The organism is Exiguobacterium sp. KKBO11, from assembly GCF_001644945.1.
Lineage (GTDB): Bacteria > Bacillota > Bacilli > Exiguobacteriales > Exiguobacteriaceae > Exiguobacterium_A > Exiguobacterium_A abrahamii.
This window is the reverse complement of the sequence record NZ_LUCU01000011.1, coordinates 692060-922745: the sequence shown is the minus strand read 5'-3', so window position 1 is coordinate 922745 and position 230686 is coordinate 692060. Positions and strand designations below refer to the sequence as shown.

At 47.2% G+C, this 230686-nt stretch carries 234 protein-coding genes, 1 other RNA gene, 1 pseudogene, 1 riboswitch and 4 other annotated features (2 of these 241 cut by a window edge); of the genes and pseudogenes, 33 read left to right on the top strand and 203 right to left on the bottom strand.

The window, feature by feature from the left end; all coding sequences use genetic code 11:
* The 28 genes from AYO36_RS04790 to smc all read right to left on the bottom strand — a co-directional run.
* Nucleotides 1-396: the 5' portion of a FliH/SctL family protein gene (locus AYO36_RS04790; RefSeq protein ID WP_064299650.1), read on the bottom strand. The gene continues 342 nt to the left of window position 1, outside the view; the window shows 396 of its 738 coding nt (coding positions 1-396); the start codon lies at nucleotides 394-396; its stop codon lies off the left edge, out of view.
* Complete coding sequence (gene fliG / locus AYO36_RS04785; RefSeq protein ID WP_050677479.1) at nucleotides 380-1387, bottom strand: flagellar motor switch protein FliG; 1008 nt, start codon at nucleotides 1385-1387, stop codon at nucleotides 380-382. Before fliG ends, AYO36_RS04790 begins: the two co-directional genes overlap by 17 nt.
* A 4-nt stretch (nucleotides 1388-1391) precedes the next feature.
* The gene (fliF, locus tag AYO36_RS04780; RefSeq protein WP_064299649.1) at nucleotides 1392-2960 is read right to left on the bottom strand and encodes a flagellar basal-body MS-ring/collar protein FliF; all 1569 of its coding nucleotides are present in this window, start codon (nucleotides 2958-2960) and stop codon (nucleotides 1392-1394) included.
* A gap of 28 nt (nucleotides 2961-2988) precedes the next feature.
* Nucleotides 2989-3276, bottom strand: coding sequence for a flagellar hook-basal body complex protein FliE (fliE, locus tag AYO36_RS04775; protein ID WP_029342077.1), 288 nt, complete (start codon nucleotides 3274-3276; stop codon nucleotides 2989-2991).
* A gap of 17 nt (nucleotides 3277-3293) precedes the next feature.
* Entirely contained in the window at nucleotides 3294-3692 is a 399-nt protein-coding gene (gene flgC / locus AYO36_RS04770; RefSeq protein ID WP_029342078.1) for a flagellar basal body rod protein FlgC, read from the bottom strand.
* 3 nt (nucleotides 3693-3695) lie between these two features.
* On the bottom strand, nucleotides 3696-4058 hold the full coding sequence (flgB, locus tag AYO36_RS04765) for a flagellar basal body rod protein FlgB (RefSeq protein ID WP_029342079.1): 363 nt from the start codon (nucleotides 4056-4058) through the stop codon (nucleotides 3696-3698).
* A gap of 249 nt (nucleotides 4059-4307) precedes the next feature.
* The gene (codY, locus tag AYO36_RS04760; RefSeq protein WP_023468725.1) at nucleotides 4308-5087 is read right to left on the bottom strand and encodes a GTP-sensing pleiotropic transcriptional regulator CodY; all 780 of its coding nucleotides are present in this window, start codon (nucleotides 5085-5087) and stop codon (nucleotides 4308-4310) included.
* 16 nt (nucleotides 5088-5103) lie between these two features.
* A complete protein-coding gene (gene hslU, locus AYO36_RS04755; protein ID WP_064299648.1) occupies nucleotides 5104-6483 on the bottom strand; it encodes an ATP-dependent protease ATPase subunit HslU in 1380 nt (459 codons plus the stop codon).
* Nucleotides 6470-7021 carry an ATP-dependent protease subunit HslV gene (hslV, locus tag AYO36_RS04750; RefSeq protein WP_023468727.1) on the bottom strand — a complete coding sequence of 184 codons (552 nt, stop codon included), beginning with the start codon at nucleotides 7019-7021 and terminating at the stop codon, nucleotides 6470-6472. The genes hslU and hslV overlap by 14 nt, the downstream gene beginning before the upstream one ends.
* 14 nt (nucleotides 7022-7035) lie before the next feature.
* Entirely contained in the window at nucleotides 7036-7941 is a 906-nt protein-coding gene (locus AYO36_RS04745; RefSeq protein WP_231496840.1) for a tyrosine recombinase XerC, read from the bottom strand.
* Between the two features lie 145 nt (nucleotides 7942-8086).
* Nucleotides 8087-9391 carry an FADH(2)-oxidizing methylenetetrahydrofolate--tRNA-(uracil(54)-C(5))-methyltransferase TrmFO gene (trmFO, locus tag AYO36_RS04740; protein ID WP_023468729.1) on the bottom strand — a complete coding sequence of 435 codons (1305 nt, stop codon included), beginning with the start codon at nucleotides 9389-9391 and terminating at the stop codon, nucleotides 8087-8089.
* A gap of 3 nt (nucleotides 9392-9394) precedes the next feature.
* Nucleotides 9395-11491, bottom strand: a complete 2097-nt coding sequence (topA, locus tag AYO36_RS04735; RefSeq protein ID WP_064299647.1) for a type I DNA topoisomerase — start codon at nucleotides 11489-11491, stop codon at nucleotides 9395-9397.
* A 47-nt stretch (nucleotides 11492-11538) separates the two neighbouring features.
* Complete coding sequence (gene dprA, locus AYO36_RS04730; RefSeq protein ID WP_064299646.1) at nucleotides 11539-12366, bottom strand: DNA-processing protein DprA; 828 nt, start codon at nucleotides 12364-12366, stop codon at nucleotides 11539-11541.
* Between the two features lie 83 nt (nucleotides 12367-12449).
* Complete coding sequence (gene sucD / locus AYO36_RS04725; RefSeq protein ID WP_023468731.1) at nucleotides 12450-13367, bottom strand: succinate--CoA ligase subunit alpha; 918 nt, start codon at nucleotides 13365-13367, stop codon at nucleotides 12450-12452.
* 13 nt (nucleotides 13368-13380) lie between these two features.
* Entirely contained in the window at nucleotides 13381-14541 is a 1161-nt protein-coding gene (gene sucC, locus AYO36_RS04720) for an ADP-forming succinate--CoA ligase subunit beta (protein ID WP_023468732.1), read from the bottom strand.
* A gap of 87 nt (nucleotides 14542-14628) precedes the next feature.
* On the bottom strand, nucleotides 14629-14889 hold the full coding sequence (locus tag AYO36_RS04715; protein WP_064299645.1) for an EscU/YscU/HrcU family type III secretion system export apparatus switch protein: 261 nt from the start codon (nucleotides 14887-14889) through the stop codon (nucleotides 14629-14631).
* Nucleotides 14886-15752: a flagellar hook-length control protein FliK gene (locus AYO36_RS04710; protein WP_064299644.1), complete on the bottom strand. Its 867-nt coding sequence runs from the start codon at nucleotides 15750-15752 to the stop codon at nucleotides 14886-14888. The genes AYO36_RS04715 and AYO36_RS04710 overlap by 4 nt, the downstream gene beginning before the upstream one ends.
* A 12-nt stretch (nucleotides 15753-15764) precedes the next feature.
* Nucleotides 15765-16517, bottom strand: a complete 753-nt coding sequence (locus AYO36_RS04705; protein WP_064299643.1) for a ribonuclease HII — start codon at nucleotides 16515-16517, stop codon at nucleotides 15765-15767.
* 51 nt (nucleotides 16518-16568) lie between these two features.
* The gene (gene ylqF, locus AYO36_RS04700) at nucleotides 16569-17432 is read right to left on the bottom strand and encodes a ribosome biogenesis GTPase YlqF (RefSeq protein WP_035396901.1); all 864 of its coding nucleotides are present in this window, start codon (nucleotides 17430-17432) and stop codon (nucleotides 16569-16571) included.
* A gap of 147 nt (nucleotides 17433-17579) precedes the next feature.
* Complete coding sequence (gene lepB, locus AYO36_RS04695; protein ID WP_064299642.1) at nucleotides 17580-18119, bottom strand: signal peptidase I; 540 nt, start codon at nucleotides 18117-18119, stop codon at nucleotides 17580-17582.
* Nucleotides 18120-18223: 104 nt separating this feature from the next.
* Nucleotides 18224-18577 carry a 50S ribosomal protein L19 gene (rplS, locus tag AYO36_RS04690; protein WP_023468738.1) on the bottom strand — a complete coding sequence of 118 codons (354 nt, stop codon included), beginning with the start codon at nucleotides 18575-18577 and terminating at the stop codon, nucleotides 18224-18226.
* Between the two features lie 112 nt (nucleotides 18578-18689).
* Nucleotides 18690-19418 carry a tRNA (guanosine(37)-N1)-methyltransferase TrmD gene (gene trmD, locus AYO36_RS04685; RefSeq protein ID WP_023468739.1) on the bottom strand — a complete coding sequence of 243 codons (729 nt, stop codon included), beginning with the start codon at nucleotides 19416-19418 and terminating at the stop codon, nucleotides 18690-18692.
* Nucleotides 19415-19924, bottom strand: a complete 510-nt coding sequence (gene rimM, locus AYO36_RS04680; protein ID WP_023468740.1) for a ribosome maturation factor RimM — start codon at nucleotides 19922-19924, stop codon at nucleotides 19415-19417. The genes trmD and rimM overlap by 4 nt, the downstream gene beginning before the upstream one ends.
* 62 nt (nucleotides 19925-19986) lie before the next feature.
* The gene (gene rpsP, locus AYO36_RS04675; RefSeq protein ID WP_023468741.1) at nucleotides 19987-20262 is read right to left on the bottom strand and encodes a 30S ribosomal protein S16; all 276 of its coding nucleotides are present in this window, start codon (nucleotides 20260-20262) and stop codon (nucleotides 19987-19989) included.
* Between the two features lie 93 nt (nucleotides 20263-20355).
* The gene (gene ffh / locus AYO36_RS04670; protein WP_023468742.1) at nucleotides 20356-21705 is read right to left on the bottom strand and encodes a signal recognition particle protein; all 1350 of its coding nucleotides are present in this window, start codon (nucleotides 21703-21705) and stop codon (nucleotides 20356-20358) included.
* A 12-nt stretch (nucleotides 21706-21717) separates the two neighbouring features.
* Entirely contained in the window at nucleotides 21718-22038 is a 321-nt protein-coding gene (locus AYO36_RS04665) for a putative DNA-binding protein (protein ID WP_023468743.1), read from the bottom strand.
* 99 nt (nucleotides 22039-22137) lie between these two features.
* Entirely contained in the window at nucleotides 22138-23142 is a 1005-nt protein-coding gene (ftsY, locus tag AYO36_RS04660) for a signal recognition particle-docking protein FtsY (RefSeq protein ID WP_023468744.1), read from the bottom strand.
* A complete protein-coding gene (gene smc / locus AYO36_RS04655; protein WP_064299641.1) occupies nucleotides 23139-26702 on the bottom strand; it encodes a chromosome segregation protein SMC in 3564 nt (1187 codons plus the stop codon). Before smc ends, ftsY begins: the two co-directional genes overlap by 4 nt.
* Before the next feature lie 126 nt (nucleotides 26703-26828).
* Between smc and AYO36_RS04650 the strand changes: the two genes are divergently transcribed.
* Nucleotides 26829-27029 (top strand): DUF1128 family protein, encoded by a 201-nt coding sequence (locus tag AYO36_RS04650; RefSeq protein ID WP_023468746.1) that lies wholly within the window; start codon nucleotides 26829-26831, stop codon nucleotides 27027-27029.
* A gap of 70 nt (nucleotides 27030-27099) precedes the next feature.
* On the opposite strand, the gene rnc is transcribed toward AYO36_RS04650, so the two are convergent.
* The 11 genes from rnc to AYO36_RS04595 form a co-directional block, all read right to left on the bottom strand.
* Nucleotides 27100-27870 carry a ribonuclease III gene (gene rnc, locus AYO36_RS04645; protein ID WP_023468747.1) on the bottom strand — a complete coding sequence of 257 codons (771 nt, stop codon included), beginning with the start codon at nucleotides 27868-27870 and terminating at the stop codon, nucleotides 27100-27102.
* Nucleotides 27871-27926: 56 nt separating this feature from the next.
* Nucleotides 27927-28166 (bottom strand): acyl carrier protein, encoded by a 240-nt coding sequence (gene acpP, locus AYO36_RS04640; RefSeq protein ID WP_029342095.1) that lies wholly within the window; start codon nucleotides 28164-28166, stop codon nucleotides 27927-27929.
* Between the two features lie 70 nt (nucleotides 28167-28236).
* Nucleotides 28237-28968 carry a 3-oxoacyl-[acyl-carrier-protein] reductase gene (gene fabG / locus AYO36_RS04635; protein WP_035396763.1) on the bottom strand — a complete coding sequence of 244 codons (732 nt, stop codon included), beginning with the start codon at nucleotides 28966-28968 and terminating at the stop codon, nucleotides 28237-28239.
* Nucleotides 28965-29885 (bottom strand): ACP S-malonyltransferase, encoded by a 921-nt coding sequence (fabD, locus tag AYO36_RS04630; RefSeq protein WP_064299640.1) that lies wholly within the window; start codon nucleotides 29883-29885, stop codon nucleotides 28965-28967. Before fabD ends, fabG begins: the two co-directional genes overlap by 4 nt.
* 16 nt (nucleotides 29886-29901) lie before the next feature.
* A complete protein-coding gene (plsX, locus tag AYO36_RS04625) occupies nucleotides 29902-30897 on the bottom strand; it encodes a phosphate acyltransferase PlsX (protein WP_064299639.1) in 996 nt (331 codons plus the stop codon).
* Entirely contained in the window at nucleotides 30894-31463 is a 570-nt protein-coding gene (gene fapR / locus AYO36_RS04620) for a transcription factor FapR (RefSeq protein WP_023468752.1), read from the bottom strand. The genes plsX and fapR overlap by 4 nt, the downstream gene beginning before the upstream one ends.
* 85 nt (nucleotides 31464-31548) lie before the next feature.
* Nucleotides 31549-33579, bottom strand: coding sequence for an ATP-dependent DNA helicase RecG (recG, locus tag AYO36_RS04615; RefSeq protein ID WP_035396758.1), 2031 nt, complete (start codon nucleotides 33577-33579; stop codon nucleotides 31549-31551).
* A complete protein-coding gene (gene sdaAA / locus AYO36_RS04610; RefSeq protein ID WP_023468754.1) occupies nucleotides 33563-34459 on the bottom strand; it encodes an L-serine ammonia-lyase, iron-sulfur-dependent, subunit alpha in 897 nt (298 codons plus the stop codon). Before sdaAA ends, recG begins: the two co-directional genes overlap by 17 nt.
* A gap of 4 nt (nucleotides 34460-34463) precedes the next feature.
* The gene (gene sdaAB / locus AYO36_RS04605) at nucleotides 34464-35126 is read right to left on the bottom strand and encodes an L-serine ammonia-lyase, iron-sulfur-dependent subunit beta (protein WP_023468755.1); all 663 of its coding nucleotides are present in this window, start codon (nucleotides 35124-35126) and stop codon (nucleotides 34464-34466) included.
* Nucleotides 35127-35226: 100 nt separating this feature from the next.
* Nucleotides 35227-36900 carry a DAK2 domain-containing protein gene (locus AYO36_RS04600; RefSeq protein WP_369815311.1) on the bottom strand — a complete coding sequence of 558 codons (1674 nt, stop codon included), beginning with the start codon at nucleotides 36898-36900 and terminating at the stop codon, nucleotides 35227-35229.
* Nucleotides 36901-36925: 25 nt separating this feature from the next.
* On the bottom strand, nucleotides 36926-37288 hold the full coding sequence (locus AYO36_RS04595; RefSeq protein ID WP_023468757.1) for an Asp23/Gls24 family envelope stress response protein: 363 nt from the start codon (nucleotides 37286-37288) through the stop codon (nucleotides 36926-36928).
* Between the two features lie 283 nt (nucleotides 37289-37571).
* Between AYO36_RS04595 and rpmB the strand changes: the two genes are divergently transcribed.
* A complete protein-coding gene (gene rpmB / locus AYO36_RS04590) occupies nucleotides 37572-37760 on the top strand; it encodes a 50S ribosomal protein L28 (RefSeq protein WP_023468758.1) in 189 nt (62 codons plus the stop codon).
* Nucleotides 37761-37900: 140 nt separating this feature from the next.
* A complete protein-coding gene (locus AYO36_RS04585) occupies nucleotides 37901-39304 on the top strand; it encodes an amino acid permease (protein ID WP_064299638.1) in 1404 nt (467 codons plus the stop codon).
* A gap of 54 nt (nucleotides 39305-39358) precedes the next feature.
* Here the strand turns inward: AYO36_RS04585 and AYO36_RS04580 are convergent, their stop codons facing one another.
* The 12 genes from AYO36_RS04580 to gmk all read right to left on the bottom strand — a co-directional run bounded on the left by AYO36_RS04580 (nucleotide 39359) and on the right by gmk (nucleotide 52106).
* Entirely contained in the window at nucleotides 39359-39961 is a 603-nt protein-coding gene (locus AYO36_RS04580; RefSeq protein WP_064299637.1) for a thiamine diphosphokinase, read from the bottom strand.
* A 1-nt stretch (nucleotide 39962) separates the two neighbouring features.
* A complete protein-coding gene (thiT, locus tag AYO36_RS04575) occupies nucleotides 39963-40523 on the bottom strand; it encodes an energy-coupled thiamine transporter ThiT (protein ID WP_023468761.1) in 561 nt (186 codons plus the stop codon).
* A 60-nt stretch (nucleotides 40524-40583) separates the two neighbouring features.
* Nucleotides 40584-40693: riboswitch (TPP riboswitch) on the bottom strand.
* Between the two features lie 22 nt (nucleotides 40694-40715).
* On the bottom strand, nucleotides 40716-41372 hold the full coding sequence (rpe, locus tag AYO36_RS04570; protein WP_064299636.1) for a ribulose-phosphate 3-epimerase: 657 nt from the start codon (nucleotides 41370-41372) through the stop codon (nucleotides 40716-40718).
* 2 nt (nucleotides 41373-41374) lie between these two features.
* Nucleotides 41375-42280: a ribosome small subunit-dependent GTPase A gene (gene rsgA / locus AYO36_RS04565; protein ID WP_029342107.1), complete on the bottom strand. Its 906-nt coding sequence runs from the start codon at nucleotides 42278-42280 to the stop codon at nucleotides 41375-41377.
* Between the two features lie 25 nt (nucleotides 42281-42305).
* Nucleotides 42306-44240, bottom strand: a complete 1935-nt coding sequence (pknB, locus tag AYO36_RS04560) for a Stk1 family PASTA domain-containing Ser/Thr kinase (protein ID WP_064299635.1) — start codon at nucleotides 44238-44240, stop codon at nucleotides 42306-42308.
* 2 nt (nucleotides 44241-44242) lie between these two features.
* Nucleotides 44243-44977: a Stp1/IreP family PP2C-type Ser/Thr phosphatase gene (locus AYO36_RS04555; RefSeq protein WP_023468765.1), complete on the bottom strand. Its 735-nt coding sequence runs from the start codon at nucleotides 44975-44977 to the stop codon at nucleotides 44243-44245.
* An 18-nt stretch (nucleotides 44978-44995) separates the two neighbouring features.
* Nucleotides 44996-46327, bottom strand: coding sequence for a 16S rRNA (cytosine(967)-C(5))-methyltransferase RsmB (gene rsmB, locus AYO36_RS04550; RefSeq protein ID WP_064299634.1), 1332 nt, complete (start codon nucleotides 46325-46327; stop codon nucleotides 44996-44998).
* Complete coding sequence (gene fmt, locus AYO36_RS04545) at nucleotides 46324-47706, bottom strand: methionyl-tRNA formyltransferase (RefSeq protein ID WP_064299633.1); 1383 nt, start codon at nucleotides 47704-47706, stop codon at nucleotides 46324-46326. The genes rsmB and fmt overlap by 4 nt, the downstream gene beginning before the upstream one ends.
* A gap of 9 nt (nucleotides 47707-47715) precedes the next feature.
* Complete coding sequence (priA, locus tag AYO36_RS04540) at nucleotides 47716-50040, bottom strand: primosomal protein N' (RefSeq protein WP_064299632.1); 2325 nt, start codon at nucleotides 50038-50040, stop codon at nucleotides 47716-47718.
* Complete coding sequence (gene coaBC / locus AYO36_RS04535) at nucleotides 50037-51227, bottom strand: bifunctional phosphopantothenoylcysteine decarboxylase/phosphopantothenate--cysteine ligase CoaBC (RefSeq protein ID WP_064299631.1); 1191 nt, start codon at nucleotides 51225-51227, stop codon at nucleotides 50037-50039. The genes priA and coaBC overlap by 4 nt, the downstream gene beginning before the upstream one ends.
* A 56-nt stretch (nucleotides 51228-51283) precedes the next feature.
* Nucleotides 51284-51487 carry a DNA-directed RNA polymerase subunit omega gene (gene rpoZ / locus AYO36_RS04530; protein WP_023468770.1) on the bottom strand — a complete coding sequence of 68 codons (204 nt, stop codon included), beginning with the start codon at nucleotides 51485-51487 and terminating at the stop codon, nucleotides 51284-51286.
* A gap of 1 nt (nucleotide 51488) precedes the next feature.
* Nucleotides 51489-52106: a guanylate kinase gene (gene gmk / locus AYO36_RS04525; protein ID WP_197484513.1), complete on the bottom strand. Its 618-nt coding sequence runs from the start codon at nucleotides 52104-52106 to the stop codon at nucleotides 51489-51491.
* A 168-nt stretch (nucleotides 52107-52274) separates the two neighbouring features.
* Between gmk and AYO36_RS04520 the strand changes: the two genes are divergently transcribed.
* Nucleotides 52275-53966: an Rqc2 family fibronectin-binding protein gene (locus tag AYO36_RS04520; RefSeq protein ID WP_064299630.1), complete on the top strand. Its 1692-nt coding sequence runs from the start codon at nucleotides 52275-52277 to the stop codon at nucleotides 53964-53966.
* A 63-nt stretch (nucleotides 53967-54029) separates the two neighbouring features.
* Here AYO36_RS04520 and AYO36_RS04515 read toward each other — a convergent pair whose 3' ends face one another.
* From AYO36_RS04515 to AYO36_RS04500, 4 genes are all read right to left on the bottom strand, one after another.
* Nucleotides 54030-54941, bottom strand: a complete 912-nt coding sequence (locus tag AYO36_RS04515) for an FUSC family protein (RefSeq protein WP_058704466.1) — start codon at nucleotides 54939-54941, stop codon at nucleotides 54030-54032.
* The gene (locus AYO36_RS04510) at nucleotides 54938-55840 is read right to left on the bottom strand and encodes a DUF4097 family beta strand repeat-containing protein (protein ID WP_064299629.1); all 903 of its coding nucleotides are present in this window, start codon (nucleotides 55838-55840) and stop codon (nucleotides 54938-54940) included. Before AYO36_RS04510 ends, AYO36_RS04515 begins: the two co-directional genes overlap by 4 nt.
* 205 nt (nucleotides 55841-56045) lie before the next feature.
* Nucleotides 56046-56735, bottom strand: coding sequence for a metal-dependent hydrolase (locus AYO36_RS04505; protein WP_023468776.1), 690 nt, complete (start codon nucleotides 56733-56735; stop codon nucleotides 56046-56048).
* Between the two features lie 19 nt (nucleotides 56736-56754).
* Nucleotides 56755-57069, bottom strand: coding sequence for a winged helix-turn-helix transcriptional regulator (locus AYO36_RS04500; RefSeq protein WP_023468777.1), 315 nt, complete (start codon nucleotides 57067-57069; stop codon nucleotides 56755-56757).
* Between the two features lie 104 nt (nucleotides 57070-57173).
* Here AYO36_RS04500 and AYO36_RS04495 point away from each other — a divergent pair, with 104 nt between their 5' ends.
* Nucleotides 57174-57665 carry a lactoylglutathione lyase family protein gene (locus AYO36_RS04495; protein WP_023468778.1) on the top strand — a complete coding sequence of 164 codons (492 nt, stop codon included), beginning with the start codon at nucleotides 57174-57176 and terminating at the stop codon, nucleotides 57663-57665.
* 2 nt (nucleotides 57666-57667) lie between these two features.
* Nucleotides 57668-58639: a zinc-binding dehydrogenase gene (locus AYO36_RS04490; protein ID WP_064299628.1), complete on the top strand. Its 972-nt coding sequence runs from the start codon at nucleotides 57668-57670 to the stop codon at nucleotides 58637-58639.
* Between the two features lie 103 nt (nucleotides 58640-58742).
* Here AYO36_RS04490 and AYO36_RS04485 read toward each other — a convergent pair whose 3' ends face one another.
* The 35 genes from AYO36_RS04485 to AYO36_RS04315 form a co-directional block, all read right to left on the bottom strand.
* A complete protein-coding gene (locus tag AYO36_RS04485) occupies nucleotides 58743-59552 on the bottom strand; it encodes a GNAT family N-acetyltransferase (RefSeq protein ID WP_064299627.1) in 810 nt (269 codons plus the stop codon).
* Nucleotides 59553-59632: 80 nt separating this feature from the next.
* A complete protein-coding gene (gene pyrE, locus AYO36_RS04480; protein WP_064299626.1) occupies nucleotides 59633-60268 on the bottom strand; it encodes an orotate phosphoribosyltransferase in 636 nt (211 codons plus the stop codon).
* The gene (gene pyrF, locus AYO36_RS04475) at nucleotides 60262-60963 is read right to left on the bottom strand and encodes an orotidine-5'-phosphate decarboxylase (protein ID WP_064299625.1); all 702 of its coding nucleotides are present in this window, start codon (nucleotides 60961-60963) and stop codon (nucleotides 60262-60264) included. The genes pyrE and pyrF overlap by 7 nt, the downstream gene beginning before the upstream one ends.
* Nucleotides 60938-61870 (bottom strand): dihydroorotate dehydrogenase, encoded by a 933-nt coding sequence (locus tag AYO36_RS04470; protein ID WP_064299624.1) that lies wholly within the window; start codon nucleotides 61868-61870, stop codon nucleotides 60938-60940. The genes pyrF and AYO36_RS04470 overlap by 26 nt, the downstream gene beginning before the upstream one ends.
* Entirely contained in the window at nucleotides 61867-62598 is a 732-nt protein-coding gene (locus AYO36_RS04465) for an iron-sulfur cluster-binding protein (protein WP_064299623.1), read from the bottom strand. The genes AYO36_RS04470 and AYO36_RS04465 overlap by 4 nt, the downstream gene beginning before the upstream one ends.
* Nucleotides 62595-65804, bottom strand: a complete 3210-nt coding sequence (carB, locus tag AYO36_RS04460) for a carbamoyl-phosphate synthase large subunit (RefSeq protein ID WP_064299622.1) — start codon at nucleotides 65802-65804, stop codon at nucleotides 62595-62597. Before carB ends, AYO36_RS04465 begins: the two co-directional genes overlap by 4 nt.
* Nucleotides 65797-66885 carry a carbamoyl phosphate synthase small subunit gene (locus tag AYO36_RS04455; protein WP_064299621.1) on the bottom strand — a complete coding sequence of 363 codons (1089 nt, stop codon included), beginning with the start codon at nucleotides 66883-66885 and terminating at the stop codon, nucleotides 65797-65799. The genes carB and AYO36_RS04455 overlap by 8 nt, the downstream gene beginning before the upstream one ends.
* Complete coding sequence (locus tag AYO36_RS04450) at nucleotides 66878-68149, bottom strand: dihydroorotase (RefSeq protein WP_064299620.1); 1272 nt, start codon at nucleotides 68147-68149, stop codon at nucleotides 66878-66880. Before AYO36_RS04450 ends, AYO36_RS04455 begins: the two co-directional genes overlap by 8 nt.
* Complete coding sequence (locus AYO36_RS04445) at nucleotides 68133-69068, bottom strand: aspartate carbamoyltransferase catalytic subunit (RefSeq protein WP_064299619.1); 936 nt, start codon at nucleotides 69066-69068, stop codon at nucleotides 68133-68135. The genes AYO36_RS04450 and AYO36_RS04445 overlap by 17 nt, the downstream gene beginning before the upstream one ends.
* 123 nt (nucleotides 69069-69191) lie before the next feature.
* Nucleotides 69192-70505, bottom strand: a complete 1314-nt coding sequence (locus AYO36_RS04440) for a uracil-xanthine permease family protein (RefSeq protein ID WP_064299618.1) — start codon at nucleotides 70503-70505, stop codon at nucleotides 69192-69194.
* 51 nt (nucleotides 70506-70556) lie between these two features.
* Complete coding sequence (pyrR, locus tag AYO36_RS04435; protein WP_064299916.1) at nucleotides 70557-71087, bottom strand: bifunctional pyr operon transcriptional regulator/uracil phosphoribosyltransferase PyrR; 531 nt, start codon at nucleotides 71085-71087, stop codon at nucleotides 70557-70559.
* Between the two features lie 248 nt (nucleotides 71088-71335).
* Nucleotides 71336-72259 carry an RluA family pseudouridine synthase gene (locus AYO36_RS04430; RefSeq protein WP_035396726.1) on the bottom strand — a complete coding sequence of 308 codons (924 nt, stop codon included), beginning with the start codon at nucleotides 72257-72259 and terminating at the stop codon, nucleotides 71336-71338.
* Nucleotides 72256-72732, bottom strand: coding sequence for a signal peptidase II (gene lspA, locus AYO36_RS04425; protein WP_023468792.1), 477 nt, complete (start codon nucleotides 72730-72732; stop codon nucleotides 72256-72258). The genes AYO36_RS04430 and lspA overlap by 4 nt, the downstream gene beginning before the upstream one ends.
* Nucleotides 72733-72804: 72 nt before the next feature.
* Complete coding sequence (gene ileS, locus AYO36_RS04420) at nucleotides 72805-75540, bottom strand: isoleucine--tRNA ligase (protein WP_050677527.1); 2736 nt, start codon at nucleotides 75538-75540, stop codon at nucleotides 72805-72807.
* A gap of 299 nt (nucleotides 75541-75839) precedes the next feature.
* Nucleotides 75840-76361, bottom strand: a complete 522-nt coding sequence (locus AYO36_RS04415; protein ID WP_023468794.1) for a DivIVA domain-containing protein — start codon at nucleotides 76359-76361, stop codon at nucleotides 75840-75842.
* Nucleotides 76362-76386: 25 nt separating this feature from the next.
* The gene (locus AYO36_RS04410) at nucleotides 76387-77157 is read right to left on the bottom strand and encodes a YlmH family RNA-binding protein (RefSeq protein WP_029342133.1); all 771 of its coding nucleotides are present in this window, start codon (nucleotides 77155-77157) and stop codon (nucleotides 76387-76389) included.
* Nucleotides 77154-77429, bottom strand: coding sequence for a YggT family protein (locus tag AYO36_RS04405; protein ID WP_023468796.1), 276 nt, complete (start codon nucleotides 77427-77429; stop codon nucleotides 77154-77156). Before AYO36_RS04405 ends, AYO36_RS04410 begins: the two co-directional genes overlap by 4 nt.
* Nucleotides 77430-77431: 2 nt before the next feature.
* Nucleotides 77432-77758: a cell division protein SepF gene (locus tag AYO36_RS04400; protein ID WP_231496839.1), complete on the bottom strand. Its 327-nt coding sequence runs from the start codon at nucleotides 77756-77758 to the stop codon at nucleotides 77432-77434.
* A 193-nt stretch (nucleotides 77759-77951) separates the two neighbouring features.
* The gene (locus AYO36_RS04395; protein ID WP_064299617.1) at nucleotides 77952-78623 is read right to left on the bottom strand and encodes a YggS family pyridoxal phosphate-dependent enzyme; all 672 of its coding nucleotides are present in this window, start codon (nucleotides 78621-78623) and stop codon (nucleotides 77952-77954) included.
* Nucleotides 78610-79386, bottom strand: a complete 777-nt coding sequence (pgeF, locus tag AYO36_RS04390; protein WP_047393727.1) for a peptidoglycan editing factor PgeF — start codon at nucleotides 79384-79386, stop codon at nucleotides 78610-78612. The genes AYO36_RS04395 and pgeF overlap by 14 nt, the downstream gene beginning before the upstream one ends.
* An 84-nt stretch (nucleotides 79387-79470) precedes the next feature.
* Nucleotides 79471-80625 carry a cell division protein FtsZ gene (gene ftsZ, locus AYO36_RS04385; protein ID WP_029342137.1) on the bottom strand — a complete coding sequence of 385 codons (1155 nt, stop codon included), beginning with the start codon at nucleotides 80623-80625 and terminating at the stop codon, nucleotides 79471-79473.
* Nucleotides 80626-80672: 47 nt separating this feature from the next.
* Nucleotides 80673-81977 carry a cell division protein FtsA gene (gene ftsA, locus AYO36_RS04380; protein WP_029342138.1) on the bottom strand — a complete coding sequence of 435 codons (1305 nt, stop codon included), beginning with the start codon at nucleotides 81975-81977 and terminating at the stop codon, nucleotides 80673-80675.
* A 229-nt stretch (nucleotides 81978-82206) separates the two neighbouring features.
* Nucleotides 82207-82986, bottom strand: coding sequence for a cell division protein FtsQ/DivIB (locus AYO36_RS04375; RefSeq protein ID WP_050677530.1), 780 nt, complete (start codon nucleotides 82984-82986; stop codon nucleotides 82207-82209).
* A gap of 60 nt (nucleotides 82987-83046) precedes the next feature.
* Entirely contained in the window at nucleotides 83047-84141 is a 1095-nt protein-coding gene (gene murG, locus AYO36_RS04370) for an undecaprenyldiphospho-muramoylpentapeptide beta-N-acetylglucosaminyltransferase (RefSeq protein ID WP_064299616.1), read from the bottom strand.
* Nucleotides 84138-85484, bottom strand: coding sequence for a UDP-N-acetylmuramoyl-L-alanine--D-glutamate ligase (murD, locus tag AYO36_RS04365; protein ID WP_064299915.1), 1347 nt, complete (start codon nucleotides 85482-85484; stop codon nucleotides 84138-84140). Before murD ends, murG begins: the two co-directional genes overlap by 4 nt.
* A 33-nt stretch (nucleotides 85485-85517) precedes the next feature.
* Nucleotides 85518-86480 carry a phospho-N-acetylmuramoyl-pentapeptide-transferase gene (gene mraY, locus AYO36_RS04360; protein WP_050677532.1) on the bottom strand — a complete coding sequence of 321 codons (963 nt, stop codon included), beginning with the start codon at nucleotides 86478-86480 and terminating at the stop codon, nucleotides 85518-85520.
* Nucleotides 86481-86503: 23 nt separating this feature from the next.
* A complete protein-coding gene (locus AYO36_RS04355) occupies nucleotides 86504-87823 on the bottom strand; it encodes a UDP-N-acetylmuramoyl-tripeptide--D-alanyl-D-alanine ligase (RefSeq protein WP_064299615.1) in 1320 nt (439 codons plus the stop codon).
* A 108-nt stretch (nucleotides 87824-87931) separates the two neighbouring features.
* Nucleotides 87932-90028, bottom strand: coding sequence for a penicillin-binding protein (locus AYO36_RS04350; RefSeq protein ID WP_231884647.1), 2097 nt, complete (start codon nucleotides 90026-90028; stop codon nucleotides 87932-87934).
* 38 nt (nucleotides 90029-90066) lie between these two features.
* A complete protein-coding gene (ftsL, locus tag AYO36_RS04345) occupies nucleotides 90067-90453 on the bottom strand; it encodes a cell division protein FtsL (RefSeq protein ID WP_029342145.1) in 387 nt (128 codons plus the stop codon).
* Nucleotides 90454-90466: 13 nt separating this feature from the next.
* Complete coding sequence (rsmH, locus tag AYO36_RS04340) at nucleotides 90467-91405, bottom strand: 16S rRNA (cytosine(1402)-N(4))-methyltransferase RsmH (RefSeq protein ID WP_064299613.1); 939 nt, start codon at nucleotides 91403-91405, stop codon at nucleotides 90467-90469.
* A gap of 161 nt (nucleotides 91406-91566) precedes the next feature.
* Nucleotides 91567-93129, bottom strand: coding sequence for a bacillithiol biosynthesis cysteine-adding enzyme BshC (bshC, locus tag AYO36_RS04335; RefSeq protein ID WP_064299612.1), 1563 nt, complete (start codon nucleotides 93127-93129; stop codon nucleotides 91567-91569).
* Between the two features lie 29 nt (nucleotides 93130-93158).
* The gene (locus AYO36_RS04330) at nucleotides 93159-93515 is read right to left on the bottom strand and encodes a DUF3397 domain-containing protein (RefSeq protein ID WP_023468811.1); all 357 of its coding nucleotides are present in this window, start codon (nucleotides 93513-93515) and stop codon (nucleotides 93159-93161) included.
* Complete coding sequence (locus AYO36_RS04325; RefSeq protein WP_064299611.1) at nucleotides 93512-94321, bottom strand: ketopantoate reductase family protein; 810 nt, start codon at nucleotides 94319-94321, stop codon at nucleotides 93512-93514. The genes AYO36_RS04330 and AYO36_RS04325 overlap by 4 nt, the downstream gene beginning before the upstream one ends.
* An 83-nt stretch (nucleotides 94322-94404) precedes the next feature.
* Entirely contained in the window at nucleotides 94405-94578 is a 174-nt protein-coding gene (gene rpmF / locus AYO36_RS04320; protein WP_012370841.1) for a 50S ribosomal protein L32, read from the bottom strand.
* 46 nt (nucleotides 94579-94624) lie between these two features.
* Nucleotides 94625-95149, bottom strand: coding sequence for a YceD family protein (locus AYO36_RS04315; protein ID WP_023468813.1), 525 nt, complete (start codon nucleotides 95147-95149; stop codon nucleotides 94625-94627).
* A gap of 156 nt (nucleotides 95150-95305) precedes the next feature.
* Here AYO36_RS04315 and AYO36_RS04310 point away from each other — a divergent pair, with 156 nt between their 5' ends.
* Nucleotides 95306-96457: a tRNA(Met) cytidine acetate ligase gene (locus AYO36_RS04310; RefSeq protein ID WP_064299610.1), complete on the top strand. Its 1152-nt coding sequence runs from the start codon at nucleotides 95306-95308 to the stop codon at nucleotides 96455-96457.
* Here AYO36_RS04310 and AYO36_RS04305 read toward each other — a convergent pair.
* Genes AYO36_RS04305 through AYO36_RS04285 form a run of 5 tightly spaced genes read right to left on the bottom strand, consistent with a single transcriptional unit; the run spans nucleotide 96430 to nucleotide 99266 of the window.
* A complete protein-coding gene (locus AYO36_RS04305; protein WP_064299609.1) occupies nucleotides 96430-97428 on the bottom strand; it encodes a SepM family pheromone-processing serine protease in 999 nt (332 codons plus the stop codon). The two genes, AYO36_RS04310 and AYO36_RS04305, sit on opposite strands and share 28 nt — an antisense overlap.
* Nucleotides 97428-97919: a pantetheine-phosphate adenylyltransferase gene (gene coaD / locus AYO36_RS04300; protein WP_029342153.1), complete on the bottom strand. Its 492-nt coding sequence runs from the start codon at nucleotides 97917-97919 to the stop codon at nucleotides 97428-97430. Before coaD ends, AYO36_RS04305 begins: the two co-directional genes overlap by 1 nt.
* Nucleotides 97916-98497 carry a 16S rRNA (guanine(966)-N(2))-methyltransferase RsmD gene (gene rsmD, locus AYO36_RS04295; RefSeq protein WP_082202518.1) on the bottom strand — a complete coding sequence of 194 codons (582 nt, stop codon included), beginning with the start codon at nucleotides 98495-98497 and terminating at the stop codon, nucleotides 97916-97918. The genes coaD and rsmD overlap by 4 nt, the downstream gene beginning before the upstream one ends.
* Nucleotides 98498-98543: 46 nt before the next feature.
* The gene (locus AYO36_RS04290; protein ID WP_023468818.1) at nucleotides 98544-98801 is read right to left on the bottom strand and encodes a YlbG family protein; all 258 of its coding nucleotides are present in this window, start codon (nucleotides 98799-98801) and stop codon (nucleotides 98544-98546) included.
* Between the two features lie 24 nt (nucleotides 98802-98825).
* Complete coding sequence (locus AYO36_RS04285) at nucleotides 98826-99266, bottom strand: YlbF/YmcA family competence regulator (RefSeq protein WP_029342155.1); 441 nt, start codon at nucleotides 99264-99266, stop codon at nucleotides 98826-98828.
* Nucleotides 99267-99367: 101 nt separating this feature from the next.
* On the opposite strand from AYO36_RS04285, the gene AYO36_RS04280 reads away from it, so the two are divergent.
* Nucleotides 99368-100135 carry an ATP-grasp domain-containing protein gene (locus AYO36_RS04280; RefSeq protein WP_231681737.1) on the top strand — a complete coding sequence of 256 codons (768 nt, stop codon included), beginning with the start codon at nucleotides 99368-99370 and terminating at the stop codon, nucleotides 100133-100135.
* A 110-nt stretch (nucleotides 100136-100245) separates the two neighbouring features.
* Nucleotides 100246-100596 (top strand): YugN family protein, encoded by a 351-nt coding sequence (locus AYO36_RS04275; protein WP_023468821.1) that lies wholly within the window; start codon nucleotides 100246-100248, stop codon nucleotides 100594-100596.
* Between the two features lie 146 nt (nucleotides 100597-100742).
* Here AYO36_RS04275 and AYO36_RS04270 read toward each other — a convergent pair whose 3' ends face one another.
* From AYO36_RS04270 to cyoE, 9 genes are all read right to left on the bottom strand, one after another.
* Nucleotides 100743-101000 carry a hypothetical protein gene (locus tag AYO36_RS04270; protein ID WP_064299608.1) on the bottom strand — a complete coding sequence of 86 codons (258 nt, stop codon included), beginning with the start codon at nucleotides 100998-101000 and terminating at the stop codon, nucleotides 100743-100745.
* Nucleotides 101001-101006: 6 nt separating this feature from the next.
* Nucleotides 101007-101612: an SCO family protein gene (locus AYO36_RS04265; protein WP_064299607.1), complete on the bottom strand. Its 606-nt coding sequence runs from the start codon at nucleotides 101610-101612 to the stop codon at nucleotides 101007-101009.
* A gap of 12 nt (nucleotides 101613-101624) precedes the next feature.
* Nucleotides 101625-102086 carry a DUF420 domain-containing protein gene (locus tag AYO36_RS04260; RefSeq protein ID WP_064299606.1) on the bottom strand — a complete coding sequence of 154 codons (462 nt, stop codon included), beginning with the start codon at nucleotides 102084-102086 and terminating at the stop codon, nucleotides 101625-101627.
* 18 nt (nucleotides 102087-102104) lie between these two features.
* Complete coding sequence (gene ctaG / locus AYO36_RS04255; RefSeq protein ID WP_023468825.1) at nucleotides 102105-103010, bottom strand: cytochrome c oxidase assembly factor CtaG; 906 nt, start codon at nucleotides 103008-103010, stop codon at nucleotides 102105-102107.
* 131 nt (nucleotides 103011-103141) lie between these two features.
* On the bottom strand, nucleotides 103142-103471 hold the full coding sequence (locus AYO36_RS04250) for a cytochrome C oxidase subunit IV family protein (RefSeq protein ID WP_064299605.1): 330 nt from the start codon (nucleotides 103469-103471) through the stop codon (nucleotides 103142-103144).
* Nucleotide 103472: 1 nt separating this feature from the next.
* Nucleotides 103473-104102 (bottom strand): cytochrome c oxidase subunit 3, encoded by a 630-nt coding sequence (locus AYO36_RS04245; protein ID WP_023468827.1) that lies wholly within the window; start codon nucleotides 104100-104102, stop codon nucleotides 103473-103475.
* A 1-nt stretch (nucleotide 104103) separates the two neighbouring features.
* On the bottom strand, nucleotides 104104-105972 hold the full coding sequence (gene ctaD, locus AYO36_RS04240; RefSeq protein WP_029342162.1) for a cytochrome c oxidase subunit I: 1869 nt from the start codon (nucleotides 105970-105972) through the stop codon (nucleotides 104104-104106).
* Between the two features lie 35 nt (nucleotides 105973-106007).
* Nucleotides 106008-107039, bottom strand: coding sequence for a cytochrome c oxidase subunit II (gene coxB / locus AYO36_RS04235; RefSeq protein WP_081637364.1), 1032 nt, complete (start codon nucleotides 107037-107039; stop codon nucleotides 106008-106010).
* A 64-nt stretch (nucleotides 107040-107103) separates the two neighbouring features.
* Complete coding sequence (gene cyoE, locus AYO36_RS04230; protein WP_023468830.1) at nucleotides 107104-108036, bottom strand: heme o synthase; 933 nt, start codon at nucleotides 108034-108036, stop codon at nucleotides 107104-107106.
* A gap of 325 nt (nucleotides 108037-108361) precedes the next feature.
* On the opposite strand from cyoE, the gene AYO36_RS04225 reads away from it, so the two are divergent.
* A complete protein-coding gene (locus AYO36_RS04225) occupies nucleotides 108362-109255 on the top strand; it encodes a COX15/CtaA family protein (protein WP_023468831.1) in 894 nt (297 codons plus the stop codon).
* 47 nt (nucleotides 109256-109302) lie between these two features.
* Here the strand turns inward: AYO36_RS04225 and AYO36_RS04220 are convergent, their stop codons facing one another.
* The 4 genes from AYO36_RS04220 to AYO36_RS04205 form a co-directional block, all read right to left on the bottom strand.
* Nucleotides 109303-110658 carry a cryptochrome/photolyase family protein gene (locus AYO36_RS04220; RefSeq protein WP_082874161.1) on the bottom strand — a complete coding sequence of 452 codons (1356 nt, stop codon included), beginning with the start codon at nucleotides 110656-110658 and terminating at the stop codon, nucleotides 109303-109305.
* Nucleotides 110659-110733: 75 nt separating this feature from the next.
* Nucleotides 110734-114168, bottom strand: a complete 3435-nt coding sequence (locus tag AYO36_RS04215) for a pyruvate carboxylase (RefSeq protein WP_064299604.1) — start codon at nucleotides 114166-114168, stop codon at nucleotides 110734-110736.
* Nucleotides 114161-115432, bottom strand: a complete 1272-nt coding sequence (locus tag AYO36_RS04210; RefSeq protein WP_064299603.1) for an FtsW/RodA/SpoVE family cell cycle protein — start codon at nucleotides 115430-115432, stop codon at nucleotides 114161-114163. The genes AYO36_RS04215 and AYO36_RS04210 overlap by 8 nt, the downstream gene beginning before the upstream one ends.
* Before the next feature lie 70 nt (nucleotides 115433-115502).
* Nucleotides 115503-115781, bottom strand: coding sequence for an Fpa/YlaN family protein (locus tag AYO36_RS04205; protein WP_023468835.1), 279 nt, complete (start codon nucleotides 115779-115781; stop codon nucleotides 115503-115505).
* 123 nt (nucleotides 115782-115904) lie between these two features.
* Between AYO36_RS04205 and AYO36_RS04200 the strand changes: the two genes are divergently transcribed.
* Nucleotides 115905-116366, top strand: coding sequence for a hypothetical protein (locus AYO36_RS04200; protein ID WP_064299602.1), 462 nt, complete (start codon nucleotides 115905-115907; stop codon nucleotides 116364-116366).
* A 39-nt stretch (nucleotides 116367-116405) separates the two neighbouring features.
* Here the strand turns inward: AYO36_RS04200 and AYO36_RS04195 are convergent, their stop codons facing one another.
* Nucleotides 116406-117722: a PhoH family protein gene (locus AYO36_RS04195; protein ID WP_023468837.1), complete on the bottom strand. Its 1317-nt coding sequence runs from the start codon at nucleotides 117720-117722 to the stop codon at nucleotides 116406-116408.
* A 40-nt stretch (nucleotides 117723-117762) separates the two neighbouring features.
* Nucleotides 117763-118215 carry a PNPOx family protein gene (locus AYO36_RS04190; protein WP_050677546.1) on the bottom strand — a complete coding sequence of 151 codons (453 nt, stop codon included), beginning with the start codon at nucleotides 118213-118215 and terminating at the stop codon, nucleotides 117763-117765.
* Between the two features lie 117 nt (nucleotides 118216-118332).
* Between AYO36_RS04190 and AYO36_RS04185 the strand changes: the two genes are divergently transcribed.
* The gene (locus AYO36_RS04185; RefSeq protein WP_029342171.1) at nucleotides 118333-118536 is read left to right on the top strand and encodes a YlaI family protein; all 204 of its coding nucleotides are present in this window, start codon (nucleotides 118333-118335) and stop codon (nucleotides 118534-118536) included.
* 43 nt (nucleotides 118537-118579) lie between these two features.
* Here AYO36_RS04185 and AYO36_RS04180 read toward each other — a convergent pair whose 3' ends face one another.
* From AYO36_RS04180 to typA, 3 genes are all read right to left on the bottom strand, one after another.
* Nucleotides 118580-119674, bottom strand: coding sequence for a PQQ-dependent sugar dehydrogenase (locus AYO36_RS04180; RefSeq protein WP_156501822.1), 1095 nt, complete (start codon nucleotides 119672-119674; stop codon nucleotides 118580-118582).
* 122 nt (nucleotides 119675-119796) lie between these two features.
* A complete protein-coding gene (locus AYO36_RS04175; protein ID WP_023468841.1) occupies nucleotides 119797-120150 on the bottom strand; it encodes a YlaH-like family protein in 354 nt (117 codons plus the stop codon).
* A 26-nt stretch (nucleotides 120151-120176) separates the two neighbouring features.
* Nucleotides 120177-122024, bottom strand: coding sequence for a translational GTPase TypA (gene typA / locus AYO36_RS04170; protein WP_023468842.1), 1848 nt, complete (start codon nucleotides 122022-122024; stop codon nucleotides 120177-120179).
* 185 nt (nucleotides 122025-122209) lie between these two features.
* On the opposite strand from typA, the gene AYO36_RS16895 reads away from it, so the two are divergent.
* A complete protein-coding gene (locus tag AYO36_RS16895; RefSeq protein ID WP_023468843.1) occupies nucleotides 122210-122380 on the top strand; it encodes a DUF5325 family protein in 171 nt (56 codons plus the stop codon).
* Nucleotides 122381-122421: 41 nt separating this feature from the next.
* On the opposite strand, the gene AYO36_RS04165 is transcribed toward AYO36_RS16895, so the two are convergent.
* From AYO36_RS04165 to AYO36_RS04155, 3 genes are all read right to left on the bottom strand, one after another.
* Nucleotides 122422-123207, bottom strand: a complete 786-nt coding sequence (locus AYO36_RS04165; protein WP_064299600.1) for an inositol monophosphatase family protein — start codon at nucleotides 123205-123207, stop codon at nucleotides 122422-122424.
* 124 nt (nucleotides 123208-123331) lie between these two features.
* The gene (locus tag AYO36_RS04160) at nucleotides 123332-123520 is read right to left on the bottom strand and encodes a hypothetical protein (RefSeq protein WP_023468845.1); all 189 of its coding nucleotides are present in this window, start codon (nucleotides 123518-123520) and stop codon (nucleotides 123332-123334) included.
* 282 nt (nucleotides 123521-123802) lie between these two features.
* Nucleotides 123803-124075 (bottom strand): UPF0223 family protein, encoded by a 273-nt coding sequence (locus AYO36_RS04155; protein ID WP_023468846.1) that lies wholly within the window; start codon nucleotides 124073-124075, stop codon nucleotides 123803-123805.
* Nucleotides 124076-124207: 132 nt separating this feature from the next.
* On the opposite strand from AYO36_RS04155, the gene AYO36_RS04150 reads away from it, so the two are divergent.
* Entirely contained in the window at nucleotides 124208-125695 is a 1488-nt protein-coding gene (locus AYO36_RS04150) for an aminotransferase class I/II-fold pyridoxal phosphate-dependent enzyme (protein ID WP_035406702.1), read from the top strand.
* Between the two features lie 53 nt (nucleotides 125696-125748).
* Here the strand turns inward: AYO36_RS04150 and AYO36_RS04145 are convergent, their stop codons facing one another.
* The 5 genes from AYO36_RS04145 to pdhA all read right to left on the bottom strand — a co-directional run bounded on the left by AYO36_RS04145 (nucleotide 125749) and on the right by pdhA (nucleotide 131037).
* Nucleotides 125749-126054 (bottom strand): SAV0927 family protein, encoded by a 306-nt coding sequence (locus AYO36_RS04145; RefSeq protein WP_064299599.1) that lies wholly within the window; start codon nucleotides 126052-126054, stop codon nucleotides 125749-125751.
* Nucleotides 126055-126163: 109 nt separating this feature from the next.
* The gene (gene lpdA / locus AYO36_RS04140; protein ID WP_064299598.1) at nucleotides 126164-127576 is read right to left on the bottom strand and encodes a dihydrolipoyl dehydrogenase; all 1413 of its coding nucleotides are present in this window, start codon (nucleotides 127574-127576) and stop codon (nucleotides 126164-126166) included.
* 3 nt (nucleotides 127577-127579) lie between these two features.
* Nucleotides 127580-128872, bottom strand: a complete 1293-nt coding sequence (locus AYO36_RS04135) for a dihydrolipoamide acetyltransferase family protein (protein ID WP_023468850.1) — start codon at nucleotides 128870-128872, stop codon at nucleotides 127580-127582.
* Nucleotides 128873-128973: 101 nt separating this feature from the next.
* Nucleotides 128974-129951: an alpha-ketoacid dehydrogenase subunit beta gene (locus tag AYO36_RS04130; protein ID WP_023468851.1), complete on the bottom strand. Its 978-nt coding sequence runs from the start codon at nucleotides 129949-129951 to the stop codon at nucleotides 128974-128976.
* A gap of 3 nt (nucleotides 129952-129954) precedes the next feature.
* A complete protein-coding gene (gene pdhA / locus AYO36_RS04125; RefSeq protein WP_064299597.1) occupies nucleotides 129955-131037 on the bottom strand; it encodes a pyruvate dehydrogenase (acetyl-transferring) E1 component subunit alpha in 1083 nt (360 codons plus the stop codon).
* A gap of 377 nt (nucleotides 131038-131414) precedes the next feature.
* On the opposite strand from pdhA, the gene def reads away from it, so the two are divergent.
* Nucleotides 131415-131954, top strand: coding sequence for a peptide deformylase (def, locus tag AYO36_RS04120; RefSeq protein ID WP_029342180.1), 540 nt, complete (start codon nucleotides 131415-131417; stop codon nucleotides 131952-131954).
* A 46-nt stretch (nucleotides 131955-132000) separates the two neighbouring features.
* On the opposite strand, the gene rnjA is transcribed toward def, so the two are convergent.
* A complete protein-coding gene (rnjA, locus tag AYO36_RS04115; RefSeq protein ID WP_035396693.1) occupies nucleotides 132001-133668 on the bottom strand; it encodes a ribonuclease J1 in 1668 nt (555 codons plus the stop codon).
* Complete coding sequence (locus AYO36_RS04110; RefSeq protein WP_023468855.1) at nucleotides 133665-133880, bottom strand: DNA-dependent RNA polymerase subunit epsilon; 216 nt, start codon at nucleotides 133878-133880, stop codon at nucleotides 133665-133667. The genes rnjA and AYO36_RS04110 overlap by 4 nt, the downstream gene beginning before the upstream one ends.
* Nucleotides 133881-134053: 173 nt before the next feature.
* Here AYO36_RS04110 and AYO36_RS04105 point away from each other — a divergent pair, with 173 nt between their 5' ends.
* Nucleotides 134054-134830 (top strand): Cof-type HAD-IIB family hydrolase, encoded by a 777-nt coding sequence (locus AYO36_RS04105; protein ID WP_064299596.1) that lies wholly within the window; start codon nucleotides 134054-134056, stop codon nucleotides 134828-134830.
* 37 nt (nucleotides 134831-134867) lie between these two features.
* Here AYO36_RS04105 and AYO36_RS04100 read toward each other — a convergent pair whose 3' ends face one another.
* The 5 genes from AYO36_RS04100 to AYO36_RS04080 form a co-directional block, all read right to left on the bottom strand.
* Nucleotides 134868-135536: a potassium channel family protein gene (locus tag AYO36_RS04100; RefSeq protein WP_023468857.1), complete on the bottom strand. Its 669-nt coding sequence runs from the start codon at nucleotides 135534-135536 to the stop codon at nucleotides 134868-134870.
* A 104-nt stretch (nucleotides 135537-135640) separates the two neighbouring features.
* Entirely contained in the window at nucleotides 135641-136663 is a 1023-nt protein-coding gene (locus AYO36_RS04095) for a cytochrome d ubiquinol oxidase subunit II (protein WP_023468858.1), read from the bottom strand.
* Between the two features lie 12 nt (nucleotides 136664-136675).
* Nucleotides 136676-138073 carry a cytochrome ubiquinol oxidase subunit I gene (locus tag AYO36_RS04090; RefSeq protein ID WP_023468859.1) on the bottom strand — a complete coding sequence of 466 codons (1398 nt, stop codon included), beginning with the start codon at nucleotides 138071-138073 and terminating at the stop codon, nucleotides 136676-136678.
* Between the two features lie 234 nt (nucleotides 138074-138307).
* Nucleotides 138308-139420: an N-acetyldiaminopimelate deacetylase gene (locus tag AYO36_RS04085; RefSeq protein ID WP_023468860.1), complete on the bottom strand. Its 1113-nt coding sequence runs from the start codon at nucleotides 139418-139420 to the stop codon at nucleotides 138308-138310.
* The gene (locus AYO36_RS04080; RefSeq protein ID WP_029342184.1) at nucleotides 139404-140294 is read right to left on the bottom strand and encodes a transcriptional regulator CcpC; all 891 of its coding nucleotides are present in this window, start codon (nucleotides 140292-140294) and stop codon (nucleotides 139404-139406) included. The genes AYO36_RS04085 and AYO36_RS04080 overlap by 17 nt, the downstream gene beginning before the upstream one ends.
* Before the next feature lie 65 nt (nucleotides 140295-140359).
* Here AYO36_RS04080 and AYO36_RS04075 point away from each other — a divergent pair, with 65 nt between their 5' ends.
* The gene (locus tag AYO36_RS04075) at nucleotides 140360-140755 is read left to right on the top strand and encodes a disulfide bond formation protein B (protein ID WP_064299595.1); all 396 of its coding nucleotides are present in this window, start codon (nucleotides 140360-140362) and stop codon (nucleotides 140753-140755) included.
* Nucleotides 140756-140964: 209 nt separating this feature from the next.
* On the opposite strand, the gene AYO36_RS04070 is transcribed toward AYO36_RS04075, so the two are convergent.
* From AYO36_RS04070 to AYO36_RS04040, 7 genes are all read right to left on the bottom strand, one after another.
* Nucleotides 140965-142236 carry an FAD-dependent oxidoreductase gene (locus tag AYO36_RS04070; RefSeq protein ID WP_064299594.1) on the bottom strand — a complete coding sequence of 424 codons (1272 nt, stop codon included), beginning with the start codon at nucleotides 142234-142236 and terminating at the stop codon, nucleotides 140965-140967.
* Between the two features lie 115 nt (nucleotides 142237-142351).
* The gene (gene nadE, locus AYO36_RS04065; protein ID WP_064299593.1) at nucleotides 142352-143170 is read right to left on the bottom strand and encodes an ammonia-dependent NAD(+) synthetase; all 819 of its coding nucleotides are present in this window, start codon (nucleotides 143168-143170) and stop codon (nucleotides 142352-142354) included.
* A gap of 33 nt (nucleotides 143171-143203) precedes the next feature.
* Nucleotides 143204-143647, bottom strand: coding sequence for a BsuPI-related putative proteinase inhibitor (locus tag AYO36_RS04060; RefSeq protein WP_064299592.1), 444 nt, complete (start codon nucleotides 143645-143647; stop codon nucleotides 143204-143206).
* Nucleotides 143648-143726: 79 nt separating this feature from the next.
* Nucleotides 143727-143939 carry a hypothetical protein gene (locus tag AYO36_RS04055; protein WP_023468866.1) on the bottom strand — a complete coding sequence of 71 codons (213 nt, stop codon included), beginning with the start codon at nucleotides 143937-143939 and terminating at the stop codon, nucleotides 143727-143729.
* Between the two features lie 360 nt (nucleotides 143940-144299).
* A complete protein-coding gene (locus tag AYO36_RS04050) occupies nucleotides 144300-145391 on the bottom strand; it encodes a conserved virulence factor C family protein (RefSeq protein ID WP_050677558.1) in 1092 nt (363 codons plus the stop codon).
* 86 nt (nucleotides 145392-145477) lie between these two features.
* Nucleotides 145478-146191 (bottom strand): alpha/beta fold hydrolase, encoded by a 714-nt coding sequence (locus AYO36_RS04045; RefSeq protein WP_064299591.1) that lies wholly within the window; start codon nucleotides 146189-146191, stop codon nucleotides 145478-145480.
* An 8-nt stretch (nucleotides 146192-146199) separates the two neighbouring features.
* Nucleotides 146200-146757: a GNAT family N-acetyltransferase gene (locus AYO36_RS04040; RefSeq protein ID WP_023468869.1), complete on the bottom strand. Its 558-nt coding sequence runs from the start codon at nucleotides 146755-146757 to the stop codon at nucleotides 146200-146202.
* Nucleotides 146758-146889: 132 nt separating this feature from the next.
* Here AYO36_RS04040 and AYO36_RS04035 point away from each other — a divergent pair, with 132 nt between their 5' ends.
* The 4 genes from AYO36_RS04035 (at nucleotide 146890) to AYO36_RS04020 (ending at nucleotide 150774) form a co-directional block, all read left to right on the top strand.
* Nucleotides 146890-147621 carry a hypothetical protein gene (locus AYO36_RS04035; RefSeq protein ID WP_064299590.1) on the top strand — a complete coding sequence of 244 codons (732 nt, stop codon included), beginning with the start codon at nucleotides 146890-146892 and terminating at the stop codon, nucleotides 147619-147621.
* A gap of 247 nt (nucleotides 147622-147868) precedes the next feature.
* On the top strand, nucleotides 147869-148162 hold the full coding sequence (locus AYO36_RS04030) for a hypothetical protein (protein ID WP_050677561.1): 294 nt from the start codon (nucleotides 147869-147871) through the stop codon (nucleotides 148160-148162).
* A 345-nt stretch (nucleotides 148163-148507) separates the two neighbouring features.
* Nucleotides 148508-149833, top strand: a complete 1326-nt coding sequence (gene brnQ / locus AYO36_RS04025; RefSeq protein ID WP_064299589.1) for a branched-chain amino acid transport system II carrier protein — start codon at nucleotides 148508-148510, stop codon at nucleotides 149831-149833.
* 65 nt (nucleotides 149834-149898) lie between these two features.
* On the top strand, nucleotides 149899-150774 hold the full coding sequence (locus AYO36_RS04020; RefSeq protein ID WP_055968680.1) for a DegV family protein: 876 nt from the start codon (nucleotides 149899-149901) through the stop codon (nucleotides 150772-150774).
* A 55-nt stretch (nucleotides 150775-150829) separates the two neighbouring features.
* Here AYO36_RS04020 and AYO36_RS04015 read toward each other — a convergent pair whose 3' ends face one another.
* Genes AYO36_RS04015 through AYO36_RS04005 form a run of 3 tightly spaced genes read right to left on the bottom strand, consistent with a single transcriptional unit; the run spans nucleotide 150830 to nucleotide 152489 of the window.
* Nucleotides 150830-151327 (bottom strand): hypothetical protein, encoded by a 498-nt coding sequence (locus AYO36_RS04015; protein WP_055968682.1) that lies wholly within the window; start codon nucleotides 151325-151327, stop codon nucleotides 150830-150832.
* Entirely contained in the window at nucleotides 151327-151947 is a 621-nt protein-coding gene (locus AYO36_RS04010; protein ID WP_064299588.1) for a phosphatase PAP2 family protein, read from the bottom strand. Before AYO36_RS04010 ends, AYO36_RS04015 begins: the two co-directional genes overlap by 1 nt.
* Nucleotides 151947-152489 carry a phosphatidylglycerophosphatase A family protein gene (locus AYO36_RS04005; protein ID WP_034786059.1) on the bottom strand — a complete coding sequence of 181 codons (543 nt, stop codon included), beginning with the start codon at nucleotides 152487-152489 and terminating at the stop codon, nucleotides 151947-151949. Before AYO36_RS04005 ends, AYO36_RS04010 begins: the two co-directional genes overlap by 1 nt.
* Before the next feature lie 145 nt (nucleotides 152490-152634).
* Here AYO36_RS04005 and AYO36_RS04000 point away from each other — a divergent pair, with 145 nt between their 5' ends.
* Nucleotides 152635-153147: a YjcG family protein gene (locus AYO36_RS04000; protein ID WP_023468877.1), complete on the top strand. Its 513-nt coding sequence runs from the start codon at nucleotides 152635-152637 to the stop codon at nucleotides 153145-153147.
* A 4-nt stretch (nucleotides 153148-153151) separates the two neighbouring features.
* On the opposite strand, the gene AYO36_RS03995 is transcribed toward AYO36_RS04000, so the two are convergent.
* On the bottom strand, nucleotides 153152-153370 hold the full coding sequence (locus AYO36_RS03995; RefSeq protein ID WP_023468878.1) for a hypothetical protein: 219 nt from the start codon (nucleotides 153368-153370) through the stop codon (nucleotides 153152-153154).
* A 112-nt stretch (nucleotides 153371-153482) separates the two neighbouring features.
* Nucleotides 153483-154256: an enoyl-ACP reductase FabI gene (gene fabI / locus AYO36_RS03990; protein ID WP_029342212.1), complete on the bottom strand. Its 774-nt coding sequence runs from the start codon at nucleotides 154254-154256 to the stop codon at nucleotides 153483-153485.
* A gap of 144 nt (nucleotides 154257-154400) precedes the next feature.
* On the opposite strand from fabI, the gene AYO36_RS03985 reads away from it, so the two are divergent.
* On the top strand, nucleotides 154401-155570 hold the full coding sequence (locus tag AYO36_RS03985) for an FtsW/RodA/SpoVE family cell cycle protein (protein ID WP_029342211.1): 1170 nt from the start codon (nucleotides 154401-154403) through the stop codon (nucleotides 155568-155570).
* A gap of 53 nt (nucleotides 155571-155623) precedes the next feature.
* On the opposite strand, the gene AYO36_RS03980 is transcribed toward AYO36_RS03985, so the two are convergent.
* From AYO36_RS03980 to yjbM, 3 genes are read right to left on the bottom strand one after another with little or no spacing between them, the layout of a single operon-like run.
* Entirely contained in the window at nucleotides 155624-156508 is an 885-nt protein-coding gene (locus AYO36_RS03980; RefSeq protein ID WP_064299587.1) for an RluA family pseudouridine synthase, read from the bottom strand.
* An 18-nt stretch (nucleotides 156509-156526) separates the two neighbouring features.
* Nucleotides 156527-157330, bottom strand: coding sequence for an NAD kinase (locus AYO36_RS03975; RefSeq protein ID WP_023468882.1), 804 nt, complete (start codon nucleotides 157328-157330; stop codon nucleotides 156527-156529).
* Nucleotides 157331-157340: 10 nt separating this feature from the next.
* Nucleotides 157341-157985 carry a GTP diphosphokinase gene (yjbM, locus tag AYO36_RS03970; RefSeq protein WP_035396676.1) on the bottom strand — a complete coding sequence of 215 codons (645 nt, stop codon included), beginning with the start codon at nucleotides 157983-157985 and terminating at the stop codon, nucleotides 157341-157343.
* A 96-nt stretch (nucleotides 157986-158081) separates the two neighbouring features.
* On the opposite strand from yjbM, the gene AYO36_RS03965 reads away from it, so the two are divergent.
* Nucleotides 158082-158663 carry a CYTH domain-containing protein gene (locus AYO36_RS03965; protein ID WP_231884645.1) on the top strand — a complete coding sequence of 194 codons (582 nt, stop codon included), beginning with the start codon at nucleotides 158082-158084 and terminating at the stop codon, nucleotides 158661-158663.
* A gap of 94 nt (nucleotides 158664-158757) precedes the next feature.
* A complete protein-coding gene (locus tag AYO36_RS03960) occupies nucleotides 158758-159549 on the top strand; it encodes a DsbA family protein (protein WP_064299586.1) in 792 nt (263 codons plus the stop codon).
* Between the two features lie 1128 nt (nucleotides 159550-160677).
* Here the strand turns inward: AYO36_RS03960 and AYO36_RS03955 are convergent.
* From AYO36_RS03955 to cls, 4 genes are all read right to left on the bottom strand, one after another.
* Nucleotides 160678-161766 (bottom strand): ThiF family adenylyltransferase, encoded by a 1089-nt coding sequence (locus AYO36_RS03955; RefSeq protein WP_064299585.1) that lies wholly within the window; start codon nucleotides 161764-161766, stop codon nucleotides 160678-160680.
* A 213-nt stretch (nucleotides 161767-161979) separates the two neighbouring features.
* A complete protein-coding gene (gene pepF, locus AYO36_RS03950; protein ID WP_064299584.1) occupies nucleotides 161980-163782 on the bottom strand; it encodes an oligoendopeptidase F in 1803 nt (600 codons plus the stop codon).
* A gap of 64 nt (nucleotides 163783-163846) precedes the next feature.
* On the bottom strand, nucleotides 163847-164797 hold the full coding sequence (locus AYO36_RS03945; protein ID WP_064299583.1) for a competence protein CoiA family protein: 951 nt from the start codon (nucleotides 164795-164797) through the stop codon (nucleotides 163847-163849).
* An 18-nt stretch (nucleotides 164798-164815) separates the two neighbouring features.
* Nucleotides 164816-166327: a cardiolipin synthase gene (gene cls, locus AYO36_RS03940; RefSeq protein ID WP_064299582.1), complete on the bottom strand. Its 1512-nt coding sequence runs from the start codon at nucleotides 166325-166327 to the stop codon at nucleotides 164816-164818.
* Nucleotides 166328-166395: 68 nt separating this feature from the next.
* On the opposite strand from cls, the gene AYO36_RS03935 reads away from it, so the two are divergent.
* Nucleotides 166396-167118 (top strand): SDR family NAD(P)-dependent oxidoreductase, encoded by a 723-nt coding sequence (locus AYO36_RS03935; RefSeq protein WP_064299581.1) that lies wholly within the window; start codon nucleotides 166396-166398, stop codon nucleotides 167116-167118.
* A 62-nt stretch (nucleotides 167119-167180) separates the two neighbouring features.
* Here the strand turns inward: AYO36_RS03935 and mecA are convergent, their stop codons facing one another.
* From mecA to AYO36_RS16890, 3 genes are all read right to left on the bottom strand, one after another.
* Nucleotides 167181-167816 (bottom strand): adaptor protein MecA, encoded by a 636-nt coding sequence (gene mecA / locus AYO36_RS03930; RefSeq protein WP_369815310.1) that lies wholly within the window; start codon nucleotides 167814-167816, stop codon nucleotides 167181-167183.
* A 162-nt stretch (nucleotides 167817-167978) separates the two neighbouring features.
* The gene (gene spxA, locus AYO36_RS03925) at nucleotides 167979-168377 is read right to left on the bottom strand and encodes a transcriptional regulator SpxA (protein WP_012370920.1); all 399 of its coding nucleotides are present in this window, start codon (nucleotides 168375-168377) and stop codon (nucleotides 167979-167981) included.
* A 172-nt stretch (nucleotides 168378-168549) separates the two neighbouring features.
* On the bottom strand, nucleotides 168550-168687 hold the full coding sequence (locus AYO36_RS16890) for a hypothetical protein (protein WP_023468890.1): 138 nt from the start codon (nucleotides 168685-168687) through the stop codon (nucleotides 168550-168552).
* 223 nt (nucleotides 168688-168910) lie between these two features.
* Between AYO36_RS16890 and AYO36_RS03920 the strand changes: the two genes are divergently transcribed.
* On the top strand, nucleotides 168911-169444 hold the full coding sequence (locus AYO36_RS03920) for an HD domain-containing protein (RefSeq protein ID WP_029342203.1): 534 nt from the start codon (nucleotides 168911-168913) through the stop codon (nucleotides 169442-169444).
* Between the two features lie 46 nt (nucleotides 169445-169490).
* Here the strand turns inward: AYO36_RS03920 and AYO36_RS03915 are convergent, their stop codons facing one another.
* The 5 genes from AYO36_RS03915 to AYO36_RS03895 all read right to left on the bottom strand — a co-directional run bounded on the left by AYO36_RS03915 (nucleotide 169491) and on the right by AYO36_RS03895 (nucleotide 175450).
* Nucleotides 169491-170444, bottom strand: coding sequence for an ABC transporter ATP-binding protein (locus AYO36_RS03915; RefSeq protein ID WP_029342202.1), 954 nt, complete (start codon nucleotides 170442-170444; stop codon nucleotides 169491-169493).
* Nucleotides 170444-171517, bottom strand: a complete 1074-nt coding sequence (locus tag AYO36_RS03910; protein WP_029342201.1) for an ABC transporter ATP-binding protein — start codon at nucleotides 171515-171517, stop codon at nucleotides 170444-170446. The genes AYO36_RS03915 and AYO36_RS03910 overlap by 1 nt, the downstream gene beginning before the upstream one ends.
* Before the next feature lie 27 nt (nucleotides 171518-171544).
* A complete protein-coding gene (gene opp3C / locus AYO36_RS03905) occupies nucleotides 171545-172576 on the bottom strand; it encodes an oligopeptide ABC transporter permease (RefSeq protein WP_064299580.1) in 1032 nt (343 codons plus the stop codon).
* Nucleotides 172576-173502 (bottom strand): oligopeptide ABC transporter permease, encoded by a 927-nt coding sequence (opp3b, locus tag AYO36_RS03900; protein ID WP_064299579.1) that lies wholly within the window; start codon nucleotides 173500-173502, stop codon nucleotides 172576-172578. The genes opp3C and opp3b overlap by 1 nt, the downstream gene beginning before the upstream one ends.
* Before the next feature lie 334 nt (nucleotides 173503-173836).
* Nucleotides 173837-175450, bottom strand: coding sequence for a peptide ABC transporter substrate-binding protein (locus tag AYO36_RS03895; RefSeq protein WP_064299578.1), 1614 nt, complete (start codon nucleotides 175448-175450; stop codon nucleotides 173837-173839).
* A gap of 271 nt (nucleotides 175451-175721) precedes the next feature.
* Here AYO36_RS03895 and AYO36_RS03890 point away from each other — a divergent pair, with 271 nt between their 5' ends.
* Both AYO36_RS03890 and trpS read left to right on the top strand, forming a co-directional pair.
* Nucleotides 175722-176102 carry a DUF3899 domain-containing protein gene (locus AYO36_RS03890; RefSeq protein WP_064299577.1) on the top strand — a complete coding sequence of 127 codons (381 nt, stop codon included), beginning with the start codon at nucleotides 175722-175724 and terminating at the stop codon, nucleotides 176100-176102.
* A gap of 56 nt (nucleotides 176103-176158) precedes the next feature.
* Nucleotides 176159-176364, top strand: a binding site (T-box leader).
* 51 nt (nucleotides 176365-176415) lie between these two features.
* Nucleotides 176416-177417, top strand: coding sequence for a tryptophan--tRNA ligase (trpS, locus tag AYO36_RS03885; RefSeq protein ID WP_064299576.1), 1002 nt, complete (start codon nucleotides 176416-176418; stop codon nucleotides 177415-177417).
* 98 nt (nucleotides 177418-177515) lie between these two features.
* Here trpS and AYO36_RS03880 read toward each other — a convergent pair whose 3' ends face one another.
* The 15 genes from AYO36_RS03880 to recD2 form a co-directional block, all read right to left on the bottom strand.
* Nucleotides 177516-179159 (bottom strand): peptide ABC transporter substrate-binding protein, encoded by a 1644-nt coding sequence (locus tag AYO36_RS03880; protein WP_064299575.1) that lies wholly within the window; start codon nucleotides 179157-179159, stop codon nucleotides 177516-177518.
* 204 nt (nucleotides 179160-179363) lie between these two features.
* Nucleotides 179364-180920: a peptide ABC transporter substrate-binding protein gene (locus AYO36_RS03875; RefSeq protein WP_064299574.1), complete on the bottom strand. Its 1557-nt coding sequence runs from the start codon at nucleotides 180918-180920 to the stop codon at nucleotides 179364-179366.
* 96 nt (nucleotides 180921-181016) lie between these two features.
* Nucleotides 181017-182255, bottom strand: a complete 1239-nt coding sequence (fabF, locus tag AYO36_RS03870) for a beta-ketoacyl-ACP synthase II (RefSeq protein ID WP_064299573.1) — start codon at nucleotides 182253-182255, stop codon at nucleotides 181017-181019.
* A 1-nt stretch (nucleotide 182256) separates the two neighbouring features.
* Nucleotides 182257-183201: a beta-ketoacyl-ACP synthase III gene (locus AYO36_RS03865; RefSeq protein WP_064299572.1), complete on the bottom strand. Its 945-nt coding sequence runs from the start codon at nucleotides 183199-183201 to the stop codon at nucleotides 182257-182259.
* A 107-nt stretch (nucleotides 183202-183308) separates the two neighbouring features.
* A complete protein-coding gene (gene mtnN, locus AYO36_RS03860; protein WP_064299571.1) occupies nucleotides 183309-184007 on the bottom strand; it encodes a 5'-methylthioadenosine/S-adenosylhomocysteine nucleosidase in 699 nt (232 codons plus the stop codon).
* Between the two features lie 52 nt (nucleotides 184008-184059).
* Nucleotides 184060-184533 carry a transcription elongation factor GreA gene (gene greA, locus AYO36_RS03855; RefSeq protein ID WP_029342224.1) on the bottom strand — a complete coding sequence of 158 codons (474 nt, stop codon included), beginning with the start codon at nucleotides 184531-184533 and terminating at the stop codon, nucleotides 184060-184062.
* A gap of 56 nt (nucleotides 184534-184589) precedes the next feature.
* On the bottom strand, nucleotides 184590-185237 hold the full coding sequence (udk, locus tag AYO36_RS03850; RefSeq protein ID WP_023468905.1) for a uridine kinase: 648 nt from the start codon (nucleotides 185235-185237) through the stop codon (nucleotides 184590-184592).
* Between the two features lie 16 nt (nucleotides 185238-185253).
* A complete protein-coding gene (locus tag AYO36_RS03845; RefSeq protein WP_081834729.1) occupies nucleotides 185254-185892 on the bottom strand; it encodes an O-methyltransferase in 639 nt (212 codons plus the stop codon).
* Nucleotides 185893-185963: 71 nt separating this feature from the next.
* On the bottom strand, nucleotides 185964-187112 hold the full coding sequence (gene mltG, locus AYO36_RS03840; RefSeq protein WP_050677579.1) for an endolytic transglycosylase MltG: 1149 nt from the start codon (nucleotides 187110-187112) through the stop codon (nucleotides 185964-185966).
* A gap of 78 nt (nucleotides 187113-187190) precedes the next feature.
* Complete coding sequence (locus AYO36_RS03835) at nucleotides 187191-187484, bottom strand: DUF1292 domain-containing protein (protein ID WP_023468908.1); 294 nt, start codon at nucleotides 187482-187484, stop codon at nucleotides 187191-187193.
* Nucleotides 187471-187758, bottom strand: a complete 288-nt coding sequence (locus AYO36_RS03830) for a DUF1292 domain-containing protein (protein WP_023468909.1) — start codon at nucleotides 187756-187758, stop codon at nucleotides 187471-187473. The genes AYO36_RS03835 and AYO36_RS03830 overlap by 14 nt, the downstream gene beginning before the upstream one ends.
* Before the next feature lie 14 nt (nucleotides 187759-187772).
* Nucleotides 187773-188195: a Holliday junction resolvase RuvX gene (gene ruvX / locus AYO36_RS03825; protein ID WP_023468910.1), complete on the bottom strand. Its 423-nt coding sequence runs from the start codon at nucleotides 188193-188195 to the stop codon at nucleotides 187773-187775.
* Nucleotides 188192-188461 carry an IreB family regulatory phosphoprotein gene (locus tag AYO36_RS03820; protein ID WP_029342229.1) on the bottom strand — a complete coding sequence of 90 codons (270 nt, stop codon included), beginning with the start codon at nucleotides 188459-188461 and terminating at the stop codon, nucleotides 188192-188194. The genes ruvX and AYO36_RS03820 overlap by 4 nt, the downstream gene beginning before the upstream one ends.
* 34 nt (nucleotides 188462-188495) lie before the next feature.
* Complete coding sequence (alaS, locus tag AYO36_RS03815) at nucleotides 188496-191138, bottom strand: alanine--tRNA ligase (protein ID WP_064299570.1); 2643 nt, start codon at nucleotides 191136-191138, stop codon at nucleotides 188496-188498.
* Between the two features lie 57 nt (nucleotides 191139-191195).
* Nucleotides 191196-191406 (bottom strand) — a binding site (T-box leader).
* A 42-nt stretch (nucleotides 191407-191448) separates the two neighbouring features.
* Nucleotides 191449-193674, bottom strand: a complete 2226-nt coding sequence (gene recD2 / locus AYO36_RS03810; protein WP_023468913.1) for an SF1B family DNA helicase RecD2 — start codon at nucleotides 193672-193674, stop codon at nucleotides 191449-191451.
* Nucleotides 193675-193790: 116 nt separating this feature from the next.
* Here recD2 and AYO36_RS03805 point away from each other — a divergent pair, with 116 nt between their 5' ends.
* Nucleotides 193791-194339, top strand: a complete 549-nt coding sequence (locus AYO36_RS03805) for a VOC family protein (protein ID WP_023468914.1) — start codon at nucleotides 193791-193793, stop codon at nucleotides 194337-194339.
* 45 nt (nucleotides 194340-194384) lie between these two features.
* On the opposite strand, the gene AYO36_RS03800 is transcribed toward AYO36_RS03805, so the two are convergent.
* The 4 genes from AYO36_RS03800 to cymR are packed head-to-tail and all read right to left on the bottom strand — an operon-like array spanning nucleotide 194385 to nucleotide 197750.
* Nucleotides 194385-195050 carry a tetratricopeptide repeat protein gene (locus AYO36_RS03800; protein WP_064299569.1) on the bottom strand — a complete coding sequence of 222 codons (666 nt, stop codon included), beginning with the start codon at nucleotides 195048-195050 and terminating at the stop codon, nucleotides 194385-194387.
* 13 nt (nucleotides 195051-195063) lie between these two features.
* Nucleotides 195064-196185, bottom strand: a complete 1122-nt coding sequence (mnmA, locus tag AYO36_RS03795) for a tRNA 2-thiouridine(34) synthase MnmA (RefSeq protein ID WP_064299568.1) — start codon at nucleotides 196183-196185, stop codon at nucleotides 195064-195066.
* 16 nt (nucleotides 196186-196201) lie between these two features.
* Entirely contained in the window at nucleotides 196202-197329 is a 1128-nt protein-coding gene (locus tag AYO36_RS03790; protein ID WP_064299567.1) for a cysteine desulfurase family protein, read from the bottom strand.
* Between the two features lie 13 nt (nucleotides 197330-197342).
* The gene (gene cymR, locus AYO36_RS03785) at nucleotides 197343-197750 is read right to left on the bottom strand and encodes a cysteine metabolism transcriptional regulator CymR (protein ID WP_029342236.1); all 408 of its coding nucleotides are present in this window, start codon (nucleotides 197748-197750) and stop codon (nucleotides 197343-197345) included.
* 60 nt (nucleotides 197751-197810) lie between these two features.
* On the opposite strand from cymR, the gene AYO36_RS03780 reads away from it, so the two are divergent.
* Complete coding sequence (locus tag AYO36_RS03780; protein ID WP_047393656.1) at nucleotides 197811-199148, top strand: replication-associated recombination protein A; 1338 nt, start codon at nucleotides 197811-197813, stop codon at nucleotides 199146-199148.
* A gap of 11 nt (nucleotides 199149-199159) precedes the next feature.
* Here AYO36_RS03780 and AYO36_RS03775 read toward each other — a convergent pair whose 3' ends face one another.
* The 19 genes and pseudogenes from AYO36_RS03775 to AYO36_RS03685 all read right to left on the bottom strand — a co-directional run bounded on the left by AYO36_RS03775 (nucleotide 199160) and on the right by AYO36_RS03685 (nucleotide 221436).
* Entirely contained in the window at nucleotides 199160-199924 is a 765-nt protein-coding gene (locus AYO36_RS03775; protein WP_023468920.1) for a tRNA threonylcarbamoyladenosine dehydratase, read from the bottom strand.
* Nucleotides 199925-200017: 93 nt separating this feature from the next.
* A non-coding RNA gene (gene ssrS / locus AYO36_RS03770) (6S RNA) lies at nucleotides 200018-200207 on the bottom strand.
* 74 nt (nucleotides 200208-200281) lie between these two features.
* The gene (locus AYO36_RS03765; RefSeq protein WP_064299566.1) at nucleotides 200282-201466 is read right to left on the bottom strand and encodes a DASH family cryptochrome; all 1185 of its coding nucleotides are present in this window, start codon (nucleotides 201464-201466) and stop codon (nucleotides 200282-200284) included.
* Between the two features lie 290 nt (nucleotides 201467-201756).
* The gene (locus AYO36_RS03760; RefSeq protein WP_064299565.1) at nucleotides 201757-202341 is read right to left on the bottom strand and encodes a DNA-3-methyladenine glycosylase; all 585 of its coding nucleotides are present in this window, start codon (nucleotides 202339-202341) and stop codon (nucleotides 201757-201759) included.
* Between the two features lie 62 nt (nucleotides 202342-202403).
* Entirely contained in the window at nucleotides 202404-204170 is a 1767-nt protein-coding gene (gene aspS / locus AYO36_RS03755) for an aspartate--tRNA ligase (protein WP_064299564.1), read from the bottom strand.
* Nucleotides 204167-205447: a histidine--tRNA ligase gene (gene hisS, locus AYO36_RS03750; RefSeq protein ID WP_064299563.1), complete on the bottom strand. Its 1281-nt coding sequence runs from the start codon at nucleotides 205445-205447 to the stop codon at nucleotides 204167-204169. The genes aspS and hisS overlap by 4 nt, the downstream gene beginning before the upstream one ends.
* 42 nt (nucleotides 205448-205489) lie before the next feature.
* Nucleotides 205490-205711 (bottom strand) — a binding site (T-box leader).
* A 45-nt stretch (nucleotides 205712-205756) separates the two neighbouring features.
* Nucleotides 205757-206206: a D-aminoacyl-tRNA deacylase gene (gene dtd, locus AYO36_RS03745; RefSeq protein ID WP_064299562.1), complete on the bottom strand. Its 450-nt coding sequence runs from the start codon at nucleotides 206204-206206 to the stop codon at nucleotides 205757-205759.
* Nucleotides 206207-206220: 14 nt separating this feature from the next.
* Entirely contained in the window at nucleotides 206221-208419 is a 2199-nt protein-coding gene (locus tag AYO36_RS03740; protein WP_023468927.1) for a RelA/SpoT family protein, read from the bottom strand.
* 141 nt (nucleotides 208420-208560) lie between these two features.
* A complete protein-coding gene (locus AYO36_RS03735) occupies nucleotides 208561-209079 on the bottom strand; it encodes an adenine phosphoribosyltransferase (RefSeq protein WP_023468928.1) in 519 nt (172 codons plus the stop codon).
* Nucleotides 209058-211367: a single-stranded-DNA-specific exonuclease RecJ gene (recJ, locus tag AYO36_RS03730; RefSeq protein WP_064299561.1), complete on the bottom strand. Its 2310-nt coding sequence runs from the start codon at nucleotides 211365-211367 to the stop codon at nucleotides 209058-209060. The genes AYO36_RS03735 and recJ overlap by 22 nt, the downstream gene beginning before the upstream one ends.
* Before the next feature lie 72 nt (nucleotides 211368-211439).
* Nucleotides 211440-213651, bottom strand: a pseudogene (secD, locus tag AYO36_RS17170) (protein translocase subunit SecD).
* Nucleotides 213652-213804: 153 nt separating this feature from the next.
* Nucleotides 213805-214095: a preprotein translocase subunit YajC gene (yajC, locus tag AYO36_RS03720; RefSeq protein ID WP_029342244.1), complete on the bottom strand. Its 291-nt coding sequence runs from the start codon at nucleotides 214093-214095 to the stop codon at nucleotides 213805-213807.
* Between the two features lie 71 nt (nucleotides 214096-214166).
* Nucleotides 214167-215312 (bottom strand): tRNA guanosine(34) transglycosylase Tgt, encoded by a 1146-nt coding sequence (gene tgt / locus AYO36_RS03715; protein ID WP_029342245.1) that lies wholly within the window; start codon nucleotides 215310-215312, stop codon nucleotides 214167-214169.
* Nucleotides 215312-216352, bottom strand: a complete 1041-nt coding sequence (gene queA / locus AYO36_RS03710; protein ID WP_064299560.1) for a tRNA preQ1(34) S-adenosylmethionine ribosyltransferase-isomerase QueA — start codon at nucleotides 216350-216352, stop codon at nucleotides 215312-215314. Before queA ends, tgt begins: the two co-directional genes overlap by 1 nt.
* 4 nt (nucleotides 216353-216356) lie before the next feature.
* On the bottom strand, nucleotides 216357-217352 hold the full coding sequence (gene ruvB, locus AYO36_RS03705) for a Holliday junction branch migration DNA helicase RuvB (RefSeq protein ID WP_023468935.1): 996 nt from the start codon (nucleotides 217350-217352) through the stop codon (nucleotides 216357-216359).
* A gap of 4 nt (nucleotides 217353-217356) precedes the next feature.
* Nucleotides 217357-217950, bottom strand: coding sequence for a Holliday junction branch migration protein RuvA (ruvA, locus tag AYO36_RS03700; protein WP_064299559.1), 594 nt, complete (start codon nucleotides 217948-217950; stop codon nucleotides 217357-217359).
* 163 nt (nucleotides 217951-218113) lie between these two features.
* On the bottom strand, nucleotides 218114-219211 hold the full coding sequence (nadA, locus tag AYO36_RS03695) for a quinolinate synthase NadA (protein ID WP_064299558.1): 1098 nt from the start codon (nucleotides 219209-219211) through the stop codon (nucleotides 218114-218116).
* A complete protein-coding gene (nadC, locus tag AYO36_RS03690) occupies nucleotides 219201-220043 on the bottom strand; it encodes a carboxylating nicotinate-nucleotide diphosphorylase (protein ID WP_064299557.1) in 843 nt (280 codons plus the stop codon). The genes nadA and nadC overlap by 11 nt, the downstream gene beginning before the upstream one ends.
* The gene (locus AYO36_RS03685) at nucleotides 219967-221436 is read right to left on the bottom strand and encodes an L-aspartate oxidase (RefSeq protein ID WP_064299556.1); all 1470 of its coding nucleotides are present in this window, start codon (nucleotides 221434-221436) and stop codon (nucleotides 219967-219969) included. The genes nadC and AYO36_RS03685 overlap by 77 nt, the downstream gene beginning before the upstream one ends.
* A gap of 97 nt (nucleotides 221437-221533) precedes the next feature.
* On the opposite strand from AYO36_RS03685, the gene AYO36_RS03680 reads away from it, so the two are divergent.
* Both AYO36_RS03680 and AYO36_RS03675 read left to right on the top strand, forming a co-directional pair.
* Entirely contained in the window at nucleotides 221534-222616 is a 1083-nt protein-coding gene (locus tag AYO36_RS03680) for a cysteine desulfurase family protein (protein WP_064299555.1), read from the top strand.
* A 24-nt stretch (nucleotides 222617-222640) separates the two neighbouring features.
* On the top strand, nucleotides 222641-223183 hold the full coding sequence (locus AYO36_RS03675) for a transcription repressor NadR (protein WP_064299554.1): 543 nt from the start codon (nucleotides 222641-222643) through the stop codon (nucleotides 223181-223183).
* Between the two features lie 41 nt (nucleotides 223184-223224).
* Here the strand turns inward: AYO36_RS03675 and AYO36_RS03670 are convergent, their stop codons facing one another.
* From AYO36_RS03670 to mreD, 10 genes are all read right to left on the bottom strand, one after another.
* A complete protein-coding gene (locus tag AYO36_RS03670) occupies nucleotides 223225-224499 on the bottom strand; it encodes a hemolysin family protein (RefSeq protein WP_064299553.1) in 1275 nt (424 codons plus the stop codon).
* Between the two features lie 53 nt (nucleotides 224500-224552).
* Entirely contained in the window at nucleotides 224553-225848 is a 1296-nt protein-coding gene (gene obgE, locus AYO36_RS03665; RefSeq protein ID WP_023468943.1) for a GTPase ObgE, read from the bottom strand.
* Between the two features lie 15 nt (nucleotides 225849-225863).
* Nucleotides 225864-226346, bottom strand: coding sequence for a Spo0B domain-containing protein (locus AYO36_RS03660; RefSeq protein ID WP_023468944.1), 483 nt, complete (start codon nucleotides 226344-226346; stop codon nucleotides 225864-225866).
* A gap of 68 nt (nucleotides 226347-226414) precedes the next feature.
* Nucleotides 226415-226693 carry a 50S ribosomal protein L27 gene (gene rpmA, locus AYO36_RS03655; RefSeq protein ID WP_012370976.1) on the bottom strand — a complete coding sequence of 93 codons (279 nt, stop codon included), beginning with the start codon at nucleotides 226691-226693 and terminating at the stop codon, nucleotides 226415-226417.
* Between the two features lie 14 nt (nucleotides 226694-226707).
* Complete coding sequence (locus tag AYO36_RS03650) at nucleotides 226708-227046, bottom strand: ribosomal-processing cysteine protease Prp (protein WP_023468945.1); 339 nt, start codon at nucleotides 227044-227046, stop codon at nucleotides 226708-226710.
* Between the two features lie 3 nt (nucleotides 227047-227049).
* Nucleotides 227050-227358: a 50S ribosomal protein L21 gene (rplU, locus tag AYO36_RS03645; RefSeq protein WP_012370978.1), complete on the bottom strand. Its 309-nt coding sequence runs from the start codon at nucleotides 227356-227358 to the stop codon at nucleotides 227050-227052.
* A 15-nt stretch (nucleotides 227359-227373) separates the two neighbouring features.
* Nucleotides 227374-227443: a sequence feature (ribosomal protein L21 leader region), on the bottom strand.
* 74 nt (nucleotides 227444-227517) lie between these two features.
* Nucleotides 227518-228858 carry a ribonuclease E/G gene (locus AYO36_RS03640; RefSeq protein WP_064299552.1) on the bottom strand — a complete coding sequence of 447 codons (1341 nt, stop codon included), beginning with the start codon at nucleotides 228856-228858 and terminating at the stop codon, nucleotides 227518-227520.
* Between the two features lie 63 nt (nucleotides 228859-228921).
* Nucleotides 228922-229725: a septum site-determining protein MinD gene (gene minD, locus AYO36_RS03635; protein WP_029342255.1), complete on the bottom strand. Its 804-nt coding sequence runs from the start codon at nucleotides 229723-229725 to the stop codon at nucleotides 228922-228924.
* A 50-nt stretch (nucleotides 229726-229775) separates the two neighbouring features.
* A complete protein-coding gene (locus AYO36_RS03630; RefSeq protein WP_035406484.1) occupies nucleotides 229776-230450 on the bottom strand; it encodes a septum site-determining protein MinC in 675 nt (224 codons plus the stop codon).
* A gap of 3 nt (nucleotides 230451-230453) precedes the next feature.
* A protein-coding gene (gene mreD / locus AYO36_RS03625; protein WP_023468949.1) for a rod shape-determining protein MreD crosses the window boundary here: on the bottom strand, nucleotides 230454-230686 show its 3' portion. Its footprint extends 271 nt past the window's final position; only the last 233 of its 504 coding nucleotides appear in the window; its start codon lies beyond the right edge, outside the window; its stop codon occupies nucleotides 230454-230456.

The window sequence follows — 230686 nt, the reverse complement described above, 5'->3', positions numbered from 1 at the left end:
TAATTCATGTTCCAATCGCATCAATCGCTCTTGATTTTGCTCTTCGATTCGTGCAGTAAACGTATTTGTCGTTGCGATTTGCTCTTCGAACGTTGCTTGTCCTTCCGCACGTCCTGTTTCAAATCCAGCCTGGTGTCCTTCTTCATATCCTCGTTGACGTGCTTCCTCTAATGCCTGAAGACGTTCTTGTTCAAACTCACGCTGACGCTGTTCAAACTCTAGAACCATCACCTGGCGAAGACGTTCTAGTTCAGCGTGACCTTCTGCCATCCGCTCTTCATAGAACGTATCTGGACCGATTGCCGATTCTTCCTGAGCATTTCGGACTTGAACGAGTGTTCGTTCCTGTCGTTCAATCACAGCTTGTCTTTTGATGACGTTAGACAACAATATCATCTCCTCCACCACGAGCCACGACGATCTCACCCATGTCTTCTAAGCGGCGGATGATTCCGACGATTCGACTTTGTGCTTCTTCGACGTCTCGGAGACGAACAGGACCCATGAATTCCATATCCTCTTTGAACGATTCGACCATCCGTTGTGACATGTTGCGGTAGACCATATCCTTGACGTCGTCTGACGATACTTTGAGTGCCAACAGTAGATCTTCGTTCGATACTTCGCGAATGATGCGCTGAATCGCCCGTGCATCGAGCGTGACGATATCTTCGAAGACGAACATCCGTTTTTTGATCTCTTCTGCGAGTTCTGGATCCTGAATCTCGAGCGTATCGAGAATCGTTCGTTCCGTTGTCCGGTCGACCCCGTTCAATACTTGAACGACCGCCTCGATACCGCCAGACTGCGCAAAATCTTGCATGCCTGCTTGTGACAAATTCCGTTCGAGAATTTGCTCTACTTCGCTAATGATCTCCGGGTTCATTCTGTCCATCGTCGCAATCCGCCGTGCTACATCGGATTGTGCTTCTGCCGGTAGCTCCGAGAGAATCTGTCCTGATTTGGCAGGATCAAGATGGGCAAGAACAAGCGCGATTGTTTGCGGATGTTCATTTTGAATGAAGTTCAATAGCTGTTTTGGGTCTGCCTTTCGTGCAAACTCAAACGGTCGGACTTGTAACGTCGATGTCAGGCGATAGATGAGTTCCATCGCCTTTTCTTCACCAAGCGCCTTCTCAAGAACCGATTTAGCAAACCCAATTCCACCTTGAGTGATGTAGTTTTGCGCCATCGCTAGTTCATGAAACTCATCGAGAACGACTAACTTATCTTCTGGATCGACTCGTTTCATACTTGAGATTTGAAGGGTCAACCATTCCATCTCTTCTTCCGATAAATGTTTATATACACTGGCAGCGACTTCAGGACCTAACGAAATCATGAGAATCGCAGCCTTTTCCCGACTGTTCATTTCTAGCTTCTTCATCTCATCAATCCTCCGCTAACCAAGTACGTAATAATTTCGCAAACTCATCCGGATTGGATTCAGCGAGTTTTTCAAGCTGTTTGCGTTTGACTGCACCATCGCTCGTATCTTCTGTTGATAATTCCGGAATTTCCGTCTCAATCGGTGTCCATTCCTCAAGTTCTTCGATTTCATTCGCTCTCCGTCGACGCATGAGGAGGATGACTGCTCCAATGACGAGGATTGCCGCTCCACCAAGGGCGAACCAAACCCACATCGGTGTTGCCGTCGTCGTTTTCGTCGCTGCCGTCGTTTCCGCGAATGGTCGAGACATGACAACGACCTTATTGGCAAGTTCTGCATCCGTCAGCGTTGCTTTCGCATCTGTCTTCGTTAATGACGTCCGGATGATGGAGTACATCATCGTCTGTAAGTCCGTTTGTAGTTGTGGGTCGATCTGATTCTGACCTTTTGGTGGCTCGACGATGATTTGAATTCCTAAATCACGAATCTCGTAAGGAGCTCCTGTGATTTGTTTTGTGATTCGATTGACTTCATAGTTGATGATATCGTGTGTTTTCTCACTCGTATCACCCGTCGTTCCAGTACCCGCTGGGAAATTCGTCGTCTCATTTTGCCCCGTACCTGCTGTACCAGCATTTGCAGAGCCTGTGTACGCTTCTGCTACTTTTTCAGCAGACGTGACGATCCCTTCGATTTTATCGGGATCTACTGGCTCAACAAGCTTTTGTTCTTCCTGACGTTTCGTGACATCGACATCTGCCGTGACTGAAACGAGCGCTTTTTGTGGACCGAGAACGACAGATAGCATCTGCTGAATCTGCTTGCGTAAATCGTTTTCCGTCGTTTTCTTCAGCGCCATCGGATCGGTTCCACCCGCTGTTTGCGTAGCAGATCCTGGCTCGTAATACGTAAAATACTGATCCATGATCGTAATGTTTTCTTCTTTAAGGTTCGGAATACTCTTTGCAATCAAATGATACAACCCTTGAACCGTCTGATTGTTAAGATTACTACCCGCGCTAGAAGTCAAGACGACAGAAACCGTTGAAGATTCCTTTTCATCAGATAGAAAAACACTCTTCTCCGGGAGAGTGATCATGACTTTTGCTGACTCGATCCCATTAACTTGTGTGATCAAGTTTTCAAGTTCCGTCTGCATCGTATCGCGTTCGAGAATGTTCATCTCTTTATCCGTCGTTCCGAATCCAGCGTTTTCACTGAAGAAGGAATAGTCGATTTGACCGGATTTTGGTATACCAGCCGTCGCTAATTCGACTTTTAAGTTTTCAACGTTTGCTTCTGGAACAAGTATCGTCACACCGTTCGCTGAGCTGACGACTTCCGATGCGATTCCATCTTCATTTAGCTTTTCCGTCACTTGCCCCGCCTCTTGAGGGGATAGCTTCGAATAAAGAGGCGTCATTGTTGGTTTAGATAACCAGATGATCGCAACAATCAACGCCGCTAAAACGACGACGATGATTCCTAAAATCGTCGCCTTTTTCGCAAGTGACCATTCTTTCCATGTTGTATTCATTGCTCCCAATCGAGCTTTTAAACGTTCGTTCATTCAACATCTCCCACGCTTTCCTTAACAGTCACAGTTGCATACGCATCATTTCTTGGTATGCTTCGATGCCTTTGTTACGGACTTCAAGGGCGAGTTGCATAGAAAGCGATGCCTCTTCTGTTTTAATCATGATGTTATGTAGATCCGTCGTCTTTCCTGTCGCGAGATCGACGCGCGCTTGAGATGAGGCATGTTGCGTTGCATTCAGTCCGTTCATCGCTTCGCTGAGCACCTCACTAAAATCACTTGGTGTCGTCTTAGCGACTGTCTGCGTGGGTAGTACCATCTGCATGTTTTGAATTGGTTGAATTGCCATCTCGTCATCTCCTCTACTTATTTACCAATCTCCATCGCTTTGACGAGCATCGCTTTTGTCGCGTTCAAAGCCGTTACGTTCGCTTCGTAAGAGCGTGTCGCGCCCATCATGTCGACCATTTCTTTTAAGATATCGACATTAGGCATCTTGACGTACCCGAGTTCATCCGCATCTGGATGCGTCGGATTATATTCTAATTTGAATGGTTCAGGATCCTTCTTCAATTCACTGACCGTGACACCATTGGCGGTCTCTTTTAACACAGCGAGTTTTCTCGCGTACGGTTGCCACTGTCCATTGACGAGCTCACCTCGTGTCGTTTGAGCATTCGCAATGTTTGCTGAGACCGTATCAAGCCGCAAACGCTGGGCAGTTAAACCGGACGCAGACGTATGAAATCCGTTGAACATACTCATCGATTACTTTCCTCCTCGGATAACAGACTGAATGCCCGAGAATTTGCGATTCAACTGTTCTACCAACGCCTCGTACTCAATTTGATTGCGTGATAATTCAGACATCTCAAGATCGATATCGACACCATTTCCATCGTTACGCATCGTATTTGGTCGATCGACGATGCTACCAGAAGTTCCGATTGTTGCGTGTCGCTTTAAACTCATTTTCATCTCTGAATCGAGCACATCTCCAAAAGTGACACGCTTTGCCTTATACCCGGGCGTATCGACATTCGAGATGTTCTTAGCGATAACTTCCTGTGCCATAACCGTTCGATTGACAGCTTGTGTCATTACGTTATAGTCAGACCCTAACCAATTCATCTTCTTTCCTCCACTCATGGAAACTATATTCAAATTCACGACAAAAAGTAAGTCGTTAGTAACATATCTGAAATAATTGAAACAAATAGGTCAATGTTTGAAAAGAAGTTTTTTGAAAAATAGGGTAATGAGATGTTAATAATCTGTTTTTTATTCCCTTTTCTTATAAAAATGATAAATAATACCTAGTCAAACAAAAAAGACCTAGTGCTTAACTAGGTCTTCTCTCTATAAGCAGCAATTCCCTTTTTAGTTCGATTTAATTCGTTCTAATTCATATAGGAAATTATCGTTTAAGATTTTGATGTATGTTCCCTTCATCCCGAGCGAACGTGACTCGATGACTCCTGCACTTTCGAGCTTACGAAGCGCATTGACGATGACGGAACGAGTAATACCGACACGATCCGCAATCTTTGAAGCGACGAGTAACCCTTCATTTCCTTCAAGCTCTTCGAAGATATGCTCAATCGCTTCGAGTTCCGAATAAGACAGTGAATTGATCGCCATCTGAACGACCGCTTTCTTCCGTGCTTTATCTTCCGCCTCATGAGCCTTTTCACGAAGGATCTCCATCCCGACGACTGTCGCACCATACTCTGCCAGCACGAGGTCTTCTTCGTTGAAGTCTTCAACCATACGACCGAGGACAAGCGTACCAAGGCGTTCTCCACCACCGATGATTGGTACGATCGTCGTTTTCGACGTTTCGAACGTGTCACGGTTATCGACCGGGAATGCCGTATGTTCGCTATCGATGGCAATGTTTGCCGTCGTTTCCGTGACGTTAAATAATTTTTTCGTGTAATCTTCCGGGAATTGACGTTCTTCTAAGAAACCACGGACCCGGTCATTTTCGATTTGTTGCTTGATTGCGATACCCAGTAACTTACCGCGCCGACTTACGATGAATGTGTTTGATTCCATGACTTCACTGAGACGGTCAGCCATGACCTTGAAATCAACATGTGTGCTCGCTTCCTGTTGTAACATCGTATTCAGCTTCCGCGTTTTCGCCAATAAATTCATTTTTTCTTCCTCCACTTTATAAGATGAACTGACTTAAGTCACGATCATCTGCTACTTTTCCAACTCGATCCGTCACGTATTGTGGCGTGATCGTCACATCCGTTTCCGGCATATCTGCTGCTTCGAAAGATAATTCCTCGAGCACGCGCTCCATGATCGTATACAAGCGCCGCGCTCCGATATTATCCGTCTCATCGTTCACTTGTGCAGCAATCCGTGCGATTTCACGAATGGCTTCTTCTGTAAAGGTGACATGAACATGCTCTGCACCTAATAATGCTTTATATTGTTTGAGTAATGCTTGATTCGGTTCAGTCAAAATTTTGACAAAGTCATCTTCTGTCAAACTATCGAGTTCGACACGGATCGGAAAACGACCTTGGAGTTCAGGAATCAGATCAGATGGTTTCGCCATATGGAACGCACCTGCAGCAATGAACAAGATATGATCCGTCTTGACTGGACCATATTTCGTAACGATCGTTGATCCTTCAACGATCGGTAAGATGTCCCGCTGAACACCCTCTCGTGAAACACCTGCTGAATCATGTCCTTTTGTCGCAATCTTATCGATCTCATCGACGAAGATGATCCCCATTTGTTCTGCGCGACGGACCGCTTCGTCATGGACTTCGTTCAAGTCAAGCAACCGTTCTGCTTCTTCCGCTGTCAAGATCGGTCGCGCTTCTTTGACTGTGAGTTGACGCTTCTTCGTTTTCTTCGGCATGACTTGTCCGAGCATATCCTGAAGATTCGCAAGCCCCTCCATACCTTGTTGCCCAGAGAATAAATCCACTTGACGTTCTTCGACATCGACCTCAATCATTCGATCCTCGAGTTGCCCCGTCAGTAATTGCTGACGAAGTAACGAACGGTCGGCTTTCGCTTCCGATGTATCCGGCTCTTGTTGCTTTTGGTTCCCGCCGAACAACATCTCAAATGGATTCGTTCCACCACCGAGACCAGATGACGCTTTTTTCCCAGACAACGCATCAACGATTCGTTCATTCGCCACTGCTTCCGCTCGATCCTTGAGCGCTTCTTTTTTCTCATCTTTGACAAGACGCAAAGACGCTTCCACGAGATCCCGCACCATTGACTCCACATCACGACCGACGTACCCTACTTCCGTGAACTTCGTTGCTTCAATCTTGACGAACGGCGCCCGGACGAGTTTCGCGAGGCGTCGCGCAATTTCAGTCTTTCCGACACCGGTAGGTCCGATCATCAGAATGTTCTTCGGTGTGACTTCGTCCCGCATCGATGCATCGAGTAACTGTCGACGATAACGATTTCGTAAAGCAATCGCCACCGCACGTTTAGCATCTGCTTGTCCGATGACATGTTCATTCAACTTCTCGACGATTTGTCTTGGCGTCAATTCATGCATGGTCATTGCCTCCGATCGTTTCTAGGATGATTTGATCGTTCGTAAAGACACAGAGTTCACCAGCCGTCTCAAGAGCTGCGCGGGCGATTTCCTCTGCCGTGAGATGACTTGCGTGTCGAGCTAACGCGCGACCTGCTGCAAGCGCATAATTGCCACCTGAACCGATTGCGAGAATACCATCATCCGGTTCGATGACTTCCCCGTTTCCGGATACAAGTAAGAGATGTGTTCCATCCATGACGAGTAAGAGTGCTTCTAGTTGACGCAGCATCTTATCGCCTCGCCATTCCTTCGCTAGCTCAACTGCTGCCCGTTGTAAGTTCCCGTTATACATTTCAAGCTTCGCTTCGAATTTTTCAAAGAGTGTAAACGCGTCCGCGACACTTCCAGCAAATCCGGCAATGACTTTTCCACCATAGAGGCGCCGTACTTTTTTCGCACTTTTCTTCATGATGACTTGGTTTCCGAAAGTCACCTGTCCGTCTCCGCTCATCGCGGATTGTCCGTTATGTTGAATCGCAAAAATCGTCGTTGCATGAAACATCAATGTTTCCTCCCTTAGGCACGAGGATGTGCTTGTTGATAAACATGTCGTAATCGTTCCGTCGTTACGTGTGTGTACTGACCGGTCGTCGACAGCGATGCGTGTCCAAGCAACTCTTGGACTGCTCGCAAATCGGCGCCTCTTTCCAGTAAATCTGTCGCGAAACTATGACGAAGCGCATGTGGTGTCACATGTTTCCCAACAAGTTGTTCCCCTTTTTTCATGATTTTCCGAATCGCATCCGTCGTCAATCGACGCCCAGAATGAGACAAGAATAACGCTTGCTCATGACCTGCGACTGGATCTCGTGATGGTAAGTACAGTTCTAATGCATCTTTAGCAAAGGTTCCTATTGGTGCGATGCGTTCCTTCCCACCTTTTCCATACACATGGACGTAGGAGTGATCAGTCGCGAGATCACGAAGATCCAGTTGAACGACCTCGCTGACCCGCATACCCGTCGCATATAAAAGTTCTACTAACGCCACATTCCGGTTGCCAAGCGTATCACTCGATCGAAAGGCATCGAGGAAACGTTCATATTCCGTTGGGACGAGGAATGTCGGAAGTCCTTGTTGTCGTTTTGGTGCTTTTAATCCATCGAATGGATTAGGCTCATCGGTGTCACGTGTCAAAAAACGACCAAATTGTTTGAGGCAGGAAACTTTTTGTGCAATCGTCGCCCGCGCCAGCTCCTGATCGTAAAGAGCATACAAATAACGCCGTGCACTTGCCAATTCAATCGATCGTAACTGATGATCGCGGCAAAAAGCGGCGTATTGTCGAAGTGTTTGATCATAAGAGCGACCAGTATTCGGAGATAATTGACGTTCAATATGAACATACCGCATGAAATCTTCTAGCAGTCGCTCAAAAGCAGTGTCTATCCCCATGAATGCGCCCCCTTCTGACCATTTCATTCTCGAATCGCCCTTAGCATAGCACAGACCAAGTAGTCTGACAATAGACCAAAAACCGAAAAATTAACGAAATTATCGCACTTTTATGACAAATTAAGAAATGGGGAGAAAGAGCGCTGAATCACGCCTTTCTCCCCATCAAAAATCACATATCCGTGAAATCTTTGATTGCTTCAAGTGCTCGCTCTGCGTAGAGCGCATACTTCTCAGGTTTTTTCATCCGAACCGGATGACCAACGAGTGCTGGTACCAATCCGAAGTTGGCATTCATTGGCTGGAAGTTCTTCCCTTCCGTCGTCGTGATATAGTGCGACATCGCACCCATCATCGTTTCCTGCGGGAACGTAACCGGTTCCGCCTCATTGACAAGACGTGCCGCGTTGATTCCTGCCGTTAAGCCGGACGCTGCTGACTCGACGTACCCTTCGACACCTGTCATTTGACCAGCAAAGAACAAGTCGTCACGTGTACGTGTCTGATACGTTGGCTTTAACAAATTCGGTGAGTTGACGAACGTGTTACGGTGCATGACACCATAACGGACGATTTCTGCATTCTCAAGACCAGGAATCAAGCGAATGATCCGCTTTTGTTCGCCCCATTTCAAATGTGTCTGGAAGCCGACAAGGTTGAACAATGTTCCAGCTGAGTTATCTTGACGCAATTGAACGACAGCATATGGTCGTTTGCCTGTCTTCGGATCTTCAAGTCCGACTGGCTTCATTGGCCCGAACAAGAGTGTTTTCGGTCCGCGAGAAGCGAGAACTTCAAATGGCATACAGCCCTCGAAGTAAATCTCTTTTTCAAATTCCTTCAGTGGAACGACTTCCGCATTGATCAGCTCATCATAGAAGAGCTGGAATTCTTCTTCCGTCATTGGACAATTCAAGTAGGCAGCTTCGCCTTTATCATATCGTGATTTCAGATAAACCTTCTCACGATCGATTGTGTCTCCATCGAGAATCGGTGCCGCTGCATCGAAGAAGTATAGATAATCTTCACCTGTGAATTGTTTAAGTGATTCCGATAATGCCGCACTCGTCAACGGACCCGTCGCGACGATCGTCGGACCATCTGGAATCGCTTCGATTTCTTCATGATGGACTGTAACGTTCGGATGGTTTTTCAACGTTTCCGTCACATATCCTGCGAAGTCGTGCCGATCGACAGCAAGTGCTCCACCTGCTGGAACGCTCGCTAAGTCTGCTGCTTTCATGATCAAGGAATCGAGCTGACGCATCTCTTCCTTTAAAACACCGACTGCGTTCGTTAACTGGTTCGCTCGAAGTGAGTTCGAACAGACGAGTTCAGCGAATTGGTCTGTATGGTGCGCGGGTGTCTGCTTGACAGGCCGCATTTCATATAAATCTACTTGTACGCCGCGTTTTGCAAGTTGCCATGCTGCTTCAGAACCTGCAAGTCCCGCGCCGATTACCGTTACACGTTTCAACGGTCATTCCTCCTCTTGCTCCTGATCGATGCGTGTTTCATGATGTCCACAAGATGTACATTCTACTTTCACACCGTTCTTGATTTTCTTTTGTACCATCATACTGCTACATACCGGACATGGTTCTTCGACCGGTTTATCCCATGAGACGAACTCACACTCCGGATAGTTCGAACAACCGTAGAACAAACGTCCTTTTTTACTCCGTCGTTCGACGATGTCGCCCGTTCCACATGTCGGACACTTCACACCGATCTCGACTTGGATCGGTTTTGTGTTACGACACTCTGGGAAGTTCGAGCACGCCATGAACTTGCCATAACGCCCCATCTTGATGACCATCGGATGACCACAGACTTCACAATCTTCTCCAGCTGGTTCATCTTTGATTTCAATCTTCTCGATTTCTGCTTCTGCTCGTGTCAGACGCTTTGCAAAGGACTTGTAGATTGGATCGACGACTTCCGTCCACTGCATGTCACCTTTTTCGATCGCATCAAGTAAAGCTTCCATGTCTGCCGTGAACTGGACAGTGATGAACTCTTGGAAATAATCGCTGATCATATCGATGACGAGTTCACCAAGTTCCGTTGGTAAGAATTTCTTCTCTTCAAGCGTCACGTAACCCCGTTTTTGAATCGTATCGAGTGTCGGCGCATACGTCGACGGACGACCGATACCGAGCTCTTCCATCGCCCGGACGAGACGTGCTTCCGTATATCGTGGCGGTGGTTGGGTGAAGTGTTGTTTCGGTTCGATTGCTGATTGTTTCAACTCTTCCCCTTCAGCGAGTGGAGGAAGTAATCCTTCCTTGACGTCTGAAACCGCCTCATCGTCCGTATCTTCGATGTAGACCTTCATGAAGCCTGGGAATTTAACGGTCGACCCGTTGGCACGGAAAGTGACGTCGTTCGAGACGAGATCGATCTTGACGGTATCGAGAATCGCTGGCGCCATCTGACTTGCGACGAACCGTTCCCAAATTAGTTTATATAAGCGGAACTGATCACGCGATAAATACGATTTGACGAGTTGTGGCTCGCGCATCGTCGAAGTCGGACGAACCGCTTCGTGTGCATCTTGTGAGTTCGCTGATTTCTTTTCTTTACGTTTCTCGCTTGCGATGTATTCTTTACCGTACGCCTGTTCAATGAACCCGTGTGCTTCGAGGTTCGCCGAATCTGACGTCCGTGTCGAATCGGTACGCATATACGTGATCAAACCGACTGTACCTTCTTTTCCAATCTCGATTCCTTCGTATAGCTGTTGTGCGATCATCATCGTCTTCTTCGCTCGGAAGTTCAGCTTACGTGCTGCTTCCTGTTGCAGAGAACTGGTCGTAAACGGTAACGCCGGATTCCGTTTCCGCTCTTTTTTCGTGACGGAATCAACTGTGAAGTCTTCCGAGAGTTGATTCAAGATTTGATCGACTTCTTCTTGCGAATGAAGTTCACGCTTCTTGCCATCGACTCCATAGAAGTTCGCTTCGAGCTTTTCACCGTTTGCATCGAGTTCGAGTTTGATCGTCCAGTATTCTTCAGGCATGAACGCGTTGATTTCTTGTTCCCGATCAATGATCATCTTGACGGCAACGGATTGAACGCGTCCCGCAGATAACCCTTTTTTAATCTTCTTCCATAATAACGGACTCATGCTGTAACCAACAAGGCGGTCCAAGATACGACGGGCTTGCTGTGCATCGACAAGATCATAGTTGAGCTTGCGTGGTCGCTTGAACGAATCCTTGATGGCATCTTTCGTGATTTCATTGAAGACGACGCGGCACTCCGTTGATTCATCAACGCCTAATGCTTTAGCTAAATGCCATGCGATCGCTTCCCCTTCACGGTCGGGGTCGGCTGCGAGATAGATTTTTTGTGCTTTTTTCGCAGCTGTCTTGAGTTCTTTTAAGACCGGACCTTTACCACGAATCGTGATATATTTCGGTTCATAGTCATGTTCGACGTCGACTCCCATTTGGCTTTTCGGCAAGTCAATGACGTGCCCCATCGACGCTTTCACGGTATAGTTGGATCCGAGATAACGTTTAATGGTTTTTGCCTTAGCGGGTGACTCGACGATTACTAGATATTTTGCCATTGCAATCGCTCCCTATTAGAGGCGTACTCGTATTTTAATCTCACTTATCATAGTAGTCTCGATTCCCATTTGTCAACGTTCAGCCGAATACTTTTTGAAACTTCTTCCGGATCAAGGAGTGGAATCGCTCCTTCTGCGATCAATTGATTCGTTCCGGAAAAGAACGATTCCGTGGGACAACCCGGCAAACAATAGACATCTTTTCCTTGGTCAAGCGCATGACTGGCAGTATTCATCGTACCGCTTCGTTTCGCCGCTTCGACGATGATCAATGATGAAGACAATCCAGCAATGATTCGATTCCGTTCTAGAAATTGAAATTTTTGAATAGGAGTTCCGGGTGGATATTCGGAGAGAAGAAGACCGTGTGAGAAGATACGTTCAAAAAGAGTAGCATGGGAAGTAGGATATAGGCGATCAAGTCCGCCAGCAAGAACCGCGATCGTTGTCTGCTGATGTTTTAAGGATAGACGATGGACGAGGGCATCAATACCATAGGCACCTCCGGAAACGGTGGCGAGATCTGGATGAAAGAAAGGTTGCAGGAAACGCATGCGGGAAAGGTGTTGCGGTGAGGGGGTTCGACTACCGATGATACTGACGCGTGGAAGTGTTAGGCGGGACGGATCACCGCGGTAAAAGAGGGCATAGACCGGTTGAGGGATCGTCAGTAACACAGTCGGAAACAGTGGATCTCCTTTGACTAGAATCGACTCTTCGATCCAATCAAGCTGTAATGCTTGTTCATACCGTTTTCGAAGACGCGTCGAAACGGGTAATTCATGACTTGGAACGATTCCGAATTGCTCAATCAATCGGACGATCGTGTACGGTACCTGACACATGGCGAAGCGGACATACAGTTCACGTTTCATGAGATCAGCGCTCCTTATTTAAGCTTCTTATTTATATAGAAGAAAGCCGTCCTGATTTGATCAGGACAGCTTCTTTTTTTGATTTATTTGACTGTGCTGTTCGTCACGCACTCGTCATAGATCCCTGCTTCTTTGATGACACGGATTAACGTCTCACCAATGACAGCTGGTGTTTCTGCCACTTCGATTCCGTTTGCACGGAGTGTCTTGATTTTTTCAGCAGCTGTTCCTTTACCGCCAGAGATGATCGCACCTGCGTGACCCATCCGTTTGCCGGCAGGAGCTGTTTGACCACCAATGAAACCAATGACCGGTTTCGTCATGTTTGCTTTGACCCACTCAGCCGCTTCTTCTTCAGCTGTTCCACCGATTTCCCCTAACATGATAACGGCTTTTGTTTCTGGATCTTCATTGAATGCTTTGAGCGTATCGATGAAGTCCGTTCCATTGACCGGATCGCCCCCGATACCAACAGCTGTCGATTGACCGATGCCAGCCGTCGTTAATTGATGGACAGCTTCATACGTCAAAGTCCCAGAACGTGAGACGATACCGACATGACCTGGTGTATGGATGTATCCTGGCATGATACCAAGTTTCGCGACACCTGGAGTGATGACGCCCGGGCAGTTCGGTCCGATGAGACGAACTGGTTTGCCTTCAAGGTAACGTTTTACTTTGACCATATCAAGAACTGGAATACCTTCCGTGATACAGATGATCAACGCGATGTTCGCATCTGCTGCTTCCATGATTGCATCCGCTGCGAATGCTGGTGGTACGTAGATGATCGATGCGTTCGCACCCGTTTTTTCGACCGCTTGTGCGACCGTATCAAAGACAGGAACACCACCGAGTACTTCCGTACCGCCTTTTCCTGGTGTGACACCGCCTACGAGGTTTGTGCCGTAGTCAATCATCTGTTCACCGTGGAACATCCCTTGGTTACCAGTAATCCCTTGAATAATGACTTTCGTCGATTCGTTCACCCAAATACTCATCTTTAGCTCCCCCTTACTTCACGAGCGCAGCGATTTTTTCTGCGCCGTCTGCCATTGATGTAGCTGCTGTAATCGCTAGACCTGAATCTTTGAGAATTTGTTTCCCTGCATCAACGTTCGTCCCTTCAAGACGAACGACGAGTGGCAATTCGAGACCGACTTCTTTTGTCGCCGCAACGATACCTTCTGCGATGACGTCACATTTCATGATTCCACCGAAGATGTTGACGAAAATCCCTTTGACGTTCTCATCCGATAAGATCAGTTTGAAGGCTTCTGTTACTTTTTCCTTCGTCGCACCACCACCGACATCGAGGAAGTTCGCAGGATCACCACTGAAGTGTTTGATGATATCCATCGTTGCCATGGCAAGACCAGCACCATTGACGAGGCAACCGATGTTTCCATCGAGCGCGATGTAGTTCAAATCACTCTTTGATGCTTCGACTTCGCGTGGATCTTCTTCTGTTTCATCACGTAACGCCACGATGTCCGCATGACGATACAATGCATTTGAGTCGAAGTTCAACTTCGCATCCAGTGCGAGGACTTCGCCATCTTTCGTCGTAACGAGTGGGTTGATTTCTGCGATCGAACAATCCTTGTCGACGAAGAAGTTGTAGAGTTTCGTGACCATACCGACGAACTTGTTGACGAGCTTCACAGGAACACCCATTGCGAACGCAAGTTTACGCGCTTGGAATCCTTGAAGACCAACTGCAGGATCGACGACTTCCTTGATGATTTTTTCTGGTGTCGCTTCCGCCACCTCTTCGATGTCCATACCACCTTCGCTTGATCCCATGATGACGACACGGCCTGTCACACGATCAAGTACGATTCCAAGATAGTATTCTTTGTCAATCGCACACCCTTCTTCGACGAGAAGACGTTGAACGACTTTTCCTTCTGGACCTGTTTGGTGCGTGACGAGCGTTTTGCCGAGTAACTCCGTCGCATATTCCTTCACTTCTTCTTGCGATTTCGCAAGCTTGACGCCACCTGCTTTACCGCGTCCCCCCGCGTGAATTTGAGCTTTGACGACTTTAATCGGGCCTGACAATTGTTCTGATGCATCGACCGCCTCTTCGACGGTGAAGGCTGCGATTCCGTTTGGTACGGGCACACCGTACGAACGAAGTAATTCTTTTGCCTGATACTCATGTACATTCATGAAAAAATCCCCCTTAACCCCTTTAGTTTCGGCTCTTTCATTGTAGTTAAAATTGGAAGCGCTGTCTATCGTTATCGACCGAAAGCTTTATTTTTTCAGAATTTCATCTTGATCGAGACGATATAAAAAGGCGAATAACTGAGCGATGACACCGTATAATTCTTCTGGAATCTGTTCTGATACTTGAACAGCATCTAGTAGCGTCATCAACGTTTCGTCCTGCCGGATCGGAATATCATGTTTTAATGCCTCTTCTAAAATCCGTTCTGCGATGTGTTCCGATCCCTTAGCAACGACCTTTGGGGCATACATCTGTTCTTCGTATGATAGAGCTATTGCTTTTTTCATATATGAAGATCCACCCTTCCGTTGCGCGTCGAGATGTCATGCGATACACGCTCTTTCACCTGTTCGACCCAATCGAATCGTGTCAACGCATAGCCCTGTTCCTCGAGTCGTGCTTGAATCTGAGGCGTATAGGCTTGCATGAACGTATCGACGTGCGCATTTGGATGAAATACAGAAATCGAGACGTTTCGGTCTGCGATCAAGACGTCAACAGCGACCTCACCGAGCGTCGGTAATTGAAGATACAAGACGACGCGAGCATGATTCGGATCAAACTTCCGTTCGAACGGCGCTTCCATCATGAGATTAACATCTTCGAACGGTCCAAACTGGGGTAATTGAAATAAATAAACTCCTTTACCGGCTTCGTTCGTTGCTTGAACGAGTTGTTGTGCTAAAATTTGATCGCTTGTCTTTCGATCAAGCGTTCGACCTGTCTCGTCACCCTTTGCCAATTGAACGAGTTCCGTAAGAGCGTGCTTTAACTGCTTCGCTTCTCCTTCCGTCACTGGTTGACCGATTTGCCTCAGTAGTTCTCGTGTTTCTGCAGTCGGTACAGTCTGACGTTGTAAAAAGGAGTCAAGTAGCTGCGGTAAAGCCGACTTTTGCGGAACCGTCTCGGTCGAGATGATTTTTAAGACCGGTTGCCCCTCTGCTGAAACGACTTGAAAGCGATACATGTTGCCTTCTTTTAGTTCAGCCGTCGTTCCTGCCGTCAAGACGCGTTGACCGACTTGTAGTTCCATCAATCCATCCGGCAACAGCTTCAATACTTTACCGACGATGTTCGCTCCTTCCCGTAACGGTAGGTTCGCATGATCGATGATTTTAAATGGTAATAAGGCACGATGTTCGATTTGCATGATCGTTTCCTCCTAGAGGCGTTCTTTGACAGGGCGGAATGTTTTTCGATGAATCGGTGTGACGCCCAGTGTATCGAGCGCTTGTAAATGTATCGGTGTTCCGTAGCCTGCATGTGTTTCAAATCCGTATCCCGGATATTTGATCGCATATTGTTCCATCATCGCATCTCGTGTCTCTTTCGCAACGACACTTGCAGCAGCAATTGAGACACTCCGTGCATCTCCTTTGATGAGAGACTGTTGTGGTGTATCCCCTTCGAGTGTCATCGCATCAACGAGTAAGGCATCCGGTTGCAATTGACGGACAGCATTTTGCATCGCCTGTTTCGACGCTTGATAGATGTTGATTTCGTCAATTTCAGCCGGTTCGATGATCCCAATCGCAATCTCAGCCACTTCTTGTAGATGCTTGAGTGCCGCTTGCCGCTGTACTTTACTCATCTGTTTCGAATCTGTTAGTCCCGGATGATAGAAACCGTCTGGTAAGATGACCGCTGCTGCGACGACAGGACCAGCTAGTGGACCTCGTCCGACTTCGTCCACTCCCGCAATTCGAACGTATCCTTGCTGACGATACTCATCTTCAAATGCGAGTCGTTCCTTGAAATCGATCCGTTGCTGCTCTTCGTGCGCAAATCGTCGTTCTGTCTGATGAAACAGGGTATGCACCCCTTTTCGCGTATCTGACGCCAGTTCCTGCTTTAACTGAATAAATTCTTCTAATGTTGCTTTTTGCAATCGTTCTTTTAATTCTGCTATCTTCATACATCCTGCTCCTTTGAAAAAAACTTGGACATCAAAAGATGTCCAAGTTCGTTATGCATGCGTTTCCCACTCTTCAACCGTTTCAAGCGTCACTCGACCGAGCTTTTCCGTTCGTAGTTCATGCAGGAGCATTTCGCTCGTCCGCTCGAAATCGACATAGCCACCTGAGACGAATCCACGCTTTTTACCGATTGCTTCAAGTACATCAACCGCTTCTCCCGATACTTCGTCGAGTCGATAGCGCTCACGCAACTGCTCCGGATACCGTGTCTTTAGCTCACGAAGGGCAAATAGCGCGATATCGTCGATGTTTAAGATATCATCCTTGATCGCTCCTGTCGCTGCTAAACGATACCCGACGACTTGATCGTCGAACTTCGGCCAGAGGATACCTGGTGTATCAAGTAATTCCATCTCACCTGTCTTCATCTTGATCCACTGCTGGCGTTTCGTCACACCTGGACGGTCACCCGTGATGGCAATATTTCGGCCAGCAAGTCGATTGATGAGCGTCGATTTCCCGACGTTCGGAATGCCGATGATCAAGGCACGGATTGCACTCGGGTTCCGCCCCTTCTCCCGCATCCGTGCATGTTTTTCTTTCATTAGTCGTAAAGCGCCCTCATGGATTTGATTCAATCCTTTATTGTGCTTCGCATCAACCGCGACGACATCAACACCATCTGCTCGTAATGCCTGCATCCATTGCTCCGTCACTCGTTTGTCCGCCATATCCGCCTTGTTGAGGACGATCAATCGTGGCTTACCTGCTGTGATCTGCTCGACCATCGGATTACGGCTCGACATCGGAAGACGTGCATCGACGAGTTCGATCACCACATCGATCAACTTTAATTTTTCTGTGACTTCCCGACGTGCTTTGGCCATGTGACCGGGGAACCATTGAATCGTCATATCCTTCACCTCGTTCATATATTCCTGGACTTCTTACTAATCATACGATACATGAAAAAACATCCACTCCCTAGTATACGCAACTTCAGACAAGAAAAGAAGATGAGCTGCTTACTTTTCACAGTAAGCGTCTCATCTTCTTTCGTTTTAATCGACAGAGCGTACATCATTGAATGGATAGAAGACGAAGTTCGTCGTTCCGACGATTTGATCTTCATCCACGAAACCGATATCACGACTATCTTTTGAATTTTGACGATTATCTCCCATGACGAATACTTTTCCTTTTGGAACAGTCGTCTCTCCTGTTCGCTCTTCAAGCGTGAAGTCTTCCGTCAATGGCACACCACTCATCTGGGCTTTGTATTCTTTCAAATACGGTTCGGCGACTTTCTTATCGTTGACATACAATGTATCGTCTTTGTAATACATCGTATCTCCAGGAACAGCGATGACCCGTTTGATATAGTCTCGTGTTTCCGTTGCATGGAAGACGACGATATCGCCTCTTTCTGGTTCATTAAAATAGTATGGGACCTTATTGACGATCATTCGATCCGCATTGTGTAAGGTTGGCATCATCGATTCCCCATCAACGATGACGGGTACGAACAGAAACGTTCGAATGATGAACGCGATGACGAGCGCTACGACGAGCGCCTTTACCCAACTGAATAACTCCTTCACGAATTCCACTCCCTTGATTAACGCAATTTCTTCCTAAGGACTAGTATACGCATAAACTGCAAAAAAAAGAAGCTTGTCCGGAGACAAGCCACTTTTTCACATGATTAACGACGAATTTCTTTAATACGCGCCGCTTTACCACGAAGGTTACGGAGGTAGTAAAGTTTCGCACGACGGACTTTACCGTAGCGAACGACTTCGATTTGTGCAACACGTGGTGAGTGGAGCGGGAAAGCACGCTCAACGCCAACTCCGTAAGAAATTTTACGGACTGTGAATGTTTCACTGATGCCGCCACCGTGACGTTTGATGACTACGCCTTCGAAGAGCTGAATACGCTCACGCGTACCCTCGACGACTTTAACGTGTACACGGACTGTATCCCCAGGACGGAAAGCAGGGACGTCTGACTTGATTTGTTCTTGTGTAAGTTCACGGAACAATTGTTGTGTGTTCATGAATGATTTCTCCTTTTTTCACCAATGTTCTTATCTTCATTTGCTTCAAGCATCCGACAGCGGAACATCGTTAATCGGTGGCTTTTGCCACATGTTTTAACTTATCATAGATTCAGTCGTTTGACAATCCTGAAATCGAGTCTAAATAACGTTGATCTTCATCCGTTAACGATGCATCCACGAGAAGATCAGGGCGCCGCTCATATGTCCGCTTCAGCGACTGTTCCCGTCGCCATTTTTCAATCCGGGCATGGTTGCCTGATAACAAGACATCGGGTACTCGATACCCTTTATATTCTGCCGGACGTGTATAGTGCGGGTATTCGAGAAGTCCCGTCGAGAAGGAATCATCTTCGTGACTCGCAGAAGCACCGAGGACGTCCGGTAAGAGGCGAACGACGGCGTCGATCATCGTCATCGCAGCGAGTTCTCCTCCCGTCAAGACGAAGTCTCCGAGCGAGACCTCATCCGTCACCAACTGATCATGGATTCGCTGATCAAATCCCTCATAGTGACCACATAAGAAGACGAGTTCTTCTTCGTTTGCCCATTCTTCCGCCATTCGTTGCGAAAACCGTTTACCGGTCGGTGTCATGACGATGATTCGTCGTTTTCGTTCCGGTAGACTTGCCATCGCATCGAAGACGGGTTGAGGTGTCAACAGCATGCCTGCTCCTCCGCCATACGGATAATCATCGACCTTACCATGTCGATTCGTTGAAAAGTCTCGAAAATTGATGGTTTCGAGTATGACGTGTTGATCGTCTTGCGCTCGCTTGACGATCGAATGATCAAGCGCTGAAAACATCTCTGGAAACAGCGTCAATACACGGATGTTCATTCCTCGATCAGTCCCGGAAGCGGCGTGATCTGAATGCGTTTCTGTTCGACGTCGACGGAAGCGACGACCTGCTCGATATACGGGATCAGGACATCTTTTTTTCCGTCGCGTTTGATCGTCCAGACGTCATTTGCGCCCGTTTCGAGAATGTCGGATACGACTCCGATTTTCGTCTCACCGTCATAAACCGTACAACCGATGATCTCATGATAGTAAAATTCATGCTCGTCTAAGTCCTGTAAGTCTTCTGCATGGACATAGAGTTTCAATCCTTTGTACTTCTCGACGTCATTGATATGATGCATCCCTTTGAACGTCACCATGATGAATTGTTTATGCTTTCGGTAGCCACTGATCGTTACCGGTGTATACGTGCCTTCAGAGCCGAGAAAGACTTCTTTTCCGACCTTAAAGCGTTCTTCCGGAAAATCCGTGCTTGCGAGTAACTTCAATTCCCCTTTTAGACCGTGCGTGTTGGCGATTTTCGCAATTTCCAACCATTCCATTCGTTTCACTTCCTTTCTTGAATTAAAAAAAGGAGGTAAGCTTTCGCTCACCTCCTAACGTCTTACTTCGCGAGTTTCGCGTTGTGGAATTTCTCCATGATACCAGCTTGTGAGAAGAGGTTACGAACTGTGTCCGAAGGTTTAGCACCTTCAGAGAGCCATTTAAGAGCTAGCTCTTCGTTGATTTTAACTTCTGCTTCTGGTTTAGCAACTGGATTGTAGTATCCGATTTGCTCGATGAAACGACCATCACGTGGTGCACGTGAGTCTGCTACTACCACACGGTAGAAAGGTGATTTTTTTGCGCCCATGCGCTTAAGACGAATTTTAACTGCCATTCGTAAGTCCCTCCAAATAATAAATGATTTTTTCGTTTAGTCAAATTGACAACTTCATTAGTATACAACGTTACAGCAAAAGAGAAAAGACTTTTAAAAGAATGGAAGGCCAAAGCCTTTCTTTTTCCCTTTGCCCATCTGTCCGGAAAATTGTTTCATCATTTTCCGCATGTCTTCGAACTGTTTAATGAGGCGGTTGACTTCTTGGATACTGCGTCCGCTACCACGGGCAATCCGCTTCCGACGGCTCGCATTCAAGATTTCAGGTTCAGTCCGCTCTCGTTTTGTCATCGATTGGATGATCGCTTCGACATACACGAGTTGCTTCTCATCGATTTGGGCGTTTTTCAACCCCTTCATCTTCCCTTTACCTGCCCCAGGGATCATTCCCAACAGTTCGTCGAGTGGACCCATCTGTTTCACTTGCTGCAACTGCTCGATGAAATCATCGAATGTAAACGATGCATCGCGCATTTTGCTTTCTAACTCTTTGGCACGCGTAGCGTCCATTTGTGACTCTGCTTTTTCAATCAGTGTCAGCATGTCTCCCATGCCTAGAATCCGAGACGCCATCCGCTCGGGATAGAATGGTTCGATGGCATCGAGCTTCTCTCCAAGACCGACGAACTTAATCGGTGCTCCGGTGACTGCCTTGATGGAGAGTGCTGCACCACCTCGCGTATCTCCGTCGAGCTTCGTCAGAACGACTCCCGTTACGCCAAGCTTCTCGTTGAAGCTCTCTGCGACGTTGACGGCATCCTGACCCGTCATCGAATCGACGACAAGGAAGATTTCATGCGGTTTGGCGATCTCCTTAACATCAACGAGTTCCTGCATCAGTTCCTCATCGACGTGTAAGCGACCTGCCGTATCGATCAACACGATATCGTGATGATGCTCTTTTGCATAATCGAGTGCACCGGTAACGATTTCTTGTGGACTAACCTGATCTCCCATCGAGAAGACCGGTAACTCCAATTGTTTTCCGAGTGTCTCTAATTGTTTGATTGCTGCCGGACGATAAATATCCGCCGCAACAAGCAAAGGACTACGATTATGTTTTTTACGTAAATGATTGGCAAGTTTACCCGTTGTCGTTGTTTTACCTGCCCCTTGCAGACCGGTCATCATGATGACGGTCGGAGGACGGTTCGCAAGCGTCAATGGTGACACTTCTGCACCCATCAGATTCGTCAATTCATCGTGGACGATTTTGACGACTTGTTGCCCTGGCGTCAAAGACGTCATGACATCCTGTCCGACGGCGCGTTCCTTTACATCATTTACGAATTGTTTGACGACCTTGAAGTTGACGTCGGCTTCGAGTAGCGCTAAGCGAACTTCGCGCATCATCTCTTTGACGTCTGCTTCAGAAATCTTACCTTTACCTCGCATTTTAGCGAGACTGGCTTGAAGCCGTTCCGATAATCCTTCGAATGCCATTAAGAATGCCTCCTACTCTAATTGCTCCAATGTCTCAATGATCACTAGGGCTTCACCCGGAAGGTCGCATTGCTTCAGCTGATCGAGTAACTGCTTTCGCCGTTCGTGTTTCTTGAACAGCGATAGTCGTTCTTCATACTGCTCGAGCATGGCTTCCGTGCGTTTTATGTTGTCGTAGACTGCTTGTCGGCTGACTTCAAACTCATCGGCGATCTCACCTAAGGAAAAGTCATCTAAGTAATAGAGTGACATGTAATTCCGTTGTTTTGGCGTCAAAAGCTCCTGATAAAAGTCAATCAGATAATTCATCCGGTTCGTTTTATCAAGTGTCATTCGAGCACCTCCGCAATGTTAAGTGAAATTCCTTTACAGATAGTATAGTACAGCCCTCACAGTGTGTTGTCAAGTTTTTTTCTTTACATGAAACGTCGCTTATTCCGCGCTTTCTTCCGTGTCGACGTTTTCTTTTTCTTCAAAGACATCGCCGAACAGTCCATATACGAATTGTTCTGCGTCAAATGGTTGTAAATCATCGATTTTTTCACCGAGACCCACGAACTTCACCGGTAGATTCAGCTCGTTCTTGATCGCAAGAACAATCCCACCTTTTGCTGTGCCGTCAAGTTTCGTTAAAACGATTCCGCTAACGTTCGTCGCTTGTTTGAAGGCTTTTGCTTGCACCATCGCGTTTTGCCCTGTTGTTGCGTCAAGTGCTAGTAACACTTCATGGGGTGCGCCTGGAATCTCACGTTCAATGACGCGTTTGACCTTTTCGAGCTCGTTCATCAAATTGACCTTGTTTTGTAGGCGTCCCGCCGTATCACAAATCAGGACGTCGACCTTACGTGCTTTTGCTGCTTGGACGGCGTCATAAACGACAGCAGCCGGATCGGAGCCTTCGCCTTGGCGGATGACCGGTACACCGGAGCGTTCGCCCCAGACTTGCAGTTGATCGATCGCACCAGCCCGGAACGTATCTCCCGCTGCTAACATGACGCTCTTACCTTCTTGTTTTAATCGGTTCGCAAGTTTCCCGATCGTTGTCGTCTTCCCGACCCCGTTGACACCAACAAAGAGAATGACATTCAGCTCATGATCAAGATCAAGTGCCGTCTCTTCCTCTTCGACTAACATGTTCGCGACGACTTCTACAAGGACGTCTCGGACTTGTTTTGGATCCTTGACGTTACGGCGTTTGACTTCTGTCTTTAGTTCCTCGACCAAATCCATCGTCGTCGTCACACCGACGTCGGCTTGGATCAATACTTCTTCTAACTCTTCGAAAAAGTCTTCATCGACTTCACGGAAGCGGTAGACGAGATCATTGACGGCACTCGCTAATCCGTCGCGTGTCTTCGTCAAGCCTTCCGTAAATTTAGTCGTGACTTCTTGTGTCGAAGTCGTCAAGCGGTCTTTCAGTTTTTTAAAGAAACTCATCGTTTAATCTCCTTTGGTTCTTCACTTAATGTACGTCGTGCCTCTTCTAGTTTAACGGATAACACTTCAGATATCCCGTTTTGCTGCATCGTGACGCCGTAAAGGACGTCTGCCGCCTCCATCGTTCCTTTCCGATGGGTGATGATGACGAACTGTGTCTCGCGTGCTAGCTGATGGACGAACTCGCCGAATCGCGCGACGTTCGCTTCGTCAAGCGCCGCCTCGACCTCATCGAGGACACAGAATGGGACAGGACGTGTCTTTAGAATCGCAAATAATAAGGCGATTGCTGTCAAGGCACGCTCTCCACCGGACAAGAGCGATAAATTCTGCAGCTTCTTACCAGGTGGTTTCGCAACGATATCAATTCCACTCGTCAACAAATCACTCGGGTCAACGAGGACTAGATCGGCTTCACCGCCCCCGAATAACTCTCGGAATGTTTCCCGGAAGTGCTCACGGACAGCATCATACGTTTGACGGAACAACCGAATGACTTCTCGATCCATCTCTTCGATGACGCCATAGAGATCCGTTTTAGCAGCGACGAGATCATCCCGTTGCGCAGATAGGAACGTAAACCGTTCATCGACCTCCGCGAATTCCTCAATCGCACCGATGTTGACGATGCCGATTTCTTCGAGTTGGCGTTTGAGCAGATGAATTTCCTCCTTCGCCTCTTCATACGATAGATCAAGTGGTGCAATCAGTTCGAGTAGTAATCCCATCTCTTCCAGCATTTCTTGTCTTGTCTCAAGACGCGTACTCGTTTTCCCTTGCGAAAGTCGTAGTTGCTCGAGTGCCTGTTTCGTCGTTTGTTGATCGTCCTTCGTCTTCGCTTCGCGGATCCGGATCAAGCGCAGGGATTCTGCTTGTACTTGAATCCGTTGTCCGATCGCGACGAGTTCGGTCTCGACCCGTTGTTGTTCCTGTTCCTGTTCGCGCTGTTCCGCGTGCAAGGCATCGATTTTCGCTTCGTCGAATCCTTCAAGGACATGACGCAAGTCACGGCGTTTATGACCACGTTCAAGCTTCGCGTGACTGACCTGTTCCGTCAGGCGTTCGATCTCTTGCGAAAGCTGCGCTTGTTTCATTTGAATCGTCCGCTCTTCGAGAACTGCTTCTGCTTGTTCCTTCTTCAGTTCGTCCATCGTGACGGCACCACGGGCTTGCGCATCCTTAAGACGATCTAAGGCTTGTCTGAGCTCCGTTTGACGCTCCGTCCATTTTGAGATCTCGACTTCCGACGTCTCGATGATCTGACGTGCTTCCTGTTCTTGTTCGAGTACACGTGACATCTGTCGATCTTCAACCGACAATTCAGACGTCATGACAGCGAGATGACGGTTCGCATCTGCTAACGTATCGCGCGATTGTTCGAGTTGCCCTTGTAATGCTTGAATCGTTTCTGTCCGCGTCCGAGCCGTAGCATCAAGAGTCTGGATCGCCGCTCTCAGATCTTCCAAGCGGCGCATCTGCTCCCGAATGACCGCTTGTCCGCGCGTCAGTCCCTCTTTTAACTCGTCAAGTTCGCGCGATTGACTGAACAGTGGTGTACCTTTTTTCCGACTTCCGCCGGTCATCGTACCGCCGACGTTGACGACATCTCCTTCGAGCGTGACGAGACGATAGCGATGTCCTGTCGAACGGGCGATTTGGTTCGCCTGTTCAAGTGACTCGACGACGAGTGTCGTACCGAGCAAGTTCATCTTTAATTTCGTCAACGTCTCGTCTGTCGTCACGAGATCACTTGCGATCCCGACGAACCCAGACATTCCACCGACTTGTTCTCGTACTGAACGATTGACTTCGCGTGCTTGGAGTGAGGCGAGCGGCATGAACGTCGCTCGACCGGCATTTAACCGCCGAAGCTCCTGGATCAGACGACGTCCTGTCGCATCGGTATCAACGACGATGTTTTGCATTGCCCCACCAAGCGCTGTCTCGATTGCCGCTTCAAACCGCGCCGGAACCGAAATCAACTCCGCGACCGCTCCGTAAATACCTGGGTGCTGATCTCGTTGTTTTAAAATCGTCTTCACGGCACCGAAATAACCGCTATAGTCGGCTTTGACGGATTCAAGGAATTCAATCCGGTCTTCCGTCTTATGCCGACGTCGCTCTAAATCCGCAACGGACTGTTCGACTTGTCGTAACGCATGTTGTTGTTCATTTCGTGCTGCAAGTGCCGTCGTCTCTTCTTCCGTTGCTTGGTCCAACTTCGTCCGGATCGAAGCGACATCCGCCTCTAGTCGAGCGACGTCTTCCTCGAGTTGACGACGCGTCGATTGTTTCGTACCGCTGTCCGCCGTAAATGAACGTTTTTGTTCTTCTGCCTGCATGAGATCTTGCTTCGCCCGATTATAGGCATTATTCGTCGCAGCTAATCGACTCGCCACTTCAAAGGCTTCCGAACGTAATACTTCGGCTTCCTTATCGAAATCACGATCGGTTTGTGTCAGCGCTTGATCGGCTCGTTCCCGTTCAGCTGTGATCCGCTTTGCTTCCTGATCGACTTCTGCTTGGCGTTCCTGTAAAGCGGTCAGTTCGAGTTCCAGTTCCTTGACGCGTTCTTCGACGACGGCAACCTCTTGTTCGAGTCGCTCTTTCGTCTCGGTCCCGTGTTTTTCACGCTCTTTCGCTAGGTTAAGGGCACCTTGGATCTCAACAAGTCGCGTCGAGACATGTCGAAGTTGCTCCTGCAACGCGTTTTCTTGTTGTCGTTCTTCTTCGAGCGTCGATTCTTGATTTTCTCGGGACACGACGGTCTCTTCGTAAGTCGTCTTTTGAGACGCAAGGCGTTCTTCACATTGTGCGATGTCACGCGCTAGTGTTTCGAGCTCCGTCTGATACGTCGTGATTTCATGCGCCAAGATACCACGCTCGAGGACATCATGCCGTTCTCGAGCGACGAGATACTCTTTCGCGAGCGCCGCTTGTTCACGTAACGGCTCGATTCGTCCGCCAAGTTCATATAAAATATCATCGACACGCGATAGATTCGCTTCCGTATCACTTAATTTCCGCTCGGCTTGCTTCTTGCGATGACGATACTTCAAGACGCCTGCTGCTTCCTCGATGACAGCACGGCGTTCTTCCGGTTTACCGGAGATGACTTGTTCAACTCGCCCTTGTCCGATGATTGCAAAAGCATCACGCGACAAGCCTGTGTCCATGAACAGATCAAGAACATCCTTCAGGCGACATGGTTTTTTATTTAAAAAATAATCGCTGTCTCCGTTGCGGCTGACACGCCGCGTGACGCTGATTTCCTGATACGGCAACGCAACCGTTCCCGACTCGTTGTCTAAGACGAGCGTCACCTCGGCAAATTGTTTCCGGTGTTCAGACAGACTGCCGGCAAAAATGACGTCTTCCATCTTCGCCCCACGCAGTGACTTCGCAGATTGTTCTCCGAGCACCCAACGGACAGCGTCCGATATATTTGATTTCCCACTTCCGTTCGGTCCGACGACTGCCGTGACACCCGGAAGGAATTCTAGTTCAGTTCGACTGGCAAATGATTTGAAGCCATTGATTTCAATTCGTTTTAAGTACATCTTGATCACCCGTATGTTTAAATTTCTTTTGAATTTCTTTCAGTTTACCATAGCCGAAACGCTAGCAACATGATAGGTTTTAAGGTAGTATCACGCGAAACAAGAAGAAGAGGAGCGAATAACACGATGACGATTGAACAAATGATTGAAGCAATCTTAGATAAATTGAACATCATCAACAAAGGGGTCATTAAAGCAGAACAGTTCGACGGCTCAAAAAACGAGGACTTAAAAGAGATTTATGAGTTCGTCATGATGCGCGACTCGTTATCACTTGCAGAGGTCGATGCGATCGTCGACGAACTGAAATCCCTCAAGACTGTCTAATCAAGCGAACTTCACACGATAAAGGCCGATCATCTCTCACGCATTCGAGAGATGGTCGGCCTTTTGTTGCTTAAAACTGTTTCTTTAATTCAAGTAAGGCTTGTTTTGCCGCCTGTTGTTCTGCCTCTTTTTTCGATCGGCCTGTCCCGATCCCTTCCAGCTCATCCGCGACTTGGACACGCGAGATAAATTCCCGACTATGCGCCGGACCGCGCTCCTCGATGATTTCATACTCGATGACACCTAAACCGACACGTTGAATCGCTTCCTGTAATTGACTCTTGAAATCTGTCTGTTCTTCAAAAAAGCCTGTCGCCACTTTCGGAAAAACCGCTTCGGCGAGGAATCGTTCGGCTGCTTCGATGCCTTGATCAAGATACAAGGCGCCAATGAAGGATTCGAAGACATCCGCAAGTAAGGCTGGACGATTCCGACCACCGGTCAGTTCTTCCCCCTTACCTAACAGAATCATATCGGAAAACTGATAGTGATTCGCAAATTGGACGAGTGACGGTTCACAGACGATTGCCGCTCGCAATTTCGTTAATTCCCCCTCGGAACGTTCCGGGTAGTGTTCGAATAGATAGCGTGACACCGTCAACTCTAAGACCGCGTCCCCTAAAAATTCTAGGCGTTCGTTATCCCCTTCAGACTCGCGTTGTTCATTGACGAACGAAGAATGCGTGAAGGCTTGTTTTAATAGCTCGACATTAGAAAACGTGATATTCAGGCGCTCTTGTAACGCTTCGAATTTCTGCTCGATTTGAGCGAGCGTCCGAGCATCCTTGCGTCGTTTTACATAGGGTCCTTTTCGGACACGACGTCCTTTTTGATTCGTCATAGTTCCTCCTAAACAGCTAAAGCCCACCGCAAATTGCGGTGGGTCAGCTTCAATGATCAGACTTGTGTTTCGATGTAGTTGACGACATCGCCGACAGTCTTCAAGTTTTCTGCTTGCTCATCTTCGATCGTGATTTCGAACTTGTCTTCTAAGTCCATGACGAGTTCCATGACTTCGAGAGAGTCAGCACCGAGGTCGTCTTTGAACGATTTATCAAGTGTGATTTCACTTTGTTCTTTTCCTAATTTTTCTGCGATTGCTTCTTGTACGTCTACTAAAATTTGTTCTTTTGTCATTTTAAAATCCCTCCATGAGTTGAGTATATAAGATGATTGCCGATTTGGCAAAGTACTACCGTTAGTTGTGTTACATCGTCATGCCGCCATCGACGGCAAGAGTTTGTCCTGTGATGTATCGCGCTTCATCTGAAGCGATGAAACTGACGAGTGAAGCAATATCGTCGGTTTGACCGAAGCGTTTCAACGGAATTTGCCCGAGTGACAGGTTCCGCTGTTCTTCTGTCAATTCGTCCGTCATGTCCGTTTCGATGAATCCTGGACAGATGGCATTGACTGTGACGCCTTTACTAGCGAGTTCACGTGCGACGGATTTCGTCAGCCCGATCAGACCCGCTTTCGCTGCGACATAGTTCGCTTGCCCTGGATTTCCGGAAATACCGACGACTGATGCGATGTTGATGATACGACCGCTTGTTTTTAACAACGGACGTGTCGCGGCTTGCGTGACGAGAAACGCCCCTTTCAGGTTCGTATCGATGACAGCATCGAAATCCGCTTCCTTCATGCGCATCAGCAAACCATCACGCGTGATGCCGGCATTATTGACGACACAATCCAGTTGACCGAATGTGTCGATCGTCTGTTTGATCATCTGTTTGACAGCATCTGCTTCAGCGACATTCGCTTGAATCGCGAGTGCCTCTCCGCCTGCTTCCTTGATTTCACGGACGACAGCTTCCGCCTTGTCCGTGCTTCCTGCATAGTTGACGACGACACGGAAACCATCTGTTGCCAATCGCTTCGCGATGGCAGCTCCGATGCCGCGTGACGCGCCAGTGACGAGTGCTACTTTACTCAACGAATTCCCTCCGCTTCCAATTGCTCAAGTGTCGTGATGCTGATGATCTTCGCATCTTTTTTGATTCGTTTCACGAGACCGCTCAACGGAGATGATGGACCGAACTCGATGAATGTATCCGCACCTTCTTCGATCAGACGCTCAACGCATGATTCGAATCGAACCGGTGAGTAGAGCTGCTGAACGAGCAAACGAATCAATTCGTCTGGTTGATCGTGAAACGCACTGTCGACGTTCGAGATGAATTTCGTCTTCGCCGCTTCAAACGGTGACGAGACGAGAATGTCTTCGAATCGTGGTGCGAATGGTGTCATGAGTGACGAATGGAACGCACCTGAGACATCAAGCGGAAAGACACGTTTTGCTCCGAGCTCTTTTAACTTCGCTGTAGCGGATTCGACCGCTGCGATTTGTCCGGAGATGACGAATTGCCCAGGACAGTTGTAGTTGGCGATTTGAACGATTTCTCCCGTCGCCGCAATCGATTCGACCGCGTGATGGGCTGCCTCGACATCATTCATGCCGATGACCGCCGCCATCGTTCCACCCGTGACTTGATTCATGAGTTTTCCGCGTTCGCGGACGAGATAGACGGCTTCAGACGGTGTGATGACAGAAGCTGCGACGAGCGCGCTATATTCTCCAACACTGTGTCCGAGTACGAAATCAGGTGTATGTCCTTGTGCTGCGTACTGCTGTGCGAGTAATGCACTGTGTGCGACGATGGCTGGTTGAGCGATATCTGTCGCTTTCAATTCATCCTTCGTCCCTGTCGTCATCAGCGTCGTCAGATCCAGACCAATTCGCGTTCCGAGGTCAGCGAGTGCTTGGCGTGTCTCGTCTTGCGTGATGAGCGTCTGTCCCATTCCAGGGGTTTGTGACCCTTGTCCCGGAAACATCCAAACTGTTTTCCCCATCTCGTCTCACTCCTTCTTAACGTGCTTCTGTTGCCTTCGCTTGAACGATTTTGGCAACGACTTCTTGTTCGACCATCTTCTCAGCTTGAACGAGCGCTCGGCTGAATGCGTAGGCATTACTTGAACCATGCGCCTTAATGACCGGAGCCGCAATCCCGAATAGTCCGGCACCGCCATATTCTTCATAGGCGAGCAACTGCTTCATTTTTTTCAACTTCGGTTTCAGTACGAGAGCGGCGAGCTTTGATGTCCACGAGCTCATGAATTGTTCCTTCATGACACCCATGATCATACTGGCTGCCCCTTCTGTACTCTTAAGTAACGTATTGCCAGCAAAACCTTCCGTGACGATGACATCGACGTCACCGCTCATCGCTTCTCTCGCCTCGACGTTCCCAACGAAATGAATCGATGCTGTCTCAAGTAGCGGATACGTTTCCTTCGTCAGTGCATTCCCTTTACCGGCTTCTGATCCGATATTCAAGAGTCCGACTTTGGGACGTGTGATGCCGCGAACTTGTTCTGCGTAGACAGACCCCATGATGGCATAATCGAGCAGATGCTCTGCCTTCGCATCCGGGTTGGCGCCAACATCTAAGATGACGACACCTTTCCCATTACGTGTCGGGAAAGTCGGGGCCAGTGCAGGACGGTCAACTCCTTCGATTCGACCGATGACGAACAATCCGGCAGTCATGAGCGCTCCCGTGTTGCCTGCTGAAATCAAGGCATCTGCCTCTCCTGATTTCACCAGGTTTGCAGCCACAACGAGTGAGCTATCTTTCTTGCGGCGAATCGCACGTACCGGTTCATCTTCTCCGGTGATGACGGATGCCGCGTGGACGATCGTCACGCGCGGATCCTCGATTGTGTATGAGCGTAATTTCAACTCATCTCCGACTAGTCGGATATCGATGTTTTCGTTTGGGCGTTCTGCCAAATAGGCAACGACTCCTTCTACGATGGCACGGGGTGCGTGGTCGCCCCCCATAGCGTCAACTGCTAAAATCATTTCGATTCCTCCTTACTACTTCGATACACCGTGAACTCACCGATGAAGACACATTCTTCACCGACATAACTCTCCACCGTGATGTCAGAACGACCATCTTGACGATGGGAACTGACGAATGCCTTTGCAACGACGCGTTCTCCGACGTGAACGGAGCGTGTGAACTGAACGTTCGCACGTGTCGTCAACGCGAGTTCATCGTCGATGAGCGCAATCGCAAGCGAGTTTGCCTGCGCGAACAAAATATGTCCGCGGGCGATCGCATTCCGACTAAACGCATGTTCCGGCAAAATCTCAAGGATCGAGATCGCAGATGTATCGAGTTTCAGGTCAATCATATCACCAATGACTTCATTTTCAGTCAACGTACGCACATCATCCAGCCGTTCGGTCGCGACGTGTTTAATTCGCTCCCGTAATTCCGGAATCTTTAATTCCATCCGGTCGAGACGAATCGTCTGGATACTGACACGGAATCGTGTCGCCAGCGCTTCATCCGTGATGAACGGATTTTGCTCGATCGTCTGTAATAATTCTTGTTGTCTCTCTTTTTTAGGTACCCGCATGTATGTTCCTCCCACAAGAAGGATGACCACTATTATTACCTGGTACTAACAGTAGTATATATCCCTTGTTGTTCACTTTCAAGTATTATTCGATTCTTTCTCCTTCAAGTAGCCCTTGTCGTTCGATATAGTCACGCAAGACATCGTATTCCGGCGCTTGCCAAAAGGCGTCCGATCGCAGTAAGCGGACTGCATCTTGTCGCGCAGTTTCCATGACTTGTATATCGAGCGCAGGATCAGTCAAGACGAAGCGCGGTAATCCACTTTGTTCGGTACCGAAGAAATTTCCGGCTCCGCGCAGTTTTAAATCCTTTTCCGCTAGCTTGAAGCCATCGTTCGTCTCCGTCATCGTCTTGATCCGTTCTTTTCCCGTATCGGAAGAGGGATCGGCGATTAGAATACAGTAAGACTGGGCATCGCCTCGACCGACGCGCCCTCTTAATTGGTGTAACTGCGCAAGACCAAAGCGTTCTGCATCATGAATGACGATGATCGACGCGTTCGGAACGTTCACGCCGACCTCGACGACCGTCGTTGAAACAAGGATTTGAACAGTATTCTCCTTAAACGCCTGCATGACCTCGTCTTTTTCTGAAGAAGTCAAGCGCCCATGCATCAAACCGACATGATAGGGCTTGAACCGCTCGGTCAATGTCGCATGTAATTCGATCGCATTTTGAACTTCGAGTGATTCGGATTCCTCGATCAATGGCGTGATGACGTAGGCTTGTCGACCTTGCGACAATTCTTTCTCGACGAACCCGAAAACGCGTTCCATCTGTTGCGGTTTCGCCCAGTAGGTCTCGATTTCCTTTCGTCCCGCCGGCATCTCATCGATGATCGAAACATCCATATCTCCAAAGACCGATATCGCAAGCGTACGCGGAATCGGTGTCGCTGTCATATATAATACATCTGCCTGTTCAGCTTTCGCGCGCAACCGCTTCCGTTGTTCGACACCGAAGCGATGTTGTTCATCGGTGATGACGAGGTGTAATGCCTTGAACTGGACGGTGTCTTGAATCAGCGCATGTGTTCCGACCAAGACGTCGATCTCTCCTGTTACAAGAGCTTCGAGCAAGTGTGCACGCGCTTTCCCTTTAACGGAACTCGTCAGTAAACCGACCCGAATCCCAAGTGGTTCAAGCAATGGGGCGAGCGACGCTGCATGCTGTTCCGCTAAAATTTCAGTCGGCACCATCAAGGCGCCTTGTTTTCCGGCACGAACCGTCGCGAACAAGGCGATGGCAGCGATGACGGTCTTCCCGCTTCCGACATCCCCTTGCAACAACCGATTCATTCGTTCGCCGCGACCGATGTCGTCTAGGATTTCTTTTGTCACACGTTGCTGGGCACCTGTCAGCGGAAACGGCAGGCTCTTGATGAAATTCGCGATATCCGTTTCATGAAGGGGAAGAGCAATCCCTTGACCTTTCCGTCGTCCAAGACGTAACGCCTGTAATTTCAGTTGGAAATAGAGGCACTCCTCGTAGACATAACTGCGACGAGCAGCCGTTAACTCTTGTCGATTCGTTGGGAAATGAAGCGACTTTAACATCGTCATCCGGTCTTGTAACCGGTATGTCTTCCGGATACTATCCGGGATCCGTTCAGCTAATGCCTCAGTCTCCTTGAACGCCAAGTCGACGACGCGTCGGAATGTCTTCATCCGCATGTCACCTCGTAGCGAGTAGACCGGTGTCAATTCGCCTTCGATTGCCCCGAATTGCAATTCCGTCGCAGAGATCGTCATCCGGTGTAAGTCCCACTTGCCACTGACCGTCACTTCTGCCCCAAGTTGCAATTGGTCTTTGTAGAATGCTCGGTTGAACATCGTTACGGTCACACTATACCGTTCTTCAACGAGCAGACGGAACGTTAAACGATTCTTTCCTTTTCCGTAATAGCGCACAAGTGGTTCAGATTGGACTTGACCCGTGAACTTGACTTTATCCTCATGGATTGCTTCCGTTAGACTTCCCGTCACGAAGTCGTCATAACGAAACGGGACGTGCTCGAGCACGTCCGCAACGGTGAGAATATTCATCTCTTCTAGTTTTTTCGCCAAATCCCGTCCGACACCTTTTAATGTCTTGACGTCACGTGATGGATTCATTCGATAACTCTCCGAAGATTTTTGCTTCGAGCCAGCGACCAGTCGGCGTATTCGCGAGTCCACCTTTTGCTGTCTCGCGAAGCGCAGACGGCATCATCTGACCAATCTCATGCATGGCTGAGATGACTTCATCACACGGAATCCGTGACGTGATTCCAGCGAGTGCCATGTCGGCAGCGACAACAGCATTCGCCCCACCCATCGCATTGCGTTTCACGCATGGCACTTCGACGAGTCCTGCAACAGGATCACAGACGAGTCCAAGCATGTTCTTCAGCGCGATCGCAAAAGCATGCGCTGACTGATCCGGTGTTCCGCCCGCCATCTCAACGATGGCAGCTGCTGCCATCGCTGTTGCCGAACCGACTTCTGCTTGACAGCCACCAGCCGCTCCGGAAATCGATGCATTGTTCGCGACGACGAAGCCGAACGCACCGGATGTGAACAAGAAGCGTAACATCTGCTCACGCGTTGGGTTTAAGCGATCTTTGACAGCAAATAACGTGCCTGGCACGACGCCGGCACTCCCTGCCGTTGGTGTCGCACAAATTTTTCCCATCGCAGCATTGACTTCATTCGTTCCGATTGCCTTACTAACGGCGTCCAGTAATAAATCACCGGATAATCCTTTACCTGAAGCACGGTACCGTTGAAGCAAGACAGCATCCCCACCGGTCAGTCCTGTCACCGACTGGACACCGTCACCATCAAGTGAACGAGCGACTGCTTCTTCCATCACTTGCAGGTTTCGTTCCATCATCGCATAGACTTCATCTCGCTCTAAATGACGAACCGTCATCTCTTGCTCGATCATGACTTCCGAAATCGGAATATTTCGTTCCGTCGCGATGGCGACGAGTTCTTTTACGGATTTAAACATGTCTTCACTCTCCCATCATGACGGCACGCTCGACTTGAGGTAACCGATCGATTTCTTCCAACACTTCTGCCGTTATCCGGTCATCAATCTCAATTGCCATAAGTGCTTGTTTTCCTTTTTCATGCCGTGACACTTCCATATGCCCGATATTGATTTCGTAATCAGCCAAAATGCTCGTCACGGCTGCAATCGCACCAAAACGGTCATGGTGCAAGACGACGAGTGCCGGTCCCCCACCGGACAAACGAAGCGGTACACCATTTAATTCCGTGATTTCAATCGTTCCCCCACCAATTGAAATACCAACCAATTCAAACTCTTCTACTCCATTCGTCAAATGGACACGAGCCGTATTCGGATGATCCGTCAACGCCTCACTCGTCTCGAAATGAATCTCAATCCCTTTCGACTTCGCGATATCGATCGATTGTGGAATCCGGTCGTCAAACGTATCGTATCCGAGAACACCGCCGATGATGGCGACATCCGTTCCATGTCCACGATACGTATCCGCGAATGAACCGTAAAACGTGATGTGGATGACAGTAGGCGTTTCCCCGAATAATTTACCCGCCATCAATCCAATCCGTGCAGCTCCTGCTGTATGCGAGCTCGATGGACCAACCATGACTGGTCCGATGATGTCAAAGACGCTACGATATTTCATTTCTTTTCCCCTCTCTATGAAACAAACGAAATCCCACCTCTATTATCGCAGATGGTGGGATTCGTGAAAAGGCTAGTCGCCCTTTTTCAGTATGATGGTTTTATTCGACGCTTAAAATGTACGAATAAAGTGGTTGTTTGCCGTCGTGGACTTCCACTTCAGCATCCGGATTGACCGATTCGATGTACGCGACGAGTGCGTCAACTTCTTCTGTTGAGACGCCTTCACCGTAAAGAACCGTGATGATTTCGTCGTCCTCAGTGACGAGTGTATCGACGAGTTTCTTGACGGCACCAAGACTTGAAGCGTCCGTAGCGACGATTTGTTTTTCAGCAATCGCCATATGGTCGTCCTTCTTGATTTCTACACCATCGATGTTCGTATCACGTACGGCATATGTGACTTGTCCCGACTTAACAGCTGCAATCGCATCTGCCATATGCGCTTCGTTCTCTTCGACAGTCGCTTCTGGATTATAGACGATTGTTGCTGCTAAACCTTGTGGAACTGTTTTTGATTTCACGACCGTCACACCACAATTCGCAACAGATGCTGCTTGTTCAGCGGCCATGATGATGTTTGAGTTGTTTGGATAGACATAAACGTGTTCAGCGTGTGCATCCTCGATCGCCTTAACGATATCTTCCGTCGACGGGTTCATCGTTTGTCCGCCTTCGATGACGACACTGACACCGAGTGATTTAAAGAGTTCGCTGATTCCTTCACCCATTGCGACTGTCACGAGGGCTGCTTTCGCTTTTGCCTTCGGTGCAGCGACTGGAGTGACTTGGTTCGCACCTTCTTCTTCAAGGATCGTCGAGTGTTGTTGACGCATGTTTTCAATCTTAACAGCGACGAGTTCACCGAAACGTTGTCCTTTTGTGATGACTTCTCCTGGTGTTTCAACGTGGACGTGAACTTTAAGGAGTTCTTCATCCGCTACGACGAGCAATGAATCACCGAATTCCGCTAATTCGTTACGGAAGTCTTCTTCGCTAAATGGTGCATTCGCAAGCTTGTCATCTTGGAAACGAACCATGATTTCCGTACAGTAACCGTAATGGATTTCTTCTGTCGACATGAAGCTTTGAGCCGTTTTATGATGCTCTGCTTCGACGAGTGCTTCCATGACAGGCGCATGCGGTTTGTCGAGTTCTTTTCCTTCGAGTGTTGCGAGGAATCCTTCATAGATACAGACGAGACCTTGACCACCAGAGTCAACGACGCCGACTTCTTTTAATACCGGAAGAAGTTCTGGTGTACCGTCGAGCGATACTTTCGAAGCTTCGACGAGTTGACGCATCAACTCTAAGAAATCCGTCGTCGTCTCAGATTGTGCGATAGCAGCGACCGCTGTTTCACGGGCAACCGTCAAGATTGTCCCTTCGACCGGTTTCATGACTGCTTTGTATGCTGTATCGACACCTTTTTGTAACGCATCTGCGAATTCCTTCGTATCAATCGTTGTTTTGCCTTCGATTGATTTCGAGAATCCACGGAACAATTGACTTAAGATGACGCCAGAGTTTCCGCGCGCCCCCATCAATAATCCACGTGCGAAGACGTTCGCGACTTCCGATACAGAATCCGAAGTTGATTTACCTGCTTCTTTTGCACCTGAAGTCATCGTCAAATTCATGTTCGTTCCCGTATCACCATCTGGCACAGGGAAGACGTTCAATGAATCGACGAAATCTGCATTTTGATAGAGATTCGCCGCGCCATTTTGAATCATCTTGACTAACTGCGCTCCTGTTAAACGATCTACACTCACTAAAGTTTCCTCCTCTATTCCCGCCTTAGACATTCGTCAAGCGGACTCCTTGGACAAAGATGTTCACAGATGTCACGTCAAGACCTAGTGCCTGACTGAGCGTGTATTTCACGCGACTCTGTACGTTGTTCGCCACCTCTGAGATTTTCGTTCCATAGCTTACGATGATATGCATATCGATATGGACCTGCTCTGAAGCCTGTCGAACGATGACACCGCGTGCAAAGTTCTCACGTTTTAAGAGTTCAGCAAGACCATCCTTGATTTGAGACTGGGATGCCATACCAACGACACCAAAACATTCCATTGCTGCGCCGCCCGCAAGTTGCGCGACGACATCATTATCTACATCAATCTTTCCATAGGTCGTTTTCATCTCGATCGCCACCTGAGTAGCCCCCTTTGAATATTGTATTCTTCTCATAATTCTACTATAAGGACCTACTATTGAAAAGTCGCCGTACTGACTATACAATGAATAAGTGAAAAATAGTAGCGGTCAAATGAACTTTTACCATCATCCTCATCCATTATTTTAAATTTCGAGGTTGTCTGTCAAGTTTTTTTCTTGTCAGCTACTTTTTTTATGTTGCAACCGCCCTGACACCATGCTAAGATAGCAAAGTGTCTATTAGGACGAACGCAAAACAACATAAAAGGAGGCGGAACGCATGGCACGTAAATGCTACGTTACTGGGAAATCGCCAAAGTCGGGTAACAACCGTTCACACGCATTGAACAAAACAAAACGTACTTGGGGAGTCAACGTACAAAAAGTACGTATCCTCGTCGACGGTAAGCCGAAAAAGGTTTGGGTTTCAGCTCGAGCTCTTAAATCAGGTAAAGTCGAACGCGTATAAGGCGCAACCACCGGATGGGAATCTTCCCTTCCGGTTTTTTTATGCCCTCATTTATTTTTCTCATAAACTAATTGTCGCTTTTATTGAAAACGCTTACAATAGGAACGTACTTTATTTTGTCAGAATTGGGGGAAGTCATCATGCAACTCAAACGAGAGATGACGAGTCGACACCTGTTCATGATTTCACTCGGCGGAATCATCGGAACAGGCTTATTTTTAGGGTCAGGATTAACGATTTCACAAGCAGGACCTCTCGGGGCGGTCCTCAGTTACATCGTGGGTGGGACCATCATGTATCTGACGATGTTATGTCTAGGAGAATTAGCGGTCTATCTGCCGGTCTCGGGGTCATTTCAGACCTATACGACCCGATTCATCGGACCAGGGGTCGGCTTTGCCGTCGGTTGGATTTATTGGCTCGGCTGGGCCGTGACGGTGGCACTCGAAATTACAGCTGCCGGCAGTTTGATGGACCGCTGGTTTCCGAACGTACCCGTTGTCGTCTGGTGTACCGTCTTTACGGTCTTGCTGTTCGGTCTGAATGCCGTCTCCGCCAAAGCATTCGGTGAAGCTGAATTCTGGTTCTCGAGTTTGAAGGTCCTCGCGATCCTGTTCTTCATCATTCTAGGTGGCGCTGCTTGGTTCGGCTGGTTACCGATGGAAGCAGATCGTCCGACATCGTTATTTGCGAACTTTACGGCAAGCGGTTGGTTTCCAAACGGGATTCTCGGTGTCTTGACGACGATGATTGCCGTCAACTTCGCCTTCCAAGGAACGGAATTGATCGGTGTTGCGGCTGGGGAGTCCGACACGCCCGAAAAATCGATTCCAAAAGCCATCCGCAATACAGTCTGGCGGACGTTCATCTTCTTCGTCTTATCGATTACGATCGTTGGTGCATTAATTCCGTATGAAACAGCTGGCGGAGTCAGCAGTCCGTTCATCATGGTCTTTGATGCGATCGGTATTCCGTACGCTGCTGATTTGATGAACATCGTCGTCTTGACAGCGTTGTTGTCCGTCGGAAACTCCGGATTATATGCGGCGACTCGGATGTTATGGGCAATGGCGCAAGAAGGGATGATTTCAAAGAAATTATCTTACGTCAATGCACGTGGTGTGCCGATGCGGGCGTTGCTCTTTACGATGATGTTCGCGATGTTATCGCTTCTGACCGCATTTTTCGCAGAAGATACCGTCTTCATTTGGCTCTTGTCCTTAGCCGGACTCGGGGCTCAAGTCGGCTGGATTTCAATCTCTGCTTCGCAGCTTGCATTTCGTCGTCAGTTCGTCCGAAACGGACACGATGTATCCGAACTGAAATTCAAGACACCACTCTATCCGGTGTTACCACTGATTTCGTTGACACTTAACGTCGTCGTCCTCGTCAGTCTTGCGTTTCAAGCGGATCAACGAATCGCTCTATACATCGGTGTTCCTTTCTTCCTTGTCATGTGGGGTAGTTATCATCTCTTCGTCAAAGGAAAACATCTATCCGCTCAAAGCGACATCCGTGTCGCCCCTTCTCAACTCGAAGAATAATTTCATCTAAAAAGAGGCCGCGGAGTCATCCACGGCCTCTTTCCTATGATTGTGCTATTCCTTAAGCGTCCGCATCATCAATAGTTCTCCTTGATGGAGCTCTACCTTCGCTTCTGACGCACACCATTCATTACTGACGGTCAAGGAACCTCCGACCGGTACTGGATGTGCATCAAGTGGATATTTGACTCCGGATAAGCTTAAAGTCGATGGTACGAGTGGAATGAACGAAAGATAATGATAGCTCCCTGCTTCGACTGCATACGTTCCCTCAGCCAAGTATCGTACCTCTTCTCGTTTCGTCACGAGTCGTGCCTCTGGGTATCGCTTCAATAGATATACATTTTGGACGGTCATGTCGAGCCGCCCACCTGTCGCCCCGATAATGAAGGTATCCTCAAACTGTTTCTTCTCTGAGACTGTACGAAGTGCCAGTTCGAGATCCGTTTCATCTTTCTCGGCCGGATGAACGATTGCCCCTTCTGGTACATAACCAAGAGAATCAAAATCACCAATCGTCAGGTCGCATGTCAGCCCAAACGATTCAATCGTCTGAACACCACCGTCGACACCGACGATAAAGTCACCTGGCTGACAAAACGTCAGTAAATCCGGCGCTTCTTCTCGCGGACCGGCACAGACGAGAATCGCCCGCATCTCAGACGCCTCGTGCCGAATAACGGAGTAAGCGTGGCGCAGTCGTGAATAAAAGACCCGCAACGACACCACAAAGAACGTAAGACGGTACCATGTATGTCGCGTTATAAATCAATGAATACGGTACGACTGGACCTTCGGCATACTCGGCAAAAAAGACGATTCCACTGATGACATGACAGATATAACGGAGTCCTGCGCCTAATAACGTCGCCAGGAGAACGAACGCCATCAAGCTTTTCTTTTGTCCATTGCGCGCGGCTAGTCTGACTTGACGCGCGAACAGACCACTTAATCCGACGACACCATACGCAATCGTATAGTCAAGCATCGGTTGAACGATCGTCAAGACTTGTGGAGCGAACATCAATTGAATCGTACCGACAAGCGCTCCCGTGACGACCCCTCCGACGACACCGTGGCGAAATGCCATGACGAAGATCGGTAACATCGCTAAGCTGATTGAGCCTCCTTGTGGCATTTTGAATGGAATCAGTAAATCAAAGACGACTCCGAGACTGGCGAAGATGGCAATTTCCATCATCATTTGTAACCGTTTCATGCTATTTTCCTCCTTCATTGTACGAGAGGACGCAAAAAGGCAGTACGACGAACGCCGTACTGCCTGCGTGCGCCACATCCCTACGTCCGTTTGAACGGAACAGGTTCGAAGGGTTAAAGTCTAAAAGACTCCTCTCAGCCGCTTTTCAAGCGACACCCCTTGCGGTCATCATATTTCGTTTTCTCGTTCTTATTATACGGCAGCCCCTTGACGAATGCTAGTGATCGCTTCCGCATAATCTGGTGCATTGTAGATTGCTGATCCTGCGACGAGAACGTTCGCACCGTTATCGATGCAAAGCTTTGCCGTTTCCGGATTGACGCCACCGTCAATCTCGATTTCAAATGTCAGACCACGCTCTGCTTTCATTTGCGCAAGTGCTGCGAGTTTCGGCATGACACGCTCGATGAAGGCTTGTCCACCGAAGCCCGGATTGACCGTCATCAATAAAACCATATCGACATCCTCAAGGACGTGTTCAATCGTTGATAATGGCGTATGGGGATTCAAGACGACTCCTGCCTTTGCGCCCGCTGCTTTGATTTGTTGCAAGACACGATGGACATGATTCGTCGCTTCGACGTGGAACGTCACGATGTCCGCCCCTGCTTTGACGAAATCCTCGACGAAACGTTCTGGCTGGTCGATCATCAAATGGACATCGAGAATCATATCCGTCTTTTGACGTAAGCTGCTAAGCACAGGTAATCCAAATGAGATGTTCGGTACGAACTGACCGTCCATGACATCAAAATGGATATAGTCCGCGCCTGCTGCTTCGACTGCTTTAACATCGCGTTCGAGATTCGCAAAATCTGCTGATAAGATAGATGGTGCAATTTTAATCATCTTCAATACCTCCGGGCTCGATTCTTGATTTCGTCTATAAACATACCATAGTTCTCATAACGAGAGGACATGATTTCTTGGGCTTCGACGGCTTCCTTGACGGCACAACCGGGTTCATTCAAATGCAAGCAACCTCGGTATTTGCAATCATCTTGTACAGCCACGAATTCAGGGAAACTCCACCGTACATCCTCGATTTCCATATCATACGGAAAATCGAGGTTCGAGAAACCTGGCGTATCGGCAATCAATCCTTCGGCAAGCGGCATCAATGTGACGTGGCGCGTCGTATGACGTCCTCGTCCGAGTGATTTCGAGATCGCACTTGTTTCTAAATCAAGAGAGGGTTCCAGTGCATTGAGCAATGAACTTTTCCCGACACCGGATTGTCCGGCGAGAACGCTCGTTTTTCCAGCAAGTAACGGACGGACTTGCTCAATACCTGCCAACGTCTCACTTGATGTCTCGATGACCGTATACCCAATCTTCCGGTAAGCGGCAATCGCCTCTCGGACAGCCGGTCCTTTAACATCGTCCAGCAAATCCATCTTCGTCAATAGGATGACGGGTTGAATTTCCTTCGCTTCGATCAAAACGAGAAATCGGTCGAGCAAGTGCGCTGAAAAATCAGGTTCTGCCGCCGAGACGACGAGCAATGCCTGGTCGATATTCGCGACTGGAGGGCGTACTAAAAAGTTGTCCCGCTCCTTCACTTCGAGAATATATCCTGTCTCACTTTCGATATGAAGAACGACCTCGTCTCCGACGACTGGACTGATGCCGCGTTTTCGGAAATTCCCTCTTGCCCGTGAACGGACCTCTCCTTCTGGTGTCATGACATCATAAAAGCCACCCTGCAGACGTATGATCGTTCCTTCTCGATTCTCTTCGATGCGTTGTTCCGTCATCCTATGCACTCCTTTTTCATCACATTCATTGTGCGTCTTTTGCTTGATTGTACGTGATGGTTTTTGAACGATACACCGTATCGTCTTTATAGATCGTAATTTTTCCTTCTTCTCCTGGATCAATCGTCACCGGCACGTCGAATGTCTCATCTTGATCAATCGATTCCTCGATGACGGTCCGCTTCCCTTTCGCGTCTTCCGTCTCAATCCGGATGACTTGTTTCGGTGGTTCCTCGTCCTCGTTCTCGCTGACCGCATCATAGACGACCTTTTCAGGGAACGTTGCCGTCACCGTTTTTTCTTCCTCACCTTTTGAGATGAACACAGTCACGGAGTCGTTCGGTTCGACTTGTGCTCCTGCTTGCGGGAATTGACGGATGACTTGATCGAGCTTCACGTCACTTGAAAATTCTTGTTCAAACGTGCCGTCGAGACCCATTTCATCGAGATACGCTTTTGCTTCATCACTCGATAAGTTCGTCAAATCTTTCAATTCAAAGGACGAAGTTCCTTCTGAGACAGTGATCGTAATCGTCTGTTCTTTTGCGATCACTTCCGTTCCAGCAGAGATCGATTGTCGGATAACATTACCTCGCGCGATTTCATCCGACTTTTCACGTTCGACTTCGACTTTTGCGAATCCAGCCTCTTTTAATGTGGCGATCGCCTCTTTTTCAGCGTCATCTGTCACATCCGGTACTTCGACCGGAGCACTACCTGTAGAGACGACCAAGTTGACTGTCGAACCCTTCTTGACTTGTGCGTTTTCACGCGGTGTCTGACTGATGACATCGCCTTCCTCGACTGTATCGCTATTTCGTTCTGTCGTCTCAACAACGAATCCAAGTTTCTCAAGCTTCGTTTCCGCTTCGTCTCCATCCGACTTGACGACAGATGGTACGGTGACCGTTGGATCTGGCCACATCGCAAACGTCGTAGCTGCACCACCTAGCAATATGAGCAATAAGAGGACGATCCACCAGCGGTTTTTCTTTTTCTTTTCCGGTGTTTTCGGTTGAACGGTCGTGACAGCGGGTGATTCTGGTTCCGCTTTTGATTCTTCTGGCACTTGTACAGGCGATAAGACCATCGTCTTTTCCATCTCATCCTCTTCTGCACCACGGATGCCTTCACTTGCTCGTTCGTCAGACAACGCCGTCACCATATCTGTCTTAAAGGCTGCGACGGACTGTTGGCGGTCATGCGGTGCTTTTGCGAGCGCCTGCATGATACAGTTCTCAAGCGCTTGTGGCACTTTCGGATTCAAGACGGATGGGCGACGCGGTGTATCTTGCAGATGCTTTAAAGCAATCGCAACCGGTGAATCACCTTCGAACGGGACTTGTCCTGTAACAAGTTCGTATAATACAGCACCAAGCGAATAGATATCCGACTTCTCATCCGCAAATTTACCTTTTGCTTGTTCTGGTGAAAAGTAATGGACGGATCCAAGGACTGACATCGTATGCGTCAGCGTCGCATTCGACATTGCCACAGCGATTCCGAAATCCGTTACTTTGACGGTACCATCTTCTCGAATCAACATGTTTTGCGGTTTGATATCGCGATGGATGATCCGGTGTGCATGGGCGTGATCGATCGCATCACAAATTTGAGCGATGATATCGACGGCCTGCGGCACAGGTAATGCTTGATTTTCACAAAATGTTTTTAATGTCATACCATCGATATACTCCATGACGATGTAATAGATGGCATCTTCTTCGCCTACATCATAGACGGCAACGATGTTTGGATGATTCAAGCTGGTAGCAGCATGCGCTTCACGTTCGAATCGACGAATGAACTGTTCGTCATGCGAAAATTCAGTCCGTAAAATCTTAATGGCAACATGACGCTTTAAAATCTCATCATAGGCTTGATAGACATTCGCCATCCCGCCACTTCCAACTAGCCGTTCTATGCGGTAGCGGTCATTTAATCGATCTCCGTATCGCATATTCAGACCCTCTTTCTTTCTTTGAACCGGATGGCGGCAATCGTAATATTATCCGCGCCTCCTCGAGCATTCGCTTCTTTCACCAATCGTCCAACGATCTCATCAAGCGGCTCATCCTGTAAGATGATCTGTTCGATGACATCATCTGGCACTTCATCGGTCAATCCGTCACTACAGACGAGGACGAGGTCATAGTCTGGAGCATCTCTGACTTGAATGTCGACTTCGACTGTTTCGTTCGAGCCGACCGACCGTGTGATGACATTCTTACGTGGATGATTTTCGACTTCCTCATCCGAAAGTTCCCCCATTTGTCGTAACATGTTGACGTAAGAATGATCATCCGTCAATTGTTTTAACGCCGTACCTTCAAGGGCATAGACCCTACTATCTCCAACATGACCGATGACGAGCAAATCTTCGACCCAGCATACGCAGGCAATGGTCGTTCCGACGATTGCAAGTTGCTCGTCTTTTGAAAACTGAAGAATCCGGGCATTTGCCTCGGCTACACGTTGTTCTATCCATTCAGACAATTCCATCGGACGATTTGGCATGAGTGAAAAGGATGCTTCAAATACCTCGCGAACGATCGCACTTGCGATATCGCCAGCAGCATGACCTCCCATACCGTCCGCAACGACGGCAAGACCACGTTCGGCGTTCCCGACGAGTAATACCGTATCCTCATTTTTAGTCCTGACTTTCCCAGTAGTCGAAAGGTGAGCTAGCTCCATGACAGTCCTCCGTTCGTGTCAATCTTCTCGTTTTTTAAACGCGGCAATATAGAAGCCATCCGTTCCGACTGTCGTCGGTAACAACTTGAGTTCTGCTCGATCCCCGATCAGATGTCGCACGGATTCTGGCATTCGTGCCGCGAAGGATGTGTCAAAATCGAACCCTTGATCGAGAATGAACGCTGTCTGCTCCTCGTTCTCGGTCGGATCAATCGTACAAGTCGAATAGACGAAGGTTCCACCCTTTTTAACGAGTGGTAAGACAGATGTCAGAATATCTCGTTGAATTTTCGGGAGTTGCTCGAGTTGTTCCGGACGTTTCGTCCATTTGATATCTGGTTTTCTCCGAATGACACCGAGTCCTGAACAAGGTGCGTCGACAAGAATCCGATCAAAGGATTCTACTTCGAAGCGTTCCCCTGCTTTACGGGCATCTAACGCTTCTGCTTGAACAGTCGTAAGACCTAATCGTGTCGCTTGCTGTTCAATTAATTTAATCTTATGTGGATGAAGATCAAGTGCCTGTAGTGTTCCCGTTGTCAAACCTTCAGCAATATGCATCGCTTTCCCACCAGGTGCGGCACAGCTGTCAAGTACATGATCAGATGTTTCTGCACCGAGTGCACGGGCGACGAGCATTGAGCTCTCATCCTGCAGAGAAAGATACCCTCGGTCAATCAGATCCGTTTTTTGAACGCTTCCTCGTTCGATTTCGAGACCGTCTGGCGCGACCGTAGATGGTTTTGCCGTCACACCTTGATCGAGTAGAAGCTCGATCGCTTCCTCTCGCGTCGTCTTCGTCCGATTGATGCGAACCGTGACCGGTGCAGGTGTGTTATTCAATTGACAGATTTGAAGCGTTTCTTCTGGACCAAACAGTTCGATCCAGCGTTCGACGAGCCACTGCGGGTGACTCGTTTCGATGCTGATTCGTTTTGCAACAGGCTCGATCTCAGCGAAATTAGGCATTCCCGCCCGTAATACATTCCGGAGCACTCCGTTGACGACTTTCGAGACGTGGACTTTTCCACGTTTTTTAGCAATCTCGACAGCTTCATGGATGACGGCATGATCCGGTACACGATCAAGATAAAACAATTGATACACACTCATCCGTAACAACGGACGCATGAACGGATCAAGTTTTTTCTGTTTCGCTAGATATGGCTCCAAAATATAATCCAGTGTCAATTCACGACTGAGCGTCCCGTAGACGAGTTCCGTGAACAAGCCGACATCTGTTGCTGAGATAGCACGCTTTTCAAGCATCTGGTGGACGGTGATTGTCGAGAAGGCACCACCTTGACCAATTTTCATCAGTGTCGTTACTGCTGCGTCACGTACATTCATGCATTCTCACCTACTTGTTGTCCGAGTTCAAGCGATTGACCGATCCCGCGCATGAACGTAGCACCGTCCATCCGTTTTTTTCCGGACGGCTGTAAGTCGATCAGCTTCAACGCTGTCTCCGAACCTGTCGCGATGACGGGACCATCCGCTTCTAAAGCGATGATTTCGCCTGGTCGTCCCGTTCCTTTGACTTTCGTCGCGAAAAAGACTTTCAATCGGTCATCACCAAGCATCGTATACGTACTTGGGAAAGGATTCATTCCTCGGATTTGATCATAGAGTGTCTCACCCGGTAACGTAAAATCAAGTCGTTCCCGCTCGCGTGAGATGTTCGGCGCAAACGTCGCTTCTGCCTCATCTTGCGCTTCCGGTGTCAATTCACCTGCGAACAGACGCGGTAAGGTCTCAAGCAATAGTCGCGCTCCTGCGTCCGCTAACTTTTCAAACATCGTTCCGACTGTATCGGTCTCTTCGATCGGAACAATGATTTTTGACAACATATCACCGGCATCCAGTCGATCGACCATATACATGATCGTCACGCCTGTCTCTTTTTCTCCATCGATGATTGCTTGATGAATCGGTGCACCGCCACGATATTTCGGTAGGAGTGACGCATGGACGTTGATCGCCCCAAAACGTGGTGCTTCTAAAATCGCTGTCGGTACAATCTGACCGTAAGCTGCCGTGATAATGAGATCTGGTTTTAAATCAAGGACGTCCTGATAGTCTTCACGAATCCGTTTCGGTTGCAACACAGGAATATCGTGTTCCATCGCGACGAGTTTCACAGGTGTCGGTTTGACTTCCCGTTTTCGTCCGACCGGCTTATCTGGTTGCGATACGACACCGACGACGTCATACCCAGCATCGATCACTTCACGCAGTGTCCCTGCCGCAAACTCAGGTGTCCCCATGAAAACGACGCGCGGTTTTTCTTGCTCGACGAGTTTATCCGTGAACAGGACACCGTCTAAATGATCCATCTCGTGCTGGATGGCACGTGCAAAAAAGCCGTTTGCCTTGATTTTGACCGTCCGCCCGAGACGATCTTGCGACTTGACGACGATGCGGTCGAACCGTTCGACCGGTCCGAAAATGCCTGGCATGCTGAGGCATCCTTCGTCATCGATTTGTGAACCATCGGCTTCGATGATTTCCGGATTGATCAGCTCGATCGGTCCTGTCTCATCATCCGTATGGACGACAGCTACACGGATCGGTTGATTGATTTGCGGTGCCGCTAAGCCGACACCATCATATTCGTACATCGTATCGAACATCCGGTCGATCATCTTACCGAGTTTTTTATCGAACTTCGTGACAGGTTCACATACCTGTCGTAATACATCATTTGGTACTTCTACTACTTTATACATACAGACACCTCACATGAATACAAATGGATTCAAGTCGATCGCGACTTGTGTTTTTGATTTTTGACGACGGGCTAAGATATCACGGAGATGTGTCCGGACATCTTCCTGCCCTTTATGTTTAATTAAGACCTGTTGTCGGTACATATTCTTCAGTCGAGCAAGTGGCGCATCGAACGGTCCATTGACGACTAAGTCCTCCGATTCGAAAGCCCGCAGCTCGGAAGCAATCTGTTGCGCTTCTGCTTGTGCTTCGAGTGGATGTGTCGCCGAGACCGTGATCAAGCCAAGGAACCAGAATGGAGGGTGTCCCCCGAGTTTGCGCAACTGCATCTCCCGCTTATAGAACGTTTCGTAATCATGCTGTTTCGCCGTCTGAATGACGTAGTGCTCAGGATTATAGGTCTGGATGATCGACTGTCCGGCGAGTTGCCCCCGCCCGGCACGACCCGACACTTGCGTGATCAACTGGAACGTTCGCTCACTTGCCCGAAAATCCGGAATGCCGAGCGTCGCATCAGCAGCGAGCACCCCTACGAGCGTGACATTTGGAAAGTCGAGACCTTTTGCGATCATCTGTGTCCCGAGAAGAATGTTCCCTTCCTTACGCTCGAAGGCATCGAGTAACTTCTCGTGTGCGCCTTTACGAGACGTCGTATCTTGATCCATCCGAATAATCCGTGCTTCCGGAATCAAATGCGCCAACTCTTCCTCGATCTTTTGCGTCCCCGTTCCGAACTGACGAATCTTCGTCGATTCACAGGACGGACAAGTTTTCGGCATCGCCGCCTCGAATCCACAATAGTGGCACTTCAAGCGATCTTCATGTTGATGATACGTTAAATTGACGGCACAATGCGGACATTGAAGCGTCTCCCCGCAATCCCGACATAAGACGAATGTCGTGTACCCACGACGGTTCAAAAGTAATACTGTCTGTTCCCCACGCTCGATTCGTTCTTTGATACCTTCGACGAGCGCGAGGCTGAACGGAGTCCGATTGCCCCGTTCAAGTTCTTTACGCATATCAACGATGTCGACCGGAGGCAGTTCCCCACCGAATCGTTCGCGAAGCGGTAAGTAACGATAGACCCCTTTTTGTGCCCGCGCATACGTCTCAAGTAATGGCGTTGCACTTCCGAGCACGACGGGACAACGATGATAGGCCGCTCGCCATTTTGCAACATCACGCGTATGATAGCGCGGATTCTCTTCTTGTTTATAGGTTGTTTCATGTTCTTCATCGAGAATGATGATTCCGATATTCGTCAGCGGCGCAAACACGGCGGACCGTGCACCGACGACGACATCGACCTCGCCTTGAGCGATTTTGCGCCACTCATCATACTTTTCTCCGAGCGATAGACCGCTATGCAGGACAGCGACCCGTTCTCCGAAACGACGTTTGAACCGTTTGACCATCATCGGTGTCAGACTGATTTCAGGGACGAGCAAGATCGCTTGTCTACCGCGTTCGAGTTGTGCATGAATCGATTCAAGATAGACTTCCGTCTTACCGCTTCCTGTTACGCCATGTAACAAAAACGTTCCGGTCTCAGCTTCAGCCGTAATCGCCGAGACAGCTTCCTGTTGCTTTTCCGTCAAAGAGGACGGCACAAAGATGTCTTGGACGAGATGTTCGTAAGGATTTCGCCGTACATCAATCGTCTCGACTTCAATGATGCTTTTTTTCTCGAGGGCGTTCAACGTCGCGCTCGTTGCGCCCGTCGCCTGCTTGATTTCACTCCAAAGCGCATTCGGAAATTCTTGGATATACGCATACAGTGCCGCTTGTTGACTCGCTTGTTTCGTAAAAGTTGCCTGTTCCTCTAGGAGACGAATCCGTTTATCCGTCTTTGACGTCTTTTTCTCGCGAATGACCGGTTGAAGCGTCACGTCAGCTTGTTTCGCCGCTGTTAAGATGATTTGTTGGACTTCCGTTGGTAATTGACTCATTTTCTTACCATGATATGCCCGAAGTGGGCCCGACTCGACTATGACCAGTTTATCATAACTCACCTTTAAGGCAGCCGGCAGCATCGCAAGCAACGCCGTCGCCTGAAAACACAAGGTCGTTTCTGATAGATAAGCCGACAGCTCGAGTAATTCTTGCGTATAGGTCGGCGTCTCATCTAAGACACGAACAATCGATTTGACGTTCGTCAAATCAGAGGTTGCTTTCGTTCCTACGACGATCCCAAGCAACGCACGTGGACCGAACGGAACCTCTACGCGCATTCCGGGAACAATCAGCTCCTGCCAGAGTTCCGGCACGGCATAATCAAACGGACGATCGACGGTGGCCGCTGCGACATCGACGATGACTTCAGCTATCATGCCAATGCCTCCGCAAATTGGCGCATGAGCAATTTAGCGAGCGTCGATTTCAATTGTTGATCGTATCGCGTGACGGAATCATTCTTCCCAAAAACGACGACCTCATTTTCGTCGCTGACAAATCCGATGTCAGAACGAGAGACATCATTCGCGACAATGAAATCCGCTTTCTTTCGGACGAGTTTCTGTTTCGCGAACGTCTCGACGTCCGTCGTCTCCGCTGCAAATCCAACTAATACCTGATGTTCTTTCTGCTCACCGAGCGTCTTCAGAATATCCGTCGTCTCCTCGAGTTCAATCCGCAATGGTCCGTGAATTTTCTTCTGCTTCTGATCGTACTGGACAGACGGTCGATAGTCAGCTACGGCAGCGGACATGATGACGATGTCTTGCGTCTCATAGTCACGTAACATGGCTTCGAGCATCTCTTCTCCCGACTCGACGGCAATCGTTTCGATGCCAGCCGGTAGTCCGATCCGAAGGGGCCCGTGTACGAGCGTGACATCTGCTCCTGCGTCTCTTGCTGCTTCCGCAAGTGCAATGCCTGTCTTTCCTGAAGAGTCATTCGTCAAGTAACGGACCGGATCAATCCGTTCAACGGTCGGACCTGCACTGATCAAGACTTTTCGCCCGGCTAGATACTTATCTTCAAAGAAGGTTGAGAGTGTTGCGACTAAGTCTTCCGGTTCGGGTAAACGACCTTTCCCGACCCAACCACATGCGAGATTTCCGACTCCCGGTGCAATCACCTGGACACCGTCCTGCTTGAGTTGTTCGATATTGCGAACTGTCGCCGGATGTTCGAGCATGTTGACATTCATCGCCGGTGCGACGATGACGGGACACGTTGCTGCAAGGATCGTCGTCGTAATGAAGTCATCTGCGATCCCGTGCGCGAGTTTTGCAATCAAGTTCGCGGTCGCTGGTGCGACGACGATTAAGTCCGCTTCGTCCGCTAAATCGATATGGGCGATTTTTGACGGATCATGCTCGATGAAGACATTGTCATAGACCGCTTTTCGCGTCAGTGCTTCAAACGTCGTCTTACCGACGAATTGTTGCGCATTACGCGTCATCGCGACTTGAACGTGTGCGCCTGCTTGAACGAGTTTGGAAGCGAGTGCTGCTGATTTATAGGAAGCGATTCCACCGCCGACACACAGTAGAATGTTTCGGTTGGTTAACATGTAGGTGTCCTCCTTATTGAAAAAAACAGCCACGATGACAAGTGGCTGCTTCAAAATTAGTCTTGCGGTTGGTTCGTGACGGATACTTCTTCGAAATAAAGCTCTTCTAAAGCTTTCCCGACCGGTTTATGCGATTTTGGGTTCGTGACTCTCACGCGTTTCCCGTCTTGGATTTGACGCGCACGCTTAGCGGCAACTGTAACGATCGTATATTTCGATGGCACTTTCTTTTGAAGCTTATCAACTGATGGATATAACATATCACTTAACCTCCATGGCTTTTTTATATAGGGACGCGACACGTTCCCGACTGCAATGTTCCGCTGTGACGATTGCTTGAATTCGATCACAGGCTTTATGAATTTCGTCGTTCGTCACGACATAGTCATACGCATCCATCATCTCAATCTCTTCTTTAGCGACGAGAAGACGTTGCTTGATGACTTCCTCTGATTCCGTTCCACGCCCTACGAGGCGGTTCCGTAATTCTTGGAGGCTTGGAGGTGCAAGGAATAAGAAGACAGCTTCTGGAAAATGTTCTTTGACCTGCATGGCCCCTTGAACTTCGATTTCGAGAATGACGTCTTTTCCTTCATCTAGGATCTGGTTCACCCATTCGACAGGTGTTCCATAATAATTCCCTACGAATTCAGCATATTCCAAGAGTTGATTGTTCGCAATCATCTCTTCGAATTCTTCACGCGATTTAAAGAAATAGTGAACACCATCTATTTCTCCTTCGCGCGGTTGGCGCGTCGTACAGGATACCGAGTAATGCAGATCATTATCCTGATCTTCGCGCAAAGCACGACAGACCGTTCCCTTTCCGACACCACTTGGACCAGATAATACGAGTAATAAGCCACGCTCTTTGAAAATCACTTCAAAACCCCTCCATCTCACAAACTTCACATTGTTTCATATTAGCAGTAGAGACGGGAAGTTCGCAAGTCATCTTTTTTAGCTCGACTGCTTTATCATACCATAACGATGCCATTTCTGTTACCTTTAGAAAGTGAGAACGAAATCAAGAAAGAAGGTAATCGTATGGCTTTTGACGGATTGATGACGACACGCGTCGTCGAAGAACTCCAACCGCTCGTCGGAGGACGGATCAATAAGGTGTACCAACCTTACACATTGGATTTAGTATTCCAGGTCCGGGCCGAGCGAAAAAACGTATTGTTGCTCGCCTCCGCGAATGCCATGTATGCACGGATGCACATTACGTCGGAAGCGGTCAGCAACCCGAGTGAACCCCCACTCTTCTGTATGATGCTCCGTAAACATGTCGAAGGCGGTTTCATTGAATCAATCGAACAACTCGAACGTGACCGAATCATCGTCTTGCGCGTCCGCTCCCGGAACGAACTCGGTGATGAAGAAGCAAAAAAAATCTATGTCGAGTTGATGGGACGTCACTCGAACATTATTTTGACCGATGGACAAGATAAGATCCTCGATGCGATCAAACACTTGCCACTCAGTCAAAATACATTTCGGACGATCATGCCAGGGATGACATACCAGCTTCCACCGGCACAGGATAAAGTTGATCCGCTTACGGGAGATATCGAAAAGACCCTTCACCGAATCGACTGGAACGCTGGGAAAATTGATCGACAGTTACTTGGTCTCTTCAGTGGTCTATCTCCGCAAATTGCAAAGGAAGTCGTCACACGGGCAGGTCTTGCCAACCGGACGAATCTTGCATCTGCCTTTCAAGATGTCTTGAAGGAACTCGATGGTCCTTATGTCTTACAACGGATGGAAGGTGGTAAGGAACGCTTCGCGCCGGTCCGGCTAACGGAAGGATCCATCATCGACGAGAAGACGTTCGAGACGAGTGGTCAAGTCCTCGACGCCTTCTTCCATCAAAAAGCAAACCGCGATCGCGTTAAACAACAAGCAGCCGATCTCGAACGGTTCATCAAGAGCGAGTACGATAAGAATATCTTAAAGCGCTCAAAACTCGAAAAAGATTTAGAAGCGACGTTACGGATGGATGAGTGGAAACATAAAGGGGAACTGCTGACGACCTATCTTTATCAGCTCGAACGCGGGATGAAGGAAGCGACCGTCGTCGATTACTATGATCCAGATGGTGCTGAAATCACGATCACGCTTGATCCTCGTTTCTCGCCGAATGAGAACGCGCAACGTTATTACAAACGGTATAACAAATTAAAAACCGCCAAAGTCGAAGTCGCGCGTCAGCTCGAGAAGAACCAAGCTGAGATTGCGTACTTCGAAGGCTTACTTGCGCAACTCGATGTCGCATCCCCGGAAGACATCCGGGAAATGCGCGAGGAACTCGTCGAAGAAGGTTATCTGCGCGAACGACAAAAGAAGAAAAAGAAACCGCAGCTCCCACAACTCGAAGCATACCGTTCTTCGACTGGTCTTCCATTCTTCGTCGGAAAGAACAATAAACAAAATGATTACGCGACGTTCAAGTTCGGACGCAGGTCCGATACGTGGTTACACACGAAGGATATCCCGGGATCACACGTCATCATTCAAAGTGATGCACCGGACGAGACGACGTTGAAGGAAGCAGCGATCGTCGCGGCTTATTTCTCGAAAGCACGTGAGTCGAGCCAAGTCCCGGTCGACTTCACGGAACTACGTTATGTCAAAAAACCGAGTGGTGCAAAGCCCGGATTCGTCATCTACACGGATCAAACGACTCTTTACGTCACACCTGATCCAGATGTCGTCCAATCCTTGCGTCAATGACGCTACACAAAAAAGCGCTGTTTTTCCTAAATGTTACTTAGGAGAAACAGCGCTTTTTCATCTTCACTTCATTTTTTCTAACTGTTCCCGGTAATCGAGCAAATGCCCATGAATGATATCCTTCGCCTCGCTTAATTCTTGATCGAATGAGAACATCGCCTGTTTTCGTTCGTGGGAGAAGATGACATCGTAATGATGGCTGAGTAAGAAATCAATTTCCTGACCGAGCGTCTTTTCCTGTTCTTCTGTCATCGGGATATCCCGATGACTGGCAATGCTTTCAAGCAAGACGAGCAACTTGTCTTCAAGATCGACAAGCTCTTTCAGTCGAATGAACGCTTCACTTTGACCGCTCGCCACTAGTGGATATTTTTGATCCTCTTGAAGCATCAACATCATTTCCTCATGTTTGAGGATTTGTTTACGGACGGCAAGCAAGCGTCCATCATCTTGCACAAGACTTCGCCAATCTTCCATCAACTGTTGCGTCGTTTTTTTGACGAGCAAGAGTAAACGATCCTCATAGTGTGGCGGGAAGACGATGTAATTGACGAGGACGGCAGATAACACACCGACGACGGTCAACAACGACCGTGATAAGGCATAGTGGACGTAGTCAGCGGTCGGGCTCTCGAACATCAAGACGATTGCAAAGGCAGCAAACGTCGACATATCCGTTCGTCCAATCATCGAATTGAGAACGAGCGAGACGACGACGGCGAGTCCGATCGTCAGTGGATTGGCGCCAAGCGTCGCAACGATCGCGAGTCCACACATCAGTCCGAGTACCGTTCCGAAAATCCGATTGAAGACGATTTTAAATGAGCGATGAATCGTCGGTTGCATCGCAACGATGGCTGCGACAGCCCCCATTCCTGAATAAATACCGAATACATACCAAGAGATGCTGAGTGCAAGAGCTACCGCGATACCGGTCTTGATCGTTCGAAGTCCAATCCGAAACTTTAATTTCACTCGAGCGTCACCTGCCCGACTTCACTATTGACTGTCACTTCCGGTTTTTCTTGTTTCGACAGTTCATAAATCGTCTCATCCTTATTCTTTTGTTTCGTATATCGGTCAGAGGCTTTAATATCGCCTCCCGTGTCGATCGTAATCGTACCGGCTGATTTATCTGGTTTTAGCTTCGTCGCGCCGTCAATCGTCGTGACATCAAGACTCAATTTCGCCATATAGTCTGCCAACGAGACACTCTCGCCTGTCACCTGCGCATGGACGGCGTCCATTTCCTTGACGGAAATCGCACGTGTTGCATTCAGTGTAATCTCATCACCTTTTACTTTATCGAGACTCATCGCTTCTCCGTCCATCTCGATCGTTTTTGCGTAGATGCCCATTCCTTTCAGTGTACCGGCATCGACATCGACACGGTTCATATAACTTGGTAGTCCCACTTGAATCGTATAGTCTGCTGTTTTTTCGCTCGGACGATTGCCAAGTCGTGACAGCCAACCATCTCGTCCTGTCACCGTCACCGTATTCGTCGATGTACTGATTTTCAGTCGTTTGCCACTCGACGCACTATCGACGAGCTTGATTTGGACGTTTCCATCTGTGCTTCGAACGAATTGTACCGTTGCGTGCGGCGCCTCGATGGCGAGAGATTTATAGCGATTCGTCGTTTTGAATGTTTCGCCTCGTGATAACAATTCCGTTGAGACGAGCAATGTGATCGAATAGATGACGACAAGTCCGAGAATGACACCACCGTATAAATAAAGCGGTCGCTTCACTGGTCCTTTTTCTCCAATCCGGTTCAATCGTGCATCCATCTTTTGTTTTTGTTTATTTTTTAAGCGTGTGAACGACGATTGTTTTCGTTTCCGCACACTCCTACTGTTATGCTCTTCCATGTCAGCCCCTCCATCTCATGTCTACCATTATTCCGAATATCTGAATCGGCTGTCAACAGCCCCCTTCTTATCATAGAAGAAGTTCACCGTTTCGCCATCGGGCGGAAGAAGGAAGCGTCATCGGATGAACCACTGACATTCCAGAAGAATAATCGACAAAAAGGAGAGGAACATTGACGTTTCCTCTCCTTTGCTTAAGAACGGATTATAATTCGAGTGACTCGCCGATCGCGAGTGGATGACCAGTTTGACCTTGCGCTTCAATCTTTTCACAGAATGCGTTCGCATCTTGTTTGATTAAATCAAATGTATCGTAGTGGATTGGTACGACGGCTTTCGCTTGCAACATATCTGCAGCGATCAACGCATCATCCGGACCCATCGTGAAGTTATCACCAATCGGTAAGAAGGCTAAATCGATTTCGTGATGGGCGCCATAAAGGGCCAAATCCCCGAACAGTGCCGTATCACCTGCATGATAGATTTCTTTGCCTTCGATCGTCAGCAGGAATCCAGCCGGCATCCCCATATACGTAATCGTCTGTTTTTCCTCATCGATGATGCTCGACGAGTGGAATGCCTGTGTCATCTTCACTTTACCAAACGGGAATTCAAACTGTCCGCCGAGATTCATCGGATGAACGTTGAGCCCTTTGAAACTCAGATACGTCGCCAGTTCATGAGTAGCAATGATTGTCGCCCCCGTGGCTTTTGCGATACGTTCCGCATCAAGCATATGATCGGCATGGGCATGGGTTAACAAAATAAAATCTGCCTTGACGTCATCTGGATTCGTCGTCGCTTTTTCGTTACCGCTAAAGAATGGATCGATGACGAGATGATGCCCGTTCGTCTCGATTGTTACTGTCGATTGTCCGTGATAAGTCAATTTCATGAGTGTCACTGCCTCTCGTTTAGGATTCGGATAATTGATTCCCTTCCCCCCACGCGCATAAACCTTTCATGGCCGGTTGCAGTGTAAATGCCGCCTCTGTCAATTTGTATTCGACGTGTAAGACGGCTTCATCATACTCAATCCGCTCGATCATTCCGAGTCGTTCAAGTTCTTTTAACTGATCGGTCAAGACTTTCCGAGAAATCCCGGGAATGGCACGTTGTAACTCTAAAAAACGTTTCGGACCGTTCTCTAACGTGCAATATAATTGTGGACGCCATTTTCCGCCGATGATAGCGAGCGCCCGATTGACCGGAAATTGTTCTGTCGACATGTTGTTCTCTCCTCCAGAGTAGTTACTTCAAAGTGCGTACTATGCAATCGAGTGTAGCGTAAGTTAGAGTATGCGTAAATCATTTTGCAAAAGGAGTGTTAAGCATGACGTATCCACGTAATTTTTCACACATCGGTCTTTCCGTGCCGAATCTCGACGAAGCCGTCCGTTTTTATCAAGAGGTGATGGGCTGGTATATCATCATGGAACCATCTGATGTCCTCGAAGATGATTCTGCCATCGGTGTCATGTGTACGGATGTCTTTGGTGCAGGGTGGAACAAGTTCCGGATTGCTCACATGGCGACAGGTGACCGCATCGGAATCGAGTTGTTCGAGTTCCCGAACAATGAACAACCCGAAAACAACTTCGAATTCTGGAAAACGGGCATCTTCCATTATGCGATTCAAGATCCAGACGTCGAAGGACTCGTCGAAAAAATCGTTGCCCATGGTGGCAAACAACGGATGCCAATCCGCGAATACTATCCGGGAGACAAGCCGTATCGAATGGTCTACTGTGAGGATCCATTCGGTAACCTCGTTGAAATCTACTCTCACTCGTATGAACTCACCTATTCGGAAGGAGCGTATTAAACATGAAAGCATGGTTAAATCACTCAGGTAAAGCCATTGATCAATGGACATTCGAAGAGGTCGAGACGCCGACGCCAGGAGAAGGTCAAGCCTTGATTCGCGTCAAGACCGTCGCGCTGAATCCCGTCGACTATAAGGCGACCAACAATCCAGCTTGGACGTTTCCGCATATTCCAGGCGTCGATCTAGCTGGTGTCGTCGAACAAATCGGTCCCGGCGCAGAAGTGAAAATCGGCGATCGTGTAGCGATTCATACGAACCTGCAACGCGATGGTGCTTTTGCTGAATATGCACTCGTCGATACACGTGCCCTCGCCCTGATTCCGGAAGACGTCTCATTCGCTGAAGCCGCTGCGATTCTTTGCGCAGGAATGACTGCCTATGAAGCCATCGTTCAGAAGATGAACACGACAGGGAAAGAAACGATCCTTATCCATGCTGGTGCAGGTGGTGTCGGTGGCATCGGCATTCAACTCGCAAAACGCCTTGGTCTTAAGGTCGCGACGACTGCTTCGACAGAAAACCATGAGTGGGTCAAGCGACTCGGTGCCGATCTTGCCATCGACTACAAAAAAGAAAATGTCACGGATGTCATTCGCGATTGGACGAACGGTCGCGGTGCTGACTTGATTTTCAATACGGTCGGTCGAGATGAAGCAACAGCGGATCTCGGACGTCTTGCCTTCTCGGGGCAACTCGCCTTCATCGCCGGTGGTCCCGATCAGTCGGTCGTCAAGCCGTTCACGCTCTCCCCTTCGATCCATGAAGTGGCACTCGCGGCTGCTTATGCCAGCGAAGATGACCGTGCCATCCGAAACCTCGGTCATATGGCAAGCGAGTTATTAAAACTCGTCGCAGCAAAAGAACTCGATCCACTCGTCACAGAAGAGATTCCAGCAGCGGACATCGTCAAAGGATTGCAACGTCTATCTGAACGCCATGTCCGTGGTAAAATCATCGCTACATTCAATTGATTTCTCAGTTTGAAATGAAACAGCCGATCGTCCTTAGATAACAGGATGATCGGCTGTTGTTGTGCATATCAATGTCTAGACATCGAAACAAGAAACTCGATACTTACCGGTAGCGGTCTTGTTTCTTGATATGTAAGGATCGTCCGACTAACTCGAAACCGACATGCTGATAGATCTTATTCGCTGTTTGATTCGACCAATCAGTGTAGAGCGTCACGACCGGATAAGACTGTAGTAGATGTTCAGATAGTTTGGCGACAAGATAAGAGGCATACCCATTTCCACGCAGTTCTTTCGGCGTATAGACGTAAGAAATCGTAATCCCAGTTTGCGTCGGACGCGTCGCTGCTGCCATCGCGACAAGCGTATCTCCACGAAACAGTCCGAACAAGCTTCCTTGTTCGATGTGTCGCGTCATCGACTGATGGAGTTGCGTAAGCTGTCGCTCAGAAGGTCGCGTTTCAACTTCATATAAAAATCCGGACGCAAACGCTAAGACTTGTTGTCTTTCATCGTCCGAAATCGGTCGGAAGACGACATTTTTCGGAACCTGTGGCATCTCGACCTTCGTCAATGCATACATCCCCTGTTCCATATGTACCTCATACATGGAATGTGGGAGTAACAGCGGCGCTAAGATGGCCTGTTCTCCGACGAATCCTGGACTATCCAAAATTCTGGCAAGCTTTCGGATTCCTTCTTGCGAGAACACATCCCCTGCGACGATGGCTTGCTCCGGTATCGTTTGCAATATGACGAGACGATGATCGCCTTCTTGTGCCGTTGCCATCAAAAGCGGTTCATCCCCACGTTCTAATATGCCAAGAATCAACTGATGGGTATCCGGACGTTCAAGCAAAAACGGGAGGACGACCTTTTTGAACTGTTCATAATCACGATAATGCGTCACCATAGTCGACGACCTCCTTTATTTTTCTAGTGTACCAAAACATTCACTAGAAATCGTAGGTCGTCCGACGGAATCTATCGATTTTAGACGTTCGCTGTAAAACGTTCGCTCCAAGCGACTGGATCTTTCGACCAATCCGCCAACTGTTTTTGCTCTTCTATAGTAATATCGCCTTGTTGTTGTGCGGTTTCGAGTAACGCTTCGAACGTCAGTAATGAATCCGCTTCGATCTTTGCGTCGCGGAGATTGTTTGACAAGCGCTCCATCCCGTACGAGAAGATCGCTTGAATGCGAATGACATTTGCTCCCTTCGCTTGCAGAGCTTCCGCCGCCTCGATCGCAGACATTCCGGTCGATAATAAATCTTCGATGACGACGACACGTTGTCCAGGTTGAATGACACCTTCGATTTGATTTCCTTTACCGTGTTTCTTATTCCCACTACGTACGTAGACCATCGGTAATCCTAGTCGTTCCGCGACGAATGCTGCGTGTGGAATACCTGCCGTCGCAGTTCCAGCAATCACATCGACTGCAAGTCCCTTCACTTTCTCAGCGAGTGCATCTGCAATCAAGGAACGAACTTCTGGGTACGAGAGCGTCAAACGATTATCACAATAAATCGGTGAACGAAGTCCACTTGCCCATGTGTATGGATCGTTTGGCGATAAGGTGACGGCTTCAATACGGAGTAACGCACTAGCGATTGGATTTACCATGAGAATTGCCCCTTCCATTGTTCAAGTAACATCAGATAGATCTGTTCTGGATGTTCTGCACGCGTAATCGGACGACCGATCACTAAATCCGTCGCTCCATTTTGACGAGCGTCAAGAACGGTCGCGACCCGCTTTTGATCATCCGCTTGACTGTTCGTCGGACGAATGCCGGGTGTGACGAACCGAAAATCTGTCCGACAAGCTGAAACTAGTTCCGGAAGATCGAGTGCTGAACAGACGATACCATCTAGTCCTGCTGCTTCTGCGAGTTGCGCATATTCACGAACGACTGCCGGCATCGCTCCTTCAATCTTTAAATCGCGTAACATCGCTTCATCCGTCGATGTCAACTGAGTCACGCCAATCAGTTGTGTCTCGGCGTTCGTCTCACGCAGTCCTTCTCGCGCCGCGATCATCATCTCTTTTCCACCAGCAACATGGACGTTCGTCAGTTCGACGCCTAATTGTCCGATGATGCGCATCGTCCGGCGTGCCGTTTCTGGAATGTCGTGGACTTTGACATCGAGGAATACCGCGTGTCCACGCTCGACGAGTTTTCGGACGAAAGTTCCGCCTGCTGCATAAAACAATTCCATCCCGATTTTCACGGCAGGTCGTGTCTCTTCGAACCGTTCGAGAAACGAAAAGACTTCTGCTTCGGTCGGAAAATCAAGCGCGATGTAAAGTTGATTCATATGCTTTCCCCCTGATGTCTAAAATATGATCGATGCCAAGTTCGTCCATCCGTTCTGGTAACTGCTGAATCAATTCTTGACAGATGTATGGATTTACGAAGTTTGCGGTACCGACGGCAACAGCCGAAGCCCCGGCGTAAATCATTTCGAGGACGTCATCGACCTCCATCACGCCACCCATACCGATGATCGGGATCGAAACGACTTGCGCGACATCATGAATCATCCGAATCGCGACTGGTTTGATCGACGGACCTGATAATCCACCAATACGGTTCGCAAGGATTGGTTGCCCCGTCCGGACATCGATTCGCATCCCAACGAGTGTATTGATCATCGTCAGACCATCTGCACCAGCTGCTTCGACGGCACGCGCCATCTCGACGATCGAGGTGACGTTCGGTGATAGTTTGACGTAGACCGGTTTAGTCGAGACCCGTTTGACACGTCGGGTCAACTCAGCGGCAAGCAACGGATCCGTTCCGAACTGGATTCCGCCCGATTTGACGTTCGGACAGGAAATGTTTAATTCCAGTGCATGAATGCCTGGATGCTGACTCATTTTCTCCGCGACGAGCTCATATTCTTCCGGTGTCGAACCTGCGACATTGGCGATGATCGCCGTATCGAACGTCTCGAGGAATGGCAATTTATTCATTAAGATGCCATCGACACCCGGATTTTGGAGACCGATTGCATTCAACATCCCCATCCCACTCTCTGCGACACGTGGCGTCGGGTTTCCGTAGCGTTCTTCACCCGTCGCTGCTTTAATCATGATCGCCCCAAGCTCTGATAAATCATATAACTTCGCATATTCCTCACCGAATCCAAAACATCCGGATGCTGGCATGATCGGATTTTTTAAAGAGAGTCCCGGCAACTCGACACGCAATCGTTCTGTCATAATACGACCTCCTCTGCCCGAAAGACTGGACCATCGGAACATGTCTTAACGTACCCGCCCGTAGGTGTTTTACAGACACAGGCAAAGCATGCTCCGATACCGCACCCCATTCGGTTTTCGATCGACAGATACTTATGTTCGATCGGTTGTTGCTGTAACGTTCGCAACATCGGTTCCGGTCCGCAGGCGAGTAGGACGTCGTAGCTTTCTGGACGTAAGGCTGCCGTGACGAATCCTGCAGTACCATGCGTCCCATCGACGGTCGTGACCGTCGTCTTACCGAGTGCTTGAAATTCCGCTTCGTAAAAAACGCTTGTTGCCGTATCGAATCCTAGAATCGCTTCACATGTCACACCCCGGGCGACAAGTTGGCGCATCGTCTCATACAGCGGTGGGACACCGATTCCCCCACCAACGAGGACGACGCGTTGAGTTGGATGGATAGCGGCAATCGGAAACCCGTTTCCAAGCGGTCCGAGGGCATCGATCGTATCATCCGGACGCAAAGAAGCCAGTTCTGCTGTTCCTTGTCCGATTTCTTTAAAGAGAAACGTGATCAGATCATGATCGACCCGGGCAATCGAGATCGGTCGGCGTAAGAGTGGACCGACGCGAAGATGCATGAATCGCCCTGGCGCGATGTCCTGAGGTTGCTCGAGGCGACAGACGAGTTCTGTCGCACCTTGAGCTACCGTTCGTCGAGAGACGACCGTCAAGAGTTGCTTCATTGGATCACCACTTTCTTTTCGTGTGTGAAGGCTTGGATCGCACTGGCTTCAAACGAGCGACTTTCGATGACACGAAGAATTGCTTCCGCCGTATCGAGTGATGTCAGACAGACGACTTGATTCTCGGCTGCTGCCCGACGAATGATGAAGCCATCTTTCGTGACTTGCGAGTCCCGACTCATCGTATTGATGACGTATTCAATCTCCCCTTTTTCAATCACGTCGAGCATCGATTCGGAAGACGAGTCGATTTTGCCGACCGTCTGGACCGGTAATCCTTGCTCCGTCAAGTAGGCTGCCGTTCCTTCCGTTGCAAGTAACGTGAATCCAAGTGAGGCAAAGCGTCGTGCGAGATCCGTCATTTCTGCTTTATCTGGATCTGCGACTGTCAAGAGGACACGACCGTGCTCTGGAATCGCCATCCCTGATGCGAGCAACCCTTTATAGAGCGCTTTTTCGAGCGTCCGGTCCGTTCCAATGACTTCACCGGTTGATTTCATTTCCGGTCCGAGTGTCGGATCAACTTCTTTAAGCTTCGCAAATGAGAAGACTGGTACTTTGACCGAGACGAGTGGTTCTTCCGGTAGAACACCACTTGTTAATCCATATGAAGCAAGTGTCTCACCGAGAATGATGTCCGTTGCGAGACGCGCGACCGGAAGTCCCGTCACTTTCGAGATGAATGGCACCGTCCGGCTAGCACGCGGATTGACTTCAAGGACATAGAGAGCGCCGTCCGCGTAGACGAACTGGATGTTGAGTAAGCCTTTGATGCCGAATGCTTTCGCAATCCGTGTCGTGTAGTCGACGATCCGGTTCTTGATGTCTTGGGAGACACGTTGTGGCGGATAGACACCAATCGAGTCACCCGAGTGAACACCGGCACGTTCGATGTGCTCCATGATGCCTGGAATGACGACATCCGTTCCGTCGCAGATCGCGTCGACCTCGAGTTCGATTCCTGTCAGGTAGCGGTCAACGAGGACCGGTCGTTCCGGTGAGGCGATGACCGCGTGTTTCATGTAATGTTCCAGTTCTTCTTGAGCATAGACGATTTCCATTGCCCGACCGCCGAGGACGTACGATGGACGAACGAGAACCGGATAACCGAGTGACGCTGCTGCCGTGACCGCTTCTTCGACTGTCACGGCCGTTTTACCTGGTGGCTGTGGAATGTCGAGCGCCGTCAATGCTGCTTCGAACTGTTTCCGGTCCTCAGCCCGGTCGAGATCCTCAAGCGATGTCCCGAGGATTTTTACACCTTCTGCTGCTAATGACTCGGCTAAGTTGATCGCTGTCTGTCCACCGAACTGGACGATGACACCGAGCGGACGTTCATTTCGGATGACTTCCAGTACATCCTCCGTTGTCAGTGGTTCAAAGTAAAGACGATCGGAGATCGAGAAGTCGGTCGACACCGTTTCTGGATTGTTGTTGACGATGATTGCTTCGTAGCCAGCTTGACGAATCGCCTGAATCGAATGGACTGTCGCATAATCGAACTCAACGCCTTGACCAATCCGGATTGGTCCCGATCCTAGGACGAGAATCGAAGAACGGTTCGTCGCGATCGCTTCATTTTCGCGTTCGTATGTCCCGTAGTAGTACGGCGTGTCGGACGCGAACTCTGCCGCACACGTATCGACCATCTTATAGACCGGGTGAATCGCTTGTGCTTCACGAATCCGGCGAATCTCCGTTTCCGTTTGTCCGGTGATCCGGGCGAGCATCGGGTCACTGAATCCATACCGCTTCACATGCAGGAGTAGTTCAGGTGTCAAACCAGCTGCGACCGATTGCTCGAGCTGCCAAATATGGTGCAACTTCTCTAGGAACAGACGATCAATCGCCGTCCAGTCATGAATCTGTTCGACGCTGTAACCGCGGACGAAGCCCGCGTACAAGGCGAAAAGTCGATCGTCGGTCGCTTGGCGAATCGCTTGTTGTAAGGCATCGTCTGCCATTTCGATGAAGCGTGGCATATACAGATCCGCTGTACCGATCTCGAGCGAACGAACGGCTTTTAGTAAGGCCTCTTCCATCGTCCGTCCCATTGCCATGACCTCACCAGTTGCTTTCATCTGTGTGCCGAGTGTCCGGTCTGCCGTTTCGAATTTATCGAACGGCCAGCGCGGAATCTTGGCGACGACATAATCGAGTGCCGGTTCGAAGGAAGCAAAACTTGTCTCGGTGATCGGGTTCTTTAATTCGGATAAGGCATACCCGACGGCAATCTTCGCAGCCAGTTTTGCGATTGGGTAACCAGTTGCTTTTGACGCGAGTGCAGACGAGCGTGAGACACGTGGATTGACTTCGATGACATAGTAGTCGAAGCTCGTCGGATCCAGTGCGAACTGGATGTTACATCCACCTTCGATCCCGAGTGCACGGATGATATCAAGCGAGACGTTTCGTAGCAATTGATAATCGCGATCCGATAGCGTTTGCGTCGGTGCGAAGACGATCGAGTCTCCAGTATGAACACCGACGGGATCGAAGTTTTCCATCGCACAGACGATGATCGCCTGATTCGTCGCATCGCGCATGACTTCGAACTCGACTTCCTTCATCCCGGCAATTGATTTTTCTAGAAGTACTTGTGTTGCCGGACTTGCCTTGAGTCCCCCTTCGACGATTCGCGTGAACTCTTCCGGTGTGTTGGCGATTCCACCGCCCGTTCCTCCAAGCGTATACGCCGGACGGATGATGATCGGTAAACCGATCTGTTGCCGGAATTGTTGTGCCTCTTCAAGCGTATGCACGATTTCACTGTCCGGCACACCATGCCCGCGTTTAAACATCAGTTGACGGAACAAATCACGATCTTCTGCCTCTTCGATTGCTGACAATTTCGTACCGAGTAACTCGACACCATACTCAGCAAGGACACCGAGACGATCCAGTTCGACAGCCAAGTTCAGACCCGTTTGACCTCCGAGTGTCGCAAGCAAGGCATCCGGACGTTCCTTGCGGATGATCCGTGAGACGAACTCTGCTTGGAGGGGCTCGATGTAGACACGATCAGCGACCGTTGGATCCGTCATGATCGTTGCTGGGTTCGAGTTGACGAGGATGACTTCATATCCTTCTTCCTTCAAGGCTTGACACGCTTGTGTTCCAGCGTAGTCGAATTCAGCTGCTTGTCCGATCACGATAGGACCGGACCCGATAACGAGAATTTTCTGGATATCTTGACGTTTAGGCATGAGAGACCTCCTGTTGTTTCGTGATTTCTTCTAAAAACTGTTGGAATAGACCGTTCGCATCCATTGGACCAGGTGATGCTTCCGGATGGTACTGGACGGAGAAGACCGCTGCTGTTGTATGACGGATTCCTTCGACCGTTCCGTCGTTGATCGCAAGATGCGTCACTTCAAGCACGGTATCGCGTAAGGACTGTTTGTCAACGGCATACCCGTGGTTTTGCGACGTGATATCGACGCGACCTGTCCGGATATCTTGGACTGGATGATTCGCCCCTCGGTGACCAAATGGGAGCTTGAACGTATCCGCCCCGTGCGCTAGTGCAATCAACTGATGACCGAGACAGATGCCGAAGATGACGACTTTTCCCGTCAATTCTTGAATCATCGGAATCGCCGTTGGGACATCCTTTGGATTCCCTGGTCCGTTCGATAGCATTACACCGTCCGGACGATAGCGTAAGACTTCCGTTGCACTGACGTCGTAGGGCACGACGACGACTTCACAGCCGCGTTTGACGAGTTCGCGGACGATTCCGAGCTTCGCACCGAAATCGACGAGAACGATTCGCGGTCCAGCACCCGGAATGATGTACGCTCGTTCCGTTGAAGCTCGCTTGACTTGATCCGTCTCGATAGGTGCGTTTTGAAGATGAACCAGTTCTGCTGCTAAATCGAACTCACCGTCAACGAGTCGTCCACGCATGACACCTTTCGAACGGATATGCCGTGTCAATTGGCGCGTATCGATTCCACTTAATCCTGGAATATTAAGATCTTGAAGTGCTGCATCGAGCGACATCTCACTCCGGAAATTCGACGGCGTCTGACAATGTTCACGTACGATCAGTGCTTTAGCGAGCGGACGCGTCGTCTCATAATCTTCTCGGTTAATCCCGTAGTTTCCGATCAACGGGTTCGTCAACACGATCATCTGATCGCAGTAAGATGGATCCGATAACATTTCTTGATACCCTGTCATTCCGGTCTGGAAGACGACTTCTCCTGTTGTTGTCGTATCTGAGCCAAATGCTGTTCCTTCAAACGTCATCCCATCTTCTAGTATCAGTGTCCGTTTACGCATGTGCTGTGTCCTCCTTGAATACGATTTCTCCCTTGACAAGCGTCATGACCGGGAATCCTTTTAACCGTTCTCCTGCAAACGGTGTGTTCTTGCCTTTTGAGCGGAATCGTTCCGGTGATACGGTACGCTCCTTTTCTAAATCAAGCAAAACCAGATCTGCTTCCGCCCCCACTTCGAGTTTCCCGTAAGGAAGTTCAAAGATGGCTGCTGCCTTATCCGTTAAATTCCGGATCAAGGTATCCAGTGTCATATCTCCTTTAGAAACAAGCTTCGTATAGAGGAGTGGAAAGGCCGTCTCGAACCCTGTGATGCCGAACGGAGCGCGTTCGATACCGAGCGCCTTCTCTTCTGCCGCATGCGGAGCGTGATCGGTCGCGATGCAATCAATCGTTCCGTCCGCTAACCCCTCGAGCAATGCTTGGCGATCTGCTTCACTTCGTAAGGGAGGATTCATTTTAAAGTTCGGATCCTGATTCGGTATGTCTTCATCGATCAACACCAGATGGTGCGGTGTGACTTCTGCCGTCACCCGGATTCCTGCTCGTTTCGCGTCACGGATGACACGGACCGATTCTTTCGTCGAGACATGACAGACGTGATAATGACAGCCGGTTTCTTCTGCGATCAGAACATCACGTGCGATGTGGATACTCTCAGCAAGCGACGGAATACCTTGTAGTCCTTCTCGTCGACTGTAGTTCCCCTCGTGCACACATCCTGCTTTTAGCGAATCATCTTCACAGTGGGCAACGATCGTTTTCCCGAGGCGTGCCGCTTGTTGCATCGCTGTCCGCATGACTGCTGCCGTCTGGACGCCGACACCGTCATCCGTAAAGGCGACAGCATCTGTTAATTGGTCGAACGCGACGAGTTCTTGTCCGAGTTGATTTTTTGAAATCGCCGCGTAAGGCAAAACCCGAACGGACGCTGTCTCTTCAATCTTTTGGAACAACGCATCAAGTGTTTGACGATCGTCTGGTACGGGGCGCGTGTTTGGCATCGGACAAATCGTCGTGAATCCACCCGCTGCCGCCGCTGCCGTGCCGGTCGCAATCGTTTCCTTATGTTCGCCACCCGGTTCCCGCAGGTGGACATGGATGTCGACGAATCCTGGTGCAACGAATAAGCCGGACGCATCAATGACTGTTTCATTCGCTTGCGGTGTTGCTGCTAAATCCGTGATTTTCCCGGCTTCAATCCGAATATCTCCAGTTCGGACTTGTCCCGCCTCGTACCATCTCGCATTCTCAATTCGTGTTGTCATCTGCATCGTCTCCTTTGATTGATTTCGTTGAAAAGCACCATTCCAGAATTGCCATCCGTGCAAAGACACCGTTTTTCATCTGTTCAAAAATCCGCGATCGCGGATGTTCGACCAGTTCGTCAGCAATCTCGACTCCCCGATTGACCGGTGCCGGATGAAGCACGATCGCGGAATGCTTCAGGCGGTTCATCCGCTCATGTGTCAATCCGTGCGTTGTGTGGTAAACTGCTGGATCAAATCGCGTCGTCCCGTCATGTCGTTCGTGCTGGACACGCAGTAACATCAAGATGTCGCACTGCTCGACGGCTTCATCCATCGGAAGATACGGTATGCCCATCGCAGGGTCGTACCACTCAATAGGTCCTGATCCATAAACGATGGCACCGAGTCGCTTTAAGATGTCCGCGTTCGACCGGGCGACGCGACTATGTTGTAAGTCTCCACAGATGACGACGATTTTTCCTTCGACCGTTCGGTACGTTTCGACGATCGTCATCAAATCGAGTAAGGACTGGGACGGATGTTGACCGCTCCCGTCTCCCGCATTGATGATCGGAATATCGAGTGTCTGCATCAGTTCTTCGTAATATCCGGTTGCTCCGTGGCGAATGACCAAAGCATCTGCGCCGATTGCTTCGAGTGTCTTGCATGTATCGCGTAACGTTTCTCCTTTTTGCACGGAGGAAGTCGCCGTTTCGAACGGCAGTAGATGCATGTTCAGACGATGCTCTGCCATCTCAAAGGAAGAGCGTGTCCGAGTCGAGTTTTCAAAGAACAGATTGACAAGTGTCTTATCGGAATAATCTGGCGCTGGCTCGCCTCGTTTAAAAGCGAGACTGCGTTCAATCAAAGAATTAATTTCTGTCGTGGATAAACTTTCTAGGTTGACGAAATGCCGGGTTTTTAGGATCGTCTTCATATCATTCACTCCTCTTCAGGTCATGAAAAAGGCGCACCTTCTAAGTGAAGGTGCGCCGAAAGAAGGCAGAGTGATTCCCTGCATCTTTTCATGGCCTTCACTTTATCGTTCTCTCGGAACGTCTTAAAAGTTGTTAGCTACCGATTGAGTTGTAGAGGTTTCCGTTGTTTCTTCGACCTGCTCTGTCGTTTTCGGAAGAACTAGATTCAGGATGATTCCAAGAATCGTCGCTAGTGCCATTCCTTCGAGAGAGAAGTTGCCGATTTTAAGCGCCGCGCCTCCGATACCTGTGACGAGAATGACGGCTGTAATCGTCAAGTTCCGTTTATCAGCAAGATCGATCTTACTTTCCGTCAGCGTCCGGAGACCATTCGACGCGATGACTCCGAACAAGAGGATACTTATTCCACCCATGACCGGTGTCGGAATCGTCTTGATGAACCCTTCGACGTATCCGAGGAATCCGAAGCTGATCGCAAGAACCGCCGCGCCACCGAGGACATAGACACTGTAGACACGTGTGATTGACATGACACCGTTGTTCTCACCATACGTCGTAACCGGTGGTCCGCCAAGCATCGACGCGACTGTCTTCGCGATCCCGTCACCCAGTACGGTCCGGTGCATCCCTGGATCGAGGAGCGTCTCGCGCCCGATGATCCGTGATGTCACTTTTTGTTCGCCGATGTGCTCCGTCAGTGTGACGAGCGTCACGGGAACGATCAGAAGCAAGGCGGCTGTATTCCACGATGGTGTGTAATTCAAGAACGGAATCGTGAAGTCCGGCACGTGGAACAACGTGGCTTGTTGGAGTGGTGTGAAGTCAATGATTCCGACCGATGCCGCAACGAGATAACCAACTGTGATCCCGAACAAAATCGGAATCGTACTCCACATTCCTTTTAAGTACGTCATCGCAAGGAGTGTTACGCCGAGTGTGACCATCGCAACGAGGAAGTACAGTCCGTTGTACTTACCATCCGCTCCGTTCATCGCCATGTTGACAGCGGTCGGGGCGAGCGATAGACCGATGACCATGATGACCGGTCCGATGACGACCGGTGGGAGTAAGCGAAGCAACCAAGCAGCTCCCGTGTAGCGGATGAGGAGTGAGACGAGTCCGTAGACGAGTCCAGCGACCATTCCGCCGATTAAGGCATCCTCGACACCCCACCGTTCACTGACGGCAATGATCGGGGCAATGTAGGCAAAACTCGAACCAAGATATGTGGGTACTTTGAAGCGGGTAACGGCGAGGAAAATCAGTGTGCCGACTCCGCTTGCGACGAGCGCGACCGATGTGTTGAGTCCCGTTAAGAGCGGGACGAGCACGGTCGCACCAAACATCGCGAAGACGTGTTGTAGGCTGAGCATCAGCCAGTTTAGAGGGTGAGTAGGTACTTCTTGTACATCAAGTACTGCGGCATGTTTTGCCATATGGATGACTCCCTTTCTGGTCTCTCTGGACCACCTTAAAGGTTTTGAATTTTAGCGTTTAATGAATACTTGATCGGCTTCATCGACTTCGGCGAGCGCGACGACGACTTGTTCCTCACGGGATGTCGGGACGTTCTTACCGATGAAATCTGGTCGAATCGGTAACTCCCGATGTCCGCGGTCGACGAGTACAGCGAGTTGAATCATACTCGGTCTTCCGTGGTCGACGAGCGCGTCCATCGCGGCGCGAACGGTGCGTCCTGTGTAGAGCACGTCGTCAACGAGGACGACGATTTTCCCGGTGATGTCTTCCGGTAAATCAGAACCTTTGATTTCTGGTTCTAAACTTCGTTTCGACAAGTCATCCCGGTACATTGAGATGTCGACGACACCGAGTAAGACCGGTTTTCCTTCGATTTGTTCGATCCGCTTCGCAAGTCGACGAGCGAGTGTCTCGCCTCGCGTCTTGATTCCGACAATAATCAAATCATGAATTCCTTTGTTACGTTCAATGATTTCATGGGCGATCCGTGTCAGTGCACGTCCGATCGCAGCTTCATCTAAGATGACGGCTGGTTTCATGGTTTCTCCTTTCATACAAAAGACCTTCTGCGGAAATCCGCAGAAGGTCATCGAAGACAGAATCATGGCATACGTATTGTATGCATGCCTACACACGATCGTGGTAGGTTCTCCCTTTCGCAGCCTCTCCGGACTCGATTAAAGGTGATACTAGTTAGGTAGGATCGTCACTCGGACGACCGAAGTGTCAGTAGAGGATGTCTCGCATCGCTCTCTAGGTGATACTCTACCGTTTTATTAGAAAAACGTCAAGACTCTAATTCAAGTTTTTTCAATTGACCGATTTCAAATGTCATCTCTTCTGGGAGCGGTGCTTCAAAGCGCATCCACTCACCTGTGCGTGGATGTTCGAAACCGAGAACCGCAGCATGCAAGGCTTGACCATTCATTTTCATCGTCTTGCGTGGACCATATTTCGGGTCACCAGCAAGCGGGAAACCGATATAACGCATATGGACACGGATTTGGTGCGTCCGTCCTGTTTCAAGTTTACATTCAACGACCGTAAAGCCCTCGTACCGATCAAGAACACGGAAATGGGTCACGGCAGACTTTGAATTCTTATCCGTTACCGTCATTCGTTGACGGTCGTTCTTATCGCGTCCGATTGGGGCTTCGATCGTTCCGAGTTCGTGCGGGATTTCACCGTGCACGAGCGCAATGTAGAGACGTTCCGTCGTCTTCTCTTTCAATTGATGCGCAAGTGATTCATGCGCTAAGTCGTTCTTAGCGACCATCAACAGACCTGACGTATCCTTATCGATTCGGTGAACGATCCCTGGACGTTTGACGCCATTTATGCCTGAGAGATCTTGACAGTGATGTAATAAGGCGTTGACGAGCGTTCCTGAGACATGCCCTGCCGCCGGGTGGACGACCATCCCTTTTGGTTTGTTGACGACGATGACGTCCGAATCTTCATAGACGACATCAAGTGGGATGTCTTCCGGCAAGATTTCGAGTTCCACTGCTTCCGGGATATGGACCTCAATCGATTCCGTTCCCGATAATTTATAGTTCGGTTTGACGACACGACCGTCGACTTCGACGCGCCCCGCTTTCAACCATTCCTGTACTTGCGAACGCGACCAATCGTTTTGTTCTGCGAGCCATTTATCAATGCGCCCTGTCGCTCCATCCGCTTGCACGGACCATGTTTCTACTTCATTCATTTATCCATCGTTCCTTTCTTAGTCAACCGTTCTTCGAACATGACGCTAATTAGCATCGTGATGACACCAAACGTCAAACAGACGTCTGCGACATTAAAGATCGGAAAATTATAGCCGAACGGGAAGAAGTGGAAGAAATCAACGACTTCTCCTCGTGCCATTCGATCAATGAAATTTCCGATCGCACCACTGAGCAATAACGCGATGCTCCAAGCAAATACCTTATTTTTCGTGCCTTCCTTGTAGAGGAAGTAAATCAATCCAATGACGACGACGACCGTAACGATGAAGAAAAAGCCGAATTTACCTTCGAGCATTCCCCACGCAGCGCCTCGATTCCGATACGAGTTGAGATAAAAGAAATCCGGAATGACCGTGATCGCTTGACCGATCGTCATATTTTGAACGACAATCCATTTCGTCAACTGGTCGATTCCAACGAGTAAAGCAGCAATCCCTAAGTAAAGCCACATCCTATTGTCCTCCGCATCCAAAAATAATGAGGGGCGTCCTGCGAAGTCGCAGTCGCCCCTCCCTTTGTATCATTATAAAGAATTGACGACTTCAGTACAACGTGGGCAAAGCGTCGGATGAGCCGGATCTTGTCCGAGTTCCGTCGAATATGTCCAACAACGTTCACATTTTTCACCGTCAGCTTTTTGAACCGTGATGCCGGTCGTCTCATACATCTTATCCGCCGTTTCCACGAATTCGAGTTGTGAGACTTGGAGTAACTGCTCAAGATGATCGATTGTTCCGAGCAAGGCTTTCGTCTCTTCCTTCGGTGCAAGCAAGAGTTTCGCTTCGAGTGTCTTACCGACGAGTTTCTCAACGCGCGCTTCCTCGAGTGCTTTTAAGACATCATCGCGGAACGTCAGGAACGCGTTCCATTTCTCGATGAGGGCAAGTCCTTCTTCTGAGACTTCGACCGTTTCCGGAAGGTCTGTCAGGAAGATACTCTTCGTCTCAACAGCTGGTACGAATTCCCATGCTTCGTCTGCTGTGTGTGGCAAGACCGGTGCCATCAATTGCAATAAGGCAACGACTGTATCATACATGACCGTCTGAACCGCACGACGCGATGTCGCGTCTGCTTTTTCGATATACAGGATATCTTTCGTGTAATCGAGGTAGAACGACGACAAATCAAGGACACAGAAGTTGTGGAGCAATTGATAGACCGACATGAAGTCGTACGCATCATAAGCCGCTTTTACTTTTCCAACAAGTTGGTCCAGTTTCGTCCGCATGAAACGGTCTGACTCTGGTAAGTCTTCAAATGCGACGCGGTGCGTCGCAGGATCGAATTGATCCAAGTTTCCGAGGAGGAAACGAACCGTGTTGCGGATTTTACGATAGGATTCTGAGACTTGTTTAAAGTTATCCATCGATGCCCGGACATCAGCTTGATAATCGACAGATGCGACCCACAAGCGAAGGATCTCTGCTCCGAATTGTTGCATGACTTGAATCGGTGCAATCGTGTTACCGATCGATTTCGACATCTTGCGACCTTGACCATCCAGAACGAATCCGTGACTGACGACCGCTTTGTATGGTGCTTTTCCTGTCGTTGCGACGGCTGTCGATAGCGACGAGTTGAACCAACCACGATATTGGTCAGATCCTTCAAGATAGAGATCCGCTGGACGTGTCAATTCAGGACGTGTCGCAAGGACACCGGCATGTGATGAACCAGAATCGAACCAGACATCCATGATGTCCGTTTCTTTTTTGAAGATACCGTTCGGGCTTGCTGGATGTGTGAATCCTTCAGGAAGCAAGTCGACTGCTTCGCGCTCATACCAGACATTTGATCCGTGAGCTGCAAATAGATTCGCGATATGATCAATCGTTTCTGGTGTGACGATTTCCGTTCCATCTTCAGCGTAGAAGATTGGAAGTGGAACGCCCCAAGCACGTTGACGTGAGATGACCCAGTCGCCGCGGTCTTTGAACATGTTGTGGAGACGTGTTTCCCCCCACTCTGGTACCCACTGGACGCCTTTGATCTCATCAAGGATTTCCGCACGGAAGTCTTTGATTGAAGCGAACCACTGTGGTGTTGCCCGGAAAATGACCGGTTTTTTCGTCCGCCAGTCATGTGGATACGAGTGTTTGATGAACGATAGTTTCAAGAGTGCACCGGCTTCTTCGAGGGCAAGACCGATTTCTTTATTCGCATCTTCATAGAACATGCCTTCGAATCCAGGTGCTTCTGCTGTCATGATCCCTTTATCGTCGACTGGGCAAAGGACGTCTAGACCGTAAGCTTGACCGATGCGGAAGTCATCTTCCCCGTGACCTGGAGCCGTATGAACGACACCTGTCGCTTCCGCTGTAACGTGATCGCCAAGCATGACGAGTGATTCACGGTCGTACAGTGGATGTTTTGCTTTCATGTATTCGAAGTCCGCACCATTAAAGACACGTCCGACTGTTGCATCTTCCCATCCGAGTGCTTCGATGACTTCAGGAACAAGTGTTTCCGCTACGATATAGCCTTTTCCTTGATACTCGATCCGCGCATACGTCAATTCCGCACTGACAGAGATTCCGAGGTTCGCTGGAATCGTCCATGGTGTCGTCGTCCAGATGACGAAATGATCCGTCGGCTCTAGGATGTTTTTTCCGTCCATGACTTGGAACGCGACATAGATGGCCGCTGACCGTTTATCTTGATATTCGATTTCTGCTTCAGCTAGTGCCGATTCAGAAGACGGTGACCAATAGACCGGTTTCTTCCCTTTGTAGATATAGCCTTTGTTCGCCATATCCCCGAATAAACGAATTTGAGCTGCTTCAAATTCTGGTTGAAGAGTGATGTATGGGTTGTCATAGTCACCGAGAACGCCGAGGCGTTTGAATTGTTCGCGTTGGTGATCGACTTGTTCCAGCGCATATTTCGCACATAATTCACGGAATTCTGCGACCGTCATCGATTTACGATCAACACCTGCTTTTTGAAGCGCGGTCTCGATCGGTAATCCGTGTGTGTCCCAACCAGGCACGTACGGAGACTGGAAGCCATTCATCGATTTGTAGCGGACGATGATGTCTTTTAAGACTTTGTTTAATCCGTGACCCATGTGGATGTCACCATTCGCATACGGAGGACCATCGTGGAGGATGAACGTTGGCTTTCCAGCATTCTTTTCCTGGACCGCAGCGTAGAGATTCATCTCTTCCCATCGTGCTTGCATATCTGGTTCACGTTTTGGCAAGTTGCCTCGCATTAAAAACTCCGTTTTCATCATCAATAAGGTTTCTTTATAATCCATCTGACCATCTCTCACCTTTCGCTTTAAAAGTACAAAAAAAGCCAAGCTCATCCCTGAGATAGGGACGAGCTTGGCTGAACTCGCGGTACCACCCTACTAATCCTGCTCGCCATTTTGACGACGCAGGACCGCTTAAGAACTCGATAACGGGAGTGAGCCGGCATGACTTACTGTTCAGCGAACGTTCAGTCATACACTCCAAGGGGATACCTCATCTTTTTCGTTGCTCGGGCTTCCACCATTCCCCCGATTCGCTGTCAACCGTCCAAGATGCGACGTGTCCTTGTCATTGATTTTATTTATACGACATCGTCGTCATTATACGCAACTGCTGGAACATCGTCAAGCGCTCCACGAGAAGAGAAGTCAAACGCATCCCAGTCATGGCTCGTCAATAATTCCATCTGCGCATCGATCAATACTTTGAATCGATTACGATAAAGTTCGATTTTTTTGCGCATTTGCTCTACTTCGAAGTCTGTCCGTTGTGCCCGACGTTGCGCTGCATCTTGCAACTGCTCTGCTTCACGTTCTGCTTGCTTTAGGATCAAGCTCGCTTCTTTTGAAGCATTGGCTTTGACTTCTTCAGCTGCTTCCTGTGCGACGATGATCGATTTATTCAATGTTTCTTCCATCGAACTGAAGTAATCAACACGTGCTTGCATGTTTTGGATGACTTCCTGTTGTTGACGATTCTCACGTAACAACAATTCAAAATCCTTGATGACTTGATCTAGGAATTCGTTCACTTCATCTTCGTCATAGCCGCGAAACTTTCGTGTGAACTCCTTATTATGAATATCGAGTGGCGTTAATGGCATGATGAATTCCTCCTCCGCATTTATCTTATCCTTTTAAAATACCGTATTGTAGCTTGATCCGGTCACGTTTCGTTGATCCGAGGATTGCAATCAACTTGACGCGTCCTGTTCCACGCAAGGAAAGCAAGTCGCCTTCTTCTAGCATGAAGCTCGAATCATCCACTACTTTGTAATTGACCTTACTTTCACCTTGTTTAATGAGCGTCTGTGCTTTTTGACGCGAGAAGCCTAAAATTTCACTCACGACCGTATCGAACCGAAGTGAACTGACGAACCCAAGTGTCTCTTCCCACTCTTGATCCTTCACTTTCAAACGGTCTTCCGCCTCAACACGCGAAAGACGAATCTTCGTCTTCCCTGCTCGTTCGACGTTTGCTTCGATATAGGTCGCGACTTCGTCCGCGACGGCAAACTGTACTTGATCCTGAATGATGACGTCGCCGAATTTTGCTCGTTTCAATCCGACGTTCAATAATGTACCGGTGACTTGACGATGAGAAAGTTCAACGAATTTAGTAGGATAATGAATGCGATAGATGGAAATGTCAAAGTCATCCGCGTTGTATTCATAATAATCTGGTGCGAGGATTGCCCGTTTACGTTCAGCGCCTTCGAAACCGCCCTCAAAAAAGAGGGCGCATTTCGAACCGACGAGTTCTTGTGTGATTTGTTGTTCACGTGGATCTAGGAAATCCGTTAATTTGAACGTATAGGTCGCTTCCACATGATCGATCCAGTTCAAGACTGAATCGACGAATTCCCGCTCGCTTCCACGATAATGATCGTATACGCTCATACTAAAAAGATTGCTCGGATACCCGATTGAGCCAAGTTCAAGACGAGGAAGGCTACAATCGGCGAGATATCCAGCATGCCCCCGATAGGCGGGATGATACGACGGAAGGGCGCTAGGAATGGCTCGACTAACATCGCGAGCACTTGTCCGAATTTAGAATCACGGGCATTCGGGAACCACGAAAGCAGGATATAAACGATCATGACGTAACTGTAATACTGTAATAACGTACTTAATGTACGACCAATCGCGTACATCACTTGAGAATCCATACTTACCACCCCTTATGATTAATATCATCTTCTCCAAGAAGATTCGAGATGCTACCAGCCAACTCGACGTTGTTCGGAACACAGAGGAGGGTATTCTGACTGATCGTCGTAATCGTTCCATCGAGAGCGAAGACGACACCAGATAAGAAATTGATCATCTGTCGTGATTGATCTTTTGACATACGCTGCATATTGACGATGACAGCACGGTTCTGACGAAGATGTTCCCCGATTTCCTGGGCTTCGTTGAAGACACGTGGTTCACTCAAGATGACTTGCGATTTCGTTTTTTTCGTCGCATGAAGCGGCACGATATTCGATTGTCTCACGCTGTCCTCCTTTTGAGTAACACTTGGGGTAGATTCCTCGTAATACTCTTCGTACTCTTGTTGTGAAGCACCTCTACCTTTATTTATTGTAGCATCATTTTCATATTCAAGTTCATCTAAATCGTCGCTGTTGCCGAGAAATAGATTTTGCATTTTTGATTTAAAACCCATATCCATTCTCCCTTCTTCTCGTTTAGGTATGAACGAGCGTTGTCCCGATTCGGACGAACGTCGCCCCTTCTTCGATGGCGATCTCAAAATCCGATGACATTCCCATAGATAACTCCGTACATGGAGCATACGACAATTTTTTCGCCTTGACCTCTTCTTGCAATGTTTTTAATGACCGGAATACCTCACGGATACGCGTCGTATCTTCCGTTAACGGTGCCATCGTCATCAGTCCGATGACACGAATCGCTGGATACTGACCGATTTCATGTAAGAACGACGGTACATCCTCAGGCGCGATGCCTTGCTTCGATTCTTCTCCCGAAACGTTGACTTGAATGAAACAATTAATGATTCGGTCCGTTCGTTTATTGATCTCTTCCGCCAAATGAAGACGGTCAAGGGAATGCAGCACGTCAATGGCATCGATGATCTGACGAACTTTACGCGTTTGTAGCGTACCAATGAAGTGCCATGTACAGGCGGTTCGTCCGAGCTCTGCCTGTTTTTCGAGCAATCCGTCCGGGCGATTTTCACCGAGATGGGTCACACCTGCTGCTAATAATTCAGAAGCAACTTGACTTGAGACTGATTTCGTCACGCCAATCAACTGTACCTGCTTTTCAGAAGAACTCTTTTCACTTGCTTGTTCCATTCGTTTCGTAACCTCTTGTACATTATCAAGAATTGACATCCAATGACTCCTTTACGATCAAACTTGCAAAGCGACCACCGTGGTCGCCGTGGCGATAAGAGAAGTAATCTTCCGCCTGACAGTGTGTACATAGACCTGTGTCAAGGACATCACCGACTCCACAACGCTCAGCTAGCGCAGCGTTCGTTTTTTGTAGCGATAACATCGCTTTTCCATCTTCCTTGCGTATGTAAGGAGACTCATCGAGTTCAAGCGCATCGATTGCATCGATGACGGGTTGATCGACTTCGTAACAACAATCACGGATCGATGGACCAATGACCATTTGAATCGATGAACGACTCGCACCCGCACGTTCCATTTGCTTGACTGTTTCCTCGACGATATTGCCGACAGTTCCGCGCCAGCCGGCGTGCGTATTCGCGATGATTCCTGTCGTCGGATCACAGAAGACAAGCGGCACACAGTCAGCGAACAGCATCATCAATAAGACATTTGAATCGGTCGTCACCAATCCATCTGTACCCGGAATCGCTGTTTCGTAATCCAAAGCACCGCGCCCAGAGTCAAGTGTCGTCACCTGTTCGACGTGATTTCCGTGAACTTGCTGTGCCCAAATCGAGTTCTCGAGGGAGAGATCAAGCTGACGTGCGATGACTTGTCGGTTCTGGATGACACCGTCGCGATCATCGTTGACATGTAATCCTAAATTTCCGTTCTCATGAGGGGCTGCGAACTTCGTCGTAAAGGCGGCGCGTACGGTACCTGTCGGTGTATCCCATTTGATCCATTGTCCAAACATGTTCATGCCTCCTTTGATTTTAAAAAAAGAGGCGCCGCTTTCGCGACACCTCATAGTTTAGCAGTCGTGTCACTGGAACATCGATCAACGATTATTCCGGCGAAGGAAAGATGGAATATCCATCGTTTCTTCGACATCTGGCGCTTTAGCCGGTTCAGGATTCGAGCTGACAGGTGTCTCTTCGACTTGTGGTTTAGACTCCTCTGTTGGTGGTGGAGTCGCTTGTTTTTTCTTCAAGAGGTTTTTCATCATCTCTTGTGCAGATGGAATTTCGAAATCGAGTGGTTCGTTTTCGAATTCCGTTGCGATGACTGTGACGATAATTTCATCTTCTAGGTTATCGTTGATGACAGAACCGAAGATCAAGTTGACTTCCTCATCGGCTGCACTCTGAACGATTTGTGCGGCTTCCGTCACTTCGTACAAGCTGAGGTTCGCACTACCCGTGATGTTCATAAGGACACCTTTCGCGCCTTCGATCGATGTCTCAAGCAACGGACTCGAAATCGCTTTTTTCGCTGCTTCCGTCGCGCGGTGTTCGCCTGTTGCGACACCTACACCCATCAAAGCAGAACCTTTTTCCGTCATGATCGTCTTCACATCAGCGAAGTCAAGGTTGATAAGACCAGGTACGGCGATCAAGTCAGTGATACCTTGTACACCTTGACGCAAGACATTATCCGCTTCTTTAAACGCTTCAAGCATTGGTGTGTTTCGATCGACGATTTCAAGTAACTTATCGTTCGGAATGACGATCAACGTATCGACTTTTTCTTTGAAGTTCTGGACACCTGAAACAGCATGTTGCATCCGTTTACGTCCTTCGAACATGAATGGTTTTGTAACGACACCGACTGTCAATGCGCCGATCTCTTTTGAAATCTCCGCGATGACAGGAGCAGCTCCTGTACCAGTTCCGCCACCCATCCCCGCTGTGACGAAGACCATGTCAGCGCCAGAAAGGATTTCCGTTAATTGTTCACGGCTCTCTTCCGCCGCTTTTTTACCGATTTCCGGATTGGCACCTGCACCGAGACCACGTGTCAATTTAGCACCGAGTTGTAGTTTTACGTCAGCTTGTGACATGTTCAATGCCTGCGCATCCGTGTTTACTGCGATGAATTCTACGCCTTGGACACCGTGTTCAATCATTCGGTTGACGGCGTTCGAACCGCCACCACCTACACCGATGACCTTGATTTTTGCTACTTGGTCCATCATTTCATCAAAATGCAACATAAAAAGGGCCCCCTAATATTTTTTACTCATTGGATTTTTTGTAGGCATTAACCAAAGAATTTCTCAAAGAAACTGCTGAATGACTTTTTCTCTTTTGGAGGCTGTTCACGTGTCGACCGTTCTTCTCGAACAGGTGTCGCTTGTTCGTTCATGAGCAGTGCATCCTGTTCACGTCCGTGTGCTACGACTTCCTTCTCTTCCGCTCGGTCGAAACCTGATTTCGATACGGCGCTTCTTGAAAGTACATAACGTAACATACCAGCTGCGACGGCATACTTCGGATGACGAATACCAAGACTAGCAGGTTGATAGACATTGACGCTCTGCTTGAAGATTCGTTTCCCGAGCTGGTCGATTCCCGGTAATGAAGAACTTCCGCCACACAAGATTAAACCGCTGTTCATATGAGCATATCCGGCTTGCGTCATTCGTTTTTGAATCATCTCGAAGATTTCCTCAAGTCGCGCTTCTAACACGAAACCGATTTCTGATTGTGGCTCGAAACGATGTTCCCCGTTGATCGTGACGTAAGAAACTTTCTCTTCCGGATCACCGAGTGCTTCAAGGGCAACACCGTATTCTTCTTTTGCGAGCTTCGCATCTTGATATTTACAATTCATCTTATACGTCAAATCACGTGTCAGATGATCGCCACCGTATGGCAACGTCGTCGAGTAGACGAGGTCATTCTTTTCATAAATGGAAAGTGTCGTCGTCTCATGTCCGATGTCGATGATTCCAACACCGAGTTCGAGTTCATCAATCGATGCTGCGATTCTAGATACCGCTAAACTCTCCAGCACATATCCAGCAAGCTCTAAACCAGCCCGTTCAATGGAACGTTTAATGCTATGTAGGATCGTCTTTGCTCCGATAATGAGCTTCCCTGTTACTTCGAGACGATAACCAATCATTCCTCTAGGATCAGTGATCTCCGTTTGCTGATCGACCGTAAACGTCTTCGGTAGAACATCGACGACACTGAGTTCGTTTGGAATTCGCATGACCATCGCAGAATGCAGAACATCTTTCACGTCATCATCTGTGATTTCATTGTCCTCACCTTTGATCGATGTCATCCCCTGGCAATCCTTCACTTGAATGTGTTCGCCAGAAATAGCGACATATACTTCACCAATTGGTTCACCAAGTGTACGTTCCACTTCCGTGACCGCTTGTTTAATGGCATGTACCGTTTGATCGATGTCAACGATGACACCTCGTTTAACACCCGCGGATGGTGCAGAACCTTCAGCAAGAACGTTCAGCGTTCCACCAAGTAGTTCACCGACGATGAGTTTCACCTCCGATGTCCCTATGTCGAGTGCGGCAATCGTACCTTTCGTTTCCATGGGAGTGACACCTCCACTTTCATAATACTAATCCTTTTTATTCCTAATTATATTCTAGGAACAGGACAGGCTTCTTCTCGTTTAAGTCTACACTATATAAATACTTACGAAAAGAAGTTATTGCCCGTCTTAGCGTTCGAATAGATTACGATTTGATGACGATTCGAACAACGGTCGACGAATGAAAACACACGTTTGTTTTTTTGTTCGTCAACCCTTTACGAATCTTCTATTTTTTCCCTTTATATGGTTTGAAATAGATACCGCCATCAATTGTAATTGTTCCCGTCTTTCCTTTCGGTAAGGCAGAAATGACCTTCACGTATTCATTCAGGGAATTTGAAAAGGCAGACGTACTGAGTAATACCGTATTCCCATCCGTCATGAATAACTTCAGACCGCCTTTGTCCGTCTTATCGTTTGCGACGATCTCGGAAATCCGGCTACGTACTTTCGGCTCGATTTTAACAAGTTCCTTCGTCAATCGATTTAATGACTGATCCGTGAATCCTGTCAAGATCGGAGCATCGAATAGTTCTTCCTTCGACTTTCCAGGAATGATCGTCCCGTCCGCAAGCACGATCCGGTCTCCCGGTTTATCCTTCGCGTAAGCAATCTCTTTCTCTTCCGTCACCGTCACGCGATATTGATGCAAAAACTGTTTTTGCATCGTCGCTTCTTGAATACCCGGAACCTTCTCGATTCGCTCAAGAACGTCTTCTTCCGATACATTAAAGGCGTGTGTTTCCTTCACCTTAATCCCGGACGCTTGCAAGATATCAGCAGACTTCACATTGACATTACCCTCGATATCAAATTGAGCAACCCGAGAATAACTCGATTGTAGATAAAAGACGACACCGACCAATAGACCAATCAGAATCAGGACATAAATGAGTCTTCGGTTGGCTTTTTTGCGACGTTGTTCACGGATATAAGGTATCTTATCCTCGAGGCTACGGACGTTCTCGTCCTCTTGTGGTCGTCCGACCGCTCTCCGTTCCCTCACGTCTCATTCCCCCTCTATACGTAACAGTTCATTTCCCTATCGGTCTTTTCCTGCAATAGTTTAGTTTTTTTGTGCCGTCAATCGTAACAATTCATCAACTAAGTCCCGTGAAGCGTTCGGCATACCGAGCGCAAGCGCCGCTTCAGACATCATTTGTTGTTGTGCTAACGCTTTTTCACATGCCTCAAACAACCGATCACCCGTTAGCTCTTGTTCACGAATCAATAGACTCGCACCTGTCTCGACGAGCGATGAGGCATTGACCTCTTGGTGATTTTCCGTCACGTAAGGACTTGGGATGAGCACACTCGGTAAGCCGAGTGTCGTCAGCTCTGCCAATGTGCTTGCTCCCGAACGTGAAATGACGAGTTGACTTGCTTTTAAGATGTTCGGTAAATCATATACGAATGGGCGAAGTTGAATGCGTTCTGGTACGGAACCAACGCGTGACATAATCGTATCGTAATGAATTTGACCAGTAACGAAGAGAAGCGACCAGCCTGCTTGCTCGACCTTTGGCATCATATCGACGACTGCTTCGTTGATTGCAGGTGCGCCACGACTACCGCCATAGATGACGACGAGAGGACGTCCTTCCTCAAAACCGAAACGTTGTCGCTCTTCAAGCGGATTGATGTTGAGCTCTGCCACTTCAGAAGCACGCGGATTTCCGATTAAAACCGTCTTCGCTTCATTCTTACCGAAGTGATGTCCAGACCCTTTAAAAGAGAGTGCAACACGATCCACATACCGAGCTAAAAATTTATTCGTTATACCAGGTAGACTGTTTTGTTCATGAACGAGTGTCTTGAAACCCATTTTTGCAGCCGTATACAATACCGGTCCACAAACGAATCCACCTGTACCGACGACGATATCCGGTTGGAACTGACGCAGTAGTCGACGAACACGCCGGACGCTCTTGACGAACCGGATACCGGTCTTGACGTTTTCGAACGACAAGGAACGACGGATGCCAGAAATCTCAATCGATTCAAATGGAATTCCCGCACGACGGACGATATCCGCCTCGAGACCATTTTCTGTTCCGATATAGAGGACCTCACACGGCATGCGTTGTTCGAGCTCCCGGATCATAGCGAGTGCCGGATAGATATGACCGCCTGTACCGCCTCCAGAGACGACGATTTTCATACTGTTGTTCCTCCTACTTCATGTACGGCACGAACGAAATGATCGCCGCGCTCTTCATATGTCTTGTATTGATCCCAACTTGCAGATGCTGGTGACAGAAGAATGATGTCACCGGGTTGTGACACTTCAAACGCTACTTTCACGGCTTCATCCATCGCCTCAACGACGGTTGACGCATAGCCATTTTCTGACGCAAGCGTTCCGAATCGATGACCCGTCTCACCAAGTCCGATGACATGTTTGACATGCTTCATTGCATCGAGTAATGGTGTCAAATCCGCTCCACGCTCGAGTCCGCCACACAACCAGATGATGGGTGCCGTAAATCCGGACAACGCCGCTTCTGTTGCAACATTATTCGTTGCTTTTGAGTCGTTGTAAACTTTTCGACCAGCAATTTCACCGACGAACTGTGTCCGGTGCTCTACACCACCAAACGTCCGTAGAACATGTTGAACGTCAGATAATGCTAAGTTAAACGGTTCGACGAGTGTTAAGGCTGCGAGAACGTTCTCGACATTATGTCCACCGCCGAGAGCAAGTTCATCAACAGGTAAGATACTCGTCCCATTGATTGTCAACGTATCGTTCAGGACTTCTGCATACGCCGATTGACGACGAGAGAACAAGAGTGGCGTTACTTCAGCAGTCTTTCCGAGCGCATTGACGGACGCATCATCGGCATTCAAGACAAGACGATCCGTTTCTTTCATGTTCTTAAAAATCCGGGCTTTCGCTTCACCATACGATTCAAAATCACCATGATAATCCAGATGTGCCGGTGATAAATTCAAGAAGGCTGCCGTGTATGGTCGGAACTGCTCGATCCCCATCAATTGAAAACTTGATAATTCAATGACGATGATATCGTCCTGTTTCGCCTGACATGCGATTTCAATTGCCGGGAATCCAATGTTTCCTGCCAAATGTACACGCCGCGTACCGGTTTTCAACAACTCATGGACAAGCGTCGTCGTCGTCGTTTTCCCGTTCGATCCTGTAATGGCAATCCACGTCGCATCTGTTGCTTGATACGCCAGTTCTACCTCTGTCCAAACCGGAATGTCGCGTCGCAAGGCTTCTTGTAGCAGATCGATATGATATGGAATCCCTGGATTCTTGACGATCAAATCGATGTCGTCGAGTAGTGTGAGCGGGTGCTCACCGTAGACCGTCTTAACATCGAGTGATGCAAGCGTCGCTTGATCACTCTCGGACGGCGTTTTCCCGTCATTGACCGTTACCTCTGCACCAACACTCGCTAAATACCGAGCTGCTGCGATTCCACTTTTCGCCGTTCCGAGAACGAGCACTTTTTGATCATTCCATTGTCGTTGTTCCATTGTTGAATCGCTCACTTTCTCTCTTCTTTTTTATTACACGAATAGATAGGCGATGAATGCCATCAAACAGCTGATTCCTGCGAATGTACCGACGATCCGCCATTCGCTCCAACCGACCATTTCGAAGTGGTGGTGAATTGGGCTCATTTTGAAAATTCGTTTTCCTGTCGTCTTAAAGGAGATGACTTGTAGAATGACTGATAATGTCTCGACAACGAAAACGATACCGATTAAGACGAGTAGTAATTCCAGTTTTAAGACAATCGATAGACCTGCTAGTGCAGCTCCAAGTGCAAGTGACCCTGTATCTCCCATGAAGATCTTCGCTGGGTGCGCATTGAATAATAGGAATCCGATCAATGCACCGACCGCTGAGAAAGCAAAACAAGCAGCGCCTACTTCATCCGCGATAAACCAACTGTATAATCCGAAGAACAAGAATGTTGGAATCGCTGTGAACGACACGAGACCATCTAGACCATCCGTCAAGTTGACTGCATTTGAGAAGCCAACTAACCAGAACAAGGCAACAAACGGATAGACGATACCGAAATCAAGCTCAAAATCTGTAAATGGAATCGATAGATACGTCGCATCACTCGTGAATCCACCGCTCAACCAGACGAATAACAATCCGACGACGATTTGTCCAATTAATTTTTGTTTCGAATTCAGACCAAGGTTACGTTTCTTGACGACTTTGATGTAATCATCAATGAAGCCGATAACGCCATAAGCAAGTGTTAAAAACAGTAACGATAATTGTGTCGTCGATAGATCGCCCATGACGACTGCACCGAGAACGCTGACGATCATCGCAACAAGAATGACGATTCCACCCATCGTCGGTGTTCCTGATTTGACCTGATGCCATTGCGGTCCTTCTTCCCGAATTTCCTGACCGAATTTCAATTGGTGTAGAAACGGAATCGCCTTTGGCATAACGAGTAGTACAACAAGAAATGCAAGAATAAGACTGATGAATAATGTGATCATAGCAGACACCCTTTTTTCAAAAATTAGTTTTCGTTCAGATATGTTAATATCCGTTCAAGCGCCATCCCACGTGACGCTTTCAATAAGACGATTGTTCGTTCTCCGAGCAGCGGACGCAATCGTTTTGCAGCATCCTCGACAGTTGCTGCGAATTGGATTTGAACAGACGGATCGCTGATTCCTTCCGCAATCCACGCGCCTTTCTCCCCTACTAGGATAGCATGCGAGACGGGTAACGCAATCCGCTTTCCGACCGAGGCATGTAATATGCGTTCTTGGTCCCCTAATTCATACATATCGCCGAGGACGAGAACTCGTGTCGTATACCCTTCCAGCGCAGTAACCGTCTCAATCGCTGCATTCATCGATGTCGGACTCGCGTTATACGCATCATTGATGACCGCAGTCTCTTCAAAGAGTAATCGTTCCATCCGCATCGGTGTCAATTCAACCGCATCGAACCCTTCTTGAATCCGAGCGTCCGTCACGCCAAGTGCACGTGCTGTCGCAATCGCGTATGCTGCATTTCGGACTTGGTGTTTCCCTAGCACTGGTAGGTGAAAAGCGGTGCCATCGTAAGTAAAGGCCGTCCCAAAGAGCGTTGCTTCCCTAGTTTCGATCCGGTACGTATTTCCGATCTGATAGCCGATCTTCTCTGCTTGAACTTCTGCGAGAAGTGGTTCGTCACCATCAACGAATAAATGACCACCTGGCTTGAGTCCGGATTGAATCTCGAGCTTCGCTTTGGCGATGCCACTGCGTCCACCGACTTGCTCCGCATGCGATTCGCCGATGTTCGTGACGAGCGCGATATCTGGCTCAGCTAGATTCGATAAGAATTCAATATCGCCAAATCCATTCATTCCCATCTCAAGTACAGCGACTTCCGTATCAGCCGGCATCATGAGAATCGTTAACGGCATTCCGATATCCGAATTGAAGTTTCCTTGAGTCTTATGTGTCTTGAACGTCGTCTTGAGTACGCTTTCGACCATGTCCTTCGTCGACGTCTTCCCATTTGATCCAGTGATGGCGACGACTTTTGGCGCAATCTGCATTAAGTATCGTTTTGCGATTTGTTGCAGGGCAACCAATGGTTCATCGACTTCCAAGAAAACGATATCGATGTCTGGTCGATCAATGCCTTTCTTCCATAAGGTGACGATCGATCCTTGGTTTTTTGCACCTTCAAGGAATCGATGACCATCGACGCGTGCTCCCTGAATCGGAACATAGAGACCGTCTTCTAGTTGTGCGCGTGAATCCGTTGTAAAATGACGAACGATACGATCATCTTTCACATCGAGATGCAACCATTCAGCGAGTTGCGTAATTGTTAACATGATATATACCTCCATTCGATGACAGCAAAAGAGGACGAATGCAAAAGTCAACGAATGACTCCTGTTCGTCCTCGTCTTCCTGTAGAAATCAGGAAACTTGCTCTACCGTTACTCTTTAGGTTCAGCTAGTTCGACCGTCAACTTTCCATTTTCCTTCACTAGTGTACCAGTTCGAGCCGATTGTTTGGTTACAAAACCTTTACCGATGACGTCGAGCTTCAAATCATATAAGCTGACAAGCTTTTTGACGTCTCGTTGCGACCAACCGGTCAAATCTGGCATCTTGAACGTATTTGATGTTTTCAGCAAGACACGTTCTCCGCTGACGAATTCCTGTCCACGGGATGGAATCTGCGAAACGACTTCAGCACCATCGCCTAGGATGATCGCAACTGCCTCTTGTTCTTTTGCTAGATCAGTCGCTTGTCGAGCACTCTTCTTGATATAACTCGGCGTGATCTTCGCTTTGACATCCACCGAATCCTTTTGCGTTTCCGGTTGGATGCTACGATACTGTAGTGCCGTATTCATGACACTCTTGAACACCGGACTCATGATGAGTGGACCAGAGACGGATGATTCGTTTTTCGATGGACGATCGACCGCGATGTACATGATCAATTCCGGATCATCTTTTGGGGCCATACCGATGAACGAGTGAATGAATTGTCCTTGAATATACTTTCCATTCTCAGAAATCTGAGCCGTACCGGTCTTCCCAATGACACGGTAATCTTTCAACTTATACATTTGACCTGTACCAAGCTTACTGTTGACGACACCGTCGAGTGCTTCGCGTGTTGCTTTTGCCGCTTCAGCAGAAATCGGTTTACCGACGACTTCTGTTTTCGCTCGGTAGGGTGCCTTATCCGTATGATCCGCTTTTTGGATGATATGCGGTTTGACCATCTCGCCGTCTCCAGCGATTGCTGTCGCTCCTTGAAGCAATTGCATCGGCGTGACCGCAGTCGATTGCCCCCATGAGGTGATGAGCGCATTCAACGGTTTAGACAAGTCGGATTGACTATTTACTTCTCCCGAGATGTCTATACCCGTTCGTTGGTCAAAATGAAACTTCTTAAAGTAATCTTTATACCGTTCGATCCCAAGTTTTTCTGCTGTCAACTTCGAGAACATGACGTTTGAAGAGTGATAGACCCCTTCAATCATCGGAATGGTTCCCCAACCGACATCGTTATAATCCTTGATGACCGTCCCTTTATAGTTATAACTACCCGATTTATACATCTCATTCGGACGGAAGACTCCCGCATCAATCGCCGCTGCGAGCGTAAAGATTTTCATCGTCGAACCTGGCTCGAATCGTGACGAGACGGCGAAATTCGTGAAATCTTTCATATCACGTAAATTCGGGTTGAACGATGGGCGATCCGCCATGGCGAGGATTTCACCGGTCTTCGCATCCATGACGATCCCCGTTGCATTTTTCGGTTTGTACGTGTTGTACATTTTTTGCATTTCTTTTTCAAGCGATTGTTGGATTCGATGATCGATCGTCAAATAGAGATTCGATCCATCCTTCGGTTCGTTCGAAACACGCGACGCACCTTGAATCAACGGATTACCGCTACGATCCTTTTCAAAGACACGGGCTCCGTAGGATTCACTTAAAGCATTATCATACTGCTTCTCGATTCCCATCTGACCTTGTAAAGCGACTCGACCATTTTCCTCGGTGATCTTTTGAACGAATCCAAGTGTATCGGACAGGAAGATGCCGTTCGGATAGTATCGTTTCGGCTCTTCAATCATCCGGATTCCGGGAAGTTTCAACTTGTCGATCTTCTCTTTTTGATCGAGCGTCAAATCATTTCCTTTTTTTCCGAACTCAATTTGAGAACGGTCTTTGTTTTCAATCAGATAGGTCTCCAGTTCCTTCGTCGTCATCCCAAGAATCGGCGCAAGACCTTCAGCCGTCTTTTTAAAGTCGACGATCGTCTCATCTGGATCTTTGACACCACCAAGTCGATAAACGCCAATCAGATGATAGGATGGAATATTGATCGCAATCGGGGAACCGAGACGGTCGAAAATCTCGCCACGTTCTGCTCCAAGCGTTTCTTGAGACTCCCATCGTTTCTTTTCCGCATATGCAATCATATCTTCACCATGGAACTGTTTTGTCGTTGCTAAATACAAAAATCGGCCAATGAACACAAAAAAGAGAGTAGCAAATATCACCATGATAAAGGCTACTCTCCAACGGGATTTTTTCAGTGGATTCATTTAGGAATCACCTTGATGTTCCCTTTACGCATATCAAGACCCTGTTCTTTTGCAATCTTATAAATCCGTTCCGGAGAGCTTAAGTTCGTGACCTCTAGTTGTAAACGTTCATTTTCTTTTTGGAGTGATTGTGTGACTTGGTTCTCTTTTGCTAAATCACGGCTCACGTTATACGCTTCGTTATGCGTACTGATCGTCAAACTCCCAAATAACACAAGACCACCAATCATCGCACTGTATAAGAATTTTTCAAAGGGATACAAGCGATACTTCGGACGGACGGCGACGCGACGCGCGATATCTTCCGTCTTTCGTGGTTCCTGAACAGGTTGTTGACGAACGGGTTGAACCGTTTGGACCGATTTACGAAGTGGTTCTGCCATTGGAATGCTCCTCTCAAGATTCTTTCATTTTTTCAGCAACTCGTAATTTTGCCGATCGGGCGCGACGGTTATCATCGAGCTCTTCAACACCAGCCGTAATCGGCTTACGTGTGACGAGTCGGAGTTCCGGCTCCATTTCGACGGGAATCATCGGTAACCCCGGCGGAAGCTCGGGTAGTGATGATTTTTCTTTGATTGCTTGTTTACACATGCGATCTTCAAGTGAATGGAACGTAATGACACATAGACGTCCACCGACACGTAATAAATCAATGGCTTGGTGTACCGCACGGTCAAAGACATTCAGTTCATCATTGACGGCGATCCGGATTGCTTGGAAAGTCCGTTTCGCAGGGTGACCACCTTTACGTCGTGCTGGTGCTGGAATCGCATCCTTGATCAATTCGACGAGTTCGAACGTCGTCTCAATCGGTCGCTCTTCCCGCGCTTTTTCGATTTTGCGCGCAATCTGTTTTGAGAATTTCTCTTCCCCGTATGTAAAGAAGATACGTACGAGATCATTGTACGACCACTCATTGACGACTTCGTAAGCAGAAAGTGGAGAAGATTGATCCATGCGCATGTCGAGACGTGCGTCGTGATTATAACTAAATCCCCGTTCCCCTTCGTCTAATTGTGGTGAAGAGACACCGAGATCGAATAAGATGCCGTCCACTTTCTCGACGCCATGTGCTGCCAACTGCTCTTTCAGATAAGCAAAATTACTCTTTATTAAAGTAAAGCGACCTTCATACGCCGCGAGACGTTCTGCTGCATGAGCGAGGGCGACATCATCCTGATCAAATGCGTATAGATGACCTGTCGTCAATTGCTTGACGATTTCTTCGCTGTGTCCTGCTCCACCTAATGTACAATCGACGTAAATACCGTCGGGTTTAATCGCGAGTCCTTCGATCGACTCCCATTTCAATACTGTTTCATGCTCAAACATGTCCTGCCTCACCTTTCACTGTCCTTGAAGGACGTTACTCTTTTTCAATGTATCACATTCTCTCGTGAAAACGTTACGAAAATGAGACAGTTTCCTTGATTTATTTAACTTTTGTGTAATTTTCGCTAAAAAAACGAAAAAACCTGCTAGTTTCAGCAGGTTTAGAGGAAAATCTTCAGTTGATCACTCGTATTCGCTTCATAGGCTGTTCTTAAGTCCCGCACAAAATCAAGACCATGATGATTTAACCACGGTAGGACAGAATGAATCCGCTCTTGTGGCGCTCCATCAGGAAAGAGATGGTAAGCCGTCTCTTTATATTGCCGTGTCTGTCGGTCAAACTGACGTCGATCTTCTACCAGCAAACTAGCCATTGCTTGTTCGAGCTGTTTCTTGATCTTCTCACTCTTACTCGATGTCCGCAGTAAACCCTGTTCGAGCGAGAGAAATTCGGAGACGAAACTGTCTTTTAGCATCGCTGCCGCCTGCATATGTCCTGTCACCTTCTCTTCTGAATAAACCGGAATCGGAACGCCTGACCGGACGATTTCTTCGAGCGACACCTCGAGTTTAGCAAGACGTTTTTCATCGCTACGACGCACGAGTAACCCACCCATGCGGGGAATCAATAACGGCATCGTCCAATTCAGATGATGAAAGAGCGGTCGTAAGCGTGTCCAGTATGCTAATTCTCCGGGACCACCGATATAGGCAAGCGTCGGGAACAGGTAATCCTGCATCAATGGACGCGTCACGACACTGTTGGAGAAGCGTTCCGGACTGGCGTACAGCAACGCGATCAATTCAAGCTCCGTATACTGCCTTCCTTGTTTCGTCTCGAATCCGTCTGCTGTCGGATACAGTAACTGACGACCGTGATCATCGACGAAAAGGTGCGCCGCTTCCTCGTTCAAGAATGTATCCGGTAACTCTTGCGTCTGCGAAATACCATCCGTCAATGCTCGTCTAAATTCCGCATTGTCTTGAATCAACCGTTCAAAGAACGGAATCTCGAGTTCACGGACAGAATGTGTATCCGCATCAAAGAAGACGACATCAAAATCAATCAATTCACCGATCAATTGTGAGAAAAACATCCCATACGATGTACACTCTTCAACGAGTTGCTTCAGACGCGCAACTAATTGTTTCGTATGAATCGTTTCTGGCATTGCTCGGAATGCCTCTTCGATGATTTCAAGAAGTGCTGCTTGATCAAAAGAGAGTCGACTGACCGAGCGGGCAATCGATTCTGCAGGTGTGACAGCGATTTTACGCGTTTGATAATCCGCTGTCGGAACGTAAACATGGTTAATCTCATCAAAATCGTGATCTTCGGTCGCGAGCCAAAAAATCGGAACGACGGGTCGCCCAAGTGTCGTCTCCGCCTGCTGCGCGACCTTAAGACAGGTTAACAATTTATAGATCGCATATAATGGTCCGCCAAAGATACCCGTTTGTTGCCCTGTAATGACAACTTGAGCTTCACCCGTACGAAGCTTCGCGACACGCTCCCGCAAACGCTCCGTCATGTTCGGATTTTGACGTTCGAGTTCGTCTGTCAGTGCCGCAAGATGCGGATAGTGACGTTCTTCAAGCAAACGGCTCCTCGACGCTAAACCACTCTCTCCAAAGTGGTCGACATATGTTAAGAATTCTTCTCGTGAAGCACGATGCATCAACGAGTTATCATCGTATAAGGCTTCAAATGGTTGTACCTTCAAACAAAATCCCTTCTTTCTTACCTAACTGGTCAGCTGATGAACAGTTGACGAATACCGAGTACGAACAGTATGAAATGGACAGGTAATGCCAGCAAGATGATGATCCGCCAACTGTGGCGAATCATTTGTCTCAAATCAACATCAAGTTGACGAATTCGTTGCCAGAGCGCATTTAACGCAAACACCAACAACACGACGATGACGATCCACCCTAAGTAATTTGTTCCGGTCAAGGCAATCAATGCAACATGAATCGCATACAGAACGATGAATGTTCCAAAGTCGAGTGCAAATCGAACTGCCTTCCCATGTTTCCGAAATAGAAGTAGAAAGACGAGATACAACGCAATCAGGCTGAATAAAGGAAAAATGATGAAGACTGTCACTGCGGACCCTCCCTCTGTTTGATCTGTTCATAATAAAAAGATAAACGTGGTGTCGCAGTCGTCGCCTGACGTAATGCGTATCCAAGTATCGGCTCTACTTCTGTTCGTCGTCCATACTCAAGATCTCGTAACATGGAAGAACGATTTTTGCTCGTATTCTTCATGATCCGCTCGATTTCGGAATAAGTAATGTCATGGTGCGGGAAGATTGTCCGCATTTCGTCAAATAATTGACGGGCTTCTTCTCGATAAGGCATCTCTAATAAGGATCCATTCTCAACACCGTAATAAGCCGTCACTGGATTGATGACGACGTTGATGAACAGCTTCGTCAATAAGACAGCTTCCATATCTGACTCGAATTCAAAGCACAGCTGCTTTGACGACAAGTTCGCTACCTCTTGATTCCCGTAGCGGATGCGTCCTTTTCCAGTATGCTGGACTTCAAACGGTGCAGTACGCATGGCACCATGTTCGACGATACCAAATAAGACGTGCGGCAATTGTTCTTTCCATTTCAAATGATCCATTCCATTTTGCAGGAACATGACGGGACACGTCAGCCGTTCGAGGAATGGAATCACACTTTTTATATCATACGACTTTGTCGCGACAAACACCAAGTCTTCTGACTCGAGCCGATCAATCTTCCGGATCCGTACGAGACGACTCGCTTGTCCATCGCGAATGATCGGTCGTTCCTCATCTTGTTCTTGTCGCACATAAAGCGTGACTGCATGCTCTTCCGATAAATAAGAGGCAAGCAACAAACCGATGGCACCCGCGCCAATGATTCCAACATTCATCTATTCATATCCCCTTTCATGAAAAAAGCGACCTTAAAACCGATTTCTCGATTTGAAGGTCGCTTTTATACCGATCAATCAGCTTATTTGCTGACGATTTCTTTACCTTTGTACGAGCCACATGCTTTACAAACGCGGTGTGAAAGTTTCATTTCACCACAGTTTGGGCACTCGACCATACCTGGTACACGGAGTTTGAAATGAGTACGGCGAAGACGTTTGCGTGTTTTCGACGTTCTGCGGAATGGTACTGCCATCGTTGTCCACCTCCTTGAAAAAATACACTCGCCTTTACTTCAGAAATCAGGAATCCTGATCTTTTTTAAAGAACTGAGCGAGACCCGCGAGTCGCGGATCGATTTTTGGTTCGGTTTCCTCTGGATCTTCTTCAGAAAGAATCGTCCAGCCTTCCCCCTCAACCAACTGATTCTCTTCATCATCCCCATGCACTTGCACTGGCACATGAAGTAAAATCAATTCTTGCACGAGCGGTCGAAGATCGACCGTATTCCCGATCGGCACGTTGATGTCATCTGCTTCGTTCGAAACAGCATCGACCTCGAGCAGGAATGGCTCGATGGATTCAATCTCGAATGGATAAGCGACGTCATTTAGCGTCCGGGCATCCGGAAGCGTCATTTCGCCGGTAATCCGAAGATTGAATATTAATTGATTCGATGTAAACGATGCATTTGCACGAACGTGCACAGGTTGCACCGCCCGGATATCCGGATGGAGGGCGACTAGCTCATTGAGCTCGATCGTCTCGTTAACCTGAAGTTGACCCAGATTGCGCAATTTATTCAATTGCATCAGGGACCATTTCATCCGAATCACCTCAATTGCAACAATATGAATTATAGAGAGGACATCTTGTTTTGTCAATGTTTTTTCTTTACACTGAAATCGCTAGAGAACGAACACTTTTGGACGTCTTTATCCATATTACCGCACTTAATTCGGTTTGCAAAGGAGAAAGTTTTCATGAGGATGACAGCTATCATTTCAGAGTACAATCCGTTTCATAACGGACACTATTATCAAGCGACAACAGCACGACGGGAAACGGATGCCGACGTCATCGTCGCCATCATGAGCGGGACGTTCATGCAGCGTGGTGAGCCCGCCTTTACGGATAAATGGACACGTGCTCAGGCAGCGGTCGCGAGCGGTGCCATCGATCTCGTTCTTGAACTCCCCTTCTATTTTGCTGTCCAACGTGCTGATCGTTTTGCACTCGGTGGTGTGACGATTGCCGAGACAATCGGCTGTCAGTCGCTTTCGTTCGGAAGCGAGTGTGGAGACATCGAACCTTTTCTGCATGCGGCAGCGGAACAGATCGAAGAGACACCTGCATACAAGGAAGCGTTACACGATGGATTATCAGTGGGCCTCTCTTCTGCTCACGCCGCCAGTCAAGCATTCAGGAGCGTCTCACAGACGCTTGATTTAACACAACCGAATAATACCCTTGGCTATTATTATGCTCGCGCCGCAAATACACTATCGCTCCACACGACGAAACGGATTGGAAGTGGCTACCACGACTTATCAACCGGGGACATCATGAGCGCCACCGCGATACGCGCCCATCATCAGACGCACGGTCAGCTGCTCGCACTTCCTGAACAGACCGAAGACGTCTTAGCAAACGCCTCTTTCGCCAACTTCTCGCACTATTATCCGTGGATTCGACAACGTCTACTGACGACTCCAGTACCCGAGTTGATACGAATCGCTGGGATCGACGCTTCGTTAGCACCACGACTCATGGAAGGGGCGAAACAAGCAACGACGTTCGACACCTTTCTGAATTACGTCAAAACACGCCGTTATACGCGGACGAGCCTGCAGCGTGCCTTGATCTATCTATTGACCTCAACGACGGCAGAGGAGGTCGCACGGATCGATTACGACCATGTTGATTTCGTTCGTCCCCTCGCCTTTTCAGAACGAGGACGACAGGCACTCAAAACCATCAAAACGCGGACTGCCGTCTTCAGCACCTTCACGAGTCATCCTTGGCTAACGAAAGAAAGCCAAGTGACAGCTGCATATGCACTGCCCTTGGCTCGCTACGACGCGTTGCTTGAACACCGTCGCTTTCCTTATTTTGCTGGAAGTTCTTCTAAATAATCAATCGCATCTTCGACTGTTTTGATCGGAACGAGCTTCATGTTCGTTCCGAGTTTTTTGATGGATGGTTTTGCTTCTTTGTAGTTCTCTCCTGCTGGCACGAACATGATTTCTGCTCCTGCCTCGTCAGCAGCGACGACCTTTTGCCACGCTCCACCAATCGGTCCCACCTTGCCGCCTTCTTCAATCGTTCCCGTGCCGGCGATTTTATGCCCTTTCGCCAAATCCCCCGGCGTCAATTGATCATAAATTTCAAGGGTGAACATCATTCCAGCAGATGGTCCACCGACACCTTCGACCTGAAACGCAATATCAGGATCCGTCGTCACGTTTGAGATCGGAAGCGGTTCGTAAATACCTAGTCCGACTCGCTTGACCTCTTTAGATAACTGATCCACTCGAATCGTCGTCTTCTTGTCTTCCGATTTACGCGTGAACTGAATCGGAACAGCTGTTTTGGCTTTTTTCGCTTGAATCGTCTTCATGAAACCTTCAAATGACGTAATCGGTTTTCCGTCAACACTTGTAATCCGATCCCCTGCCTTCAATTTCCCCTCGGCTGGACCACCGGGAATGACGCCGGAGACGTAGACCCCTTCGAAATCGACATCGACCTTTTGATCCGCCAATTCATACGCTTCGATCGTTGCGTTATGTTGCGCTTCTTCCATATACAGCTTCTGACGCGTTTCATACTGCGCGTCCGACTCTCCGTCGTACAGATAATCACTTACACTCGATGTTTCGGAGAACGGTAGAAATAAGCTTTCAATGAGAAAGTAAGGCGTGGCCCGGCGTTGTGCGATCGTCAGCATCATCAAATCTCCCGGTTCCTTGTCGCCTCCAGACACATCGATCAAATCTTCCGTCGACGTCGCGTCACCTGGATAGGAAATGAAATAGGGAAGCGGTACGAAAAATACGATCAAGGCAGCGATGATTGCTGCTAAGGCAGGTTTCCAAGCTTTCATCACAGTTCTCCTTTCGTATATTTCTGACGTAGCGCTTCTTCGACAGAAGGCGGTACGAGATCGGCAACGGAAGCACCATACTTGGCAGCTTCCTTAACGATCGAAGAACTCAAGAAGGAATACTGATTATTCGTCATCATGAATAGTGTCTCGATTTGATCATTCATCTTCTTGTTGATGGAAGCGACTTGCATTTCGTATTCAAAATCCGAAACTGCTCGTAAACCGCGTACGATCGCGGTTGCTCCGACTTCCGCCGCATAATCGACAAGTAGACCATTAAAGGAATCCACCTTGATTTGAGGTAGGTGCGACGTCACATCGGCAATTAACTCCATCCGTTCCTGGACAGAAAATAGTGGTTGCTTCGAAGAATTATTCAGTACGGCAACGATGATCTCGTCAAAAATCGGAACAGCACGCTCGATGATGTCTAAATGTCCGTTCGTGATCGGATCAAAGCTACCTGGGCAAATGGCGATTCGTTTCATTCGTGGTCTTCCTCCGCTTCCATGAATTCGTACAACGTGATCGAGATGACAGCGGAATAACGAAGTCGACGCACGACTTCTAGTCGTCCGATCTGGTCCGGCAATTCAACCGCTGAGTCATGTTCACAGACGATGACACCATTGTCCGTCAACATGTCGTGTTGCTCTATGTACGTGACATGTTCCGTCAATCGCTCTTTTGCATAGGGAGGGTCTAGATAAATCAACTTAAACGGCTCTTCAGATGCTAGTTCCGCTAAAGCGATCGCTACATCTTTTTTCAAAACACGTGCTTGGTCCGTATAGTGCGTCGTTCGTAAGTTATCTTGGATCGTTTGGACCGCTTTATGGTGTTGGTCGACGAACACTGCCTCATCGCATCCTCTTGAAAGAGATTCAATCCCAAGACCACCGCTCCCCGCAAACAGATCCAGTGCTCGTCCTCCGTTGAAATAAGGACCGATGACGTTGAATAAGGATTCTTTTACCTTATCCGTCGTCGGTCGTGTTTGATCCCCTGGCACTGCTTTTAATCGTGTACCTTTCCGTTCCCCTGAAATGACTCGCATTTCCTTCATTCCTTTCAACAAAGAAGCGACGAGGATGTCCTCATCGCTCCATGGATTATGCTTCTTCTGGCATTTTACCTTTTTTGTTCGCGAACGTCTCCGTGATGAACGGTCGTTCTGAACGTTTGATCGATTCGACGAACGGGAGAGTCGAAATGACTTCCATCACCTGTTCATGCTGATCTAAATCGACATACAGATGAACGTATCGTTCACGTTTAGACGTAAAGTAGACGTTCCCGTAACGGCGTAATTGACGGGATGCTTTCATCGCATTGACATAGACGATGAGTCCCACTCGTTCCTTGATCACGCCAGCCTACCCCCTTCACCTTCGTTATCCGCTACAGCTACAGCTGCCACCGGTCGAACAACCTCCAGCGCATCCTTGATCGAAGAAAGGATTTCCCGTCGGTACTTTAATTTGCGGTGATACTTCCCCAGCGAGCTTCAGACTGATTTGTCCGAGTAACGTCTCGAGTTGTTTTTCCGCCTTTTTAAACTGCGCGACTTCCTCTTGTAAATCAAGTCGCCGTTTGACTTCATGGACCTTTTTCGTGATCGTCTGATAGTCAGGATGATACCGTCCGAATCGCTGTACGAGTTCGTAGTCCTCCTTGACTTGATGAAAATCGCGAATGACAGCCTGTGCCTCTACTGACTCTTGCTGTGCTTGTTTCGCACATCTATATGCTTGCCCCGTTTCACTTTGAGCGAGAGATCGAATGAGGTCTTCCGCTGCGTTGATGAGGTCAATCGTCTTATCGGTATATATCACAACGAATCTCCTCCTTAACTTTACCATCTTATCATAACATTTCTCTCCCTCCTAGCCTGTTGAATTGTGTATAATTTGTTCAGAAGGAAGGAATGAACTTTATGCAACTGCTCTCTTTTAATATGTTCCGGACGATTGGAATCAAGACGGAACATGCCAAATCAGATTATCACTTTGATTCCTTAAAAAAAATCGAACAGGCGGATGTCGTCCTGTTCCCGGAATACTGGCAAATCCACTCAATCATCTACGGAATGAAAAAACCGATTTTCCCGTCGGCTGCTACGTTCCACTTAGGTCATGACAAGATCGAGATGACGCGGATTTTTCAAACCGTCATTCCGGATAACATCCCTCGGACCGGCATCTATGGAAAAAATGAATTCACCGTCGAACGTGTCTTACGTGAATTTTCGTTTCCGTTCGTTGCGAAGACGGTCCGTAGCTCCATGGGACAAGGTGTCCATCTCATCAAAAATGAAACAGACTGGAAGAAATACACGGATACACACGAGACGTTCTACATTCAGGAGTACATTCCGAATGAGAAGGACTTACGTGTCGTCGTCGTCGGCGATCAAGTCCTTGCTGCGTACTGGCGCGTCGGTGGTGCTCAGTTCTTAAATAACGTCGCTCAAGGTGGTGTCCTTGATTTTGATGATGTGCCACAAGGAGCAATCGACTTCGTGCTCGCTCTCGCGAAACAGCTCGATATCGATCACGCCGGTTTTGATCTCATCATCCGTGACGGACAGTGGTACGTTCTTGAGTTCAATGTCTTCTTCGGTGGAGAAGGACTGAATCACCTTGGTATCCACGCACCGGATACGATTCTTGAATATGTCGAACGAAAATATGGAAGTTCATGAATTCTTCAAAATGACTTCACATCTTTTACGTCATCGTTTCATTCATTATGGTATGATAGTTTGGAAAGACTAGTATCTACTAGCAAACTGGGGTATAGGGGGATTCAAACATGAAGTTTGAACAATATGGTATTGAAGGCAAGGAACTGAAGTTCGGTCTTCTCGAAACAATCATGGAACATCACCGCTTCGTTCGTGAAGGACAATGGGATTACGAACGCGCGATGTACGACATGAAGTATGAAAAACAATCAACAGGTGAAGTATTCTACCTGCGTGTTCCTGTCTATGCGATCCAAGGTGAGATTGAAGACCGCCATGCTGTCGTTCGTATGATGACACCACTTCTCGGTAAACACTACTATCCACACGGTGTCGAGTATGATGAGACGTTCCCTCCGGAAATCGTCAAAGACTGCGAACGTCGTTTAGCAGCATTGCTCGAAACACTCGAAAAATAAGATCCACACGTAGAGGTTCCAATTAAGGAGCCTCTATTTTTTGTTTTTCATTCCAAACAAAAAAGCTAACGACCTCGCATCATCTACGAAGTCATTAGCTGTTCTGTCCACCTGATTGTTATTCCTTAAAATACACGAAACAGCTATTAACGCGCGACGAATTGTACATAAGATACGACATCGTCTCCAAGCTGAATCCCAAGCTGCTCGCGTACATGAAGATAAAGTGCGTGAAGTGACGTTGCCGGTGCACTGACCTTTACGCTAAATGCAATCTCTTCCCGGTCCATCCGTTTGATCCGGGAGTGATGGATTCCATAATCCTCGATCGCACAAGCAAGTAATTCCTCGATGGCTTGAATAGAGACGGTAACATCTCCTTGCATGTACTCTTCATAAGTCATCTACTTTCACTCCTTTGCTAATTGTGTGACCGAAGACATGACCTCTTCTAAGTCGACCGGTTCATCCGGTGTCTTCGCCATAGATGAAATCGCCCGTACTTTATTATCACGGTCCAAAATGAACATTTGTGTTCCGTGTGTCACTAAGCCGCTCTCAGCCTTCGAGTAATAGAAATTCAACTGACGTGTCAAACGATCGATGACGACTGGATCTCCCGTCAATACTTTCCAGCCCTTAGCATCTGCTTCAAAGTTCGAAGCATACTTTTTCAAGACTTTCGGTGTATCCACTTTTGGATCAACCGTCACTGCGACGAGTTCGACGTCACTTCCGTACAATTCTTCGCTCCGAAGCTTTTTCTCAAGCTTACGGTAATCATTTAATGTCAATGGACAAATATCAGGACAGTTCGAGTAGAAGAACGTCAAAACTTTGACTTTTCCGTCTTCCGAATTGAATGATTTTCCATCTACGGCATTCGTTAATTCAAATGGTGTCGGTTCAGCGATGACAGGTAACTTTTCTTTCATGAAAAAATAATAATATCCCCCGGCTGCCGCAACTAAGATAAGGACGACGGCAGCGACCGTCAAGTAACTGTTCTTTTTCAAGTTGGCTCCCCCTTAATGACTCCAGATCGCCCGGAATACGTTCGTCGTCTCACCCGGATCGTAGACGACATATAGTAAGCAATACACGATCACACCGGTAATGGCTGTCAAAAACCAAACGATTGAGGCAACCGGTCCGATTTTACGGTGACGTGCAAAGTTCTTCTTATAGGCGTGATAGAGTGCCATCAAACCGAGCACCCCACCAGATGTCGCAAGAAGAATGTGGAAGATCAAGAATCCTGTGTAGTAGGCTTTGACGGATTCTGAACCGCCAAAGGCTGTGTTACCGAGCAGAATCGTCCGCAAGGCATACATGATGAAGAATAATAAAGCGAGTGCAGCAGCAATCGTCATCACGGTTTGGTGAGCTTTCATGTTACGACGCGTTTGGGCGATCAAAAACCAGCCAATCGCTACGAAAATCGCACTGATGACAATCAGTGACACACAAATCAACGGCAAATAACTCATGTTCCAACTTCCTCCAATTTAATCCGCTTTTGGTGTGAAGGACATCCCTTCATCCACGGCAGTACTTTTTGAACGGCGCACCCATGTAAAGAAGGTCAGTCCGAAGAATAGACCATACACGAGTTCTTGACCGAGCTTCATGAGGACACCACCAAAGCGTTGGTCCTCTAATAAGTCATCTGTCGTTCCGAGCAATCGTTCCAGGTTCAATCCGCTTAAATCATTGTTCGGCATACAGTAAGCGAGTACTTTCGCGAACGTCGCCGGATCCTGATACGCTTGATACTGAAAACTTTGACTGAAGATCATGAAGGCACAGGCTGGTGTCAACAACACACCATTTGCCACGATATAGACCATCTTCTTCAGGTCAGAAAGACTGTCCGCCTCATTGACCGGTGCAATGATCGGATACCACATCGTCATACTCAAGAAAATCAATGTTCCGTGGAACAGACGGTGAACGGTATAGTTCGTCAAGACATAATCAAAAATAAATGGCATGTGATAGAACGTAAACAAGGCATTAAAGACGACAAGTGCAATCAGCGGCTTGATGAAGAAGCGAAGAATCCTCCCAAGATACGGTGTATCGAACAAGCGCTTATAAAGCCACTCTGGTATCGCAATCAACAAGAGCGGCGGTGCGACCATATAGACGAATACCATCTGCAGCATGTGTGCTGAGAACGTGATATGTGCTAGCAGGTCTAACGGACTTCCAAAACCGATGTAAAAAACGATCAGTGCCGCGAGCATCGAAAACTTTTGCCCAAGCGTTGTTTCCGGCTCATCCGGACGACGCAACTTTTCTGTCACGACAGCATATAGGATATACAATCCAACGAGTATCAACGCATAATACGGACTCCATAAGACAGTCCATTCGAATTGCGAAAGTGCTCCCCTTAAATTGCCTAACATATTTTTTCACCCCGTTCCTTTCTCTTACAAACTAAGATTACCGTTCCCCTATTTCATTGTAAAGGTTTCTCATAAAACGATTCCAAAATAAAAGACCATCCTGCTAAACGTTAGCAGAATGGTCACATTTCTTACCAGATCAATAGACGAAGCGTCGCAACAATCGTCAAGGCGACGAATACACCGAGACCCATCATGACTTTGATCCATGTGTTGCCTTTATTGTTCATGTGCATGAACATATAAAGTTGAAGATAAACTTGAACGATGGCCATGATGATCAAGAAACCACCAGCTGCCCAGTGCGGCATGAGCTCAGCCATGACAGCACCGAACGCGATGAGTGTCAAGACGATCATGAGCGCGAAACTGATGAGTTGCAGTTGTGTCTCGCGACTACGTTCCGCTTTCATCTCGAGTTCGATTTGATTACGCGTAAGTTGTGGTTCGTGTTTTTCCATCTTATTTCACCATCCCCATGAGGTAGACGACTGAGAAGATAAAGACCCAGACGACGTCAATGAAGTGCCAGTAAAGACTTGAAACATAGTACTTCGGCGCGTTCACGACCGTGATGCCACGGTTCCAGTTCCGGATGAGAAGTGTCGAGATCCAGAGAAGACCGAACAAGACGTGCGCACCGTGGAATCCGACGAGTGTATAGAAGGCAGAACCAAATGCACTCGATGTGAACGTGTGACCAATGTGGTAGTAGTGATTGAACTCATAAATCTCACCACTTAAGAATCCAAGACCGAGAAGTAATGTGATGATGAGCCAAAGCTTCATCTTTTTCACATCATTACGTTTCATTGCCATCATGGCAAGAACGCTTGTTAATGAACTCGTCAAGAGAAGCATCGTCATGATGAAGACGAGACCCATTTCGAAGATGTCATAACTGCGTAGACCTTCTTTTGCACCGGAGTTATGAAGTCCGATGTATGTTCCGAAGAGAGAGGCGAACAAAGTCGTCTCTCCTCCAAGGAAGAACCAGAAGGCTACATATTTATTCTTACCCTCAAGTGTTGCTTTTTCAACATGATCCGGAATACCCGTGATCGGGTTATTCGGTACTGAATGATGACCCATCTTACTTCGCCTCCTTTTCTGCTTCAAGGCGTAGATCTTCTTCGACGACTGATTTCGGGATGTAGTATCCTTCATCATCGATCCAAGAACGGAAGAACATCGCGATCAATGTCATCGCAAGACCAATCAAGGCAACAACAAGACCAACAGTTCCATAGTCTAGGCGAAGAATGAATCCGAGACCTGCGAGGAATAGACCGACTGACATGACGAATGGCAAGATCGTGTTGTTCGGCATGTGGATATCACCGACTTCTTCCGATACAGAAACTGTTTTGTTTCCTGCCATTTTTTCGAGCCAATACGTATCCAAACCTTTGACGAGTGGGATTTGAGCGAAGTTATACTCTGGAGTTGGAACTGGAAGTGTCCACTCAAGTGTACGTCCATCTCCCCAGACGTCGCGTTTTACATATTCTTTTGACATCAATGCTGCTGCAATCGAAATGACGAGAACGATCGTCGACACACCCATGAAGGCTGCACCGATTGATGAAAGTAAGTTCATTGTTTCCCAGCCTTGGTTTGGCAAGTACGTGAAGACACGACGTGGCATACCTGTAAGACCAAGAATATGTTGCGGGAAGAACGTCAAGTGGAAGCCGATGAAGAACAACCAGAATTGAATTTTTCCCCAGAATTCGTTGAGCTGTTTCCCGAACATGAGTGGGAACCAGTAGTAAAGACCTGCGAAGAGACCGAAGACAACCCCACCAACGATAACGTAGTGGAAGTGAGCTACTACGAAGTAACTGTCATGGTACTGGTAATCGGCAGGTGCAACAGAAAGCATGACCCCTGTCATACCACCAACAAGGAATGATGGAATGAACGCGACCGAGTAAAGCATTGCGACTGGGAACGTCAACTTACCGCCCCATAGCGTAAAGAGCCAGTTGAAGATCTTGACCCCTGTCGGTACAGCAATCGCCATCGTTGCTACGGCGAAGATCGCGTTTGCGACCGGACCGAGACCAACTGTGAACATGTGGTGGACCCATACCATGAATCCGAGGAAACCGATCAACATCGTCGCAAAGACCATCGTCGTGTAACCGAAGAGACGCTTACGAGCAAATGTAGGAATGATTTCAGAGAAAATACCGAATGCCGGTAAGATCAAGATATAAACTTCCGGGTGACCGAAGATCCAGAAGAGGTGTTCCCAGATGACGATGTTTCCGCCCGCTGCCGGGTCGAAGAAGTGCGCTCCGAAGAGTCGCTCGAACGTCAAGAGGAACAATCCAACCGTAAGTGGTGGGAATGCGAAAACGATCAAGGCAGAAGCAACGAATGCTGTCCATGTGAAGAGCGGCATCCGCATCAGTTTCATACCTGGTGCACGCATGTTCAAAATCGTAACGAGGAAGTTAATCCCCCCCATAAGTGTACCGAAACCAGAAATCTGAAGACCCAACGCGTAGAAGTCTACACCGAGAGACTCAGGTACTGTCGAGAGTGGTGCGTATGCAGTCCACCCTGCGTTCGGTGCAGCGCCGAAGAACCAAGAAAGGTTCAACAAGACTCCACCAAAGAAGAACAACCAGAAACCAAGTGCATTCAAGAATGGGAACGCAACGTCACGTGCCCCGATTTGAAGCGGTACTGCTGCGTTCATGTATCCGATCAACATCGGCATCGCTGCCAAGAAGATCATCGTCGTACCGTGCATCGTGATCAATTGGTTAAAGAGTTCACCGCTGACGAAATCGTTCATCGGTTTAATCAATTGAAAACGAATCATTAGGGCTTCTACGCCACCGACTAGAAGGAAGAACAATCCAGACATGATGTAGAGAATCCCGATTTTCTTATGGTCGACTGTCGTTAGCCAGTCCATGATGCCGCTTTTTTTCTGCGGCATACCCATAGTATGTGTCCCCACTATGATTCCCCCTTAAAAAATTATTGGAGCTTTTTGTCCAATAGATAATCTGCCAATTCGCTCAATTCTTCATCGCTGATCTGATCTTCAGAGAATCCAGGCATTTTCGTACCTTGTTTCTCTTTTTGTGGATCGCGAATCCATTTTTCGAGGTTTTCTTTATCATGGTCGAGGTAACCCGCGATACGCTGACGATCACCGAAGTTCGTCAAGCTAGGTGCGACTTTTCCGCCACCATGACAGCTGAGACAGTTCTGGGCATAGACTTTCTCGCCAGTCGTCCAGTTCTTTTCATTCTTTTTATCAAGCTGCTTCGTCTCTGCTTCTTTCGCAGCTTTCATATCTTTCAACCAGTTATCGTAGTCGTCTTGTTCAAGTGCAACGACTTTGAAGTCCATCAATGCGTGAGAAGGACCACACAACTCGGCACATTTACCGTAATAAGTGCCTGCTTCTTTTGCTTGTAACCACATTTCGTTCTCAAGACCTGGGTTCGTATCTGTTTTACCAGAAAGAGCTGGTACCCAGAATGAGTGAATGACGTCTTTAGACGTCAAGTTAACAGCAACACGTTTACCGACTGGGATGACAAGTTCTTGTCCTGTCGAAACACCTTTGTCTGGGTATTCGAACTCCCACCAGTAGAGGTTTGCTGTAACGTTGATTTGTTCGTTTTTCTTCGCTTCTTTTGCATCTGCGAGTTCAACCGTTGTTTTGATCGTCGGAATTGCAAGAACGATCAAAAGAAGAATCGGAATGACTGTCCAGATGATTTCAAGCGTATGGTTCCCTTCGACTTGCTTCGGAACCGTGTTATCACCTGATTTACGACGGAATTTCATAAGTACGTAAATATAAATGACGGCTACGATCGCAAGGACGAACAACATGACCCACAAGCTAAGCTTGATGATCTCAAGTTGCATCTCAGCGCCTTCTCCGCGAGGCTGTAGCGCAGACAATTCCGGAATTCCACAACCTGATAACATAAGTGCCATCAAGCCGATTGGAAGAAGCCGGAAGAGCATTTTTACTGATTTTTTCACAACCATCCCCACTTTCTTTGTCCCCAATTTTGTCTTTCGTAATGGTGTACGTGAATTATGTCAAATCGTTTTAGAGAGAAACGAGTACGACCGTCACGATCCAAGCCGTGAAATAAAACAGTGAGAAGAAGAACATCTTCGACGCCCATTTGATTTCGGCTTGTTCATCTTGGATCTTCAGACCTTTCAGTCCCATATAGAGCCAATATCCACCGAGCAATGCCATGACGATCATGTAGATGATGCCATAGTGTGCTAAGAGGAGTGATGATGGAATGAGTACTGCAATCCACCATACAATTTGTCGTTTCGTGATCGCGAATCCGTTTACGACAGGTAACATCGGGATACCTGCTGCCCGATACTCCTCTGTTCGTCGCATCGCGAGTGCAAGGAAATGTGGTGGTTGCCACACGAACATGATGAGGAATAAAATCCACGCATCAATGTGAAGCGTCGGAGTGACTGCCGCAAATCCAATGATTGGTGGCACAGCTCCTGATATACCACCTACGACTGTATTGATCGTGTGCGTCCGCTTTAACCACATCGTATAAATCACGACGTAAACGAATGATCCGATCAATCCGAACACTGCCGCCACATGGTTGACGATCAACAACAATACCGTACCGGTCGCAAGAATACCGAGTCCTAGTGCGAGTATCCGCTGTCCATCCATCTTCCCAGTAACGCTTGGTCTTCCCATCGTCCGTTCCATCTTGTAATCGATGTCCCGGTCAATGTAGTTATTGAGGTAGCAACTTCCGGCAATGACCAACCCACTCCCAAGAAGCGTCCACAGTAACATCCACTTGGTTTGCCATAGATACAACAGGACATCATCCGTTATGTACGATGCTGCTACGACATACCCCGCGAAGACCGTAATCAGATTGGCACGGACAATCCCCATTTTTGCTAGGGTAATATAGTCCTTGAATGTCGGCTGATCTGCTTGCTCGATCGCCATATCCAGTGCCTCTCCAGTAACTTTCGCCATGCTGTTCCCTCCTTTTCACCGTCTGCTTCCGTTTAGCACCTAGGCTTCACGTAATTTCTTCACAGAAATAACACAGACATGCCACGAAACGCCCTTTTCTCTATAAAAGATACCACATATCGAGGACCGTGACGTATGAAAATACTTTCGACATAATGAACAAAATGTGAAATCTATGTGATTTTCATCACAGTTCACCATATTTACCTAATACTAGAATAGCGTTGTTCTAAAAGATTGCAACCCTTTCAGTACTTTTTATGCGATACTAGACCTATGGAAATCCATGTATTTCGTATTTTTTTAGAAAGGTGGTGTCCAAATCTTGAATCGAAAACTTTCGATGTTTTCAGCCTTCGTCACGTTTACGATGATGATCGTCTTACTGATGGGTGGGACAGTCACAAAAACGGATTCGGGAGATGGTTGCGGAACGGATTGGCCACTCTGTCACGGGGAACTCATTCCGACGAACCCAAGTGTTGAAACGATGATTGAATATAGTCACCGCGCTGTGACTGGAGTCGTTGGACTCTTAATCATCGCCTTATGTCTCTGGACGCTCGTTGCCTTCAAGGATCGATTAGATACGAAGATCTTTGCGTTTCTTGCTTTCATCTTCATGTTGATTCAATCGATCGTCGGTGCTGGAGCAGTCGTTTGGCAACAATCAGACCTCGTCATGGCGTTACATTTCGGAATCTCTTTGATTTCCTTTGCTTCGCTATTGATTTTGACACTGTTGATCATGGAGCGTCCGGGTCAGGAATTCAGGGAATCTGTCCCAGCATTCTTACGGAAGCTCTTGTACGGTCTACTCATCTATACGCTGATCGTCGTTTATACGGGTGCTTACGTACGCCACGTCGGCGCTACATATGCTTGCGTTGGTTGGCCTGTCTGTTCTCAACCTTCCATGACATTCGAAGCGTGGGTGCAGATGATTCACCGGATCATGGCAGGATTACTGTTCCTGTTCACCTTATTCGTCCATGTCGTTGCGATTCGCTTAAAGCATCGGACGACAACGATTGGTATGGCGTTCGCGACGTTCTTCATTTCGTGCCAAGTCGCCACTGGGGCTTGGATCGTTCTTGGTGGACATGCAACGTATGTGCCGTTACTCCACGCCTTCTTGATCACATGTTACTTCGGGGTCTTATCTTACTTGACGTACCATGCATTCCGAACACGTAAGGCAAATAGTCGTCTTCAATAAGGTCGTAAAAAAAGGATGTTCCTCAAGCGAGGAACATCCTTTTTTCATTATTTGAATCGAGCAATCGCACGCTTTCGCGCTTCGTCATGTGCGACGATTGGTTCTGGATAGCCATAATCCTTGCGTTGCTCAGCAGTCGGTTCATGAATATACTGCTTTGATAAATCCTTGATTTCCGTGACATACTTTCGAATGAACGCTCCATCCTTATCGAACTTCTTCGATTGAGTCGTCGGATTGAAGACGCGGAAGTACGGGACGGCATCCGTTCCGACTGATGCTGCCCATTGCCAACCCCCGATGTTTGATGCCGCTTCATAATCAACGAGTTTCTGCTGGAAATATCGTTCGCCTTTCTGCCAATCGACCAACAAGTCTTTTGTCAGGAAAGAAGCGACGATCATCCGTAGACGATTATGCATCCACCCCGTTTGATTCAATTGCCGCATCGCTGCATCAACGATCGGATAGCCCGTTTTGCCTTCACACCACGCCTTGAAGCCCTCTTCATCGTTCTCCCATTCGATTTCCCGATATTGCGTATTGACGGCTTGTCGTTTTGATTCCGGGAAATGCATTAAAATCATGTAATAGAATTCACGCCAGATGAGTTCGGTGATGAAAGTCTGTTTCCCTTTTGATTCTTTTGCCTCCTGAACAGCCGCATAGACGGTCCGAATGCCGATTTCTCCAGTCCGTAAATAGCGAGAAAGTAAACTCGTACCGTCGACAGCAGGAAGATCACGGTTCTCTTCGTAGCCTGCAAGCGATTGTTCGACGAATTTCTTCAAGCGTTGTTTCGCCTGCTTTTCACCAGGATGGAAGACGGCTTCCGACTCTGCCTTTTTAAAATAAGCGTTGATGAAACTATTATCGTGCTGACGCTTTTGATAATGATCCCGCAGCGTTTGCCACTTGACTTCATATGGTGCAGGAATGTCTTTTTTCATGAATGCATTCTTATATGGCGTGAACACTTTATAGAACTTTCCATCTTGCTTTTTAATGTCATGCGGGTGAAGAAGATGCCGGTCTAGTAGCCGCTCCGTCTGACGATCTTTACGCTTTTTAATGATTTTTTCATCTCGCGTCTTGAATGGTTCGACATATTCCGCATTAAATAACAAGATGTCCGCATCATCAGTTGCGTCTAAGAAAGCCTGTTCATCCCCTTCGATGAAACGGATCGGCATCTCTTTCTCTTTGCAGGCATCAGAAAACATTTCGAGCGCTTGGAAGAAGTATTGTTGCCGTGCTTCATATTCTCCGATGTAATCCGGATTGAGCCAAAAGACGAACTCGACCGTCGCCTTAGGATTTTCATTTAGTAATTCAACAGCACGTGCCAACATGTGGTTATCTTGTAATCGAAAATCACTTCGTACCCAACAAATAATGTTCAATCGTATCCTCTCCCACTACGTATTGAATGAAAAACAGGCAGCCCGCCGAGCGTGCGCCTGTTTTTCGTTGTGACCTTATACGAATTCAATCAGTAAGTCTTGACTCGCGATAGCTTCGCCTTCCTTGACGTGGACGGCTTTGATTTCACCGTCTTCCGGTGCTTGGATCGTCGTTTCCATCTTCATCGCTTCCGTGACGAGGAGTTGCTCTCCTTTACGGACACGTGTACCCGTTTCGACGAGTACCTTCAGCACGCTACCCGGCATTGAGGCACCGATTTGTTTCGCATTGCTTCGATCTGCTTTTGGACGACTTGATGAACTTTCCTTAATACTGATGTCTTTGACTTCGACTTCACGAGGAACACCGTTCATCTCATAATAGATCGTCCGCATACCATGATCGTCTGGCTGACCGATTTGAATCAACTTGAGGTAGAGTGTCTTGCCTCGTTCGATTTCAACCTCGATCGTCTCACCTAGACGCATTCCATGGAAGAACGTATTCGTATCAAGAACAGAGATATCGCCATATCGCGCGACATACGAACTGTAGTCCATGAAGACTTTTGGATAGAGCGCGTAAGCGAGTGCATCAAATTCTGTAACGGGACGTTCAAGTTTTTCGAACAACTCATGTTTGATTGCGTCAAAATTGAGTGGGTCCATCATCTTACCTGGACGTTCTGTCAGCGGAGCAGCTCCCTTGAGAATAGCCTGTTGAACGTCTTGCGGGAAACCATCTGGTGGTGTTCCGAGCTCCCCTTTCATCAGTTCGACGACTGAATCCGGGAAATCAAGTCCACTTGCACGGTGCAAGACATCCTCTTCTGTCAGATGATGTTGAACCATGAAGAGTGCCATGTCTCCAACGACTTTTGACGATGGTGTGACTTTGACGATATCGCCAAACAGCATATTGACACGCGCATACATCTCTTTGACTTCAGACCAACGATCCGCAAGTCCAACCGCTTTTGCTTGTTGCTGTAAGTTCGAATACTGTCCACCTGGCATCTCATGGTCGTAGACCGTTGGATTCGGTGCGATCATATCGAGTTCGAATGCTTGATACAGATGACGCACGTCCTGCCAATAATCCGAAATCTGTTCAAACTTCTGTGCTGATACGAGCGGTTGACGTGGATGACCACTTAAGGCATGAATCAAGCTACCACCCGCTGGCTGACTCGTCAGTCCCGACATGCTTGATGCCGCGACGTCTACGACGTCGACACCTGCATCAATCGCACGCGCATACGTATAAATCCCGTTCCCACTCGCATCGTGTGTGTGGAGATGGATTGGTAGCGATACCGCATCTTTAAGTGCTGATACGAGTGCGTAGGCTGCCTCCGGTTTCAAGAGACCCGCCATATCCTTGATGGCAATGATATGAGCGCCGCTTTCTTCCAGTTGTTTCGCCAGATTGACGTAATACGGCAGGTGATATTTCGGTCGATTCGCATCGAATAAATCCCCTGTATAACAGACAGCTGCTTCCGCGATTTTACCTGTCGGCAAGACCGCATCGATGGCAAGTTGAATCGACTCCGGGTTATTCAAGCTATCGAAGATTCGGAAGACGTCGACTCCTGCCTGCGCCGCTTCCTTGACGAACGTGTGAATGACATTGTCCGGATAGTTTTTGTAACCAACGCCGTTCGCACCACGAAGCAACATTTGAATGAGGACGTTCGGCATCTTTTCACGTAATTTCATCAGACGAACCCATGGATCCTCCGACAAGAATCGATACGCAACATCAAACGTCGCGCCTCCCCATGCTTCGACCGAAAACAGTTCAGGGAGCAGTTTCGCCTCCGCTTCGGCGATCGCAACGAGGTCCTTCGTCCGCATCCGAGTCGCAAGGAGCGATTGATGGGCATCACGGAATGTCGTATCCGTCAACAACACATTCTCTTGTGCTGCCAACCACTTCGCAACAGCTTCCGGACCTTCTGCATCGAGGATCGCTTTCGCACCCGGTGTATAGTCTGCCGGAAGATTTTTTGGAATCCGGACGTCACGCGCAAGCGGCTTGTCCAATTTCCCGATTCCCGGGAATCCATTGACAGAAACCTCTCCGATGTACGTCAAGAGCTTCGTTCCCCGGTCTTGGCGTTTCGGGAAGATGAATAATTCCTGTGTATCATCGATGAACGAAGTGTTGTAATCGCCACTAACGAACGCATGGTGTTTCAAGACGTTGCTCAAGAATGGGATATTCGTCTTAATCCCACGGATTCGGAATTCACTTAAGTTTCGACGCATCTTCGCGACCGCTTGGTCATACGTCAAACCGTGTGTCGAGATTTTAACGAGCAACGAGTCATAATATGGTGAAATTTCTGCTCCGACATAGGCATTCCCACCATCAAGACGTACTCCAAAACCGCCTGGTGAACGATAGGCCTTGATCTTCCCTGTATCCGGCAAGAAGCCGTTTTCCGGATCTTCTGACGTGATCCGGCTTTGAATCGCAAAACCAAGCATCTTGATGTCTTCTTGTTGCGGAATACCGACGAGGTCACTATGTAACGATTCGCCTTCAGCGACACGAATTTGCGTCTGAACGATATCTACGCCCGTAATCATCTCCGTGATCGTATGCTCGACTTGGACACGTGGATTCACTTCGATGAAGTAAAACGATTCATCTTGCGTGACGAGAAATTCGACGGTTCCCGCATTCTCATATCCGACATGTTTCATCAGTGTGACGGCAGCGTCACAAATCTTTTGGCGACCTTCATCCGAAAGCGTCACACATGGTGCCACTTCGACAACCTTCTGGTGACGGCGTTGCACCGAACAGTCCCGTTCAAATAAATGAATGATGTTTCCGTGTGCATCCCCAATGATTTGGACTTCAATATGTTTAGGACGTTCGATTAGTTTTTCGACGTAAATCTCATCCGAACCGAACGCTTTCAAGGCTTCTGACTTTGCCCGTTCAATCATGTCCGGAAGTTCTTCTTCTGTCCGGACGACACGCATTCCGCGTCCACCACCACCAAGCGATGCTTTGACCATGAGTGGATAGCCTGCTTCCTTTGCGAACGCATACGCTTCATCAATGGATGAGATCGGACCATCCGTTCCCGGAATGACAGGAAGACCGGCTTCAATCGCAGTCGTCCGTGCACGTACCTTATCCCCGAACTTATACAGGTGCTCTTCTTGCGGTCCGATGAAGATGATTCCTTCTTCACGGCAACGTTTGGCTAGCTCAATATTCTCAGAGAGGAAACCATAACCAGGATGGATCGCATCACAATCGGCTTTTTTCGCTGTTGCGATGATATCTTCAATGTCGAGATAGGCTTCGATCGGTTTTTTACCTTCTCCGATCCGGTACGCTTCATCGGCTTTATAGCGATGAAGAGAACCCATGTCCTCTCGCGAATAAATGGCAACGGTACGAATACCGAGTTCTGTCGCTGCACGGAAAACGCGAATCGCGATCTCCCCGCGGTTTGCTACGAGAATCTTCTGGATTTTAGTCAACTGATGCTCCCCCTTTAGTTAATGAGCTCGTGGCACTCATCGAACGTGCAGTCTGCACTTCTTTATGATACGCCATCCGATATTTGTTTTGCATGGAAATGTTTGCCATCACACCAAGCATCGTACTCATGACAAGTAACGACGACCCACCGTAACTGATGAATGGCAAGGTGACACCTGTACCTGGAAATAGACCGGACATGGCCGCGATATTGATACATGTCTGGATGAAGATGATACCGGATATCCCGAGAGCGAGCATACTCGAATAAAGCGAGACACACCGATTAGCGATGATTGCCCCTTGAATCATCAGATAGAACAATAGACCGAGTACGACAAGAACCCCGATGAATCCGAGTTCCTCCGAGATGATCGACATGATGTAGTCGGTTTCAGGCTCTGGCAGATAACCATACTTTTGAAAACTATTCCCGAGACCTACTCCAAATAATCCCCCGTGGGCAATTGATATGACGGAGTTGATGAGCTGATATCCCTTCCCTTCTGCGTCAAGGAAGGGATTCAAACTTGCTTGAATCCGTTGCATCTGATTATCCGAAAAATTATTCCATGCGTACAAGAAGATGATTGGTACGGTGACGACACATAACATGATGTAACCACTCGGTAATCCAACTGCGAATAAAATCATCGCCGTGATGAGTAACAGAATGAACAATCCGCCGTCATCCGGTTGCATGCGAATGATGATCGCGTAAGGTGCAAGTAATACAACCATCGGAATCAAGATCCAGTCCGAGAAACTAAGTAAAATCCGTCTTCCTGGAGACGTCGCTGGAATTTGACGATGGATGAAGTGATGGACGATCCCAATCACGCCGTCCATTTTCCCTTTGTGCTTTTGATCAAAATAACTCGCAAGTCCGACGACGAGCACGAATTTACAAAGCTCGATTGGTTGAATCAAGAAGATACCGAAGTTCAACCATGCGCGAGCCCCGTTTAGTGGTGCCGAAAACAGCGTCGCCATCAACATCAACCATGTAATCGCGTACAAGAGTAAACGAATCACTGGTCCACGGAACACCTCATGATTGATTTGTGAAACGAAAAGGAACAGCACGATCGCCATCGCATCAAACATCAACTGCTTCTCAAAGAAGGACGTATTCGCATAATCTCCACCGTTCCACACGCTCGCACTATAGACCATGACCGTACTGATCGCCATGAGGATGAGCATCGTAAAGAAGAGACCATAGTCAAAAAATGCTCGTTTTTCTTTAAACTTCGCTAACATATGTACACGTCCTTTTTTCATTTTCTAAAAAAAAATACCCAAACGCCGCATTTCACGTTTGAGTAGAAAATCAGCACGTCTCCGCATCATGTAAATCAGATAATTGCTGTTCAAGTGATTCGAGTAATTGTTTACCCTCACCCGCATCAATCAGTTCAAGACGTACCGCAAAATCAATTTGACGGGATAATCCGAACATTTGTGTATCCAATACTTCCTCGTAAAGAGGACATTGTGGCATCGTTAAATTCGCAAGCTGGACCTCGATCAACCGGCGGATTTTTTGTGCATCCGCTTCTAGTAGCTCAAGAGCGCGCTGGCGATGAACTGTCTCGATTTCAGTTGACAATCCAATCCCTCCTCATCAAATGACGCGTTCCTGTTATAGCTAAACTTTACCTTACTTTCGCCAACAATTCAACGTTTCGGTATAATGGATTTGTTGGACTTACACATTTAGGGGGTAGAACAAATGATTTTTCCGATTAACGGTAAAGTACGGCATCAGTTAACGATTGATCCGACAGTCTGGATCTTTGATGAACGAAAGGTAGCAATCGAGAAAATCGGGCAACCAGCCGACACAAGTGAACAAGAAGCGTACTACGCGAAAATGGGGGCTGCGTGGGATAAAGGCATCATGGAAGGCAGTCGTACGGATCACAATCGTCCGATGACACGTGCTGAAAAAGAAGCCGCGCTTCAAGGGTCATTCGCAATGGCGCTTGCACCGTTCATCCGGAATGCCGAGCTTTTACCGGATGCGATCGCCATTCGTTTCGAAGGCGAAGAAACGGTCGAACTTCCACTTGAGCAACTCGACGAAGTGTATCTGCAGTTCTCACAAGACGGCAAAGTGTTAGCAGATGGACCCGTTCATCTATTACACGGACAACAGATCGTCAAATCCGTTCATACGGTTACTGTCATATAAGGAAAACGTGGTGCGCCTGAATAGACGCACCACGTTTTTTCATAGTAAATCGGCTGCGAGGCGTGCCAAGTTCGAGCGCTCCCCTTTGACGAGTTTGACGTGTCCCGTCATCTTCTCATTTTTGAGTCGTTCTACGGCGTAGGATAGACCATTGGAATACTCATCTAGATACGGATGATCAATCTGCTGTGGATCCCCGACCAACACGATTTTCGAGTTTTCACCGACACGTGTCAAAATCGTCTTGACTTCATGTTTCGTCAAATTCTGCGCTTCATCGATGATGATGAACTGCCCCGGCATACTACGTCCCCGGATGTACGTTAATGCTTCCAGTTGAATCGTCTTCATTCCGGCGAGAATGTTACCTAGTTCGTCTCCCGATCCCGTATTGAAAAGGTGTTCGAGGTTATCGTAGATAGGTTGCATCCACGGACGAAGCTTCTCTTCCATTTCACCCGGCAAGTAGCCGATATCGTTTCCCATCGGTACGACAGGACGAGCAACGACCAGTTTTTTATATTTGTGCTCGTCTTCCACTTGCAGGAGACCCGCAGCGAGTGCGAGTAGCGTTTTCCCGGTACCTGCCTTACCAACGAGTGTCACAAGTGGTACATCGTCACGTAATAATAACTCAAATGCCATCCGTTGTTGAACGTTTCGTGGAATGACGCCCCAGACTTGGTCGACATCGATCGAAAGTGCCCGAATGATCGGCAAGTTCTGATCAACGACGGCGATGGCTGAAGCTTTCGACATGTTACTTTTTAAGATGACGAACTCATTCGGTTGCACTTTTTCTGGCAAGACATCCACCGAAAGCCGTTTGTCCTGATAGAAGGCATCAATATATTCCTGATCGACGGTCACTTCGATGAATCCTGTATAAAGACCGGTCAAATCAGCGATATGATCCGTCATATAGTCTTCAGCGACTAATCCATACGCATCCGCTTTGACGCGGACTAAGATATCTTTTGAGACGAGAATGACATCTCGTGGGGTCGCTTCGGTTTGTTGTTCCTGATGAATCGACCATGCCAGTTCAATGATCTTATTATCGTTTGATTCGTGCGTAAACGGCGAACCTTCATGAATGGAGTCCCCGATATCGACGCGAAGAATACCGCCGTTTCCGAGTGGCACTCCCGCATGAAGCTGACCCGTTTCTCGTAATTGGTCTAAAATGCGAGCTGTTTCTCGTGCATTACGTCCAACCTCATCCATGTTGCGTTTTTTTCCATCTAGTTCTTCTAGTACGATCGCTGGTATGACGACGTCGTGCTCCTGGAATTGGAAAAGAGAAAGTGGATCGTGAAGCATGACATTAGTATCAAGTACGTATATTTTTTTCATTCCATCGTTCGCCCCTTTAGAGTCGAGTTTGTGATGAATGTTACGCTTTTAGGATGCGATGAACGAGTTGATCCAACCGTTCGGCTGCCTGTTCATCGTATGTTTTTTCGATAGTTGGTCGTTGTGTGACAGCTGCTCCGTAAAACAAGATGTCACGCACCTCCTCAACGCGTCCCTCATAAAAAGCGAGTGGCAACGGAAGGTCTTCTTGCGGCGTAAACGCCTTGACGTCCGTACACGTTAAGCTGTACGTCGACTGATCTGCAAAAAAGATCAATGTGAAGACCGGATGTTCTCGTAATGTTTTAACGAGATGAGAATCTGCTTCGATTGCAAAACGAACCGTTTGCGAATCCGTCGCATGTACCCAACTGATTGCATGTGTGATGGGCCAATGTTTGGATTGATCATGCGTAATCAAAAAAACGAGTGGTAATTGCGATAGTGCTTCTAGTTGACCTGAGTTAAGCTGTTGTTCAACTTTATTTGCCATGACATCACCCCCTCTACGACTTAGTGATGATATTTCGATATATACTTCTCGTTTCCCTTTTTTACATCTGAATAATCTTCTAATATGATATACTAAGAAAAAAAGGGAGGACCTGGCATGCGAGTGAAATGTACGATTTGCGATAAGCGTGAAACGATTGATGATTGGTCCTTCACGGCGAAGCGATTACGCAATAAACCTGTTCGTGTCCACATTTGTGATGAGTGTCGATCACGCGTAGAAGAACGGACACTTGAACGCCACGCTTCTGGACAATTTCATTTATACCCGACTTGGGAAACGAAACGAAAACACTGGTAAACAAAAGGTCTGAGGGGAAATTCCCTGACAGACCTTTTGTTGTTCATCGATTGATTCGAACGAGTCGATCATCATCTGCCGATGGATTCCCTCTTCCGTCCGTATTATTTGTAATATAGTAAATTGATGTCTCGTCAATCCAGACATCTCGAATCCGACCTTGATTTTCGACGATCGTCTTGACTTGCTTCGTCTCTAGATCGATGGTTTGTAATCGTTGTCCGACAAGTGTTGCAAAATAAAGTGTATTCTCTGCCGTTGCAACTCCACTTGGTGCAACAGATTGTTCTCCTACTTCATACCACGGCGTCACCAGTCCATCTGCTTGTTCTTTCCCTTCAATCGTCGGCCATCCATAATTCTTTTGTTCGATTCGGTTGATTTCATCGTGCCCACTTTGCCCATGTTCGCTTGCATACAGTTGATCATCGACGAAAACAAGTCCTTGTGGATTCCGGTGACCGAGACTGTAGACGTATCCTTTTTGATTCCCCTCGAACGGTTTCCCTTCAGATGTGATACGTAAAATCTTTCCTGCCAACGAATCAATGTCTTGTGCCAGTTCGGGATTCGCTGCGTCTCCTGCTGTGACGTAGAGTGCGCCCTCAGGTCCCCACTCCAGTCGTCCACCGTTATGAATCGTCGCTCCGGGAATATCATCGAGTAAGACACGTTCTTCCGTCCACTGGTCACCCTCTTCTTTTATCGCGATGACGCGATTCGTCGCTTGTCCTTGTTTGGCGTACGTATGGTAGACGTATGCCGTCTTATTGTCCTTAAAATCAGGATCAAGTACCATTCCAAGCAATCCACCTTCTCCTTCAGCAAGGACATCCTCTTTCAGCTGAAGGCGCATCCGTTCATAATCACCTTTTTCTCCTTTGACAATCGTTCCTTCTCGTTCCGTGATGTAAAATACCTCTCCTTCTCGGACAATATTCCACGGAGCGTTTAGCTCTTTAAATACGACTCCTTCTTGCGCTTGAGATGATTGCGTTGCTTTTGGATCACCTGAATCCTGTTGATTGTTTTCTTGTGTCGTCTGATTCGTTTCCTCTGTTGACGATTCTTCTGACGTTTGTGTACAGCCCATCAGAATACCCGCTAACAATAGGGGTATGACATACCTTATTTTCACTGTTTTCTCCCCCTTTTAGTATTCTTGTTCCCGCTACGCTTTAAATCATGCATCTGAATTGGCTCAAAAAAAAGAACGAACCTCCGAGGAGATTCGTTCTTTTGATTCATGACACGCTTCCGTCAAGAAGCTGTCCGTTCACGTTCACGCTTGACCATCCACATCCGGAAGCGATAAATACCAAGTACGAAGACCATCGCAAGGAGTACTTCAGGAATCGGCCATGTCCAGAAGACAAGCGTCAATGCTGCCGAGAAGACGGCGAGCAAGAGATAGACGATCAGTGATTTCCACCATGCTAGTTCCTTAGCAAATCCTAACTTAAAGACGACAAGTGTCAAGATGACGACGGTAATCATTAAAGGATAAAATCCCGCTTCGATGTTATTCGGATCACTTCCGATACCGAGAAGTTTCGCGATGAACGGAATATCGTATTTCGAGAAATCAGAAGCAACGGCAGCTTGTGCATTCATTGCCAGTCCCCCTATTCGTTCAAGACTTAATCTTTACCTAGACGACGACGTTTTTCTTGCTTTTCACGTTCGTTCTTATTCAAGACTTGTTTACGGAGACGAACCGATTGTGGTGTGATTTCACAGTACTCATCTTCGTTCAAGAATGTCAACGACTCTTCAAGTGAGAAGACACGTGGACGTTTAAGAACGTTCGTTGAATCTTTTGCAGATGCACGCATGTTCGTTAATTGTTTTGCTTTAACGACGTTGACAGCGAGATCGACATCACGGTTACATTCGCCGATGATCATACCTTCGTATACTTCAATACCAGGCTCGATGAAGATCGTTCCGCGGTCTTCAAGAGCTGAGATCGCGTAAGCAGTTGCTTTACCTGTTTCGATTGAGACCATAACACCACTACGACGTCCACCGATATCCGCTTGGATGAACGGACGGTATTCTTCGAATGTGTGGTTCATGATTCCGTATCCGCGTGTAGCAGAAAGGAATTCGTTACGGTAACCGATCAAACCACGTGAAGGAACGATGAATTCCATCTTCGTTTGACCGTTGTCCATTGTTTGCATGTTCGTCAATTCACCTTTACGGAGACCGATCGATTCCATGACAGAACCTGTGTACTCTTCTGGTGTATCGATGACGACGCGTTCGAATGGCTCGACTTTGACGCCTTCTTCTTCTTTGATGATTACTTGCGGTTTCGATACTTGAATTTCGTATCCTTCACGGCGCATGTTTTCGATCAAGATCCCGAGGTGAAGTTCCCCACGACCAGAAACGATCCAGCGGTCCGGTGAGTCTGTGTTTTCGATGCGAAGTGAAACGTCTGTTTCGAGTTCTTTTTCAAGACGCTCTTCGATTTTACGTGAAGTAACGAGATCCCCTTCACGACCAGCGAATGGCGAGTTGTTGACGATGAATGTCATTTGAAGCGTTGGCTCATCGATACGTAATAATGGGAGTGGATCAACGTGTGAAGTTGGGCAAACCGTCTCACCGACGTTGATATCTTCCATACCGGCGATCGCGATCAAATCTCCAGCTTTTGCTGTTTCGATTTCGACACGTTTTAGACCGAAGTAACCGAACAACTTCGTAACACGGAAGTTCTTCGTTGAACCATCAAGTTTTGAAAGCGAAACGCTATCACCAACTTTGATTTCTCCACGGAAGACACGACCGACACCGATCCGTCCGAGGTAGTTATCATAGTCAAGCATCGTAACTTGGAACTGAAGCGGCTCCATTGTGTTATCGACAGGCGCTGGTGTGTGCTCAAGAATTAAATCAAGAACGTTTGTGATTGTATCTTCTTGTTTCTCTAATTCAGGTTCAAATGAACTTGAGCCGTTGACTGCCGATGCATAAACGACTGGGAATTCGAGTTGATCTTCGTCAGCTCCGAGGTCGATCAAGAGATCAACGACTTCGTCGACGACTTCAAGAGGACGGACCATCGGTTTGTCAATTTTGTTGACGACGACGATTGGTTGAAGTCCTTGCTCGAGTGCTTTTTTCAAAACGAAACGTGTTTGTGGCATACAGCCTTCACGTGCATCGACGACGAGGATAACGCCATCAACCATACGCATGATCCGCTCAACTTCTCCACCGAAATCGGCGTGTCCTGGCGTATCAACGATGTTGATGCGTGTGTTCTTGTAATCAATTGCAGTGTTTTTCGCAAGAATCGTGATTCCACGTTCCCGCTCGATGTCATTTGAGTCCATTGCGCGTTCTTCGACTTGTTCGTTCGTACGGAACGTACCAGACTGTTTTAAAAGCTCATCGACTAATGTTGTTTTACCATGGTCAACGTGGGCGATGATCGCAACGTTGCGTAAATCATTTCGTACTAATGTTGTCATAGGTGTGTACCTCTTTCTATTCATTTAAATAAATCTTATCATACTTTCGGTCAACTTTAAGAGTATAGCACAGGTAGAGTCCTAATTGGCAATGACTAAGATTCGACATCAGTCCGAAAGCCTTTTCATTATCCTTCATTCACGCTACACTGTTAACGTACTCACGGGTAGAGGGGGAAAAGAACATGCGCCTGCTATTTTTATTACTCGCCATGCTTGCCGTAGGATCCATGGCAGCCATCGGCATCTTCATCGCGGAACAAAACGTCCCGATGACGATCGCCTCTGTCATCTTGATGATTGTTGCGATGGGTGCTGGGTTCGTCTTAAAGGCACGTTTACGAAAACAAGCATGAGCAAAAAGGTTCCTTTCGTTCAAGACGAAAGAAACCTTTTTTCAATCCTCTTGTGTTTGTACGAATGTCAAAACATCTTCAACGAACGTCCGGCTCCCTGCTAGCACACTCGTTTGTTCGAGAAATGACATCGATTCACCTGTGATCGTTCCGACACGCCCACCGACCTCTTCAATCAATAACTGACCAGCTGCGTAATCCCAAGGCATATTACGCATCGTGATATACCCGTCAACACGCCCTGCAGCTGTCCATGCGAGTTCAAGTGATGCTGCACCGATTGCTCGTACACCTACTGCGTGTCGTACGAGTGGCGCAAGACGATCCGTATTGATTCGACGATTTGGTGTCACCCAGGTCGCGTTCATACAGATGATTGCTTCTTTAACACTCCGCTCCTCAATTTGTGGTAGTCGTATGCCGTTTTGATAAGCACCATGCCCTTTGATGACATGGAACAACTCGTCCGCCATGACATCGTAGACGAAACCATAGCGTAACTCACCATCCACCATAATCGCGATCGAGATGGCAAACATTCGTTTTTGACGAATGAAGTTCATCGTTCCATCGATCGGATCAACGAACCAGATCGTGCCTTCGAGTGTATCGGGTCGAACGATTCGCCCTTCTTCCCCATAAATATGATGATTCGGATAGCGATCTAAAATACCTTGGATCAATAAATCCTCGACGGCTTGATCAATCTCTGTCACTAAATCGCTTTTTCCGGTTTTTTGTTCGACGTGATACGAACCATCAATTTTTTCGCGAATGTACTTTCCCGCTCGTTTGATCAAATCTATCGCATCCAACTCAATCTGCATTTGAGTTCACTCCTTCATCGTTGTTTCCAGCTTCTTCTATAGTAACAAAAAAAGAAAACCAGCGAACAGTTCGCTGGTTGAAGAGTTGATATTTTATTATAAGGTAGAGATCGGAACGTTGAAATCAAGCTTCAAGACGTACCATCTCTTGACGATATTTTTCGAGGCGCTCTTTACTTGCGCCAACAGCTTCTGCGTCACTTGCCACCATCGCATCGTGTAATGTAGCAAGCTCATAATCGATTTCGAGACGCAATACAGGAATGCGTTTTTCTGCATCTTTTCTCTTGTATGCTTCTATCACTTGTTTCACAGTAACCACACTCCTTCGCGGGATAAACAGAGGTTTAATTTGTCAGACAATTGCGACTTATTAGTGGATTGAATCTATAATAGTACGATTCAACTTAGATGTAAAGCATCTAATTTTAAAAAATACAGTTTCACATATTTGTAAGACCAACGTCTTGTATGTAGTATATAGCCGCTTCCTTTCCACTTTAAACAAATGTTGATCATTTCCCGCACATTTCCAGTCGGATTAAAAGATAAGACTCCTATACGATCGCATAGGAGTCTTATCTTCATGATCCAATTATTTCTTCATACGAACAATCGGTTCTTCCTGACGTTTCGCTTGTTGCATCGTCCGATAACTCGAGCAACCGGTCTCTTCCATATAAAACTGATCCCACTGTTTTTCCTCGGATTTCGAGGTGACGATTTGCTTGAATTCACGATACGCTTCGAGCAATCGTTGTCTTTCAACACCTGTCTCATACGCTTGCTCGACTAAATTAAAGAAGTCGATGACTTTCACGATTTCTTCAGTCGACCAATCGGAATTGAGCGGATAATTCAATGCCATCATTCCCACTTCCTTTCTGCACTTTTCTATTTTACACGGAAAAGAAGCATAAAACAGTTGCAACCGTACGAAAACTTGTTATAGTTAGCTTGTTTGATTGTATTTTTATTCGGTTTTAAGGGGGGAAATCTGGTGCAAACAAAAAGCTTAACACAGCTCGATACACCTTTATTCGATGCGCTACTTGCGCATGCGAAACGTCAACCAATTCAATTTCATATTCCCGGTCATAAAAATGGTCAAGGAATGGATCCAGCCTTTCGATCGTTCATCGGTCAGAATGCGCTCGATATCGATTTAATCAATATCGCTCCCCTTGATGATCTCCATCATCCAAAGGCAATCATTAAGGAAGCTCATCAATTGGCAGCTCAAGCCTTCCATGCCGACGAAACGTTCTTTTCCGTACAAGGAACTTCAACGGCCATCATGGCGATGATCATGAGTGTCGTCGGTCCTGATGATAAAATTCTCGTTCCTCGGAACGTGCATAAATCGGTGATGTCAGCTATCGTTCTTTCTGGTGCGCATCCGATTTTCATTCATCCTGAATTCGATGAGACATTCGGAATCGCACACGGTATCACACCAAGCGCGGTAGAACGTGCCCTTGCACTTCATCCCGATACAAAAGCAGTTCTCGTCATCAACCCGACCTATTTCGGCGTTGCTGGTGACTTAGAGAGCATCGTCAAGCTTTCCCATAGTAAAGGTATTCCGGTACTCGTCGACGAAGCACACGGCGTCCATATCGCATTCCACGAAGATATGCCGTTGTCAGCGATGCAAGCAGGAGCTGATCTTGCCGCAACCAGCGTGCATAAACTCGGTGGCTCACTTACAGGAAGCTCTGTCCTGAACGTTCGTCGCGGACTTGTCTCTCCAGATAAAGTTCAAGCAGTGCTCTCGATGTTGACGACGACATCGACATCTTACCTGTTGCTCGCTTCTCTTGACTGCGCTCGGCGTCATCTTGCGATCAACGGTGAAGCGATGAATCGTCGGGCCCTTGAACTTGCGACACGGATGCGCTTTGGATTAGCGAAGCTTCCTTATCTCGCCGTTTTCGGTGAATCCGATCTGCATTCGAGTGCTACGTTCGCTTTTGATCCAACGAAAGTGCTTGTTTCCGTCAAAGGACTTGGTATTTCTGGTCACCTCGTCGAAGAGTTCTTACGCGAAGAACATCGGATCGAGGTTGAACTTTCTGATTTGAATAACATTCTTGTCATCATCACGTCTGGTGATTCGGAAGAGACGATTGACGCCTTCTTACATGCGATGTCATTACTTGTCGCACGTTATCAAAATAATGGCGCCGAAACAACTGATCATTCGATTGTTCTTCCAGATATCCCAGCGCTTGCTCTCAGTCCTCGTGATGCGTTCTATGAAGAGACAGAGACGATTCCGTTGGTCGATGCGGTCGGACGGATTTCAGCTGAATTCATGATGGTATATCCACCTGGTATTCCTATCTTCATCCCAGGGGAGATGATCACGGCAGACAACCTTGCTTATATTAAAGAAAACATCGAAGCCGGTCTTCCGGTTCAAGGTCTCGAGGATCATTCGCTCGAGACAATCAAAGTCATTCAACAATCGAATGCGATTCGTTAAAAATGCAAAAGCAGCCATCCTCATTACTCAGGATGGCTGCTTTTTTGAACCTTTCATTCGCCGTATTCATCGTTTGGTGAACAAGGAATGAATGCTGCGAGTGCTTCACCGATTACTTCGACATCCTCTCGCTCAATCGCAAATGTACGAATCAAAACCTCTCCATTCAACACATCCTGTTGATCGAGTAACGCTGACTGACCACCGGTTAAACTGACGACAAGTACTTTCCCGAAGAATTGTCCCGTACAGACGACAGCAAAATCATAGCGGGCGAGTGCAGTCGTCCAGCCGACAAAACGAACCTTATCCATTTCCGATACGTAATACAGCTCCTCTAAGGTAGTCACGGATTCCATGTGCGTCCACCCTCTCCGATTTTTACTCTTTCTTTTCCTTTTTTGAATCAAGACCAAACAAAAAACACCTCATACACGGTCGGCTCCCCGTGTATGAGGTGTTTCGATATTATTTAATGATGTGGATTGGGCTACCGATTGCAACTTCAGCAGTTTCCATTGCGATTTCACCGAGTGATGGGTGTGCATGGATTGTGAGTGCGATATCTTCAGCTGTCATACCAGACTCGATTGCGAGTCCCATTTCAGCGATCATATCAGATGCGCCTGTACCAGCGATTTGCGCGCCGATTAAGAGACCATCTGATTTACGAGTGATCATTTTCAAGAAGCCGTCTGGCTCGTTGAGTGCAAGTGCACGACCATTCGCAGCGTAAGGGAATTTAGACGCGATGTAATCGAGTCCTTCTTCTTTCGCTTGTGCTTCCGTGTAACCGACTGTAGCGAGTTCTGGATCTGTGAAGACGACCGCTGGAATCGCGCTGTAGTCGAGGTATGCAGGGTGTCCTGCAGCTGCTTCAGCAGCAATTTTAGCTTCGAATGAAGCTTTGTGTGCAAGTGGTGGTCCTGGAACGATATCACCGATTGCGTAGATGTTTTCGTTTGAAGTACGGCACTGATCGTCGATTTCGACAAGACCACGGTCGCTGACTTTGACTTCTGCCATTTCAAGACCAAGATCACCAGTGTTCGGACGACGACCGACAGTGACGAGGACGTAGTCCGCTTCAACTGTTTGTGCTTCACCGTTGACTTCGAATGTTACTTTAACGCCATCTTCCGACTCTTCCACACTTTGAGCAAGTGCTTCGTTGTGGATTGTGATGTTACCTTTTTGTTTGAGCTTTTTCTTAACGACTTGCGTCATAGCAGGCTCGAAACCAGAAAGGATATCTTTTGTTCCTTCAAGAATGACGACTTCTGTATCGAAGTTCGCATACGCTGTACCAAGCTCCATCCCGATGTATCCGCCACCGATGACGATGAGTTTTTTCGGGATTTCAGGAAGGTTCAATGCGCCTGTTGAAGAAAGAACGCGTTTTGACCATTTGAAAGCTGGAAGTTCGATTGGAGTCGAACCTGTCGCGATGATACATTTCTTGAATTTGTAAGGAGTCGAAGAATCTTCGTTGATGATACGGACTGTATCTTCTGATTGGAAGTAAGCTTCCCCAACGACAGTCTCGACTTTGTTCCCTTTAAGAAGACCACTAACGCCGCCAGTCAATTTGTTGACGACAGATTGTTTCCAAGATTGAACTTTCGAGAAATCGACAGTTGCATTCTCAGAAGTGATCCCCATATCGCTTGCACCTTTAGCATGCTGGAAGTTATGTCCTGCAGTGATCAAGGCTTTTGATGGGATACATCCAACGTTTAAGCAAACACCGCCGACGTTTTCACGTTCAACGATTGTTACTTTCATACCGAGTTGCGCGCCGCGGATTGCAGCAACGTAACCACCAGGGCCAGCCCCGATTACGAGTAAATCTGTTTCTTGTGCGAATTCACCTACTACCATTGCTTATCCCTCCATGATGAGAAGTTGTGGGTCGTTCAATAGGCGTTTAACTAAGTTAAGCGCGTTTTGTGCAGTTGCACCATCGATGAGACGGTGGTCGAAGCTGAATGAAAGTGCAAGAACTGGTGCAGCAACGATTTCGCCGTTTTTAACGACTGCTTTTTCAGCGATACGGCCGATACCGAGGATTGCAACTTCTGGGTGGTTGATGACTGGTGTGAACCACTGACCGCCAGCAGAACCGATGTTAGTGATCGTGATTGATCCGCCTTTCATCTCTTCGCCAGAAAGTTTACCTTCGCGTGCTTTACCAGCAAGGTCGTTGATGTCGTCAGCGAGTGAGAAGATCGATTTACGATCTGCATCTTTAACGACTGGTACGACAAGACCGTTGTCTGTATCTGCAGCGATACCGATGTTGAAGTAGTTTTTGTAGACGATTTCTTCGTTTACATCGTCGATTGATGCGTTGATTGCTGGATATTTTTTAGCAGCAGCAGTCAATGCTTTTACGACGAACGGAAGGTAAGTCAATTTCGTACCTTGAGCAGCCGCAACTTCTTTGAAGTTTTTACGGAGTGCTACGAGGTTCGTAACATCGACTTCGTCCATGAGTGTTACGTGTGGAGCTGTATGTTTCGAGTTAACCATTGCTTTCGAAATCGCTTTACGGATTCCTTTGATTTTCTCGCGTGTTTCAAGTTCAGGTTGAGCAGCAACGTATGGCTTAACTTCTGTTTTTGGTGCAGAAGCAGCTGCAGCTGGTGCTTTTTCTTCTGTTGCTGGTGCTTCAGAAGTTTGACCACCGTTTGCGAATGCATCGATGTCTTCTTTGACGACACGACCGTTGTCTCCAGAACCTTGGACTTCACGGATGTCGACACCTTTTTCACGTGCATATTTACGGACAGATGGCATCGCGATGACGCGTTCTGATTTATGGATTTGAACCTCGTTTGGTTTGTCTTCCACTTTTTGATCCGTATCTTGAACGTCTTTTGCGTTGTCTTCAGCTTTTGGTTGCTCTGCTTCTTCAGAAGGAGCAGAACCTTCGCCTTCGACTTCGAAAGTGATGAGGACGTCGCCAACGACAGCTACGACACCTTCGTCAACTTTTACTTCTTTAACAGTACCATCAACTGGTGATGGGATTTCAACGACTGCTTTATCGTTTTGTACTTCAAGAAGAACGTCGTCTTCCTTGACAGTGTCGCCCGCTTTTACGAACCACTTTACGATTTCACCTTCATGAATACCCTCACCGATATCCGGCAATTTGAATTCAAATAAACCCATTTGAATATGCCTCCTTTTAGTTCACTCTTCTAGTCGATTGTTATCTGTAAAAACGGAAGCAAGGAGAGAATGAACCCCTCTCCTTATTTTCCGAAATGCTCTTAGAAATTGTAGACAGTTTTGACTTTCTCAACGATATCTTTGTGATCTGGGATCCAGACGTCTTCACCTTGTGCGAATGGGAAGATTGTATCTGGAGCAGCAACACGAAGAATTGGCGCTTCGAGGTCAAGGATTGCACGTTCTTGGATTTCAGTTGCAACCATTGCAGCGATACCCGCTTGTTTTTGTGCTTCTTGAACAACGACGACACGGTTTGTTTTCTTGACAGAAGCAAGAATCGTATCGATGTCGATTGGGCTGATTGTCATCAAGTCGATGATTTCGACGCTGATGTTTTCTTTTTCGAGCTCTTCAGCTGCTTTAAGTGAAGCGTGTACCATCGCACCGTAAGTGACGATTGTTACGTCTGTACCTTCACGTTTAACATCAGCTTTTCCGAGTTCGATCGTGTAATCGCCCTCTGGCACTTCACCGCGGAATGAACGGTAGAGTTTCATGTGCTCGAGGAATACGACTGGGTCGTTGTCGCGGATTGACGCGATCAAAAGACCTTTTGCATCGTAAGGTGTTGAAGGAATGACAACTTTAAGTCCTGGTGACTGAGCCATGAGTCCTTCGAGGTTATCTGCGTGAAGTTCCGGTGTTTTAACACCGCCACCGAATGGTGAACGGATTGTAACAGGTGCACTGTATGTGCCGCCTGAACGGTAACGGAGACGCGCAAGTTGTGCTGCGACTGAATCGAATACTTCGAATACGAATCCGAAGAATTGGATTTCCATGATTGGACGGAATCCTGTCAGACTGAATCCGACAGCAAGACCACCAATACCTGATTCTGCAAGTGGTGTATCGAATACGCGGTCTTCGCCGAGCTCATCTTGAAGACCTTCTGTCGCACGGAATACCCCACCGTTTTTACCGACGTCTTCACCGAACAAGAGAACTTGTTCGTCGCGTTTCATCTCGACGCGCATTGCGTCAGTGATCGCTTGGATCATCGTCATTTGTGCCATGGGTTATTTCGACTCCTTTGCTGTATACTCATCAAGCTGCTCTTGCAGGTTTTGTGGAAGCTTCTCAGCCATCACGTTGATGAAATCTGTAACTTTTTGTTTTGGTTCTTTGTCAGCTTGTGCAAGTGCTTCCTTAACGTCAGCTTTAGCTTGCTCGATGACTTCGTTCTCTTTATCTTCGTTCCAAAGACCTTTTGCTTCCATGAAAGCACGGAAACGGATGAGTGGATCTTGTGCTTGATACTCATCATCCATGTCTTTTGTACGGTAACGTGTTGGATCATCACCAGCGAGTGTGTGTGGTCCGTAACGGTAAGTCAATGTTTCGATCAATGTCGGAACACCGTTGAGTGCTTCAACACGCGCTTGTTTCGTAGCTGCGTATACAGCAAGAACGTCCATACCGTCGACTTGGATACCATTGATACCAGCAGCGACAGCTTTTTGAGCGATTGTTTTCGCCATAGATTGTTTTTCGACAGGTGTCGAGATTGCGAAACGGTTGTTTTGAACGACGAAGATTGCAGGTGCTTTGAAAGCTCCAGCGAAGTTCATACCTTCATAGAAGTCACCTTGTGAAGAACCACCATCACCTGTGTAAGTGATTGCGACTTGTTCTTTACCGCTTTTCTTAAGACCGAGAGCAACACCAGCCGCTTGAACGATCTGCGCACCGATGATGATTTGTGGCATTAAGACGTTAACACCTTCAGGGATCTTACCACCTGTGATGTGACCGCGTGAGAACAAGAATGCTTTGTAAAGTGGGAAGCCATGGAAGACCATTTGTGGAATATCACGGTATCCAGGAAGAATCCAGTCATCTTTATCCAAAGCGAATTGCGTACCGATCATTGACGCTTCTTGTCCAGCTACTGGAGCGTAGAAACCAAGACGTCCTTGACGGTTAAGTGAGATTGCACGTTGGTCCCAGATACGTGTGTATACGAGACGGCGCATTAATTCCGTAAGCTCTTCATCCGAGAGGTCTGGCATAGCGTCTTTATTGACGACTTCACCTTTCTCGTCAAGAATGCGGAACGTTTCAAAGTTTTCTTCCACGTTTTTAAACATGTTTACGTTCATCTTTTCACCTCATCCTTTCACTGCGTTCAGCGAAATATTCCTCTGACTGATTTGCCCACATGACAATAGTGTCCAAAAAACGAAGTCCCGTGTGACTATCCTTTGAACATGTGTCTGTGTACCTATTCAGTTGAGTAAACTGTATTATCATGAATCGACACGTTATAGTGTCTTGTTCATTACGTTACAAGTATAAATCTGTAACACCTTAAAATCAAAGGAAATGTTTTATTTTTTTCGCGTTTCACATTGTGAATTCAATCACAAAACTAGAATATTCCATCTTCTGTATCATTCGATATTTTCCTACTGTGTTAGTTGTCATCATTCCCCACTTTCCTATGCTATACTTTTTGTAGACGAAAGGAGTGTTGTTCATGATCACCATGAATGAAATCGTACGCGAAGACGTTCCTGCTCTTCACGAACGGTCAGTAGAAGTGACCTTCCCTCTCAGCGATGAGGATAAGGAAACGATGCGACTCATGCGCGAGTTCCTCGCCAACAGTCAAGATGATGAAATTGCGAAGAAATACGACTTACGAAGCGGTATTGGACTTGCAGCACCACAAATCGGTGTCAACAAGCGCATGTTCGCGATCCGCTTACCGGATGGTGATGATTTGCTGGAATTTGGTATCTATAATCCAAAAATCATCAGTCATTCCGTCGAGCAGACGTATTTAACGGGCGGCGAAGGATGTTTGTCCGTCGATCGTGAAGTAGAGGGACATGTACCGCGCTATATGCGTATTACCCTAACTGGCATCGATCATAACGGAAATCCTATAAAATTACGTTTAAAAGGGATGAAAGCAATCGTCTGCCAACATGAATACGACCATCTAGATGGCGTCATGTTCTATGATCGGATTGATAAAAAAGAACCGTTCAAGGAATACGGTCCTGCCACGTAATACAAAAATCCTCGTTTCCGTTTTTGGAGACGAGGATTTTTTTGAATCAGACTTCCATGATGATCGGCATGACCATCGGATGACGTTGTGTTTTTTCTGTTAAATACGGTGTGAGCGTATCATTGATGACTTGTTTGATGTCCGTCCATTTCGTATTACGGTTCGCGAGTGATTGATCAAGTGAACGCTTGAGTAGACGTTCAGCATCTTTAATCAAATTACCCGATTCGCGCATGTAGACGAAACCACGCGAGATGATGTCCGGTCCAGAGACGAGACGATTCGTCTTCGAGTCAAGCGTCACGACGACGACGACGAGTCCCTCTTCTGAGAGAATACGGCGATCGCGTAAAACGATGTTTCCGATGTCTCCGATTCCTTTACCATCGACATAAACCGCATTCGCTTGAATCTTTCCAGTGATAGCGGCTGCATTCGCATCTAATGCCAGTACTTCACCGTTATCCATGACGAAACAGTTCTCTTCCGGTACGCCAGCATCCATCGCAAGCGACATATGCTTCTTCAGCATCCGGTATTCCCCGTGAATCGGCATGAAGTATTTCGGATTCAATAGACGTAACATGAGCAACTGCTCTTGTTGACTACCGTGACCTGATGTATGGATATCATTCAGTTTACCGTACATGACATCTGCGCCAGCTTTATATAGCTGATTGATCGTCTTTCCGACAGAAACGACGTTTCCTGGGATTGGGGACGAAGAGAAGATGACGAGATCATCCGGAATGATCGAGATTTGACGATGTGTTCCGTTTGCGATACGGCTAAGTGCAGCCATTGGTTCTCCTTGTGAACCGGTACAAAGGATCGTCAACTCATTTGATTTATAACGTTTCATCTCGTTCGGTTCGATGATCGTACCCTTCGGCGCTTTGATGAAATCAAGTTCTTGACCAATCATCATGACCTTGTCCATGCTACGTCCGAAGACGACGATTTTCCGTCCTGCTTCTACAGAAGCATTGACGACTTGTTGCAGACGATAGATGTTCGAGGCAAACGTCGCGAAGATGATCCGTCCTTCCGCTTTACGGAAGATGTCTGAGATCGTTTCCCCAACGACACGTTCACTCATCGTAAACCCTTCCACTTCTGCATTCGTAGAGTCCGATAGAAGACACAATACGCCTTCTTTACCGAGTTCAGCCATTTTCGCTAAATCAGCTGGCTCTCCGACTGGCGTGAAATCGAACTTGAAGTCCCCTGTATGAACGATGTTCCCTTGTGGTGTTTTGACGACGACACCGAACGAATTCGGAATCGAGTGTGTCGTACGGAAGAACGAGATGCTTGTCTTCCGGAACTTGATGACCGAATCTTCATCGATCTCATGCAGTTCCGCGTTGCGAAGCAAACCATGCTCTTCTAACTTCACCTTGATGAGACCCATCGCAATCTTCCCAGCATAAATCGGTAAGTTCACTTGTTTAAGCAAGAAAGGCAGACCACCAATGTGATCTTCATGACCGTGTGTAATGAAGACGCCTTTGACCTTATCCTTGTTCTTGATCAAGTACGTGTAATCTGGAATGACATAGTCGATTCCAAGTAATTCATCTTCTGGGAACATGACACCCGCGTCAATGACGATGATCTCATCTTGGAATTGAACGACATACGTGTTCTTCCCGATTTCCCCGAGTCCACCGAGTGCGAAAACGGCGGCCTGATGGTTTTTGACGAACTTCATTCGAACGTCGCAACCTTGAAATCAGGATGTTGTTGTTCGTATGTCAAAAATTCTCCGCTGACTTCGCGGATGAACTCGATGTTGATATCTTTGAGGTGGTCAATCGTTGATCGCACGTCACGAATGCTTTCCCCTTCTACATACATTGTTTCTGTCCGTTCACGAACAGGTGCTTCCGAACGAAGCGGTTGGTAAAATACTTTAAAAATCATGCCTAGCAACTCCTTATCAGTACATTGTTTTTTGTCCTTAGTACAGTATACACGATACACAGACTATTTTTCATCCTTATTCCGCATGTTCCCCTCAGGCAACACGCTTTTGGTTATGCTATACTTTCACATGAACAGGTCATTTCGACCAATTAAAAAGAGAAGGTGAAACCATGGCAAATCAGAAAGTCGTCTTTTTCGATATCGACGGAACCTTATTGCATGATGGTCATTTTGTTCCGGAATCAACAAAACAGGCAATTCGTAAGCTTCAAGAAAATGGTGTCTATGTAGCCCTTGCAACTGGACGCGGACCTGCGATGTTGTCTGGAATCCGTGAACTACTCAACATCGATACGATTATCGGCTATAACGGGCAAATCGTCGTTCATCAAAATGAAATCATCTACAAACGTCCACAACCTAAGACGGATTTAACGCATTTAACGCAACAAGCGAAAGAAAACGGGCATACACTCGTTTATCTTGGCGAAACAAAAGGCTTCACGACGAAATCAAATGACACGCATGTAGTAGATTCGCTCGGCGAACTCGACATGCCATTACCGATTCACGATGAAGAAGCTTTCTTATCGCATGATGTTTTCCAAACGCTCGTCTACTGTACGGCCGAAGAAGAAGCGGATTATGTTAAACGGTATGACGCATTCGATTTCATTCGTTGGCACCCACACGCAATGGATGTCATCAATGTCGGTTCCTCGAAAGCAGAAGGGATCAAACAATTCCTGAAATTGACGAATATTCGCCGCGAAGATACCTTTGCATTCGGTGATGCTTTAAACGATTTAGAGATGCTCCGCTACGTTGGAACGGGTATTGCAATGGGCAACGGGCTTCCAGAAACGAAAGCTGCCGCTGACTATGTCACGAAACCAATCCTTGAGGACGGTATCGCACACGGATTAAAAGAATTCCAACTCATTTAATTAAGTAAATGTAAAGCTGAGGCGCGCCTCAGCTTTTTTAGTTCTTCACTTTATGAATCGCACGCTCTAGACGGTCGAGATCCTCATTTTCACCAATGACGACGAGATAGTCCCCTTTTTCAATCATTTCATCAGCTTGTAGAGAAATCAGAACGTTTTCTCCACGTTTAATGGCGACGACGTTCGCTCCGTATTTGCTTCGTAGATCAAGGTCGATCAATGTTTGTTTTGCCATCCGGTCACTGACTTTAATTTCAACGATCGAAAATTCTTGAGATAAGTCGAGATAGTCAAGAATATTTGAACTCATTAAACCATTTGCAATCCGGACTCCCATATCTCGTTCGGGGTGAACGATGAAGTCTGCTCCGATTTTTCGTAATACCTTTTCGTGGTAATCGTTCGTCGCTTTAACGGTGATCGATTGTACCCCAAGCTCTTTTAAGATCAATGTCGTCAAGATGGATGCTTGAATATTTTCCCCGATAGCAACGATGACATGATCGAAGTTTCGGATTCCTAGACTTTTTAAGACATTCTCATCCGTTGTGTCCGCGATGACGGAATGCGTCGCAATTCCCATGAATTCATTGACGCGCTCCTCGTCGGAGTCAATCGCTAAGACATCGTAGCCATTTTTCGATAATTCGCGGACAATCGAGCCACCAAAGCGCCCTAGTCCAATTACTGCAAACTCTCCATTCATTTTCACAACTCTCCTTCACAATCGCTCTTCCTTAGTAGTGTACCCGATTCAATTTAAAAATACTATAAACGCCCCTGCGATTCGCAGAGGCGTTTATTCATCCATTATTTTGAGGATTTCCCACGTACATAATCGTTATCGAACAAGAAGAGTCGTAAAATCAAGTACAACGCCGGAATCAAGAGTAAGAGTCCGAAGATGAAGACAACGACGAGTGCGGAAGCCATTGTTTCGTTAACGACCGCTTTGTTGATATCGATATATGGATACAAGATGTATGGTAAGTGCGTATAACCGTAACCAAACCATGCCACTCCATACTGTAACATGACCGCGACGAAAGCAATTCCGTAATTCTTCTTCATGTAGACGAGTGTCACCGCAACGAGGAAGAAGATGAAACTAGCAGCGAACCACCACCAGTTCCCGTTTAAGATGTTCTCATAGTGCCATGCCGCTTGATTTTTCAATCCAAAGAAGACGAGTGCACAGACAAGAATCGTCGGGCCACTCCAGAAGAGTGCCCATTTACGAATTAGCGGAGTAGCCCCTTCATCCTTCGCTTTATCTGCGTAGAACAAGAGGAACATCGCACTGATATAGAGGACGGATACGATAGCGAGTGCTACGACCGACCAAGAGTAAAAGTTCGTAAATAATTTTGTTCCTAAAAACTCAACCGTTTCATTCGTTTTACGAATGAACCCACCTTGACTGATTGTCAATGTCGTTGACATCGCCGCCGGAATCAATAGACCAGTTGCTCCATATAAGAACGTATAGAACATACTGTCGTTCGATCCATAATTAGCAAATGCATAGAAGCTACCACGAATCGCAATCAATACGAGAACGATCGAGGCTGGCACGAGTAGTGCCGTACCGAAATAGTAAGCGGTATCCGGGAAGAACCCGACTAGTCCGACGAAGAAGAATACGAAGAAGACATTCGTTACCTCCCACACTGGTGAGAGATAACGAAGAATCAATCGATTCGTTAAATGATCCCGCTTCGTATATTTTGAATAAAAGGCGTAAAATCCAGCACCGAAGTCAATTGAGGCAACGATGAGATATCCGTACAGGAAAGTCCAGAGGACCGTAATTCCTAGTGTTTGAACGTCCAAATCGTTCCCTCCTTACTTGTTATCATCCACGAACATAGCTTCCCCACGTGCGTGGTGGTTTTCAGCAAGTTCTTGAAGTTCTTTTCCAACCGGGTTTTTCTTGAACATCCGTAATAATACGACTGTACAAATCGTACCGAGCATCAAGTACAAGGCACTGAATAGAATCAACATCGGGCCGACGGCAGTTGATGTCGTCGCCGCATCTGCTGTCCGCATGATGCCGTAAAGTGTCCAAGGTTGGCGACCAATTTCAGCATACATCCAACCTGCTTCAATGGAAATCATCGCCAGAGGTCCACCGATGAAGACACCTCTTAAAATCCATTTGTTATAAGGATTTAATTTTTTCAAACGGAATGCCAAGATGAACAAGGCAGAGATGGCAGCCAAATACATACCAATCGAAACCATGATATCGAAGAAATAGTGAACGATCAGCGGTGCTTGATCTTCTTTTGCGAACTCATTTAGACCAATGACTTCTGTATCTGGAGCTCCACCCGCAAGGATCGAGAGTGCATATGGGATTTTGACGGCTCCCTTGATTTCATAACTGCCGTCTTCTTGCTGATCAAGTATCCCACCAAAGATCAATTCTGCTTCACTTGTCGTTTCAAAATGCCATTCAGCAGCCGCGAGTTTCTCTGGCTGATATTTCGCCAAGTATTTCCCTGAGAAGTCCCCGACAAGTGCAGTCGAGAAGGCAAAAATTAATCCAGCCATAACCGTTAAGCGAAGTGCTTTTTTGTGATACGCTGTTTCCGCTGCTGAGAGTGTTTTTTTGCGGAGTAAGTGGAACGCCGCGATTGCCGCCAAGATGAAGGCGACTGTCAAATAAGCCGATACGATGACGTGTGTTGCTTTTGTAGGTGTTGCTGTATTGAACATTGCTTTTAATGGTTCAATTTGCGTTAGCGTTCCGTTGACGATCTTAAATCCTTCTGGTGAGTTCATGAAGGAGTTAACCGTCGTAATGAAGAATGCTGATGCTGTCGCACCGATGACGACTGGAATCCCGATCAACCAGTGTAACCATGGGTTTTTGAATCGATCCCATGTATACAGGTAAATACCGAGGAAAATCGCTTCAAAGAAGAATGCGAATGTTTCCATGAACAGTGGTAATGCGATCGTTTGACCAGCCACTTGCATGAGTGACGGCCAAAGTAGTGATAATTGCAATCCGATGGCCGTCCCTGTCACGACACCGACTGCGACGGTAACGACGTATCCACGCGTCCACCGTCTTGCTAATAAAATATAATCCGGATCTTTGCGTTTCAGACCGATGAATTCAGCTGCGAGTACCATGAGCGGTACCCCGACACCAATCGTCGCGAATATAATGTGAAACGCTAATGTGAGCCCTGTCAACAATCGACTGAGCAATACGGGATCATTGAACATGTATATAGCCCCCTCTTCCTAAAACATACTTCTCTATATGGTCTATAACCGTATCATAGAGAACATAACCCTTTATGTCTGTTTATAATGTTTGATGTAACAAATTGTTCACATGTGCACGTGATTTTTTTCACAAAATGTTCGAAAACTCCTATTCTTACATATATAAAAAGCTTTCCCATTCTTGATTTCGAAAGGGAAAGCTTAATGTCCTTCATTATTTCATAAAACTTTTTAAACATATTCTCGGAAATAATGATCGAGTAAATCAATCACAAATGGAATCGCAGATTCATCCGGATTCAAGGTTGGTTGATGAAGTCCAGATGTCGGATTGTCGACTCCAAGCCAAAACATCATCCCTGGAATTTCCTTCAACATGAATCCGAAGTCTTCTCCTGTCATTGCTGCATCACATTCAATGTAGTTCGCATTCATTTTGACGAATGATGAAAATTTATCAACGATGTGTCGGTCATTGACGACCTCGTAATAACGATTTCCGAATTGCAGATCAATCTTGACGCCAAAGGAAGCTTCGATTCCTCGAATGATGTCACGAACGCGTCGTTCCAGTTTTTCCATGTCTTCCCCATTGAGCGCGCGCATCGTACCGTCAAGAACTGCTCTACCGGCGATGACGTTTTCTCGAATCCCGGCATCGACCTTTCCGATCGTGATGACGCTACAGTTCATCGGATTGATGGATCGGCTGACGATTGTTTGCAATTGCATGATTAAGGCTGCTTGCGCGACGACCGTATCAATCGTCAAATGAGGAAAGGCCGCGTGACCACTTTGACCATAGATCGTGATATGGACTTCTCGAGCACTCGCGAACAAGACGCCGGGACGGCTTGCAATCGTACCGACTGGATACTCCGGTGCGACGTGAAGACCATACATCTCACTTGGACGATATTTTTCAAACAACGGACTTTTAATCATCGGTTCTGCCCCGCCCGGACCTTCTTCCGCTGGTTGGAATAAAAAGACGACATCATCCATGACCGGCAATTCAATGATTCGTTTCATCAATCCCAACGCAATCGACGTGTGCATATCGTGACCACAGGCATGCATGAAGCCTGGATGTTCCGAGCAAAACGGAAGACCTGTCGCTTCTTCAATCGGTAACCCATCAATGTCTGCCCGGTATCCAATCGTCCGATTCCCAGTCAATCCTTTCACTCGAACGAAAACACCCGTTTCAAACGTGTCATACGTGACACGATCTGGTGGATAGGCACGAATTTGTTCCAATATAAAAGCTTGCGTCTTAAATTCCTTGAACCCTGGTTCTGGTATTTTATGAAGCGCGCGCCGCATTTCAATGGCGTATTCCATCTGACTGACTTCCTCCTTCTTCTTTTACGATGTCCCAAAATGCTTGAACTTGTTTTAGTTCAAGCATCGATTCCGTAGACAAAATCCATGTATCTCGCTTTAATATCTTTCCGGACGATGTTTTTAACGGAAGCTGCATGACTTCATTTGATTGTTGGATCGTCGACTCGGGTAAAATCGCAAATCCAATTCCATGTAGAGCCATCTGCTTACATGTCTCGATTTGATCGACGACCAGCGTCCGAGATGGTGGACTTGCGAACCGATCTTGCCACCATTCTAAAATTTCTTGATAGTACGTTGAATCACTCTTGAACTGGATGAATGGTCGATCCGTCACGCGTAACTGTTCGATTGACGTCAACTCACTATCGACTAAATAGAGCGGATCCGAGAAAAGACGTTCTTTAACACCTTTCCAGTCCGGGTTTCCACGAATGATCCCGATATGAAAATGTTCCTCTAACATATGACGCATCATCTCACTGGACCATCCCGTGACAAGCTGAACACGGACATGCGGATAACGCTCAACGAATCGTTTCAAGACACGCGGGAGCCAGTATTGCCCCATGATGGAAGCGACGGCAATCCGAAGCGTCCCATAAACGGCACCCTCTTCTGCCGTCAATTCACTTTTTAACTCAAGTTCCTTCCGATTCATCTCTTTTGCGAGACCGATTACTTTTTCTCCTTGTGGTGTGATGCTTAACCCACGCGATGAACGAATGAATAACTTTGTTCCCCAGCGTCTTTCAATCGCAACGAGACGTTGACTAAGTGCAGGTTGCGAGACGAATAATCGTTCAGCAGCGCGCCTCATATTCAATTCTTCCGATAAGGTGATCAACATTTCCATTTCCGACACTTGCAATGTGAGATTCGACTCCTCATGATATAAGATGGCATTAGTTTAACACGTTAGAAAGGACGATACATATGACACGCTATCATTTTATGTTCATCATCTCAACGATTGCAACGCTTGGCAGTCTCTATTTCAGTGAAATTCGTGGATTCATCCCTTGCCCTCTCTGTTGGTGGCAACGACTATTCATGTATACGACTGCCTTTTATTTGCTCATCTCGCTATTCCGGTCGAAAACGATTGATCCACTCTTCGTCCGCCTGTATGTGCTTGCCGGCTTTGGTGTCGCCTTGTACCACGTCATCCTTGAGCGCTTACCCGATGGCGAAGCGTTATGTACAAGCGGCTGTCTCGTCAAGTGGGTCAACTACTTTGGTTTCTTGACGATCCCGATGATGAGTCTCATTGCCTTCACATTACTTTTGATTCTAGCGTTCTATCCAGCACGTTCGAACAATGAAGCATAAGATGGGGCTGACTCAAAAGTCAGTCTCTACAAAGATAAGGATGGCAGAATGATAATCTGCCATCCTTATCTCGTAACAAAAAGAATGACGCGTCACACGCTACTCCTACAGGAACAAGCGCATTTATGCGCTGTCAGAGACGAACAAGACCTGAGGAAAGAGCGTGAAAAGACGCGTCATTCTTTTTTTGAGTCATCCCCCGTTTGACATCACGTCCAGCGATTGAAGACGCTCACGGCACTTGAGAACGCAAGCTCCGAGAGTTGTCCCGTACCTTCACACCAGTCCCCGACGAAAGCGACACCTGCATGATCCGGAATATGAGTCGCAAGCGGCGCTTGCCCCATTTTCCATTTGATTTCTTGTACGACTGCTCGTTTAATCGTTCGTTCTGCGACGATACGTTGTCGCCAATCTGCAAAATGAACGTCAAGCATCTGTTCGATTCCTGTTCGGACATGTCCAATATATTCAGGATCCTCAAGTCGATCGTGTTCAAGGTAGGCGATTGCTTGAAGAACTTGACCATCCTTCGGTGCAAGACTTGCATCATAATGCGATAAATCCGTGATGAACGCTCGATGCGAACGGTCGTAGATGTATGAATACGGTGTTTGGATATACGGATGAAGTCCAAGATCATACACGAATACTTCTACCGGTTCATGGCTCGCGTACGGTGTAACAAATCGCTGAATGGCAGTGGGGGTCGCTATTTTTAAGATTTCACGCGGTGGTACGGCAAAGATGATCCGTTCGACGTTCCATTCTTGTTTCTTTCGATCACGTACTAAGAATCCTGTCGTAGTCGATTCGACTGCTGTTATTTTTGTTTTTTTCAAGATTTCTCCGTGGTTCTCTAGAATGATCCGTTCCAACTCCTGTACTAACCCTTGCCATCCACCTTCGATGTATGAGACAGGCTTGCGCGTCCGAAAAAGTTTTTGATAATACTCGAAATAGACGTCTGACGGAATTTTTTCGGGTTCTGCCGTAAAAAAGTTCGTTGATGCCAAATCAAGCATCAACTGTGCCACTTGTTCATCGACTCGTTCTGATTTTAACCATTGCCCGATCGATTGTTGCGGATCCCCTCGTTCGACTCGTAAAATCGTTTTAATGATTTCCCATGTGAAACGTACTTTGTTCGTTCCTTCGATGACTTCTGTTTTCAATAATCCCCAGGCATTCGCAGGAACTGCCGTCAAATGACCTGAAAACTCATATTTCGCACGACTCGCTGAGAAATCCAGCCACGTCACTTCAATACCGAGCTGTTTCGTTAGTTTGCGAAGAATCGATTGATCGCGTCCATAAATCGCATGAGCACCGTAATTAAACGTAAATCCTTTTACGGTTTGAGAGGTGGCACGTCCTCCAAGTAATCCCGCATCCCAAAGCGTGACCGGCGTTCCTTGTTTTGCGAATAATGCAGCTGCCGTCAAGCCGGATAACCCTCCACCTATAATCCCAATCGTCATACTCTCGCCTCCTCAATCATCGTTTCTCTTCTTTTCCCATAACAATTGAAGAAGAATCGAAGAACATGAAAAAAGACGTGATTTCACGATTGAAATCACGTCTCCTTATTTTGGATTAGGCTTTCCACCATTCATCGAGTGGTGAGACCGGCATATGATGCTTGTGTCCAACACGTTTATACTGCGTCTCTAACTTTTCTTGACTTGCTTCTGAAATCGTCTTTCCTTCCAAGTAGTCATCGATTTCTTCATACGTCATACCAAGTGCCACTTCGTCTGGTAGTGCCGGACGATTTTCCTCAAGGTCTGCTGTCGGAACTTTTTCAATCAAGACTTCTGGTGCGTTCAAGTAACGTAAGAGTTGTTTCCCTTGCCGTTTATTCAGTCCTGTCAATGGCGTCAAATCACATGCACCATCACCGTGTTTCGTGTAGAATCCCGTCACGAATTCAGCTGCATGATCCGTTCCAACGACTAAACAGCCATAATGAGCGGCTAAATCATATTGGCTTTTCATTCGCTCCCGCGCTTTCGTATTACCTTTACTAAAGTCGGAAAGTTCTGCACTTGTCGCTTCTTTGAACGCCTGCATCGATGCTTCGACTGCTGGTTTGATGTTCACACGAAGCGAATGATCCGGTTGAATGAACGTCAAGGCTGTCTGTGCGTCTGCTTCATCTTGTTGTTCCCCGTAGGGCAAGCGGACCGCATAAAACGCGACATCTTTCCCCTCTTCTTTTCGCAACTCTTCAACAGCCAGTTGGCACAGACGACCGGCGAGCGAAGAATCTTGTCCGCCAGAGATGCCTAATACGAATCCTTTTGCTCCTGTATGCTTGAGATACGCCTTCAAGAAGGCTACCCGCTCGTTTACTTCTTGTGCTGGGTCAATGACAGGTTTTACGCCTGTTACTTGGATGATTTCTTGCTGCATGAATCGCTTCACTCCTTCACATTGTGTTAATCGTCATTTTGAATCAATCATTTGCTGATCCGTCGTTTGTTTCGCACTTGCTCCTTTAAACTGACGGATTGTCGATACGCGAACTTCCGTACTATCACCTAAAGAGGAGATTGGTAATTCAACCGTATACTGTTTCGTTTCGCGTTTCGTGAACGTATCTTTCTCAATCGCTTGCGTGAATACTTGCTCTTTCTCAAAATCATACGTTACGTGTTGTTTCGCATCAATCAATTGAGCCTGAAAACGTTGTGAGGAAGGATACGTCACGTTCACACTGTGATCATTTGGATTCGTTAAAGAAATGTCTAATTGCATCATGTCGTCCTGCTTGGTCGTTTTGACTGCGATCTGAATCGGTTCGTTCGTGGTTGTTGCCTGTTGTTTCTTTTCTTGGCAACCTGCTAAACAAACAGAAAGCAGTAGCAGAATGAAAACGAGACGTTTCATCTCATCCCTCCTTTTATCTTTAATAATTTTATCACAAAAAAAGCGAGAGAGGATTCTCCTCTCTCGCACGTTGATTCGCTTATGCCACAGGTAAAGTCGATGGATTCATCTTGAATGAAAACAATTGCTCTAATCCTGTCGCAAACAGTTCGTCACAAATATCCTCTGCCGCGTTTGCTGGCGCGACTAATGTAATCGTACGACTGTCGATTGTTTCGATCGTTACATATACCCCTGTTTTTGTCCGTTCCTTGTATCCTACTGCTAAATCTGTTTCAGCGAAAAGTAACATATCCCCGATTCTCCCCTTTTCTCATTCATAATGCCCAGCCAAGAGATGACCTACATGATTCGAATTCGTTATTGTAGATTAACTGTACCAAAGGGCAGGAAAAAGAAGAAAATTGTCATTCGACATTTCATTTCAAAACAATATTTCAATCTCATCAGGGATATTTTGGAATGCTTGATTTAGTTGTTAAATGCAAGCGTTTTAATAAGCATTTCCAACACATTTCATTTCGATTTCAAAAAGATGACAACATAATTTTGATTATTTTACCAACGTTTTTAGACAACAGGGAAAATATACCTAGACAATCCATGACTCATTTTGTCGAATGATTCTCTCAAGCAATTATTTTTTAAGTTCTTATGAACTTTCATCTATCATTCGATTCATTTGCTGCCAAACCGTTCCTAGTGCTTCTTCCCCACTTTCGATCCGCGTTAATGCGAGTTCGGCTTGTAGAGCCACTTCATATTCCCGGTCTCGGATTGCTTCACGCAGTCTTGGAATCGACTGTTCCGTTCCGACATCAAACAGGAAGCGAGCAGCTCGCCAGCGTACTAATTTATTTTTATCCGCTAACGCTTCCATCATCATTGGTTCAGCTTCTGGCATCGCCCAATCTGAAATCGTATCGCCTGCTGTCCGGCGAACGATTCCTGACGGATCATGCAGTGCACTCGTCAAATACTCCAACAGTTCTTCACGGTGATCTTCGAACATCCCAAGCTTTACGATCGCTTGACGTCGAATTTGCATCTTCTCGTCCTGTAACAGGCGAGCATAAGCTGGAACCCACTCCATCTCAACAGGTAGTTCATCGAGCGCCGCGAATCGTTCTTTCCAATCGGATGATTGAATCGCTTGACCGCTAAATGTAATATCTTCTCCTGCTGCGAGCGACTTGAGACGTTCGATACGTTCGACTGGATAGGCAATCTCAATCTCATTCGCTACTTCACGCAAGCTTTCGTCAAGATCACCGTATCGAGGTGCTTGTTCCACCCAGCGTCGATCGCTAATGACATTCTGAACGAACGGTTGGACGAATAGCGCTGCTTCCCGGAAACGTTCCGACAGCCCTTCTCGTTTTTCTTCTAATCCTTTCACACCTTTGATTTGCATCGGTACGCCTAAAATGAACTGTACGAACAGATGGACAGGCTCATACTCAGCATCTGTCTCGTGCTGTTCAACGTCATTTAACGTTTCACCGAACGCACGTCGTATATCGATGACAAGCGAGCGCCAATCATATTTCGGATAACGCTCGATCGATAAAAAGTCACTGACCTGATAAACGAACTTAACGCCAGGTATTTCAAGTAATCGCTGAATGTGTTCCGGCGCGCCAAAGGCATGCTCGAATGTCTGCCCCTTTTCCGAAAAGACCTCATCAACGATGACTTTCATGTTATTTGGACTTGGTGTTGGTTCAATCGCTACGATTTTCATGTGTATCCCCTCCACTTCTATCATTTCAGATATCTCATCTGAAATGCAAAGCAAATGCCCTACAGACGTGACTGCAGGGCAAAAACTTACTTGAATGCTTCTTCGATGATTGCAACGAAGGCATCCGGTGTCTCAAGCATCCCCATGTGTCCACTGTCTGTTGACCGATGTATGAGATGATCATTCTTTGGTGCAAATGCACTTTCCTCTGAAATCAGTTGATCTTTCGTGCCGTGAATGATGAGACCCTTCACGCTTGTTTTCGTCAAGACCTTCGTCATATCTCGCCGATCTCGCATCGCAGAGAGCGCACGAATTGCTCCTTCGACCGTCATCATGTATCCAATCTCAAGTGCTTCAGCGACAGCGAACTCATCTGCCCCTTCAGCGAATAAGGATGGAACAAGACCATTGACGAATTCTCTGACACCGACTTCTTCTACGCGCGTGATGTTTTGATTTCGTTTTTGTTTCGCTTGTTCATCATCTGCTTTAGCTGTCGAGTATACAAGACCGTATCCACTGATTTGATCCGCGTACCCTTCAACGATTGCAGCTGTGATGTATCCACCAAAGGAATGTCCGATGATGATCGGCTTGTCGATACCACGTCGATCAAGTTCATGCATGACCCATTCTGCAAAGCCTTCAATCGTATCCGGACCAACATCGAGTCCCTCATGTCCTGGCAAACTTAGTGGTAAGACATCAAAGGAATGTCGTAAATTTGCTTCTACCCGATTAAAATAATCTGTTCCTCCTGTAAATCCATGCAGGAGTACAAGTGTCTGTTTTTCCATTGACTACCTCATCCCTTCCATTCAGATGCGAGCATACGGTACATCGTTAAATCCATGAAACGCCCATGACTGTATGCATAATCTTCTAGTAATCCTTCTGCTTTGAATCCTAATTTTTGAACCAATGCGTTAGAAGCGAGGTTTTCAGGTGCGACGAGGGCGCTGATTCGATGGAGAGCAAATTCTTCAAAGCCATATGTCAGAACAGCTCTTGCCGCTTCCGAGGCGACACCACGTTGCCAATAGTCTTGACTGACTTCAAAACCAATTTCAGCCCGATGGTATTGGGACAGCCAGTTATGAAAACCGATCGTACCGATCAATTGATTCGTTTGTGCATCAGCAATTGCCCAGCGAATCGCTTTACCTTGCGTGAACTGTTCTTTAAAGTAACTGATGACATTTTTAGCTTCATAGACCGTCACGAGCGGATCTGATCCGTAATAGTACATGACTTTATCGTCCGATAGGATTTTAAACAATTCGCGTGCGTCACGGTTTTCGAGCTCACGTAATATGAAGCGCTCGGTCCGCAATTCCGGGAAAGGCTTTCGCAAGCCCCACATGCTCCATCACCTCTCTTTATGCTTCTCTATGTAGTATGCCCGTTTTCAGAAGTAAATATCCTTTCAGGCAATTCGAAGTTTTGCTACTATTAAATTATGAAGTAGTTAGTCATGGAAAGGAAGCGAAGTGGTATGTCGAGTGCGTTACTTTACTTATATGAGGACGAGGAAAATCAACGATTAACGATGTCAGGAGTACATTTCTCTGATTTCGCTGCAGCCGTCGATTTGAAACGTCCTTTACTCATTTCAGGAAGTGATTTCAAACAGACGAAACAATCGTTTCGAACGATGCTTCATTACATCGAATCGCATGAGATCGAACAGTTTTCACAATCAACGGATGTCCAGCGTCATCCTTTGACTGCTATTGATATTCGATCTTCCCATTCGCTCGATGTATTGACGGATGTCGAAATCGCGGAGTTATTGTTTTTAATGCATATGAAACGAGGGACACCTCTTCCTTTCCTTGACTCGATCGAGAATGAACTGGTCTATTTTAGCGAACACGATGGTCTTCATGCTTCTGTTTACTTGAAGGATTGGTCACGAGTAGAACAACTTATCTCCGATCTCGTACAACGGAAATTTCGTCAGCACGCACGATCCGTCGCCTCGATCGCCTTAACGGCTGAAATCATGATTCATATCCGTCATCTCCTCAAAGAAGGAGTATTGATTGATTTCGAAAGTGCCAAACGGTCTGTTTTCTCAAGAAATATCACGATTCCCGTATATGTAGCAGGACGCTACGAAGATATGAGCGTATTACATGAAGATTTTGAAGCGGAGAAAGAATCGATCCTTCGACGAGGAACGCTTGTTTGTCGCAAAAAGAAATGGAGTTTTGAGTTAGATTGACCTTTAGCATCTTTTTCTTTTAGAAAAGGATGCTTTTGTTCTATTTGAATTTCGCATGACGATTCCCTCTCAAAAGGTATTCCTATCCATATGACAATATTGTTAAAAAATTTTTCGAATTTTCACATAAAATAAGACTAGCATCTTGTGAAGACTTCGCTATAATGAGGATAACCTTTTCAAGATAGAAGTTAGACCCGGTTTTTTATAGGGATAGTACTGGAATCAGCAGAAGGAGGAATTCAATATGGATCAGTTAAAAGTGAACGGAATTGGCTCATTCACGAAATTTGCGACAAATGGGAACATCCTGAAATTAAAGGATGCGACACTCGGTGAAGTGAAATTGTCGCTGAATGAGGCGAGTTCAATGACCATCGCCCCTGTCGATGAAGAAAATGGACTTTTCATCATTAAAGGGCAACAGCAGGAATCGCTTGTTGAACTGACGTTACCACGTCAATCCTGTGAGGTCGTTCACGCTTGGCTCCTCCATAAATTGAAACGTCACAAAAAAACGCGCTCGATTGCAACGAGCTGATGTGTAATATATAACGTCTTGGGTAGATACCTCATCTCTCCTCAAGGCGTTATTTGTTTTCAAAAATTCGGTGGTGAATTTTCAGAAAATATTGTTTTATTAATTTCTTCATGTTATCCTTAGAAAAATTCAAACAGGAGGTTTTAAACATGACACACGCAACGCTCATCCAAAAACGACTGATTGTGATTAAGAGTAGGGACTGAAGATTCATTTCTCGTTTGAGAAAATGAAGATCCAGGCCCTTTTCGTCATTTCGACAAGGCGTCTGAGCAAACGACGCCTATCCACAAACTTAGTGGATGAGGCTTTTTTTATGAAATTAGGATGAATGGAGGACAACACATGTTTAAGACAAAAGATACATTTGCTTTAGGATTTATGATTTTTGCTTTATTTTTCGGTGCGGGTAACCTAATCTTCCCACCGGAACTCGGTGCGCTTGCGGGTTCACAGTTCCTTCCTGCCATCCTTGGTTTTATCGTAACGGGTGTCGGTCTTCCTTTGCTCGGCTTACTTGCAGTTGCCTCTATCGGAGGTGGCATCAAAACACTTGCTGCACCACTCCCTCGTTTTGTAGGTGCTGCCTTGACGTTCGCACTCTATGTTGCGATCGGTCCCTTTTTCGGAATTCCGCGAACATCGGTTGTCACGTATGAGCTCGGAGTCGTACCATTCCTTGGTGCTCCCTCACAAATGACGTTGATCATCTCATCGAGTCTCTTTTTCCTTGCCACACTTTATCTTGTACTACGACCAGGAAAATTACTTGAGATCATCGGGCGTTTCATCACACCATTATTACTGATTGCTCTTGCTGCATTAAGCATCAGTAGCATCATTTCGCCACTTTCGAGTGTCGCTTCACCAAACGAAGCGTATGAGACGACTGGACAGGCATTCATTCAAGGTTTCCTTCAAGGATACTTAACGCTTGATGCACTCGGCGCCTTGGTATTTGGTGTCGTCGTACTGCATACATTGAAAAGTCGAGGCGTTCATGAACGAAAAGCACAATTTAAAGTCGTTACTCGTGCCGGAATCATCGCTGCCACTGCTTTGACTCTCGTCTATGTCGGACTTGGAATGATCGGACGTAACACATTTGCCGCCATCGGAAAAGTTGATGGTCCAGCACTTCTTCAGCATTATGCAAATACTGCCTTCGGCTCAATCGGTTTAGCTGTACTTGGTCTTGCAATTCTGCTTGCATGTTTGACGACATCAGTTGGTCTCGTCACCGCATTTGCAGAATATATGATGACGATTTCCAACCGTGTATCTTTAAAAGCGGCAAGTATCTTCACGACTGCTCTTGGTCTTACGGTATCGATCGTCGGATTGCAGACATTGCTATCCATCGCCGTTCCGGTATTGATGTTCCTTTATCCAATCGTCATCGTCTTGATCGCTTTGACATTCATGCGTCATCTGTTCCGTCGTAAGTCGGTCGTTTATCAATCAACTCTTGGTGTAACGATTTTCTTCTCATTCTGTAGTGCGTTGAATCAACTTTCGCTTTTCCCGGGAAATCTTAAAACGTTCTATCAATCCTTGCCTTTAGTGGATCAAAGTTTAGAATGGTTATTCCCAACACTCATCGCCTTCGGTATCAGTTCATGGTTTGGACACGTTTCCAGTGCTTCTATCACACAAAAACGCGCTAGCTAGTGATTCCGCTTTCATCGCTATGGTATGATGAACAAAATGGTTCTATTAATGGAGGCGTCATATACATGGATAAGATTGCTTGGATTACCGACAGCATGGCTTTTTTTGAGCCAGGAGAGGCTGAAAAAATCGGAGTCCATGTGATACCGACTTTACTCATCTTAAACGGAGAGTCTTACCGGGAGTATGTCGATATCTCGATTGAACAGCTTGATCAAAAAATGCGAGAAGATTCCCACGCTTCACCGACGACTTCTCAACCATCATTCGGTGATTTCGTAACCTTGTATGAACAATTGCTTGAAGATGGTTATGATTATGGGTATGCGATTCATATCACGAGTGGACTGAGCGGCACATATTCGAGTTCCGTCGCTGCAGCTGAAGCCGTCGGTTTCCCCTTATACGCGATTGATTCGTATACAGGTGCTGCGAATCAGCAAGAACTTGTCCGGATCGCACAACGACTCGTTGCTGCTGGTAAAGGTCCAGATGAAGTCATGTCTACGCTTGAGACATTCAAACACAAATCGCATTTTTATCTGATCATCGGAAATATGGAGACGATGCGACGAAGCGGACGTGTCTCAGGAAGTCAATTTTTACTAGCAAACATGCTCAATATTAAACCAATCGCTCAATTTAATGAGGAAGGACGACTCGTCCCATTTAAAAAAGTCCGTTCCATCAAAAAAGCTTTTAAAGAAATGGTCAGTGAAATTTCATCAAAAGTCAGTGCTCATGGTGTATATGATCGGACGCTTTATGTCAGTCATACGCTCGCTCATGCCGCTGCTGAAGAATTACGGCGCTTGATTTCTACGGAACATCCGGAGCTTCAAGTACGCATTACCCAATTTGGTCCTTCCATCTTGGCACATGCTGGCGCTGAGACGGTCGGTGTGTACTGGTTCGATGAGATTCCTTTACCAACAACTTGATATCTTGCACGAAACGATGAAAACCGGACGGTCTGCTTGAGACCGTCCGGTTTTTTCATGTCGTTTCATACTTACGAAATAGTTCTTCTAATAATACGGCTTCGTCCGTCGTCCGTTGAATCGGCTCATGCGGAAGCGTGATTACACTGGATAACGTCTCAGAAGGATATACATCAATCGAAACTTGTTCCATTTCGATGAGATACTCAAGGATGGAATCAAGTGATGTCTCCTTATTGAATTGACGAAGCCAATTTTCATATCGACGATCCACTTTTCCTTCTTTAAGCAAAATCTTTCCACCGTCAATGATCGCCCATTTCGGTGGCGCATCGATTTGAAAGAGTTCCAACTGCTGGTACTCTTCCATCGTTCGTTTCGTCACCGGAACAACACCGTTAATCGATACTAACCGTTTTAATCTGAGATGCGCTCGCATCGTCATAAAACGAGGTCGCCCAGCGACTCGCTCGACAAGCAACGTCGGCTTGTCGATGGAGCGCATCGTCTCTTCATCAAATAATAAACTATGATCAACATCTAACAGTAACATCAAGCCACTCCTTTTTTTCTGCGGGAGACGATGAATGCATAGGAGCTACATAAAAGAATCGCGGCAAAACAATATCCACCGATGACATCTGAGAAATAGTGAACGTTTAAAATGATTCGAGAAGCTCCCATGGCGAGGAATAATCCAATCGTCACGATCGATACAAGTACCTTCCCACCTGTTTTCAAATGACGAAACGCAACGACGAGAAATCCGGCATAGACGGCAAAAGCCATCGCTGAGTGACCACTTGGAAAACTGTATCCTACGCCACCAACCAATTCATTTAATGAGGGGCGCTCTCGGACAAAGGCAAATTTAACGACTTGATTCAATACACCTACTGATATTGCCATGATCACATACCAGATGCTTGCAATACGATCCCGCCACAAAACATAACTCAGTATTCCAAGTAACACCGTCATCGTCATCGCCCCTGGACCTGATCCAAGTTGAGTGAACCAAGAAACGTAATCCCCTGGGACGTGTTGCGACATATATGACGATAATTGAGCATCAAATAAAAAATAGCCTGTCGTCCGAATGGAGACAGCGATGATCACGAATAAGACGACAGCGATGGATGCACCAATCCACGCCCCTCTCGCACCCCGCATCAGTATGTCCCCTTACGTTCTTCTAATTCTTCTGCTGAATAGTCTTCCTTATCTCGCAAGCGATGCGCTAGTCGTCCGGATGCATTTGCTGCGATGGCTGCGACGATATCATCCATGAACGTATTGACTTTTCCATCCCCAAGTTTCGTATCGAGTTCTTTGATGATACCAACCTTTGCTTTATCCAAATAGCCAAATGTCGTAACCGCAATCGAACCATACGTGTTGACGGCACCAATCGCAATCGTCTCATCTACGCCAAATAGCCCTTCATCGCTTTGGATGATGGACAGCAGAGGTTCTGATAATAACCCTTTTTCCGCCAGGATGTCTAGTTCTGCTCCGACGAGAATCGCATGTTGTAATTCACGTTTTTCAAGAACACGTTCTACTGAACTGACACATGTTTCAATTGTCAGATCCACCGTGTAGGGGGCCTGCATTTGGTACACGATCTCAGCGATCGCATGAATCGTCACCCCTCGTTCATGTAACTTATCGATAGCTGCCTGTTTGACCTCTTTTGAATGTGTTTTCTTCATGACTATATCCACCTCTCCAACAAAGTACTTCATTAGTATACACGGATTCTGAAGCTCCTCTCAAACTTCTTTGACATCGACGCCAGAATCCGTCATGATTATTTTGTAAAGCGTTATCATTTCAGGGGAAAGTAGGGGATTTTCGATGAACATCGGGGTTGTATTGTTTCCATCGAAACGCGTTCAAGATTTTGCAAATTCATACCGAAAGAGATATGACTCGAAGTATGCACTAATCACACCTCATATCACGCTACGGGAGCGGATGGAAGTCGATGAGACAGAACTAGACCACATCGTGACGGAGTTGAATCGAATCGCGTCCGAAACGAAGCCTGTCAATTTGCACATCCAAGGAGCTCGTTCGTTCCATCCGACGAACAATGTCTTGTTCCTTAAAGTAATGCCGACGGATGAGTTAGAACAATTACATCGCGCTTTGCATACGGGACCACTCGAACATAAGCCGAAATACGATTTCTTGCCTCATATCACAATCGGTCAAGAACTGTCGGATGTCGAACTGTTCGATGTACTAGAACGTCTCAAGATGGAAGATATCCGTTTCCAAGAAGACGTCACGAAAATGGCTTTATTGTATGAACTGGAGAACGGTGCTTGGAGTGTCTATGAGACATTCCGCTTCACAGGTCAATGAATGATTAAACTTCCCGGTCGAAGCTTCGACCGGGAAGTTTTAGTTCTGGTAATACACCGTATGCATTTGCCTGTTCTTCTAAAAAGTCGTCTGCTTCGTGTTCGCGGTAAGGATCAGTTGGGCGTATCGGTTGAACTCGAGCGACTGGTTCAGTCTTTAGCTGTGGATCGACACGTACTTGACGATTGACATATTGTACGACTGTAAAATCGATTGCGTTCATCCTCTGCACTTCCTCTCTCCTTCTAATGACACTTATATTTGATAGTTCCCCGATCGAGCACAAAAAAAACCAAGCCTCCCGCATGGGAAAGCCCGGCTTAATCGATCGTTTATTAAAGAATGTGGAATCCGCTATCGACGTGAAGGATTTCTCCTGTCACCCCACTCGACATTTGTGAAAGCAAGAACAGTCCACTTTGACCAATTTGTTCTGTCGTCACGTTACGATGAAGTGGCGCACGTTCTTCGATGCTATCAAGAATCGAATTGAAATCGCCGACACCTTTTGCGGATACTGTCCGAATTGGACCAGCTGAGATCGCATTGACACGAACGCCTTGCTGACCGTATTCAGCAGCGAGATAACGAACGCTTGCATCTAATGCTGCTTTCGCAACACCCATGACGTTGTAGTTCGGAACCATCTTCTCACCACCGAGGTATGTCAACGTGATGACGGATGCATCTTCCGTAAAGAAATCCTTTGCGGCCTTGACGACTGCTGTTAAGCTGTAAGCTGAGATATCAAGTGCTTGCGCAAACTGTTCACGCGTTACCCCAGAAAATTCACCACGAAGCGCTTCTTTATCCGCGAATGCGATCGAGTGAGCGATCCCTGAAATCTTCCCGTGGTCCGCATGAATCGTTTGGAAGACCTGTTCAATCTCTTCGTCACTCGTGACATCACACGTATAATAAGAAGCCGGTCGTGATAATTCTTGTCCTAATTTTTCAAGTGGTGCCTTAAAACGCTCTCCGACATATGTAAATGCCAGGCTTGCTCCAGCAGCGTCGAGCGCACGTGCGATGCCCCATGCAATCGAACGTTGGTTGATGACGCCCATGACGACGTACGTCTTGCCTTCGAGTGAAGGATAAATATTCATGATAAAGTCCCCCTTGAATTAGTACCTGGTAATAAAACCTATCTTCAGGTTACAAAAACGTAACGCTTCTGTCAACCATCGCTCTTGATATTGCGGATTTGATAAATTACGGTAATATAGAGAATGATAGAAAGTAGGGATGAAATGAATCGATTCAAATCATTTACACAACGTTATGATCATACGTTGCTTTTTTTACTCGCCTGTCTGATGGTCATCAGTATTATCGCCATCTATACAGCACAACCTTCGCTTAAAGGTGCGATCAGTGCCATCAACTTCTCTGCCAAACAAATTCAATGGTACGTCATCGGCTTCATGGCGTTATCGGTCGTCATTTTCATCGATTATGAACAGTTGAAGCGATTCCACTGGTTTTTATATGGAGCAGGTATCGTATCATTGATCGGTCTTGTCATTTTCCGTGGTACACCAATCGTCACTGAAATCAAAGGGGCATACGGTTGGTATCAATTCCCAGTTATCGGTACGGTTCAACCGGCTGAGTTCATGAAGTTCTTTTTGATCGTGACGCTCGCTGCCGTCATTACCGAGCACAATGCGCGTTATGTTCAACATGAAAGAGATCTCTTGTTACTTATCAAGTTAGTCGCGGTTACAGCCTTGCCGCTCGGTCTTATCATCATTCAGCCCGATTTAGGGATCGGTTTGATTCTATGCGTCATCTTAGCATGTGCGATGTTGTTATCCGGACTAAACTGGAAATGGCTTTTGACGATGTTCGGTCTGTTCGCAGGAGCCGTCATCATTTTCTTTTACCTGTTCTTTTTCCAAAATGATTTACTCGCAACCTTTTTCCCAGGTCACGCGATGAACCGGATCATGGCTTGGTTGCAACCGTTCGAATATGCGGATGATTTGTCGTACCAGCTCGTCCAAGCAATCAACGCGACAGGTTCAGGTCAAATGTTCGGCGTTGGATATGGGAAACTGCAAGTGTTCGTTCCAGAATTGCATACAGACTTCATCTTTACGACGATTGCCTCACACTATGGTTTCATCGGGGCTGCCATCGTCTTGATCGTCTTGTTCCTGTTCGTCTATCGCTTGATTCAGATTGCTCTCGAGACAGCTGATCCATTTGGTACCTATATCGTGACAGGATATGTCGCGATGTTTACGTTCCAAATCTTCCAAAACATCGGGATGACGATTGGTGTCTTACCGATCACAGGTCTTCCCTTACCGTTCATCAGTTATGGTGGATCAACGATGATCGTAAACCTCGTCGGTCTAGGATTGATTATGGCAATCGCCTCTCAATCTCGGATTTCCATGTTCGATGAAGACTAAACACAAATAAAAGGCAGTGGACCAAGTCCACTGCCTTTTATTTGTGTACTTCATCATTCCAGTCGGAGATCCTCAGGAAGTGGTGCTTCAAAACGAACCCGTTCTCCCGTAGCAGGATGAAGGAACGTTGCTGATGCACTATGGAGCGCCTGACGCGGCAGTAACGGGTTTCCTTGATACATCGTATCGCCGATTAAAGGATGCCCAAGAAAAGCAAGGTGGACACGAATTTGGTGTGTCCGACCTGTCTCTAGTCGGATATCGAGTAATGAGATTTCTTGGTCAAAGGCTCGAACTAGACGGCTATTTAAGATATGCGTAATGGCTCGTTGACCATCTGGTCGTACCATCCGTTCCATGAAGGAATGATCGGTTTGACCAATCGGTTGATCAATTGTTTGTACCGGTACGTTTCCGGGTGCATACGCTAAATAATGTCGTTCTAATTCATTGGATCGTTGCATGAGACTCATCCGGTGATGGGCAAGCCCGTGTTTCGCGAACAAGACAAGACCACTCGTATCACGATCGAGCCGATTAACGATATGGATTGCATACGGAATTCCTTGTTTTCGGTAATAACCAAGGACATAGTTCGATAATGAGCGTTCCGGATGCAGTCGAGACGGAATCGATGCCATGCCCGGCGGTTTATTGACGACGAGCAACCAATCATCTTCAAACAAAATATCAAGTTCCCCTTCTGTCGCCACCATATCCGGTGCTGGTGTCTCTTCCGGGAAGAAGACATGGACATGATTACCCGCGTGTAAGACGTCGTGGACGTTGACATGCTGACCATTACGCGTGATATCCCCATGATTTTTAATCGATACTAACATTTTTCGCGAAATCCCTAAGCGGGTCGTACAAAAATGACTGACACGCCAGCCATCCTCGATGTCAGTCACCATCTGTTGTAGCTGAAATCCATTCATGTTTCCATTTCCTTTACTTTAACGTCTTTCGTCTGCCAGGAAAGATTCCCGCACCCGTTGCCAGAACGGGAAAGAACGAAAACGAGCAAATTTCACTTTTTTATCAGAGACCCGGCATCGAATCGATGTCACGTTTTGATGAATGATCGAAGCATAGTGGTCATAGGTCATCTGAAAATCAATCGGATTAACGGGACGAATTTCGACATCATGATGTTTCGGTAACAACATCGGTGAGCCGATCGTCCGGTAAACACGATTGTTGATGGAAGCCATCTCTGTAATTTGAATTGCTTCGAGCGCCGGGTGAACGATCGCTCCGCCGAGTGCCTTATTGTAAGCTGTCGAACCAGACGGTGTTGATACACACAACCCGTCCCCTCGGAATGTTTCGAAGTAGTCGCCTCGAATCGATAAATCGCAAACGAGCGTCTGATTAAAACTTTTAATCGTACATTCATTTAAGGCAAGCAGTTGGTTGTGTGAACCGTCCGCATAATCAATCGAGAGTTCAAGCAACGGGTATTGAACCGTCGCTAAATCCTGCTTCGCGATATGATCAATCAGTTCATCCATTTCTTCAGGGCGCCAATCCGCATAAAAACCAAGATGCCCCGTATGAATCCCAACAAGCGTAATTGTCTCTACTTGATCGAGATACGAATGAAACGCCTGTAACATCGTTCCGTCTCCACCAATCGAGACGACGATTTCCGGCTGGCTGACATCAAGAATACATCCCCGATCCGTCAATGCCTGCTCGAGTTGCTGTTTCAGCGCATGAGATCGCTCATCATCACGAGCCGTGATTGCAAAACGCATGGTCATCCCCCTACTCTTTTAATCGTTCAGACGCCTTAGCGTCGCGTTGAAAGACGAGTTGTGCATCTTGGATTTCTACTTTCAGCTGGCTCATCTCCGCATCAAGCAAAAATGCTGCCTCTGCCGCACGCCGCAACCGCTCACGCGTCTCTTCCGGAATATTTCCTTGGTACTTATAATTCAATGAGTGTTCAATCGTTGCCCAGAAGTTCATCGCAAGCGTTCGAATTTGGATCTCGACTAACGTCGGAACTTCACCTTCGATTGTCTGTACCGGATAGGCAATGATGACGTGATATGATCGATAGCCACTATCCTTTTTTTGCGTAATGTAGTTTCGTTCTTCGACGATTTTAAAATCTCCGCGCGAGCGCAACAGCTCAAGGACATGAATGATATCATCGACGAATTGACACATGATACGTAATCCGGCGATATCCTGCATGTCTTGTTCTAATGACTCACGCGCAATTGCTTTTCGTTCCGCTTTTTGAAGAATGCTCTTTACAGGTTTGACCCGTCCTGTGACAAATTCAATCGGTGAATGTTCTCCCCGTTGCTGAAATTGTTTACGAATCGCTTTTAGCTTAACTTTCAACTCATCGACCGCGATTTGATACGGTGCAAGAAATAAATCCCAATTTTCTTTTGTCATCTGATTTGTCACCACTTTTAATCGAATAGTATTGGTTCACTGCCTGTTCCTACCTCATTCATGTTATCATATTTTCAGACATTCAACTAGAAAGGCGTGATTCCGATTAGACAAGAATTGGAAATCGAATTTAAGAACTTATTGTCTGAACAAGAATATCTATCGTTATTTACCCATTATGCGTCAGCTAAACAACCCATTTGGCAAGCAAATGATTATTTTGATACGCCTGATTTTGAACTTCGAAAAAAAGGTGCTGCTTTACGGATTCGTGAGAAAAAACAAGGACTCGTACTGACTTTAAAACAACCCCATGAGGAGGGGTTGCTTGAAACGCATGTCACGTTATCATCAACTGAAGCAGAAGATCTATTCAAATACGGTCTAATTCATTCCGAAGAGATGAACGAACAGCTAAAGTCATTTGATTTACAGGGATCTTTGGAGCATTTAGGTCGATTAGAGACAGAACGAATCGAAACCGTGCTCCCGGAAGGATTGCTTGTCCTTGATAAAAGTCGCTATCTCGGACATACCGATTATGAGTTAGAGTTTGAGGTCAGCAACTTCGAACAAGGGCAAAAGGATTTCGAGCGAATTCTTTCAGAACACGACATTCCACAGCGCAAAACAAAAAATAAAATCGTTCGCTTCATGGAACGTAAAGCGCTTTCTTGATTTTTCGTGTAAGAATGAACAAGCAAAACCTTTGCTCTTTCTTTTTTTTCGTTGCTAAAATAGGGTAACGATAACAACAGGAAGGGGTGAACGGATGGAACACGCACAATGTAACGGATCTTATTGTTCATTGGACGAACCATCGATTCAACAACCGACGAAACCTCTGGAAATCTATCATTTTCTAGATGTGACACAAACGGATGGTTTACGGTTGATACCCGTTCTCAAGAAGCTAGAGCTAGAATATGGTCATCTGTTCCGTCTTCGGACGATTGCAACGATTCCATGTGCTCCATCACGATCCGCATGTGACATGTCACCACTCGTCATTCTAAAAGCAATTGAGCTTCAAGGAAAGACATTTGGTATGCGATTCATGCGACGCCTTCGAATGCTTCATAACGTCGAAGGAGAAAGTGCTTATAGTCGGCCATCATTGATGCGGCTAGCAGAGGCTTTAACGGAGTATGGTTTGGATTTAGAAGAGTTTCATCGTGATGTCTCGTCGGATACGATTCAGCAAATGCTCGAGAAAGAAACCGAACTAGTCACCGAATGGGATGTTCGGATTCTTCCAACACTCGCTTTCGTCGGAGACGAAGAAGCGATCAAAGCAGAAGGACCTTATGAGTATTTGGTGTATGTCTCGATCTTAAGTGAATTGCTAGATCATACGATCGAAAAACAACCGAAGCCACCACTCGAACAATTCTTGAGACGGTATGAAACAGCAACAACGGCTGAAATCGCCTTTATTTATGACGCTCCTGAATCCCAGATTGAACACGAATTAAAAAAACTGGTCTTGCAACAAAAATGTGCTTCTCTATCGTACTGTGATGGAAAAGTATGGCGTCACTTAAAAGATTCGGCACACATGTAATAAAATAGCTGAAAGTCTCAATAAAAGAATCTAGTTAAAGTGTAAAAACTTTCTTCTTTTATTGGGATTTTTAAGTTTCATAAAAAGTTATGCTAATATTAAAATACTTATTATTAATTTATATACTAAAGTAATAATACATTTTTATTTCCTCTTAAACTAGTGAACATGAATAGGTTTTAAAAGCAAGTGTTCTGCTTAATAATGTTATTTCCGTAAGAAAACATTATTCCTATGTGCGAATCAGTTTAATATTCACTGTAGCTCACTTCAGAGATCTAGTAAATGTCCACCCTAAAGCTGACTCTATGATTGTTTGCGTACAACAATATTAATTGTTTTATAGCGTTCAGATACTGATAGTTCTAGTGTTTTTGTCTCATTTTCGAGAAATTAGAGCTTTGTAATAATTTTTCCTTCGCTGTAAGGTACTTAAATATTGCTTCAACTCTCGCAAGTCGTCGTTCAAAAAGTTTTTCTTTTTTTGAATGACTTCTAATTATTTAATCTTTCATGTCTCTTCTTCAAGAATCCTTTTTTCTTAATAAATTCAATACCTTTTTTCCCTTATCTCATCGCATCGTTCTATTGTCTGGTTATCACTCATAATCAGTTCGAAGCTGCCTTCCTCAAAGATTTATATCGGTCACTTAATTGCCAGCTAAATTGTTACTTCCAGAGTCTCCTATTTATTGAATCGCACTATCTGATAACGAGTCTAAGTGAAGATTCGCTGAAAATTAGTTGATTTGAACTGAAAGTACATCTTTTCATGAATAGTTCGCTCGGCTAGATTGAATAAATAAAGTAGATCAATATCTTTAAACACAAAAAAAACCCCAAATGGGATACTTTGTCAAGTGTCCACCATTCAGAGTTCATTTCAGCTCTATCCATTTAGTTTATTAATTTTTTATTACTTGACGGAAAAAACAAGACAAGAACGACTTACCTTTAAATACGATAATTTAATAAAAGAGGTCAATCCTAAAATAAACTCAATTCACACCATTATTTTAATTAAACAAACTATCTTTAATATAAATTGTTTTATTTTTTATATGTAAGTAAAGTACACATATTTCTTGCTAATATATAAAATTCATTTAGTAATCTAATTGTGCTAATTTATACAATTAAAGAATTATTTTTACAAGTAGAGCAATCAATAGGGAATTGATTATTTGGCTTTACTTCTTTAATTGAATAATCTTTAAAATTAACAAATAAAAACTTGTCAATTAATAAATTTTTTTCAGGATTCGCCAAAAATTTCAATACTTCAAAAGAGAGTACACTGGAAATAAAATCACTCATACTTGATATTGTACTTAATTTATAATGATTTGCTAAGGGTCTACCGATATCATCATATTCATCTTTTAATTTTTTCTCATTACAACTAAAACATTTTGTAACCCCCGGAATTACTAAAGGATCAATTCTTCCTACGTGACCAATATAACCTCCACCAAAAAATGTCGGGATTTTATTTTCAAATATATATTTCTCAATTAAACTAGTCTTTACCTCATCTGCGCAATTGATTATTAAGTCAACATCTTTTAAACCATTTAAGTCTTCTATTTTAGAAACATATGTATTTATTGTCAATACGTCACTATTTTCAGTTCTATCTTCTATATATTGTTTAATAACATCTACCTTCAATTTACCTATGTGATTCAAAGAAAATAGCGGTTGACGCGTTAAATTAGACTTTTCGACAATATCATCGTCAATAAGTACGAATTTTTTTATACCATTAGAAACTAATTTACTGATGACACTAAACCCTATAGTTCCAGCTCCAATAATACCAATTTTTTTAGTCATAATATTTTCTTGTATTTTATACCTATTAATAAATTCAGTTTCAAAAATAGATAAAAGCGGAATTATCCTTCCGAAATCTTCCTCTAAATAATCTGGCTTATAGTAATCAGAACCAATAAATTCTATATAATTCTCTGTTTTTAAGAATTGTATAATTTCTTTTGCCTCTTCAATATCATTAGGAAATTTCTCACTAATTTCTTCATTTAAAACGTTTTCTTCACATAAAGATTCAATTTTTTTTAATATAAATATACCTAAATTGTTCATATCATATACTATTCCTTCGAAATCATCTTCCCATACACGTGAAAGCGTAGCCTTTTTATTTTCTTCGTTTAAAAACACTTTCACATAGGGCTTGAACTGTACTATACGCATTTATTTAAATCCTCCTTTAAATAAAGAGGGACCTACATAGGTCCCCTCGAAAAATTATTTAACATAAAGTGACCAATTACACTGAACCAATAGTTTTTTACTGTTAGTAGCTTTCATTTTTATCACCTTTTTTCTATTATGTATTTTTATTACAATTAAAATAATACCATACACTTTTTCCCTTGTAAATGTTTTAATGAATTATTCTGATAATTAAAGATTAATAAGTTTCTCAAATTTATTTAAAGTGAGTTCAAACTGTTTTAAGGCTGAAATAACTGGTGCTTTTGTTGTCATATCAACACCCGCAGCTTTTAATACTTCGATTGGATAATCACTTGATCCCGCTTTTAAGAAATTGTTGATGTATCGCTCTACAGCAGGTTGTCCTTCTTCTAGAATCTGATCCGTCAAGGCAGCAGCAGCAGAAATGCCCGTTGCATACTGATAGACATAATAATTGTAATAGAAGTGTGGAATCCGAGCCCATTCTAGACCGATTTCTTCATCTAAGACAATTTCGTCTCCGAAGTATTTTTGATTCAACGCATAATACGTTGACGTTAAGAATTCCGGTGTCAGCGATTGGCCAAGACGAGCCGCATCATGAATTGCATGTTCGAACTCAGCGAACATCGTTTGTCGGAACAATGTTCCACGGAATGTTTCGAGTTGATTGTTTAATAGATAGAGTTTTTCTTTACGATCCGTTACTTTCTTCAATAGATAGTCGTTCAACAATGCTTCATTCGTCGTTGAGGCAACTTCTGCGACGAAGATTGAATAATCACCATATGGATATGGTTGAGACTTCCGCGTGTAATAACTATGGACAGAATGTCCGAATTCATGTGCGAGTGTAAAGAGGTTGTTTATGTTGTCTTGCCAGTTCATCAAAATGAACGGCTGTGTATCATAAGCACCAGAAGAGTAGGCTCCACTCCGTTTACCACGCGTCTCTCGGACATCAACCCAACGTTCAGACAATCCTTCTTCGAGGATGTGCTTATACTCTGCTCCAAGCGGTGCAAGTCCTTCAACCATCAATTGTTTCGCTTCCTCGTAAGAGACTTTCATCTCCACCTCAGAAACGAGCGGTGTGTACATATCATACACGTGTAGTTCATCAAGTCCAAGCACTCGCTTACGTAGGGCGACGTAACGATGGAGCAATGGTAAATGCTCATGTACCGCTTCAACTAATCCATCATAGACGGACTCAGGAATCGCATTACCGTGTAAAGCTGCTGCGCGTGCCGATGGGAACTTCCGGACATCCGCATAGAAGTTGTCTTTCTTAACTGACCCAGCAAGTGTCGAAGCGAGCGTATTCGTGTATTTCGCATATGTTCCATACATCGCTTTAAATGCTGCTTCACGGACCGAACGATCAGATGATTCCAGGAATGTGATGAAGCGACCATGTGTCAACTCTGTCTCTTCTCCATCTTCCCCTTTGATTCTCGGGAATGTCAGATCTGCATTGTTCAACATACCGAACGTCGTACCGGATTGACCGAGTACTTCTCCTGCCTTTGCAAGAATCGCTTCTTCCGCTTCCGTCAGGACGTGTTCACGCTCTTGATTCAATTCATCAAATGCATGACGATACATCGCAAGATCTGGATTCTCATTAAGATACGTCTCAATCGTTGACTCAGGTACAGCTAATAGTTCTGGTGTCATGAAAGCAAGTGTTGCTCCGATTTGCGACGCGAGTGTTCGAGCACGGTCGTTCATTGCTTGGTAGAAACTATCTGCTGTATTTTCGTCATAACGCATATGCGCGTATGTATAAAGCTTATAAAGACGTCTTGAGACTTCGTCTCGTAACTGTAACCCTTCATAGAGCGTTTCTGCACTCTGTCCAAGACGACCCTTATACTCGACGAGTAATGGGAGCATTGCTTTCACCGATTCGAATTCTTCTTCCCACGCTTCGTTCGTTGCGTAAATCGACTCTAGATTCCATGTTTCTGTAACGTCAATATCTTGACGTGTTAATACTTCTGCCATTTCCCTCACTCCTTTAATTCAGTTATACCTGTTTTCTTTTCGACAAACAATCGAAGTGCTCCTGCTAAAACAGCTTATTCGCCTCCTCAATCCGCTCCATCCATTCCCTGACGAGAGCACCCATCAAATCTCTTTCAATCGATAGATTCAATTGGTGAAGCAGTTGATTTATGACATGTTCCAGACGGCTCAAAGTGTACCGCCCTTTTATCTCTAAAAAGACGACGATTTGAAATTCAAAGGGGTGGACGGGTAGAAATAATAGACGTGTGATGGGGAGAAAGGCAAAAGAGGGAAGATTTTGTAGATGGAAACCTGATTGATACAGTGGGACCTTGAGGATGCGTGGAGGTAATGAAGGATAAAAAGGACGTCGACGATAGCGATGAACGATTCCTTGCCATCGAGCGATTGAAAATTTCCGAGGAAATGATGAAGGTTCTTTCGAAAGAAAATCAGATAATGAGAGCGGTTGAACCGTACAATAGATATGATGTTTCGCAAAAGGAACCGGATGTCGAAATCTCCGGATTTGATTCTCGACGATCAGATCCAAGTAATCATGTTGTAAAAATGCTTGTCGCATCCAACCTTTCAATCGCAACGTGACACCATGTGAAGGATGAAATCCGATCCACCGAACCGTTTGTTCTTGTTTCGCATCAAGTCTGGCTCGTCTGATCCATTCCTCTGCCGACATCGGAGAACGTTGAATTTCAATCCCGATTTTCTTTTCTGGTATCCACAGATCAAAACGTCTCTCCCCAGTCATCCATTCAATTTCGACTTGGACACCTGCGTTTATTAAAGAATCCGCAATCCGCTTTTTCCAAGACATATGCACGTTGCTTTCTCCTGAACAAGCTGAGATATGTGCAAAGTGTGGTCGTCGTCCTTGCCTGACGCGCAATGGCTTCAGGCAATACGGACAACGTAAGGACATCGTTTTTAATTCATGGATGAGAAATCTGTGAATCATGATACGTTTACCAGAAGCATCAATGGCTTCAAACATCTGAATCGTCCCCTTTTACTAGAGTAACGGTGAGAATAAACGTGAAATCGATTCAATTAATCGACGGCGTAATGGACGCCGATGGAACATATCAGCATCAACTTGTGTCGAATGGCTAAAATCTTCATAAAAATCACGTGTCAGTTCATGGACAGAGTTCGTTCCATATAAGAAAGCATTCACTTCGAAATTCAAATGAAAACTACGTAAATCCATGTTCGCTGTCCCAATCGTTGCGATGGCGTCATCAACGACGATAACTTTCGAGTGCATGAACCCTTTATTGTACTCGTAAATTTTCACACCAGCTTGTAGCAAATCATCAAAATAAGAACGGCTCGCATAAAATACGATTTTATGATCCGGGAAGCTCGGTAGTAGAATACGGACGTCAATCCCTGCCATTGCAGCTGTCTTCAGCGCTGTCATGAGATCTTCGTCCGGTATCAAATACGGGGAAGCAATATAGACCGATTCACGCGCTTCCGTGATGAGCCCGAAGTAAAGTGATTTCATTGCCTCATATGGCTCATCAGGACCGCTCGCAATGATTTGAACACCTCCTGTTGCTTCTTCAACGTACTCAAGTGGCTCCATGTAAAACGGTGTAAACAGCCGTTCACCGGTCATGTAATACCAGTCTTGCAAAAAAATCAGTTGGAGTTCAGAGACAGCCTCTCCCCTTACGAGAAGATGGGTATCACGCCAAAAACCAAAATGTTGATCACGACCGATATACTCGTCGCCAATGTTTATTCCACCCGTAAATGCAACCGTTCCATCGATGACGACGATTTTCCGATGATTCCGGTAGTTTGATTTACTCGAAATAAACGGTAAGACGACGGGTAAAAACGCACGAACCTCAACACCAGCTGCCTGCATCTTCTTGAAATAATGTTTATCCGTCGAAAAACAACCGACGGCATCATAAAGAAAGCGGACCTCGATTCCTTGCTTAGCCTTTTCAATCAACGCTTCCTGTAGCTGAAGCGCAAGTTGATCATCGCGTACGATATAGTACTCCAAATGAATATGATGCTGTGCTTGACGAATCTCTTCTAAAAGAATCGGAAACTTTTCCTGACCATTCGTCAAGATTCTTGTATGTGTATTATACGAAATCGGAAGGCGACTGATTGAATCGATAAGTGTCACAACTTTTCCATAACGCCCTTCTTGGAACACTGATTGGTGTACCCCTGCCTTAAACTGGGTACGATACTTAATGTAAGACTCTTCATCAAGCATTGCCTTCAGTCGAAACATTCGTTTTCGGCGGTAGTTCTGACCAAATGTGAAATACACGAACACGCCAACGACAGGCAATGCCATCATGACGAGTGCCCAGACGAGCGTTCGTTCTGGGTTTCGATTTTCGAGTAGAATGATGACAAACACGCTCATGACGACCAAGATGATGACGATGGACAGCCAACCTACCATATAGACACTCCAATAGTAGGATAAAAAGGCAATCAAGCCGATGGTCAAGATGAGGGTCATGAGAAGTTGTACACGTCGTAGCATGAATCCCCCTCCTTTTATGTAAGTAGTACTAATTGTATTTAAACTGATGACAGAAAGGAAGCGTTTAAATGGGTACGTATATCATTACTGGTGCAACAAGTGGAATTGGTGAGGCAACTGCCCTTCAACTCATTCGGGAGGGACATACTGTCCTTGCGATTGGTCGTAATGAAGAAAAAGGATCCTCGCTTGAAGCAAATGGAGAAGGACGTTTATATTTCTTCCCTGTCGACTTAACTGATTCCTCTGCAATCGATGCGTTCTTTGAAGAAACACAAGAAGATTTCCCAGAAATCGATGGTATTTTCAACAATGCAGGTACTTTCGGTAAACCCGTTGCACCTGAACGTGTCTCCGATCAACAAAAAGAAGTGTTCCAAGTGAACTATCACGCACCCGAACGAATCATCCAGCTTGCGACAAAACGCTTTTCAAAAGGCGCTTCCATCGTCAATAATAGCGCCATCGTAGGTCATGTTAAGTTTCCAGCAATGCTACTGCCTTACGCTTCATCTAAGAGTGCTTTACTGACGCTAACAAAGACATACGCCGCCCGCTTCCATGGTAAGTACCGATTTAATGCTATTTGCCCGGGACCAGTCGATACAGCGCTCAGTCATGCCTTATATGGCGGGAAAGATAAATTTGACCTCGCAATGAAACATCATCTTCGAGGCGAGCCTGCACAACCTTCTGAAATCGCTGAGGTCGTTTGTTTCTTACTATCAAACAAAGCGAGTTACATCAACGGTCAAGCGCTCATCGTAGATGGAGGCTATACCCTCACTTAATACCAGAACAAAAGGAGGTATCACGATATGTGATCCTCCTTTTCCTCGCACTTTTTCTGACCTTAGTTCGGAAAATGTTTCCGAATGAACGGAAAGACATCTGAAGCAATGATCTGTTTCCCGTATTCAGCTACAGGATGTATCGTTTGTTCGCTGAACTGGAGATACTCTGCGATTAAACTCATGACGTTTTCTTGCGCTTCTACGTTCACATCATCTTCGAAATGAACATGCAGTAAATAGAGTCCATCTTTTTGATAAAGCGCTGTTTCAAGTTCTGCGAATACAGGAGCATTCGCATATTGGCTGAGCGCGATGATATGTTCGAAATCGCGAGTTTCAAATAAAACATCTTGGCTTAACTCTGTATCTTTATCTTCTGTCTCAGACATCGCTGATCGTAAAAGTGAATCGAGTTCGTCTTCATCGACTTGCTCACCATCAACTGCATTTTTCGCGATCGTTACAGTGACTTCAAGACCTTTTTCAAATGCTTGCACTTGTATCCATAGTGGACCTTCGAAGGAGATGGACTCTTTTTCATTCGCTTCGTCCATCATCTGCCAGAATAACTGTTCTCCCCGTTCCCGGTTATACCAAATCTCATCTCGGGCAAAACCACGGCGTTCGATGTCGGTGTACGTGATGAAGAACTTGACCGTATTGTCATTGACGCGTTCGATTTTCAAACTGTCCACTCCTTTCTTCTCGTTCCTTATCTAGAATACGAACGAGGACATGACTTGGATTCATAGTTTTGAATCCGAAGGATATATTTCTATTCCTTTGTTATCTTTATTTTAACCTTTTTTATCGGTAACAAAAAGCACACTGCTCACGAAGCAGCGTGCTTTTCAAAATTACTCGTTTACAAGACGCTGTGCTTCCAAAAGTTGGAATGTACGCACCTTGCGCGGTAAGAATCGACGGATTTCATCCTCGTTGTATCCCACTTGAAGGCGTTTTTCATCAATCAAGATTGGGCGACGCAATAATCCCGGATATTCTTGAATCAAATCGTATAGATGCTGCAACGATAAGTTTTCAACGGAAACATCGAGTTTCGAGAAGACTTTTGAACGTGTTGAGATAATCTCGTCCGTTCCATCTTCCGTCATACGAAGAATCTGTTTGATTTCATCGAGCGATAATGGTTCTGAAAAGATATTACGTTCAACGAACGGGATTTCATGTTCTTCAAGCCACGCGCGTGCTTTCCGACAAGAAGTACAACTTGGTGAAGTATAGAGTGTTACCATTGAAAAACATCCTCCCCCTGATTTAACATCATTCAATACCTATGTGAATAAGCAGATATTGATGATGGTTCTATTACTTGACAGTTTACATCTAATAAAGCAGAAAACCTAGCTTTTTTATAAAGATGAAAGAACTTTTCGTAAAAAAGCTTGTTAAAGCCACCACGTGGCTTTAACAAGCTGGCGTGTGATCAAATGGCTGAGAAATCGTCTCTTTTGCTTTAGGAAGTTTCATTTCTTTCAGTTTTTTCTCTAAAATATCCCGCAAAAGGCGCTTCTTCAGCTTTTTCTTCTTGTCACGTTCTTTCATATTCCGACACCCCAATCGGCCCGAAACAGAATTAACAACCTACGAAAGCGAAATAATCATCTTCTACATTAGTAAGTATACCACGTAAACTAAAAATCTATTCCTACTTTAAGCAATTAAATATGTGAGATTGTCGATTGAGGAATGAAAAACAGTTGCAATTTCTTTCAAATTTCTGTAGAGTGTATAGAAATATCAACGCTCAGAAAGGAGTTTTTCATTCATGGCATTAACACTTGTCACGATTCTTGATCATCCGATCGCTCAAAAATATTTATCTCGTTCTGGCTTGAATCATGCGATTTCAGTAGCGGAACGCGCACTGACGCTTGCTACGAAACGCGGCTTAGATGCAGACACTGCTACGAAGGCAGCACTCTTACATGATATCGGTCATTACGAATGGTATACCGATGGCACTTGGAACTATGATTTATATCGCCAAAATGATATTCATGCCATTAAAGGAGCTGAACGTGCTCACAAACTATTGATTCGCCTTGGTGAAGAACCAGCACGTGCAAAAGAAATTGCTCTCGCTGTTCTTTTGCATACGGATTCTTATCTTCCACCAGGTGCGATCAATCGAACACCTCTTCAACAACTTGTCCATGATGCGGATACGCTGGAAGAACAGCCGGGCGGACTCCATCATTACGAAAAAATTGACTTTGAAGAAGCCATGCGTCGTCTTGATGCAATCGATGCAGTCGTCCATCGATTTGCTCATCTACCGCGTATCGCATCAGAAAATTAAAAGGCATTTCCACGATCAACGTGGAAATGCCTTTTTGCTTTAACGATTATACGAGTTGCGCTTGGTACGCTTCAAGTTCTGCATCCGTCATCGAAACGAAGTGACCTGGCTCGATTTCACGAAGTGGTGGAATGCTCGAATCTTCATCCGATTTCCCAACCGGTCCACTCGTCGGACGATCAAAGATGATCCGTTTACGTGTCCGCTCGTGCTCTGGATCCGGAAGCGGAATCGCAGATAAAAGTGACTTCGTATAAGCATGAACAGGATTCTCATACAGACGATCCGCATCACACAATTCAACGAGGTGACCCTGATACATAACACCAATCCGGTCTGAGATATACTTAACCATCGATAAATCGTGGGCGATGAACAAGTATGTCAAACTGCGATCACGTTGCAGTTTTTTCATCAAGTTGACGACTTGGGCTTGAATCGATACGTCGAGTGCTGAAATCGGCTCATCCGCAATGATGAAGTCCGGCTCTACAGCAAGTGCGCGTGCGATACCAATCCGTTGACGCTGACCACCTGAGAACTCGTGCGGGTAACGACTCGCATGTTCTTTCGTCAAACCAACAGTCTCAAGCAAATCATATACACGGTTATTGCGCTCTTCTTTTGAGTTTGCTAAACCATGAATATCGATTCCTTCAGCGATGATATCACCAACCGTCATCCGTGGATTTAACGATGCATACGGATCTTGGAAGATCATTTGCATTGCACGGTTGAATTTCAATTTGTCTTTACGTGATTTCTTACCATGAACGTTTTCACCTTTGAAGATGACTTCGCCGTCTGTCGCTTCGTATAAACCAATGATCGAGCGACCAGTCGTAGACTTACCACAGCCTGACTCTCCAACGAGGCCAAGTACTTCGCCTTCGTAGATATCAAATGAAAGTCCATCAACCGCTTTAACGACGCGTCCACGTCCAATATTGAAATGTTGCTTCAAGTTTTTTACTTCAAGTAATTTATTACGGTTTTCCATTATTTCAGACCGCCTTTCAGAAGCGATTTTGAGAACACGCTGTCCGGACGGTATTTTAACGCCAAGTCACGGATTGCAGCGGGTGGTTCAACGTATGGAGCTTGTGGATGTAGCAACCACGTCGCCGCTTCGTGTGTATCTGAGATTTTGAAGAAAGGTGGTTCTTTCTCGAAATCAATCTTCATCGCGTATTTATTACGCGGTGCAAACGCATCACCGACTGGTGGATGCATCAAGTTCGGTGGAGTTCCTGGAATCGCAGGAAGATCTTGTGAACGGTCATCAGATGGACGTGGCATTGAACCTAGTAGTCCCCAAGTATATGGATGACGCGGCTCATAGAAGATCTCATCTACTGTACCTTTTTCAATCAATTTACCAGCATACATGACGGCTACACGGTCAGCCATGTTCGCTACGACACCTAAGTCGTGCGTAATGAAGATGATTGCTGTACCCGTTTTTTGCTGAATGTCTTTCAATAACTCAAGGATCTGAGCTTGAATCGTAACATCGAGTGCAGTCGTCGGCTCATCGGCAATCAACACTTTCGGATTACATGCAAGCGCGATTGCGATGACGATCCGTTGACGCATCCCACCCGATAATTGGTGCGGATATTGTTTCAGACGCGCTTCTGGATTCGGAATTCCTACGAGTGTCAAAAGTTCGAGTGTACGCTTTTTCGCTGCGTCGCCTGTTAAGCCTTGGTGACGTTTTAATCCTTCAGCGATTTGTTTATAAATCGTCATCGTCGGGTTAAGTGATGTCATCGGATCTTGGAAAATCATTGCGATATCACGACCGCGGACTTTTTGCATTTCTTTATCCGAAAGCTTAACGAGGTCACGACCTTCAAATAAGATTTCACCTTGTGTGATTTCACCTGGTGGGTTTGGAATCAAACGCATGATTGCTTTTGAAGTAACCGATTTACCAGAACCAGACTCACCAACGATTGCGAGTGTCTCGCCTTTTTTCAAATCAAACGATACACCGCGGACGGCTTGTACCGTCCCGGCATACGTATGGAAAGCGACATTCAGGTCGCGAACAGATAAAATAGTTTCCATTGTGAATGAGCTCCTCTCTAGTTTCCGTTAGCGTCGTAAACGTGGGTCGAACGCATCACGCAGTCCATCTGCCAACATATTGAAGCTGACCATGAGGAGTACGATGACCGTCGATGGAACAACGAGCAAGAATGGGAACGTTTTGAGTTCTTTGTACCCTTCGTTGATCAATGTACCGAGTGACGGTTGTGGTGGTGCAAGTCCTAAACCGATGAAGCTTAAGAACGCTTCGAAGAAGATCGCACTTGGAATCGTGAACATGAGTGAGATGATGATCGTTCCCAAGGTATTTGGAATCAAATGTTTAAAGATCAATCGTGCGCTAGAAGCACCAAGTGTTCGTGCTGCAAGTACGAATTCTTGGTTCTTTAGTTTCAGGATCTGACCGCGAACGAGTCGGCTCATACCGATCCAGCCAGTGATTGTCATTGCGAGAATGATCGTCGTAATACCTGGTTCAAGGATGAGGATGAACAGAATGATCAAGATCAAGTTTGGTACACCTGTCAAAATCTCTGCGATACGTTGCATGATGTTATCGACACGCCCACCGTAATAAGCAGAAATTCCACCGTATGTTACACCAACGAGAACATCGATGAGTGCTGCCATCAAACCGATGAATAACGAAATCTTTGTTCCTTCCCAGACACGTGACCAAAGATCACGACCGAGGTGATCCGTACCAAACCAAAAGTTTTCTTTTACTTGTTTTTGTTCATAGAAATCAATCGGTGTATCTCCAAGTGTTGCCATACCGTCAAAACCTGCCCACTCTAAACCAGTAATTTTAGGTGGGAGTTTAGCTTGCGTGATTGTTTGGGTATAAGGGTCATTACCAGACAAAGCAGGTCCGACCAATGACATGATCGCGATGATGATGATGACAGCAAGTGAGAGAATTGCCGCTTTGTTCTTGCGTAGACGCATCCAAGCATCTTGCCAGAAGTTTAAGCTTTTACCAGCAAGGCGTTCCCCTGCTTGTTCATTGAACTCAACGTGTTGGAACAGCGATGAATCAAACTGTTCTGCTTTTGCATTTGAATTTTGTTCAGCCATTATTTGTTACCCCCCAAACGAATCCGTGGATCAACGACACCGTATAGTAAGTCGACGATCAAAATCATAAGAATGAAGACTGCTGAGAAGAATAATGTCGTACCCATGATGACCGTGTAGTCGTTTTGTGTAATCGACGATACGAATAACTCACCAAGTCCTGGTACAGCAAAAATTTTCTCGATGACGAGTGTTCCCGTAATCAACGCTGCTGTCATTGGTCCAAGAATCGTGATGGCAGGAATCAAGGCGTTCCGAACCATGTGTTTCCAAGTAATCGATTGACCATCTAGGCCTTTCGCTCTAGCTAACGTGACGTAATCCTGACCTGTAACTTCTAACATCTCCGTTCGGACGAATCGAGCAATCGAGGCTGTGACCCCAAGTGATAACGATATGGTCGGCAAGATGGTATGCGCCGGGCTTTCCCAGAACGCGACTGGCAAAACGCCCCATTTCACGCCGACATAGTACTGAAGGAGTGAGGCGAATACGAAGGACGGTACCGAGATTCCGATAACCGATACGAACATCGCACCGTAATCGACAACTGAGTTGTGACGAAGTGCCGCGATGACACCAAGTACAAGTCCAAGCAATACACCAAGAATCAATGCTTGAATTCCGAGTTGAGCCGATGGTCCGATCCGTTCAGCAATTAAATCCGTAACTGGACGGCTATCGTATTTGAACGATACCCCAAGGTCTCCTTGGAACAAGTTGACCATGTACGCTGCATAGCGTTGTGGCAGCGGATCATTCAAGTTGTACTTATCCCGAAGGATATTCAACTGTTCAGGAGAAAGTTTCTCCTGGTTTTGGAACGGTGAACCTGGTAGCAGATCCATCAGGAAGAAAGTGAACGAAGCGATGAGTAAAAACGTCAGTACGCCGTAAACTAGGCGTTGAGCTAAATAACGGCCCATAAGATGGCACCCCCTATAAAGATTTTCTGTTTTTTTCGAAACATCAATAAAATCAGTATGACCCACAATTGTCGGAACATTCAAGAATTTTGTCATAAAAATTTAAAAATTCTTTTTTTATTGTGCTTTGATTTGATGTTCGTTTGGATGTTTTTCTAATTTCATCCAATAGTCAGAATTTTTCGTTTGATTCCATTATACTTTGCTAACAAAGTAATTAGAACTACTTTTTTACGAAACTTTCACATTTTCGATAAAAATGAGTTTCCATTCATAAAAAGTAGTATAAAACAGGAGCGTACCCGAACTGATCAGGGGACGCTCCCATTCTCGATTACTTAATATCAACGTATTTGTATTGGAAATCTGCTCCGAACAACTGACGGTTGAAATCTTTAACCGTCGGACGGCTCAAGTATGCAGAACCAGCTTGATAGATTGGCGCGATGGCTTGATCTTTTTCAATCAATTGTGCTTCCGCTTGTTTAAAGAGATCAAGACGTTTATTTAAATCAGACTCTTCATTTGCTGCGTTCAACAATTTATCATAAGCTGCAGACTTGTAGTTGACGTCGTTTTGGCTGTTCGTTGATTCGAAGATGGAAAGGTTAGACATTGGATCTTGGTAATCCGGACCCCAAAGTGAGTAAGAGATTTGGTAATCTCCTTTTGTTTCAAGATCGAGTTTGTTTTTGAACGGTTGTTGTTTGATTGAAACAGTAACGTTCGGAAGATTTTTCTCGATCTGACCTTTCATGTACTCACCGATTTTCTTCGCATCTTCACTATCGAACGACAGAAGTTCAATCGTCGTTTTCTTATCGCCGTTTGCTTTTTTCCAAAGATCTGCTGCTTCTTTTCCATCGCGGTCGAACCAGTTGATGTCGCTCGTATAGTCTTTACCAGACGCATCTTTGACGAATTCCTTTGGAATGAAGCTTGTTGTTGGAATCGAACCGTTCGCAAGAAGCGTATCTGTGATTCCTTTTGGATCGATCGCACGAGCGATCGCTTTACGTGCATCGACATCTTTCATCGTCGCATCTTCGTTATTGAATTTTAGATAAGCGATCGAAGAACGAAGCGCTGTCTTGAATTCAGGCTTCGATTTGTAAGCTTCAACTTGCTCTGAAGTCAAAACTGCGTAATCGACATCGTTTGAATCATAAAGATTTACTACTGTCGAATTATCTTTAACGACACTGATTGTAACTTCGTCGAGTTTGACAGCATCTTTATCCCAGTAGTTATCGTTTTTCTTCAGGACACGTTTTGAATCCGTTTTCCAAGATTCCCAAACGAAAGGACCGTTATAGAGTAATTTATCTGGTTTAAGCGAGAAGTCTTTTTCATTCTTTTTGTAGAAGTCTTCACTGATCGGTGTGTACGTACCGAACGATGTCAGTGAGAGGAAATACGGCGCTGGACGCTCGAGTTTTACTTCTAATGTTTTGTCGTCAAGTGCTTTAACACCGAGTTCGTCGACAGCTTTTTTACCTTGTGTGACATCAGCGCCGTTTTTTAACGTGTCAAAGATGTACGAGTAACTAGATGCTGTTTTCGGATCAGCAGCACGTTTCCAAGCAAATTCGAAATCTTGTGCTTTGACGGGTGAACCATCTGACCATTTTGAGTCGCGAAGTGTGAACGTATACGTCAAGTTATCACTTGAGATATCTGTTTTTTCTGCAAGTGCCGGAATCGCTTTTCCGTCTTTATCGAGACGGTAAAGACCTTCCATCGTGTTCCCGATCATGTTGAAAGCAACAGAATCCGTAGCCTTCGCTGGATCGACTGTCGTAATGTCAGAAGTATCCGTTAAACGTAGATTTTTCTTTCCGTCTGTTGAACCTGAATCACTGTCTCCGCCACCTGTCGAACATCCAGCAAGCACTGCGCTTCCTGCAAGCATGACTGATAATGCGAGACCGACTGTTTTTTTCTTCATCGGTAGGTCATCTCCTTTTCAATTTCCAAGTTGCCATAATGCCTATGACATCAATAACGTCCCGCCGAAACTGCAATGTATTCCCCAAAATGCATTGACCTAGTTTCAAAAACTTAAACGAAGTGATAAATTGATTTTATGTGAGAATAGCATTAACGTCAAGTAAATAGTCACACTATTTGCTATTTTGCATCATTCGTCTGTTACCGATTCGTAACAGGATTAAAAGTTTCGTATACTAAGATTATCAATGCATAAAAGGGGGATTTTCATGCGATCGACCTATTTCCGACCGGTCATCATTGCGGTCATTCTGTTGTTAATTTATACGATATGGGCGACTATCATCGATTCGACGCACGGTATTTTATACCATCTATCCGGTGGGTTGTTCATTGGAGGCTTTTTGCTTATGGCAATCGGATTCTTTTCCAACATGTCGGCTAACGGCTTCTTCCGTGGAATGACAGCTGGATTTAAAAAACAACGGGAAGCGAAGCTTCGAGAGATTGATGGCGATTACTACGAAGAGGATGACGAAGAGGAAGAAGTCCTCCGTAAAAAGCAAAATCGGGCTTCTGCCCGAACGAAACCCTATGTTTCTAGTGGTATTATCTTCATCATCGTATCGCTGATCATCTCTTACTTTTAATCGAAATCACCGTGACGTACCTTCTATCGTATGGTAAACTTAAGTGAATTAAACAAGAAAACACGACGACAAAGAGTAGTAACTTAGGTACATCCCTCTCAGAGAGTCCATGGTGCTGGAAATGGACAGGTGATGCCTACGTGAATGGACTTTCGAGTGGCTGATTCGAATCAAGTAGAGTCAGATGGGTTTGCCCATTACAGCAAATTGAGCGGCTATGCGAATAGCAACTTGGGTGGCAACGCGATGAATCGTCCCTTGATTTTCAAGGGGCGTTTTTTATTTTGATTTTATTATTTGGAGGGATTTCATTATGAAAACGATTTTCTCAGGTATCAAACCAACGGGAACAGTAACACTCGGAAATTACTTAGGTGCGATGAAACACTTCGTTAACTTACAAGATGGTCATGATGCGTATTATTGTGTCGTTGACTTGCACTCGATCACGGTCGATATCGATCGTGTCGAACTGATGAACAATACACGTGCACTCGCAGCTCTTTATATCGCAAGTGGTCTGAATCCAGAAAAATCAACAATCTTTGTTCAATCAGAAGTCAAAGCGCATGCACAACTCGGCTGGATGTTGACGTGTCTTTCTGGAATGGGTGAACTAGAGCGTATGACACAGTATAAAGATAAATCACAAGGAAAAGACCGAATCGGTGCAGGATTGTTTGTCTATCCGACACTCATGGCAGCTGATATCCTACTCTATGATGCGGAACTCGTTCCAGTCGGTGATGATCAAAAACAACATATTGAGTTAACGCGTGACTTGGCTCAACGTTTTAATAGTCGTTACTATGAGACGTTCACATTACCAGAACCAATCATCGCTGAATCAGGAGCACGAATCATGAGCCTGACGACGCCAGACAAAAAGATGTCAAAATCTGATCAGAATCCGAAGGGCTTCATCTCGATGCTTGACGCACCAGAAGTCATTCGTAAAAAAGTAAAATCAGCCGTCACGGACTCAGAAGGGATCGTCAAATTCGATCGGGAAAATAAACCAGGTGTATCGAATTTGCTTGAGATTTACTCACTACTCGCTGGCATCTCGATTCCAGATCTCGAAACCAAATACGAAGGTTCGAACTACGGAACATTTAAAGCAGATGTCGCGGAAGCTATCATTTCAGAACTCGAACCGATTCAACAACGCTACTATGAGTTGATTGATTCTGAAGAGCTCGATCAGATTCTCGACGCTGGACGAGACCGTGCTGAAGCCGTTGCTGCTAAAAAACTCGCGAAAATCGAGAAGGCAATGGGCCTACAACGGAAGCGTGCCAAAGTAAAAAAATAAGTCTTACTCCAAAAGAGATCGGAATGCTTCGGTCTTTTTTGATATCTCCAAATAAAAAAACTGCTTCCGAATTAAATCGGAAGCAGTTTTTATTTTGCTTATTTTCCTTCGATTGAAGCCCATTTGTACGAGAAGTCTGCGCCGAAGTTATGCTCGACGACTCCTTTGACGTATGGTTTAACGAGGAATGCACGTCCACGCTGATAAACAGGTGAGATCGCTGCAGAGTCGAGAAGGATTTTCTCAGCTTCTTGCAATTCAGACCAACGTTTTGCTGCATCTGTTTGTGTTTGTGCATCTTTGATGAGTTTATCGTACTCTTTGTCCGACCATTTACCACGGTTGTATGGTCCGCCTGTGACGAAGAGATCGAGGAACGTCATTGGATCTTGGTAGTCAGGACCCCATCCTGCGAGTGAGAACTGGAAGTCACCTTTGTTTTCAAGATCAAGTTTGTTTTTGAATGGTTGTTGCTTGATCGTAACCTTCATACCTGGAAGGTTTTTCTCAAGTTCACCTTTCAAGAACTCACCGATTTTCTTCGAATCATCGCTATCATAGTTCAAGAGCTCAAGATCAACCGATTTTTGACCGATTTCCTTTAAGCCCTCTTCCCAGAGTTTTTTCGCTTCGTCTGCATTGTATTCGTTGAATCCAGGATACTTGTCGCGGAAATCTTCTCCGTCAGCATCTTTCGCGAAATCTTTTGGTACGAGATAGTTCGCTGGAAGTGATCCGTTTGCGAGGATGACATCTGTGATCCCTTTTTTATCGTAACCCATGTCGATTGCGCGACGGATTTTTTCGTTATCAAGCGCTTTTACCTTCGTGTTGAGGTAGAGGTAGAAGATTGTTGATTCGCCTTTTGTTTTGAATTCTTTATTATCTTTGAACTGGGCAACGAACTCAGAAGTTAGAGTAGTACGATCGATGTCACCTTTTTCATACAAGTTAACACCAGTCGCAACTTCTTTAACGACCTTAACGTTGATCGTTTTAAGTTTAACGGCATCTTTATCCCAGTAGTTATCGTTTTTGACCATTTTCCAGCCTTGCTCACGTGTCCACTCTGTTAATTTGAATGGTCCGTTATAGAGTGCTTTGTCTGCAGTCGAACCGAAGTCTTTCCCGATTTTCTTCGAGAGTTCTTCTGATTTCGGCATGAATGGACCGAATCCAGTGAGTCCGAGGAAGTAATCTGCAGGTGCTTTTAATTTAACTTCAAACGTTTTGTCGTCGATTGCTTTGACGCCGACAGCATCACGCTCACCTTTTTTCGTGTTGTACTCTTCTGCACCTTCGATGTTGTAGAAGACGTATGCATACTGTGAAGCGTTCTCTGGATTAAGAACTTCTTTCCATGCATATTCGAAGTCTTTAGCTGTGATTGGTGTACCGTCAGACCACTTCGCATCACGTAATTTGAACGTATATGTTAATTTGTCATCTGATACTTCATGACTTTCAGCAATACCTGGTGTTGGTTGCTGTTTGTCATCAAGACGGTAAAGACCTTCCATCGTGTTGTTCAACACATTGAATGAAACCGAGTCTGTTGAAGTCGTCGGGTTAAGTGTCGGGATATCCGAACCTTCGATCAAGTTAAGTGTTTGATCACTAGATTTTTTGTCTGAACCTGTGTCGCCCGATTTGTCGCCTGAATCCGTTGTCGAACAAGCTGCGAGGAACGCACTTGATACGAGAGCTACTGAAGTAGCTAAAGCAAAACTTTTCTTCTTCATGTTACGATGACCCCCCTAGGTTTCTAAAAAATGATACTGTCAGGTTTTTGACCGAAAAAAAAAGAATTACTATATTCGAATCAAACCCTTCGTTACAAATAGTTTACAATGTTCTGATAATTTTGCAAACCTTTTATCCGATTTTTCTAAATATTTTTTCAAAAAAGACTGGGACCTCACGAAAAAATGGTCCCAGCTCAGTGATTATTTTAGAATTTTCATTGCGCGAAGTAGGTATTCCGGTCCATAAATCGGTACTTCGATTCCTTGAATCGTATCAGAAACATATAATTTCTCTGTCGTCTGATACAAAGGAACGATGACGGCATCTTGATTGATCAACTGTCTTTCAGCTTGATGATATAACGCCTGTTTTTTCTTCATCTCTCGTACCTGCCGTGCTTTTTCGATCATTTGATCGTACGTGTCTGATTGATAGTTTACGGAATTCAACGGATTATCTGATACGAACTGATTCAAATATGCAAGTGGACCTGGATAATCCGGCATCCATCCCGTTAACGTCATCGCGTACTGAGCTGACTGTTCTTTATCAATCTTCTCTTCAATCGAAGCTGGTTTAAGAACGATATCAATATCAGGCAACTGTTTCTCAAGATACGTCTCGAGCTGTTGACCAATCCGTTTTGCCTGTGGATCATCAAAATTAAGCATCTCGATTCGTTGTTTCTTCTGTTGTTTACCATTTTCTTTTTTTACTTGTACCGGTTCTGTCATTAATACATTCGTATCTGTGACGACGAATCGATTCGTCGGAATGCCTGCATATCCTAAAGGAAGTTGAACGGACTCTTTTTCCATCAAGGCGTAAGCAATTCGTTTTCGGAGTGTCTTTTCGCGGAAGGCTTCATTTTTTTGATTAAATGCGATATAAAAGACACCGCTCCGCTTTTTTTGATAGGTTGGTCGAGAGACTTGATCTTCTTGTGTCTCGACACTCTCTTGTAACGGAAGAATCGCTGCTTTACTGTTCTCATACGTACTCCATTGCGTCTGATGATCAGAGATGATGCGACTTTTCACTTCTTCGACTGTGACAACATTTTGTTGATGATACTGGTTGTTTTTCTTAAGCGTATATCCGTTTTTCGACATATTCTCTAGTGTAAACGCACCATTACCCGTGAGGTCTTGCCACTTCTTGGATTCCGGTTGGGGATAAAAGACGGACATCGCGAGTAATTCTTTTAGATTCGAAACCGGCTGATTCAGCGTGATGACAAGTTGATCGCGTCCTTTCGCCTTTACACCTAAACGCTCTGGCTTCATTTTTCCGTCATTGACGGCACGTCCATTTTCAAACACTTCAAATAAAAAACCATAAGGAGAATTCGTTTTATTAGCTGCGACACGTCGGAAACTATCGACAAAGTCTTGTGCCGTGATCGGCTGACCCTGCGCATTTTTCGTTTGTTTGAGTTGAATCGTATACGTCAGACGATCCTTTGAGACTGACATATCCTGTGCTAATCCTCTACGGACGGATGTCCCAGAAGTAAAGACATATAATCCTTCATAAAGTTGTGCTAACAGTGTCTGAGAACGGCTATCCGTCGCTAACGCAATATCGGATGTCTTCGGGAGTGTTGATTCAATCAATTCAACCTTCACTGCTTGGGTTTCCTGATCTGTTTTCGTCTTTTGAGATGATGATAGACGATATATGAGCGTACCACTGAGACCAATCAATAAAAATAGGATCAGTATCAGGATTGATGTTTTTCTTGTGATGTTAGTCATAAACGACTCCTTTCTGCGTCAAACACGCATTTCTCTATTGAATCAGAAAATCAGCAAAAAAGCGACCCCTCGTTTTTCCAAGGGAATCGCTTAAGCTTAAGCTTCGTATCGTTTGAAGACGAGTGATGCGTTGTGTCCACCGAACCCAAGCGAATTGCTCAGGGCGTAATTCAATTCAACGCTCCGTGCACCTTCCGTCACGTAATCAAGATCACAGCCTTCACTCGGCTGTTTGAGATGAATCGTTGGGTGAACGGTTTGTTCTTGTAACGATTTGATCGTCGCAATCGCCTCGACGCCACCAGCGCCACCAAGTAAGTGACCAATCATCGATTTCGTTGAGTTGACGACGAGTTGTTTTGCCTGTTCACCGAAGACACTATGGATTGCTTTTGTTTCAAGAATGTCGTTCATCGGTGTGCTCGTTCCGTGTGCATTGATGTATCCGACTGCTTCTGGTGCGATACCTGCATCTTGGATTGCCATTGCCATCGCACGCGCTCCACCGTCTCCATCTGGATCTGGAGCTGTGATGTGGTAGGCGTCAGCTGTTAATCCATACCCACTGACTTCAGCATAGATTTTTGCGCCACGTGCTACCGCATGCTCGTACTCTTCAAGAATCAAGATGCCTGCCCCTTCTCCCATGACGAATCCATCACGTCCTTCGTCAAACGGACGGCTTGCTGTCTCAGGATCATGATTCGTTGACATCGCTTTGTTGGAACAAAAACCAGCAAACGCTAAGTTCGTGATTGGCGCTTCCGCTCCACCAGCGATCATGACATCTGCATCGCCTCGTTCAATGACACGAAGTGCTTCCCCGATGGCATTCGTTCCTGAAGCACATGCTGTGACAGAACAATTATTCGGCCCCTTGGCTCCGGTATAGATCGATACCTGACCGCTTGCCATGTTCGGAATCATCATCGGAATGAAGAACGGGCTGACACGACGGTGTCCACGCTCGAAGTAAATCTTCGCTTGTTTCTCGATTGTCTCCACGCCACCGATCCCTGATCCAATCCAGACACCTGCACGTTCAGCAATCGACTTGATATCAATTTCAGCATCTTTTACAGCTTCCATACTTGCAACGAGTGAGTAATGAACGAAGCGGTCCATCTTACGTGCTTCTTTTGCCTCGATGAATTCTGTCACATCGAAGTTCTGCAATTCGCCAGTGACCTTCGTCGGATACTCATCGATATCGAGACGCTCCATCGGTCGAATTCCGTTCGTTCCTTCTTTTAATGCTTCCCAGAATGTATTGGCATCATTCCCGATTGGTGTCAGTGCTCCGATTCCTGTGACTACAACGCGTTTTCTCATCATCTTATGTGTTCTCTCCTTTAGTCCAAGTAATGTATGCTGCTCCCCAAGTCAATCCGGCACCGAATCCAGCAAGTACAAGTTTCGTACCTGGTGTCAGGCGTCCTTGTTGACGTGCTTCTTCGAGTGCAAGTGGGATCGAAGCAGCCGATGTATTCGCATGCTCATCGATGGTGACGATGACTTTCTCTTGTGGTATATGCAGTCGTTCGCACGCTGCATCGATAATTCGCAGGTTTGCTTGATGCGGAATCAAGATATCGATGTCTTCGAGCGTACTATCCGCTTTTTGAATGACTTTTTCAACGATTTCCGGTAATTTACGAACGGCGAACTTAAAGACTTCACGACCATTCATCTCGATTGGTCCATCGATGTCCTTAAACAACAGATGAGCGCCACGTCCGTCTGTCCCGAGTTCAAAAGCATTTAGCCCCTCTTGCTCAGTTTGTCCGATGACGACCGCTCCTGCACCGTCTCCAAATAAGATGGCAGTTGACCGGTCTGACCAGTCGACGATACTCGACATTTTTTCAGCACCGATGACGAGCGCATGTTTTCCTTCGACTGTTGCTAACATGCTAGCAGCTGTTTGTAATGCAAAGATGAAGCCACTACATGCCGCACTAATATCGAATGCAGTCGCTCCGCGTGCTCCAAGACGCTCTTGAACGATACAGGCAGTAGAAGGAAATGCTCGTCCTGTTGCCGTTCCGACGACGATCAACCCGATGTCCTCTACTGTCAATCCAGCATCATCAAGCGCTTTCTGAGCAGCTTCTGTCGCTAAGTCAGTGACATCCACATCATCGGCTGCAATCCGTCGTGCCCCGATTCCTGTCCGTGTCCGAATCCATTCATCGCTCGTATCGAGCGTCGTTGCTAATTCATCGTTCGTCACGCGCCGTGACGGCAAAGACGTTCCTAATCCTACAATCCCGATCTTCATAAGGCATCCCCTTTTGTTATTAGTATCTGGTACTAATATAAAGCGTTAATATGCTTTTGTCAAAGAAAAAAGGAAGAGCATGGTCTCCCGTGCCCTTCCCCCATACCTCATTCTGCTAACGTCCGTACGACTTCCATGACCATTTTAGCGGAATTGATTGACGCAATCTCGAGGAATTCATCAAACGAGAGTGACGCTTCTTCATTGGCGCTATCTGAAATCGAACGCGTTACGACAAACGGAACACCGAACTGATGACAGACCTGTGCGATTGGTGCTGCTTCCATCTCGACGGCTGCGACTTCTGGGAAGTGCGCCTTGATTTGAGCAGAGCGCTCTGAATCGTGGATGAATGAATCGCCTGTCGCAATCAATCCATGAACGACGCGAATCGCATCCATCCGCTCAATGACGACTTCTGCCGTCGCAACAAGCTTCGGATCTGCTTGATAGGCAGCTGGCATTCCAGGTACCTGACCATATTCGTATCCAAATGCCGTCACGTCGACGTCGTGGTGACGTACTTCTGTTGAGACGACGACATCCCCGACCGTTAAGCCTTCCTTGAATCCACCTGCTGAGCCCGTATTGATGACAGCACTTGGTTTATAGTGATCCAGCAATAATGTCGTCCCGATCGCAGCATTCACTTTCCCGATTCCTGACTTCAAGATGACGACAGGAACACTATTTAAAAGCCCTTCATAAAAATGATAGTTTGCGATGACTGTATCTTTACGTTCTGATAACTCATTACGCAATAAGTTAACTTCCTCTTCCATTGCGCCGATGATTGCGATTGGCATAATTCATTCCTCCATCAAACAGAAAGCCGGATTGCTCCGGCTCCTGTGTTCTTTATTTGATCGATGTAATTTTTACTGCGTATTCGCCGCCTGGTGCTGGTACAGAGACTTGATCTCCGACTTGGTGCCCCATTAAACTTTTCGCGATTGGTGATTCGTTCGAGATTTTACCAGTGAACGGATCTGCTTCGGCACTACCGACGATCGTGTACGTATCTTCTTCGTTATCTTCAACACTTAAGAAAGTGACCGTCGTTCCGATACCGACAACCGAGATATCTTTCTCTTCTTCTGAGATGATGGCAACATTACGAAGCATCTCTTCAAGTTGAGCGATTCGGCCTTCGACCATCGCTTGCTCTTCTTTTGCTGAATCGTACTCTGCGTTCTCTGAAAGGTCACCGAACGAACGGGCAATCTTGATGTTCTCGACGACTTCTTTCCGGCGGACTGACTTCAATTCATTCAATTCATTTTCAATGTTCGCTTTACCTTCAAGCGTCATGTAGTATTGCTTTTCTGCCATTTTTGTCACGCTCCTTTTTATTCCACTAGTATAGTATATTCACATCTTTTTTGGAATCAATATCCTCTTTGATCGAGTGCTGAACGATAATCAAGAATCGCTCGAATCTTCGTCACGAGTAAATCGATAGCGACATGATTCTCGCCGCCTTCCGGTACGATGATGTCCGCATACCGTTTTGTTGGTTCACAGAACTGCAGATGCATCGGACGAACGACGTTCGTGTACTGCTCAACGACTGAGTCGATTGAACGTCCACGTTCGTTGATATCGCGTTGCATCCGACGCAGAATGCGAACGTCCGCATCCGTATCGACGAACACCTTGATATCCATTAGTTCCCGTAACCGTTCGTCTTCAAGCGCTAAAATTCCTTCTACGATGATGACATCGCGTGGTTCGAGACGAATCGTTTCTTGTGCCCGTGTGTGGGCGACATAATCATATACCGGTTTTTCAACGGCAATGTTTTCACGGAGCGACTGAATGTGCTCGATCAACAGACCATTATCAAAAGCGAACGGGTGATCATAGTTTGTCTGATACCGCTCCTCCATTGATAAATCGCTTTGATCTTTATAATACGCGTCCTGCTCAATCATGACGATTGATTCACTCGGGAACGCATCGACGAGTGAACGTGCCACCGTCGTCTTCCCTGAACCCGTTCCGCCCGCCACACCAATTACTACCGGTTTTTGCATGTCATTCGTTCCTCCATCATTTCGACTTTTTCCTACTGACGGATACACCGTCACCGAGCGGAAAAATCGTCGTATCGTATTGTTCTTGTTCCATCATCCAGACCGTGAATTCCTTGACGAGACGCACGAGTCGACGTCTTCTTCGATCGAATGTCTTCGGATCAGACTCGAGGACATCTCCGTGTAAGAAGAGATTATCCGTATAGAGCACGCCGCCCTCAGGAATGAGTCGCCCATATCCTGCAAAGAATTTTTTATACTGTCCTTTAGCGGCATCAATGAAGACCGCATCGAACTGGTCTTCAAGCGTTTCGGCTAATTCTACTGCATCACCGAAAATGATGTCAATCCGGTCCGCCACATCTGACCGGGCGATGAAGGTTTTTGCTTCTTCATACCGCTTCGCATTTCGTTCAATCGTCGTAATCCGCGCATCCGGTAGCGCACGCGCCATCCGAATCGCACTATATCCGATTGCGGTTCCGACTTCTAGAATGCGCTTCGGTTGTTGTAACCGCAGGAGCGATAACAAGACTTCGGAACCTGTCAGTTCGATGATTGGTATATGATTTTCTTCCGCATAACGCTCCATTTCTTCTAACAGAGCATCTCGAGGATGAATCATTGATTCGACATAGGTCGTGAAATCATTCACGCCATTCACTCCCTCTTCCGCATAAACAGGTTGACTTGAAGCGAACTTCCCGCTTCAACCCAACCCGTTGCTCATTGCTCTTTACTCGCTTCGTATTCGACCCATTCCGGCTTATACTTAACGACGTTTCGTTGATGTTCTTCATATGTCTCTTCGTATAGAATCTGTCCTCGTGGATGTTTATCACTTGGTGGACGGGCGAAGAAATAGACATATTTCGTTTTATTCGGATTTAACACGGCAAGTACCGAATCCTTACTGACCGTTGAAATCGGACCGATCGGAATGCCTTCGTACTTATACGTATTGTACTTCGAATTATTCTCGAGATCCTTCAGCGTCGTTAAGGCCGTATTTTCACCTGTGCCATACCAAACCGTTGGATCCGACTGTAACTTCATGCCGTCATCCAATCGATTTTTGAAGACACCAGCGATTTCACGACGATCATCTGGTGTCGCCGCTTCACGCTCGACCATGGAACCGAGACTGAGTACTTCATGGAAGGTCATGCCTGATTTTTGAATGGCATCTTCATTCTCATCGTAGACTTTTTCTGTTTCATCGAGCATCGTCTCGACGATTTGATCAATGCTTTTTCCTTTATCAAACTCATATGTTGCTGGGAAGAGATACCCTTCAAGTGCATACAAGACACCATTCTTCTTCACTTCATCCGTCAACATCGGATATTTTTCAATCATGCTGTCGATGAATGTCGCATCCGTCAATTCTTTACGGACCGTCTCTTCCTTGAAGTTCGTTGCTTTCGCGATCAAAGCAATTTGACGATCCATCGTGATGCCTTCAGGTAACGTGATTTTCACATCCGCTGCCTTCATGACCGTTCCCGTCTTTAATTCATTGATGATTTCATCCGGGGACATGGCTTGTGACAGTGTATACGTACCCGCCTGGAATGACGATTCATTCTTGTAACGGACGTAGTAACGGAAAATCGTCTCGTTTGCAATCAAGTCTTTTTCCTTTAGTAAAGAAGCAATCGAACTCGTCCCTGCTCCTAAAGGAATTTCGACTTTGACGGATTTCGTCGCTGTTTCATCGACTGGTTCAAGCGCATTTTTCAAAAAGACATAGACGACCGCACTGGCAACTAGAAAAATCGTCAACAATACAGAAAGGATGATTAGCGTAATCCGGCGTGATGTCCGGCGTCGCCTTTTTTCGATTTCAGCATTTTGCTTCCATTCGTTCTCCATCGGTTCCTCCTTCTTCTCTTAAAACAAGGTGACATCGTAAGAGAAAGTCTCTTACGACGTCACCTGTCATGAGTCGGGTTAGTCTAACTGGTCTTCGAGCGTGTTAAAGACTTCTTCGATTTCATCCCAAGTCGCTGTATCGTCTTCATCGATTGGTACGAGGTTGAAGTCGTTATCTCCATCACCGTATTCGTCGAGTTCGTAAACGAAGATGTCGACTTCTTCTGCTTCGTCATAGTCTGCTCCGATTGGCTCGAGGAAGATGTATGTCTTGCTCGAACGTGGGCTTTCATAACGCAGACGTTCTACGAATTCGAAATCATTTCCTTCGCCGTCCGGAATTACGTAACGTGTTGGTTCATTCTGTTGCATCAGTGATCCGCTCCTTTAACGCAAGCTCGAGTTCATCCCAAGTTTGCTCATCATTTTCATCGATCAGGCTCAATTCGAAATCATCTTCGCCTTCTCCATATTCATCGATCTCACAGATGATCAGATCATCTGCTCCTTCGTCAGGGTTACCGATCATTTCAAGAAACAGATAGGTTTTTCCTGTACGTTCACTCGAGTAACGGTACCATTCTTCGAAAAGATGTTCGCCGCCCTCTTCATCTGGAAAGAGATACTGACGTTTTTCTTCAGCCATCGGTTTCTCCCCCTTCATCGGTTCGTCCGATCCAAGTACGATTGCAGGATCATGACGGCAGCCATCTTATCGATGACTTGTTTACGCTTTTTACGGCTGACATCGGCATCGATCAGCATCCGTTCTGCTTGCATCGTCGTCAACCGTTCATCCATGAAGACGACTTCAAGCCCGGTATGCTGTTCGATTTCCTTCGCAAAAGCTTCACTTGCTTCTGCGCGGGGACCGATGGAACCGTTCATGTTTTTCGGAAGACCAATGACTAGGATTTCGACATTGTATGTCTTCATGATGACATCGAGCCGTTTGAAGGCTTCTGGATAATCTGGTTCCGTCCACTTGACCGTCTCAACGCCTTGCGCCGTCCAGCCCATCAAGTCACTGACCGCTACCCCGATCGTCTTCGAACCGACATCTAGTCCCATTGCACGTTTCATTTTGAATTTCCACTCTCCGCCAAATAAGATTTCACGAGTTCTTCGAGCAATTCGTCGCGTTCAATCTTACGAATTAAATTACGTGCGTCATTATGACGAGGAATGTAAGCAGGATCTCCTGAAAGGAGATAGCCGACGATTTGGTTGATCGGATGATATCCTTTTTCTTCTAAAGCATGATAGACCGTCAACAACACATCACGTGTCGCTGCTTTGTTATCGTCTTCCGGAAAGTTGAATTTCATCGTTTGATCCATCTGACTCACGTTCATCACCTCTTTCATATACACTACGTTTCTATTATGCCAGTGATTGCACGTATTGTGAAGCGTACGCGAGTGCTTCTTCTAATTTCGACGCATCTTTTCCGCCAGCTTGAGCCATGTCAGGGCGACCGCCACCGCCACCACCGCAGCGTGTTGCGACTTCCTTGATCAATTTACCAGCATGATAGCCTTGGTCGATTAAATCTTTTGAGACGCTTGCGACGAGATTGACTTTCTCACCCTGCGCACTTCCGAGAACAATGATTGCTGATCCGAGCGAGCTCTTCAACTCGTCCATCATACCGCGAAGAGCATCCATATCTGAGACGTCGACGCGTTTCGCAAGCACACGCACACCGTTGATTTCCTCAACATCGTCCTTCAATGAAGCAGCTTCGATGTTCGCAAGTTTTGCTTGCAACGATTCATTCGCCCGTTCCGTCTCACGGAGCTGTTGTTGCAGTGCTTCGATGCGAACAGGAACTTCTGTCGTCTTCGTCTTCAAGACAGCTGCTGCTTGTTCGAGTGTTTCCAAGTGTTGATTCATGACACGATATGCGCCTGCACCCGTTACCGCTTCGATTCGGCGTGTACCTGCACCGATACCAGACTCTGAAACGATCTTGAACAAGCCGATTTCTGCTGTGTTCCCGACGTGGATACCGCCACACAACTCGATCGAGTATGTGCCTGCTGAGACGACACGGACCGTTTCACCGTATTTCTCACCGAACAATGCCATTGCGCCTTTTGCTTTTGCATCAGCGATGTTCATCTCTTCGATATCAACCGGTAGTGATGCCCAGATTGCTTGGTTGACGTCTTGTTCAATCTTCGTCAACTCTTCTTGTGTCACTGCACCGAAGTGTGAGAAGTCGAAACGAAGTCGATCTGGAGAAACGAGTGATCCCGCTTGGTTGACGTGTGTTCCGAGCGTATCTTTCAATGCTTTATGAAGCAAGTGTGTTGCCGTATGGTTTTTCGTGACGGCTTTACGCTCTGCTGCTTCGACTGTTGCAACGACGTCTGCAGCTTCCGTTGCGATCCCTGTACGAACGATGACCGTATGCAAGTTTTGACCGTTCGGCGCTTTTTGAACATCTTTGACATCAAGAACGAAGTCTTTGCCTTCGATTGTTCCTGTATCCGCGACTTCACCACCACTTTCAGCGTAGAACGGTGTGATGTCGAGAATGACTTGTGCTTCTTCACCAGCAGCGACTTCTGTGACTCGTTCTCCATCATGCAACAATGCGATGATTTTCGCATCCGCCTTAAGGTCGGTATAGCCGACGAACGTACTTTTATCTTTTAGCGTCGAGAGGACTTCCGATTGCTGCTGCATCGAACCACTCTCTTCACGCGCTGCACGTGCCCGCTGACGTTGTGCATCCATCGCTAGTTTGAAGCCTTCTTCATCAACAGACATCTGATGATCTTCCGCATACTCGACTGTCAATTCGAGTGGGAAACCATACGTGTCATACAGACGGAACGCATCTTCACCACTGATGACATGCTCACCGTTTGCCTTAGACGTCTGAGCGACCGTGTTCAAGATTGCAAGACCGTCATGCAGTGTCTCATGGAAACGTTCTTCTTCGTTTTTGATGACGCGTTTGATGAAGTCCGCTTTTTCTGGCACTTGTGGGTAGAAGTCGACCATGACGTTTCCGACCGTATCGACGAGTTCATACATGAACGGACGCTCGATTCCAAGCATCTTCGCATAACGAACCGCACGGCGTAGTAAACGACGAAGGACATATCCACGACCTTCATTCGAAGGAAGCGCACCGTCACCGATCGCGAATGATACGGTACGGATGTGGTCTGCGATAACCTTGAATGCTACATCCAGTTTTGAATCGTCACGGTAGATTTTACCGCTGATTTCTTCTGTCTTATGAATGATCGGCATGAACAGATCCGTATCGAAGTTCGTCGGCACGTCCTGCATGACACATGCCATCCGTTCGAGTCCCATCCCTGTATCGATGTTTTTACGCGGAAGTTCCGTGTAGTTGCCGTGTCCATCGTGGTTATACTGACTGAAAACGATATTCCAAATCTCGAGATAGCGTTCGTTTTCGCCGCCTGGATAAAGTTCTGAATCGTTCGGATCGTCTCCAAAAGCAGGTCCACGATCGAAGAAGATTTCCGTGTTCGGACCAGATGGACCTTCACCGATTTCCCAGAAGTTATCTTCAAGTGGAATGATCCGCTCAGCCGGTACGCCGAGTTCAAGCCAGATTTGACGCGCTGCGTCATCTTCCGGGTGAATCGTGACCGAGAGACGTTCTGGGTCAAGACCGTACCAGTCATCACTCGTCAAGAGTTCCCAGCCCCATTTGATCGCATCTTCACGGAAGTAATCACCGACAGAGAAGTTTCCGAGCATCTCGAAAAACGTATGGTGACGTGCTGTTTTCCCGACGTTTTCGATATCGTTCGTCCGGATTGATTTTTGTGCGTTAACGATACGTGGATTATCAGGAATGACACGACCATCGAAATACTTCTTGAGTGTCGCAACCCCTGAGTTGATCCACAAGAGCGATGGATCCTCGACCGGTACGAGTGAAGCACTCGGTTCGATCGCATGCCCTTTGCTTTGGAAGAAATCAAGATACATCTGACGGATTTGTGCACCCGTTAATGGTTTTAGAGCTTTCATGAACAGTTACCCCCATTGGTTTTATTTGGACGCAAAAAAGCGATGTCTTCATCCCTGAAAAGGGACGAAAGCATCGCTTCCGTGGTACCACCCTCGTTCGTAAGCAATCCATTGCTTACCTCGAACATCTGATAACGGGGATGACCCGCAGGTGTTTACACCCGACTCCGGAAGGAGCTTCAAAGGGACTCGAGAAAGTGATTGCAGCAGACTCACTTCTCTCTGGACTCGAGTTTTCCTTTTACTTATCTTCCATCAACGTGTTACGTCCATTCATCTATCGTGATTATTACCTATCGTACAGCATCCGTCAAGTCTTTGTCACCCCACCGAGTCGTTCAATCAATCGTGTTCGGCGCCGTGGCTCCTCTTCTTGCGACGCTTTATGAAACGCTCGTGGATCGCCGAACAATAATAAACTCGACTTCGCACGGGTGACCGCCGTATAAATCAAGTTTCGGGAATGCTTGAATGCTCCCGTGAAATAGACCGGCATCAAGACGATCGGAAACTCGGACCCTTGTGCCTTGTGAATCGTAATCGCGTAGGCATGCGTGAATTGATCCCAGTCACTCCGGTTGTACTCGACTTCCGTCTGGTCGAAGCGGGCGATGATCTTATCCACCTTGTCGACGTTTTCTTTGGCGAAGAAGATATTGACGATTTCGCCGATATCTCCGTTATAGACGTTCTCTTCCGCATTGTTGACGAGCTGAAGAATCTTGTCCCCGGTCCGGTAAATCCGGGTGCCTTGTTTGACTTCGCGTTTTTTCGGTTCCTCCGGATTGTAGACGCGTTGCAAGGCGACATTCAGTTCGTCGATTCCGACCTGACCACGGTAAGTCGGTGCCAAAACCTGAACATCGAATTTCGAATACCCTTTTGCAAGTGCTTTTTCCGCGAAGGCTGAGATGCCGCGTAACGTCTCTTGCGGAGACGCGGTGTAAAAGCGACGATCCGCAAGTGGTGATAACAAATCAGCTGACGTCGTCCGGTTCTTCAAATCGTGCGCGAGCCGTAAAATCGAAGAATCTTCCGCTTGGCGATGGACGACGTTCAAACGAACGACGGGAATCCCTTCCGTATCCATCAAATCTGCCAGCACCTGCCCAGGACCGACGGATGGTAACTGATCGCGGTCACCGACGAACAAGATTTTCATGCCGTTCGGCACAGCACGGAGCAGACTCGATAACAAGTAGATATCAATCATCGACGACTCATCGATGATCAGTACTTTCCCCGTGATCGGCTGATCTTCATTTAGCTGAAAGTTCGTTCCGTCATACTTCAATAGACGATGAATCGTCATCGCTGGGACGTCCGTTGCTTCCGATAGACGTTTAGCGGCGCGTCCGGTCGGTGCGACCAGAACATACGGATAGACATCCCCCGTCTTGACGCGACTTTTCTCAAGCGGCCAATCATGAATTTCTTGCAGGGCATGTAAAATTCCCTTGATGACGGTCGTCTTACCGGTACCGGGTCCACCTGTCAGAACCATTAACGGTGCTTTGACCGCTAACTCGATCGCTTCCCGCTGTTGCGCCGCATATTCCATGCCAAACTGTTCTTCGAGGTGCCCGATTGCTTCAAGGATCGTCGCGACATCGACTTCCTGTTCGGCACCGTTCGCCATGACCCGCGCCAGTTCCTTCGCCGCCCGAACTTCGGCATAAAAGATCGTCGGTAAATACAGACAGCCTTCTTCGAGCTTGACCTTATCTTCAGCGAGCAACAGTTCAATCGCTTGTTCCAGCCGTTCCCCTGGGTCTTCACCAAGCAACCGGGGCGCCCGTTGCAATAGCGAGTCGACTGTCGCAAAGGCATGTCCCTCTCCTGCTTCTTGTTCTAATATGTGCATGATCGAAGCAGCGACGCGCTCCGGGTGTAATCCGACGAGTCCAAGATGTGATGCGATATGATCGGCTGTCTTAAAACCAATCCCATTCACTTCATACATCAAGGAATATGGATTCTCTCGTATTCGCGCCATGGCGTCCCCTTCGTAAGCAGCATAAATCTTTGCCGCTAGCTTCGGTGTGACATCAAACGGTGCTAAGAACAGCATCAACTGATCGACACCGTATAACGTGGCGAGTCGACTCAAGATGATGTCAGCTTGTTTTTGTTTTAACCCAGGCACCTGATTCAGTACCCGTTCATCTTTCAAAATGAGATCCACTGCCTCTTCTCCGAGAGCATCGACGATATTTTTCGCTGTCTTCGGACCAATGCCGGTGAACGAACCATTCGTCAAGAAGCGGATCGTCGCATGTTTTGTCATCGGAACCGATCGTCGAATCAGCTCCGCCTTCAGTTGTTTTCCGAACCGGGGATGATCAACGAGACGACCGAATGCTTGATACGTTCCTCCGAGTTCGATTCCAACCCCAGTACCCGTGATGACGAGCTCGGTTTCCTTCAGTTCAAAGTTCTTTTCTTTGACGGCGACCAATACAATGGAGTGTGCTTCTTCTTCAGAAGAAAAGAGCACACGTTTGACGCGCCCGACGACTTGATGGGGGTGCTCCATCACTCCACCTTCTTTCTCTCTTTTTCATTCGCTGCTTTCATCATAGCATTCGTTTACCGGATTTTAAATCAGGGAAAGATACCGTGAAACATTTCGTTAAGAGGAGGAGTTCAAGGATGGCACGTTTACCGATTGCAGGATTGTGTGAATTAGTACTTGAAGTCGAAGATATGGACCGTGCGGTTGGCTTTTGGAATGGGACACTAGGCATTCCAGTCGTCGAGCAATGGGCTCCTGAGGACGCTGAACCAAGTAAAGAACAATCTAAACAAGACGGGGTTTGGGCCACGTGGCTTTACATTGGCGGTAATACTCGACTCGGTCTGTGGCTGAAACGGGACTTTACGATGGAAGAACGGACCGTCAAACACTTACCAGTGTCCGAATGGGACACGTTGTACGATGAAGGTGGTGTCCATGTCCACTGTGCTTTCTACGTTGAGAAGGACGAGTTCCAGCAAGCCTTGAATCAATTGCGGGAAGCCTCGATCACCGTGAAGCTCAGAGAATGGGACGAACAGGAGACCTCGAATCAAAAAGAGCATTCTGCTTATTTCAAGGATACGGAAAATAACGTCATCGAACTGTACACGAAAAACATGGATGAAGCCTATGAAGACTTTTCCGGTCCACCACTTCGTGTCATCCGTGAAGTTGGGAATTAAATAGCATAAAAAAAGACGACTCCAGGCGGAATCGTCTTTTTTATATCAGTCTGCTTGTTTTAATAACGCATCCATCTTCGCTTTCGCGTCCCGCGCAAGGGCGTGTTCCGGCTGGTAGGCAAGAACGGCTTCGAGTTCTGCATAACAGGCTTCCTGTTGACCAAGGAAAGCAAGGGCAATCGCATAATTGTATCGTGCATCTGTATGCGTTTCGTCAAGCATCAAGACGTGCTCGAACATCTCGACCGCTTCTTCCAACTTCTCGTTTTGCGCTAAGGCAAGTCCGTATTGGAATGCGATCTCGATATCGACACCGTTTAATTCTGACGCGCGTTGTAGACGAGGTAAGCCACGTACTGGATCACCAAGTTTTTGATACGTCATCCCCAGCATGAAATGGAGATCCGCGTCGTCAAGTCCATATAATAACGCTGCCCGCAATGATTCCTCTGCTTCGACGAGTTTGTCGGCAGCAAAGAACAGCGCCCCTTTTGCATAATAGGCACTCGCAAACGTATTATCGATCATCAGTGCCCGGTCATAAAAACGAAGGGCACGATCAGCATCGTTCATCGATTGGAGTAATGTTCCAAGATTGACGTACGCTGTCGGATCTTTTGGATTTTCTTCGATCGCGTCGTTAAACGCTTGCGCTGCTAATTCATAATTACCAGCTTCTAGATGCCGGAATCCTACTTCATTATAGTTCATCTTCTTTTGCTCCTTACGCTAGATAAGCGAGGCGTTCGCCTGCTTTATAGGCTGCATCGATCGTCGCACCACCGAGGCAGATGTCCCCATCATAGAATACGACTGCTTGTCCTGGTGTGATTGCTCGTTGACGCTCGTCAAATGAAACATCGAGTCCATCTTCGAGGACACGAACCGTGACGGCTGTATCTTGTTGACGGTAACGGAATTTCGCCGTACAACGGAATGTCTCACCGACCGGACGCTCAGATGTCCAGCTGACATCTGAAGCAAGTAATCCTTCCGAATACAACAATTCGTTATGGAATCCTTGATCGACATAGAGGATGTTCTCCTCTAAATTTTTCCCGACGACGAACCAAGGCTCTCCGTCGCCACCGATACCGAGTCCATGACGTTGCCCCATCGTATAGTACATCAATCCATCGTGACGTCCCATGACGTTGCCGTCAAGTGTCCGCATCTCACCGGGTTGCGCCGGCAGATATTGACCGAGGAACTGTTTGAAGTTCCGCTCGCCAATGAAGCAAATGCCTGTCGAGTCTTTTTTCTTCGCCGTTGCGAGGTTCGCTTCTTCTGCGATCCGGCGCACTTCTGATTTTTCCATGTGCCCGATCGGGAACATCGCCTTCGCGATTTGCTCTTGCGACAATTGATTCAAGAAATATGTTTGATCCTTGTTTGCATCAACGCCTCGAAGCAATTTATGTTCTCCATCCTCATAGACGGCACGCGCATAGTGCCCTGTCGCGACGAAATCGGCACCAAGACGCATCGCGTGATCGAGGAAGGCTTTGAACTTGATTTCCTTGTTACACATGACGTCCGGATTCGGTGTCCGACCGAGTTTATATTCATCGAGGAAGTACGTGAAGACTTTATCCCAGTACTCTTTCTCGAAATTGACCGCATAGTACGGAATGCCGATTTGATTGGCTACCGCGATGACGTCTTCATAATCTTCCGTCGCCGTACAAAAGCCGTTCTCATCCGTGTCATCCCAGTTTTTCATGAAGATTCCGATGACGTTATAGCCTTGCTCTTTTAATAAATGAGCGGTCACAGAAGAATCGACACCGCCCGACATCCCAACGACGACTGTCGTTTCACTCGGGGCTTTCGCTCGTGTATTCATTTATTTCACCTCTTAGTTAATTCTGAAACGATTTTACGACATCTTGCAAGGCTTGTGCGAGTAGTTCGACTTGCGCGAGCTCATTTCCATGACCAAAACTGATTCGGACCGATGCTCGTGTCCGTTCATCTTCGCCATACATCGCCGATAAGACATGCGAAGGTTCGACGGATCCTGCCGTACATGCACTCCCGCTCGATACGGCCATTTGACGCATATCAAGCATGATCAGGAACGGTTCGATTTCAATCCGCGGGAAGTAAAGATTGAGGACATTCGGCAATCCTTCAACGCCGTTGACTTCGTAAGTGACGCCACTTTCATCCAATCGCGTTAGTAAAACGCTGCGCAGTTGTTTGATGTGGTCCTGTTGTTGATCACGCTCTGCGATCATCAGTTCAAGCGCTTTCGCTAAACCGACGATTCCCGGTACGTTCTCTGTACCAGCACGACGCTTGCGTTCCTGTTCTCCTCCGAACGTTTGAGGCGCTAACTTCACACCAGTCCGCACATACAACAATCCGATTCCTTTTGGACCATTGATTTTATGACCAGACGCGGATAAGAGATCGACCTGTAACGCTTCGACATCGATTGCTCGTTTTCCGAACACTTGCACCGCGTCCGTATGGAACAAAATACCGCGTTCTCGTAAAAATTGACCGAATGACGCAATCGGTTGAATCGTTCCGACTTCATTGTTGCCGAACATGATCGAGACGAGTGTCGTATCTTCCCGGACTGCTTCTTGTAAGGCAGCCAATGAGACGACTCCTGTATCTGGAACATCGAGATACGTGACGTCATAGCCTTGTTTTTCGAGCTCTTCGAACGCATGTAATACAGCATGGTGCTCAAACCGTGTCGTAATGAGATGACGCCCTTTTTCACGCGCCGCCTCAGCTGCACCAAAGATTGCATAATTATCCGACTCCGTTCCACCACTCGTAAAAATCAGTTCGGTTGGTTTCGCGTTCAATTCTTGTGCGATCTGCCGGCGTGCTTTGTCAATTGCTGCCCGAGCAGATCGACCAGCCGCGTGGACACTCGATGGGTTGCCATACTGTTCGAGCAAATAAGGCGTCATCGCCTCAAGGACTTCCGGACGCATCGGCGTCGTCGCCGAATGGTCAAAGTAATTCATTCGTTTTCACCTCTCAAATATAGAACATGTATCCTGTATCTTCTTCTTCCGCTAAGTCTTGTAGCGTCGTTGAATCGAGTACTTGATCGACTGCTTGCTGGATTTTATCCCACAGTTTTCGTTTCGTGACCTCGTCACACGCATCGCCTTCGACGACGACGAGTGGTCCTTCAAGCAGGCGGATGATTTCACCCGCTGTGATGTTTTGCGCTTCACGACCGAGCTTATACCCGCCGTAAGCACCACGGACACTTTTGACGAGACCTCCATTACGAAGGGGTGCAATCAACTGTTCAAGATAATGCTCAGATAGGTCATACATCTGCGCGATTTTTTTTAGGGATAATGGTTTAGATTCAGCTTCTTTCGCGAGTGCGATCATGATCGTCAGACCATATCGCCCTTTCGTCGAGATTTTCATCATGCGAAGGATCATCCTTTCTAGTATAGTAGTAGCTAAAAGTGGAAGGAGCGTATGTGTATGGCACATTTATTTGAATCCCAGTCACCTGCCGGACCGCTCGCAAATCGAATGCGTCCTCAGAATCTGGATGAAATCGTCGGACAACGCCATCTGATCGGAGAGACGACACTCCTGCGGCGTGCCATCTTAGCCGATCGTCTCGGAACCGTCATTTTTTACGGTCCACCCGGAACCGGTAAGACGACGCTCGCGCGTGTCATCTCCAGTTATACGAAATCAGCGTTCGAGCAATTGAACGCGGTCACAGCGAAACTGGAACAATTACGGGAAATTCTAAAAGCGGCCGAAGCCCGTCTTCAGTTCGAGGATCAAAAAACGATTCTCTTTCTCGATGAGATCCATCGATTCAATAAGATGCAACAAGACGCCTTACTGCCAGCGCTCGAAGCAGGTACGATCACGTTGATCGGGGCGACGACTGAAAATCCGAGTTTTGAGGTCAACGCCGCTCTGTTATCGCGGGCAACGGTTTTTCGTTTCGAACCCCCGACGGCAGATGACTTACGGATTGTCCTCGACCGGACCCTAAAAGACGAAGAGCGTGGTCTTGGCAAATATCCGATCACGATCACGGATGACGCGATCGATCATTACGTCAAGTTGTCGGATGGCGATTACCGGGCATTGTTGAATGCGCTTGAACTCGCCGTCTTAACGACACCGGAAATCGATGGTCAGATCACGATCGATCTCGCTGTCGCCGAGGAATCGATTCAACAAAAAGCATTGAAGTACGATAAGGACGGCGATCGGCATTATGATGTCATCTCCGCCTTCATCAAATCGATTCGGGGTTCCGATCCCGACGCTGCGCTCTACTGGCTCGCCGTCATGATTGAAGCTGGCGAAAGTCCGCGCTTCATCGTACGGCGTCTCTACGTCCATGCGGCAGAAGACATCGGTCTGTCTGATCCGCAAGCGTTATTGATGGTCGATGCCTGTGCACGCGCGTGCGAGTACGTCGGTTTCCCTGAAGCAAGGATTCCGCTCGCTGAAACCGTCTTATATCTCGCAACGGCACCGAAATCGAATGCTGTCATCTCAGCGATCGATCAAGCATTGACACTCGTCCGTCGTTCAGACGGTGGTCCGGTACCGCCGCATTTGCGCGATGCCCATCATCCGGGGGCAGCGGCACTTGGAAATGGCGTCACTTATCAGTATCCGCACGACTTCGAACATGCCTATGTGCCACAGAATTACTGGCCCGAGAACCTTGCCCGGACAAAACCAGTCTTTTATCGTCCGAGCCCACGCGGTTTTGAGAAACAACTGCAAGCTCGACTTGATTTTTGGAACAAACAAACAGCCACACATCAGAAAAAGCGACCATAAGGTCGCTTTTTTTAACGAACGCGTTCGATCGTCACGCCGGCTTCACGGACGATCTCGTTGATGACGTAGCTCGCTGCGATCAATCCACCAACTGATGGAACGAACGCATTCGAACTTGGCGGCATCTTTGCCTTACGAATTGCAGCCGCATCGTTTCCGACGACTTGACGGACTTCTTCGATGATCTTAACGGGCGGTTCATCAGAGAAGACGACAGGAACACCTTTATGAATACCGGCTTTCCGAAGTTTCGTCCGAATGACCTTCGCTAGTGGATCATAACTTGTATCTTTGATGTCAACGATCTTGATGCGTGTCGGATCCATCTTGTTCGCCATCCCCATGCTTGAGATGATCGGGATGTTACGTTTCTTACATTCCTGAATCAAGTGAATCTTGAACGAGACCGTGTCCGATGCATCGATGACATAATCCGGTTGCTGTTCGAAGAACGACTCGAATGTCTCTTCATTGTAGAACATCTTCAAGCGAACGATCTCAAGATCCGGATTGATTAACGCAAGACGTTCTGCCATCGCATCGACCTTCGGTTGACCAACCGTCGGAAGCAAAGCATGGATTTGTCGGTTGACGTTCGTGATGTCGATATCGTCTTTATCGACGAGAATTAAACGACCTACGCCACTGCGGGCAAGTGCTTCTGCTGAGAACGATCCAACACCACCGATACCCAGAATAGCGACGGACTTGGATGCCAATGCGTCAAGTCCAGTTTTACCGATTGCTAGTTCATTACGCGAAAATTGATGTAACATCTCATAACCTCACAATACTCATACTGTTTTACTCGGAATTATATCATAAAAAAAAACGTCATGCGACGTGTCAAACAACAAAATAATAAGACGATGGGACCCGAAGTGCCGTGTCGATACCTTATTTTTGAACCTGCTGTGCAGGTGGGTGTCTTATCCGATTCCTATTCGTACGTCCTCCTGCTGTGTTACGAGGCATGTACTACTAGTTGGAACGTCAAACTCCCTATCAAAAAAGAGTGGCTCAAAGATAAAAGGCGGCTCTCGTACAATTCAGGAACCCCATCTGATGCATTTAATATAGCATCCTCCCCTCTGAAATGCAACTACTTCCCACTCCAGAAAAAGATGCTTTTTTCAGGTCCAACGTTTCATGAAGTGTTGATTCGGATCATATCGTTGTTGTTGGAATGCAGGATCGAATCGTGGTGTGCGTGTTGCATTCCCGACACCCGCGATGAACGCCCAGTTCCCATAGTTCGAAGCGACATCATAGTCAATCAACTGCTGTTCGAAATATCGCGCTCCGATGCGCCAGTCCTGCTTTAATTCATGAATCAGATAACTGGCAACGATCTGCCTGCCGCGGTTCGACATCCATCCCGTCTCGCGAATCTCGTTCATGAAGGCGTCGACGAATGGCACACCGGTTTTTCCTTCTATCCAACGTTCGACAGCTAGCTGGTCCGCCTTCCACGTGTATTGACCTTCTTGTAATCCGCTCGCACGGAACAGACGGCTTCCTGTCTCACGCATCGTCAAATGGAAGAAGTCACGCCATAACAGTTCGAAATACAACCAGTACGTCGATTCATTCGCTCCCTTTTTTCGCTCGGCATCCTGCAATTCAGCCATGACGCGACGCGGCGAGAGTGATCCGTTCGCTAGCCAGGCAGACAGCTTCGAAGAATCATTTCGTAAGAACCCATTCCGTGTTTCTTTATAGGTGAATACAGGCTCAGCAAGGTATTCCTGAAGGCGCGCTCTCCCTGCTGACTCTCCACCACGGAACGGGAACGCGATTTCGGGATTCGCTTCGACCGATTCTTCTTTTACTAACTGAATACCGGTTGGTGGATCGAGTGGATCGTAGAAGGTCCCTTTCGCCTCGACACGTTTTCGAAATGCCGTAAAGACACGCTTTAATTCATCACTTCCGATATCTTCCCGTCGATGTAATGTCTGTGTCTCAAAAGAACGGACGGCATACTTGTCTTCGATATACTGTTCACTTGCCACTTCTTCTGTGCCGGTCATCTTATGGAAATAGACGGTATCATCCGCTTGCAGGTAAGAATCGAGTGTCTCAATTGTCTCCCCTTCTACTATATCTAACGTAATCCCGATTTGAGACAGATGACCCGCTAGGTTCTCTAGTGTCTCTTGTTCGAACCGTGCTTGTTGTGTACCTCTTTTAAAATCGCGTTTCTTTTGGTCTTTAACGTATACGGCACGAATGACGTCATGTTCTTCACACGCACTCCGAAGTGCCTCATGATCATCGACACGTAAATCATGACGATACCAAACGACTGCTCCCATATTGATCGACTCCCTTCTCCTTATACTATGACCCGACCAAGGTAGATAGAAAACCACTTGATGTGCCGATGAGGTTTTAAGACGTTGTTTTCGTGGAATATGATTAGTACAATAAATCAGAGGAGTGAATGAATCAATGGCAGCAAAACGCGGTAAACTCAGAACATTAATGACGCTCGTAACGACGGTTGGTCCAATCGTCTATAAATTCTATAAAAAACAGCAGTCGAAAAAATCAATCAACAACCCTAAATAAAAAATGGACGTCTCCTTATCGGAGCGTCCATTTTTTAACGTTTACTTACCCCTTCACTCGCCTCTACATAAAACCGCCATGGATAGGCTGTCGCTTCTCCTGCATTCGGAATACCGATCCGTGTCGTCTGGACGACCGCGTCGACCGGGTCAGCAACAAGTCGGAAACGGTCTTGATAAAGATCCTGTCCCGAATCAGCTGTCGTTAGACCGAATCCTTGGCACAGTTTCGCCGGTCCATTGACGAGATTGCGTCGTTGCGCCGCTGTCAACTCTGCGTAGGAACAACCAAAACGACGTTCAGCGACGAGATCGTGCCCACTAATGATTTCCGCACCTCGTAGCAACAGTCCGTATCCTTCCCCTTCATGTCCACAAACGATATTCATGCAGTGATGCATCCCATATGTGAAATACACATAGAGATGCCCCGGTGGACCGAACATCGGTGCCGTCCGTTTCGTTGGTTTTCCGGAAAACGAATGCGCTGCTTGATCGTGAGGACCGAGATAGGCTTCGACCTCGACGATCCGCATCGTCACCTCATCGACTGTGATCTGTGTTCCTAAGAAGTCTGGACCGACTTCAACCGGAGACCGTTCAAAAAAGTGTCGTTCCATCCGTTCATCCTCCTTCATGAAACAAGCGAATCTCCCATACCGGAAGATTCGCTTGTCGTATCTTAAGATTGTTTGACCGCTGTTCGAATCGAGAGATCGTTTAATTGTGCATCCGAGACTGGGCTTGGTGCTGCCGTCAACAGATCACTTGCTGATGCTGTTTTCGGGAAGGCAATCGTATCACGCAAGTTCGAACGTCCTGCGAGTAACATAACGAGACGGTCTAGACCAAGTGCGATACCCGCATGTGGTGGTGTTCCGTATTCGAATGCTTCCATCAAGAAGCCGAACTGCTCGTTTGCTTCTTCTTCAGTGAAGCCAAGCAACTTGAACATCCGTTCCTGGATATCCCGTTCGTAGATTCGTTGTGATCCACCGCCGAGCTCATATCCGTTCAAGACGAGGTCATACGCGACGGCGAGGACTTTTCCAGGATCCGTCTCGAGCAATTCGAGATCTTCACGACGTGGCATCGTGAACGGGTGGTGGTTTGCGTAGAAACGACCATCTTCTTCTTCATACGTGACGAGCGGGAAGTCCGTCACCCAAAGGAAGTTGAAGACCGACTCATCGATCAAGTCTAGTTCCTTTGCTAACTTCTGACGGAGCGCACCTAAGCTGTCTGCTACGATCGATGCTTTTGCTGCGACGAACAACAATAAGTCGCCTGCTTCCGCATCTGTCGCCGCTGTCAGGCGAGCAGTTGCTTCTTCGTCGAAGAACTTCGCGATCGGACCGTTCAGTCCGTCTGCTGTCACTTTGACCCACGCGAGACCTTTTGCACCGTAGATTGCCGTGAATTCTTGTAACTTATCGATGTCTTTCCGCGAGAAGCGCTCAGCTGCACCTTTAACGTTCAATGCTTTGACTTCGCCACCAGCTTCAAGTGCCATGTCGAATACTTTGAATCCTGCCCCTTTGACGGCTTCCGCGACATCGATCAATTCGAGACCGAAGCGTGTATCCGGCTTATCCGAACCATACCGGCTCATCGCTTCCGCATATGGCATCCGTGGGAACGGTGTCACGATATCTTTGCCAAGTGTTTCTTTCATGACACGCGTCATCATCGATTCCATCATCGCATACAAGTCTTCGATGTCCATGAAGCTCGTCTCGATGTCGACTTGCGTGAATTCAGGTTGACGGTCTGCCCGTAAGTCTTCGTCACGGAAACAACGTGCAATTTGGAAGTACCGTTCAAAACCAGACACCATCAGCAATTGTTTGAACAATTGCGGTGATTGTGGCAAGGCGTAGAACTCACCTGGGTGAACACGACTCGGAACGAGATAGTCACGTGCGCCTTCTGGTGTTGATTTCGTTAAGATTGGTGTCTCGACTTCCAAGAAGTCTTGCTCATCGAGGAAGTTCCGCATGATGTTCGATGCTTTCGAACGGAGACGGAATGTCTCTTGAAGCGACGGACGACGCAAGTCAAGATAACGATATTTAAGACGTAAATCTTCTGACGTCTGCTCTGCTTCTTCACTGATCGGGAATGGTGTCATCTTCGCTGCGTTCAAGATGACGACTTCATCCGCGACGACCTCGACTTGCCCAGTCGGGATGTTCGGGTTCGGATTCTCACGGGCGATGACGTGTCCTTTGATGTCGAGGACATACTCTGAACGAATCGATTCCGCAAGGCGATGTGCCTGCTCGTTTTCCGGTTGGAAGACGATTTGGACGATGCCACTACGGTCGCGGAGATCAAGGAAGATCAATCCTCCTAAGTCACGTCGTTTTTGAACCCATCCTTTAAGTTGAACGTGTTGTCCGATGACTTCTTCCGTCACCTGACCGTTCATATGCGTGCGTCCGATCATTGTGCTTCCTCCTTTAATTTCGCGACGATCGTATCAGCGACTGCTGATAACGGAACGTCCGTCTGTTCCCCTGTAGCCATGTTCTTCAGCGCCGCTGCACCACGCTCGACTTCTTCATCCCCGAGAATGACCGTATAGCGTGCTTTCAAGCGATCGGCTGCCTTGAATTGTCCTTTGAACTTCCGACCGAGATAATCCCGATCCGCGACAAGTCCTTCGAGACGCATCAATTGTAAGAGACGTGTTGCTGTCTTTTCGACTTCGTCACTGCCTTGCGCGACGATGAAAACATCGATTTGATCGTCGACTGGCGGTAAGACGTTCTCATTCTCAAGTGCCATCAATAAACGCTCGATGCCGATTCCGAATCCGATTCCCGGTGTTGCTGGTCCACCGATCTGTTCGACGAGACCGTTGTATCGTCCACCACCACATAATGTCGTGATCGCTCCGAAGCCTTCTGCTTCTGACATGATCTCGAATGCCGTGTGATTGTAATAATCGATTCCGCGGACGAGCGTTGGATCAACGACATACTCGATGCCGAGTGCATCTAAGTGAAGCAGTACTTCATCGAAGTAGGCTTTTGATGCCGGGTTTAAGTAATCGAGAATCGATGGTGCCGTTGCCATACTCGGGTGATCGCGGTCGACCTTACAGTCAAGGACACGAAGTGGATTCGTTTCGAGACGGTTCTGACAGTCCTGACACAACTCGTGAACGACCGGTTTGAAGTGATCGACGAGTGCTGCCCGGTGTGCGGCGCGACTTTCGTTATCCCCGAGTGTATTGATGACGAGCTTGAGGTGCTTCAATCCGAATGAACGGTAGATGCTCATCGCGAGACTGATGACTTCCGCATCGATCGCTGGTTGTTCACTTCCGAGTGCCTCGACTCCATATTGGTGAAGCTGACGGAAACGACCTGCTTGCGGACGTTCATAACGGAACATCGGTCCAATGTAGAACAATTTCGTCGGTTGGTTCGGTGAACCGAACAGTTTGTTCGTCACGAATGAACGAACGACAGCAGCCGTTCCTTCTGGACGTAACGTCAACTGGTCTTTTCCGCGTTTCTCAAGCATGAACATTTCTTTTTGAACGATATCCGTCGTCTCACCAACGCCACGTTTGAAGAGTTCTGTCTCCTCAAAAATCGGCGTCCGGATTTCCTTATAGTTGTAACGCTTACTAATGTCACGTAATTGTTGCTCGATGTACTGCCAGCGTTCGACTGTTCCTGGAAGGACATCAAACGTACCGCGTGGTAATTTCATCTCAAATTCCTCCTTTTTTGAATACAAAAAAGTCCTCGTCCGCAAAGGGACGAGAACTTGAAGATCCCGTGGTACCACCCTGGTTGTCAAATCACATTTGACCACTCGGTGCAGTTAACGCCTGCGTACGACCTTCCCTACTATCAGTTCAGGAAGATACCTCGGAAGGGTCTTTCATCGAGTTCGTCTGTTCGCCCTTCCAGCCAAGGGGCGACTCTCTAAGCAGACAAGGTCTTGATTACTCCTCTTCGTCTTCGGTCGTATGAATCATTTGGTTACGTCTAATATTGCCTCGTCTCTCGGTTCCTGTCAAGCGTTTGCTTCTTTTTCAAGAATCAATGTCACCGGTCCATCATTGACGAGCGCGATATCCATCATCGCACCGAACTGACCTGTCTCGACCGTCAGTCCTTGCGCGCGAAGACGTTCATTGAACGCTTCATACAACGCGTTGGCAAGATCCGGTTTCGCTGCTTCCGTGAACGCTGGGCGACGTCCTTTTTTGACATCACCATACAGCGTGAACTGTGAGACGGATAGAATCTGACCGTCGACATCTTGCAACGAACGATTCATCCGTTCCTCTTCATCTTCAAACACGCGGAGTCCTGCGATTTTATCAGCTAACCAGTTCACCTGATCGATCGTGTCTTCGTGCGTGACACCGACAAGCAAGAGAAAACCTTGCTTGATTTGACCGATGATCTCCTGATCGACTGTGACACTTGCTTCTTTAACTCGTTGTAATACGACTCGCATGACTCATCCGCTCCTTACGTCATCATGACGCGATGTACAGCATACACGTCAGAGATTTGTTTGATCCGATCGACGACTTTTTGTAAATGGTTGACGTTGTTGATCGCGATCGTCATCGTGATTTTGGCTTGTTTACTGTCGTCGCCTTTCCCGCTGACGGCAACAATGTTCGTATTCGTCGCAGATACCGACTGCAGGACATCGTTCAATAATCCAGCCCGGTCGAATCCAGAAATTTCGATTTCGACGTTATAACTCTTAACGGCTTTGCCTTCGTGTTCCCACTCGACTTCGAGCAAGCGTTCTGGATTTTGTTCATGAATGACGTTCAAACAATCCGTCCGGTGAATCGAGACACCCCGTCCACGGGTGATGTACCCGACGATATCGTCCCCTGGTACTGGATTACAACAACGACTCATGCGAACGAGCATGTTATCGATTCCTTTGACACGAACACCTTCTGGATTTTCCTTCTTCGGACGATCGAACGTCTTCATCTCACTGATCGCTTCGTTCAGTTCAAGATTTTTAGATTCTTTGTCTTTGCGTAACTTTTCCGTCAATTTATGAGCGACTTGGGCAGCTGTCAGACCATGATACCCAACGGCAGCATACATGTCTTCTTCTTGCGCGAAGTTGAACTTCCGCGTCACATCTTCGAGCGTCTTCTCATTGATGACTTCCTTCGGCTCGAATCCGAGTTTCTTGACTTCTGCTTCGATCAGTTCCCGTCCTTTAGAGACGTTCTCTTCGCGTTGCTGACGTTTGAACCATTGACGGATCTTGTTCTTCGCCTGACTCGACACACAAATCTTGAGCCAGTCCTTACTTGGACCATAACTGTGTTTTGATGTGACGATTTCAATGATGTCACCTGTCTTCAGCTTATAATCAATCGGTACCATCCGTCCGTTGACTTTCGCTCCGATCGTCCGGTGACCGATCTCTGTATGAATCCGGTAGGCATAATCAATCGGAACAGAGCCTTTCGGCAATTCGATGACGTCGCCTTTTGGTGTAAAGACGTACAACATGTCACTAAAGAAGTCGACTTTGACCGATTCCATGAATTCTTCAGCATCCGCCGTATCCTTCTGCAACTCAAGGATTTCCCGGAAATGGGCAATCTTATCCTCAAAGCCTGATTTCGCTTCCTGTTCCTTACCTTCTTTATACGCCCAGTGAGCGGCAATCCCGTACTCGGCAATAAAGTGCATGTCCCGTGTCCGAATTTGGACCTCGAGCGGCTCGCCTTTCGGTCCGATGACCGTCGTATGCAGCGATTGATACATGTTCGGCTTCGGCATCGCGATATAATCCTTGAAACGTCCCGGCATCGGTTTATATTGCGTATGAATGATTCCGAGAACAGCGTAACAGTCCTTGATTGAATCGACGATGATGCGTACAGCCATCAAGTCATAGATTTCACTGAACTCTTTTTTCGAGTTTTGCATCTTGTTATAAATGGAATAGATATGCTTCGGACGTCCATCGACTTCCGCTGCGATTTGTACATCATCAAGTACTTCGTTGACCTCTTCGATGACCGAACTGACGAGCGCTTCGCGTTCCGTCCGTTTTTGTTTCATCATTGAGACAATCCGGTAGTACTGTTGTGGATTGATATAACGCAAACTGATGTCTTCGAGTTCCCACTTGATCGTCGAGATCCCGAGACGATGCGCAAGCGGTGCAAAGATTTCGAGCGTCTCTTCTGCCTTTTGCACCTGTTTTTCCTTGACCATATGTTGCAACGTTCGCATGTTGTGCAGACGGTCAGCCAGTTTGATCAAGATGACGCGAATGTCTTCTGCCATCGCAATGAACATCTTCCGGTGGTTTTCAGCCAATTCTTCGCGTTTCGATTTATATTTGATTTTCCCGAGTTTCGTGACGCCGTCAACGAGCATCGCGACGTCGGGTCCGAATCGTTCCGTTAATTCTTCGAGTGTAATGTCCGTATCTTCGACGACATCATGAAGAAGCGCAGCGACAATCGTCGTTGCATCCAAACCAATATCGACTAAGATACCGGCAACTTGTACCGGATGAATGATGTAGGGTTCACCAGAACGGCGGAATTGCCCATCATGTTCGTCTTTCGCGAATTGGTAAGCCCGTTCGATGTCTTTGACTTCAGCTTGCGTCATGTATTCCGCACATCGAGCGAGAAGGTCTTCTACATTTACGATTTGTTTGTTTGTCATCCCTTTTCCTCACCCAGTCCCCGGGATCGTCTGCAACGGAATCCCTAATATATAGTTCTTATTATCGTGAAATCTTGAGAAGATGTCAAAATAAAAAGAAATACCCCCTTGGTCACCATGTACCAAGAGAGTATATATGCCTTAGTCTTCGTAACGAATCAATGAGAGAACGTCGTATCCTTCGAGTTTCTCACGTCCACCAAGACCATCGAGTTCAATCAAGAATCCGATTCCGGCAACCGTTCCGCCTAATTTTTCAATCATTTGGATCGTCGCTTCGATCGTACCACCTGTTGCAAGCAAGTCGTCAAGGATGACGACGCGTTGTCCTGGTTGAATCGCATCTTCATGCATCGTCAAGACGTCTTTTCCGTACTCAAGACCATACTCGACACGGACTGTCTCACGTGGTAATTTTCCTTCTTTACGGACAGGTACGAATCCAATCTCCATCGCGTAAGCGGCTGGGCAACCAACGACGAATCCACGTGCTTCCGGACCCGCGATGACATCAGCACCTTTACTGCGCGCATATTCGACAAGTGCATCAACCGATTGTTTGTACACTGGTCCGTTTTGCATGAGTGATGTGATGTCTTTGAAACTGATTCCTTCTTTCGGCCAGTTTTCGACCTCTTTTATATGCTGTTTGAACTCCATGTCTTTTCCTCCTGCTTCGCCGCTTCTACCAAAGTATCAAAACGCTCTTTCAACTGAGCGAGTGACGAATAAATGTATTGTTGCTCGAGCTCTTGACGCGCTTCATGACGCTGGTAAGTCGGAGCTTCCGTCAGATCTCGTTTTGCAGCATTTGGGTTCACACCCGGCAGCCCGTCCTCCATTGTAACAAGAAAATCAAGTTCCGAGAATACCGAATGCATAAAGTTAATCGATCGTTTCGTCCATTTTCGCGATTTCGACAAACGTACGAGACCAATCCGGAGCTCGTCACGTGGACATTTCGCGAAATACTGGAAGTAATGCTTGAAGTCCTCCCGCGACGGAATCGTCTCAAAATAATAGCCCTCGTCCTTAAAGGCACAATAAATCCGCTCTGCCTGTTGGACATATGGATGAAATGCGTCTTCTTCTTCCGGTAGATCGAGAAAGACGATATTTTGACGGATCGGACCGTTCAACGGACGTTCCGCGTACTTCTCTTTCACCTCATCAGTGAAGGCGACGAACGTCGTCGTCTCATGCGGTAAGGCGAATAGTTCGCTCAGCGGGCGCTTCCCCCCACGGTAATCAAATACTTGGACATCTTCGACAGCGACATCTTGAATCATCAATTGTGGTTTACGGAACCCATTCCACTCATTGATGTTCAGACTGCCCATCAAGTGAATCTCCGATAATGTCGAGACTTCATCGACGAGGTCGCCGAAGCCGAAGCCGATCGCATCGAGTTCCTTCCCGTCGCCTGATAATAGTGCTTTGACATGCGTCAAATCACGACCGATCCGTTTCATGTCACGGATCTTCGCTTGCTCGATGACGATTCGTGGCGCAGGATTTCCCATCCCGAACGGCGCGAGTCGCTGAATATCCTCAATCAACTGAATCGAGACATCGCTGACCTGTAGACGTAAATCGACATCGATTGTCGCGATGAAGGCATCGTCTGGCAACGTACTGGCTTGTTCATTCAAACGTTGACGTAACGCCTCGACGTCATCAGAAGAGAGCGTCATACCAGCAGCAGCGGGATGGCCTCCGAAATGCGGCAAGATATCTTCACATTTCGTCAGTTCAGCGAAGAGATCGAAGGCAGGGATTGAACGTCCAGATCCTTTCGCTGTTCCTTTTTCAGCATCGTGACACAGCATGATGACGGGACGATGATATTTTTCAACGAGTCGCGAGGCAACAATCCCGACGACACCTGGATTCCAGTCTGCCGCATCGACGACGAGCACGCGGTCCTCTTTAAAACGTTCTTCGACAAGCGCCGTTGCTTCCTCTGCAATCTGCTTGACGATATCTTGACGTTGTTTATTTTGTTGGTCGAGTTGTTTCGCGAGATGAAGTGCCTCGTCCTTGCTTTCCGCTAGTAACATCTCAAGCGCTGGCATCGCCGAATCCAGACGACCTGCCGCATTGATCCGCGGACCGAATGCAAATCCGACCGATTCTTCCGTCAGTTCGTCTTCCGTCAAACTACAGACGTCACGTAACGCAAGGATACCCGGACGTTCACTTGCATTCAGCGCCTCGATGCCGCGAATCGCAAGCAACCTGTTCTCTCCGACGAGCGGTACGAGATCGGCGATCGTTCCGAGCACGGCAAGATCAAGTAACTCGACGGGTTCACGGTCAAGCAGTGCATGCGCGACTTTAAAAGCAACGCCTGCCCCAGCAAGCTTCGAGAACGGATATGCTGGATCGACACCTGGATGTATCAAGGCGAAAGCATCGGGTAACGTCTCTTTTGCTTCGTGGTGATCGGTGATGATTAAATCAACCCCGAGTTCCTTCAGGACATCGGCTTCATGAATACCGGAAATCCCGCAGTCGACCGTGATGACGAGGCTGAAGCCTTCTTCTGCAGCCCAGCGAAACGCGGCTTCGTTTGGTCCATAGCCTTCCGTGAATCGGTTCGGGATATAACACTCTGCCATTCCTCCGATTTCAATCAAGGCATGCCAGAGAATCGCAGCGGAACTCACGCCGTCGACGTCATAATCACCATAAATCAAAATCATTTCGCCTTCGTTGACGGCACGTTGAATCCGTTCGACGACTTTTGGCATGTCTTTAAAAGCAAATGGATCATGAAATGCCATTTGATCGGTCTCTAAAAAATCACGGGCTGCTTCACGAGTCGTGAATCCCCGTTGGACAAGTAGTTGTGCGACGTGCGGTGAGATCGTGCCATCCGCCGTCAATTGTTCGATTTGTTCTGAATCGATGACTTTATCAAGCCATGTTTTTTTAGCATGGTACATCTCAAACCCTCCAATCAACTTCCCCATTATAATAGAAAATCCGCACCAGCGATAGCTGATGCGGATACTCTTTTAAGAAGCACGTTTTGTCCGACCAAGTGTCCGACCTTTCATGACGAGCCAGAGTTGCGCGGCGATGAAAATCGAAGAATACATCCCCATGATCAACCCGACAAGCAAGGCAAGACTGAATCCACGGATCGCTTCGCTACCGAAGATGTAGAGCGCTGCTGCTGTCATGATGACCGTGACGACCGTATTGATCGAGCGGATGATCGTCTGTTGGATCGATTCATTGACGATATGCTGCAACTCATCAAATGAGACTTTCCGTCCACCTTTTTCAGCAAGTCCGAGATTTTCTCGTACCCTGTCGAAGGTAACGATCGTATCGTTGACGGAATACCCAATGATCGTCAAGACGGCTGCGATGAAGTACAGATTGACTTCGATCTGGAACAGCGAGAAGAAAGCAATGATCATCAACGCATCATGTAGCAATGCGAGTACTGTCGCAATCCCGTAGAGCGGTTGGAATCGGAACGAGACGTAGATGACGATCCCGAGTGACGCAAGTAAGACGGCATAAATCGCGTTACGCGCGATTTCCCGACCGACTTGTGCCGAAACTGTCGAGATACTCGGTTCTTTCTTGTATTCCGCTTCAACCGATTGTTTGATTTCAGAAATTTGTTCTTGGCTGAATTCACCAACGAACGTGACGTTCGCTAACTTTCCGCCTTGAGCGAATTGAATACCATCGATTTCTTCCGCATCAATCCCGGCATCTTCAATGACAGAGCGGACGTCCGCTTCCTTGATTTGATTCTCAGAAGAAATCTCGACGCGCGTTCCTTGCGTGAAGTCGATCCCGAGGTTCAGACCACGGAACGACAACAAAAGGACCGACACGATGACAAGCGCGATCGTGATTGCGAAATAGACTTTACGATGTTTGACGTAATCGAATTTCGTAGGATTAAAGCTCACGGATTTCACTCTCCTTTACACCGAACCATGATTTCTTCTTATCGAACCATCGGCTACTGACAAGGAGTTGCATCAGGTAACGTGAGACAAAGACGTTCGTGACGAACGTGACGGCGATCGAAACCATCAACATGATGGCGAATCCTTTGACCGTACTTGTACCAAAGTAGTACAACACGCCAGCAGAGATCAATGTCGTCAAGTTGGCATCAAGAATCGTACCGAACGAACGACGGTTACCGGCTTTGAATGCGGACAAGACGGATTTACCACTTCGTAATTCATCCTTGATCCGCTCAGCAGTGATGATGTTCGCATCGACCGCCATCCCGACTCCAAGAACGAGTGCCGCAATCCCCGGTAACGTGAGGACGGCATTGATCCCGTTAAAGAAGATCATGACGAGATAGATGTAGAACAGTAATGTAATGATCGAAACGAATCCAGAGATCCGGTAGAACAGTAGCATGAACAAGAAGACCGCGGCTACACCAATAGCTGACGCGAACAATGTTTGATCAAGTGCATCCTGTCCAAAAGCAGCAGAGACCGACGTCGAGTAAATCTCCTCGAGTTTGACCGGCAGTGCACCGGCGTTCAGGATCGACGATAATTGTTTCCCGTACTCGGCATCGATATCGCCACCAGAAATGATCGCTTTATCCGAGTTGATCGGTTGTGTGACCGATGCATCCGAGACGATCTTCGAGTTTGCTTTTTGAATTTCTTTTTCATACGAATCGCCTTTCTCGTAATCGAGCCAGATGACGAGACGATTCGCAGGTGGTTGCATTTGTGAGACTTTTTGTGTCACTTCATAGAATTTCTCTTTTGATTTCATCGTCAACTCGACGAGTGGTTCATTCGTGTTCGGATCATACCCGACTTTTGCCCCTTTGGCTTTTAAGTCTGATCCATCGAGCAACAACTTATCGTTGATGTCACGGAATGACAATTGTGCTGTCGAAGATAGGATTTGACGCGCTTCCGTCTGATCCTTGACGCCAGCAAGCTGAACGCGAATCCGGTTATCGCCTTCGATCCGGATGTCTGGTTCAGAGACACCGAGGACGTTGACACGGTTCTCGATTGCCGTCAGCGTCGCACTCATCGCATTTTGATCGATGACGTCTCCTTCTTTCAGCGGTTGTACTTCATACAAGACTTCGAAGCCACCCTTAAGGTCAAGGCCGAGCTTCGTATCCTTCAACAACCATGACGATGTCGTACCAATCAGTACGAGCAACGCGATGACGACGATGAAGAATGTGGCAAGTTTCCCTTTCTTGATCATGCTACATTGTCCTTTCTCTAGTTCCCAGTATATTTTCAGACAACTTTGTTCTCCTACCCTAGCTTACAAAAGAAATGGTAATCTTAGCAAACGTTTTTCTCATATATAAACAGAAAAGACGCTCCGGAATCCGGAAAGCGCCTTTTCAATGCCTTATTCGACAGTTTCGTCGTCCATGACAGTCGTTGATTTTTTCGTCACTTCTGCGACAGCACTTCGGTTGAATGTCAATTGTGCATTACCTGACTTCAATGTCACCGTCATGTCGTCAACTTTTTGGACAACCCCGTGAAGACCACCGATCGTAACGATCGAATCGCCGCGTGAGAGTTCATTTTGCATCTGACGCACTTGCTTCTGGCGTTTGTTCTGTGGACGGATCAACAAGAAATAGAACACCACGAAGATCAAGATCATCGGGAGGAATGTGATTAAGCCTTCCATCTGATTCAGCTCCTTTATCATTCAAATCACGTTCATTATACCGTGAAAGAATTGATTTGTCAGACGATTTGTTAGAAATTCTTTGCGTTCGGTAAATTGTAACCGTATTCTTCGAAAAATTCTTCCTTGAAATCGAGCAGACGATCCTCACGAATCGCTTGGCGAACGCCTTCCATCAACTTGACGAGGAAGTGAAGATTGTGTGTCGAACAGAGATGCAGACCGAACGTTTCTTGCGCACGGATCAAGTGATGGATGTACGAACGCGAGTAGTTCTTACACGCGTAGCAATCACATTTCTCATCGAGCGGACGGAAATCACGTGCATACTTCGCGTTCCGGACGACGAGACGTCCTTGTGATGTCATCAACGTACCGTTTCGTGCAATCCGTGTCGGTAAGACACAGTCGAACATATCGATTCCGCGAATCGCACCTTCAATCAATGCGTCCGGTGAACCGACGCCCATCAAATAACGTGGTTTGTCTTCCGGCATGAGTGGTGTCGTGAATTCGAGCGCACGGTACATGACGTCTTTTGGCTCTCCGACTGATAGACCACCGACCGCATAACCAGGGAAATCAAGGGCAACGAGGTCTTTTGCACTTTGACGACGTAAGTCTTCGTATTCTCCACCTTGGATGATACCGAACAGCGCTTGATCGTGTGGACGTTCATGCGCAGCAAGACAACGTTCTGCCCAGCGGCTCGTTCGTTCGACGGATGCTTTCATGTACTCGTGAGAAGCTGGGTACGGTGGGCACTCATCAAACGCCATCATGATATCTGAACCGAGTGCATTTTGAATTTCCATCGCTTTTTCCGGTGACAAGAACAATTTGTCCCCGTTCAAGTGGTTACGGAAATGAACACCCTCCTCAGAAATGTTCCGAAGGTCAGCAAGTGAGAAGACTTGGAAACCACCTGAGTCCGTCAGAATCGCGCCATCCCAGTTCATGAATTTATGCAGACCGCCCGCTTCCTTGATGACATCATGTCCTGGACGCACCCAGAGGTGGTACGTGTTCGCGAGGATGATGTTCGCGTTCATGTCCTTGATTTGTTCCGGTGCCATCGTCTTGACCGTCGCTTGCGTTCCGACCGGCATGAAGACCGGTGTTTCGAAACTACCGTGCGGCGTGTGGACGATTCCTAACCGCGCTCCGGATTGTTTACATGTCTTGATATGTTCGTATGTTACCGCGTGTTTTGTCATTAGTTTCGTTCCTCTCTCGTTAAGAACATCGCATCACCGAAGCTAAAGAAACGATAGCCGTTCGCGACTGCTTCTTCGTAGGCGTGCAAAATGTGTTCCCGTGTCGATAACGCGGACACGAGCATGATCAATGTTGATTTCGGCAAGTGGAAGTTCGTGATCAGACCATCAATCCCTTTGACTTCCTGACCTGGGAAAATGAAGATGTCCGTCCAGCCCGTTGCTTCGACGAAGTCGCCGTGGTCACGAATGACCGTTTCAAGCGTCCGTGTCGATGTCGTTCCGACCGCGATGATCCGTCCGCCTTGTTTCCGTGTTTCGCGTAGCAAAGCAGCTGAACTTTCCGGCAGTTCATAGTACTCACTGTGCATCTTGTGACTATCGACGTCGTCGACCGAGACAGGACGGAATGTGCCAAGTCCAACGTGTAACGTCAACGGTGCGATCCGGACGCCTTTTGCTTGAAGCGCTTCGAGCAATTCCGGTGTGAAATGCAGACCAGCCGTCGGTGCTGCCGCACTTCCGCGTTCTCGAGCATACACCGTCTGGTAACGATCTTGATCCTCGAGTTGTTCATGAATGTACGGTGGCAGTGGCATCGTTCCGAGTTGGTCAAGCACTTCATAGAAAATGCCGTCATAGAAAAACTTCAGGATTCGTCCCCCGTCTTCAAGTGCTTCGACACACTCAGCACGGAGTAACCCGTCACCAAACGACAAAATCGTTCCTGGTTTAACGCGTTTTGCCGGTTTCGCAAGTGTTTCCCAGACATCGTCACTCGTCTGCTTCAAGAGTAACAATTCGATTTTCCCACCCGTCTCTTCCTTCACACCAAAAAGACGTGCTGGTAAGACTTTCGTATCATTGATGACGAGTGTATCGCCTTCGCGGAAGTGGTCGACGATATCATGGAAGTGCTGATGCTGAATCGCACCTGTCTCCCGATTGAGAACCATCAATTTCGAACTCGTCCGGTCGAGCAATGGCACTTGGGCAATTTGTTCTTCTGGTAAATGAAAATCAAATAAGTTTACATCCATTGGTTCAATTTCCTTCTTTCAGTCCTAAATGTTGGCGAGCGAACGGTGTTAAGACACGTCCGCGCGGGGTACGTTGTAAAAAGCCTTGTTGCAGTAGATATGGTTCATACACATCCTCGATCGTCTGCGCATCTTCCCCAATCGTCGCTGCGATCGTCTCGAGACCAACCGGACCACCGGCAAATCGTTCAGCAAGCGATCGTAGTAAACGATGGTCGACATCGTCGAGCCCTAGTGCATCGACATGCAAACGATCAAGCGCACTTGTCGCGAGCACAGCATCGATCTCGGTTTGATGGGCGACTTGAGCGAAGTCACGGACACGCCGTAACAACCGATTCGCGACACGTGGTGTTCCGCGTGAACGGAGTGCGATCGCTTCTGCAGCGAGACGATCCGCTTCGAATCCGAACAATCGCGACGTCCGGGTCACGATGGCAGACAACTCTGACATCGTATAATATTCAAGCTTCAGCGTCACGCCAAAACGATCACGGAGCGGTGCCGATAACATCCCCGCACGTGTCGTTGCACCAACGAGCGTAAACGGTGGTAAATCAATTCGGACGCTGCGGGCGAGTTCCCCTTGACCGATGACGATATCGAGACAATAGTCCTCCATCGCTGGATACAGGATCTCTTCGATCGATCGACTCAATCGGTGAATCTCGTCGATGAAGAGGACATCGCCCGGCTCCAGTGATGAGAGGATTGCCGCTAAATCACCCGGTCGTTCGATTGCAGGACCGGCTGTCGTCTTGATGCCGACTCCCATCTCGTTCGCGATGATCGTCGCAAGCGTCGTCTTCCCAAGACCCGGAGGACCGTAAAGAAGAACGTGATCGAGTGTTTCTTGACGAATTTTTGCCGCCTCGATGAAGACACTCAAGTTTCCTTTTGCTTTCTCCTGCCCGATATATTGCTCGAGCGTCTGAGGACGCAGACTCCACTCTTCTTGATCTTCCGCATGGGCGGATTCTGACAAAATGCGCTCTTCCATGTCCTCACCTCACATTCAATAACAACTGGAGTGCCCGTTTGACATATTGATCCGTCGACAGGACTTCTGCCTGCAACGCTTTTTTGACTTTCTCGACTTCTCGGTCACTGTAACCTAGCGCCGTCAAGGCTTCACAAGCTTCATTCAATTCAGCATTGCCTTGCGCGAACAAGCCTTCGCTCGTTACGTAATCCGGTGCGAGCTCGGCTAACTTTCCTTTTAGGTCGAGTGTCATTTGTTTTGCTGTTTTCTTGCCGACCCCCGGGAACTTGACGAGATAACTTTCTTTCTCTTGTTCAATCGCTTCAACGAGCGCATCGACATTCCCTGATGCGACGATTGCAAGCGCTCCCTTCGGTCCGATTCCTGTGACACCGAGCAACTTCGTGAACAAGGCACGCTCACGACGGGAACGGAATCCAAATAAGACTTCTTGGTCCTCACGGACATAATGATACGTATATACGATGATCTGTTCGTCTCCGGTCCGATAAAAAAACGGGTTCGGTGCTACGATTTTGTAGCCAATCCCGCCAACTTCTACCGTCACGAATTCCGCACAGACATAAGCGACTTCGCCGCGTACGAATTCTATCAATGTGGAACGCTCCCATCCTTAAACAAACTCTCGTGTTATTGTAGCATACATCTTCGTTTGGCTTCAAAGCGTTCTTCAGCAAAAATCAATACATATGTTCGCTCTCTCAATCAGAAGACAAAAAAGCGTGATCGTTCGCACGACCACGCTCCCATCCTCTATTTTAGGAACGATCAAGCATCCGGTCGAGCGCCAACACGGCATGCCGCGTCGTCTCTGCGTCGACTTTAATGATGTTGACCGGCTCACCGGCTTCGACTTGTTCGAGCGCCCACGCTAAGTGCGGTAAGTCGATCCGGTTCATCGTCAGACACGGACACATGAATGGATTGAGCGACACGATATCGAGTTCCGGATGTGTCGTCGCGAGTCGATTGACGAGATTCATCTCTGTTCCGATCGCCCACTTCGTTCCGGGAGCAGCCTGTTCGATTTGTTGAATGATGTACGCGGTTGATCCGTTGAGATCAGACGCTGTCACGACTTCATGCGAACATTCCGGGTGAACGAGAATCTTTCGCTCCGGATCCGTCTTGCGGAACTGATCAATCTGACCGACCGTGAATTTCTCATGGACCGAGCAGTGTCCTTTCCACAAGATGACGCGGACGTCCTGGTCTTCCCCGTCAAAAACGAGTTCGTCCTTGATCGGATCCCAAATCGCCATCTGTTCTAACGGAATTCCGAGTGCGTGCGCTGTATTACGACCGAGGTGTTGATCCGGCAGGAAGAATAAGATGTCGCGTTCAGCAAGCGCCCATTCGACCATCTGGACAGCGTTTGACGACGTCACCGTCGCCCCACCATGACGACCAACGAACGCTTTGATCGCTGCCGTCGAATTGACATACGTCAACGGTAAGATCGACTCCCCGAACCGTTCCGTCAAGATTGTAAAAGCACGCTCCGTTTGCGTATCGTTCGCCATATCCGCCATCGAACAACCAGCACGCATGTCAGGCAAAACGACCGTATGTGACGTATCTGTCAACATGTCTGCCGTCTCTGCCATGAAGTGGACACCACAAAAGACTGTATATTCCGCTTCTGTCATCTGCTTCGCGACTTGCGCGAGCTGGAGCGAATCTCCTGTCGCATCCGCGAACTGGACGACTTCATCCTTTTGGTAGTGGTGGGCAGGTAAGAACAAGCGACTGCCCATCCGTGCTTTGACCCCTTCGATGATCGCGATCAAGTCTGCTTCTGTTTGCTGTAAGTACGACGCCGGAATTCCCTCGTGACGTAATAGATCAAATGACATCTTTTTTTCCTCCTTCGATTTTCATGCTGATATCAAGTGCTGTTGCTGAATGGGTGAGTGCCCCGAGTGAGATGACGTCTGCTCCGCTATCCGCGAAGTCTGATAACGTGTCTATCGTGATCCCGCCGGATAACTCGACCGTGATATGCGGTGGAATCAATTGCCGGAGTTGTTTGATTTCTGCTGGTGTCCGGTTATCGAGCATGATGATATCGACTTTTGCAGCCACTGCCTCCAGCACTTCCGCTTCCGTCTCGACTTCGACTTCAATTGGTGTCGTATGACCCGCGACACGTTTTGCTCGCGTCACCGCTTCCGTAATCGATCCCGCTACTGTGATGTGGTTGTCCTTGATCATGACGGCGTCATCGAGACGTCCGCGATGACTATAGCCACCCCCGACGCGAACGGCATGTTTTTCGAGCATTCGTAATCCAGGGGTCGTCTTTCGTGTATCCGTGATTCGGATTCGTCCTGCTGCTACCTCGACCGCTTGACGTGTCTTCGTCGCAATCCCGGATAAGCGTTGCACTAGGTTCAAGGCGACCCGTTCTCCGCTTAAAATGTCCTGTAACGAACCAGACCACTCGGCAAGGAGTGTGCCTCGCGTGACGATCGTCCCTTCCGCTACATGAATCGTCACGTCGACTTGTAAGAGATGTGCCATCTCCCGAATGATGTCGACTCCGCAAAAGACACCGTCTTCCTTTGCTAGAAAACGACCGGTCCCGCGTTCTTGTCCCGTCAGACATCCTTCACTTGTGATATCCCACTGTCCGATGTCCTCGATTAAAAATGCTTCCAGTTGTTGCCGTAACTGCCACTTGTTCAACGTTCTCATCCTCTCCTGTCAACCGACTTCGCGCCCCTTCAAGCAACAGACATGCCGTTACGTGACGTAATCGATTCTCTTCTGCTTCCTGTCCGGATTCGTCTAATGTCCAGCTTTTTAACTCTTCTAAACTATCTTCTATTTGCTTAACATCCATTTCGACACCAATGACCTGTGATAGACGGTCTGTCACGGAACGAAGTGTTCCCGGGCGTCGTTTGATTTGTTTGACTGAAAGTTTTGGTAACAACTCGAGCTGTTCAGCTACTGCTTTCCCCATGACAACACATTCAAGGAGCGAGTTCGACGCCAGACGATTTCGACCGTGAAGTCCAATCGATGCTGTCTCACCGACCGCGTAAAGTCCTTCGACATGCGTCTGTCCCGTCAGATCCGTTTCGATCCCGCCCATCAAGAAATGGATGCCTGGTGCAATTTCAACGAGATCCGGATTTATGTTCAGTTTTTCACATTTTTCAACAAACGTTGGAAACCGTTTTGTCCGATCGATGACGTTTGACGTATCGAGATAGACCGGTTCACATTTTCGCACCTCATGGATTCGTTTTGCGACTTCATCTCGCGCCGCTAAATCTTGCATCGGATGATCCGCCATGATCCGGTCACCATTTTTCGTTACAAGCGTCGCTCCTGCACCTCGTAGTGCTTCCGTGATCAAACCTTCCGAGCGACCAGCATGAACGAGTACCGTCGGATGATGCTGGATATAACCGAGATCACGAATCGTCGCCCCCGCTTCAAAAGCGAGTGCAATCCCGTCTCCTTGAATCAAAGGGTCATTCGTCGACGCCGCGAATAATCCACCCACTCCACCGGTCGCGAGAATCGTCGCGCGCGCCACAATCTCGATCGGCTCCCCATGGCTATATCCGACTGCACCAACTACCTGCCCATTGACTTGAATCAACTCTGTGATACGCGTCTGCTCGAGAATCGGAAATGGTACTCGCGGCATCAACGTCTCCATGATCCGTTTACCAGTCTCGTCCCCGCCAGAGTGATAAATCCGCGGCAAACGATGTGCTCCTTCACGACCGAGCAAAAACTCTCCCTCGGATTGATCGAATGGAACGCCTTGTCGTAACAAGAATTCCATCGCCTCGGTTCCCGATCGGGTGACGTAATCGACGACGGACGGATTGATACGCCCTTTTGCTGCTTGGCACGTATCTTCAAAGTGACCACGATGATCGACTTCTGCATAAGCGGAAGCAATCCCACCTTGTGCTCGAACAGAATTTGTCTCAAACCGCGTACCTTTTGTGACAAGCAACGCTTCCGTTCCGGGTGGAAGATGCAGGGCAACCGAAATCGCAGCAAGTCCTGTTCCAATGATCAGCACATCCGTCTCAAGTCTTTTATGTAAAGACATATGTTTTACACCTCTATATCTAAATATTTACTATTGACTTGACAATAAGTTTGGCATACTTTTAGCTGAGTGACAAGACGAAAGGACAGGATTTTTCATGATCTATCTCGATTACGCAGCGACGACTCCGCTGCATCCTCAAGCACTCGCTCATTATCAACAAGCCGCTCAGTCGTTCTACGGCAACAGTTCTTCTCTTCATGACATCGGTGGGAACGCTGAAGGTTTACTCGAACGAGCTCGTCAATATCTGATGCAGCAATTGGCTCAACAAGAAGGAACCGTCATCTTTACAGGGAGCGGGTCAGAAGCAAACTACATCGCGTTGACCCATCTGATGCGACAGAGTAACAAATCAGTTGTCTTGACACTTCGATGTGAACACGACTCGGTCTTGCTTCCGCTTGCGCGCTGGGCACAAGAAACACGACACCTTTCTTTATTACCGGACGGAACGTTCGATTGGGAACAATTCGTCGCAGCTTGTACGGATGAAATCGGTGTTGTCTCGATTCAACATGTCAATTCGGATACCGGTTTTCGTTTTCCGGTCGAACGGATTGCAGCATATTGTCAATCGCGTGAGATTCTGTTTCATTGCGATGGTATCCAAGGATTTTTAAAAGATGCAATCAACATCGACGCTTTTGATGCCTACACGATGAGTAGTCATAAAGTGTATGGACCAAAAGGATTGGGCGCTTTGTATTTACGGCGTCCGCTCTTCAGCCCTTATTACGAAGGACATCACGAATTTGGAATCCGTCCAGGCACAGTCGACGTTCCAGGAATTGCCGCGTTCATCGCTGCCTGTGAAGCGTCTCGCTTCGAAAATCCAGGAATCCAAGCTTCAAGCCGTCGATTTCGTGGTATGCTAAAAAAAACATTGTCTTCGTCTCGTTACACAATGATTGAGTCGCCAACGCAACTCGCTTCCATCTGCGCCATCCATACGAAACAACGGGACGGTCAATACGCGTTGCTCGCCTTGAATCGTGCCGGAATCGCGGTTTCCGCTGGTAGTGCCTGCCGGGCTGGAGAAAACGGTCCGAATGCGACATTACGTGCCATCGGCTTCGATGAATCAGCGGCTCATGGGTTGATTCGGCTCAGTTTTGGAAGACACACGACGAACGAAGAGATCGAACAGTGCATTGATGTGTTGAACACGATTTCATGACACTGGAGAAAGGTAGGAGACATGATGGGGAAACGCATCTCCGGAGAAGAACGCCGGAAATCATTACTTCGTATGATTGAGGAAAGTGAGCAACCTGTCACAGGAACAGCACTGGCGAAACAAGCAGGTGTCAGTCGCCAAGTGATCGTGCAGGATTTATCATTGTTAAAGGCAAAAGGATATCCTGTCATCGCGACAGCTCGTGGCTATTTCATCAATGATCCGGAAGTCGACGGTTCAAAATTACGTCGCAAGATCGTTTGCCGTCACGGCATCGATCAGTTAAAGGATGAGTGTGACGCCATCGTTGACGAAGGAGTCGTCGTCCGCGATGTCATCATCGAACATCCCGTCTACGGCTTCATCACTGGAGAATTGATGCTAAAGAGCCGCCGAGACGTCCGTGTATTGCTAGAGCAGCTAAAGGAGACGCAAGCCACTCCGCTCTCGAGCCTGACGGACGGAGTCCATATCCACACGCTGGAGGCGGAGCATGAAGACGCACTGGAAGCAGCCATTGCGAAACTCGATCGTCTCGGAATTCTCGTTTCAGAGCTCGATGTCTGAACATACAAAAACCGCCTATTCCAAAGGAATAAGCGGTTTTTTTATCGTTCAATCGGTTCAAGTCGTGTCTCCGGCATCGTAGATGGCGGATCGAACGTTGCTAAGACTTTGCGGACACGTCGGTTTTCGATATGCAAGACGGTCAACGTGACACGTTCATAACGCATCGCCGTTCCGACGTCCGGTAATTGTCCGCTCTCCTCCATGATCCATCCCCCAAGTGACTGGGCATCGGTGTCTGGCATTTTCAATTGAAATTGCTGACAGAAGTCTTCAATGTCATACTCTGCTAGACATTCGTATTGCTCTGGACCAATCCGTTTCGTATATTCCAATGATTCATCGTGTTCATCCCAAATCTCCCCGACGATTTCTTCTAAAATATCCTCAAGGGTGATCAGACCTGCCGTTCCTCCGAATTCATCAAGGACAACTGCCATGTGGGACTGTTTGACTTTGAGTTCCGGTAATAAATCCATCAATCGTGTCTGTGGTACGACGAACGATACCGGTCGAATCCATTCTCGGATATCAACGGAGCCGTTCTTCACGTATGCACGCAGAAAGTCCCGCTCCGATAATACACCGATGACGTGATCAATCGAATCTTTATAGACCGGTAGACGAGAATAGCCACCCTTCTGAACCTCTGCAAGGATGTCTTCAAGCCGCGCATCAATATCAATTGCCTGAATATCCATGCGAGGCGTCAGCGCATCCTCGACCGTCGCATGTTGAAAATCAACTGCTTGATGAACGAGTTCCGCCTCTGCAAGCCCCATGATCCCCTCTTCCTGACTAATATCAACGAGTGCCTTGAGTTCCTGTTCGGTCACGAGCGGACCTTTCGGATCCGCTCCAATCAACCGTAGCGCCAACTGGCGTAAGCGGAGTAACAGGAAGACAAGTGGTCGAAAGCACAGTAAGAAGAAACGAAGCGGACGTCCGATTAATAACACGTAACGTTCCGTATGCTCACGGGCATACGACTTCGGAATCAATTCTCCGAACAACAGCAACAAAAAGAACAGCGCGAGAAAGGCAACGGTTTGTGTTGCGATCGTCTCGACGAACTGGATGATCCACCAGCCACCAAATAAGATAAAGGCGACGTTGACGATCGTATTCCCAATCAAAATCGACGTCAGTGTCTCTTCGTAGCGTTGAAGTAAGCGAAATACACGGGACGCACGCGCGTCCCCTGCTTCCGATTGGTGCAACAACCGCAACCGATTGACACTCGCGAGTGCCGTCTCAGCTGAGGAAAAGAACGCGGATAACATGAGAATCGGAATTAACCAAACGACTGAAATCATGGGCAATGGGTCCACGATGCTTTCACACTCCGTTTCCTAATGGAATGAACCGCTTAGAATGATGACTCGACGAATTCGAACTCGAAATCACGGATTCGAACGACGTCGCCGTCGATCGCACCAAGACGACGCAACTCTTCGTCGACACCCATTTGACGCAGTGTCCGAGCGAAACGTTTAATCGATTCTTCACGCATGAAGTTCGTCATCGTGAAGAGTTTTTCGATGCGTGGTCCTTTGATGACGAAGCAATCGTCTTCATCTTTCGAAATCGTAAAGCCAGCTTCTGGTGCTTCGTAACCGTAGACGACACGTGGTGTCGCTGTTTTCTCTTCGAGTTCCTCAAGACCGAATTCTGGTGTTGCATCGACGAGGTCAGCGATTCGGAATAACAGATCGCGTAAACCTTGACGTGTTGCTGCTGAAATCTCGAATACTTCAAGCTCTGGGAAAGCTTCCTTGAAGGCTTCAAGATGTTCTGCCGCATCCGGCATGTCCATCTTGTTCGCGACGACGACTTGCGGACGTTCTGTTAAGCGGAGATTATAGTCCGCGAGTTCTTTATTGATGATGTTGTAGTCTTCGATTGGATCGCGACCTTCCATCCCGCTCATGTCGATGACGTGTACGATGACTTTCGTCCGTTCGACGTGACGGAGGAACTGGTGACCGAGTCCGACACCTTCACTTGCACCTTCAATCAATCCTGGCAAGTCAGCCATGACGAAACTACGGCTATCTTCCGTTTCGACGACACCGATGTTCGGTGTGATCGTCGTGAAGTGATACGCACCGATTTTCGGACGTGCTGCTGAAACGACCGATAACATCGTTGATTTTCCGACACTCGGGAAACCGACGAGACCGACGTCTGCTAGCATTTTCAGCTCAAGTTTCAAGTACTTCTCTTCTCCTGGCTCACCGTTTTCCGCGTGCTCAGGTGCTGGGTTGGCTGGTGTCGCAAAACGTGTATTTCCACGTCCGCCACGTCCGCCTTTTGCGACGATTGCTTGTTGTCCGTGATGGACGAGGTCAGCGATGACCGCATTCGTATCGTCATCGTAGACGACCGTGCCCGGTGGAACCTTGACGATTAGATGCTCGGCTTTACGACCGTGCATCCCTTTTGACATACCGTTTTCACCTTGAACCGCTTTAAAGTGACGTTTGTAACGGAAGTCCATCAATGTCCGAAGTCCTTCGTCGACTTCGAGGACGACGTGTGCCCCGTGACCACCGTCACCGCCGGCAGGACCGCCGTCCGGAACGTATTTCTCACGACGGAACGCTACTTGCCCACGTCCTCCGTCACCTGCTTTTACATAAATATTTACCTGATCGACAAACATGTCGGATCCCTCCTCTTACTTCTCTTCCTCAAACGGAAGACTTTCAATCTCAATCACACACTCATTTTCCGTCTGCGACTCGATTTCCATCGGCGTCACTAGATCCTCAAGGCGCGACATATCTAGTAGATCCCGATAGATCTCGATGGTCACGCCCTCGTGGAAGGTCACGGATACTTCTCCTACTCCTACATCAATCATGGCGATGGCCGCTTCGACGAGTTGCTTCAACCGCTCATCTTCCATGTGGGGTGCTCCGATGACATCATACGTCACAGTTTTGCCTGACCATTCAGCTTGCAGTAACGCCAGTGCGGTTTTCGGCAATCCGATTCGCGCTAGACGCCCTTCCCGTGATGCTTGCTCCCGGTACGCCGAACAGATCGACTCGACTGCTTGTTCGTCTCCGATCGCGCCATACGAACGGACGAGTTGTATCCGGTTCAACCACTCGTGACGAAGAGTCTTTAAAAGATCAAGTACCTGCTGTTCCTCCATCGGTCGTTCCCTCCTAAAAAAAACAGACCCTAACCCTCGAAAGTGGCTAGAGTCTGCTTCGTCGATCCTTATGCTGGGTAAACGCTGACTTGTTTCTTGTCGCGTCCGAGACGTTCGAAACGAACGACACCAGTTGCAGTTGCGAAAAGTGTATCATCGCCACCACGTCCGACGTTCATACCTGGGTGAATCTTCGTACCGCGTTGACGGTAGAGGATTGAACCAGCAGAAACAGTTTGACCGTCTGCACGTTTCGCCCCAAGGCGTTTCGATTGCGAGTCACGACCGTTCTTTGTCGAACCTACCCCTTTTTTCGATGCGAAGAACTGAAGATTAAGTTTCAACATGTGGAATCCACCTCCTATACTTGTTCAAGTTGGATAAACTCACCGTAACTTTCAGCGATGGTACCAAGTTGGACCAAAGTCGCTTCCAGTAACAATTGGGTGCGCTCACTGACATCCGGTGCTAAGTCAGCGTACGGTTCTACATAAAAGTAGCCACCCTCTTGTTGTTCTGCCATTTCAAGGAGCAGGACCTGCCCGAGTAATGCTTCTATGGCATTGTATGCCCCGAAGATCACCGACGAGACGCCGGCACAGACAAGGTCGAGACCTGGTTCTGCGAACTCGGCATGTCCTGTCACTTCGATGGAGCGGACGAGTTCCGCTTCATCTCGTCGAATCTTGACACGTATCATGGCTTACGCTTCGATTTTCTCGATGCGGACCTTCGTGTAAGGTTGACGGTGACCTTGCTTACGACGGTAGTTCTTTTTCGCTTTCATTTTGAAGACAGTGATCTTTTTCGCGCGAGCGTGTTTGATGACCGTTGCTACGACCTTCGCACCTTCTACGAGTGGAGCGCCGACTTTAACATCGTCACCACCAAGGATCAATACTTCACCAAATTCAACTGTGCTGTCGACGTCTGCGTTTAATTTCTCAACGTAGATTTCTTGGCCAGCTTCAACTTTGACTTGTTTACCACCAGTTTTGATAATTGCGTACATTACGTGCACCTCCTCTTAGGAACTCAGACTCGCCATCACGGGCAGCGGATGCTTTAAAACCCGGTCTGTGCGGTTGTAGTCATTTGGGTGCTTCCAAACGAACTAACGTTATTCAGAATACCAAACGTTCTTCTACCTTGTCAATGCTGTTCTGAAGGATTATTCCGATCGCTTGATGAAATCGAGACAGTCCTGTGACGACCCCGTGAACAGGACCGCTGGATCGCCTTCGAGCACATGGACTTCGAGCGGTTGACGAGAGATGAATTCGTCTTGCAACAGATGCCGTGGTGCGCGAATCACGACCGCTTCCGCATAGGTCGCAATCTCAAGTAACTTCGGTTCAATCAAGCGATAGACACTCAATCGCGTCCACTGTCCGGATTCCTGTGAGCGTTCCTGTAGCGATTTCCCGTGACGTTGTCGTGTCAGTTCGCATAAGCCCATCTTCGTAAAGCCATAGACTTCGATTTGTTTCGTCTCGAGCGCCGCTCGTTCTTTGAGGAGTTGCGTCACCCGTGTCTGACCTTTACTAGAGCCACGTAAAAAATCGATCGCAATCATACCGCTAATGTTGCGCAACCGTAATTGGCGCATGACTTCGACCGCAGCCGCTTCATTGATTTGATCAAACGTCCGCTTTTGTTCCTTGACGGAGATCGTCTTCCCACTGTTGACGTCGATGACAGTCATCGTCTCGACCTCTTCAATCAAGAGATACGCTCCCCCGTCAAGCCAGACGACCCGTTGCATCGCCTTCTCGATTGCGCCATCGATCGCTTCCATCTCAGGTAAGCGTCCTTTTCGTAGCGACCGTTCGACGGACAGACCAAGCAATTCCAGGCGTTCCTTTTCCTGACGCGTCATGACGAGCGCATCGGTGACATGTGGAAGTCGTTTTGCTTCCTGAACGATCAGTGCCTCGTCTTGTTCAAGACGCGGTGCCTGCATGAGTTCTTTATGTCGTGTCCGTAATGACTGAAGCTCTTGCTTCAATTCGTCAATTGATGCTTTTGCTGCCTCCGTCCGGTAGAGAATCCCCTCTTCGTCCGTCGTCGTCAATTGCTCCGCCAGTTGACGCTGAACGACGAGATCCAGCTTTCGACTGAAACGGATGCGTCGCCCGTACGGGAAATAAACGAGATAACGTCCACCATAGGTGATGTTCTGCGTCACTTTGTGTTGTTTCGGTGCGACTCCTTCCTTGACGACCTGGACGAGTAACGTCTGTCCGACCTGGACCGCTTGTCCGATCGTCGGTACGTCCGGATAGCGACGAAGTGCTTCCACCGTTTCATTCAGCGGTAAGTAAAGCGGTGTGCCGTCAGTCGCAATCAAAAAGGCTGCTCCGAGCGTCGGATGCAACCGGTCGACCTTGGCATAGACGAAAGTGCCAACCCGGATCTCGTCGCGCATCCGCTCATGATATTCAATTAATCGACCGCCTTCGACCAATGCCAATCGTTCAAGCGAAGCGGTCTGTTCACTAATCCATCGCATACTGATCCCTCCAAAAAAATTAGACTAGGCGCGACGATGTCGTCCTAGTCTAATTTCCCATTCTTATTTCATCCCAAGCATCTTCTTCAATTTGACGAAGAAGCCTTTTTGCGGTTGTTCATTTAAATCAAGCAGTGGTACAGATTCGCCGAGAATCCGGCGAGCAATGTTCCGGTAGCCGAGTCCAGCCCGGTTATCCGGATTCATCGTCACAGGCACACCACGGTGGGAAGCCGCGATGACTTCTTCATCATCGATGATCAGACCAAGTAGATCAATCGAAAGGATACGCATGATCTCATCGATGTCGAGCATGTCACCTGATGCCATCATGTGTGAACGCACCCGGTTGATGACGAGTTTCGGAACGATGTTACGTTCTGAGCGCTCGAGCATCCCGATGATCCGGTCCGCATCTTGAACGGCTGCTTTTTCCGGTGTCGTAACGACGACGGCTTCATCCGCTCCAGCGATTGCATTCATGAAGCCTTGTTCGATTCCGGCAGGGCAATCGATCAAGACGAAGTCGTATTCGAGTTTCAGTGTATCGATGATTGCCTTCACCTGTTCGGGTGTGACGGAGGACTTATCCTTTGATTGAGCAGCAGGCAACAGATACATCTCTTCAAAACGTTTATCGCGGACGAGTGCTTGGTGCAATTTACATTGCCCTGTCACGACGTCAACGATGTTATAGATACTCCGGTTATCGAGACCAAGCACGATATCCAGATTACGTAACCCGATATCCGTATCAACGAGGCAAACGGAATGTCCCATCAATGCAAGTGCTGTTCCGATGTTTGCAGTCGTCGTTGTCTTTCCGACGCCACCTTTACCGGATGTGACGACGATGGCGCGTCCCATGTTCGTCTTCGCCTCCATATGTACCTGTTCTTTCACTTGTTCCATATCCGTCACCCTCTTTCACTATCAATCGCAAACTGATCCATCCGCGCGAGCGGAACGGTTTGAAGGCGGGAGAATTCCACCCCGTCTTCGCCTAAAAATGCACAACCCATATCGAGAGCAGGAATCGGTGCGTCGTCCGGTTCTTCGTGGACGGTGCCAGCGACTGCGACCCATTTCGGTTGCAATACACTCGCAGCGATGACGGCTTCCGTATTGCCACCTTTACCTGCATGAACGGTACCACGTAAAGCACCGAGACAATAGATACTTCCTGTCGCATGGACGACCGCACCCGGATTGATATCTCCGATGATGACGATCGATCCTTCGACGTCTAATACGTGCCCACTGCGTGCCGTTCCACCGAAGTAATGAAACGTTCGCTCTCCGTACAAGGCTTTTGCCTCGTCCTTCGTGATGCACTCACTATCATAGCCTTTGAAAGAGAAGGAATCATGTCGCGCGACGATAGATTCGACGGCCGTCAACACCCCTTCATCGACATAACGTCGACCGAAGAAGAAGGTGATCGGTACGGCGCGTCCGTTCTCGACGGATTTGTCCGCAAGCGTCAACTCTAAATCGTCAAGAAATTCATCCACACTGCACCTTTCATTCACATAGACGGCGAGGCCACCACGATGACCTTTCATCGTTACATAACGTTTACGCTCAATCATGACTCATCCTCTTTTCTCGTCAAGGGTCGACTGCACGAGTCGGGTCATCGGATAATACAGGATGATGATCCCGATCAGCTGCGCAACCAGACTCCTTGGAATGATCTGTGTCGCAAGTTCCTGGAAGGAGACTCCGACACCCACGACCGAAGCCGTGAAGAAATATATATCGAGCTCATACAAAATGGCACTGAACGTGAACGTGACAAGAATCGTCAATACGTTCTCCTTTACAT

What these genes read in the sequence shown, in the direction of transcription:
- dtd (WP_064299562.1), bottom strand. Translation starts at nt 206,206, where the DNA reads ATGCGAGTCGTATTACAACGAGTTAAAGAAGCAAGTGTCACAGTCGAT.
- rpmF (WP_012370841.1), bottom strand. Translation starts at nt 94,578, where the DNA reads ATGGCAGTACCATTCCGCAGAACGTCGAAAACACGCAAACGTCTTCGC.
- AYO36_RS04060 (WP_064299592.1), bottom strand. Translation starts at nt 143,647, where the DNA reads ATGAAACGTCTCGTTTTCATTCTGCTACTGCTTTCTGTTTGTTTAGCA.
- coaD (WP_029342153.1), bottom strand. Translation starts at nt 97,919, where the DNA reads ATGAAACGAATCGCCATTTGCCCAGGTAGCTTTGATCCGATCACGAAC.
- AYO36_RS04045 (WP_064299591.1), bottom strand. Translation starts at nt 146,191, where the DNA reads ATGGAAAAACAGACACTTGTACTCCTGCATGGATTTACAGGAGGAACA.
- AYO36_RS03835 (WP_023468908.1), bottom strand. Translation starts at nt 187,484, where the DNA reads ATGCAACAGAATGAACCAACACGTTACGTAATTCCGGACGGCGAAGGA.
- rnjA (WP_035396693.1), bottom strand. Translation starts at nt 133,668, where the DNA reads ATGAAGTTCGTCAAAAACCATCAGGCCGCCGTTTTCGCACTCGGTGGA.
- dprA (WP_064299646.1), bottom strand. Translation starts at nt 12,366, where the DNA reads ATGAAACGTGAACTGTATGTCCGCTTCGCCATGTGTCAGGTACCGTAC.
- AYO36_RS04650 (WP_023468746.1), top strand. Translation starts at nt 26,829, where the DNA reads ATGACGATTGAACAAATGATTGAAGCAATCTTAGATAAATTGAACATC.
- rplU (WP_012370978.1), bottom strand. Translation starts at nt 227,358, where the DNA reads ATGTACGCAATTATCAAAACTGGTGGTAAACAAGTCAAAGTTGAAGCT.
- AYO36_RS04450 (WP_064299620.1), bottom strand. Translation starts at nt 68,149, where the DNA reads ATGACAACACGAATTGAGAATGCGAGATGGTACGAGGCGGGACAAGTC.
- AYO36_RS04500 (WP_023468777.1), bottom strand. Translation starts at nt 57,069, where the DNA reads ATGTCGACAGAACAATTTCCGGTCAATCGGGCGCTCGCTATCATCGGC.
- rsmB (WP_064299634.1), bottom strand. Translation starts at nt 46,327, where the DNA reads ATGAATGTACGTGACGCAGCAGTAACGACACTGATGAAAATTGGTCAA.
- AYO36_RS04100 (WP_023468857.1), bottom strand. Translation starts at nt 135,536, where the DNA reads ATGAATGGAGAGTTTGCAGTAATTGGACTAGGGCGCTTTGGTGGCTCG.
- ruvB (WP_023468935.1), bottom strand. Translation starts at nt 217,352, where the DNA reads ATGGAAGAGCGCATTTTGTCAGAATCCGCCCATGCGGAAGATCAAGAA.
- AYO36_RS03675 (WP_064299554.1), top strand. Translation starts at nt 222,641, where the DNA reads ATGGGGAAACGCATCTCCGGAGAAGAACGCCGGAAATCATTACTTCGT.
- AYO36_RS04350 (WP_231884647.1), bottom strand. Translation starts at nt 90,028, where the DNA reads ATGGTGATATTTGCTACTCTCTTTTTTGTGTTCATTGGCCGATTTTTG.
- AYO36_RS04315 (WP_023468813.1), bottom strand. Translation starts at nt 95,149, where the DNA reads ATGAAATGGTCCCTGATGCAATTGAATAAATTGCGCAATCTGGGTCAA.
- AYO36_RS04665 (WP_023468743.1), bottom strand. Translation starts at nt 22,038, where the DNA reads ATGACACTTGATAAAACGAACCGGATGAATTATCTGATTGACTTTTAT.
- ylqF (WP_035396901.1), bottom strand. Translation starts at nt 17,432, where the DNA reads ATGACGATTCAATGGTTCCCCGGTCACATGGCCAAAGCACGTCGGGAA.
- AYO36_RS04415 (WP_023468794.1), bottom strand. Translation starts at nt 76,361, where the DNA reads ATGCCATTAACGCCACTCGATATTCATAATAAGGAGTTCACACGAAAG.
- AYO36_RS04130 (WP_023468851.1), bottom strand. Translation starts at nt 129,951, where the DNA reads ATGGCACAAATGACGATGATCCAAGCGATCACTGACGCAATGCGCGTC.
- AYO36_RS04260 (WP_064299606.1), bottom strand. Translation starts at nt 102,086, where the DNA reads ATGAGTTATTTGCCGTTGATTTGTGTGTCACTGATTGTCATCAGTGCG.
- AYO36_RS03680 (WP_064299555.1), top strand. Translation starts at nt 221,534, where the DNA reads ATGATCTATCTCGATTACGCAGCGACGACTCCGCTGCATCCTCAAGCA.
- AYO36_RS04145 (WP_064299599.1), bottom strand. Translation starts at nt 126,054, where the DNA reads ATGGAATCCGTGACTACCTTAGAGGAGCTGTATTACGTATCGGAAATG.
- ruvX (WP_023468910.1), bottom strand. Translation starts at nt 188,195, where the DNA reads ATGAAACGTGCAATGGGACTAGATGTCGGTTCGAAGACGATCGGGGTA.
- tgt (WP_029342245.1), bottom strand. Translation starts at nt 215,312, where the DNA reads ATGACAAAACACGCGGTAACATACGAACATATCAAGACATGTAAACAA.
- fliG (WP_050677479.1), bottom strand. Translation starts at nt 1,387, where the DNA reads ATGAAGAAGCTAGAAATGAACAGTCGGGAAAAGGCTGCGATTCTCATG.
- AYO36_RS04455 (WP_064299621.1), bottom strand. Translation starts at nt 66,885, where the DNA reads ATGCGTAAACGGACACTGATACTAGAAGATGGGATGACGTTTGAAGGA.
- lspA (WP_023468792.1), bottom strand. Translation starts at nt 72,732, where the DNA reads ATGTGGCTTTACTTAGGGATTGCTGCTTTACTCGTTGGAATCGACCAG.
- ffh (WP_023468742.1), bottom strand. Translation starts at nt 21,705, where the DNA reads ATGGCATTCGAAGGATTATCGGAACGGCTTCAAGCCAGTCTCGCTAAA.
- AYO36_RS03760 (WP_064299565.1), bottom strand. Translation starts at nt 202,341, where the DNA reads ATGGAACGACACTTTTTTGAACGGTCTCCGGTTGAAGTCGGTCCAGAC.
- AYO36_RS04105 (WP_064299596.1), top strand. Translation starts at nt 134,054, where the DNA reads ATGGCAAATCAGAAAGTCGTCTTTTTCGATATCGACGGAACCTTATTG.
- rpoZ (WP_023468770.1), bottom strand. Translation starts at nt 51,487, where the DNA reads ATGTTATATCCATCAGTTGATAAGCTTCAAAAGAAAGTGCCATCGAAA.
- murG (WP_064299616.1), bottom strand. Translation starts at nt 84,141, where the DNA reads ATGAAAATCGTCGTCTCTGGAGGCGGTACAGGCGGTCATATCTATCCG.
- rsgA (WP_029342107.1), bottom strand. Translation starts at nt 42,280, where the DNA reads ATGACGGAACAACGCATCGAAGAGAATCGAGAAGGAACGATCATACGT.
- AYO36_RS03955 (WP_064299585.1), bottom strand. Translation starts at nt 161,766, where the DNA reads ATGCGTATAGTACAGTTCAAGCCCTATGTGAAAGTGTTTTTAAACGAA.
- ftsY (WP_023468744.1), bottom strand. Translation starts at nt 23,142, where the DNA reads ATGAGTTTCTTTAAAAAACTGAAAGACCGCTTGACGACTTCGACACAA.
- AYO36_RS04210 (WP_064299603.1), bottom strand. Translation starts at nt 115,432, where the DNA reads ATGTTAGCGAAGTTTAAAGAAAAACGAGCATTTTTTGACTATGGTCTC.
- pyrE (WP_064299626.1), bottom strand. Translation starts at nt 60,268, where the DNA reads ATGGTAAATCCAATCGCTAGTGCGTTACTCCGTATTGAAGCCGTCACC.
- ctaG (WP_023468825.1), bottom strand. Translation starts at nt 103,010, where the DNA reads ATGTTAGGCAATTTAAGGGGAGCACTTTCGCAATTCGAATGGACTGTC.
- mraY (WP_050677532.1), bottom strand. Translation starts at nt 86,480, where the DNA reads ATGATCACATTATTCATCAGTCTTATTCTTGCATTTCTTGTTGTACTA.
- queA (WP_064299560.1), bottom strand. Translation starts at nt 216,352, where the DNA reads ATGGATGTAAACTTATTTGATTTTCATTTACCAGAAGAACAAATTGCC.
- flgB (WP_029342079.1), bottom strand. Translation starts at nt 4,058, where the DNA reads ATGAATTGGTTAGGGTCTGACTATAACGTAATGACACAAGCTGTCAAT.
- AYO36_RS04280 (WP_231681737.1), top strand. Translation starts at nt 99,368, where the DNA reads ATGCAACTGCTCTCTTTTAATATGTTCCGGACGATTGGAATCAAGACG.
- AYO36_RS04165 (WP_064299600.1), bottom strand. Translation starts at nt 123,207, where the DNA reads ATGCAGATTGAGTTGGATGCGATAGATTTGATCAAACGAGCGGGAAAG.
- AYO36_RS04430 (WP_035396726.1), bottom strand. Translation starts at nt 72,259, where the DNA reads ATGAATGAAGTAGAAACATGGTCCGTGCAAGCGGATGGAGCGACAGGG.
- AYO36_RS04250 (WP_064299605.1), bottom strand. Translation starts at nt 103,471, where the DNA reads ATGGAAAAACACGAACCACAACTTACGCGTAATCAAATCGAACTCGAG.
- AYO36_RS04155 (WP_023468846.1), bottom strand. Translation starts at nt 124,075, where the DNA reads ATGGCATTGAATTATCCGCTCAATTCCGATTGGTCGACTGAAGAAATC.
- AYO36_RS03830 (WP_023468909.1), bottom strand. Translation starts at nt 187,758, where the DNA reads ATGGCTGAAGAAAAACGTCAGTATCTCTTTCCAGATGAAGAGGGCGGC.
- yjbM (WP_035396676.1), bottom strand. Translation starts at nt 157,985, where the DNA reads ATGACAAAAGAAAATTGGGATTTATTTCTTGCACCGTATCAAATCGCG.
- AYO36_RS03945 (WP_064299583.1), bottom strand. Translation starts at nt 164,797, where the DNA reads ATGTTTGAAGCCATTGATGCTTCTGGTAAACGTATCATGATTCACAGA.
- AYO36_RS04245 (WP_023468827.1), bottom strand. Translation starts at nt 104,102, where the DNA reads ATGGGTCATCATTCAGTACCGAATAACCCGATCACGGGTATTCCGGAT.
- coxB (WP_081637364.1), bottom strand. Translation starts at nt 107,039, where the DNA reads ATGGTTGTGAAAAAATCAGTAAAAATGCTCTTCCGGCTTCTTCCAATC.
- AYO36_RS03775 (WP_023468920.1), bottom strand. Translation starts at nt 199,924, where the DNA reads ATGTTACATCAATTTTCGCGTAATGAACTAGCAATCGGTAAAACTGGA.
- fabF (WP_064299573.1), bottom strand. Translation starts at nt 182,255, where the DNA reads ATGATGAGAAAACGCGTTGTAGTCACAGGAATCGGAGCACTGACACCA.
- yajC (WP_029342244.1), bottom strand. Translation starts at nt 214,095, where the DNA reads ATGGAAGGCTTAATCACATTCCTCCCGATGATCTTGATCTTCGTGGTG.
- aspS (WP_064299564.1), bottom strand. Translation starts at nt 204,170, where the DNA reads ATGATCGGACGCACGCATATGAACGGTCAGGTGACGGAAGAAGTCATC.
- AYO36_RS04075 (WP_064299595.1), top strand. Translation starts at nt 140,360, where the DNA reads ATGACACGCTATCATTTTATGTTCATCATCTCAACGATTGCAACGCTT.
- AYO36_RS03800 (WP_064299569.1), bottom strand. Translation starts at nt 195,050, where the DNA reads ATGAACTATAATGAAGTAGGATTCCGGCATCTAGAAGCTGGTAATTAT.
- ileS (WP_050677527.1), bottom strand. Translation starts at nt 75,540, where the DNA reads ATGGATTATAAAGAAACCTTATTGATGATGAAAACGGAGTTTTTAATG.
- AYO36_RS03920 (WP_029342203.1), top strand. Translation starts at nt 168,911, where the DNA reads ATGGCATTAACACTTGTCACGATTCTTGATCATCCGATCGCTCAAAAA.
- rpsP (WP_023468741.1), bottom strand. Translation starts at nt 20,262, where the DNA reads ATGGCAGTTAAAATTCGTCTTAAGCGCATGGGCGCAAAAAAATCACCT.
- fabI (WP_029342212.1), bottom strand. Translation starts at nt 154,256, where the DNA reads ATGAATATTTATCCTTCACTCGAAGGCAAGACGTACGTCGTCATGGGC.
- sdaAB (WP_023468755.1), bottom strand. Translation starts at nt 35,126, where the DNA reads ATGAAATATCGTAGCGTCTTTGACATCATCGGACCAGTCATGGTTGGT.
- AYO36_RS04005 (WP_034786059.1), bottom strand. Translation starts at nt 152,489, where the DNA reads ATGAAGAAAACACATTCAAAAGAGGTCAAACAGGCAGCTATCGATAAG.
- AYO36_RS04490 (WP_064299628.1), top strand. Translation starts at nt 57,668, where the DNA reads ATGAAAGCATGGTTAAATCACTCAGGTAAAGCCATTGATCAATGGACA.
- AYO36_RS04050 (WP_050677558.1), bottom strand. Translation starts at nt 145,391, where the DNA reads ATGAAAATCGTAGCGATTGAACCAACACCAAGTCCAAATAACATGAAA.
- hslV (WP_023468727.1), bottom strand. Translation starts at nt 7,021, where the DNA reads ATGTTTCATGCAACGACGATTTTTGCGATTCAACATAACGGACAATCC.
- AYO36_RS04010 (WP_064299588.1), bottom strand. Translation starts at nt 151,947, where the DNA reads ATGCGGGGTGCGAGAGGGGCGTGGATTGGTGCATCCATCGCTGTCGTC.
- fapR (WP_023468752.1), bottom strand. Translation starts at nt 31,463, where the DNA reads ATGCGGGTACCTAAAAAAGAGAGACAACAAGAATTATTACAGACGATC.
- AYO36_RS04395 (WP_064299617.1), bottom strand. Translation starts at nt 78,623, where the DNA reads ATGTCAATTCTTGATAATGTACAAGAGGTTACGAAACGAATGGAACAA.
- AYO36_RS04190 (WP_050677546.1), bottom strand. Translation starts at nt 118,215, where the DNA reads ATGGCAAATAAAGTTGAACAACAGCTTAACTCAGGTCAACTAGAAGCA.
- AYO36_RS04520 (WP_064299630.1), top strand. Translation starts at nt 52,275, where the DNA reads ATGGCTTTTGACGGATTGATGACGACACGCGTCGTCGAAGAACTCCAA.
- rimM (WP_023468740.1), bottom strand. Translation starts at nt 19,924, where the DNA reads ATGGAATGGTTGGAAATTGCGAAAATCGCCAACACGCACGGTCTAAAA.
- pknB (WP_064299635.1), bottom strand. Translation starts at nt 44,240, where the DNA reads ATGCGATACGGAGATCGATTAAATGACCGCTACCGCATAGAACGGCTA.
- AYO36_RS04710 (WP_064299644.1), bottom strand. Translation starts at nt 15,752, where the DNA reads ATGCAAATCGAACATCGTGCCTTATTACCATTTAAAATCATCGATCAT.
- AYO36_RS03960 (WP_064299586.1), top strand. Translation starts at nt 158,758, where the DNA reads ATGGAACACGCACAATGTAACGGATCTTATTGTTCATTGGACGAACCA.
- AYO36_RS03865 (WP_064299572.1), bottom strand. Translation starts at nt 183,201, where the DNA reads ATGAAGATCGGGATTGTAGGATTAGGAACGTCTTTGCCGTCACGGCGC.
- AYO36_RS04585 (WP_064299638.1), top strand. Translation starts at nt 37,901, where the DNA reads ATGCAACTCAAACGAGAGATGACGAGTCGACACCTGTTCATGATTTCA.
- pepF (WP_064299584.1), bottom strand. Translation starts at nt 163,782, where the DNA reads ATGGCAGAAGTATTAACACGTCAAGATATTGACGTTACAGAAACATGG.
- AYO36_RS03935 (WP_064299581.1), top strand. Translation starts at nt 166,396, where the DNA reads ATGGGTACGTATATCATTACTGGTGCAACAAGTGGAATTGGTGAGGCA.
- AYO36_RS04110 (WP_023468855.1), bottom strand. Translation starts at nt 133,880, where the DNA reads ATGATTTTTAAAGTATTTTACCAACCGCTTCGTTCGGAAGCACCTGTT.
- sucC (WP_023468732.1), bottom strand. Translation starts at nt 14,541, where the DNA reads ATGAATGTACATGAGTATCAGGCAAAAGAATTACTTCGTTCGTACGGT.
- plsX (WP_064299639.1), bottom strand. Translation starts at nt 30,897, where the DNA reads ATGATTTTAGCAGTTGACGCTATGGGGGGCGACCACGCACCCCGTGCC.
- fliE (WP_029342077.1), bottom strand. Translation starts at nt 3,276, where the DNA reads ATGGCAATTCAACCAATTCAAAACATGCAGATGGTACTACCCACGCAG.
- pyrR (WP_064299916.1), bottom strand. Translation starts at nt 71,087, where the DNA reads ATGAAACCAGCCGTCATCTTAGATGAAGCTGCGATCGGACGTGCACTG.
- brnQ (WP_064299589.1), top strand. Translation starts at nt 148,508, where the DNA reads ATGTTTAAGACAAAAGATACATTTGCTTTAGGATTTATGATTTTTGCT.
- AYO36_RS04325 (WP_064299611.1), bottom strand. Translation starts at nt 94,321, where the DNA reads ATGAATGTTGGAATCATTGGCGCGGGTGCCATCGGTTTGTTGCTTGCC.
- fliF (WP_064299649.1), bottom strand. Translation starts at nt 2,960, where the DNA reads ATGAACGAACGTTTAAAAGCTCGATTGGGAGCAATGAATACAACATGG.
- mltG (WP_050677579.1), bottom strand. Translation starts at nt 187,112, where the DNA reads ATGGAGAACGAATGGAAGCAAAATGCTGAAATCGAAAAAAGGCGACGC.
- carB (WP_064299622.1), bottom strand. Translation starts at nt 65,804, where the DNA reads ATGCCTAAACGTCAAGATATCCAGAAAATTCTCGTTATCGGGTCCGGT.
- AYO36_RS04305 (WP_064299609.1), bottom strand. Translation starts at nt 97,428, where the DNA reads ATGAAAGCTTGGAAACCTGCCTTAGCAGCAATCATCGCTGCCTTGATC.
- AYO36_RS04135 (WP_023468850.1), bottom strand. Translation starts at nt 128,872, where the DNA reads ATGGGTTTATTTGAATTCAAATTGCCGGATATCGGTGAGGGTATTCAT.
- AYO36_RS16890 (WP_023468890.1), bottom strand. Translation starts at nt 168,687, where the DNA reads ATGAAAGAACGTGACAAGAAGAAAAAGCTGAAGAAGCGCCTTTTGCGG.
- ctaD (WP_029342162.1), bottom strand. Translation starts at nt 105,972, where the DNA reads ATGGGTATGCCGCAGAAAAAAAGCGGCATCATGGACTGGCTAACGACA.
- AYO36_RS03660 (WP_023468944.1), bottom strand. Translation starts at nt 226,346, where the DNA reads ATGGAGGAACAGCAGGTACTTGATCTTTTAAAGACTCTTCGTCACGAG.
- AYO36_RS04470 (WP_064299624.1), bottom strand. Translation starts at nt 61,870, where the DNA reads ATGACAGAACGATTGCGTGTCGAGTTGCCGGGACTCTCTTTAAAAAAT.
- rsmH (WP_064299613.1), bottom strand. Translation starts at nt 91,405, where the DNA reads ATGTTTGAGCATGAAACAGTATTGAAATGGGAGTCGATCGAAGGACTC.
- AYO36_RS03975 (WP_023468882.1), bottom strand. Translation starts at nt 157,330, where the DNA reads ATGCGTTTTGCAATCACGGCTCGTGATGATGAGCGATCTCATGCGCTG.
- AYO36_RS04495 (WP_023468778.1), top strand. Translation starts at nt 57,174, where the DNA reads ATGACGTATCCACGTAATTTTTCACACATCGGTCTTTCCGTGCCGAAT.
- rpmA (WP_012370976.1), bottom strand. Translation starts at nt 226,693, where the DNA reads ATGTTGAAACTTAATCTTCAGTTCTTCGCATCGAAAAAAGGGGTAGGT.
- AYO36_RS04085 (WP_023468860.1), bottom strand. Translation starts at nt 139,420, where the DNA reads ATGGAATACGCCATTGAAATGCGGCGCGCGCTTCATAAAATACCAGAA.
- fabD (WP_064299640.1), bottom strand. Translation starts at nt 29,885, where the DNA reads ATGGGGAAAACAGTTTGGATGTTTCCGGGACAAGGGTCACAAACCCCT.
- AYO36_RS03875 (WP_064299574.1), bottom strand. Translation starts at nt 180,920, where the DNA reads ATGACTAACATCACAAGAAAAACATCAATCCTGATACTGATCCTATTT.
- AYO36_RS03735 (WP_023468928.1), bottom strand. Translation starts at nt 209,079, where the DNA reads ATGGAGTTCAAACAGCATATAAAAGAGGTCGAAAACTGGCCGAAAGAA.
- AYO36_RS04745 (WP_231496840.1), bottom strand. Translation starts at nt 7,941, where the DNA reads ATGAAATGGTCAGAAGGGGGCGCATTCATGGGGATAGACACTGCTTTT.
- mtnN (WP_064299571.1), bottom strand. Translation starts at nt 184,007, where the DNA reads ATGCCAATCGCAATCATCGGCGCAATGGAAGAGGAAGTTAACTTATTG.
- AYO36_RS04445 (WP_064299619.1), bottom strand. Translation starts at nt 69,068, where the DNA reads ATGAAGACGATCCTAAAAACCCGGCATTTCGTCAACCTAGAAAGTTTA.
- AYO36_RS04355 (WP_064299615.1), bottom strand. Translation starts at nt 87,823, where the DNA reads ATGTTAACAATTACGCAACTCGCTGAATGGTTGCATCTCGATGTGAAA.
- nadA (WP_064299558.1), bottom strand. Translation starts at nt 219,211, where the DNA reads ATGTCATTTGATCTATTACGTCACGAGGGAATTCCGGCGTCGTACTTA.
- ftsZ (WP_029342137.1), bottom strand. Translation starts at nt 80,625, where the DNA reads ATGTTGCATTTTGATGAAATGATGGACCAAGTAGCAAAAATCAAGGTC.
- thiT (WP_023468761.1), bottom strand. Translation starts at nt 40,523, where the DNA reads ATGAAACGGTTACAAATGATGATGGAAATTGCCATCTTCGCCAGTCTC.
- cyoE (WP_023468830.1), bottom strand. Translation starts at nt 108,036, where the DNA reads ATGGCGAAAGTTACTGGAGAGGCACTGGATATGGCGATCGAGCAAGCA.
- AYO36_RS04000 (WP_023468877.1), top strand. Translation starts at nt 152,635, where the DNA reads ATGAACATCGGGGTTGTATTGTTTCCATCGAAACGCGTTCAAGATTTT.
- AYO36_RS03650 (WP_023468945.1), bottom strand. Translation starts at nt 227,046, where the DNA reads ATGATACGTGTCAAGATTCGACGAGATGAAGCGGAACTCGTCCGCTCC.
- AYO36_RS04090 (WP_023468859.1), bottom strand. Translation starts at nt 138,073, where the DNA reads ATGTTCAATGATCCCGTATTGCTCAGTCGATTGTTGACAGGGCTCACA.
- AYO36_RS04440 (WP_064299618.1), bottom strand. Translation starts at nt 70,505, where the DNA reads ATGGCAAAACATGCCGCAGTACTTGATGTACAAGAAGTACCTACTCAC.
- AYO36_RS04195 (WP_023468837.1), bottom strand. Translation starts at nt 117,722, where the DNA reads ATGAAAAAAATATACGTACTTGATACTAATGTCATGCTTCACGATCCA.
- spxA (WP_012370920.1), bottom strand. Translation starts at nt 168,377, where the DNA reads ATGGTAACACTCTATACTTCACCAAGTTGTACTTCTTGTCGGAAAGCA.
- AYO36_RS04705 (WP_064299643.1), bottom strand. Translation starts at nt 16,517, where the DNA reads ATGAAGATAGCAGAATTAAAAGAACGATTGCAAAAAGCAACATTAGAA.
- AYO36_RS03740 (WP_023468927.1), bottom strand. Translation starts at nt 208,419, where the DNA reads ATGACAAACAAACAAATCGTAAATGTAGAAGACCTTCTCGCTCGATGT.
- cymR (WP_029342236.1), bottom strand. Translation starts at nt 197,750, where the DNA reads ATGAAAATCTCGACGAAAGGGCGATATGGTCTGACGATCATGATCGCA.
- AYO36_RS03780 (WP_047393656.1), top strand. Translation starts at nt 197,811, where the DNA reads ATGGCACATTTATTTGAATCCCAGTCACCTGCCGGACCGCTCGCAAAT.
- recD2 (WP_023468913.1), bottom strand. Translation starts at nt 193,674, where the DNA reads ATGGAGCACCCCCATCAAGTCGTCGGGCGCGTCAAACGTGTGCTCTTT.
- AYO36_RS04020 (WP_055968680.1), top strand. Translation starts at nt 149,899, where the DNA reads ATGGATAAGATTGCTTGGATTACCGACAGCATGGCTTTTTTTGAGCCA.
- coaBC (WP_064299631.1), bottom strand. Translation starts at nt 51,227, where the DNA reads ATGTTAACCAACCGAAACATTCTACTGTGTGTCGGCGGTGGAATCGCT.
- lpdA (WP_064299598.1), bottom strand. Translation starts at nt 127,576, where the DNA reads ATGGTAGTAGGTGAATTCGCACAAGAAACAGATTTACTCGTAATCGGG.
- AYO36_RS04055 (WP_023468866.1), bottom strand. Translation starts at nt 143,939, where the DNA reads ATGTTACTTTTCGCTGAAACAGATTTAGCAGTAGGATACAAGGAACGG.
- topA (WP_064299647.1), bottom strand. Translation starts at nt 11,491, where the DNA reads ATGGCAAAATATCTAGTAATCGTCGAGTCACCCGCTAAGGCAAAAACC.
- pyrF (WP_064299625.1), bottom strand. Translation starts at nt 60,963, where the DNA reads ATGAATCAACTTTACATCGCGCTTGATTTTCCGACCGAAGCAGAAGTC.
- AYO36_RS03630 (WP_035406484.1), bottom strand. Translation starts at nt 230,450, where the DNA reads ATGATTGAGCGTAAACGTTATGTAACGATGAAAGGTCATCGTGGTGGC.
- AYO36_RS04040 (WP_023468869.1), bottom strand. Translation starts at nt 146,757, where the DNA reads ATGTGGGGCTTGCGAAAGCCTTTCCCGGAATTGCGGACCGAGCGCTTC.
- AYO36_RS03890 (WP_064299577.1), top strand. Translation starts at nt 175,722, where the DNA reads ATGCGATCGACCTATTTCCGACCGGTCATCATTGCGGTCATTCTGTTG.
- AYO36_RS16895 (WP_023468843.1), top strand. Translation starts at nt 122,210, where the DNA reads ATGCGCCTGCTATTTTTATTACTCGCCATGCTTGCCGTAGGATCCATG.
- priA (WP_064299632.1), bottom strand. Translation starts at nt 50,040, where the DNA reads ATGATAGCTGAAGTCATCGTCGATGTCGCAGCGGCCACCGTCGATCGT.
- AYO36_RS03685 (WP_064299556.1), bottom strand. Translation starts at nt 221,436, where the DNA reads ATGTCTTTACATAAAAGACTTGAGACGGATGTGCTGATCATTGGAACA.
- AYO36_RS04505 (WP_023468776.1), bottom strand. Translation starts at nt 56,735, where the DNA reads ATGAAATTGACTTATCACGGACAATCGACAGTAACAATCGAGACGAAC.
- AYO36_RS04580 (WP_064299637.1), bottom strand. Translation starts at nt 39,961, where the DNA reads ATGCGGGCGATTCTCGTCTGTGCCGGTCCGCGAGAAGAAGCGCCGGAT.
- obgE (WP_023468943.1), bottom strand. Translation starts at nt 225,848, where the DNA reads ATGTTTGTCGATCAGGTAAATATTTATGTAAAAGCAGGTGACGGAGGA.
- AYO36_RS04510 (WP_064299629.1), bottom strand. Translation starts at nt 55,840, where the DNA reads ATGGAAGAGCATAACAGTAGGAGTGTGCGGAAACGAAAACAATCGTCG.
- AYO36_RS03980 (WP_064299587.1), bottom strand. Translation starts at nt 156,508, where the DNA reads ATGAATGGATTTCAGCTACAACAGATGGTGACTGACATCGAGGATGGC.
- AYO36_RS04175 (WP_023468841.1), bottom strand. Translation starts at nt 120,150, where the DNA reads ATGAATGCACAAGCTGCCGTTGCTTCTGATTTCTCGAAATACGATATT.
- codY (WP_023468725.1), bottom strand. Translation starts at nt 5,087, where the DNA reads ATGAATTTATTGGCGAAAACGCGGAAGCTGAATACGATGTTACAACAG.
- sucD (WP_023468731.1), bottom strand. Translation starts at nt 13,367, where the DNA reads ATGAGTATTTGGGTGAACGAATCGACGAAAGTCATTATTCAAGGGATT.
- typA (WP_023468842.1), bottom strand. Translation starts at nt 122,024, where the DNA reads ATGACAACATTAGTACGAAATGATTTACGCAACGTTGCGATCATCGCC.
- AYO36_RS03790 (WP_064299567.1), bottom strand. Translation starts at nt 197,329, where the DNA reads ATGAATTACTTTGACCATTCGGCGACGACGCCGATGCGTCCGGAAGTC.
- recJ (WP_064299561.1), bottom strand. Translation starts at nt 211,367, where the DNA reads ATGTACCATGCTAAAAAAACATGGCTTGATAAAGTCATCGATTCAGAA.
- AYO36_RS04405 (WP_023468796.1), bottom strand. Translation starts at nt 77,429, where the DNA reads ATGGATTCTCAAGTGATGTACGCGATTGGTCGTACATTAAGTACGTTA.
- AYO36_RS04465 (WP_064299623.1), bottom strand. Translation starts at nt 62,598, where the DNA reads ATGAAGCAACTCTTGACGGTCGTCTCTCGACGAACGGTAGCTCAAGGT.
- opp3b (WP_064299579.1), bottom strand. Translation starts at nt 173,502, where the DNA reads ATGGGCCGTTATTTAGCTCAACGCCTAGTTTACGGCGTACTGACGTTT.
- AYO36_RS03805 (WP_023468914.1), top strand. Translation starts at nt 193,791, where the DNA reads ATGGCACGTTTACCGATTGCAGGATTGTGTGAATTAGTACTTGAAGTC.
- cls (WP_064299582.1), bottom strand. Translation starts at nt 166,327, where the DNA reads ATGCTACGACGTGTACAACTTCTCATGACCCTCATCTTGACCATCGGC.
- AYO36_RS03910 (WP_029342201.1), bottom strand. Translation starts at nt 171,517, where the DNA reads ATGGAAACTATTTTATCTGTTCGCGACCTGAATGTCGCTTTCCATACG.
- AYO36_RS03640 (WP_064299552.1), bottom strand. Translation starts at nt 228,858, where the DNA reads ATGCGATGGATTAGTGAACAGACCGCTTCGCTTGAACGATTGGCATTG.
- murD (WP_064299915.1), bottom strand. Translation starts at nt 85,484, where the DNA reads ATGGAACAACGACAATGGAATGATCAAAAAGTGCTCGTTCTCGGAACG.
- AYO36_RS04275 (WP_023468821.1), top strand. Translation starts at nt 100,246, where the DNA reads ATGAAGTTTGAACAATATGGTATTGAAGGCAAGGAACTGAAGTTCGGT.
- ftsL (WP_029342145.1), bottom strand. Translation starts at nt 90,453, where the DNA reads ATGGCAGAACCACTTCGTAAATCGGTCCAAACGGTTCAACCCGTTCGT.
- AYO36_RS04310 (WP_064299610.1), top strand. Translation starts at nt 95,306, where the DNA reads ATGAGGATGACAGCTATCATTTCAGAGTACAATCCGTTTCATAACGGA.
- rsmD (WP_082202518.1), bottom strand. Translation starts at nt 98,497, where the DNA reads ATGAAGGAAATGCGAGTCATTTCAGGGGAACGGAAAGGTACACGATTA.
- greA (WP_029342224.1), bottom strand. Translation starts at nt 184,533, where the DNA reads ATGGCAGAAAAGCAATACTACATGACGCTTGAAGGTAAAGCGAACATT.
- AYO36_RS04185 (WP_029342171.1), top strand. Translation starts at nt 118,333, where the DNA reads ATGCGAGTGAAATGTACGATTTGCGATAAGCGTGAAACGATTGATGAT.
- rpe (WP_064299636.1), bottom strand. Translation starts at nt 41,372, where the DNA reads ATGATTAAAATTGCACCATCTATCTTATCAGCAGATTTTGCGAATCTC.
- AYO36_RS04030 (WP_050677561.1), top strand. Translation starts at nt 147,869, where the DNA reads ATGGATCAGTTAAAAGTGAACGGAATTGGCTCATTCACGAAATTTGCG.
- AYO36_RS04485 (WP_064299627.1), bottom strand. Translation starts at nt 59,552, where the DNA reads ATGGTGACGCATTATCGTGATTATGAACAGTTCAAAAAGGTCGTCCTC.
- AYO36_RS03880 (WP_064299575.1), bottom strand. Translation starts at nt 179,159, where the DNA reads ATGAAGAAGAAAAGTTTTGCTTTAGCTACTTCAGTAGCTCTCGTATCA.
- sdaAA (WP_023468754.1), bottom strand. Translation starts at nt 34,459, where the DNA reads ATGTTTAAATCCGTAAAAGAACTCGTCGCCATCGCGACGGAACGAAAT.
- minD (WP_029342255.1), bottom strand. Translation starts at nt 229,725, where the DNA reads ATGGGACGCGCCATCGTCGTCACATCCGGTAAAGGTGGCGTCGGAAAG.
- AYO36_RS04555 (WP_023468765.1), bottom strand. Translation starts at nt 44,977, where the DNA reads ATGGAGCTAGCTCACCTTTCGACTACTGGGAAAGTCAGGACTAAAAAT.
- udk (WP_023468905.1), bottom strand. Translation starts at nt 185,237, where the DNA reads ATGCAAAAACCGGTAGTAATTGGTGTGGCGGGCGGAACGGGTTCAGGG.
- acpP (WP_029342095.1), bottom strand. Translation starts at nt 28,166, where the DNA reads ATGACAAAAGAACAAATTTTAGTAGACGTACAAGAAGCAATCGCAGAA.
- rnc (WP_023468747.1), bottom strand. Translation starts at nt 27,870, where the DNA reads ATGACGAATCAAAAAGGACGTCGTGTCCGAAAAGGACCCTATGTAAAA.
- AYO36_RS03670 (WP_064299553.1), bottom strand. Translation starts at nt 224,499, where the DNA reads ATGATTTCAGTCGTTTGGTTAATTCCGATTCTCATGTTATCCGCGTTC.
- ftsA (WP_029342138.1), bottom strand. Translation starts at nt 81,977, where the DNA reads ATGGAAACGAAAGGTACGATTGCCGCACTCGACATAGGGACATCGGAG.
- pdhA (WP_064299597.1), bottom strand. Translation starts at nt 131,037, where the DNA reads ATGAACGTAAACATGTTTAAAAACGTGGAAGAAAACTTTGAAACGTTC.
- AYO36_RS04410 (WP_029342133.1), bottom strand. Translation starts at nt 77,157, where the DNA reads ATGAGCGTATACGATCATTATCGTGGAAGCGAGCGGGAATTCGTCGAT.
- hslU (WP_064299648.1), bottom strand. Translation starts at nt 6,483, where the DNA reads ATGACCATGCATGAATTGACGCCAAGACAAATCGTCGAGAAGTTGAAT.
- hisS (WP_064299563.1), bottom strand. Translation starts at nt 205,447, where the DNA reads ATGAAATTACCACGCGGTACGTTTGATGTCCTTCCAGGAACAGTCGAA.
- mnmA (WP_064299568.1), bottom strand. Translation starts at nt 196,185, where the DNA reads ATGAATACACGAGCGAAAGCCCCGAGTGAAACGACAGTCGTCGTTGGG.
- rplS (WP_023468738.1), bottom strand. Translation starts at nt 18,577, where the DNA reads ATGAACACACAACAATTGTTCCGTGAACTTACACAAGAACAAATCAAG.
- AYO36_RS04015 (WP_055968682.1), bottom strand. Translation starts at nt 151,327, where the DNA reads ATGTTACTGTTAGATGTTGATCATAGTTTATTATTTGATGAAGAGACG.
- rpmB (WP_023468758.1), top strand. Translation starts at nt 37,572, where the DNA reads ATGGCACGTAAATGCTACGTTACTGGGAAATCGCCAAAGTCGGGTAAC.
- fmt (WP_064299633.1), bottom strand. Translation starts at nt 47,706, where the DNA reads ATGTATAAAGTAGTAGAAGTACCAAATGATGTATTACGACAGGTATGT.
- opp3C (WP_064299580.1), bottom strand. Translation starts at nt 172,576, where the DNA reads ATGGCTGAACAAAATTCAAATGCAAAAGCAGAACAGTTTGATTCATCG.
- def (WP_029342180.1), top strand. Translation starts at nt 131,415, where the DNA reads ATGATCACCATGAATGAAATCGTACGCGAAGACGTTCCTGCTCTTCAC.
- AYO36_RS03895 (WP_064299578.1), bottom strand. Translation starts at nt 175,450, where the DNA reads ATGAAGAAAAAAACAGTCGGTCTCGCATTATCAGTCATGCTTGCAGGA.
- AYO36_RS03995 (WP_023468878.1), bottom strand. Translation starts at nt 153,370, where the DNA reads ATGAACGCAATCGATTTTACAGTCGTACAATATGTCAATCGTCAAGTA.
- AYO36_RS04200 (WP_064299602.1), top strand. Translation starts at nt 115,905, where the DNA reads ATGATTTTTCCGATTAACGGTAAAGTACGGCATCAGTTAACGATTGAT.
- trmD (WP_023468739.1), bottom strand. Translation starts at nt 19,418, where the DNA reads ATGAACATCCGTGTATTGACGCTGTTTCCAGAGATGTTTTCAGCGCTT.
- trpS (WP_064299576.1), top strand. Translation starts at nt 176,416, where the DNA reads ATGAAAACGATTTTCTCAGGTATCAAACCAACGGGAACAGTAACACTC.
- AYO36_RS04070 (WP_064299594.1), bottom strand. Translation starts at nt 142,236, where the DNA reads ATGACGATTGGGATTATAGGTGGAGGGTTATCCGGCTTGACGGCAGCT.
- pgeF (WP_047393727.1), bottom strand. Translation starts at nt 79,386, where the DNA reads ATGTTTGGACAATGGATCAAATGGGATACACCGACAGGTACCGTACGC.
- smc (WP_064299641.1), bottom strand. Translation starts at nt 26,702, where the DNA reads ATGTACTTAAAACGAATTGAAATCAATGGCTTCAAATCATTTGCCAGT.
- AYO36_RS04035 (WP_064299590.1), top strand. Translation starts at nt 146,890, where the DNA reads ATGTCGAGTGCGTTACTTTACTTATATGAGGACGAGGAAAATCAACGA.
- recG (WP_035396758.1), bottom strand. Translation starts at nt 33,579, where the DNA reads ATGAATCCATCACGTGACGTCAAGACATTAAAAGGTGTCGGACGGGAT.
- nadE (WP_064299593.1), bottom strand. Translation starts at nt 143,170, where the DNA reads ATGCAGCAAGAAATCATCCAAGTAACAGGCGTAAAACCTGTCATTGAC.
- AYO36_RS03985 (WP_029342211.1), top strand. Translation starts at nt 154,401, where the DNA reads ATGAATCGATTCAAATCATTTACACAACGTTATGATCATACGTTGCTT.
- AYO36_RS03765 (WP_064299566.1), bottom strand. Translation starts at nt 201,466, where the DNA reads ATGGGAGCAGTCGTTTGGTATCGTCATGATTTACGTGTCGATGATCAT.
- AYO36_RS04715 (WP_064299645.1), bottom strand. Translation starts at nt 14,889, where the DNA reads ATGAAAAAAGCAATAGCTCTATCATACGAAGAACAGATGTATGCCCCA.
- AYO36_RS04270 (WP_064299608.1), bottom strand. Translation starts at nt 101,000, where the DNA reads ATGACTTATGAAGAGTACATGCAAGGAGATGTTACCGTCTCTATTCAA.
- alaS (WP_064299570.1), bottom strand. Translation starts at nt 191,138, where the DNA reads ATGAAAGCTCTAAAACCATTAACGGGTGCACAAATCCGTCAGATGTAT.
- AYO36_RS03915 (WP_029342202.1), bottom strand. Translation starts at nt 170,444, where the DNA reads ATGGAAAACCGTAATAAATTACTTGAAGTAAAAAACTTGAAGCAACAT.
- flgC (WP_029342078.1), bottom strand. Translation starts at nt 3,692, where the DNA reads ATGAGTATGTTCAACGGATTTCATACGTCTGCGTCCGGTTTAACTGCC.